The organism is Allobosea sp. AK1, from assembly GCF_006714945.1.
Lineage (GTDB): Bacteria > Pseudomonadota > Alphaproteobacteria > Rhizobiales > Beijerinckiaceae > Allobosea > Allobosea robiniae.
In genome coordinates this window covers 1,214,209-1,438,713 of record NZ_VFMG01000001.1, presented here as the reverse complement: position 1 = coordinate 1,438,713, position 224,505 = coordinate 1,214,209, and the positions used below count along the sequence as shown (strand labels likewise).

At 66.7% G+C, this 224,505-nt stretch carries 218 protein-coding genes, 3 tRNA genes and 1 pseudogene (2 of these 222 cut by a window edge); 122 read left to right on the top strand and 100 right to left on the bottom strand.

Annotated features, from left to right (window positions below; translation table 11 throughout):
- Positions 1-25 carry the 3' end of a dipeptide ABC transporter ATP-binding protein gene (locus tag FHT98_RS07325; protein ID WP_185745092.1) on the top strand. Its footprint begins 1,856 nt before the window's first position, so only the last 25 of its 1,881 coding nucleotides appear in the window; the start codon falls outside the window, past its left edge; its stop codon occupies positions 23-25.
- Between the two features lie 13 nt (positions 26-38).
- On the top strand, positions 39-635 hold the full coding sequence (locus tag FHT98_RS07320; RefSeq protein ID WP_142113381.1) for a HutD/Ves family protein: 597 nt from the start codon (positions 39-41) through the stop codon (positions 633-635).
- Positions 636-747: 112 nt separating this feature from the next.
- Here the strand turns inward: FHT98_RS07320 and FHT98_RS07315 are convergent, their stop codons facing one another.
- Positions 748-2,301 carry a winged helix-turn-helix domain-containing tetratricopeptide repeat protein gene (locus FHT98_RS07315; protein WP_142113379.1) on the bottom strand — a complete coding sequence of 518 codons (1,554 nt, stop codon included), beginning with the start codon at positions 2,299-2,301 and terminating at the stop codon, positions 748-750.
- 126 nt (positions 2,302-2,427) lie between these two features.
- Between FHT98_RS07315 and FHT98_RS07310 the strand changes: the two genes are divergently transcribed.
- On the top strand, positions 2,428-2,889 hold the full coding sequence (locus tag FHT98_RS07310; protein ID WP_142113377.1) for a cupin domain-containing protein: 462 nt from the start codon (positions 2,428-2,430) through the stop codon (positions 2,887-2,889).
- A gap of 165 nt (positions 2,890-3,054) precedes the next feature.
- Here FHT98_RS07310 and FHT98_RS07305 read toward each other — a convergent pair whose 3' ends face one another.
- The 8 genes from FHT98_RS07305 to FHT98_RS07270 all read right to left on the bottom strand — a co-directional run bounded on the left by FHT98_RS07305 (position 3,055) and on the right by FHT98_RS07270 (position 8,347).
- The gene (locus FHT98_RS07305) at positions 3,055-3,546 is read right to left on the bottom strand and encodes a DUF411 domain-containing protein (protein WP_142113374.1); all 492 of its coding nucleotides are present in this window, start codon (positions 3,544-3,546) and stop codon (positions 3,055-3,057) included.
- 162 nt (positions 3,547-3,708) lie between these two features.
- Complete coding sequence (locus tag FHT98_RS07300; RefSeq protein WP_142113372.1) at positions 3,709-3,975, bottom strand: heavy-metal-associated domain-containing protein; 267 nt, start codon at positions 3,973-3,975, stop codon at positions 3,709-3,711.
- Between the two features lie 75 nt (positions 3,976-4,050).
- Positions 4,051-4,344, bottom strand: coding sequence for a hypothetical protein (locus tag FHT98_RS07295; protein ID WP_142113370.1), 294 nt, complete (start codon positions 4,342-4,344; stop codon positions 4,051-4,053).
- Positions 4,341-4,619 (bottom strand): copper-binding protein, encoded by a 279-nt coding sequence (locus FHT98_RS07290; protein WP_142113368.1) that lies wholly within the window; start codon positions 4,617-4,619, stop codon positions 4,341-4,343. The genes FHT98_RS07295 and FHT98_RS07290 overlap by 4 nt, the downstream gene beginning before the upstream one ends.
- 26 nt (positions 4,620-4,645) lie before the next feature.
- Positions 4,646-5,128: a cupredoxin domain-containing protein gene (locus FHT98_RS07285; RefSeq protein WP_142113366.1), complete on the bottom strand. Its 483-nt coding sequence runs from the start codon at positions 5,126-5,128 to the stop codon at positions 4,646-4,648.
- Between the two features lie 26 nt (positions 5,129-5,154).
- On the bottom strand, positions 5,155-6,591 hold the full coding sequence (locus tag FHT98_RS07280) for a multicopper oxidase family protein (RefSeq protein ID WP_142113364.1): 1,437 nt from the start codon (positions 6,589-6,591) through the stop codon (positions 5,155-5,157).
- Between the two features lie 14 nt (positions 6,592-6,605).
- A complete protein-coding gene (locus FHT98_RS07275; protein WP_248309163.1) occupies positions 6,606-8,072 on the bottom strand; it encodes a TolC family protein in 1,467 nt (488 codons plus the stop codon).
- A gap of 56 nt (positions 8,073-8,128) precedes the next feature.
- Entirely contained in the window at positions 8,129-8,347 is a 219-nt protein-coding gene (locus FHT98_RS07270) for a hypothetical protein (protein ID WP_113586612.1), read from the bottom strand.
- 184 nt (positions 8,348-8,531) lie between these two features.
- Between FHT98_RS07270 and FHT98_RS07265 the strand changes: the two genes are divergently transcribed.
- Both FHT98_RS07265 and FHT98_RS07260 read left to right on the top strand, forming a co-directional pair.
- A complete protein-coding gene (locus FHT98_RS07265; protein WP_248309162.1) occupies positions 8,532-9,290 on the top strand; it encodes a response regulator in 759 nt (252 codons plus the stop codon).
- On the top strand, positions 9,287-10,714 hold the full coding sequence (locus FHT98_RS07260; protein WP_142113358.1) for an ATP-binding protein: 1,428 nt from the start codon (positions 9,287-9,289) through the stop codon (positions 10,712-10,714). Before FHT98_RS07265 ends, FHT98_RS07260 begins: the two co-directional genes overlap by 4 nt.
- 75 nt (positions 10,715-10,789) lie before the next feature.
- Here the strand turns inward: FHT98_RS07260 and FHT98_RS07255 are convergent.
- Positions 10,790-10,874 (bottom strand) — tRNA-Leu (locus tag FHT98_RS07255).
- Positions 10,875-11,071: 197 nt separating this feature from the next.
- Between FHT98_RS07255 and FHT98_RS07250 the strand changes: the two genes are divergently transcribed.
- The 3 genes from FHT98_RS07250 (at position 11,072) to purU (ending at position 13,334) form a co-directional block, all read left to right on the top strand.
- A complete protein-coding gene (locus tag FHT98_RS07250; protein ID WP_061970185.1) occupies positions 11,072-11,683 on the top strand; it encodes a YqaA family protein in 612 nt (203 codons plus the stop codon).
- Between the two features lie 9 nt (positions 11,684-11,692).
- Complete coding sequence (locus tag FHT98_RS07245; protein ID WP_142113356.1) at positions 11,693-12,241, top strand: disulfide bond formation protein B; 549 nt, start codon at positions 11,693-11,695, stop codon at positions 12,239-12,241.
- Positions 12,242-12,449: 208 nt separating this feature from the next.
- Entirely contained in the window at positions 12,450-13,334 is an 885-nt protein-coding gene (gene purU / locus FHT98_RS07240; RefSeq protein WP_091857134.1) for a formyltetrahydrofolate deformylase, read from the top strand.
- A gap of 251 nt (positions 13,335-13,585) precedes the next feature.
- Here the strand turns inward: purU and FHT98_RS07235 are convergent, their stop codons facing one another.
- Positions 13,586-14,143 (bottom strand): HNH endonuclease, encoded by a 558-nt coding sequence (locus tag FHT98_RS07235; protein WP_061970322.1) that lies wholly within the window; start codon positions 14,141-14,143, stop codon positions 13,586-13,588.
- 195 nt (positions 14,144-14,338) lie between these two features.
- Between FHT98_RS07235 and FHT98_RS07230 the strand changes: the two genes are divergently transcribed.
- Positions 14,339-14,872: a DUF3060 domain-containing protein gene (locus tag FHT98_RS07230; RefSeq protein ID WP_142113354.1), complete on the top strand. Its 534-nt coding sequence runs from the start codon at positions 14,339-14,341 to the stop codon at positions 14,870-14,872.
- A 30-nt stretch (positions 14,873-14,902) separates the two neighbouring features.
- Here the strand turns inward: FHT98_RS07230 and FHT98_RS07225 are convergent, their stop codons facing one another.
- From FHT98_RS07225 to FHT98_RS07155, 15 genes are all read right to left on the bottom strand, one after another.
- The gene (locus tag FHT98_RS07225) at positions 14,903-15,787 is read right to left on the bottom strand and encodes a 3-hydroxybutyryl-CoA dehydrogenase (protein WP_061970178.1); all 885 of its coding nucleotides are present in this window, start codon (positions 15,785-15,787) and stop codon (positions 14,903-14,905) included.
- An 83-nt stretch (positions 15,788-15,870) separates the two neighbouring features.
- On the bottom strand, positions 15,871-16,815 hold the full coding sequence (locus FHT98_RS07220) for an electron transfer flavoprotein subunit alpha/FixB family protein (protein WP_142113352.1): 945 nt from the start codon (positions 16,813-16,815) through the stop codon (positions 15,871-15,873).
- The gene (locus FHT98_RS07215; protein WP_142113350.1) at positions 16,815-17,561 is read right to left on the bottom strand and encodes an electron transfer flavoprotein subunit beta/FixA family protein; all 747 of its coding nucleotides are present in this window, start codon (positions 17,559-17,561) and stop codon (positions 16,815-16,817) included. Before FHT98_RS07215 ends, FHT98_RS07220 begins: the two co-directional genes overlap by 1 nt.
- 164 nt (positions 17,562-17,725) lie before the next feature.
- The gene (locus FHT98_RS07210) at positions 17,726-18,424 is read right to left on the bottom strand and encodes a rhomboid family intramembrane serine protease (RefSeq protein ID WP_061970172.1); all 699 of its coding nucleotides are present in this window, start codon (positions 18,422-18,424) and stop codon (positions 17,726-17,728) included.
- Between the two features lie 6 nt (positions 18,425-18,430).
- A complete protein-coding gene (locus FHT98_RS07205) occupies positions 18,431-19,012 on the bottom strand; it encodes a cob(I)yrinic acid a,c-diamide adenosyltransferase (RefSeq protein ID WP_142113348.1) in 582 nt (193 codons plus the stop codon).
- Positions 19,013-19,072: 60 nt separating this feature from the next.
- The gene (locus FHT98_RS07200; protein ID WP_185745091.1) at positions 19,073-19,669 is read right to left on the bottom strand and encodes an acyloxyacyl hydrolase; all 597 of its coding nucleotides are present in this window, start codon (positions 19,667-19,669) and stop codon (positions 19,073-19,075) included.
- A 156-nt stretch (positions 19,670-19,825) separates the two neighbouring features.
- A complete protein-coding gene (locus tag FHT98_RS07195; RefSeq protein ID WP_061970166.1) occupies positions 19,826-20,014 on the bottom strand; it encodes a twin transmembrane helix small protein in 189 nt (62 codons plus the stop codon).
- Positions 20,015-20,086: 72 nt separating this feature from the next.
- Positions 20,087-21,367: a glycosyltransferase family protein gene (locus FHT98_RS07190; RefSeq protein WP_061970165.1), complete on the bottom strand. Its 1,281-nt coding sequence runs from the start codon at positions 21,365-21,367 to the stop codon at positions 20,087-20,089.
- A 164-nt stretch (positions 21,368-21,531) separates the two neighbouring features.
- Complete coding sequence (locus tag FHT98_RS07185) at positions 21,532-22,305, bottom strand: polysaccharide deacetylase family protein (protein WP_142113344.1); 774 nt, start codon at positions 22,303-22,305, stop codon at positions 21,532-21,534.
- Positions 22,302-23,441: a glycosyltransferase family 4 protein gene (locus FHT98_RS07180; protein ID WP_142113342.1), complete on the bottom strand. Its 1,140-nt coding sequence runs from the start codon at positions 23,439-23,441 to the stop codon at positions 22,302-22,304. The genes FHT98_RS07185 and FHT98_RS07180 overlap by 4 nt, the downstream gene beginning before the upstream one ends.
- 26 nt (positions 23,442-23,467) lie before the next feature.
- Positions 23,468-24,655 (bottom strand): ABC transporter permease, encoded by a 1,188-nt coding sequence (locus FHT98_RS07175; RefSeq protein WP_248309161.1) that lies wholly within the window; start codon positions 24,653-24,655, stop codon positions 23,468-23,470.
- Positions 24,652-25,650: an ABC transporter permease gene (locus FHT98_RS07170; protein WP_061970320.1), complete on the bottom strand. Its 999-nt coding sequence runs from the start codon at positions 25,648-25,650 to the stop codon at positions 24,652-24,654. Before FHT98_RS07170 ends, FHT98_RS07175 begins: the two co-directional genes overlap by 4 nt.
- Before the next feature lie 6 nt (positions 25,651-25,656).
- Positions 25,657-27,612, bottom strand: a complete 1,956-nt coding sequence (locus FHT98_RS07165) for an ABC transporter substrate-binding protein (protein WP_142113340.1) — start codon at positions 27,610-27,612, stop codon at positions 25,657-25,659.
- On the bottom strand, positions 27,609-29,486 hold the full coding sequence (locus tag FHT98_RS07160) for an ABC transporter ATP-binding protein (RefSeq protein WP_061970156.1): 1,878 nt from the start codon (positions 29,484-29,486) through the stop codon (positions 27,609-27,611). The genes FHT98_RS07165 and FHT98_RS07160 overlap by 4 nt, the downstream gene beginning before the upstream one ends.
- Positions 29,487-29,512: 26 nt before the next feature.
- A complete protein-coding gene (locus FHT98_RS07155) occupies positions 29,513-30,538 on the bottom strand; it encodes a polysaccharide lyase family 20 protein (protein ID WP_142113338.1) in 1,026 nt (341 codons plus the stop codon).
- 184 nt (positions 30,539-30,722) lie between these two features.
- Here FHT98_RS07155 and FHT98_RS07150 point away from each other — a divergent pair, with 184 nt between their 5' ends.
- From FHT98_RS07150 to FHT98_RS07100, 11 genes are all read left to right on the top strand, one after another.
- Positions 30,723-33,479, top strand: coding sequence for an ABC transporter ATP-binding protein/permease (locus FHT98_RS07150; protein ID WP_061970154.1), 2,757 nt, complete (start codon positions 30,723-30,725; stop codon positions 33,477-33,479).
- A complete protein-coding gene (locus FHT98_RS07145; RefSeq protein WP_061970152.1) occupies positions 33,476-33,925 on the top strand; it encodes a Crp/Fnr family transcriptional regulator in 450 nt (149 codons plus the stop codon). Before FHT98_RS07150 ends, FHT98_RS07145 begins: the two co-directional genes overlap by 4 nt.
- A 16-nt stretch (positions 33,926-33,941) precedes the next feature.
- On the top strand, positions 33,942-35,750 hold the full coding sequence (locus tag FHT98_RS07140) for an adenylate/guanylate cyclase domain-containing protein (protein WP_061970150.1): 1,809 nt from the start codon (positions 33,942-33,944) through the stop codon (positions 35,748-35,750).
- Positions 35,751-35,826: 76 nt separating this feature from the next.
- Positions 35,827-36,489 (top strand): class I SAM-dependent methyltransferase, encoded by a 663-nt coding sequence (locus FHT98_RS07135; protein ID WP_142113334.1) that lies wholly within the window; start codon positions 35,827-35,829, stop codon positions 36,487-36,489.
- Positions 36,486-37,736: a glycosyltransferase family 4 protein gene (locus FHT98_RS07130; RefSeq protein WP_142113332.1), complete on the top strand. Its 1,251-nt coding sequence runs from the start codon at positions 36,486-36,488 to the stop codon at positions 37,734-37,736. Before FHT98_RS07135 ends, FHT98_RS07130 begins: the two co-directional genes overlap by 4 nt.
- Positions 37,733-38,893 (top strand): glycosyltransferase family protein, encoded by a 1,161-nt coding sequence (locus tag FHT98_RS07125; RefSeq protein WP_142113330.1) that lies wholly within the window; start codon positions 37,733-37,735, stop codon positions 38,891-38,893. The genes FHT98_RS07130 and FHT98_RS07125 overlap by 4 nt, the downstream gene beginning before the upstream one ends.
- A gap of 152 nt (positions 38,894-39,045) precedes the next feature.
- Positions 39,046-40,029, top strand: a complete 984-nt coding sequence (cobS, locus tag FHT98_RS07120; RefSeq protein ID WP_170843377.1) for a cobaltochelatase subunit CobS — start codon at positions 39,046-39,048, stop codon at positions 40,027-40,029.
- Positions 40,030-40,045: 16 nt separating this feature from the next.
- On the top strand, positions 40,046-40,396 hold the full coding sequence (locus FHT98_RS07115; RefSeq protein WP_061970142.1) for a GFA family protein: 351 nt from the start codon (positions 40,046-40,048) through the stop codon (positions 40,394-40,396).
- Positions 40,397-40,404: 8 nt separating this feature from the next.
- Complete coding sequence (locus FHT98_RS07110; RefSeq protein WP_061970140.1) at positions 40,405-40,821, top strand: GNAT family N-acetyltransferase; 417 nt, start codon at positions 40,405-40,407, stop codon at positions 40,819-40,821.
- Positions 40,818-42,710 (top strand): cobaltochelatase subunit CobT, encoded by a 1,893-nt coding sequence (gene cobT / locus FHT98_RS07105; RefSeq protein WP_061970139.1) that lies wholly within the window; start codon positions 40,818-40,820, stop codon positions 42,708-42,710. Before FHT98_RS07110 ends, cobT begins: the two co-directional genes overlap by 4 nt.
- Positions 42,710-43,708 carry an esterase-like activity of phytase family protein gene (locus FHT98_RS07100; RefSeq protein ID WP_142113327.1) on the top strand — a complete coding sequence of 333 codons (999 nt, stop codon included), beginning with the start codon at positions 42,710-42,712 and terminating at the stop codon, positions 43,706-43,708. Before cobT ends, FHT98_RS07100 begins: the two co-directional genes overlap by 1 nt.
- Positions 43,709-43,875: 167 nt before the next feature.
- On the opposite strand, the gene rpmB is transcribed toward FHT98_RS07100, so the two are convergent.
- Positions 43,876-44,163: a 50S ribosomal protein L28 gene (rpmB, locus tag FHT98_RS07095; RefSeq protein WP_061970136.1), complete on the bottom strand. Its 288-nt coding sequence runs from the start codon at positions 44,161-44,163 to the stop codon at positions 43,876-43,878.
- 287 nt (positions 44,164-44,450) lie between these two features.
- Between rpmB and FHT98_RS07090 the strand changes: the two genes are divergently transcribed.
- Positions 44,451-45,263, top strand: a complete 813-nt coding sequence (locus FHT98_RS07090) for a DUF3108 domain-containing protein (protein ID WP_142113325.1) — start codon at positions 44,451-44,453, stop codon at positions 45,261-45,263.
- Positions 45,264-45,272: 9 nt separating this feature from the next.
- Here the strand turns inward: FHT98_RS07090 and FHT98_RS07085 are convergent, their stop codons facing one another.
- Positions 45,273-45,605, bottom strand: coding sequence for an NIPSNAP family protein (locus tag FHT98_RS07085; protein ID WP_142113323.1), 333 nt, complete (start codon positions 45,603-45,605; stop codon positions 45,273-45,275).
- Positions 45,606-45,607: 2 nt separating this feature from the next.
- Positions 45,608-46,792, bottom strand: coding sequence for a pyridoxal phosphate-dependent aminotransferase (locus FHT98_RS07080; RefSeq protein ID WP_142113321.1), 1,185 nt, complete (start codon positions 46,790-46,792; stop codon positions 45,608-45,610).
- Positions 46,793-47,047: 255 nt separating this feature from the next.
- On the opposite strand from FHT98_RS07080, the gene FHT98_RS07075 reads away from it, so the two are divergent.
- The 8 genes and pseudogenes from FHT98_RS07075 (at position 47,048) to denD (FHT98_RS07045) (ending at position 54,334) form a co-directional block, all read left to right on the top strand.
- Positions 47,048-48,868, top strand: coding sequence for an IlvD/Edd family dehydratase (locus FHT98_RS07075; RefSeq protein WP_091856911.1), 1,821 nt, complete (start codon positions 47,048-47,050; stop codon positions 48,866-48,868).
- A 316-nt stretch (positions 48,869-49,184) separates the two neighbouring features.
- Positions 49,185-50,024 (top strand): isocitrate lyase/PEP mutase family protein, encoded by an 840-nt coding sequence (locus FHT98_RS07070; protein WP_142113319.1) that lies wholly within the window; start codon positions 49,185-49,187, stop codon positions 50,022-50,024.
- A complete protein-coding gene (locus FHT98_RS07065; RefSeq protein WP_091856913.1) occupies positions 50,021-50,347 on the top strand; it encodes a hypothetical protein in 327 nt (108 codons plus the stop codon). Before FHT98_RS07070 ends, FHT98_RS07065 begins: the two co-directional genes overlap by 4 nt.
- Positions 50,344-51,006, top strand: a pseudogene (locus FHT98_RS26715) (GNAT family N-acetyltransferase); the annotation flags it as partial. The gene FHT98_RS07065 and the pseudogene FHT98_RS26715, both read left to right, overlap by 4 nt.
- 105 nt (positions 51,007-51,111) lie before the next feature.
- Positions 51,112-51,477, top strand: coding sequence for a GNAT family N-acetyltransferase (locus FHT98_RS26710; protein WP_349236276.1), 366 nt, complete (start codon positions 51,112-51,114; stop codon positions 51,475-51,477).
- A gap of 14 nt (positions 51,478-51,491) precedes the next feature.
- The gene (locus tag FHT98_RS07055; protein ID WP_061970123.1) at positions 51,492-52,238 is read left to right on the top strand and encodes an SDR family oxidoreductase; all 747 of its coding nucleotides are present in this window, start codon (positions 51,492-51,494) and stop codon (positions 52,236-52,238) included.
- Between the two features lie 94 nt (positions 52,239-52,332).
- The gene (gene denD / locus FHT98_RS07050; RefSeq protein WP_142113315.1) at positions 52,333-53,319 is read left to right on the top strand and encodes a D-erythronate dehydrogenase; all 987 of its coding nucleotides are present in this window, start codon (positions 52,333-52,335) and stop codon (positions 53,317-53,319) included.
- A 34-nt stretch (positions 53,320-53,353) separates the two neighbouring features.
- Positions 53,354-54,334, top strand: coding sequence for a D-erythronate dehydrogenase (gene denD, locus FHT98_RS07045; protein ID WP_061970120.1), 981 nt, complete (start codon positions 53,354-53,356; stop codon positions 54,332-54,334).
- A 120-nt stretch (positions 54,335-54,454) separates the two neighbouring features.
- On the opposite strand, the gene FHT98_RS07040 is transcribed toward denD (FHT98_RS07045), so the two are convergent.
- The 3 genes from FHT98_RS07040 to FHT98_RS07030 all read right to left on the bottom strand — a co-directional run bounded on the left by FHT98_RS07040 (position 54,455) and on the right by FHT98_RS07030 (position 56,360).
- Complete coding sequence (locus FHT98_RS07040) at positions 54,455-55,150, bottom strand: GNAT family N-acetyltransferase (RefSeq protein ID WP_142113313.1); 696 nt, start codon at positions 55,148-55,150, stop codon at positions 54,455-54,457.
- 154 nt (positions 55,151-55,304) lie between these two features.
- Positions 55,305-55,571, bottom strand: a complete 267-nt coding sequence (rpmA, locus tag FHT98_RS07035; RefSeq protein WP_061970119.1) for a 50S ribosomal protein L27 — start codon at positions 55,569-55,571, stop codon at positions 55,305-55,307.
- Positions 55,572-55,670: 99 nt separating this feature from the next.
- Positions 55,671-56,360, bottom strand: coding sequence for a 50S ribosomal protein L21 (locus FHT98_RS07030; RefSeq protein WP_061970318.1), 690 nt, complete (start codon positions 56,358-56,360; stop codon positions 55,671-55,673).
- A 295-nt stretch (positions 56,361-56,655) separates the two neighbouring features.
- Between FHT98_RS07030 and FHT98_RS07025 the strand changes: the two genes are divergently transcribed.
- The 3 genes from FHT98_RS07025 to FHT98_RS07015 all read left to right on the top strand — a co-directional run bounded on the left by FHT98_RS07025 (position 56,656) and on the right by FHT98_RS07015 (position 57,616).
- Positions 56,656-56,745: transfer RNA gene (locus tag FHT98_RS07025), tRNA-Ser, on the top strand.
- A gap of 197 nt (positions 56,746-56,942) precedes the next feature.
- On the top strand, positions 56,943-57,152 hold the full coding sequence (locus tag FHT98_RS07020) for a hypothetical protein (RefSeq protein WP_061970118.1): 210 nt from the start codon (positions 56,943-56,945) through the stop codon (positions 57,150-57,152).
- Positions 57,153-57,334: 182 nt separating this feature from the next.
- On the top strand, positions 57,335-57,616 hold the full coding sequence (locus FHT98_RS07015; RefSeq protein ID WP_061970117.1) for a hypothetical protein: 282 nt from the start codon (positions 57,335-57,337) through the stop codon (positions 57,614-57,616).
- A gap of 78 nt (positions 57,617-57,694) precedes the next feature.
- Here FHT98_RS07015 and FHT98_RS26155 read toward each other — a convergent pair whose 3' ends face one another.
- On the bottom strand, positions 57,695-57,907 hold the full coding sequence (locus FHT98_RS26155; protein ID WP_185745090.1) for a DUF2934 domain-containing protein: 213 nt from the start codon (positions 57,905-57,907) through the stop codon (positions 57,695-57,697).
- A 148-nt stretch (positions 57,908-58,055) separates the two neighbouring features.
- Positions 58,056-59,078, bottom strand: coding sequence for a bile acid:sodium symporter family protein (locus FHT98_RS07005; protein WP_142113309.1), 1,023 nt, complete (start codon positions 59,076-59,078; stop codon positions 58,056-58,058).
- A gap of 88 nt (positions 59,079-59,166) precedes the next feature.
- Between FHT98_RS07005 and FHT98_RS07000 the strand changes: the two genes are divergently transcribed.
- On the top strand, positions 59,167-60,072 hold the full coding sequence (locus FHT98_RS07000; RefSeq protein ID WP_142113307.1) for a LysR family transcriptional regulator: 906 nt from the start codon (positions 59,167-59,169) through the stop codon (positions 60,070-60,072).
- 118 nt (positions 60,073-60,190) lie between these two features.
- On the opposite strand, the gene FHT98_RS06995 is transcribed toward FHT98_RS07000, so the two are convergent.
- Positions 60,191-61,009: an aspartate dehydrogenase gene (locus FHT98_RS06995; RefSeq protein WP_091856921.1), complete on the bottom strand. Its 819-nt coding sequence runs from the start codon at positions 61,007-61,009 to the stop codon at positions 60,191-60,193.
- Positions 61,010-61,133: 124 nt separating this feature from the next.
- Between FHT98_RS06995 and FHT98_RS06990 the strand changes: the two genes are divergently transcribed.
- The 7 genes from FHT98_RS06990 (at position 61,134) to mnhG (ending at position 67,546) form a co-directional block, all read left to right on the top strand.
- Positions 61,134-61,376: a LysR substrate-binding domain-containing protein gene (locus FHT98_RS06990; RefSeq protein WP_244511978.1), complete on the top strand. Its 243-nt coding sequence runs from the start codon at positions 61,134-61,136 to the stop codon at positions 61,374-61,376.
- Between the two features lie 133 nt (positions 61,377-61,509).
- Complete coding sequence (locus tag FHT98_RS06985) at positions 61,510-64,416, top strand: monovalent cation/H+ antiporter subunit A (protein WP_142113305.1); 2,907 nt, start codon at positions 61,510-61,512, stop codon at positions 64,414-64,416.
- Positions 64,407-64,748: a Na+/H+ antiporter subunit C gene (locus tag FHT98_RS06980; protein WP_091856924.1), complete on the top strand. Its 342-nt coding sequence runs from the start codon at positions 64,407-64,409 to the stop codon at positions 64,746-64,748. The genes FHT98_RS06985 and FHT98_RS06980 overlap by 10 nt, the downstream gene beginning before the upstream one ends.
- Positions 64,748-66,382, top strand: coding sequence for a monovalent cation/H+ antiporter subunit D (locus tag FHT98_RS06975; protein WP_142113303.1), 1,635 nt, complete (start codon positions 64,748-64,750; stop codon positions 66,380-66,382). Before FHT98_RS06980 ends, FHT98_RS06975 begins: the two co-directional genes overlap by 1 nt.
- Positions 66,379-66,864 (top strand): Na+/H+ antiporter subunit E, encoded by a 486-nt coding sequence (locus FHT98_RS06970; protein WP_142113301.1) that lies wholly within the window; start codon positions 66,379-66,381, stop codon positions 66,862-66,864. The genes FHT98_RS06975 and FHT98_RS06970 overlap by 4 nt, the downstream gene beginning before the upstream one ends.
- Positions 66,861-67,142, top strand: a complete 282-nt coding sequence (locus tag FHT98_RS06965) for a K+/H+ antiporter subunit F (protein ID WP_061970106.1) — start codon at positions 66,861-66,863, stop codon at positions 67,140-67,142. The genes FHT98_RS06970 and FHT98_RS06965 overlap by 4 nt, the downstream gene beginning before the upstream one ends.
- Positions 67,139-67,546 (top strand): monovalent cation/H(+) antiporter subunit G, encoded by a 408-nt coding sequence (mnhG, locus tag FHT98_RS06960; RefSeq protein WP_142113299.1) that lies wholly within the window; start codon positions 67,139-67,141, stop codon positions 67,544-67,546. Before FHT98_RS06965 ends, mnhG begins: the two co-directional genes overlap by 4 nt.
- A 162-nt stretch (positions 67,547-67,708) precedes the next feature.
- Here mnhG and FHT98_RS06955 read toward each other — a convergent pair.
- Both FHT98_RS06955 and cpdR read right to left on the bottom strand, forming a co-directional pair.
- Positions 67,709-67,783, bottom strand: a tRNA-Val gene (locus tag FHT98_RS06955).
- A 167-nt stretch (positions 67,784-67,950) separates the two neighbouring features.
- Entirely contained in the window at positions 67,951-68,310 is a 360-nt protein-coding gene (gene cpdR, locus FHT98_RS06950; RefSeq protein ID WP_038363805.1) for a cell cycle two-component system response regulator CpdR, read from the bottom strand.
- Between the two features lie 221 nt (positions 68,311-68,531).
- Between cpdR and FHT98_RS06945 the strand changes: the two genes are divergently transcribed.
- Positions 68,532-69,452, top strand: a complete 921-nt coding sequence (locus FHT98_RS06945) for an N-formylglutamate amidohydrolase (RefSeq protein ID WP_142113296.1) — start codon at positions 68,532-68,534, stop codon at positions 69,450-69,452.
- 309 nt (positions 69,453-69,761) lie between these two features.
- Positions 69,762-70,544 carry a histidinol-phosphatase gene (gene hisN, locus FHT98_RS06940; protein WP_142113294.1) on the top strand — a complete coding sequence of 261 codons (783 nt, stop codon included), beginning with the start codon at positions 69,762-69,764 and terminating at the stop codon, positions 70,542-70,544.
- Here hisN and FHT98_RS06935 read toward each other — a convergent pair.
- Entirely contained in the window at positions 70,449-71,504 is a 1,056-nt protein-coding gene (locus tag FHT98_RS06935) for an alpha/beta hydrolase (protein WP_142113292.1), read from the bottom strand. The genes hisN and FHT98_RS06935 overlap by 96 nt on opposite strands.
- A gap of 265 nt (positions 71,505-71,769) precedes the next feature.
- Between FHT98_RS06935 and FHT98_RS06930 the strand changes: the two genes are divergently transcribed.
- Positions 71,770-72,240 carry an Hsp20 family protein gene (locus FHT98_RS06930; protein WP_061970098.1) on the top strand — a complete coding sequence of 157 codons (471 nt, stop codon included), beginning with the start codon at positions 71,770-71,772 and terminating at the stop codon, positions 72,238-72,240.
- A gap of 64 nt (positions 72,241-72,304) precedes the next feature.
- On the opposite strand, the gene FHT98_RS06925 is transcribed toward FHT98_RS06930, so the two are convergent.
- Both FHT98_RS06925 and FHT98_RS06920 read right to left on the bottom strand, forming a co-directional pair.
- Positions 72,305-73,264, bottom strand: coding sequence for a hypothetical protein (locus FHT98_RS06925; protein ID WP_142113290.1), 960 nt, complete (start codon positions 73,262-73,264; stop codon positions 72,305-72,307).
- Positions 73,265-73,357: 93 nt separating this feature from the next.
- Positions 73,358-74,413, bottom strand: a complete 1,056-nt coding sequence (locus tag FHT98_RS06920) for a threonine aldolase family protein (RefSeq protein ID WP_142113288.1) — start codon at positions 74,411-74,413, stop codon at positions 73,358-73,360.
- Positions 74,414-75,027: 614 nt separating this feature from the next.
- Between FHT98_RS06920 and gltB the strand changes: the two genes are divergently transcribed.
- Together gltB and FHT98_RS06910 are read left to right on the top strand one after the other, a co-directional pair.
- Positions 75,028-79,716: a glutamate synthase large subunit gene (gene gltB / locus FHT98_RS06915; protein ID WP_142113286.1), complete on the top strand. Its 4,689-nt coding sequence runs from the start codon at positions 75,028-75,030 to the stop codon at positions 79,714-79,716.
- A 99-nt stretch (positions 79,717-79,815) separates the two neighbouring features.
- Positions 79,816-81,240, top strand: coding sequence for a glutamate synthase subunit beta (locus tag FHT98_RS06910; protein ID WP_142113284.1), 1,425 nt, complete (start codon positions 79,816-79,818; stop codon positions 81,238-81,240).
- 31 nt (positions 81,241-81,271) lie between these two features.
- Here the strand turns inward: FHT98_RS06910 and FHT98_RS06905 are convergent, their stop codons facing one another.
- Positions 81,272-81,580, bottom strand: coding sequence for a DUF6958 family protein (locus tag FHT98_RS06905; protein WP_091856934.1), 309 nt, complete (start codon positions 81,578-81,580; stop codon positions 81,272-81,274).
- Between the two features lie 356 nt (positions 81,581-81,936).
- Here FHT98_RS06905 and FHT98_RS06900 point away from each other — a divergent pair, with 356 nt between their 5' ends.
- Entirely contained in the window at positions 81,937-83,451 is a 1,515-nt protein-coding gene (locus FHT98_RS06900; RefSeq protein WP_142113282.1) for an ABC-F family ATP-binding cassette domain-containing protein, read from the top strand.
- 4 nt (positions 83,452-83,455) lie between these two features.
- Here the strand turns inward: FHT98_RS06900 and FHT98_RS06895 are convergent, their stop codons facing one another.
- From FHT98_RS06895 to FHT98_RS06885, 3 genes are read right to left on the bottom strand one after another with little or no spacing between them, the layout of a single operon-like run.
- Complete coding sequence (locus tag FHT98_RS06895; RefSeq protein ID WP_185745089.1) at positions 83,456-83,965, bottom strand: DUF3859 domain-containing protein; 510 nt, start codon at positions 83,963-83,965, stop codon at positions 83,456-83,458.
- A 34-nt stretch (positions 83,966-83,999) separates the two neighbouring features.
- Positions 84,000-85,202: an SGNH/GDSL hydrolase family protein gene (locus FHT98_RS06890; RefSeq protein WP_185745088.1), complete on the bottom strand. Its 1,203-nt coding sequence runs from the start codon at positions 85,200-85,202 to the stop codon at positions 84,000-84,002.
- A gap of 52 nt (positions 85,203-85,254) precedes the next feature.
- A complete protein-coding gene (locus FHT98_RS06885) occupies positions 85,255-86,487 on the bottom strand; it encodes a lytic murein transglycosylase (protein WP_142113276.1) in 1,233 nt (410 codons plus the stop codon).
- 340 nt (positions 86,488-86,827) lie between these two features.
- Between FHT98_RS06885 and rnk the strand changes: the two genes are divergently transcribed.
- Positions 86,828-87,238, top strand: coding sequence for a nucleoside diphosphate kinase regulator (gene rnk, locus FHT98_RS06880; protein ID WP_061970083.1), 411 nt, complete (start codon positions 86,828-86,830; stop codon positions 87,236-87,238).
- Positions 87,239-87,370: 132 nt separating this feature from the next.
- Here the strand turns inward: rnk and galE are convergent, their stop codons facing one another.
- The gene (galE, locus tag FHT98_RS06875) at positions 87,371-88,363 is read right to left on the bottom strand and encodes a UDP-glucose 4-epimerase GalE (RefSeq protein WP_061970081.1); all 993 of its coding nucleotides are present in this window, start codon (positions 88,361-88,363) and stop codon (positions 87,371-87,373) included.
- A 169-nt stretch (positions 88,364-88,532) separates the two neighbouring features.
- Between galE and galU the strand changes: the two genes are divergently transcribed.
- From galU to grxD, 6 genes are all read left to right on the top strand, one after another.
- Positions 88,533-89,411: a UTP--glucose-1-phosphate uridylyltransferase GalU gene (galU, locus tag FHT98_RS06870; RefSeq protein ID WP_142113273.1), complete on the top strand. Its 879-nt coding sequence runs from the start codon at positions 88,533-88,535 to the stop codon at positions 89,409-89,411.
- 101 nt (positions 89,412-89,512) lie between these two features.
- Positions 89,513-90,400 (top strand): class I SAM-dependent methyltransferase, encoded by an 888-nt coding sequence (locus tag FHT98_RS06865; RefSeq protein WP_142113271.1) that lies wholly within the window; start codon positions 89,513-89,515, stop codon positions 90,398-90,400.
- Complete coding sequence (locus FHT98_RS06860; protein WP_142113269.1) at positions 90,397-90,834, top strand: acyl-CoA thioesterase; 438 nt, start codon at positions 90,397-90,399, stop codon at positions 90,832-90,834. Before FHT98_RS06865 ends, FHT98_RS06860 begins: the two co-directional genes overlap by 4 nt.
- A 96-nt stretch (positions 90,835-90,930) precedes the next feature.
- Complete coding sequence (gene purL, locus FHT98_RS06855) at positions 90,931-93,141, top strand: phosphoribosylformylglycinamidine synthase subunit PurL (protein ID WP_142113267.1); 2,211 nt, start codon at positions 90,931-90,933, stop codon at positions 93,139-93,141.
- 12 nt (positions 93,142-93,153) lie between these two features.
- A complete protein-coding gene (locus tag FHT98_RS06850) occupies positions 93,154-93,390 on the top strand; it encodes a BolA family protein (protein WP_061970071.1) in 237 nt (78 codons plus the stop codon).
- A 47-nt stretch (positions 93,391-93,437) separates the two neighbouring features.
- Entirely contained in the window at positions 93,438-93,773 is a 336-nt protein-coding gene (gene grxD / locus FHT98_RS06845) for a Grx4 family monothiol glutaredoxin (protein WP_091856942.1), read from the top strand.
- Positions 93,774-93,851: 78 nt separating this feature from the next.
- On the opposite strand, the gene FHT98_RS06840 is transcribed toward grxD, so the two are convergent.
- The 4 genes from FHT98_RS06840 to tlpA form a co-directional block, all read right to left on the bottom strand.
- Positions 93,852-94,493 carry a glutathione S-transferase family protein gene (locus FHT98_RS06840; RefSeq protein ID WP_142113264.1) on the bottom strand — a complete coding sequence of 214 codons (642 nt, stop codon included), beginning with the start codon at positions 94,491-94,493 and terminating at the stop codon, positions 93,852-93,854.
- Between the two features lie 52 nt (positions 94,494-94,545).
- Positions 94,546-94,794, bottom strand: a complete 249-nt coding sequence (locus tag FHT98_RS06835) for a DUF1272 domain-containing protein (RefSeq protein ID WP_142113262.1) — start codon at positions 94,792-94,794, stop codon at positions 94,546-94,548.
- 105 nt (positions 94,795-94,899) lie between these two features.
- The gene (locus FHT98_RS06830) at positions 94,900-96,630 is read right to left on the bottom strand and encodes a carbamoyltransferase family protein (RefSeq protein WP_142113260.1); all 1,731 of its coding nucleotides are present in this window, start codon (positions 96,628-96,630) and stop codon (positions 94,900-94,902) included.
- Between the two features lie 43 nt (positions 96,631-96,673).
- A complete protein-coding gene (tlpA, locus tag FHT98_RS06825) occupies positions 96,674-97,303 on the bottom strand; it encodes a thiol:disulfide interchange protein TlpA (RefSeq protein WP_142113258.1) in 630 nt (209 codons plus the stop codon).
- 30 nt (positions 97,304-97,333) lie between these two features.
- Between tlpA and argH (FHT98_RS06820) the strand changes: the two genes are divergently transcribed.
- The 4 genes from argH (FHT98_RS06820) to FHT98_RS06805 all read left to right on the top strand — a co-directional run bounded on the left by argH (FHT98_RS06820) (position 97,334) and on the right by FHT98_RS06805 (position 103,347).
- Complete coding sequence (gene argH / locus FHT98_RS06820) at positions 97,334-98,719, top strand: argininosuccinate lyase (RefSeq protein ID WP_142113255.1); 1,386 nt, start codon at positions 97,334-97,336, stop codon at positions 98,717-98,719.
- A gap of 81 nt (positions 98,720-98,800) precedes the next feature.
- Complete coding sequence (gene lptM / locus FHT98_RS06815) at positions 98,801-99,064, top strand: LPS translocon maturation chaperone LptM (protein ID WP_061970061.1); 264 nt, start codon at positions 98,801-98,803, stop codon at positions 99,062-99,064.
- 140 nt (positions 99,065-99,204) lie between these two features.
- Positions 99,205-100,494 carry a diaminopimelate decarboxylase gene (gene lysA, locus FHT98_RS06810; RefSeq protein ID WP_142113253.1) on the top strand — a complete coding sequence of 430 codons (1,290 nt, stop codon included), beginning with the start codon at positions 99,205-99,207 and terminating at the stop codon, positions 100,492-100,494.
- 135 nt (positions 100,495-100,629) lie between these two features.
- The gene (locus tag FHT98_RS06805; RefSeq protein WP_142113251.1) at positions 100,630-103,347 is read left to right on the top strand and encodes a TIGR02302 family protein; all 2,718 of its coding nucleotides are present in this window, start codon (positions 100,630-100,632) and stop codon (positions 103,345-103,347) included.
- A 104-nt stretch (positions 103,348-103,451) separates the two neighbouring features.
- On the opposite strand, the gene yddG is transcribed toward FHT98_RS06805, so the two are convergent.
- Positions 103,452-104,309 carry an aromatic amino acid exporter YddG gene (gene yddG / locus FHT98_RS06800; RefSeq protein ID WP_142113249.1) on the bottom strand — a complete coding sequence of 286 codons (858 nt, stop codon included), beginning with the start codon at positions 104,307-104,309 and terminating at the stop codon, positions 103,452-103,454.
- Between the two features lie 204 nt (positions 104,310-104,513).
- Between yddG and FHT98_RS06795 the strand changes: the two genes are divergently transcribed.
- Positions 104,514-105,716, top strand: a complete 1,203-nt coding sequence (locus FHT98_RS06795) for an MFS transporter (RefSeq protein ID WP_061970055.1) — start codon at positions 104,514-104,516, stop codon at positions 105,714-105,716.
- Between the two features lie 135 nt (positions 105,717-105,851).
- A complete protein-coding gene (locus tag FHT98_RS06790; RefSeq protein WP_142113247.1) occupies positions 105,852-107,090 on the top strand; it encodes an MFS transporter in 1,239 nt (412 codons plus the stop codon).
- A gap of 70 nt (positions 107,091-107,160) precedes the next feature.
- Here FHT98_RS06790 and phbB read toward each other — a convergent pair whose 3' ends face one another.
- Genes phbB through FHT98_RS06775 form a run of 3 tightly spaced genes read right to left on the bottom strand, consistent with a single transcriptional unit; the run spans position 107,161 to position 109,341 of the window.
- A complete protein-coding gene (phbB, locus tag FHT98_RS06785; RefSeq protein WP_061970051.1) occupies positions 107,161-107,886 on the bottom strand; it encodes an acetoacetyl-CoA reductase in 726 nt (241 codons plus the stop codon).
- 43 nt (positions 107,887-107,929) lie between these two features.
- Positions 107,930-108,145 (bottom strand): DUF1737 domain-containing protein, encoded by a 216-nt coding sequence (locus FHT98_RS06780; RefSeq protein ID WP_142113245.1) that lies wholly within the window; start codon positions 108,143-108,145, stop codon positions 107,930-107,932.
- A gap of 17 nt (positions 108,146-108,162) precedes the next feature.
- Positions 108,163-109,341: an acetyl-CoA C-acetyltransferase gene (locus FHT98_RS06775; protein ID WP_061970048.1), complete on the bottom strand. Its 1,179-nt coding sequence runs from the start codon at positions 109,339-109,341 to the stop codon at positions 108,163-108,165.
- 307 nt (positions 109,342-109,648) lie between these two features.
- Between FHT98_RS06775 and phaR the strand changes: the two genes are divergently transcribed.
- Entirely contained in the window at positions 109,649-110,251 is a 603-nt protein-coding gene (gene phaR / locus FHT98_RS06770) for a polyhydroxyalkanoate synthesis repressor PhaR (protein ID WP_061970046.1), read from the top strand.
- Positions 110,252-110,441: 190 nt separating this feature from the next.
- On the opposite strand, the gene FHT98_RS06765 is transcribed toward phaR, so the two are convergent.
- Together FHT98_RS06765 and FHT98_RS26150 are read right to left on the bottom strand one after the other, a co-directional pair.
- A complete protein-coding gene (locus tag FHT98_RS06765; RefSeq protein ID WP_142113243.1) occupies positions 110,442-111,893 on the bottom strand; it encodes a DUF1254 domain-containing protein in 1,452 nt (483 codons plus the stop codon).
- Between the two features lie 324 nt (positions 111,894-112,217).
- Complete coding sequence (locus FHT98_RS26150; RefSeq protein ID WP_185745087.1) at positions 112,218-113,909, bottom strand: EAL domain-containing protein; 1,692 nt, start codon at positions 113,907-113,909, stop codon at positions 112,218-112,220.
- A 172-nt stretch (positions 113,910-114,081) separates the two neighbouring features.
- On the opposite strand from FHT98_RS26150, the gene FHT98_RS06750 reads away from it, so the two are divergent.
- Positions 114,082-114,294: a hypothetical protein gene (locus FHT98_RS06750; RefSeq protein WP_113585819.1), complete on the top strand. Its 213-nt coding sequence runs from the start codon at positions 114,082-114,084 to the stop codon at positions 114,292-114,294.
- Between the two features lie 85 nt (positions 114,295-114,379).
- On the opposite strand, the gene rpmF is transcribed toward FHT98_RS06750, so the two are convergent.
- Positions 114,380-114,565, bottom strand: a complete 186-nt coding sequence (rpmF, locus tag FHT98_RS06745) for a 50S ribosomal protein L32 (RefSeq protein ID WP_047582212.1) — start codon at positions 114,563-114,565, stop codon at positions 114,380-114,382.
- Positions 114,566-114,716: 151 nt separating this feature from the next.
- On the bottom strand, positions 114,717-115,385 hold the full coding sequence (gene mtgA, locus FHT98_RS06740) for a monofunctional biosynthetic peptidoglycan transglycosylase (protein WP_091856952.1): 669 nt from the start codon (positions 115,383-115,385) through the stop codon (positions 114,717-114,719).
- A gap of 127 nt (positions 115,386-115,512) precedes the next feature.
- Here mtgA and FHT98_RS06735 point away from each other — a divergent pair, with 127 nt between their 5' ends.
- Positions 115,513-116,460 (top strand): polyprenyl synthetase family protein, encoded by a 948-nt coding sequence (locus FHT98_RS06735; RefSeq protein ID WP_142113241.1) that lies wholly within the window; start codon positions 115,513-115,515, stop codon positions 116,458-116,460.
- A 119-nt stretch (positions 116,461-116,579) separates the two neighbouring features.
- Here the strand turns inward: FHT98_RS06735 and FHT98_RS06730 are convergent, their stop codons facing one another.
- Together FHT98_RS06730 and FHT98_RS06725 are read right to left on the bottom strand one after the other, a co-directional pair.
- Positions 116,580-117,824, bottom strand: coding sequence for a hypothetical protein (locus FHT98_RS06730; protein ID WP_061970038.1), 1,245 nt, complete (start codon positions 117,822-117,824; stop codon positions 116,580-116,582).
- Between the two features lie 31 nt (positions 117,825-117,855).
- Positions 117,856-119,148 (bottom strand): adenylosuccinate synthase, encoded by a 1,293-nt coding sequence (locus tag FHT98_RS06725; protein WP_142113239.1) that lies wholly within the window; start codon positions 119,146-119,148, stop codon positions 117,856-117,858.
- Positions 119,149-119,452: 304 nt separating this feature from the next.
- Here FHT98_RS06725 and FHT98_RS06720 point away from each other — a divergent pair, with 304 nt between their 5' ends.
- The 3 genes from FHT98_RS06720 to FHT98_RS06710 all read left to right on the top strand — a co-directional run bounded on the left by FHT98_RS06720 (position 119,453) and on the right by FHT98_RS06710 (position 122,801).
- A complete protein-coding gene (locus FHT98_RS06720) occupies positions 119,453-120,661 on the top strand; it encodes a M20 aminoacylase family protein (RefSeq protein WP_091856956.1) in 1,209 nt (402 codons plus the stop codon).
- Positions 120,662-120,896: 235 nt separating this feature from the next.
- A complete protein-coding gene (locus FHT98_RS06715) occupies positions 120,897-122,093 on the top strand; it encodes a M20 aminoacylase family protein (RefSeq protein WP_142113237.1) in 1,197 nt (398 codons plus the stop codon).
- Positions 122,094-122,216: 123 nt separating this feature from the next.
- Complete coding sequence (locus FHT98_RS06710; protein ID WP_142113235.1) at positions 122,217-122,801, top strand: tyrosine phosphatase family protein; 585 nt, start codon at positions 122,217-122,219, stop codon at positions 122,799-122,801.
- Positions 122,802-122,816: 15 nt separating this feature from the next.
- Here the strand turns inward: FHT98_RS06710 and FHT98_RS06705 are convergent, their stop codons facing one another.
- From FHT98_RS06705 to FHT98_RS06690, 4 genes are all read right to left on the bottom strand, one after another.
- On the bottom strand, positions 122,817-124,523 hold the full coding sequence (locus tag FHT98_RS06705) for a mucoidy inhibitor MuiA family protein (RefSeq protein ID WP_185745086.1): 1,707 nt from the start codon (positions 124,521-124,523) through the stop codon (positions 122,817-122,819).
- Positions 124,524-124,667: 144 nt separating this feature from the next.
- A complete protein-coding gene (locus FHT98_RS06700) occupies positions 124,668-125,459 on the bottom strand; it encodes a F0F1 ATP synthase subunit A (RefSeq protein ID WP_142113231.1) in 792 nt (263 codons plus the stop codon).
- A gap of 101 nt (positions 125,460-125,560) precedes the next feature.
- Positions 125,561-125,878 (bottom strand): DMT family transporter, encoded by a 318-nt coding sequence (locus FHT98_RS06695; RefSeq protein ID WP_061970028.1) that lies wholly within the window; start codon positions 125,876-125,878, stop codon positions 125,561-125,563.
- 114 nt (positions 125,879-125,992) lie between these two features.
- Entirely contained in the window at positions 125,993-126,874 is an 882-nt protein-coding gene (locus tag FHT98_RS06690) for a type 1 glutamine amidotransferase (RefSeq protein WP_248309160.1), read from the bottom strand.
- 83 nt (positions 126,875-126,957) lie between these two features.
- On the opposite strand from FHT98_RS06690, the gene FHT98_RS06685 reads away from it, so the two are divergent.
- On the top strand, positions 126,958-127,896 hold the full coding sequence (locus FHT98_RS06685) for a DMT family transporter (protein ID WP_142113228.1): 939 nt from the start codon (positions 126,958-126,960) through the stop codon (positions 127,894-127,896).
- 129 nt (positions 127,897-128,025) lie between these two features.
- Here the strand turns inward: FHT98_RS06685 and bla are convergent, their stop codons facing one another.
- The 5 genes from bla to FHT98_RS06660 all read right to left on the bottom strand — a co-directional run bounded on the left by bla (position 128,026) and on the right by FHT98_RS06660 (position 134,889).
- Positions 128,026-129,027, bottom strand: a complete 1,002-nt coding sequence (gene bla, locus FHT98_RS06680) for a class A beta-lactamase (RefSeq protein ID WP_185745084.1) — start codon at positions 129,025-129,027, stop codon at positions 128,026-128,028.
- Positions 129,028-129,096: 69 nt separating this feature from the next.
- A complete protein-coding gene (gene serA / locus FHT98_RS06675; protein WP_142113224.1) occupies positions 129,097-130,686 on the bottom strand; it encodes a phosphoglycerate dehydrogenase in 1,590 nt (529 codons plus the stop codon).
- A gap of 193 nt (positions 130,687-130,879) precedes the next feature.
- Positions 130,880-132,058, bottom strand: coding sequence for a phosphoserine transaminase (locus tag FHT98_RS06670; RefSeq protein WP_142113222.1), 1,179 nt, complete (start codon positions 132,056-132,058; stop codon positions 130,880-130,882).
- Positions 132,059-132,159: 101 nt separating this feature from the next.
- Entirely contained in the window at positions 132,160-133,218 is a 1,059-nt protein-coding gene (locus FHT98_RS06665; protein ID WP_185745083.1) for a DUF4062 domain-containing protein, read from the bottom strand.
- A gap of 1,419 nt (positions 133,219-134,637) precedes the next feature.
- Positions 134,638-134,889: a hypothetical protein gene (locus tag FHT98_RS06660; RefSeq protein ID WP_061970019.1), complete on the bottom strand. Its 252-nt coding sequence runs from the start codon at positions 134,887-134,889 to the stop codon at positions 134,638-134,640.
- A 164-nt stretch (positions 134,890-135,053) separates the two neighbouring features.
- Here FHT98_RS06660 and FHT98_RS06655 point away from each other — a divergent pair, with 164 nt between their 5' ends.
- A complete protein-coding gene (locus FHT98_RS06655) occupies positions 135,054-135,314 on the top strand; it encodes a hypothetical protein (protein WP_061970017.1) in 261 nt (86 codons plus the stop codon).
- Between the two features lies 1 nt (position 135,315).
- Here the strand turns inward: FHT98_RS06655 and FHT98_RS06650 are convergent, their stop codons facing one another.
- Entirely contained in the window at positions 135,316-135,771 is a 456-nt protein-coding gene (locus FHT98_RS06650) for an RbsD/FucU family protein (protein WP_142113217.1), read from the bottom strand.
- The gene (locus FHT98_RS06645) at positions 135,765-136,625 is read right to left on the bottom strand and encodes an amidohydrolase family protein (protein ID WP_142113215.1); all 861 of its coding nucleotides are present in this window, start codon (positions 136,623-136,625) and stop codon (positions 135,765-135,767) included. The genes FHT98_RS06650 and FHT98_RS06645 overlap by 7 nt, the downstream gene beginning before the upstream one ends.
- 201 nt (positions 136,626-136,826) lie before the next feature.
- Here FHT98_RS06645 and FHT98_RS06640 point away from each other — a divergent pair, with 201 nt between their 5' ends.
- From FHT98_RS06640 to FHT98_RS06600, 9 genes are all read left to right on the top strand, one after another.
- Positions 136,827-138,164 carry an ABC transporter substrate-binding protein gene (locus FHT98_RS06640; protein WP_091856971.1) on the top strand — a complete coding sequence of 446 codons (1,338 nt, stop codon included), beginning with the start codon at positions 136,827-136,829 and terminating at the stop codon, positions 138,162-138,164.
- A gap of 131 nt (positions 138,165-138,295) precedes the next feature.
- Positions 138,296-139,225 carry a carbohydrate ABC transporter permease gene (locus FHT98_RS06635; RefSeq protein ID WP_061970010.1) on the top strand — a complete coding sequence of 310 codons (930 nt, stop codon included), beginning with the start codon at positions 138,296-138,298 and terminating at the stop codon, positions 139,223-139,225.
- Positions 139,225-140,043: a carbohydrate ABC transporter permease gene (locus FHT98_RS06630; RefSeq protein ID WP_082617579.1), complete on the top strand. Its 819-nt coding sequence runs from the start codon at positions 139,225-139,227 to the stop codon at positions 140,041-140,043. The genes FHT98_RS06635 and FHT98_RS06630 overlap by 1 nt, the downstream gene beginning before the upstream one ends.
- 84 nt (positions 140,044-140,127) lie before the next feature.
- Positions 140,128-141,024: a dihydrodipicolinate synthase family protein gene (locus tag FHT98_RS06625; RefSeq protein ID WP_142113213.1), complete on the top strand. Its 897-nt coding sequence runs from the start codon at positions 140,128-140,130 to the stop codon at positions 141,022-141,024.
- Between the two features lie 5 nt (positions 141,025-141,029).
- Positions 141,030-141,725 carry a GntR family transcriptional regulator gene (locus FHT98_RS06620; RefSeq protein WP_061970005.1) on the top strand — a complete coding sequence of 232 codons (696 nt, stop codon included), beginning with the start codon at positions 141,030-141,032 and terminating at the stop codon, positions 141,723-141,725.
- Between the two features lie 72 nt (positions 141,726-141,797).
- Positions 141,798-142,790 carry a sialic acid TRAP transporter substrate-binding protein SiaP gene (locus FHT98_RS06615; RefSeq protein WP_142113210.1) on the top strand — a complete coding sequence of 331 codons (993 nt, stop codon included), beginning with the start codon at positions 141,798-141,800 and terminating at the stop codon, positions 142,788-142,790.
- 165 nt (positions 142,791-142,955) lie between these two features.
- Positions 142,956-143,468 carry a TRAP transporter small permease gene (locus FHT98_RS06610; RefSeq protein ID WP_248309159.1) on the top strand — a complete coding sequence of 171 codons (513 nt, stop codon included), beginning with the start codon at positions 142,956-142,958 and terminating at the stop codon, positions 143,466-143,468.
- Positions 143,465-144,751, top strand: a complete 1,287-nt coding sequence (locus FHT98_RS06605) for a TRAP transporter large permease (RefSeq protein ID WP_142113208.1) — start codon at positions 143,465-143,467, stop codon at positions 144,749-144,751. The genes FHT98_RS06610 and FHT98_RS06605 overlap by 4 nt, the downstream gene beginning before the upstream one ends.
- Before the next feature lie 86 nt (positions 144,752-144,837).
- Positions 144,838-146,136, top strand: a complete 1,299-nt coding sequence (locus tag FHT98_RS06600; RefSeq protein ID WP_142113206.1) for a hypothetical protein — start codon at positions 144,838-144,840, stop codon at positions 146,134-146,136.
- Here FHT98_RS06600 and FHT98_RS06595 read toward each other — a convergent pair.
- From FHT98_RS06595 to ppk2, 4 genes are all read right to left on the bottom strand, one after another.
- Positions 146,084-146,659, bottom strand: a complete 576-nt coding sequence (locus FHT98_RS06595; RefSeq protein WP_113584888.1) for a hypothetical protein — start codon at positions 146,657-146,659, stop codon at positions 146,084-146,086. The two genes, FHT98_RS06600 and FHT98_RS06595, sit on opposite strands and share 53 nt — an antisense overlap.
- On the bottom strand, positions 146,656-147,216 hold the full coding sequence (locus FHT98_RS06590; RefSeq protein WP_142113203.1) for a hypothetical protein: 561 nt from the start codon (positions 147,214-147,216) through the stop codon (positions 146,656-146,658). The genes FHT98_RS06595 and FHT98_RS06590 overlap by 4 nt, the downstream gene beginning before the upstream one ends.
- Positions 147,213-147,809: a hypothetical protein gene (locus FHT98_RS06585; RefSeq protein WP_142113201.1), complete on the bottom strand. Its 597-nt coding sequence runs from the start codon at positions 147,807-147,809 to the stop codon at positions 147,213-147,215. The genes FHT98_RS06590 and FHT98_RS06585 overlap by 4 nt, the downstream gene beginning before the upstream one ends.
- 91 nt (positions 147,810-147,900) lie before the next feature.
- Positions 147,901-148,854 (bottom strand): polyphosphate kinase 2, encoded by a 954-nt coding sequence (ppk2, locus tag FHT98_RS06580; protein WP_061969991.1) that lies wholly within the window; start codon positions 148,852-148,854, stop codon positions 147,901-147,903.
- A 121-nt stretch (positions 148,855-148,975) separates the two neighbouring features.
- On the opposite strand from ppk2, the gene FHT98_RS06575 reads away from it, so the two are divergent.
- The 7 genes from FHT98_RS06575 (at position 148,976) to phoB (ending at position 155,564) form a co-directional block, all read left to right on the top strand.
- Positions 148,976-150,034 (top strand): ATP-binding protein, encoded by a 1,059-nt coding sequence (locus FHT98_RS06575; RefSeq protein ID WP_091856978.1) that lies wholly within the window; start codon positions 148,976-148,978, stop codon positions 150,032-150,034.
- A gap of 114 nt (positions 150,035-150,148) precedes the next feature.
- Positions 150,149-151,174 carry a phosphate ABC transporter substrate-binding protein PstS gene (gene pstS / locus FHT98_RS06570; protein WP_142113199.1) on the top strand — a complete coding sequence of 342 codons (1,026 nt, stop codon included), beginning with the start codon at positions 150,149-150,151 and terminating at the stop codon, positions 151,172-151,174.
- A 156-nt stretch (positions 151,175-151,330) separates the two neighbouring features.
- Positions 151,331-152,305 carry a phosphate ABC transporter permease subunit PstC gene (gene pstC / locus FHT98_RS06565; protein ID WP_061969987.1) on the top strand — a complete coding sequence of 325 codons (975 nt, stop codon included), beginning with the start codon at positions 151,331-151,333 and terminating at the stop codon, positions 152,303-152,305.
- Between the two features lie 8 nt (positions 152,306-152,313).
- Positions 152,314-153,198 (top strand): phosphate ABC transporter permease PstA, encoded by an 885-nt coding sequence (gene pstA / locus FHT98_RS06560; protein ID WP_142113197.1) that lies wholly within the window; start codon positions 152,314-152,316, stop codon positions 153,196-153,198.
- Positions 153,199-153,239: 41 nt separating this feature from the next.
- Complete coding sequence (gene pstB / locus FHT98_RS06555; protein ID WP_113584893.1) at positions 153,240-154,046, top strand: phosphate ABC transporter ATP-binding protein PstB; 807 nt, start codon at positions 153,240-153,242, stop codon at positions 154,044-154,046.
- 77 nt (positions 154,047-154,123) lie between these two features.
- Positions 154,124-154,843, top strand: a complete 720-nt coding sequence (phoU, locus tag FHT98_RS06550; RefSeq protein ID WP_061969983.1) for a phosphate signaling complex protein PhoU — start codon at positions 154,124-154,126, stop codon at positions 154,841-154,843.
- Positions 154,844-154,856: 13 nt separating this feature from the next.
- Positions 154,857-155,564, top strand: a complete 708-nt coding sequence (gene phoB, locus FHT98_RS06545; protein WP_061969982.1) for a phosphate regulon transcriptional regulator PhoB — start codon at positions 154,857-154,859, stop codon at positions 155,562-155,564.
- Positions 155,565-155,567: 3 nt separating this feature from the next.
- Here the strand turns inward: phoB and FHT98_RS06540 are convergent, their stop codons facing one another.
- Positions 155,568-155,954: a SpoIIAA family protein gene (locus FHT98_RS06540; RefSeq protein ID WP_142113195.1), complete on the bottom strand. Its 387-nt coding sequence runs from the start codon at positions 155,952-155,954 to the stop codon at positions 155,568-155,570.
- A gap of 57 nt (positions 155,955-156,011) precedes the next feature.
- The gene (locus tag FHT98_RS06535) at positions 156,012-156,938 is read right to left on the bottom strand and encodes a LysR family transcriptional regulator (protein ID WP_113584894.1); all 927 of its coding nucleotides are present in this window, start codon (positions 156,936-156,938) and stop codon (positions 156,012-156,014) included.
- A gap of 95 nt (positions 156,939-157,033) precedes the next feature.
- Between FHT98_RS06535 and argH (FHT98_RS06530) the strand changes: the two genes are divergently transcribed.
- The 13 genes from argH (FHT98_RS06530) to lpdA all read left to right on the top strand — a co-directional run bounded on the left by argH (FHT98_RS06530) (position 157,034) and on the right by lpdA (position 173,099).
- Entirely contained in the window at positions 157,034-158,449 is a 1,416-nt protein-coding gene (gene argH / locus FHT98_RS06530) for an argininosuccinate lyase (RefSeq protein ID WP_113584895.1), read from the top strand.
- Positions 158,446-159,339 (top strand): amino acid ABC transporter permease, encoded by an 894-nt coding sequence (locus tag FHT98_RS06525; protein WP_113584896.1) that lies wholly within the window; start codon positions 158,446-158,448, stop codon positions 159,337-159,339. Before argH (FHT98_RS06530) ends, FHT98_RS06525 begins: the two co-directional genes overlap by 4 nt.
- Positions 159,336-160,130, top strand: a complete 795-nt coding sequence (locus tag FHT98_RS06520; RefSeq protein WP_091856986.1) for an amino acid ABC transporter ATP-binding protein — start codon at positions 159,336-159,338, stop codon at positions 160,128-160,130. The genes FHT98_RS06525 and FHT98_RS06520 overlap by 4 nt, the downstream gene beginning before the upstream one ends.
- Positions 160,131-160,166: 36 nt before the next feature.
- Positions 160,167-160,997: an ABC transporter substrate-binding protein gene (locus FHT98_RS06515; protein WP_091856987.1), complete on the top strand. Its 831-nt coding sequence runs from the start codon at positions 160,167-160,169 to the stop codon at positions 160,995-160,997.
- Between the two features lie 217 nt (positions 160,998-161,214).
- Positions 161,215-162,393 carry a cell division protein ZapE gene (zapE, locus tag FHT98_RS06510; RefSeq protein ID WP_142113193.1) on the top strand — a complete coding sequence of 393 codons (1,179 nt, stop codon included), beginning with the start codon at positions 161,215-161,217 and terminating at the stop codon, positions 162,391-162,393.
- 3 nt (positions 162,394-162,396) lie between these two features.
- Positions 162,397-162,996, top strand: coding sequence for a TetR/AcrR family transcriptional regulator (locus FHT98_RS06505; protein WP_061969969.1), 600 nt, complete (start codon positions 162,397-162,399; stop codon positions 162,994-162,996).
- A 321-nt stretch (positions 162,997-163,317) separates the two neighbouring features.
- Positions 163,318-164,280, top strand: coding sequence for a malate dehydrogenase (mdh, locus tag FHT98_RS06500; protein WP_061969967.1), 963 nt, complete (start codon positions 163,318-163,320; stop codon positions 164,278-164,280).
- Positions 164,281-164,358: 78 nt separating this feature from the next.
- Positions 164,359-165,555, top strand: coding sequence for an ADP-forming succinate--CoA ligase subunit beta (gene sucC / locus FHT98_RS06495; RefSeq protein WP_113584898.1), 1,197 nt, complete (start codon positions 164,359-164,361; stop codon positions 165,553-165,555).
- Positions 165,556-165,564: 9 nt separating this feature from the next.
- Positions 165,565-166,449, top strand: a complete 885-nt coding sequence (gene sucD / locus FHT98_RS06490; RefSeq protein WP_091856990.1) for a succinate--CoA ligase subunit alpha — start codon at positions 165,565-165,567, stop codon at positions 166,447-166,449.
- A 157-nt stretch (positions 166,450-166,606) separates the two neighbouring features.
- Entirely contained in the window at positions 166,607-169,564 is a 2,958-nt protein-coding gene (locus FHT98_RS06485; protein ID WP_113584899.1) for a 2-oxoglutarate dehydrogenase E1 component, read from the top strand.
- 107 nt (positions 169,565-169,671) lie between these two features.
- A complete protein-coding gene (gene odhB, locus FHT98_RS06480) occupies positions 169,672-170,898 on the top strand; it encodes a 2-oxoglutarate dehydrogenase complex dihydrolipoyllysine-residue succinyltransferase (protein WP_142113191.1) in 1,227 nt (408 codons plus the stop codon).
- Positions 170,899-170,914: 16 nt separating this feature from the next.
- Positions 170,915-171,658, top strand: a complete 744-nt coding sequence (locus tag FHT98_RS06475; RefSeq protein WP_142113189.1) for an SDR family oxidoreductase — start codon at positions 170,915-170,917, stop codon at positions 171,656-171,658.
- Between the two features lie 37 nt (positions 171,659-171,695).
- Positions 171,696-173,099 (top strand): dihydrolipoyl dehydrogenase, encoded by a 1,404-nt coding sequence (lpdA, locus tag FHT98_RS06470; RefSeq protein WP_142113187.1) that lies wholly within the window; start codon positions 171,696-171,698, stop codon positions 173,097-173,099.
- A 173-nt stretch (positions 173,100-173,272) separates the two neighbouring features.
- On the opposite strand, the gene folD is transcribed toward lpdA, so the two are convergent.
- Complete coding sequence (folD, locus tag FHT98_RS06465) at positions 173,273-174,133, bottom strand: bifunctional methylenetetrahydrofolate dehydrogenase/methenyltetrahydrofolate cyclohydrolase FolD (RefSeq protein WP_142113184.1); 861 nt, start codon at positions 174,131-174,133, stop codon at positions 173,273-173,275.
- A gap of 190 nt (positions 174,134-174,323) precedes the next feature.
- Between folD and FHT98_RS06460 the strand changes: the two genes are divergently transcribed.
- The 5 genes from FHT98_RS06460 to FHT98_RS06440 all read left to right on the top strand — a co-directional run bounded on the left by FHT98_RS06460 (position 174,324) and on the right by FHT98_RS06440 (position 179,260).
- Positions 174,324-175,649: a cytosine deaminase gene (locus tag FHT98_RS06460; RefSeq protein WP_248309158.1), complete on the top strand. Its 1,326-nt coding sequence runs from the start codon at positions 174,324-174,326 to the stop codon at positions 175,647-175,649.
- Entirely contained in the window at positions 175,646-177,070 is a 1,425-nt protein-coding gene (locus FHT98_RS06455; protein ID WP_142113180.1) for an FAD-binding oxidoreductase, read from the top strand. Before FHT98_RS06460 ends, FHT98_RS06455 begins: the two co-directional genes overlap by 4 nt.
- A 5-nt stretch (positions 177,071-177,075) precedes the next feature.
- The gene (locus FHT98_RS06450; protein ID WP_142113178.1) at positions 177,076-177,663 is read left to right on the top strand and encodes an NAD(P)H-dependent oxidoreductase; all 588 of its coding nucleotides are present in this window, start codon (positions 177,076-177,078) and stop codon (positions 177,661-177,663) included.
- A gap of 98 nt (positions 177,664-177,761) precedes the next feature.
- Positions 177,762-178,244: a MarR family winged helix-turn-helix transcriptional regulator gene (locus FHT98_RS06445; protein WP_061969949.1), complete on the top strand. Its 483-nt coding sequence runs from the start codon at positions 177,762-177,764 to the stop codon at positions 178,242-178,244.
- Between the two features lie 92 nt (positions 178,245-178,336).
- Entirely contained in the window at positions 178,337-179,260 is a 924-nt protein-coding gene (locus FHT98_RS06440) for a DMT family transporter (protein ID WP_244492926.1), read from the top strand.
- A gap of 130 nt (positions 179,261-179,390) precedes the next feature.
- Here the strand turns inward: FHT98_RS06440 and FHT98_RS06435 are convergent, their stop codons facing one another.
- The 3 genes from FHT98_RS06435 to FHT98_RS06425 all read right to left on the bottom strand — a co-directional run bounded on the left by FHT98_RS06435 (position 179,391) and on the right by FHT98_RS06425 (position 183,270).
- A complete protein-coding gene (locus FHT98_RS06435) occupies positions 179,391-181,355 on the bottom strand; it encodes a potassium transporter Kup (RefSeq protein ID WP_082617576.1) in 1,965 nt (654 codons plus the stop codon).
- Between the two features lie 78 nt (positions 181,356-181,433).
- Positions 181,434-182,708, bottom strand: coding sequence for a flavodoxin-dependent (E)-4-hydroxy-3-methylbut-2-enyl-diphosphate synthase (gene ispG, locus FHT98_RS06430; RefSeq protein ID WP_061969945.1), 1,275 nt, complete (start codon positions 182,706-182,708; stop codon positions 181,434-181,436).
- A gap of 13 nt (positions 182,709-182,721) precedes the next feature.
- Positions 182,722-183,270 carry a Fur family transcriptional regulator gene (locus FHT98_RS06425; protein WP_248309157.1) on the bottom strand — a complete coding sequence of 183 codons (549 nt, stop codon included), beginning with the start codon at positions 183,268-183,270 and terminating at the stop codon, positions 182,722-182,724.
- 112 nt (positions 183,271-183,382) lie between these two features.
- Here FHT98_RS06425 and FHT98_RS06420 point away from each other — a divergent pair, with 112 nt between their 5' ends.
- The 3 genes from FHT98_RS06420 (at position 183,383) to FHT98_RS06410 (ending at position 185,947) form a co-directional block, all read left to right on the top strand.
- Positions 183,383-184,168, top strand: a complete 786-nt coding sequence (locus FHT98_RS06420) for a 3-hydroxybutyrate dehydrogenase (protein WP_142113175.1) — start codon at positions 183,383-183,385, stop codon at positions 184,166-184,168.
- Positions 184,165-185,238: a patatin-like phospholipase family protein gene (locus FHT98_RS06415; RefSeq protein WP_142113173.1), complete on the top strand. Its 1,074-nt coding sequence runs from the start codon at positions 184,165-184,167 to the stop codon at positions 185,236-185,238. The genes FHT98_RS06420 and FHT98_RS06415 overlap by 4 nt, the downstream gene beginning before the upstream one ends.
- 292 nt (positions 185,239-185,530) lie before the next feature.
- Positions 185,531-185,947, top strand: coding sequence for a DUF3830 family protein (locus tag FHT98_RS06410; protein ID WP_061969942.1), 417 nt, complete (start codon positions 185,531-185,533; stop codon positions 185,945-185,947).
- A gap of 55 nt (positions 185,948-186,002) precedes the next feature.
- On the opposite strand, the gene FHT98_RS06405 is transcribed toward FHT98_RS06410, so the two are convergent.
- Complete coding sequence (locus FHT98_RS06405) at positions 186,003-187,874, bottom strand: cation:proton antiporter domain-containing protein (RefSeq protein WP_142113171.1); 1,872 nt, start codon at positions 187,872-187,874, stop codon at positions 186,003-186,005.
- A 173-nt stretch (positions 187,875-188,047) separates the two neighbouring features.
- Entirely contained in the window at positions 188,048-188,368 is a 321-nt protein-coding gene (locus FHT98_RS06400) for a polyhydroxyalkanoic acid system family protein (RefSeq protein ID WP_091857002.1), read from the bottom strand.
- A 134-nt stretch (positions 188,369-188,502) separates the two neighbouring features.
- On the opposite strand from FHT98_RS06400, the gene FHT98_RS06395 reads away from it, so the two are divergent.
- Positions 188,503-188,880, top strand: coding sequence for a YkvA family protein (locus FHT98_RS06395; protein WP_142113168.1), 378 nt, complete (start codon positions 188,503-188,505; stop codon positions 188,878-188,880).
- A gap of 88 nt (positions 188,881-188,968) precedes the next feature.
- Here the strand turns inward: FHT98_RS06395 and FHT98_RS06390 are convergent, their stop codons facing one another.
- The gene (locus FHT98_RS06390) at positions 188,969-189,178 is read right to left on the bottom strand and encodes a hypothetical protein (RefSeq protein WP_061969936.1); all 210 of its coding nucleotides are present in this window, start codon (positions 189,176-189,178) and stop codon (positions 188,969-188,971) included.
- 175 nt (positions 189,179-189,353) lie between these two features.
- On the opposite strand from FHT98_RS06390, the gene FHT98_RS06385 reads away from it, so the two are divergent.
- Complete coding sequence (locus FHT98_RS06385; protein WP_142113166.1) at positions 189,354-190,016, top strand: hypothetical protein; 663 nt, start codon at positions 189,354-189,356, stop codon at positions 190,014-190,016.
- A gap of 84 nt (positions 190,017-190,100) precedes the next feature.
- Here the strand turns inward: FHT98_RS06385 and FHT98_RS06380 are convergent, their stop codons facing one another.
- Positions 190,101-190,331: a hypothetical protein gene (locus FHT98_RS06380; RefSeq protein ID WP_244492923.1), complete on the bottom strand. Its 231-nt coding sequence runs from the start codon at positions 190,329-190,331 to the stop codon at positions 190,101-190,103.
- A 327-nt stretch (positions 190,332-190,658) separates the two neighbouring features.
- Here FHT98_RS06380 and FHT98_RS06375 point away from each other — a divergent pair, with 327 nt between their 5' ends.
- Positions 190,659-190,967 (top strand): hypothetical protein, encoded by a 309-nt coding sequence (locus tag FHT98_RS06375; RefSeq protein ID WP_139163522.1) that lies wholly within the window; start codon positions 190,659-190,661, stop codon positions 190,965-190,967.
- A 46-nt stretch (positions 190,968-191,013) separates the two neighbouring features.
- On the opposite strand, the gene iolB is transcribed toward FHT98_RS06375, so the two are convergent.
- From iolB to FHT98_RS06335, 8 genes are all read right to left on the bottom strand, one after another.
- The gene (iolB, locus tag FHT98_RS06370; protein WP_142113164.1) at positions 191,014-191,811 is read right to left on the bottom strand and encodes a 5-deoxy-glucuronate isomerase; all 798 of its coding nucleotides are present in this window, start codon (positions 191,809-191,811) and stop codon (positions 191,014-191,016) included.
- A gap of 71 nt (positions 191,812-191,882) precedes the next feature.
- Entirely contained in the window at positions 191,883-192,767 is an 885-nt protein-coding gene (gene iolE, locus FHT98_RS06365) for a myo-inosose-2 dehydratase (protein WP_142113162.1), read from the bottom strand.
- Positions 192,768-192,798: 31 nt separating this feature from the next.
- Positions 192,799-194,649 (bottom strand): 3D-(3,5/4)-trihydroxycyclohexane-1,2-dione acylhydrolase (decyclizing), encoded by a 1,851-nt coding sequence (gene iolD, locus FHT98_RS06360; RefSeq protein WP_142115693.1) that lies wholly within the window; start codon positions 194,647-194,649, stop codon positions 192,799-192,801.
- 73 nt (positions 194,650-194,722) lie between these two features.
- Positions 194,723-196,657 (bottom strand): bifunctional 5-dehydro-2-deoxygluconokinase/5-dehydro-2-deoxyphosphogluconate aldolase, encoded by a 1,935-nt coding sequence (locus tag FHT98_RS06355; RefSeq protein ID WP_142113160.1) that lies wholly within the window; start codon positions 196,655-196,657, stop codon positions 194,723-194,725.
- A 106-nt stretch (positions 196,658-196,763) separates the two neighbouring features.
- Positions 196,764-197,633: a MurR/RpiR family transcriptional regulator gene (locus tag FHT98_RS06350; RefSeq protein WP_113584918.1), complete on the bottom strand. Its 870-nt coding sequence runs from the start codon at positions 197,631-197,633 to the stop codon at positions 196,764-196,766.
- 97 nt (positions 197,634-197,730) lie between these two features.
- Entirely contained in the window at positions 197,731-198,534 is an 804-nt protein-coding gene (locus tag FHT98_RS06345; RefSeq protein WP_142113158.1) for an SDR family NAD(P)-dependent oxidoreductase, read from the bottom strand.
- A 96-nt stretch (positions 198,535-198,630) separates the two neighbouring features.
- Positions 198,631-199,650, bottom strand: a complete 1,020-nt coding sequence (locus FHT98_RS06340; RefSeq protein WP_061969920.1) for a TRAP transporter substrate-binding protein — start codon at positions 199,648-199,650, stop codon at positions 198,631-198,633.
- 53 nt (positions 199,651-199,703) lie between these two features.
- Positions 199,704-201,572: a TRAP transporter large permease gene (locus FHT98_RS06335; protein ID WP_113584920.1), complete on the bottom strand. Its 1,869-nt coding sequence runs from the start codon at positions 201,570-201,572 to the stop codon at positions 199,704-199,706.
- A 234-nt stretch (positions 201,573-201,806) separates the two neighbouring features.
- Between FHT98_RS06335 and FHT98_RS06330 the strand changes: the two genes are divergently transcribed.
- From FHT98_RS06330 to FHT98_RS06320, 3 genes are read left to right on the top strand one after another with little or no spacing between them, the layout of a single operon-like run.
- Entirely contained in the window at positions 201,807-202,694 is an 888-nt protein-coding gene (locus FHT98_RS06330) for an IclR family transcriptional regulator (protein WP_142113157.1), read from the top strand.
- Complete coding sequence (locus FHT98_RS06325; protein ID WP_142113155.1) at positions 202,691-204,325, top strand: acyl-CoA synthetase; 1,635 nt, start codon at positions 202,691-202,693, stop codon at positions 204,323-204,325. Before FHT98_RS06330 ends, FHT98_RS06325 begins: the two co-directional genes overlap by 4 nt.
- Positions 204,322-205,173, top strand: a complete 852-nt coding sequence (locus FHT98_RS06320) for a PCC domain-containing protein (RefSeq protein WP_142113153.1) — start codon at positions 204,322-204,324, stop codon at positions 205,171-205,173. Before FHT98_RS06325 ends, FHT98_RS06320 begins: the two co-directional genes overlap by 4 nt.
- 9 nt (positions 205,174-205,182) lie before the next feature.
- Here the strand turns inward: FHT98_RS06320 and FHT98_RS06315 are convergent, their stop codons facing one another.
- Complete coding sequence (locus FHT98_RS06315) at positions 205,183-206,808, bottom strand: acyl-CoA synthetase (RefSeq protein WP_142113151.1); 1,626 nt, start codon at positions 206,806-206,808, stop codon at positions 205,183-205,185.
- A 120-nt stretch (positions 206,809-206,928) separates the two neighbouring features.
- Here FHT98_RS06315 and FHT98_RS06310 point away from each other — a divergent pair, with 120 nt between their 5' ends.
- The 8 genes from FHT98_RS06310 (at position 206,929) to FHT98_RS06275 (ending at position 215,071) form a co-directional block, all read left to right on the top strand.
- On the top strand, positions 206,929-207,825 hold the full coding sequence (locus tag FHT98_RS06310) for a beta-keto acid cleavage family enzyme (RefSeq protein ID WP_248309156.1): 897 nt from the start codon (positions 206,929-206,931) through the stop codon (positions 207,823-207,825).
- Entirely contained in the window at positions 207,822-209,051 is a 1,230-nt protein-coding gene (gene pepT, locus FHT98_RS06305; RefSeq protein WP_142113147.1) for a peptidase T, read from the top strand. The genes FHT98_RS06310 and pepT overlap by 4 nt, the downstream gene beginning before the upstream one ends.
- 75 nt (positions 209,052-209,126) lie before the next feature.
- Complete coding sequence (locus tag FHT98_RS06300; protein ID WP_142113146.1) at positions 209,127-210,494, top strand: ABC1 kinase family protein; 1,368 nt, start codon at positions 209,127-209,129, stop codon at positions 210,492-210,494.
- 299 nt (positions 210,495-210,793) lie between these two features.
- The gene (locus FHT98_RS06295; protein WP_142113144.1) at positions 210,794-211,078 is read left to right on the top strand and encodes an aa3-type cytochrome c oxidase subunit IV; all 285 of its coding nucleotides are present in this window, start codon (positions 210,794-210,796) and stop codon (positions 211,076-211,078) included.
- 37 nt (positions 211,079-211,115) lie between these two features.
- The gene (locus FHT98_RS06290; RefSeq protein WP_142113142.1) at positions 211,116-212,255 is read left to right on the top strand and encodes a Re/Si-specific NAD(P)(+) transhydrogenase subunit alpha; all 1,140 of its coding nucleotides are present in this window, start codon (positions 211,116-211,118) and stop codon (positions 212,253-212,255) included.
- Positions 212,256-212,272: 17 nt separating this feature from the next.
- Entirely contained in the window at positions 212,273-212,707 is a 435-nt protein-coding gene (locus FHT98_RS06285) for an NAD(P) transhydrogenase subunit alpha part 2 (RefSeq protein WP_061969903.1), read from the top strand.
- Positions 212,708-212,712: 5 nt separating this feature from the next.
- Positions 212,713-214,119 (top strand): NAD(P)(+) transhydrogenase (Re/Si-specific) subunit beta, encoded by a 1,407-nt coding sequence (locus FHT98_RS06280; RefSeq protein WP_061969901.1) that lies wholly within the window; start codon positions 212,713-212,715, stop codon positions 214,117-214,119.
- Between the two features lie 79 nt (positions 214,120-214,198).
- A complete protein-coding gene (locus tag FHT98_RS06275) occupies positions 214,199-215,071 on the top strand; it encodes an alpha/beta hydrolase (protein ID WP_142115692.1) in 873 nt (290 codons plus the stop codon).
- Between the two features lie 20 nt (positions 215,072-215,091).
- On the opposite strand, the gene FHT98_RS06270 is transcribed toward FHT98_RS06275, so the two are convergent.
- The 5 genes from FHT98_RS06270 to FHT98_RS06250 all read right to left on the bottom strand — a co-directional run bounded on the left by FHT98_RS06270 (position 215,092) and on the right by FHT98_RS06250 (position 218,613).
- On the bottom strand, positions 215,092-215,943 hold the full coding sequence (locus FHT98_RS06270) for a tetratricopeptide repeat protein (RefSeq protein ID WP_185745081.1): 852 nt from the start codon (positions 215,941-215,943) through the stop codon (positions 215,092-215,094).
- Between the two features lie 343 nt (positions 215,944-216,286).
- Positions 216,287-216,520: a 30S ribosomal protein S21 gene (gene rpsU, locus FHT98_RS06265; RefSeq protein WP_061969899.1), complete on the bottom strand. Its 234-nt coding sequence runs from the start codon at positions 216,518-216,520 to the stop codon at positions 216,287-216,289.
- A gap of 171 nt (positions 216,521-216,691) precedes the next feature.
- Positions 216,692-217,798, bottom strand: coding sequence for a 5-(carboxyamino)imidazole ribonucleotide synthase (locus FHT98_RS06260; RefSeq protein ID WP_113584927.1), 1,107 nt, complete (start codon positions 217,796-217,798; stop codon positions 216,692-216,694).
- Positions 217,795-218,295: a 5-(carboxyamino)imidazole ribonucleotide mutase gene (gene purE, locus FHT98_RS06255; RefSeq protein WP_061969895.1), complete on the bottom strand. Its 501-nt coding sequence runs from the start codon at positions 218,293-218,295 to the stop codon at positions 217,795-217,797. Before purE ends, FHT98_RS06260 begins: the two co-directional genes overlap by 4 nt.
- Positions 218,296-218,394: 99 nt before the next feature.
- Positions 218,395-218,613: a YdcH family protein gene (locus FHT98_RS06250; protein WP_047580734.1), complete on the bottom strand. Its 219-nt coding sequence runs from the start codon at positions 218,611-218,613 to the stop codon at positions 218,395-218,397.
- Between the two features lie 230 nt (positions 218,614-218,843).
- On the opposite strand from FHT98_RS06250, the gene FHT98_RS06245 reads away from it, so the two are divergent.
- From FHT98_RS06245 to FHT98_RS06235, 3 genes are all read left to right on the top strand, one after another.
- The gene (locus FHT98_RS06245; protein WP_061970298.1) at positions 218,844-219,032 is read left to right on the top strand and encodes a YdcH family protein; all 189 of its coding nucleotides are present in this window, start codon (positions 218,844-218,846) and stop codon (positions 219,030-219,032) included.
- Positions 219,033-219,268: 236 nt separating this feature from the next.
- Positions 219,269-219,529 carry a GlsB/YeaQ/YmgE family stress response membrane protein gene (locus FHT98_RS06240; RefSeq protein ID WP_061969893.1) on the top strand — a complete coding sequence of 87 codons (261 nt, stop codon included), beginning with the start codon at positions 219,269-219,271 and terminating at the stop codon, positions 219,527-219,529.
- A gap of 80 nt (positions 219,530-219,609) precedes the next feature.
- On the top strand, positions 219,610-220,113 hold the full coding sequence (locus FHT98_RS06235; RefSeq protein WP_061970296.1) for a YidB family protein: 504 nt from the start codon (positions 219,610-219,612) through the stop codon (positions 220,111-220,113).
- Between the two features lie 146 nt (positions 220,114-220,259).
- Here FHT98_RS06235 and FHT98_RS06230 read toward each other — a convergent pair whose 3' ends face one another.
- Both FHT98_RS06230 and FHT98_RS06225 read right to left on the bottom strand, forming a co-directional pair.
- Positions 220,260-221,888, bottom strand: a complete 1,629-nt coding sequence (locus FHT98_RS06230; protein WP_142113140.1) for an acyl-CoA synthetase — start codon at positions 221,886-221,888, stop codon at positions 220,260-220,262.
- A gap of 98 nt (positions 221,889-221,986) precedes the next feature.
- Positions 221,987-222,751 carry a sulfite exporter TauE/SafE family protein gene (locus tag FHT98_RS06225; RefSeq protein ID WP_142113135.1) on the bottom strand — a complete coding sequence of 255 codons (765 nt, stop codon included), beginning with the start codon at positions 222,749-222,751 and terminating at the stop codon, positions 221,987-221,989.
- A gap of 171 nt (positions 222,752-222,922) precedes the next feature.
- Between FHT98_RS06225 and FHT98_RS06220 the strand changes: the two genes are divergently transcribed.
- A protein-coding gene (locus FHT98_RS06220; RefSeq protein ID WP_142113133.1) for a propionyl-CoA synthetase crosses the window boundary here: on the top strand, positions 222,923-224,505 show its 5' portion. The gene runs 352 nt beyond the window's last position; 1,583 of the gene's 1,935 nt are visible here — the first part of the coding sequence; its start codon is at positions 222,923-222,925; its stop codon lies off the right edge, out of view.

Below are 224,505 nucleotides of genomic sequence, written 5' to 3'. Positions count from 1 at the left end.
GCTGCGCGCGAACCTGGATCGTTAGGGATCGGATTGCCATGACCAACAGCGCGATCAGCTATCGCTACCTGCCGCGGGCCGCCTGCACGGTCGAACCCTGGAAGAACGGGCTGGGCTCGACGGACATCATCGCCGAGGAGCGGATCGGCAACGTAGCGGGAGAGGGCTGGGACGGGCTGGTCTGGCGTCTCGCCGCAACCGAGATACCGACTGCTCTGCCGTTCTCCGACCATAGCGGCTACGAACGCCACCAGGTCGTCATCGAAGGCGAAGGCCTTTATCTCGATACGCCTTCCGGCACCATCGACCTATCGACGCCGCTGAAACCCGTTCGATACGGTGGCGAACTCAAGATCATCAGCCGACCGGAAAAGGGGGCTGTCAAAGTCTTGAATCTGATGCTCGATCGAAGCTTGGCGACAGGAGAAATGGCAGTCCTCACGGCTGAGGCTGATAGCGAGTTTCCGGCAGGAACGCATCTCGTATCGGCCGTCGCGGGTAATGTTCGTGCGCTGGTTCAAGGCGTTGAAATCGACATTGCGGAAGGCGATACCGTCGCCCTTGAGATTGAAGCAGCTGTATCGATAGTCATCAGATCGGGCTCTGCTGTGGTCTCCTCAATTTATCGGACATGAAGATCGGCGCCTGCGTTTCACGTTCATGAGGGCGGGTGTCGCCTGCTGATGCTGCACTTCGGGATAGCTGAAATTGAACTTCTAAAGATAGACAGCCCGAAACCGGACACCGCTACTCTGGCAGTCCGGCCAGGAGCAATGCTTGACCGAGAGCCTCTGCGAGCGCGGGAGCGCAGTTCACCCCCGCGAACTGGCGGCTGAAGCGAAATGTCGGATGGAGTTCGAGCACCCGTGCCGCTGCGCATTTGGCGTCTTCCAGCCGGCCGAGCTTGGCCAGCGCCGCCGCCAGTTGCACATAGGTGATGCTGTGGCCCGGATTGGCATGTACGGATTTGTAGGCAGCGCTGCAGGCTTCCTTGTAGCGACCGCGCAGCAAATGGCTCATCGCCTGCGCATCAAAGGCGGCGAAGGCCCATGGATCGAACGGGCTGAGCCGCATGCCTCGCTCGCTCCAGACGATGGCCTGTTCCGCTTCCCCGCCCCATCCGAGCATCACGCTGCCCAGGATATAGGTGAGTGCCGATGACGAGCTGATCGCGAGCGCGGCTTCGAACGCGGTGAAGGCGGCCCCACGATCATGACCGTCCATGCCGATCGAAAACCCGGCGAGGGTCAGCGCGGTCGCATCATCCTGGCCATGGATAAGCGCGAGACGGGCATGGTGGATCGAGGCTGCGCGGCTGGCTTCCTGCCAGCCGGCGCGCAGGAAGAGGCAATGATGGCACATCGCGGCGTTGCCGTACGCCAATGCATAACCAGGATCGAGCCGGATTGCTCGTTCGAGCAGGCCAAGAGCGCGGGTCACCCGCTCGGGCATGCCTGAATCGACATCGGGCTGAGCTCGCAGCACAAGATCATAGGCGTCGAGGCTGTCGGGACGTTTGCGCTTTACCCGATCCATTTCGGCGCGCCGGATGCTGGGCGCGATCGCCCCCACGGCCGACAGCGCAATCTCATCCTGAAGCGCAAAGATATCGTCGGAGGCACGGTCGTAGCGCTCGGCCCAGACATGGGCACCGGTCGAGGCGTCAATCATCTGAACGTTGACGCGGATGTTGCTGCCGCTCTTGCGCACGCTGCCTTCGAGCACATAGCGCACGCCAAGCTCCCGGCCAATTTGCTTCACGTCGAGCACACGCTCTCTGTAGGGGGCCGTCGAGTGGCGCGCGATCACGAACAGTCCCTTGATGCGCGCCAGGCCGGTGACGATGTCGTCGACCATCCCCTCGGCAACGTAGTCCTGCGCCCGGTCGCCGTTCAAACTGGAGAAAGGCAACACCGCGATCGAGGGCCTGTCCGGCAACGCCAGCTGAGTCGATGCGGCAGCCGCGGTCGCTGCGTCTGGATCATCGATAGCGACAGCGGGTCCGATATAGCGATAGCCGCGTCGGGGAAGGGTCTCGATCCAAGAGGCGCTGCCACCCCGCTCGTCGAGCATACGCCGTATCGCGGCGATCTGAACCGTAAGGTTGCTGTCCTCGATCGCCTGCGCAGGCCAAGCCTTCTCGAACAGGGCCTCTTTGGCCACCGGCTTGCCTTCGCGTTCCACCAGCAGCGCGAGCAGTGCTATCGCGCGCCGGCCGAGCGCGACCGGCTCGGTGCCACGGAACAGGATTCCAGCACCGGCGTCGAGGCGGTATGGGCCGAATGCGAAGATTCTCGCCATGAGCGAAGATGGGACCGGTTGCGAATTTTTCGCAATGATTTCGGATCGGTTTCACGACTCGCCGATATGACGAGGAGATATTGCCCCGGTGCCTGCACATTAGAACCCCAGCCGATGGAGGATCATATGAGCGCTGCACCGGTCATTCGTAGGCCCGAGCAGAACAACGGCGTCATGCTGCGAGGCTATCCGATGACATTCCTCGTCACCGGTGAGGATACGAGGCACACGAGCATGTTCGATTGGACGATTCCGCCGGGGTTCGCTACCGGCCTGCATGTCCACCGCGTCCAGGAAGAAACATTCTACCTCCTCGACGGCGAATGCGCCTGGCATGTCGGCGATGAAGTCATCCATGCGCGGCCCGGCACCTTCCTCTTCATCCCGCCAGGCGTGCCGCACAACATCACCAATGTCAGCGAGAGCCCGGCGCGCGTGCTGATGACCGTTTCGCCGCCAGGCCATGAACGCTATTTCGAAGAACTCGCGCAACTTGCAGCACGCGGGGCTCCCGATCCAAACGTTCTCGCCGATCTGCGGGGGCGCTATGACACGGATCAGCTCTCGACTTTAACCACGCGGTCCTAGATCGCGGCTCGGTTGCACAGCGCCGAAAGCTGACGCTGGCAATCTGCCACGGAGCGGATATTCAGCTGGACGTGAAGGTGAGAGAGCCTTCGCATCGTGCCCGCTTTCAGCGGGAGATCGCCTCGTGCATTCGGCCCAGGTCGCGGAGAGCGAATGGGCGGCAGATCAGATCTGATCGAGCCCGCGGTAGCGCGCGAAGATGTTCTGCCGGCCGGCTGAGAAGATGACGACCTCGTAACCGTCGGGCGCCTGCCCGTGCACCTCCATGCCGGGCGAACCGACGGGCATGCCCGCGACGGCAAGGCCGGTCGCCTTCGGGCGTTCGGCCAGCAGGCGCTTGATCGCCTCGGCCGGGACATGACCCTCGACGACATAGCCGCCGATCTCCGCGGTATGGCAGGAGGCGAGAGCATCGGGCACGCCGAGTCGGGTCTTGAGCGGCGCAACATCCGCGACCTCGATCACCTCGACCGGAAAGCCGGCGGTCCTCACATGCGCGACCCAGTTGCCGCAGCAACCGCAATTCGGGTCGCGCGTCACGGTCATCTTCGGCAATGCCTCGGCAGCGACCGCGGGGAGCCACAGCATGAGCCCGGCGGTTGTTGGCGCGAGGCCGAGCATCAGCGCGCGGCGGGATGGCAGAAATGCGTTGGTCATGACGATCTCTCTTCTTCGACGTCCAATTCTACCACTGCCGCTTCATTGGTGACGCCTGCGCTCTCGATCGCGGCACCCGTGTCATCGAGCATCCTTTTGGCGTCGCCCCGTTCGCAGCCGCAGGCGAGGAGGGCCGGCCGCGAAGGCCGGCCCTCATTGACGTCAGCTGATCGGTTCCGGGCTCGGCGTGTAGCCGGCTGCGATGACGGCGGCCTTGATCGCGGCATAGTCGTCCGAGCCCAGCACGCTCACGCGCTTGGAGACGGGATCGGCAGTCGCGGCGGTTCCCGGCAATCTGGCCTCGATCGCAGCCTTGATCGTACCGGCGCAGTGGCCGCAGGTCATATCCTCGACCTGAAAGGCCACGGCGTTTCCGATCGGCGCGGCCGTCTCGGTTGCGGGCTTCGCGTGCTGTTGGCAGGAGCACATGTCTGCATCATCCTTTCGATGTGGCGATGGCCGGAGCGTGCTCTTTCCCATCGTGGGAAGGTCAAGCGACTTTTGCTAGCCACCGCGATCTTTGGTCGAGGGGTTTGGGCTGCACCGGCCCCTGCTGCAGACGATGACGAGGGTCTTGTGCGAAGTGCCAAGACAATTCGCCCGGTAGGCGATGAGATCGCGCTGCTGCAGAACCGTCTCGATCTGCGGCTCGATGCAGCCGTTGTCGAGCAGGGTTCGTTGCAGATCGGCATCGGAGGCGAGGGCCGCGGAGCTTGTCATGGCGACCCCCGCGGCGATCGAAACGATCCTGCGAAGGCGGGCGCGTCGAGACCGCCCGCCGCGCTTGGGTGTCGTCACTTCGCTTTCTGGAGCTTGGTCACCGTAAGCTGGCCGTTGATGCGGTCGGCGTCGAACTTGACCCTGGTGCCGGCCTTCAGCCCCTTGAGCATGGCCGGGTCGCTTGCCCGGAACACCATGGTCATGCTGTCCATGTCGAGATTCTTGATCGGGCCGTGGTTGATGGTGAGCTTGCCCTGGGCCTCGTCGATCTTGGTGACGGTGCCGCTGACCGACTGGGCGGCGGCCGGCAGTGCGGCGACGAGGAAGGCGAGGGTGGCGGCGGTCTTCAGCATGGGATGCTCCTTTCGGCAGAGGCCGTTCACTTGACGATGATCTTGCCGGTCATGCCGGCTTCGCGGTGGCCGGGGATCAGGCAGGAGAAGTCGAACTCGCCCGCCTTGGTGAAGGCCCAGACGATCTCGCCGGTCTTCTTCGGCGCGAGCCGCTTGGCGTTCGGATCGTCATGTTCCATGTCGGGGTTCTTCTGCATCTCGACGGCGTGCTTGAGGTTCTCCGCCAGCGTCGCCAGCACGAGTTCGTGGTCGAGCTCGCCGTTGTTGCGGAGCTGGAAGCGGATCTGCTCGCCTCGGCGAACCTCGACCCGGTCCGGGATGAAGGACATCTTGCCGTCCCGCTCGGCCATCACGACCTGGACGATGCGGGCCGGCTTCTTCGGATCGCCGGCCTTGCCATAGGCGGTCTCGTCGCCATGGCCGTGCCCGGCGCCGCCAGGGCCGGCCATGGCTGCTCCGGCTGAGAGGAAGACCGCGATCGCGGCGAGCTTGAATGCTGCTATGCCCATAAGGCTCTCCTGGTCGAAGTGGTGTGTCAGTGGTTGGAATGCGGCTTCTTGGTCGCCGGGCGTGGCTTACCGTCCGGCCCGAGGCTCGGCTTGCGCGGGTCCTTGGCGCGCCATTCCGCCGCCTTGACGCCGCTCTCGGGCGAGGTCGCCCGCGGGGCCTCGCCGAGCTTCGTCCCCTTGAGCTCGTAGGCGACGGTCCCTTCGGGGTGCTTGAACCAGCCGGGGTCCTTGTAGTCGCCCTTCGCCAGGCCATCGCGGACCTTCACCACCGAGAACATGCCGCCCATCTCGACCGGGCCGAACTGGGCGAAGCCGGTCATCATCGGCAAAGTATTGTCGGGCAGGGGCATCTCCATCGAGCCCATCTCGCCCATGCCGTTGGAGCCCATCGGCATGTAGCCCGGCGCGATCTTGGCGATGCGCTTGGCCAGGTCCTTCTTGCTGACGCCGATATAATTCTTCACCGAATGCCCCATGGCATTCATCGTATGATGCGACTTGTGGCAGTGGATCGCCCAGTCGCCTGGCTCGTCGGCGACGAAATCGAAGGCGCGCATCTGGCCGACGGCGACATCGATCGAGACCTCGTCCCAGGCCGCTGCCGGATCGACCCAGCCGCCATCGGTGCAGGAGACCTTGAACTCGTAGCCGTGCATGTGGACCGGGTGATTGGTCATGGTCAGGTTGCCGAAGCGGATCCGGACCTTGTCGTTCAGGCCGACGACGAAGGGATCGATGCCGGGGAACACGCGGCTGTTCCAGCACCACATGTTGAACTCGGTCATCTCTGCGACGCGCGGCACATAGGAGCCGGGCTCGATGTCGAAGGCGTTGAGCAGGAAGACGAAGTCGCGGTCGACGCGGCGGAAGGCCGGGTCCTTCGGATGGACGACGAAGAAGCCCATCATGCCCATCGCCATCTGGACCATCTCGTCCGAATGCGGATGGTACATGAAGGTACCGGAGCGCCTGAGCAGGAACTCGTAGACGAAGGTCTTGCCCGAGGGGATGTGCGGCTGCGTCAGCCCGCCGACGCCGTCCATGCCGTTGGGCAGGCGCTGGCCGTGCCAGTGCACCGCCGTGCTCTCGGGCAGCTTGTTGGTGACGTAGATGCGGACCTTGTCGCCCTCGACGGCCTCGATCGTCGGCCCCGGCGACTGGCCGTTATAGCCCCAGAGATAGGCCTTCATGCCGGGCGCGAGCTCGCGCACCACCGGCTCGGCGACGAGATGGAACTCCTTCCAGTCGCCGTTCATCCGCCAGGGCAGGGACCAGCCGTTGAGCGTCGCGACCGGCTGGTAATCCGGCCCGGTGGTCGGCACGAGCGGCGCCTGCGTCGTCGCCTCCGTCATGGTCGGCGCTTCCGGCACGGCGGCGAAGGCGGCGCGGCCCGAGACCGCGGCGGCGCCGGCCAGCACCAGCCCGGACGAGCCGATGAAGCCTCTGCGGGAAAGGGATGTCATGTCCGTCAACTCCTTCAGTGGCCTGCGCCGCCGGCATCGCCGCCGCCGGCCGCCGCCACGGTGGCCGAGCCGCCACCCCCGCTGCCGCCGCCGATCAGCGCGTGCTTGAAATCGGTATGGGCGATCCAGAAATCGCGGCGGGCATTGATCGCGGCGACATTCGAGAGGATGCGGCTGCGGGCATCCGCGATCAGGTCGGTCACATCGTTGAGCATGCCGCTGTACTGCAGCAGCGACTGCTCCTGGATGATCTTGCACAGCGGCAGGACGTTGGTCTGGTACTGGCGCGTGATGTCGTAATGGGCGCGGTAGGCGGTGTAGGCCTCGCGGGCTTCCGAGCGGATATTGACCGCCTTCTCGGCCAGCCTGTTGGCGGCCTGCATATAGGTCTGCTCGGCCAGCGCGACCTTCGACTGGCCGAAATCGTAGATCGGGATGTCGATCTCGAGCTCAAGCGTCCGGCTGCGGCTGGCTTCGCGCTCGACATGGCCATGGTCGTTGATGCTGCGGCTGCGGTCGTAGGTGCGGCGGCCGAGCAGGTCGATATCGTTGACGAAGCGCGTCGCCTGGGTGAGCCCGAGCGACTTGGCGAGCGTGTCGAGCTCGGCCCGCGCGATCCGGAGATCGACGCGCTTGCGCAAAGCCTCGGCCTCGATCGCCTTGACCGATTGCAGGCGCGGCAAGGGCGGCAGGTTGCCGATCCGGAACTTGAGGTCGTCGCCCCAGAGTCCGAGCTGGCGGACGAGGCGCTCGCGCTCCTGGCGCTGCTGCTGGCGGGCCTGGGCGAGCTGGACGGTGAGTTCCGCCTCGAAGGCGAATTCGCGGGCCTGGTCGATCTTGTTGACGCCACCGGATTCGCCGAGCCGCTTGAGCAGTTCGGAGGCCGCATCGGCGGAATTCTTCGCCTCCTGGTAGAACGCGACCTGCGCATTGGCGGCGGCCGCGCGATAGTATTGGCGGCGGGTGTCGGCCGCGAGTTTCAGCACGGCTTCTGCCGTCCGCATCTGTGCGGTCTGGAAGCGGTCGCGGGCGATCTCGGCCCGGGCCGGCAGGGTCGCCAGCGCCAGCAGGCTGCCGACGATCTGGCGCTCGATCTCGACCTCGAAGCGGCCGGAAAGCTTGGAGATGCCGAAGCGCGGATTGGGCGGCAGGCTGGCCGCGACCATCTGCGCCTCGGCCATGCCGAGCTCGTTGAAGGCGGCCTGCAGGCCGCGATTGTTGAGCAGTGCGACCTGTACGGCCGCATCCGCCGTCAACGGCTTGCGCAGCAACAGGTCGACGCGATCCTTGGCGGTGAGCGCGGCCTGATCGTCACCGATCTTGACCACATCCTTGCCGATATCGGCATAGGTCGCGCTCTGGATCGCGCTCATGCCGCCGTCAGCGGAAAACCCGGCGCAGCCGCCCAGCAGCGCCGTGGCGCCGGCAAGCAGGGTCCAGCGCAGCAGGCGGCGGGCTTTCGGAACGGGAGAAGCGGTCAAGGCCGGTCCTTGGGTATGGATGCGCGAGGGCGTGGCGGCAGGGCTGCTCGGCAGCGTCATGATTTCGGCCCGACCCGGCGGTTGAGTTCGCGCCAGTCCTTGGGCTCGGCCGGGCGGTAGCTGGCGGCGCCTGCGGTCACGCTGCCATAGGTGACGGCAGGAACGCGGGCATTCGGATCGGCCGGCCGGGCCAGATGGTCTGGAACGGCGGAGACCGAGCAGGCACCGAGCGCCAGACCGATCGCCCCTAGGAACGGCAGCTTCACCAAGTTCACGACTCACGGCTTCCCTGTTGCGGTGGAGCAGGGGTAGCAACGCCGATCCGCGGGCGTCCGTTACAAATTGTTTCAAAGCGATGCGGGCAGCCGAGCCACGGGCGCGCTATGGTCGGTTCGCATAGAGGAGAGCCGGCGCTCGCACGGCAGGGTGATGACAGGGAACGCAGAACACGAGACGGAGTTGGCACCGGCCGCGCCGACCAACGACGATCACGGCCATATCCTGGTGGTGGATGACGATCCGCAGATCAGGCTCCTGGTCGCGCGCTTCCTGCAGCGTCACGGTTATCAGGTGACCGGCGCACCGGACGGCCGCGCCATGATGGAGGCGCTGGCACACAGCGCCATCGACCTCATCGTGCTCGACCTGATGCTGCCCGGCCGCTCGGGCGTCGAGCTCTGCCGCGACGTGCGCGCGACCTCGCATGTCCCGATCGTGATGCTGACCGCGCGCAGCGAGGAGAGCGATCGCATCACCGGCCTCGAAGGCGGGGCGGACGACTATGTCACCAAGCCGTTCAGCCCGCGCGAATTGCTGGCGCGCATCCGGGCCTTGCTGCGCCGGGCGCGGGCGGGGCAGGGCGCACCCGCCTCGCAGGCGAACGCGCTCGTCACTTTCGACGGCTGGCGCATGGACCTGCGGCGCCGGGAGCTGCAATCGCCGGCCGGGACCTTGATCGACCTCTCGACCGGCGAGTTCGACCTGCTCCTCGCCTTCGTCGAGCATGCCAATCGCGTGCTCTCGCGTGAGGCGCTGATGCAGTTCGCCAAGGCGCGGATGAGCGACGATCCGTTCGATCGGACGATCGACGTCCAGATCAGCCGCCTGCGCCGCAAGCTCGAGGCCGATGCCAGCGGCAGTCAACTGATCAAGACGGTGCGGGGCGCGGGCTACCTGTTCGCCTCGACGATCGGGTATCACGAAGGACAGAGCGCTTGACGAGGCTGCTTGGACGATTCTGGCCCGACACGGTGGCAAGCCGCGCGATCCTGATCCTGTTCGCGGCGCTGCTCGCCTTCCATCTGCTCGGCTACTGGGCCTTCCGCGTCGGTGTGGAAAGCTTCGCCTCGGCCGGGCGGGATGGCAGCCTCGCCGAGCGCATCGTCTCGATCAAGCGCGCCATCGCCAGCATTTCCGACGGGGCGGAGCGCGACCGCGTCGCGCATGATCTGTCGAGCGCGAGCCTCGAAGTGCATTGGAGCAAAGTCAGCCTCGTCCTCGGGACCGTGCCGGCGACCGAGCGGACGCGCCTGATGGAAGCGCACTTGCAGCAATTCGCGCCCGATCTCGCAGCCGAGTCCTTCCGCGTCGGACTGGCCGATGACGGGGGCACGGCAACCGGCAGCACCGAAGCCGACCGGCACCTGATGCTGGTCTCGATCCGGCTCGACGACGGCAGCTGGGTCAATTTCTCGTCGTCCGCGCTCGGTGCCGCGCAGCATCTCGACTGGAACCTGACCGCGATCATGATCTGCTTCGCCGTCGGGATCGTCGTGGTCGCGCTGCTGCTGCTGCGCTGGGCGACACGGCCGCTACGCGACCTCGCGCTGGCGGCGGAGCGCTTCAGCCTCGACCAGGTGCCGCAGCCCTTGCCGGAGGGCGGCCCAGCCGAGGTCCGCCGTGCCGCGCGCGCCTTCAACACCATGCGCGAGCGCATCCAGCGTCTCGTCACTGAGCGCATGCAGGCGATGGCCGCGGTGTCGCACGATCTGCGCACGCCGATCACCCGCCTCCGTTTGCGCTCCGAATTGCTCGACGACGACGCGACGCGGCGCCTGATCGATGCCGATCTCGGCGAGATGGAGGAGATGATCGATTCGACGCTGGACTATCTGCGCGCCGGCGTGTCGAACGAGGCTCTCCGGCCGATCGATCTCGCCTCGGTCGTCGAGACCATCGTCGACGAGCATCTCGACCAGGGGCATAGCGTCAGCCTGTCGGGGCTGAACGCGGCGCCGATTCTCGGGCGTCTCCTGCCGCTGAAGCGGGCGTTCTCGAACGTCATCGGCAATGCGGTCAAATACGGGGCATCGGCCACGATCAGCATTGCCGAGGCGGGGAGCCATGTCGTGATCACGGTCGAAGACGAGGGGCCGGGGATCCCGGCGGCCGACAGGGAGCGCGTCTTCCTTCCCTTCGTGCGGCTGGAAGAATCGCGGGGGCGCGAAACCGGGGGCTCCGGGCTGGGCCTCACCATCGCCCAGGCCGTCGTCAGGTCGCATGAAGGGAGCGTGGTGCTGGAGAACCGGGTGGAAGGCGGCCTTCGCGTCACGGTCTCGTTGCCCAGGCTCGATCATCCGACCCGGGACCGTTCCAGTCGGCCCGATGCGCTCATCAAAAATGGGCAAATCGTCCGTGGCTGAGACAATTATTCTGGAATGGCCCACCGCCGACGCACGCTCGGGACAACGACGCCGGATTGCCTGAAAGCAGGCCTTTGGTGCCCCTGGCCGGGATCGAACCAGCACTCCTTGCGGAACTCGATTTTGAGTCGAGCGCGTCTACCAATTCCGCCACAGGGGCCCTTGCAGGCGGGCGGACTATAGCGATCGACCGATGCCGGTCAATCGGCGGAAGCGTCATTCCCGCAGGTTTCGTCGGATGATCTTCGGGGCGTTTCATCGTCGAGGCGGCATTGCCGAGGCGATGGCTCGACAAGCGATCGCCTCGGCTTATGGAAGCCGTTGCGTCACCGGCTGCCTCATGCTCTAGAGCGCGCCATGCTCAAGCGCCTCTATGAATGGACGATGTCGCTCGCCGCCCGGCCGCGGGCAGAGCTCTGGCTGGCGGCCGTCGCCTTCGTCGAAAGCTCCTTCTTCCTGATCCCCGCGGATGTCCTGTTCGTGCCGATGGCGCTCGCCCGGCCGCAGCGGGCCTATCGGCTGGCCTTCATCGCGACGCTGTTCTCGGTGCTCGGCGGCATCGCCGGTTATGCGATCGGCTATTACGCCTTCGAGGCGCTGGCGAAGCCGGTCCTGGCCTTCTATGGCAAGCTCGGCGCCTTCGAGACACTCAAGGCCTGTGCCGGGCCGGATACGACACTGATCCTGCTGACGACCTCCGGCCTTGCCCATCTGCCCCCGATCAAGGTGGTGACGATCCTGGCCGGTGCCGTCCATATCGGGCTGACCTTTTTCGTCATCTCCTGCGTGCTGGCGCGCGGCGCGCGCTTTTTCGCACTCGCCTTCCTGCTGCGGCGCTACGGCGACACCATCCGCCACTTCATCGAACGTCGCCTGAAAGTGATCGCCGTTGCCGGCGCTGCCGTGCTGATCCTGCTTTATTTCGGCCTCAAGCTCGTCGCAGGGTCCGGCCAGCTTCTCTCCTGCTGAGCCCCCGCCATGACCGCCTCCCCAGCCGCCGCTGCTTCGAGCCGCCTGCCGAACTCGCGACAACTGATCGCCCTCATCGGCATCGTGAGCCTGGCGCTGATCGCAGGAGCCTGGTTCTTCGAGCTCGCCCTGCATTTGAGGCCCTGCAAGCTCTGCCTCGAGCAGCGCATGCCGCATTACGCCGCCATCGGGCTGGCGCTTGCCGGGCTGGTTCTGGCGCGCTCGCCGCGCCTGCAATGGCTCGTCCTGCTCGGGCTGGCCGGGCTGATGGCGTGGAGCACGGGGCTCGGCATCTATCATGCCGGCGTCGAATGGGGCTGGTTCATGGGGCCGAACGACTGCGGCGGCGCGGCCGCGGCTGCGACCGGCATGCAGGATTTCATGAAGCAGTTGCAGACGACGCGCATCGTCGCCTGCTCGGAGGCAGCCTGGCGCTTCCTCGGGCTGTCGCTCGCCGGCTGGAATGCGTTGGCATCGGCCGGGCTCTTCCTGCTCGCGGTGCTCGGGCTGCTGCGCGGGCGGACGGCTGTCACGCATCCGGGAACCGGGCTCGTTTAGCCACTCTAGCGGTCGCCTCCTGGTTCGATCGGCGCCGGGCTCCTCATCGCCCCGGCTTCTGGGGGTTGGCGTCCCGGACAGAGCCCGTGCGGTTCAATCGCGAAGACGACGACCATGGTGAGATTGCACGCGGCTGTTGGCAGCCATAGATTTTCGCGAGAAGGCGGATCTGACCCCTTAAGAACCCGCAACCGGATTGGTCCGTTCGATGAACAAGCACATCCTGACTGTTACCTGCGTATCGAGAAGAGGGGTCGTTGCCGCAATCGCGGGCTATCTGGCCGGCATGGGTTGCAATATCTCGGACAGCGCGCAGTTCGACGATAGCGACACGGGCCGCTTCTTCATGAGGGTCGGCTTCGTCAGCGAGGAAGCGAAGCCACTATCGGCGATCGCGGAAGGCTTCGCAGATGTCGCCAGGCCCTTCGACATGACGTTCGACTTCCGCGACGAGAGCGAAAAGGCGAAGGTCGTCCTGATGGTCTCGCGCTTCGGGCACTGCCTGAACGACCTGCTCTACAGGTGGCGGATCGGTGCGCTGCCGATCGATATCGTCGCGGTGATCTCAAACCACATGGACTATCAAAAGGTCGTCGTGAACCACGACATTCCGTTCCATTGCATCAGGGTGACCAAGGAGAACAAGACGGCTGCGGAGGCGCGCCAGATGGAGATCATCAATGAGAGCGGCGCCGAGCTCGTCGTGCTCGCGCGATACATGCAGGTCCTGTCCGATGAAATGTGCAGGCAGATGTCGGGGCGGATCATCAATATCCACCACTCGTTCCTTCCAAGCTTCAAGGGAGCGAACCCCTACAAGCAGGCCTTCGAGCGTGGTGTGAAACTGATCGGCGCCACGTCCCACTATGTTACGGCCGATCTCGACGAAGGGCCGATCATCGAGCAGGACATCGTGCGCGTGACGCATGCGCAGAGTCCGGAGGATTACGTGAGTTTGGGAAGGGATGTCGAGAGCCAGGTGTTGGCCCGGGCGATCCATGCCCATATTCACCGCCGCGTCTTCCTGAATGACGGGAAGACCGTGGTGTTTCCTGCCTCGCCGGGGTCGTACGCCTCCGAGCGGATGGGGTGACCCCAACCATTCGGCCGAAGCCGCTGCGGAACGGCAGCACGCCGCTCGCAGCCGTTCTTCGTGTGGGCACGCTGGTTCTACGTAAAAACACGCTGTCATTCCGGGTGAAGCCCGAATGGCGGTGTGTTTCGTGGGAATGAAGCGAGCGCTTGAAGCAATTCCGCAACTCTTCGAATCGCGGAATTGCTCCAGGTCCTTGTCTTATCGGATTTTCTTCACGCGAGCCGGTGCCACTTCGCTCGAAAATGCTCTCAGGGCTCCAGTTCCGAATCCCAGTAGAGGTAATCGAGCCAGCTTTCGTGCAGGTAATTCGGCGGGAAGAGCTTACCGTTGCGGTGGAGGTCGTTGACCGTCGGCGCAAAGGGCTTCTGGGCCGGGAACATCTCGACTGCGGCCGGCATCTTGTCGCCCTTGCGCAGGTTGCAGGGCGAGCAGGCGGCGACGACGTTTTCCCAGGTGGTCAGGCCGCCCTTCGAGCGCGGGACGACATGGTCGAAGGTCAATTCGTCGCGCGTATTGCAATATTGGCAGGCGAAGCGGTCGCGCAGGAAGACGTTGAAGCGGGTGAAGGCCGGGGTCCGCGAGGGCTTGATATAGCTCTTGAGCGAGACCACCGAGGGCAGCCGCATGTCGAAGCTCGGGCTGCGGACGACGGTGTCGTATTCGGAGACGATGTTGACGCGGTCCATGAAGACCGCCTTGATCGCGTCCTGCCAGCTCCACAGCGACAGGGGATAGTAGCTGAGCGGCCGGAAATCGGCGTTCAGCACCAAAGCCGGACAGCCGTCCGGCGATGCCATCGGATGCATCACATGCGCCGTCAAACCCGTCGCACCTCCGCTTCATCGAGCGAGACGAATCCCGCCCAAGGATCAATGTAAGCGCGAGACGACAGGAATGTGAAGGAACTTATTGCGCCTGCGTTGCGGCGCCCGGCATGAGGTGCGGCACATAATCGCCCGACTTCGCCGGTAGTCGCCGGACAGGCTCTGTGGAGCCGATTCGTGGACGAAACACCGGAGGGTCCGCCCGTGAAGGCCAAGCTTGCCGCGTTCCTTGCCCTGATGATCCTGATTGCGCCGGCTTCCGCCGCGGAGATCCGGGTCGAAGGCGCGCAGATGTCGCGCGATTTCGCCTGCGAGGACGGGCAGGATGTCTCGATCTCCGGCGCCGGACACAAGGTCGTGCTCACCGGCCGCTGCGGTGCGGTGAACGTGCACGGCGCGGATCACATCGTGTCGTTCGAGACGGCCCGGGAGATCGCCGTCAGCGGCATCGCCAATACGGTCGAGGGCGGCACGACCGGGGGGCTCGTCGTCGAAACGGCCAAGAATAAGGTCAAGGCGACCGTGAAGGCGGCGGAGACGGCGAAGATCGACGTCTCGGGCGCCGATCAGAAGCTCGAGTTGACGCTTGCGGGCCCCACACAGATCGAGGTGCAGGGCGCCAAGAACGCTGTCGAATGGCGCGCCGAGGCCGGGATCAAGGCGCCATCGGTTTCGGCCGGGGGCGTCGAGAATCGGATCAGCCGCCGCTGAGGCGGCGGCTGCGAAGCAGAATCGATCCGCTCAGCGGGTCGGGACGGGCTTCTCGCCGCGATAGTCGTAGAAGCCGCGCTTGGTCTTGCGGCCGAGCCAGCCGGCCTCGACATATTTCACCAGCAGCGGGCAGGGGCGGTATTTCGAGTCGGCCAGCCCGTCATGGAGCACCTGCATCACCGAAAGGCAGGTATCGAGGCCGATGAAATCGGCGAGCTGGAGCGGGCCCATCGGGTGGTTGGCGCCGAGCCGCATGGCGGTGTCGATCGCGTCGACCGAGCCGACACCCTCATAGAGCGTGTAGACGGCCTCGTTGATCATCGGCAGCAGGATGCGGTTGACGATGAAGGCCGGGAAATCCTCGGAGACCGAGACGGTCTTGTGCAGGCTGCCGACGAGGTTCTTGGCGCGCTCGAAAGTGCCGTCATCGGTAGCGATGCCGCGGATCAGCTCGACGAGCTGCATCAGCGGCACCGGGTTCATGAAATGGATGCCGATGAAGTGCTCGGGGCGATCGGTCGCGGCGGCGAGGCGCGTGATCGAGATCGAGGAGGTGTTGGAGGCCAGGATCGCGTCCGGGCGCAGATGCGGGCAGACCGCCGTGAAGATCTTGCGCTTGACCTCCTCGTTCTCGGTCGCGGCCTCGATCACGAGGTCGCAATCGCCGAGATCGGCGAGGCCGACGGCGGGCTGGATGCGGGCGATCGCGGCGCGGCGCTCATCCTCCGCCAGCGCACCCTTCGAGACCTGCCGGGCCATGTTGCCGTCGATCGTGGCGAGCGCGGCGTTGATGCGCTCCTCGGCGATGTCGTGCAGCTTGATGTCGAAGCCGGCGGCCGCCGCGACATGGGCGATGCCGTTGCCCATCTGGCCCGCCCCGATAATGCCGATCGTCTTGATCGCGTGGTCCGACATGGTTTGATCCCGGATGAAACGTTCAGGCTCCCGCAGGAGCGGAACGGGCCGCCCTGAGGCGGCCCGGAAGGGTGGTGCCGGCCTTACTTGCCGGCTTTGGCGAGCTCGGCGTCGAGCTCGGGCAGGATCGTGAAGAGATCGCCGACGAGGCCGTAATCGGCGATCTGGAAGATCGGGGCTTCCTCGTCCTTGTTGATGGCGACGATGACCTTCGAGTCCTTCATGCCGGCGAGATGCTGGATCGCGCCGGAAATGCCGACCGCGATATAGAGCTCGGGCGCGACCACCTTGCCGGTCTGGCCGACCTGCCAGTCGTTCGGGGCGTAGCCGGCATCGACCGCGGCGCGCGAGGCGCCCATCGCGGCACCGAGCTTGTCGGCGACGGGCTCGATCACCTTGCCGAAATTCTCGGCCGAGGCCAGCGCGCGGCCGCCCGAGATGATGATCTTGGCCGAGGCCAGCTCCGGACGGTCGGACTTGGCGACTTCCTCGCCCTTGAACGAGGAGTTGCCGGGGTTCTCGGCCGCCGAGACGCTCTCGACCGCGGCCGAGCCGCCTTCGCCCGCCGCCGCGAAGGAAGCGGTGCGGATGGTCAAAAGCTTCTTGGCGTCGGTCGACTGCACCGTCTGGATCGCGTTGCCGGCATAGACCGGGCGCTCGAAGGTGTCGGGCGAGACGATGCCGCTGACATCAGAGACCTGCATCACGTCGAGCAGGGCGGCGACGCGCGGCAGCACGTTCTTGCCGGTGGTGGTCGAGGGCGCAACGATGGCGTCGTAACCGTCCGCGAGCTTGACGATCAGCGCCGCGAGCGGCTCGGCCAGCGCATGGCCGTAAGCCGCGTCATCGGCGAGCAGCACCTTCTCGACGCCGGCGAGCTTGGCAGCGGCATCGGCCGCGCCCTTCGAACCCTGACCCGCGACGAGGATATGGACGGGGCCGCCGAGCTTGGCAGCAGCGGTCAGCGCCTTGGCGGTGGCGTCCTTGACGGAGGCGTTGTCGTGTTCGGCGATCAGCAGCGTGGTCATCAGATCACCCCGGCGGTCTTGAGCTTGGAGACGAGTTCGGCGGCATTGGCCACCTTGACGCCGGCGGAGCGGCCAGCGGGCTCGACCGTCTTCAGAACCTTGAGGCGCGGCGCGACATCGACGCCGAGCGTCTCGGCCGAGGTCTCGTCGAGCGGCTTCTTCTTCGCCTTCATGATGTTGGGCAGCGAGGCATAGCGCGGCTCGTTGAGGCGCAGATCGGTGGTGACGATCGCCGGGAGCTTGAGCGTGACCGTCTGCAGGCCGCCATCGACCTCGCGGGTGACGTCGACGCTGTCGGTGCCAAGCTCGACCTTGGACGCAAACGTGCCCTGGCCCCAGCCGAGGAGGGCTGCGAGCATCTGGCCGGTCTGGTTGCAATCGTCGTCGATCGCCTGCTTGCCGAGGATGACGAGACCGGGGCCTTCCTGCTCGACCACCTTCTTCAGGAGCTTGGCGACGGCGAGCGGCTCGACGATGCCGTCGACCTTCACGAGGATGCCGCGGTCGGCGCCCATGGCGAGGCCGGTGCGGATCGTCTCGGCCGCCTGCGCCGGGCCGATCGAGACCACGATCACCTCGGTCGCCTTGCCGGCTTCCTTCAGGCGCAGCGCCTCCTCGACGGCGATCTCGTCGAACGGGTTCATCGACATCTTCACATTGGCGAGCTCGACGCCCGAACCGTCCGCTTTCACGCGGATCTTCACGTTGTAGTCAACCACCCGCTTGACGGGCACCAAGATCTTCATCGCCAGATCACCGTTCAGAAGAGATGAGCCTCGCACCGCACTGCACCTGACGGCAGGATAGCGGCATCGCGGCCCTCGGCTGGAATGCGCTGGGACCGTAGCGACGCCCGTTTGCGCTTGTCAACGCCCGTCCAGGCACGGCTCGGGGGCAAAACAGCGCGGCTTCAGCCACGGGCGGGCTTGCGCCCGAACAGCGCGATGCTGCGGTGCACGAAGAGCGGGGTCAGGGCGGCGCCCGTCGCCAGCCCGCCAAGGTGCGCCCACCAGCCGACATTGCCGTCGGCACCGAGCAGGGCGGCGGCGGCCTGCAGCAGGACCCAGCCGCCGAGCGCGTAGAGCGCGGGGATGTGGATCGGAATCCAGTTGAAGGCGAGCCCCCAGATCCGGACCTGCGGATAGATCATCAGATAGGAGGCGATGACGCCGGAGATGGCGCCGGAGGCGCCGATCAGGGGCTGCTCCGATCCGGGATACATCCCGGCATGGAAGAGGGAGCCGCCGAGCCCGCAGAGGAAGAAGAAGGCGAGGAAGCGCAGATGCCCCATCGCATCCTCGACATTGTCGCCGAAGACCCAGAGGAACAGCATGTTGCCGACGAGATGGGCGACATTGGCGTGCAGCAGCACATTGGTGAACAGGGTCGCCCAGGCCGGGACATGGGCAAGGCCTTCGGGCAATTGCGCCGTGCCGAACAGCACCGAGGGAATCATGCCGAAACCGGCCATGATCGCGAGCTCCGCTTCCTGGCTCGGCCAGAGCTGCAAGGCGATCTGCAGGGCGATGCAGGCGCCGATCAGCCCGTAGGTGATATAGGGCGTGCGCATGAAGCGCAGCGGTACACCGTCATGCAGAGGGACGAACATGGTGGCTCAGCGGTTCTGGCCGGGCACCCAGAGCACGTCGCCGGCTGCCTTGGCATTGAGGTAGCGGGAGGCGACGAACAGGAAGTCCGAGAGGCGGTTGATGTATTTCAGCGCGGGCGCGGCAACCGTCTCGCCTTCGGTCGCGGCAAGCTCGGTCATCAGGCGCTCGGCCCTTCGGCTGACGGTACGGGCGAGATGGAGATGGGTTGCGGCCGGGGTTCCGCCGGGCAGGACGAAGGAGCGCAAGGGAGCGAGATCGGCGTTCAGTTCGTCGATCTCGGCCTCGATCCGGTCGACCTGGGCCTGGACGATGCGCAGCGGCTCGAAGGCCAGGGGCTTGTCGGTCTCGGGTGTCGAGAGGTCGGCGCCGAGATCGAAGAGGTCGTTGCTGATGCGGCCGAGCATGGCGTCGACCAGGGCGTCTTCCGTCGCCGCATGGAGGCGGGCGAGGCCCACACAGGCATTGGTCTCGTCGACGGTGCCATAGGCGGCGACGCGCAGGTCGGATTTCGGCCGGCGCGGGCCGCTCGTCAGTCCGGTCGTGCCGTTGTCGCCGGTGCGCGTGTAGATGCGGTTGAGCTTGACCATGCCATGCTTATAGCGTGGCTGCGGCGGGACGGAAGCGCGTTTGCGGCGTAGCCGGGGGCCTCAGAAGGTGTAGCCGAGCCGCGCGCCGATATTGGCCGGGCCGCGGCTGCCGGTGCCGGGCTTGTCGGAGCAGCCGGCGGTGCTGAAATGCTCGAGCGTGGTCACGAGGCTCCAGCGATCCGTCAGCCGGAAGCCGAGGGCAGCAGCCTCGCGCGTGCCGGTATTGCAGCCGAGCGCGAGGCGATTCTCGGGGACGACCAGCCCGGTCTTGCCGTCGTTCAAGGCGGCACCGAGGCTCGCCTCGACGAAGATGTCGCGGGTCACGTCGAAGGTCCAGGTCGCCCCGGCATAGGCATAGCGCGTACCGTTGAGGTTGACGCTCGCGCCGATGTTGAAGCGGGGGATGAAGGTCGCCGCGATGCGATCGCTCAGGGGGAGGAGACGTGGCGACAGGAGGTCGGTGCTGAGGTTCGGCAGGCCGCTCTCCCGGCCACCGGGATTGGCAAGGCCGGCGCCGATGCGGGCTTCCCAGGCAGGGATGGGCGCTTCGGTGGCGGGGGCGTAGCTGGAGACAGAGCCGGAGAGGGACCGGGTCTGCGCGGAAGCAGCAGAGGCGGCCAGGCAAACGGCAAGTGACAGCAACGCGACGCGGACCATGGGCCTTCGGCAATTGAACGTGTGAGCAGGCGTTAGTGAAGCACACATACTCGTGTTCGGAATGTGGCGAGGCCCGGATATTCAGGCTCTCGTCCACAGCGGGTTAAGAGATTCAATTCAATTATTTCAAAGGCTTGCGCGCAGTGACGCAGGCGTTCAGCCGTTGCGCCACCACAAGACGATGACGATCAGCACGATGGCGACGAACTGCAGGACGACCCGCAGCCGCATCAACCGCTGCGAGGTATTGGCGCTGCCGCCGCGCAGCATGTTGATGAGCCCGAGCAGGAGCACGATGGCGACGGCGCCGACCGCGACGGACACGAGAGTGTTCGAAAACGTCATGGGGATTGGCTTAGGACCATGCGAGGAACTTGACCAGCGCCATCATGCGGCTGACGTGGCCTGAGCCGTGGGTCAGCTCGTCGCAGCCGTCTGCGCCAGGGCGCGGCTGCGGACGGGTAGGGAAAGATCGCCGGCAAGCGCGCGGCTGATCGCGGGCAGGCCGTCGAGAAGATCGGGCATGAAGGCCTGTGACGGGGGCGGGCGCTGCGGCAGCGCATGGAGCGCGGCGGCCATCACGCGCGGATCGCGCTCGCCCTCGCCGGTCTGGGAGGGGTCGTAGAGGACGTCGACCAGCTTGAGCTCGTCGGCGCGGCCGGCCCGGATCGCCTGTTCGAGGCGCGGACGGACGCGGGGCACGATCAGGGCCGGCTTGTCGAAGGAGAGGATCTCGCAGAAGGTGTTGTAGCCGCCCATGGCGACGACGCAGTGGGCCCGGTTCATCAGCAGTTCCAGCCGCGGCTCGAAGCCGAGGCCTTCGAGCTTGGGATTGCGGGCGATGCGCTCCGCGAATTCCTTGCGCTTCTCCCGCGACATGAACGGTCCGAAGACGATGAGGGCGGGCAGCGCGATCGTCGGATCGGCCTCATAGGCCGAGATCACCCAGTCGATGACGCCGGCGCCGTCGCCGCCGCCGCCCGGCGTGACCAGGATGAAGGGTTGCTTGGTGATGCGCGGGTAGCGGTTCGGCGGCATCGGGCTCGGCACCGCGCGCTTGAGATAGCCCAAGTAACGGAGCTTGTCGGCGAAGCGGTGCTGGCCCGGCAGGCCGGTCAGGGGCTGGTAGACGTTCTCCAGCCCGTAGACGAAGATGTCGTCATAGACGGTGTCGAGCGCTTCCAGCGCGCCGTTGCGGCTCCATTCCTCCAGGACGGCGGCGGGCTCGTCGAGCACGTCGCGCAGGCCGAGCACGATGCGTGCGCCGCGCCGGCGCAGGATGTCGAGCGAGGGCTTCAGTTCGCCGCGCAGGCCGACCGGCTCCTTGTCGACGATGACGACGTCGGGATCGAAGGACAGGACCGTCTGCTTGATGATGTCGGCCCGCAAACGGATCGTATCGCCGAGGTCGAGATTGAGATGGTGCGGCTCGTAGCTGCCGTCGCTCTGCTTCTCGACACCGGGAATGCGGACATAATCGACGCCGTCGCCGAACTGGAAGCTCGAGATGACGGACGAGCCGGAGACGATGATCACCGAGATATGCGGAAAGCTCGCGATCAACGCATTGGCGATGGCGCGGCAGCGGCGGATATGGCCAAGCCCGAAGGTGTCGTGGCTGTAGATCAGGACGCGTGGCGCATGGGGGCTGCGCGGCGCACGTTCGGCACCGGCGAGATCGACGACGTTTGAAGGCATCGGAACGTCGCCCCCCGGAAAGGCCAGACGACCTCTTGGCGAGGACGAACGCAGTTGGAACTATGGAGTGATTATAACCGGTCGTTGGGGACGATCCAAGCCCATCGGAACTAGACGTGGGTTATGGGTTTGGGAGGCCAAAGGCCCGCCCCGATACCGCTTCGCTAGCCGATCCCGGGCCGCGCGATAAGCCGGGTGGGATCGATCATGCTGACTGCCGGATGGGCGGTGGCTGCGCTCAGGATATCGGTGAGGGCGGACCAGGCCGTTTCATCATGGTCGCGATGGTGCAGCAACACCCCCAGATCGATGTCACCGACCTCGCCTTGCCGTCTCGCGGTCAGCATGGCGACGAGCTCTTCGAGGATACCGGTGGCCGGGCGTCCGACGCGGCCGCCATGCCAGTCCATGACGTCGACATGGGTGTTGAGCAGGCGCGGCCCACCGTCCGACCCCAGGCGATAGCCGCGGAAGCAGGAGAGCCCGGCGAAGCCGAGCGCTTCCAGACGCGCAGCATGGTTTTGAGCGATGCGATTCCAGGGTGGCACGAAGACCGGCAGGACGGCGTCGTCGAGGAGGTCGCGCAGGCGCTGGCGGCCCTGTGCGATGTCGGCATCGACATCAGTTGCGGAGCGCTCCGCACCGAATTCCGATTTTTTGCCGCCGGAAGGGGCGTGATTATGGTGGATGGCGCCATGCTGGCAGGGCCGCAGCAGCGGCATGCCGCGCAGCGCCGATGCCAGTGCAGGCTCGGCCAGCAACGGAATGACCGCGAGCAGGATCGGTGCCGCGAAGCGCTCGGCCAGATCCGAAAGGCGGTCAAGCGCCGGGCTCGGTGCCACGGCATCATCATCGCGCAGCCAGAGACCGATCTTTCGGCCCGCATTGCTCCATTGGTCGAGCTCCAGGGCGAGCGCCTGCCAATCCAAGGCATTCATGGCGTGACTTTCCCAGGAGGCGATTTCAGCTTGGCGCGGCGGTTCCGGATCGCGAGCGCCAGACCTTCCGCCAGCCTTTCGGCAGCGCGTGCCGGCGTGCGTTCGGCAAGGATGAAGCGGCGCGCGGCAGCCCCCATGGCTTCGCGCTGCGCTCCGTCGCGCAGTAGGCTGATCAGGGCAACGGCCAGGGCTTCCTCGTTAAATTCGGGGGCGAGCAGGGCAGTCTCGCCGGCCAAGACCGTCTCGCCGACGCCGCCGCTGTCGAAGGCGACGACTGGCAATCCTGCCGCCTGGGCCTCGAGATAGACCAGCCCATAAGCCTCGCCGATGCCGGGCCAGACGAAGATGTCGTGCCGGGCGAGCTCGGCCTGCGCGGTCTCGCGGTCGAGCTGGCCGTGCCAGGTGATGCGGCGAGCGGGGAGGCCGGCAAAGGCGGCTTCGACCTCGGCACGGCGGGGCCCGTCGCCGATGATGCTCAGCGTCCAGTCTTCGCCCCGGCAGCGGTCGAGAATGCGGGCGAGGGTGAGGTAGCTCTGCAGCTTGGCGCCCTCTCGCATCATCGCAATGGTGACGAGGCGTGGCGGGCCCGACGAAATGGCGGGCCCGGGCTGCTCGAGAGGGGTCGCGACGAAGGGGGGCAGTGCGAGCAGGGACGTACCCGCGTTCCGCCAGGGTTCGAGCCCCTGCCGGTCGCGGTCGGTGAAGTAGAAATGGACGTCGCCGGCGGCCAGCCCCTGCCGGACAGCCGCCGTATGCGCGGCCCATTCGCCGGTGGTGCGCCGGGCGGAATCGCTCGATTCGGCGGTGACATAAGGGATGTCGAGCGCTGTCGCGATATCCGGCCCGAGGAGGTCCGGCGAGCGATAGTAGTTGTGATAGGTGAACCAGAGATCGGGGCGTGGCCGGCCGGCTTGGTATCCGGCGAGCAGGGCATCGCGCAGGCGGGCCGCGTCGGTGACGACGCTGATAAAGCGCGCCGGGTCCGGTTCGCGAAAATAGGTCTTCGGCGCTGCGACAGGCTCGACGAGATGGCCGAGGCTTTCGAGCGCGGCGACGAGCTGGCGGGCCATGCGGCGGTCGCCGGAGACGCCGCCGTCACCGACCGGATTGAGCGGGGTGTGGAACGCGATGCGCAAGATCGTCTTCGAGGTCGGTGATGCTGTCAGCGATAGGGGTCGGCCGCGTCGCGCAGGCCGTCGCCGAGGAAGTTGAAGGCGAGGATGATCACGATCACGGGCACGACCGGATAGAGCAGCCAGGGATAGAGCGCCACCACATTGATGTTCTGGGCCTCGTTGAGCATCACGCCCCAGCTCGTGATCGGCGGCCTGAGGCCGAGGCCGAGGAAGGAGAGGGCGGTTTCGCCGAGGATGGTCTTCGGGATCGTGATCGTCGCCGAGGCGATGAGATGGCTCATGAAGCCGGGCACCAGATGGAGCGCGATGATGCGGCGCGGCTTCGCGCCCATGAGCTGGGCGGCGACGACATAATCCTCCTCGCGCAGCGAGAGCAGCTTCGAGCGCACCGAGCGGGCAAGCCCGGTCCAGTCCATCAGGCCGAGGATCACCGTGATGCCGAAATAGACCAGCAGCGGGCTCCAGGTCGGCGGCAGGATCGAGGCCAGCGCCAGCCAGAGCGGGATATGCGGCAGCGACTGCACGATCTCGATGATGCGCTGGACGACCAGATCGATCCGGCCGCCATAATAGCCGGCGATGCCGCCGATGATGACGCCGAGCACGAAGGAGACGGAGACGCCGAGCAGGCCGATCGAGAGCGAGATGCGCCCGCCATAGAGGATGCGCGAGAGCATGTCGCGGCCGAGCCGGTCGGAGCCGAGCAGGAAGAAGGTGCCGCCCTCAGGCGCGCAGACGAGGTGCCGGTTGCCGGGGATCAGCCCCCAGAAATCGTAGTCGTCGCCTTTGCAGAAGAAGCGCAGCTTCTGCGGGCGCGTCCTGTCGACCTCGTATTCGCGCTTCAAATTCTCCATGTTGAGGCGCATCGCATAGGGGTAGACGAAGGGGCCGATGAAGCTGCCTTCGTGGAAGAGATGGATGCTCTGGCTGGGCGCCCGGATGAAGTCGGTGTTGCGCGTCGTGTAGTGATAGGGCGCGAGGAACTCGGCGAAGGCCGCCATGGCGTAGATCACGAAGATCACCACGGCGGAGATGACCGCGAGCTTGTGCTTGCGGAACTTCCACCACATCAATTGCCATTGCGAGGCGAGGTAGACCCGCTCCTGCTCCGGCGTCATCGCCTCGGTGGCATAGGGTTCGAACGGCGCCGTCGAGACCTCGTGCGGCAGGGCCGCGCCGTCCGGCGGAAGATGGTTGAGCGTCGTCGCCTTCACTTGGTCGCGGCTCCCTGGAGGCGGATGCGCGGATCCAGGATGGCGAGCGCGATATCCGAGATCAGCACGCCGATCACGGTCAGGAAGGAGAGGAACATCAGGAAGGAGCCGGCGAGATACATGTCCTGGCTCTGCAGGGCGCGGATCAGGAGGGGGCCGGTGGTCTGCAGCGAGAGCACGATCGCGACGACCTCGGCGCCCGAGACGATCGAGGGCAGGATGTCGCCGATATCCGAGATGAAGAAGTTGAGCGACATCCGTAAGGGGTATTTCCGCAGCGCCTTGCCGGGCGGCAGTCCCTTGGCGCGGGCGGTGACGTAATACTGCTTCTGCAACTCGTCGAGCAGGTTGGCGCGCAGCGCCCGGATCATGCCGGCAGTGCCGCCGGCGCCGATGATGATGACGGGAATCCAGAGGTGCTCGAGCACCGATTTGAGCTTGGCCCAGCTCATCGGCTGGTTGAGATAGGCGGGATCGACGAGGCCGCCGATCGAGGTGCCGAACCAGATATTGGCGAAATACATGAAGACCAGCGCCAGCAGGAAATGCGGCACGGCAAGCCCGACGAGGCCGAGGAAGGTGAGGCCGTAATCGCCCCAGCTGTACTGGTGCGTCGCCGAGTAGATGCCGATCGGGAAGGCGACGATCCAGGTGAAGATGATGGTGGCGAAGGACACGATCATGGTCAGCAGCAGGCGGTCGCCGACGATCTCGCGCACCGGGCGCTGGTACTCGAAGGAATAGCCCATGTCGCCCTGGATCAGACCGGCGACCCAGCGGACGTAACGTTCCAGCGGGGGCTTGTCGAAACCATACTCCTTCTTGAGGAACTCGATGCGGCTCATGTCCGCCTTCTCGCCCTGGGCCTGCATCTCGGCGGCGAGCGTCTCGAAATAATCGCCTTCAGGCAGGTTGATGACGGTGAAGATCAGCGCGCTGGTGACGATCAGCGTCGGGATCATGAGCAGGATGCGCTTGAGGATGTAGCGGATCAGCACGCGTCAGGCCTTGGTCTCGGCTCGGTCGAACCAGAAGGTGTCGGGCATGTAGCGGCCGATGAAGGCACCGGGCTCGAAGCTGTAGAGGCCTTCCTCGGGCACGTTGCGCAGGTCCCTGGAGACGACGATCGGCTGCAGCGTGCTGTTGACCACGCCGATGCTGAAGAGCTGCTCGGCATTGATCGCCAGCATCTTGTGCCAGATGGCGCGGCGCTGGTCGCGGGTCGCGCTGACGCGCCATTCCTCGTAGAGCCGCACGAGCTCGTTGACCTCCGCCAGGGCCGGCCGTTCGCCTTCGCGGCCGCTGTTCTCGACGAACTGGCCCCAGCGCGGCCACTGGAACTGAGCGGAGGAGGTCGGCGCCAAGGCATCCGGCTCCATGTCCGAGGTAACCAGTGCATTGTCCATGCCGGCCCAGGCCGACATCACCGTCTGGCCGGCGAGGATGCGGCGGCGGAAGACGTCGCGCTGGGTCGAGCGGGGATAGATCTTCATGCCGACATCGAAGAAATCCTGCTTGAGCAGGTCGAGGATGTCGGTCTCCTCGGTGTTCTCCCCGGCGGTCTCGATGGTGAACTCCAGCCGGCGCCCGTCCGGCAGCAGGCGGATGCCGTCGTCGTCGCGTTTGGTCAGGCCGATCTCGTCGAGCAGGCGGTTGGCGAGCGCGGGGTCGTGCTGCGTCCAGAGCGCGGCGAGCTTGGCGTCGTAGAGCGGGCTTTCGGGCAGGGCGGTGTTGCCGCTCTCGCGGGCCAGCCCGAAGAAGATGACCTTGTTGACGTCCTTGCGGTTGATCGCGACCGAGATCGCCCGGCGATAGCGGACATCGCGGTTGAGGTCGCGCCAGACCGGATCGATGGCGTTCAGGTTGGGGAGCAGGGCGAAATAGGCGCCTTCCGCCCGCTTCCACAGCCTGACGTCGAAATTCATCCGCTTCGAGGCTTCCTTCAGGAAGGTGTAGTTGTCGAAGCGGATATAGCGGGCCTGGAGGTCGGACTCGCCGGCCGCGGCCTTGGCCGGGATGAGCGAGCTTGTGCCGATCGTCAGCGTCACCTGGTCGGTATAGGGGAGCTGGCGACCGTTCCTGTCGATGCGGTGGAAATAGGGATTGCGCTCGAAGACGAACTGCTCGGCCGGCAGGGGCGTGGTATTGCGCCAGGGCTCCAGCGTCGGCAGCTTCGGGTTCTCCGGCCGGTACATGCGCGAGAGCCGCTCGTGCAGCGCGCCCCAGTCGCGGACATGGTGCTCCTTCACCCGCTTGGCCAGTTCGTGCTTCGGGGCGTGGCGCTCGTGGAACTGCTTGAGATAGCCGGAGGCCATGAAGATGTAGGTCGGCTGCGCGCCCGCCAGCGCCGGCAGGAAGATCGGGTTCGGCGTCTTCCAGCTGTAGCGGACTTCCGTCTCGCTCAGGATCTCGAAGCGCGGCGGTTCATTGGCCGAGAACAGGGCCTGGGGCGGGCCGCCCGGCGAAAGCCGCTTGTTGTTGGCGATATCCTCCCACCAGTAGCGGAAATCCTCGGTGGTGAAGGGCGAGCCATCCGACCAGCGATGGCCCTGGCGCAGCTTGAGCGTGAAGATGCGGCCATCCTCGACCTCGCAGCTCTCGAGCAGGTCCGGCACAAGCTCCAGATCGTCGTCATAGACCATCAGGCGGGTGTAGCCGTAGAGCGTCATCATGCGGATGTCGCGCTGGTCGCCCATCAGCATGCGGATATTGCCGCCATGGCGGCCGGGCTGCCGGCCGAGTGTCGCCAGATCGATGATGCGTGGATTGGCCGGCAGGCGCGCAGCGACCGGTGGCAGGGTGCCGGCGGCGACCTGGTCCGCGAAGAACGGGCTGTCGATCGCAGTGCCCGAGAACGGCGCGGCCTGCGCGCGGCGCGGCAGGGCGGCTCCCGCGAGAGCGGCGGAGCCGAGTAGCAATGCAGTGCGGCGGGTCGGGTGCGGGGCACGGCGCGTCATGGCACCAGCTCCCGCATATCGGCATTGGGCCGCGCGAGTACGAAATGGCCGTCGCCGAGCGGCAGATGCGTCAGGGTGCCCTCGTCGGGCCCTGCCTTGAAGGCCTTGTCCCAATGGCTGTCGTCGGAGGCGCCGCCGGGCGCGGCCAGCTTGAAGTCGAGCCTGCGGTCGAGATCGGCGAAGGGCACGGAGCGCAGCAGCGCCCTCGTGTAAGGATGGGCGGGGCGGTCGAAGAGCGCGTGGCGCGGCGCCAGCTCGACGATCCGGCCATTGGCCATCACCGCGATCCGGTCCGCCATGTAGTTCACCACGGCGAGATTATGCGAGATGAACAGGAAGGTCAGGCCGCGCTCGGCCTGCAGGTCCTTGAGTAGGTTGAGGATTTGCGCCTGCACGGAGACGTCGAGCGCTGAGACCGGTTCGTCGCAGATGATCAGGTCCGGGTCGAGCGCGAGGGCGCGGGCAATGCCGATGCGCTGGCGCTGACCGCCGGAGAAGGAATGCGGATAGCGGTTGAGGAACCGCATATCGAGCCCGACATCCTGCATCAGGGTCCGCACCCGTTCGTCCTGCCCGGCCTGATCGCCGCGGCCATGGATGACCAGCGGCTCGCGCAGGATGTTCATCACGGTCATGCGCGGTGACAGCGACGAGACCGGGTCCTGGAAGATCATCTGGACGCGCGGGCGGAACTTGCGGAGGTCCTCGCCCTCTAGGCCGAGCACGTCGACCCGCTCGCGCCCATCGTCGAAGATCACTTCGCCGGAATCGGGCGTGACGGCGCGCATGATGATCTTGCTGACCGTGGTCTTGCCGCAGCCGCTCTCGCCGACGAGGCCGAGGCATTCGCCACGCCTGATGTCGAAGCCGACATCGTTGACGGCCTTGACGCTGGTCTGGTTGCCCTTGCCGAAGAAGCTGCGCGAGCCCGTGACATAGGTCTTGTGCAGGCCGCGGACGCTGAGGAGGGGGGCGGCGTCTGCCGCGGGTTTCGGTGGCGGCGCGGCGACGGCCGGGCGCGGGCGGGCTTCCCTGAGGGCGACCAGCCGCTCGCCGTCCTGCATGTCGAAATGCGGGGAGGCGTCGAGCAGGGCCCTGAGATAGGGGTGGCGGGGGCGGCGGAAGATATCCTCGACCGTGCCGCGCTCCATGATCTCGCCGTGGAAGATCACCACCACCTCGTCGGCCATGTTGGCGACGACGCCGAGATCATGGGTGATGAGCAGGATCGCCATGCCCATCTCGGCCTGGAGATCGCGCATCAGGTCGAGCACCTGGGCCTGGATGGTGACGTCGAGCGCGGTCGTCGGCTCGTCGGCGATCAGCAGGGCCGGCTGGCAGATCAGCGCCATGGCGAGCATGGCGCGCTGGCGCAGCCCGCCCGAGAGCTCGAAGGAATAGAGGCCGAAGGCGCGCTTCGGGTTCTTGAAGCCGACACGCTTCAGCATCGCTTCGATCAGTTCGCGCGCCTCAGGCTTCGGCATCGGTCGGTGCAGGAGCAGCGCCTCCTCGATCTGGTTGCCGATGGTATGGACCGGCGAGAGCGAGGACATCGGCTCCTGGAATATCATGCCGATCCGCCCGCCGCGCAGCGCCCGGATGCCCTTGCCTTCGGCGGGCAGCGTCGCGATGTCGACGACGGTCTCGGGGGCCTGCGGGTCGCGGAACAGGATCTCGCCGCCGGTGATCCCGCCGGCGCGTGGCAGGAGACCCATGATGGCCTGGGAGATCACCGATTTGCCGGAGCCGGATTCGCCGACGAGCGCGACGGTCTTGCCCGCGGGGACGCGCAGGCTGACGCCCTTCACGACGTCACGGGCCAGGCCGTGGATCGTGAAGCCGATACGCAGGTCGCTGATGCGCAGGATGTCCATAGTCCGAAACGATGTGCCCCTGGGGCCTAGGGCCCTTCACCTTTCCTGACGTCACTAGACGTCGAAAGCGGCAGCTTGCCAATCGCTTTCGACGCTTGCGGTTCCGGCGGGCATTGCCCGATGCGGATGACATCGCTGCAACGGGGCCCGCGCCGGAAATCGTCGTAGCTGATGCTCCAGGGCAGGGGCGCCGGGGCGCGGTAGGGACCCATCTTGAAATACTGGTTGTCGTCGAGCCCCGGACCGCTGTGCCCGATATGCCCGGTGACGGTCGCGATATGGACGCCGTCGGCGAGGATTTCGATATGGCCGTCGCCATCGGGGCCGGGCTGGGAGCGGACGACGAAATCGATCCAGCCCTGCTGCGCCGAGGGCAGGTCGGCATGGTGCTTGACCCGGATTCCGGGTGCGCAGGCATTGAAATAGCTCGGGTAGTTCTCCGTGGTCGTGCCGCTTTCCATGGCGACGAGCGCACGGGTCTGCTGCGCTTCGGTGCGGCTGATCACGAGGGCCTCGCCCGGCAGGCAACCCTCGGGGCGCTCGCTGCCGCCGATCGGATAGGACGGAATCAGGTCGGTCTCGACGGTGATGCCGAGGCGGCCACGATAGAGCCGCAGCGCCAGGAAGGGCGAGTAGTCGCCGACGGCCTCGGGCAGGATCTCGCGCTTCCACTGGGCGATCACATATCTGCGATCGTCCTGGGCGAGGGGATCGTTGAGGCGCAGCGCGAAGCCGTACCAGACCGTGCTGTGGAAGGGGACGAGCACCTCGGGACGCTCCCAGATCTCGGCCCGCTCGCTGCATCCCACCGCATGCGGCAGGCAGGACGGCGTCGCGATCACGGTCACGGCGCCGGCGCCGCTATAGGGCGCGGCACCATCGAAAATCACGCGGCCGGAGCGCTGCTCGGGATTGTCCTTGTAGAATAGCCCGCCTTCAGGGGCGAAACCGCCCTGTTCGAAGCCGTCGTGCAGGATGCGCTGGGCGGGGCCGGCTCGGGCCGAGACGGCGAATAGGCCGACGAGACCGATCGCGGCCGCGCAGCACAGCATTCCCGACGCAACTGTCCTTTTCACGCTACCCCCGATGATGGATGCCGCCTTCGCTCTGCAATGCCGGCATGGCCACAGCGTGGCGCGCATTGCACTCGGCCGCAACCTCACCACATATGGTCGCTTCGGGCCCGCCGGACCCGGTCGGGACCGCGCTGCGAGCGCTTCGGTACAGGGTTGCCCTTTGGAGTCCAATCTCTTCCGTTACATCTGGCAGAAGAGCCGGGCCGAGCAGATCGTCGTCCTGCTGATCATCCTTGTCTCGATCCCGTTCAACTGGGCCTCCTTCGACGTGCCCAAACGCATCGTCAACGATGCGATCCAGGGCGGCGCCTTCAAGGACGGCAAGACCACCGCGACGCTGATGGACTTCACCCTGCACCTGCCGTCCTGGCTGGGTGGGGCGAGCTACAGGCTGTCGGAGGGCATCCAGGTCGGCCAGTATGGCCTGCTCGTCGGCCTCAGCACCTATTTCCTGCTGCTGGTCCTGATCAACGGCGCCTTCAAATACGTCATCAATGTGCGCAAGGGCATCCTCGGCGAGCGCATGCTCAGGCGCATGCGCTACGACCTGTTCAGCCAGCTGATGCGCTTCCGACCGGAGGAGATCCGCGCGGTCAAGCCGGCCGAGATCGCCAGCATGATCAAGGACGAGGTCGAACCCGTCGGCGGCTTCGTCGGCGATGCCTTCATCCAGCCGGTCTTCCTGCTCAGCCAGGCGCTGACGGCGCTGATCTTCATCATGGCGCAGAGCTTCTGGCTGGGCTCGATCGCGCTGCTGATCGTGCTGGTACAGGCGATCATCATCCCGATCCTGCGGCGCGAGCAGCTCAGGCTCGGCCGCGAGCGCCAGATCGCCTCGCGCCAGCTCGCAGGCCGCATCGGCGAGATCGTCGATGCCGGGCCGATGATCCAGGGCCATGGCGCGACGGCCTATGTCCAGTCCGACATCGCCGGGCGGCTCGGGCGGCTCTTCGACATCCGCTATGCGCTCTACAAGCGGAAATTCGCGGTCAAGTTCCTCAACAACCTGCTGGCCCAGATCACGCCCTTCTTCTTCTACTCGATCGGCGGCTTCTTCGCCCTGCAGGGGCGGCTCGATATCGGCCAGCTGGTCGCGGTGATCGCCGCCTATCGCGACCTGCCGCCGCCGATCAAGGAGCTGATCGACTGGGACCAGCAGCGCAACGACGTGACGATCAAGTACGATCAGGTGATCTCGCAGTTCAACAGCGACGAGACGCTCGTCCTCGACGAGGAGGACGGCGTCGCGGCCCTGCCGGAAAAGGGCGAGATCCGGCTCGAATCCGTGCAGATGCTGGACAATCGCGGCCAGCCGCTGCTGACGCCGCTCTCGTTCAGCCTGGCGCGGCCGGGCCTGGTGGCGGTTATCGGCCCGCCGGGCGGCGGCAAGGACGTGCTCGGCCGAATCCTCGGCCGGCAGGCGACGAGCTATACCGGCCGCGTGCTGATCGACGGCGAACCGCTGGCGGGGATGTCGGTCGAGCGGGCGAGCCACATCATCGGCTATTCCGGCGACGAACCCGAGCTCATCGCCGGCTCGATGCGCGACAACATCCTGCTGCCGCTGCGGCGCCGGCGCCCGGACCTCAAGGCCGGCGGCGCGGTCTCCGCACCGGAGCATCACCGCTTCGTCGAGGCGATCCGCTCGGGCAATTCGCCCTTCCCGTTCGAGGCGGACTGGACCGACTATGCCGGGGTCGGCGTCACCGACACCGCCGAACTCGCGGCGCGCATCCACGAATTGCTCGACGTCTTCGGCTGCACGCAGGAGGTCTACGAGCTCGGGCTCGGTGGCAAGGTGATGCGCCCGGTCAGCGAGCAGGCGATCGAGCGCATCATCGCGGCCCGACGCGTGGTCGCGGCCGAGCTGACACGGATCAAGCAGGGCGACCTGATCGAGCCCTTCGTGCTCGACCGCTACAACCGCAACGCCCCGATCGTCGAAAACCTGATCTTCGGCACGCGGACCAGCACGCGCTTCGACAGCACGACCCTGCTGTTCGAGCCCTATGCCCAGTCGATCCTGAAGGCGGAGGCGCTGGTCGAGCCGCTGGCCGAGATGGGCGCGCGCATCGTCGCGACGGTGGTCGAAATCTTCGCCGGCCTGCCGCAGGGCCATGCGCTGTTCGAGCGTTACTCCTTCGGCGCGAATTTCGAGTTCGAGCGCCTGAACGAGCTCGCAGCGCTGCTGGCCAAGCACGACATGCGCAACCCGCTCGACCAGGAGACCGAGCGCGATCTCGTCGCGCTGGCGCTCGGCTATATCGAGCCCAAGCACAGGCTGAACCTGATCGATGCGCGCCTCGAGCGCCGCATCCTGCGGGCGCGGGAAAGCTTCCGCAAGCATCTGCCGGCGGATGCGGTCGAGGATGTCGATTTCTACGATCCCGACAAGGTGATGGTCGGCGCCAGCGTGCGCGACAACCTGATGTTCGGGCGCATCGGCTACGGCGTGCCCGATGCCGCCCGCAAGGTCGGCGAGATCGTGCTGCAGGCGCTCGCCCGCTCGGGGCTGGGCGAGGCGCTCTACCGGCTCGGCCTCGATACCGAGAGCGGCATCCGCGGGCGTTTCCTGCCGGTCCGGCTGCGACAGGCCGTGCCGCTGGTCCAGGCGCTGGTCAAGGCGCCGCAGATCGCGGTGCTCGACATATCCTCTCTGCTCGCGATTTCGGACGAGCCGCGGGAGATCGTCGCCCGGCTGCACAGCTATTGCGCGGGCATGACGCTGTTTCTTCTGGTCGGAGATGCTAACCTTGCGGGAGAGGTCCCGCTGCGGGTGCTGTTCCACGGAGCGACGGGCACGGTCGAGGCGCCGGGCAGGCCCGATGCGGCCAATGATCGGGCGTCGCGCCTCGAAAGTACCGGGCGCGAGGACACTGGGCGCGAGAACACTGGGCGAATGGAGGCGCGATCATGAGTCTGGAAACCGATATCGGCTGCCTGCGTTGCCTGCCGCTGTTCCAGGACATGCCGGCATCGCGGCTCAAGCTCGTCGCGCTGATGGGCGAGCGGCTGCAATTCGAGCCCGGTGCTGTCCTGATCAGCCCGCAGGAGAAGCTCGAGGGCGTCTACGTGATCCTGGAAGGCGAGGTCGAAATCCTGCAACCAAGCGAGAGCGGCGAGGAGCGGCGCTTCGTCAAGGACACCGGCAGCATCACCGGCGACGTGTCCCTGCTCAGCGGCCAGCCCTTCATCGCCACCATCAGCGCGAAGTCGCGGGTCCTGGCGCTGCGGATTCCGAAGGACCTGTTCTTCGAACTGCTCCAGACGGTGCCGGAATTCAGCCTCGCTGTCTGCCGGGATCTGGCCGGCCGGGTCCACAGGCTTGCCTCCGTCCTGCTGCGCGAGCACGAAACCGTTTGACGAGGTCCATCATCGCATGAACCGGCCGCAAGCCGCAGGCACGAACCGCACGGGCGCAACCCGCGGCGGCATGGGTGCGAGCATGGACCAGGTCTCGTCCTGGAGTCGGGACATCCGGTTCGTCTCCGGGCTGATCCTGCTTGTTTTCGCCACGACCCATTTCCTGAACCATGCCGTCGGCATCCTCGGTGTCGGCGCCATGGAGAAGGTCCAGGACTGGCGCTATGGCTTCTGGCATTCCTGGGCCGGGACGGCCGCGCTCTATGGCGCGCTGATCGTCCACCCGGTCTTCGCGCTGCTCAGGGTGGTGCAGCGGCGCACCTTCAAGATGCCTCTGCGCGAAATGCTGCAGATCGCGCTCGGCCTCGCCATTCCGCTGCTGCTGGTCGACCACATCATCAGCACGCGGGTGATGGGCATCTATTTCGGCGTCGACGAGAGCTACCGCTCGGTCCTGCGCCGGCTCTGGCCGGGGCTGGCGCTGACGCAGTCGCTGCTGCTGCTGCTGGTCTGGACGCATGGCATCATCGGCATCCATTTCATGCTGCGCGCCCGCGACAGCTATCGCCACTGGCGCGACCCGTTCCTGCTGGCGGCGATCCTGGTCCCGCTCCTGGCCATCATCGGCTTCTCCGTCGGAGCGCGGGAGGCCGAGCAGATGGCGATGCCGGCCGAGCTGGTCAGCGACGCGCAGGCCGCGATGTTCGCCCGCGACGTGATGTGGGGCAAAGGCGCCTTCTACGGCCTCGTCGCTTCCTTCCTGCTGTTCATCGGCATTCGCGAGATCAGGGTCCGGACGACGCGCCAGATCACGGTGCGCTTCGTCGGCCACGGCACACGCAGGCTGGCGCCGGGGCCGACCGTGCTCGAGATGTTCCGGCGCTTCGGCATTCCCCATGCCGCGCTCTGCGGCGGGCGGGCGCGCTGCGCCACCTGCCGCGTGCTGGTGATGGACGGCAACGACAAGCTGCCGAAGCCGGGCCCGAACGAGGCCAAGCTGCTGCGGCGGATCTCGGCGCCGGACGGTGTCCGGCTCGCCTGCCAGATCAGGCCGCGCGACGATCTTCAGGTGCAGATCCTGCTGGCGTCGCGATTGAATGCCGGCGCGGCGCGACCGTTCGAGATCGACGATGCCGCGGGCAAGCGCGGCCTGACCGTGGTGGTGGCCGATCTCAGGGCGTTCTCCGCTCTCTCCGAACGGCAATTGCCGCGCGAGCTGATCGGCCTGCTCAACCGTTTCTTCGACGAGATGGGGCAGGCGATCACGGCGCATGAGGGGCGCATCGACGCCTTCTATGGCGACGGCTTCATGGCGGTGTTCGGTCTCGAAGGCCCGCCGGCACGCGGGGCACAGGCCGCGATCGCGGCTGCCGGCGACATCGTGCGCGCGGTCGATGCGCTCAACCGCGAATACGGTGCCGCGCTGCCTTTGCCGCTCCGGATCGGCATCGGCATCCATACCGGCGACGCCATCACCGGCGCGGTCGAGAACGACAATCTCGGCCGGCGCGAGATTACAGTCGGCGAGACCGTGATGGTCGCGAGCCAGCTCGAATCGGCGACTCGGCGTGTGCTCGCCGATGTCGTGGTCTCCGAGGATACGATCCGGGCGAGCGGGCGCAGCTATGCCGGCACGACGACGCTGAAGATCGCGATCAAGGGGCGCGAGAAGCCTTTGACCGCCTATGGCTTCGCCAGCGCGCCGGAAATCGCCCGCCGCAAGCGCGAGGACGTGGCGGTGCCGGTTCCCGTGGTGGCCGGCGGCGAGGCGACCACATCGGCAGAAGTGGTGCAGGAGCAGGGCGAGACCGGCGAAAAGGGCTGATCCCTGTGCGGATGGCTGGTTTTTTGCGGGCGCGCATGTCTATGGTCCGCCGGCTTTTCCGGATGACGACCGACCCATGATGCCCGAACCGCCCCAAGAGGCCTTTCACGACCTGCTGCGCGGCATGGCAGCGCTCTCGGGCAACCGTGTCGTCGCCGATATCGCGCGGCTTTACGGCAAGGGCGCGCCGCCTGACCTGTCGATCGCCTGCAACCACAAGCAGATCGCCTCGAAGCAATGGCTGGTCGAGGCGCTGGCCGAGACTTACCCCAAGCCTGCGGGACCGGTCTGGGTGCTCGGCGCCTGGTACGGCGTGCTCGGCGCGCTGTTGCTCGACGACGAGAGGCTCGCGATCCCCGGAATCGTCAGCCTCGACATCGATCCGACCTGTGCGTCGATCGCGGAGATCCTGAACCATCGCCATGTTCAGGCCGGGCGGTTCCGGGCGATGACGGCCGACATGATGGCAATGGATTTCGCGGCGCAGTCGCCCGCGCCGGGGCTCGTCATCAATACCAGCTGCGAGCATCTCGATGATGTGCCGGGCTGGATCGCGACCTTGCCGGCAGGCTTGCCGCTTGTGCTCCAGTCCAACGACTATTTTCGCGAGCCGGACCACCGCAGCTGCGTGCCTTCGCTTGACGCCTTCCGCGAGCAGGCGGGGCTGTCCGAGGTCTGGTTTGCCGGCGCCCGGCCGACGAAGAACTATACGCGCTTCATGCTGATCGGGCGGCGATGACAGCGGGCAAGGCGCCGCGCATCGCGGTGGCGATGAAGGGCTATCCGCGCCTGTCGGAAACCTTCATCGCGCAGGAATTGCTCGGCTTGCAGCAGCGCAGCCTCCCCTTCGAGATCTGGTCGCTGCGCCACCCGACCGACGCGGCGAAGCATCTGATGCACCATCAGATCACGGCGCCGGTGCGCTATCTGCCGGAATATCTACACGATGAGCCGGCTCGCGTGGCCCGCGGCCTGCTCGCTGCGTTGCTGAAGCCGGGTTTGCTGCGACTGCTGCCAATCTTCCTGCGGGATCTCGCGCGCGACCGGACGCGCAATCGCTGGCGCCGCTTCGGGCAGGCCTGCGTGATGGCGCGCGAACTGCCCGATGATATCCGGCACTTGCATGTGCATTACCTGCACACGCCGGCTTCCGTGATCCGCTATGCCGCCTTGCTCGGGGGCCTGACATGGTCGTTCTCGGCCCATGCCAAGGATATCTGGACGACGGAAGACTGGGAAAAGCGTGAGAAGATCGCCTCCGCCGTCTGGGGTGTCACTTGCACCCGCGATGGGCATCGCGAGCTGGAGCGCCTCTCCGACCGGCCGGACAAGGTTGCGCTGGTCTATCACGGGCTCGATCTCGCGCGGTTTCCGGCGCCGGGATCGCGCTCGGCACGGGACGGCTCGGACGCGAACGATCCCGTGCGCTTCGTCACCATCGGGCGCGCAGTGGCGAAGAAGGGCTTTGACGACCTTCTGGACGCGCTGGCCAAGCTGCCCCGCACACTGCACTGGCGCCTGACGCATATCGGCGGGGGGGAGAAGCTGAAGGCCTTGCAAATGCAGGCCCAGACGCTCGGGCTCGATGACCGGATCGTCTGGGCCGGGCCGAAGGCGCAGGATGAGGTCATCGCCGCTTTGCGGGCGGCCGACCTTTTCGTGCTGCCTTCCAAGGAGGCAGGCGATGGCGACCGCGACGGCCTGCCCAATGTGGTGATGGAGGCCGCGAGCCAGGGCCTGCCGATCGTCGCGACCGATTTCGCGGGAATCCCGGAATTCGTGCGTGATGGCGTCGAGGGCCTGCTGGTGCCGCCGGGCGATGTCGCGGCGCTCGCTGCTGCGTTGAATGATCTGGCGAGGGCGCCGGAGAAGCGCGCCACGCTGGGCGAGGCGGCCTATGCGCGGCTGACGGGAGCCTTTTCTGCTCAGGCGGGGCTCGACCGGGTCGCGACGATGCTGAAGCGCTCGGCGGGCGAAGGGGCATGAGCGCTTCCGTCCTGATCGCGGTGACGCATCTGCTCGGCAGCGGCCATCTGGTCCGGGCGGCGAATCTGGCGCGGGCGCTGGTGCAAGGCGGGTTTTCGGTGACGCTCGCCAGCGGCGGGATGCCGCTGCGCGCCATGGAGGATGAACCCTTCGCCTTCGTGCAATTGCCGCCGATCAGGACCGAAGGCACGGATTTCCGCACGCTGCTCGATGAGAACGGGCAGCCGATCGACCCGGAGCGAAGGACCACCCGCATCGCCATGCTTGAAGAGCTGGCGGCGCGGTTGCGGCCGGATGTCGTGATCGTCGAGCATTTCCCCTTCGGACGGCGTCAACTGGCCGCCGAGTTCCTCGCGCTGATCGCCGCAGCGAAGTCGGCACGGCCCGAGGCGCTCGTGCTCTCCTCGGTGCGCGACGTTCTGGTGACGCCGAGGCCGGACCGAATCGCCGAGGCGGAGGATCGGATCGCTGGGATGTTCGATGCGGTCCTGGTCCATGGCGATGCCGATTTCCTGCCGCTCGACCGGTCGTGGCCGGTGGGCGAGGGGCTGGCGGCCAAGCTGCGCTATACCGGCTATCTCGCCGATGATCGGCCTGCCGGCATCGCGCTGGAGAACGGCGAGGTCATCGTCTCGGGCGGCGGTTCGGCCGCTGCCCTGCCGCTCTTCGCTTGCGCCGTAGCGGCAGCGCGGCTCGATCGGTCCGGACGCCGCTGGCGGATTCTCGCCGGGCGCGGCATGGCGGAGGCCGATCTGGGACTGCTTGCGGCCGATGCCCCCGAAAAGGTCGTGATCGAGCGGGCTCGGCCGGACTTTCCCGCTCTCCTTGCCGGCTGCGCGGTCTCGATCAGCCAGGCCGGCTACAACACCGTGCTCGATCTCGTCGCGGCCGGGCGGCCGGCGATCGTCGTGCCCTTCGATGCCGGCAACGAGACCGAGCAGACGGTCAGGGCCGAGGCGATGGAGCGGGCGGGGCTGGCGCGATGCTTCCGTCTGTCCGGGGATTTCGTCGGGGATGCGGTGGCTCTGGCGGATGCCGTCGGTGAGGCCATGGGAGCCCAGCCCCCGGCCCTGCCGATCGACCGGGACGGCGCAGCCCGCTCGGCCGCGATCGTGAAGGAGCTTCTCGCCGGGATTGCCGGCCGCGCCCGACACTGAGCCGGCATGCCCTTTGCGAGGGCCGGGGTGCAGCTTTGCGAATTGCCGCCTCCGGTCTTTCGCTCTAATGAGGGACGATCCGCCTCCCTTCTCGGTCGGCTCTGGGTTAACCGGCGAATTCCGGTCATGACCCTTTGCCTGGAGACAAGATGATGACGACGACGACTGCGCCCGGCCTGCCCGACATCAAGCTGTCGGTGCGCGAGACCTTCGGGATCGATTCCGATCTCGAGGTGCCGGCCTTCTCCGCAGCCGATCCGCACGTGCCGGACTTCGACCCGGATTACCGATTCGACCGCGACACCACGATCGCGATCCTCGCCGGCTTCGCGCATAACCGCCGCGTCATGATCTCGGGCTATCACGGCACCGGCAAGTCGACCCATATCGAGCAGGTCGCTGCCCGCCTCAACTGGCCCTGCGTCCGCGTCAACCTCGACAGCCACGTCTCGCGCCTCGATCTCGTCGGCAAGGACGCGATCGTGCTGAAGGAAGGCAAGCAGATCACCGAGTTCCAGGACGGCATCCTGCCCTGGGCGCTGCAGAACAACATCGCGCTCGTCTTCGACGAATACGATGCCGGCCGCCCGGACGTGATGTTCGTGATCCAGCGCGTGCTGGAGCAGTCCGGCAAGCTGACGCTGCTCGACCAGAAGCGCGTCATCCGCCCGCACGGCGCCTTCCGCCTGTTCGCCACCGCCAACACGGTCGGCCTCGGCGACACGTCCGGCCTCTATCACGGCACGCAGCAGATCAACCAGGGCCAGATGGACCGCTGGTCGATCGTCACCACGCTGAACTACCTGCCGCATGACAACGAGGTCGCGATCGTCCTGGCGAAGTCGAAGCATTACCAGGGCACGCCGGACGGCAAGGATGTCATCAACAAGATGGTCCGCGTCGCCGATCTCACCCGCAACGCCTTCATGAACGGCGATCTCTCGACCGTGATGAGCCCGCGTACGGTCATCACCTGGGCCGAGAACGCGGCGATCTTCGGCGATATCGGTTTCGCTTTCCGCGTCACCTTCCTGAACAAGTGCGACGAGATGGAGCGGACGCTGGTGGCCGAGTTCTTCCAGCGCTCCTTCGGCAAGGAACTGCCGGAAAGCGCCGCGAACGTGGTGCTCAGCTAACGGGAGGACACGAGCCATGGCGCAGTATCAGGGAAGCTGCCACTGCGGGCGGGTCGCCTATGAGGTCGAAGCCGATCTCGGACAGACCCTTACCTGCAATTGTTCCTACTGCCAGCGCCGCGGCTCGATCCTCGCGTTCTCGCCCGCCAGCGCCTTCACGCTCACCAAGGGCGAGGATGCGCTGACCGAGTACCGCTTCAACACGCAGAAGATCCAGCATCTGTTCTGCGAGACCTGCGGCATCGAATCCTTCGCCAAGGCGAATGGGCCCGACGGCACGCCGATGGTCGCGGTCAATGTGCGCTGCCTCGCCGGCGTCGAGCCGACCGAACTGTCGCCGACCGCCTATGACGGGCGTTCGCGCTAGGAGGGGTTGTGGTCGCGATCACGGTCGAGCCCGAGCAGGACGAGACGCGTGCCGCGGTGCTGCGCGGCCTCAGCGCCCATAATCAGGTCAGGGTCGGCCCGCGCAACGGCACGCCATTGACGATCAGCCTGCGCGACGCGGACGGCACGATCCTCGGCGGGCTCGTCGGCGAGCTGAAATGGGAATGGCTGCATGTCGATCTGTTCTGGATCGACGAGAGCCAGCGCGGCACCGGCCGGGGCGCGGCCATCATGGCCGAGGCCGAGCAGCGGGCGAGGGATTACGGCGCGCGCGGCGTCTATCTCTCGACGATGAGCATCCAGGCGCCGGGGTTCTATCCCCGGCTCGGTTATCGCGAATGCGGCCGGATGGAGGACTATCCGGTGGCCGGTCAAACGCTGCATCATTTCACGAAGGCGCTATGAGTATCTCGAACCGCAAGCCAGGAACGCCGAAGGAAGCCCCGGCCGAGCCGCTGAAGCGGGCGATCTCGGGCGCGATGAAGGCGATCGCACGCAAGCCGGAGATGGAAATTGTCTTCGCGGCCGATAAGCCCTCGCTCGTCGGCGAGCGGGCGCGCCTGCCCGAGCCGCCGCGCAAGCTCAGCCCCGGCGATGTCGCGATCCTGCGCGGCCATGCCGATTCGATGGCGCTGCGCCTCGCCTGCCATGATGCCGCGATCCACCGCCGCACGGCGCCGGAGGGCGATGCGGCCCGGGCCGTGTTCGACGCCGTCGAGCAGGCGCGCGTCGAATCGATCGGTGCGCGGCGGATGTCCGGCATGGCCGGCAACATCACCGCGATGCTGGAGGACCGCTATCACCGCGGCGGACGTTACGAGGAGGTCACCGACCGGGCCGACGCGCCGCTGGAGGATGCGCTGGCGCTGATGGTGCGCGAGCGCCTGACGGGTCTCAAGCCGCCCAAGGCGGCGGAGAAGGTCGTCGAGCTCTGGCGCGAGCAGATCGAGGCCAAGGCCGGCGCCGATCTCGACCGGCTCACCAAGACGATCGAGGACCAGCGCGGCTTCGCCCGCACGGTGCGCGACATGCTGGCGGCGCTCGACATGGCCGAGCAGACCGCGCAGGGCGACGAATCCGACGAGGACGAGGACAACCAGGACCAGTCCTCCGAGGACCAGCAGCAGCAGGAAGGCGAATCCGAGCAGGAGAGCGGCGCCGACCGCTCCGAGGTCGAAGTCAGCGAGGACGCGACCGAGGAACTACAGGAGGGGGCCTCCGAGGCGACCGACGCGCCGGCCGGTGACTGGGACGAGGAGGACGAAGCTTCCGAATCGGAGGAGGCCGGCGAGGCCCCGCGTCCGCGCGAGAGCCGCGGCAACGAGCGCCCGCAGACCGATTACAAGGCCTATACCCAGAAGTTCGACGAGGTCGTCACCGCCGAGGAACTCTGCGACGCCGAGGAACTGACGCGCCTGCGCGCCTATCTCGACAAGCAGCTCGCCCATCTCCAGGGCGTGGTCGCGCGCCTCGCCAACCGCCTGCAGCGGCGCCTGATGGCACAGCAGAACCGCACCTGGCAGTTCGACCTGGAGGAGGGCGCGCTCGACCCGGCGCGTCTGCCGCGGATCATCCTCGATCCGTTCCAGCCGCTCTCCTTCCGGCAGGAATCGGACACGAATTTCCGCGACACGGTCGTGACCCTGCTGATCGACAATTCCGGCTCGATGCGCGGGCGACCGATCACGGTCGCGGCGACCTGCGCCGACATCCTGGCGCGGACGCTGGAGCGCTGCGGCGTCAAGGTCGAGCTGCTCGGCTTCACCACGCGCGCCTGGAAGGGCGGGCTGTCGCGCGAGGCCTGGCTGCAATCGGGCAAGCCGGCCAATCCCGGCCGCCTCAACGACCTCCGGCACATCATCTACAAGGCGGCGGACGCGCCCTGGCGGCGGGCACGGAAGAATCTCGGGCTGATGATGCGCGAGGGGCTGCTCAAGGAGAATATCGACGGCGAGGCGCTGGACTGGGCGCATAAGCGCCTGCTCGGCCGCTCCGAACAGCGCAAGATCCTGATGGTGATCTCGGACGGCGCGCCGGTCGACGATTCCACCCTCTCGGTCAATGCCGGCAATTATCTCGAGCGGCATCTGCGCCATGTCATCGCCGAGATCGAGACGCGCTCGCCGGTCGAGCTCATCGCCATCGGCATCGGCCATGACGTGACGCGCTATTATCGCCGCGCCGTCACCATCGTCGATGCCGAGGAGCTGGGCGGGGTGATGACCGAGAAGCTCGCCGAGCTGTTCGAAGAGGACGGGCCTGCCGGGTCCGGCTCCAAGCGCCGCGGGCATTGATGCGTCTCACGCGCCGCGCCGCGCTGGCAGGGCTCGGCGCGTTCGCGCTGCCCGGCGCCGCGCAGGCGATCGAGCAGACCCGCTTTCCCGTCGGGGTCTCGGCCCGGCCGATCGCAGCCTTCGAGCCGCGCCGGCCGGAGCAGCGTCGCTTCGGCGCGCTGCAATTCCGCAGCGGGCTCGTGCTCTCGTCCGGCCACCCGCGCTTCGGCGGTTTTTCGGGGCTGGCGCGACTGAATGGCGGGCGCGATCTCGTCGGGGTCACGGATCGTGGCTACTGGCTGACGGCGAAGGTCGCCTCCAGCGGCGGCAAGCTTGCCGGGCTCGAAGAGGCCGAGATGGCCGCGATTCTCGGCGGCTCCGGCCGGCCGCTGACCCGCTCGGGTCTCTACGATACCGAGAGCCTCTGCATCCACGAGGGCACGGCTTACGTCGGGATCGAGCGCAAGCACGAGATCGCCCGCTTCGACTGGGCGCGTGATGGCGTCGAGGCGCGTGCACGGCCCGTGCCGGTGCCGCGTGAGTTCAAGCGCCTGCCGCGCAATCGCGGGCTGGAGGCGCTCGGCGTCATGCCTGTGGGGCCGCTGAAGGGCGCTCTCATCGCCATCGCCGAGCGTTCGGGCAAGGAGGACGAGCCGACGCTCGGTGCCATCCTTGGTGGCCCTCAGCCGGGCCTGTTCAAGCTCGCCCGGCATGACGGCTACGACATCACCGATCTCGCCTTCCTGCCTTCCGGCGACATGCTGGTGCTAGAGCGCTGGTACCAGCCGCTGCGCGGCGTCGGCATGCGGATCAGGCGAATCGCCGGGCGCGATATCCGGCCGGGGGCGCTGATCGATGGTCAGCGCCTGATCGAGGCCGATCTCGGCTTCGAGATCGATAATATGGAAGGACTGTCGGTCCATCTGGAGGCGGGGCGGACGGTGCTGACCCTGATCTCGGACGACAATTTCTCGTTCCTCCAGCGCACGGTTCTGCTGGAGTTCGAGCTGCTTCCGTAACGGGCGTCATGGTCGGGCTCGTCCCGACCATCCACGTCTGCCTTCATCGGAAGCGGTGTTCAAATCGTGGATGCTCGCCACAAGGGCGAGCACGACGACAGAGCTAAGCACAAACGAAAAAAGCGGCCTCGCGGCCGCTTCCTTCAAACCCGAGGGTTAAAACCCGCTCAGTTGGCGGCGAGCTTCTTCTCGAGGTCGCGCTTCAGCGTGGCAGCGCCCGTCGAGAGGTCGCCGGCCGAAGCCTTGATCAGGAAGGCGTCGAGGCCGCCGCGGTGCTCGACCGAACGCAGGGCGTTGGCCGAAATCCGCAGGCGCACCGAACGGCCGAGCGCGTCCGACTGCAGCGTGACGTTCACGAGGTTCGGACGGAAGACCGTCTTCGTCTTGCGGTTCGAGTGGCTCACGAGATGGCCGCTCTGGGTGGCTTTCCCGGTCAGTTCGCAACGGCGGGCCATGATATCGTTCCTTACGTTCCCGGGGGCGCTCAAACAAAAAAACCGACACGTGACGTGCCGGCGAGCACCGGAAGTCAAATTGAAGTCGCGGTTCCATAGCCAAGGGCGCGGCCTGCGTCAAGGAAAACTCCGTTCGCCGTTCACATGGCCTTCAGCGTTAACGGGGTGTAAAGATCGGGGTCCGATGCTTTAATCGGTCGTTGCTTCGCCACAAGGGGAAGCCGGCCACGATTCGGGCCGATTCAGAGTGCATTCCGCACAGGATCGCGCCGTTCCGGAGACAGTGGATGAAGTCCGCCGCCGCATCGTCCCTTGCAGGCCTCGTCCTCGCCGCCTGTCTGGGCGCGAGCGCTGATGCAGCCTCGCTCGACGCGCGCTACGACGTCTCGCTCCTGGGAATCACCCTGGGCACGGCGAGCCTCAGCGGCGGCATCGACAATTCCGGCTACAAGCTCGACATCACTGCCAAGCTGACGGGAATCGCTGGCGGCGTCACCGGCGGGCGCGGCTCGGGCGCGGCGACAGGTGCGCTCGTCGGCGGCAGGCTTGCACCGAAGACCTTCGCTGTGAGCTCCGCCAATTCCAGCGAGAGCCGCACCGTCCGCATGGCGCTTGCCGAGGGCGCCGTCGCCGGTATCGATATCGAGCCGCCGATCGACGAGAAGCCCGATCGCGTGCCCCTCAACGAGAGCCACAAGCGCAATATCGTCGACCCGCTCAGCGCCTTCCTGATGCCGGTCACCGGCAAGGGCAAGGACGCCGCCTGCAATCGCACGCTGCCGATCTTCGACGGCGCGGCGCGCTACGACATCAAGCTCTCGAGCGCCGGCACCCGCAACGTCAAGCTCGAAGGCTATAGCGGCCCGGTCTCGATCTGCCAGGCGCGCTTCGTGCCGATCGCCGGCCACCGCGCGCTCAGGCCCAGCACCAAGTTCATGGCCGAGAACCGGGACATCTCGGCCTGGCTCGCGCCGATCGCCGGCACCGATGTGATGGTGCCGGTGCGCATCTCCGTGAAGACGATGATCGGCACGGCCGTGATCGAGGCTTCCAGATTCAAGGTCGATCCCGGCGTGACGGCCAGCGCTGCGCGGAATTGAGGCCGGGCCTCAGGGCGCGCGCTTGACGCCCTGATCGTCCTCGAAGACCGGCCGGAAGAACGAGCGCTCATAGCTGATGATGAAACGCTCCTTCTCGTTCATCGCGAAGGCCGCCTGGCATTCAGGGTCATCGAACGAGCGCTTGCGGTAATCCTCATAAGCCGCGAGCGAGGGAAAGCTGAACAGGGCGAGTGCCACGTTCGACACGCCTTCCGACGGCATGAAATAGCCGTGGTGCTTGCCGCCGAACTTTTCGACCAGCCGGATCCAGAGCTTGCCATAGGCCTCGAAGGCTTCGAGCTTATGCGGATCGATGACGTAGCGCAGGTAGCAGGTGACCATGGTCAGGCCGCCTTCGCCGTGCTGAGGAAGGTCTTCATCCGCTCCAGCGCCTTCTCGATGTTCTCCAGCGAGTTGGCATAGGACAGGCGGATATAACCCTCGCCGTGGACGCCGAAATCGGGGCCGCCGATGGTGGCGACGCCGGTTTCCTCCAGCAGGGCCGAGGCCAGCTTCTTCGCCTTCCAGCCGGTCTGCGAGACGTTCGGGAAGGCGTAGAACGCGCCCCGGGGCTCGATGCAGGAGACGCCGGGCAGGCCGTTCAATCCCTTGACCACCGCCTTCCGGCGCCGGTCGAACTCCGCCAGCATCATGTGCACCGCGTCCTGCGGGCCGGTCAGCGCGGCGAGGCCGGCCCATTGCGCGGGGGCGTTGACGCAGGAATGCGAGTTCACCGCGAGCTTGCGGGCATTGTCGAGCAGCGGCTTCGGCCAGATCGAATAGCCCAGCCGCCAGCCGGTCATCGCATAGGTCTTGGACCAGCCGTTGAGCAGGATCAGCCGGTCGCGGATTTCCGGATAGCTGAGAAGGCAGACATGCTTCTCGCCGTCATAGACCATCTGGTCGTAGATCTCGTCCGACATCACGGCGACATCCGGGAACTTCGCGAGCCCGGCGACGAGCTTGTCGATCTCGGCCTTGGGCGTGACGCCGCCGGTCGGGTTGGCCGGCGAGTTGATGATCAGCAGCCGGGTCTTCGGCGTGATCAGCGCCAGCGTCTCCTCGGCGGAGAAGGCGAAGCCGTTCTCCTCGCGGATCGGCACCGGGATCGGCGTCGCGCCGGTATACTCGATCATCGAGCGATAGATCGGGAACCCGGGGTCCGGATAGAGGATCTCGGCGCCGGGCTCGCCGAACATCAGGATCGCCATGAACATGGTGACCTTGCCGCCGGGCACGATCATCACGCTCTCGGGCGAGACCTCGACCGCGAAGCGCTTGTGCAGGTCGGCGGCGACCGCTTCGCGCAGGGGCAGGATGCCGTTGGCGGGGGTGTAGCCGTGATGGCCGTCGCGCAGCGCCTTCACCGCGGCTTCGACGATGTGGTCGGGCGTCGAAAAATCCGGCTGGCCGATGCCGAGATTGATGATGTCCTTGCCCTGGCGCTGCAATTCGGTGGCGCGGGCCAGCACGGCGAAGGCGTTTTCCTCGCCGATGCGGGAGAAGGAGGGGACGACGTGAAGGGTCATGGCGCGTTTCCTCGGGCAGCGTTGGCATGAAGCCGGCTGCGCCTGTCTTGGCGCCAAACCGGCGCGGCTGGCAAGCGCGGGCGGCGCATTCCGGGATTGTTGCATGCTGCATACAGCATGATTAAATAGTATGACTATCAGCCAGATTGGGCCTTGCCGAGCCGCAGGCGATGGGCATGATGGCTAGTCTCAAATCGTTTGAATGTGAGATCGGCAAGCGGCCGCCAGCGCCGCGCCGAACGAGAGGAAACGAGGATGGCCAAGGCACCCGGCAAGAAATCCGTTCGGCGCATCAAGCCCGAGCAGTTGCGCTCGAAGGCATGGTTCGACAATCCCGACAACGCCGACATGACCGCGCTCTATATCGAGCGCACGATGAATTTCGGCTTGTCGCGGGAAGAACTGCAATCGGGTCGGCCGATCATCGGCATCGCCCAGACCGGCTCGGACATCGCGCCCTGCAACCGGCATCATATCGAACTCGCCTCGCGCGTCCGCGACGGCATCCGCGAGATGGGCGGCGTGCCCTTCGAGTTCCCGATCCATCCGATCCAGGAAACCTGCAAGCGGCCGACCGCGGCGCTCGACCGCAACCTGCAATATCTCTCGCTGGTGGAGATCCTCTACGGCTATCCGCTCGACGGCGTCGTGCTGACGACCGGCTGCGACAAGACCACGCCGGCCCAGATCATGGCGGCCGCGACGGTCGACATCCCGGCGATCGCGCTGCCGGGTGGGCCGATGCTGAACGGCTCCTTCCGCGGCGAGCGCACCGGCTCGGGCACGATCGTCTGGAAGGCGCGCCAGATGATGGCGGCCGGCGAGATCGACTATAAGGGCTTCGTCGACCTCGTTGCCTCGTCGGCACCTTCCGCCGGCCATTGCAACACGATGGGCACGGCCTCGACGATGAACTCGCTGGCCGAGGCGATGGGCATGACGCTGCCCGGCGCCGCCGCGATCCCCGCGCCTTATCGCGACCGCTACGAAATGGCCTATCTCACCGGCAAGCGCATCGTCGAGATGGTCTGGGAGAACCTGATCCCCTCGAAGATCCTGACGCGCGAGGCGTTCGAGAACACCATCGTCATCAATTCGGCGATCGGCGGCTCGACCAACGCGCCGGTCCATGTCAACGCCATCGCCAAGCATATCGGCGTCAAGCTCGACAACGAGGACTGGACCAAGGTCGGCTACGACATCCCGCTGCTGGTGAACCTGCAGCCGGCCGGCGAGTATCTCGGCGAGGATTACTATCGCGCCGGCGGCCTGCCTGCCGTGATCGCGGAGCTGATCGAGAAGGGCAAGCTCAAGCCCGCCATCACCGCCAACGGGCGGACGCTGGAAGAGAACTGCAAGGGCGCCTTCTCGATCGCCCGCGAGGTGATCAAGAGCTACGATCAGCCGATGAAGGCGCAGTCGGGCTTCCTCAACCTCTCCGGCAACCTGTTCGATTCCGCGATCATGAAGACCAGCGTGATCACGCCGGAATTCCGCAAGCGCTATCTGGAGAACCCGAAGGATCCGATGGCCTTCGAAGGCCGCGCCATCGTCTTCGACGGGCCGGAGGACTATCACCACCGGATCGACGATCCGGCGCTCGCCATCGACGAGCACTGCATCCTGTTCATCCGCGGTGTCGGGCCGATCGGGTATCCGGGCGCGGCCGAGGTCGTGAACATGCGGCCGCCGGATTATCTCATCAAGAAGGGCATCACCGCGCTCGCCTGCGTCGGCGACGGGCGCCAGTCCGGCACGTCCGGCTCGCCCTCGATCCTCAATGCCTCGCCGGAAGCGGCGACCGGCGGCGGGCTCGCGCTGCTCAAGATGGGCGACAAGGTCCGTATCGACCTGAAGAAGCGCACCGCCAACATCCTGATCTCGGATGAGGAGCTGGCCGAGCGCAAGGCGGCCTTCAAGGCTTCGGGCGGCTACAAGTATCCGAAGAGCCAGACGCCCTGGCAGGAGATCCAGCGCAAGATCGTCGACGAGCTCTCCGAGGGCATGGTCCTCAAGCCGGCGGTCAAGTACCAGAAGATCCACAAGAAGTTCGGCATTCCGCGCGACAACCACTGAGGGGATGTCGCGTTTGAAAGAGTGTCTTCCCGTGCGCGCTGCGGCATGTAATGCCGCGGCGCAGACACGGGATCGTCGCCCGATAAAGGCGCCTTTGCTTCGTACGATCCCGCATCTGCGCAGCGGCACTTCGCGCCGCGGCGCGTGCGGGATGACACGCGGCACTGGCGCTTTCCCGTTGCCGTCGCCACCCACGCCATTCCGCCCGCGCATCGGCGTTCGCTGCGCGACGCGCGCCCAACGGGGCTGACAAACGATACGACCCTCGACACTATGGCAGTCGTTCGTTCCGCCTCCATTTGAAACGATTTAAACCATGGCACAGAGCCCGCAGGTCGAAGCCTTCCGCAAGCTCCACGAGGCCGGCTGCTTCGTGATGCCCAATCCCTGGGATCTCGGCTCGGCCCGCTGGCTGCGCGGGCAGGGCTTCAAGGCGCTGGCGACGACGAGCGCCGGCTATGCCTTCACGCAGGGACGCGCCGACCAGGACGTGCCGCGCGACATGATGCTCGCTCACATCGCCGAGATCGTGAAGGCGGTGCCCGACCTGCCGGTCAATGCCGATTTCGAGAACGGCTATGCCGATACGCCGGACGGCGTCGCCGCCAACGTCAAGCTCTGCGTCGCGACCGGCGTCGCGGGCTTGTCGATCGAGGATGCGACGGGGCGCCAGGACGAGCCGCTCTATCCGTTCGAGCTCGCGGTCGAGCGGATCAAGGCGGCGCGCAAGGCGATCGACGAGACCGGCTCCGGCGTCGTGCTGACGGCGCGCGCCGAATGCTTCCTGACCGGCCATGCCGAGCCGCTGAAGGAATCGGTACGGCGGATCGAAGCCTATGCGGCTGCCGGTGCCGACGTGCTCTATGCGCCCGGCCCGAAGACCCCGGCCGATATCGGAGCCATCGTCGCTGCGGCCGGCGGCAAGCCCGTGAACACGCTGATCTACGGCGATTTCGGGCTTTCCGTGCCTGAAATCGCGGCGACCGGCACGCGGCGCATCTCGATCGGCGGGGCGCTGGCGCGGGCGGCCTGGGCCGCCTTCATCGAGGCGACGCGGCTGATCGCGGAGGAGGGCAGCTTCAAGGGCTTCGCCGGCAACGGCGCCTCGGCGCCCCTGAATCCGTTCTTCACCAAAGACCTCGCGGAGCGCTCATGAGCGGCACGCTGCTGATCGCGCCGGAATGGCTCGGGCTCAGCGGCCTCTGGCAGATCGACGCCAAGGGCAAGCGTCGGGCGGTCGACGCCGAGGATGTCGGGCTCTCCGAGGCGGTTGCGGACCGGCTCGAAGCCTGGATGGATGCCTTCGACGCGATCTATGACGAGGATGAACCGGCGGCTTCCGATTTCAGCGACGCGGTCGAGCGGCTGGCTTGGGAAGCGGAAGGCGCAGCGCTCGCCCATGCCATTGCGGGAGAACTCGGAGCGGGCTGGGAGATCCGGCTCGACCTCGCCGGCTGGAAGGGGAAGGAAGCATCATGACGACGCTTCATTGGACGGCCCCCCCGTTCCCGCCGGCCAAGGTTCTGGAAGGCCAGTATTGCCGGCTCGAACCGCTCGATGTCGCCAAGCATATCGACGATATCTGGGCCGCCGATGTCGGGCGCGACAGCGTCTGGGACTGGCTCTCGGTCCCGCCGCCGAAGGACAAGGACGCATACCGCGCGCTGCTCGACTCGATGGTGGCGAAGGCCGGCATCGTGCCGCTCGCCGTGATCGACAAGTCCGACGGCAAGGCCAGGGGCCATCTCTGGATCATGGAGATCCGGCCCGAGCACGGCGTGTTCGAGGTCGGCTCGATCACCTATTCCCCGGCCTTGCAGCGGACGCGGGCGGCGACCGAGGCGATCTATCTCGTCGGCGATTACGGCTTCTCGCTCGGCTATCGCCGCTACGAGTGGAAGTGCAACAACCTGAACGAACCCTCCAAGCGGGCCGCTTTGCGCTTCGGCTTCCAGTATGAGGGGCTGTTCCGCCAGCACATGGTGGTGAAGGGCGCCAATCGCGACACCGCCTGGTTCTCGATGCTCGACGGCGAATGGCCGGTGCGCGCCCAGGCCTTCCGCCGCTGGCTGGCGCCGTCGAATTTCGACGCGCAGGGCCAGCAGAAGCTCGCGCTCGGTGCCTTCAACCAGATCGGAGGCCATGCGGGAACTGTCGCGCTGCGCCGGGCCGGGCTCGCGGACATCCCGGCGATCCTTGCGCTCAAGAACGCTGCCTATACGCCGAACGAGAGCATCATCGGCGTGCCCTCGCTGCCCCGCATCGCCGATTATGCGCAGGTCGTCGCCGAGCACGAGGTCTGGCTCGCGGAGGATGCCGGCAAGCTCGAAGCCGCGCTGGTGCTCGACATCGAGCCGGAGGATTTCACGATCTGGAGCGTGGCCGTCGCGCCGGAAGCGGCGGGTCGCAGGCTGGGCGCCGCGCTGATGGGCTTTGCCGACGAGCGGGCGCAGGCGCTCGGCTATGCTTCGGTCCATCTCTACACCCATGCCAAGCTGACCCAGCGCATCGGCTGGTACGAGCGGCTGGGCTTTTCCATCACGCATCATGAGGACATGGCCGACCGGCGGCTGACCCATATGCGCAAGACCTTTGCAAAAGCCGGTTGAAAGAGGACACGGGTATGGCAGGACGTTTGAAGGGCAAGGTCGCGGTCGTCACCGCCGCGGGGCAGGGGATCGGCCGGGCCATCGCCGAGGCTTTCGTCGCGGAAGGCGCCACCGTCTGGGCGACCGATAAGGACGTCGCCCTGCTGGAGGGCATTCCGAAGGCGAAGAAGCGCAAGCTCGACGTGCTCTCCAGCAAGGCGGTCAATGCCTTCGCCGAGAAGGTTGGCCCCGTCGACATCCTCGTCAACGCCGCCGGCTTCGTCCATCACGGCACGGTGCTCGATACCGACGACAAGGCCTGGGACTTCTCCTTCGACCTCAACGTCAAGTCGATGCACCGCACGATCCAGGCCTTCCTGCCGGGCATGCTGGCCAAGGGCTCCGGCTCCATCGTCAATATCGCCTCGGGTGCCGGCTCGGTGCGCGGCATCCCGAACCGCTACGCCTATGGCGCGACCAAGGCGGCGGTGATCGGCCTGACCAAGGCGGTCGCGGCCGACTACATCAAGAAGGGCGTGCGCGCGAACGCGATCTGCCCCGGCACGATCCAGTCGCCCTCGCTCGACCAGCGCATCAAGGATCTCGCCCAGGCGACGAAGACGACCGAGGCCGCCGCCCGGCAGGCCTTCATCGATCGCCAGCCGATGGGCCGGCTCGGCACGGCCGAGGAGATCGCTGCGCTCGCCGTCTACCTCGCGGCGGACGAGTCGAGCTACACCACCGGCCAGATCCATCTGGCGGATGGCGGCTTCGCCCTCTGAAGCGCTTTCGGACGGAGGGCGGCCGTCGCCCTCCGTTCCCCTGACGGGTTGCCGCGAAGAGCAGCCCGAGATGCGAACCGGATAGGGAGACGTCATGCATGTCCTGATCACGGGTGCGGCCGGCATGGTCGGCCGCAGGCTGGCGGAGCGTCTGGCGCGCGAGGGCCAGTGCGCCGGCCAGGCGATCGACAGGCTGACGCTGACCGATGTGGTGGCGCCCGCGCTGCCGGCCGAGCTTGCGGATCGCGCGACGATCCGCGTCGAGGATGCCGGCGATGCCGCTGTCGCCAGGGAATTGGCGGCGCTGCGGCCGGACCTGATCTTCCACCTGGCCGCGATCATCTCCGGCGAGGCCGAGCGCGATTTCGACAAGGGCTACCGCGTCAATCTCGACGGCATGCACAACCTGCTGGAGGCGATCCGGCATGAGGGCGGCGCTGCCTATGCGCCCAAGCTCGTCTTCACCAGCTCGAGCGGCATTTTCGGCGCGCCGTTCCCGGCGTCGATCTCCGACGAGTTCCACGTCACGCCGCTGACCAGCTACGGCACGCAGAAGGCGATCGGCGAATTGCTGCTGGCCGACTATTCGCGACGCGGCTTCGTCGAGGGCGTCGGCATCCGCTTCCCCTCGATCGTGGTCAGGCCGGGCAAGCCCAATGCCTCGGCTGGCGGCTTCTTCTCCGGCATCATCCGCGAGCCGCTGCAGGGGCAGGAGGCGTTGCTGCCGGTCAGCGACGAGGTGCTGTTCACCCATGCGAGTCCGCGTTCCGCCGTCGGTTTCCTGATCCATGCCGCCGGCCTCTCGCGCGATGAGCTCGGGCCGCGGGTCAACCTGACCATGCCCGGCGTCTGTGTCACGGTCGGCGAGCAGATCGAGGCGCTCCGCCGCATTGCCGGCGACAAGGCGGTGAAGCTGATCAAGCGCGCGCCCGATCCGGCCTCGGCGGCGATTGTCGCGGGCTGGCCGACGCGCTTCGACGCGAAGCGCGCGCTGGCTTTGGGCTTCACCGCCGAGCACGATTTCGACGAGATCATCCGCGTCCATATCGCCGACGATCTCGGCGGCCATCTCCCGAACTGACGAAACCTCAGAGCAAACCTTCAGGACAGATCCGATGCATATTCTCGTTCTCGGCGGCGCCGGCATGGTCGGGCGCAAGTTCATCGAGCGGCTGGCGCGCGACGGCCAGCTCGGCGGCAAGCCGGTGACCCGCGTGACGGCGCAGGACGTCGTCGTCGCCTCGCCGCCGCCGGCCGCGCCCTTCGATTTCGAGGCGGTGGTCTCCGATCTCTCGATCCACGGCGAATCCGAGAAGCTGATCGCGACGCGGCCGGAGGTGATCATCCATCTCGCCGCGGTCGTCTCGGGTGAGGCCGAGGCCGATTTCGACAAGGGCTACCGGATCAATCTCGATGGCACGCGCTATCTCTTCGAGGCGATCCGTCATGCGGAGGGCTATACCCCGCGCTTGGTCTTCACCTCCTCGGTCGCCGTGTTCGGTGCCCCCTTCCACGACAAGATCGAGGACGAGTTCTTCACCACGCCATTGACCAGCTACGGCACGCAGAAGGCGATCGGCGAGCTCCTGCTCTGTGACTATTCGCGGCGCGGTTTCTTCGACGGCGTGGGCATCCGCCTGCCGACGATCTGCGTGCGGCCGGGCAAGCCGAACAAGGCGGCCTCGGGCTTCTTCTCCAACATCATCCGCGAGCCGCTGAACGGCGAAGAGGCGGTGCTGCCGGTCTCCGATCAGGTCCGCCACTGGCATGCCTCGCCGCGCTCGGCGGTGGGCTTCCTGATCCATGCCGCGACGATGGATACGGCTGCGATCGGCCCGCGCCGCGCCCTGACGATGCCGGGTTATTCCTGCACGGTCGCCGAGCAGATCGAGACGCTGCGCAAGGTCGCCGGCGAGAACGTGGTCAAGCGCATCAAGCGCGTGACGGACCCGGTGATCGACGGGATTGTCGCCGGCTGGCCGCGCAATTTCGATCCGCAGCGCGCTCTGGCGCTCGGCTTCAGGTCGGAGGCGAATTTCGAGGAGATCATCCGCGTGCATATCGACGACGAGCTGCACGGGACCTTCGTGAAGTAAGACGAAACTGCACTTCCGTCATGGTCGGGCTTGTCCCGACCATCTACGCCTTCTTTGGTCAAGGTCCGTGTTCAAGACGTGGATGCTCGCCACAAGGGCGAGCATGACGGTTGCAGATCTTCAGGCCGGGCAGGGCTCGGCCTGTTCCTGCTGGCGCCGCGGCGGTATGCCGAGCGCGGGCGCACCGCGCGCCGGCTCCTGCTCCGGTTCCAGTTCAGGCGCATGAGCCCAGCCGCTGGCGCTCCAGCTCTTGAGCGCCGCCCAGGTCGAGCGGTCGAGCCGGAACTGCTCGCAGGGGAACAGCCCGCCGCGCGCCGGCAGCGACTTCAGGAACGAGCCCTCGGAGCGGAAGCCGGACTTCTCCAGCACCCGCCGCGAGGCCGGGTTGATGACGCGGGTATCGGCCTCGATCGCGGGCAGGTCGATCAGCGAGAACAGGCTGTCGATCAGGCCCTGCACGGCCTCGGTCGCGCAGCCCTTGCCCCAGTGCGGGGTGCCGAGCCAGTAGCCGATGAAGGGCACGCCCGTAGCCTGCCTGTGCGCGCTGATCATGCCGATCAACTCGTTGGGCTTCGACCGCGGGGTGATGGCCAGCGCGAGATGCTCGCCCAGCGCGTTGCCCTTGCGCATCGCGAAGATGAAGGGCTCCACCGCCTGGGGCGGGTAGGGATGGGGGATCGATGCCGTCATCTCGGCCACCGCCTTTTCACCGGCAAGGCGCAGGATGGCATTGGCATCGGCCATGCGGGGCCAACGCAGCCAGAGACGCCGGGTCTCGAGCCGGAAGACATCGTCGCGGGTCAGTTCGGGGAACATATCGTCTCTCCGTCGGCGCAAACGAAAAAGGGAGCTGGGACTTTGGTCCCATCTCCCCTTCGCTGACCTTCGGGAGACCCGTATTGGGTCTTTTAACCCTTGATCCGTTCGGTTCGATGGAACCGGCGGATCGAGAGAATTCCCTATCCGCCTTTTACTCTGCGGCCTCTTGGGCCGGAACTACGTTCACGAAAGCTCGGCCGAGTTTCGTCGTGAATCGGACTCGGCCATTCGCCGTCGCAAAGAGGGTATGGTCTTTGCCCATGCCGACATTGGCGCCGGCATGCCACTTGGTGCCGCGCTGACGGATAATGATGTTGCCCGGAATCACGGCCTGGTCGCCGAACTTCTTGACGCCGAGGCGCCTGCCTTCGGAATCGCGACCGTTGCGGGACGAACCGCCTGCCTTTTTATGAGCCATAACGCCCTACCTCAAAACTTGTGCTGTCTCTGTAACCCGAATCGGCGGCGAAAGCCAGCCGGTTCAGGTCCGACGATCAATCTGCGCTGACGGATGCCGTCAGTAGTCCTCGCCCGAAGCCAGTTCGGCCTGGTCGGCCTTGGCGCGCGGCGGCTTGCCGGCGAGCAGCTCCTTGGCCTGCTCGACCCACTCCTCGCGGGTGGCGCGGCCACGCAGCTTGAGCTCCTCGTCCCACTTGGCGATGTCGGCCTCGGTCCAGGCGGCGATGTCGTTCCAGGAGGTGATGCCGGCGGCGCGCAGCTTCTTCTCGATGGTCGGGCCGACGCCCGAGATCAGCGAGAGGTTCGAGGCGTCGAGGCCCTCGGCCGCCGCCGCAGCCTTGGCGGCCTTCGGAGCGGCCTTGCCCTTGGTCGCGGTCGAAGCGGCCTTCAGCGCCACAGCGGAGGCATCGCCCTTCTTCATCTCCGGCTTCTTGCCGCCGGTGAGGATGTCGGTGATGCGGATGACGGTCAGCTCGGCGCGGAAGCCGCGCTTGCGCTTCGAATTCTGGCGGCGGCGCTTCTTGAAGGCGATGACCTTCTCGCCACGAGCCTGCTCGACGATTTCACCGACGACGGTGATGTCGGAGAGGGCCTTGGCGTCGAGCGTGGTCTTCTCACCCTCGGTGAGCATCAGCACGGAGCCGAAAGCGACGGTGTCGCCCGGGTTGCCTTCGATCTTGGCGGCGGTGATCTTGTCGTTGGCGGCGACGCGGAACTGCTTCCCGCCGGTCTTGATGACTGCGAACATTTTGTCCTCCATGTTCGGCCCCGTCCTGTCACGGCGCTTCCGGTGGGAGCGCCTGCGGGACGGCTTTTTGGCAGTCGATTGCGTGGTCTGGCTTGCTCTTGCGACATGCGACGCAGCGCACATGCCAAAAGAGATCGGGCGCGAGTTTCCCCGCGCCGGACGGTGCTCGATAGTCGCAAGGCCGGAGCAGGTCAAGCGAAAGCGGCGGGGAAGAGTGGATTTCTCCTGCGCAGGAGGCTTGCTCCCCGGACGCGGCTTGTGTAGTAACCGCCTCGCTTCGACCGAAGGCGACCGCGGACAGGTGGCAGAGTGGTTGAATGCACCGCACTCGAAATGCGGCATACCTGCAAGGGTATCGGGGGTTCAAATCCCTCCCTGTCCGCCATCCTCTCAATTCACTGCGCCGATCTGGAACGAGACGCGGCGGCGTAAGGCTCCCGTTCTCCATCCCCACGCGATCCTTGGTGTCGGTGTGCGAGGCGGGCTTGCGGCTCGCTGGAAACGGCTACCGGCACGGAACGGGGTTGAACTGACCGGCCAGGTTGCGCCTTAATCGCGGCTCCCACAGCAAGGAGGCCCCCGATGCGATTGGCGCTTGCCATTATCACCCTGGCTCTCACCGGCTGCAACAGCACGCCTCAATCCCAGCATCCGACGCGGGATTACACCGTGGGCACGGCGGAGTGCTCGAAATTCGGCTGGGGTACCGCCCAGATGGCGGAATGCCTCGATCGTACCGCCGAACGCCAGTCGGCAACGGTTTCGCAAGAGCGCACAGGCGAAGCCGGCTAGATCGCCGGGCGGCCTTTCGGATGTGAAGTGTCGATCCGCTGCTGTAGCCGGCAACGAATCGGCAGACGTCTTCGGACTCCCTTTGAACCGCTGCCGATCCCCCGTGCAGCCTGAACTGTTGGTTCGTCGCAAATTCGCAAGCAGGGTTGCACGCTGCCCTCAGGCGCGGCAAAGATGGGTACATGATCAGGATCTCGATTGCCGCCAGCCTGGTTGCCGTTCTGGCCGCCGGCTGTGTCTCCTCCCGGCCCCAGCCTGTCCAGCAGACTGCGGCTCCTTCCGCCAAGCGCATCGTCCGCGACGGCGGGCAGCTGGTTCTGCCGGACGGCACACGCGTCTCGCCGGATCATACCGGCGGTTTCACTCTGCCGAACGGCGATTACGTGAAGCGCGAGCGAGGGGCGCTGGTGTTGCCGACGGGCGCACGCTGCCAGCCCGACGCAAGCGGGTATATCTGCCCCTGAGGCCGAGGCGCCGGATGACGGCGCCTGCCTCGCCGCTCATTCTCTTTTCAGCCCGTTCATGACGAGCGGGCCTGCTACTCAGGCTGCGTCGGATGCCTGCCGACGCTTCTTCGCCGTGCCCGCGCCGGAATCGTCGGTGTCGTCGAGGACGTGGTTATGGCTGCGGAAGGCCCAGATCTCCTTGGCGGCTTCCCAATGCTCGCGGTCGCGGCCCTCGGGCTGTCCGTCCTTGATCCAGAGCCCGTAGGCGATCTTCCGGATCTCGTGCTGGGTCTTGTCGTCCTGCTTCATGTCTCGCCTCCATGATCGTTCCCCGATGCGCATCGGGGAACTCTGGTTTCGGAGAGGATGACGGCCTTGCCGTGCAGGGGAACAACCGCGGATCGGCCGGGTTGTTCCCGCGCGCGATGAAAGATCCAGCCCGGCGAGGGCGGGATGTTCAGGTCTTTGCGGTCGCCAGATCTGCTTCGCCGGGCGTTTCGGTTTTTGCTTGAACGGGACGGCGGGCATAACGCTGGGCCAGGACCGCGCAGGCGAAGAGCTGGGCCTGGTGGAACAGCATCAGCGGCAGCACGATCAGGCCGAGCGCCTGGCCGGGGAACAGGATGTTCGCCATCGGGATGCCGCTCGCCATGCTCTTCTTCGAGCCGCAGAAGACGATGGCGATCTCGTCCTCCTTGGAGAAGCCGAGGCGGCGGCTGGCGAAGGTCGTGATCGCCAGCACTACGGCGAGCAGCACGACGTCGATGATGATGACGAGTCCGAGATCGGCGAGCGTGACCTGCGACCAGATGCCGGCGACCATGCCCTCGCTGAAGGCGGCGTAGACGACGAGCAGGATCGAGCCGCGATCGACCAGCGAGATCGGCGCCTTGTGGCGCTGCAGGAAAGGGCCGATCCAGCGGCGGAGCAACTGCCCGACGAGGAAGGGCAGCAGCAATTGCAGGGCGATGCTCTCGACGGCACGCGTGCTGAAGCCGCCGCCTTTCGAATCGAGCAGCAGGACGACGAGCAGCGGCGTCAGCACCATCCCGAAGAGGTTGGAGACCGAGGCGCTGCACAGCGCCGCCGCGACGTTGCCGCGCGCGATCGAGGTGAAGGCGATCGAGGACTGCACGGTCGAGGGCAGGATGCAGACGAAGATCAGGCCGGCGATCAGTTCGGACGGCAGGAAGCCGCCGAAGATGCGCGTGAGCAGCAGGCCGAGCAGCGGGAACAGCAGATAGGTGCTGGCGAAGACCAGCGATTGCAGGCGCCAGTGCAGCAGGCCTTCCCAGACCGCCAGCGGCGACAGCCTTGCGCCATAGAGGAAGAAGAGGAGGGCGACCGCGACGGACACGGCGTCATTGGCGATCTCGGCCCCAGTGCCATGGGCGGGGAACACGGCCGCGACCGCGACGGTGGCCATCAAGGCGATCAGATAAGGATCAATGCCGAAGCGGGCGAGGGTGCGGCGGAGCATCTGCGGTCCTTGTGATGAGATGGCGCCTTCTAAACTCTTTCACGTTCATTTTGATCTGGACTGGCGGCGATATCGGCTATCATGAATCATGATGAATATCCGTCCCGATCCGAAGCCGCTCGATCCCGTCCTGCTGCAGAGCTTCCTGAAGGTCTGCGAGACGTTGAGCTTCACCGAAGCGGCACGCCAGCTCGGCCTGCGCCAGTCCTCCGTCAGCCAGCATGTCGCGCGGCTGGAAAAGCGGCTCGGGCGGCGCCTGCTCGCGCGCGACACCCACGAGGTGCGACCGACGCCGGACGGGGATGCGATCCTGCCCTTCGCGCGGCAGGCGCTCGAGGCGGGACAGCGGATCGAGCGCCATCTCGCCGGCTCGACCCTGCGCGGGCGTCTCAGGCTCGGGGTCTCCGAGGATTTCGCCTATACGGCATTGCCGGAGATCCTCGCCGCCTTCGCCATGCAGCATCACGCGGTCGATCTGGAGCTGACGGTGGGCTTGAGCGGATTGCTCTACGAGCAATATGACGCGGGCGATCTCGACCTGATCTTCGCCAAGCGCCGCAAGGGCGATGCGCGCGGCGAGGTCGCCTGGCAGGAACGGCTGGTCTGGGCCGGCCGGCCGGGCACGGGATTGGCCGAGCAGCCGGTGGTGCCGCTCGTGCTCTATCCGCCGCCGAGCATCACGCGCGTCCATGCCATCGAGACGCTGGAACGAGCGGGCCGCGCCTGGCGCGTCGCCTGTACCAGCGGCAGCCTCGCGGGCCTGCGCGCGGCGACGGTGGCGGGGCTCGGCATCACCGCCCATTCGGCTCGCCTGATTCCGCAGGGGCTCGCCGAGGTCGAGCCGCGTGACGCGCTGCCGCCGCTGGGGACGATCGAATTCGTCGTGATCGGCGGGCAGTCGCATCAGGCGGCGGCACGGGCGCTCGCCGACAGCATCCTGGCGAGCGCGGAGCGCCTCCTGCCGGAAGCGTCGCGGCGCGTCAGGCGCGGTTAGGCTTCAGATCGCCATCCTGTGGGAGAGCGTCTTCACGGTCATGTAGTGGGGGAGACCCTCGGCGCCGCCCTCGCGCGCCTATCCGCTGTCCTTGACGCCGCGGAATGACGGTGGAGGTTCAGCGCACCAAGGTGCGCACGCGGTTCTCGACCAGCCGGACCAGCCCCAGCGCCGTCATCTCCGAGGATTTCGGGTTCGTGGCGAGCGGGCGGTTCTCGATGGCGATGTCGAGCTTGCCGAAGGCGCCGCGCGCGCTGAGCTGGTGGCCGTTGCCGCCTGCTGCAGGGTCGGCGACAAGCTCGACACGGGTGCGATCGAGCCCGATGCCGGCGAGCGCCGAGATCACCGCGACATTGGCGTTCTGCGGAAAGCGCGAGGCAGCCTCGCGGGCCGTACCGGAGAAGAACGCGGTCGCCTCGGTGATCCCGTCGAGTCCGAGCAGGCTTTCGGCCGAGGTCCCGCGCCAGGCGGCCGGCGGCTTGACGATGCGGTGGACGACCTCGTCGAGCGGCAGCAGGGAGGCAGCGGCGATGCCGTCGATGCCGGCGAGGGCGCCCGGCGGGATCAGGAGCTGGCTGCCGCGGCTTTCGGCGGCGGCGATCAGGCGAGCGAGCAGGGCGTCGTCGCAGAAGGCGCTGGTCGAGGCGACGGCGAAAGCCGGAGCGTGCACGAGCGCCGCCTTACCCCAGATGCCGACAGCCTCACGCCCGGCGGCTTCGACGACGAGATCGAGATCCAGGCCGGCGAGTTCATCCGGCTCCGTGATAAGCTTCGCTCCGGCTGGGATGTCGCCGGCTGCGGCGGGGTTGCGGACGGCGACAGCGGCGATGGTGATGTCGCCGCTGCTTCGCTCCGCCAGCAAGTCCGCGACACGGCGGTTGATGGCGCCCCAGCCGATCAGGGCGAGACGGAGCGGTTTGCGAGGTTGCATCGTCATGAGCCTTCCGCCGTTTGCAAGGCGAGATCGAGCAGGGGGCCGCCGTTCAGGCCTTCCAGCATGCTGAAATGGCGGCCCGCACAGATCAAGGGCGCTGGCGCCTGCGGGCGCGGCGGAGCCGCCGGTGACACTGACCCGCGACAGCGGCATCCGCCTTTTGACCGGGCTCGGCATCGCCGTGCTGCCGACCTATGCGCGGGCGGTGGCGCCGGCTTCGGTACTGGTGCGACCGCTGACGGAGCCGTCGATCTCACGGGACATCGTGATGATCCGGCTGGGCGGGCGCGCGGCCTCGCCGGCGCTCTCGGCTTTCGAGGGGCTGCTGCGCCGCTTCGTGCGTCAGCTCGCGCCGAGCGAGGCCGGGTGAGGGGCGCATGCCGGCCTCGTCCGCCGTCGTCAGGGCGAGAGAAAGCGCGCGACGGTATGACCGGCCGCTCGCCGTTGGCGGATCACGATCGATGGCCTAAGAACGGACGACGCCTCGCAGCCAAAGGAGAACGATGCCTTCCCCGCTACTGCTGATCCTCGTTCTACCCTTTGTCGGCAGCCTGGCCGTGGTCCTATTCCCGGGCGTTTCCCGCGAGCCGGCGACCTGGATTACCGGGGTTACGATGCTGGCCTGCCTCGTCGTGACCGGGGCGCTTTATCCTGATGTCAGCGGCGGAGATGCCGTCCGGGTTCAGATCGACTGGATACCGTCCCTCGGGCTTGACTTCACCCTGAGGATGGACGGTTTCGCCTGGATTTTCGCGATGCTCGTCAGCGGCATCGGGCTTCTGGTCGTTATCTATGCCCGGTATTACATGTCGGCCGAGGATCCGGTCCGTCGCTTCTATATGTTCTTCCTGGCCTTCACGGGATCGATGCTGGGGGTCATCCTCTCGGGAAACCTGATCCTTCTGGTCGTGTTCTGGGAACTGACCAGCATCTTCTCATTCCTGCTGATCGGCTACTGGCACCATACCCAGCCAGCGCGCGACGGCGCCCGCATGGCCATGACCATAACGGGCATGGGCGGCCTCGCTTTGCTGGGCGGCGTGCTGATCGTCGGCCATATCGTCGGCAGCTACGACCTCGACGACGTCCTGCGATCGGGCGACCTGATCCGTTCGCATCAGCTCTACGTCCCGGCGCTTGTGCTGATCCTCCTCGGCGCGCTCACGAAAAGCGCGCAGTTTCCCTTCCATTTCTGGCTGCCCAACGCCATGGCCGCGCCGACGCCCGTCTCGGCGTTCCTGCATTCGGCCACCATGGTGAAGGCTGGCGTGTTCTTGATGGCGCGGCTGTGGCCGGTGCTCTCCGGCACGCCCGAATGGTTCATGATCCTGGGCATCGCGGGAATGGCGTCGTTCGTGCTCGGCGCCTACCTCGCCATGTTCCAGCATGACCTGAAGGGACTCCTGGCCTATTCGACGATCAGCCATCTGGGCCTGATCACGCTGCTGCTCAGCCTCGGGAGCCCGCTCGCGGCCGTGGCGGCGATTTTCCACATGCTCAACCATGCGACCTTCAAGGCATCGCTGTTCATGGCGGCCGGGATCATCGACCACGAGACGGGCACGCGCGACCTGCGGCGGCTCTCCGGCCTGTTCCGCTACATGCCGATCACGGGCACGCTCGCCATGGTGGCAAGTGCCGCGATGGCGGGCGTTCCGCTGCTGAACGGCTTCATCTCGAAGGAGATGTTCTTCGCGGAAGCCGTAGAGACCCACGCCGATTCCTGGCTGGACACCGCCGCTCCCTACGCGGCCGTGCTCGGCAGCGCGCTCGCCGTCGCCTATTCCCTGCGGCTGATCCATTCGATCTTCCTGGGAGAGCCCCCCGAAAGCCTTCCCCGCGAGCCCCACGAGCCGCCGTTCTGGATGCGGTTCCCGGTGATGTTCCTGGTCATCGCCTGCCTCGTCGTCGGCATGATTCCGGCCCTGACCATCGGCTCGTTCCTCCATGTCGCCGTTTCGTCCGTGCTGGGTGCCGCCACGCCACAATACAGCCTGGCGGTCTGGCACGGCTTCAACCTTCCGATGGCGATGAGCGTGCTCGCGCTGGCGGCCGGCGCGCTTCTGTATCTCGGCATCGGCAATTACCTCGAGCGTTCCGAACGTCCGCCGCTTCTTGGCCGGATCCAGGGGCAACGCATCTTCGAGCGGGTGATGGTCGCGATTTCGTGGCGCGCAGCGCCGCTGGTCGAGGACATCTTCGGCACCAGGCGCCTTCAACCGCAGATGCGTCTGCTGGTGGCGGCCGCAGTGGCCGCCGGCACCGTCCCGCTGCTCGCTTCGGGCCTCTCCTTCGGGGCCTTCGGCAACGGCACGACGGATCTCGCCTTCACGGGCCTTTGGTGCGTCGGGATGATCTGCGCCGTCGCCGCCGCCTATCAGGCCAAGTTCCACCGCCTCGCGGCACTCGCCCTGCTTGGCGGCACGGGGCTCGTGACCTGCGTGACCTTCGTCTGGCTCTCCGCGCCGGACCTTGCCGCGACCCAGCTCGTCGTCGAGATCGTGACGACCGTGCTCATCCTGCTCGGCCTGCGGTGGCTGCCCAAGCGGCTGCAGGACGTGCCGGAACCGAGCGGCTGGCTGCCGCGGCTGCGCCGCTTCCGGGACCTCACGATCGCCGTCGTTGCGGGCCTGGGAATGACGGCGGTCTCCTATGCGGTGATGACTCGCACGCCGCCCGACACGATCTCGAAATTCTTCGTCGAGAAGGCCTATAGCGAAGGCGGCGGCCGCAACGTCGTCAACGTCATTCTCGTCGATTTCCGCGGTTTCGACACGCTGGGCGAGATCACGGTCCTCGGCATCGTCGCGCTGACCGTCTTCGCGCTGCTGCGACGTTTCCGCCCCGCGCCGGACAATATCGAGCGGCCCGAACAGCAGCGCATCCAGTGGTCCTTTGACGAGGCCGAGCCGGAGGTGGAGGCCGGAGCGACCAAGACAGAATACCTCTACCTGCCATCCGTGATCATGCAGTGGATGTTCCCGGTCGTCATCGTCCTGGCCGCCTATCTCTTCCTGCGGGGGCATGACGCCCCGGGAGGGGGCTTCGTGGCCGGCGTCGCCATGGCGGCAGGCTTCATCCTGCAATACATGGCTGCGGGCACGGTCTGGGTCGAGGACAGGCTGCGCATCCTTCCGGTTGTCTGGATCGGCGGCGGCCTGCTTCTGGCCGCGTTCACCGGGGCGGCCTCGATGCTGCTGGGAGATGCCTTCCTCACCTCGTATTTCCGGTATGTCGAGCTGCCGCTCGTCGGGAAGGTCCCCATGGCGAGCGCGACCCTGTTCGATCTCGGCGTCTTCAGCCTCGTGGTCGGGGCTACGGTGCTCATGCTGATCGCCATCGCCCACCAATCCGTCCGCCGCCTGCGCGCGGCCGCCCGTCTCGAAGAGGAGCGCCGGCGATGGAACTGACGCTTGCAATCGCCATCGGCGTTCTCACCGGATCGGGTGTCTGGCTGGTCCTGCGTCCGCGCACCTATCAGCTCGTCATCGGCCTGTCGCTGCTCTCCTATGCGGTGAACCTCTTCATCTTCAGCATGGGCCGGCTGCGCGTCGGAGCCGCTCCCGTGCTGGAATCCGGCGGCGCGGGGAATCCGGCGGATTATGCCGACCCGATTCCGCAGGCGCTCGTGCTCACGGCGATCGTGATCGGCTTTGCCACGACCGCCCTCCTTCTGGTCGTGCTGCTCGTCGCCCGCGGGCTAACGCGCAACGACCATGTCGACGGGAGGGAGCCGAACTGATGGAGTGGACGAGGCACCTTCTCATCGTCCCGATCCTGCTTCCGCTGATCACGGGGGCTGCCCTGCTGTTGATCGACGAGCTGCGCCACACGCTGAAGGCACTGCTCAGCCTGGCATCGACCTTGCTGCTCCTGGTGACGGCAATCGCCCTGATGCGCCTGGCAGACGGAGTTCCCGGCGGGAGCGCAGCCCTGTCCTCGTCCTATGCCGTCGCCAACTGGCCCGCGCCTTTCGCCATCGTGCTGGTGCTCGACCGGCTGTCGGCGCTGATGCTCACCCTCACGGCCGTGCTGGCGGTCGCCTCGCTCGTGTTCTCGACGGCGCGCTGGGACCGGGCGGGGCCGCATTTCCACACGCTCCTGCAGTTCCTGCTCATGGGGCTCGGCGGCGCGTTCCTGACCGGGGACCTGTTCAACCTCTTCGTCTTCTTCGAGGTCACGCTGGCCGCGTCCTACGGGCTGTTGCTACATGGTTCCGGCGCCTTCCGGGTTCGCGCCGGGCTCCACTACATCGCGATCAACCTGGCCGCATCGCTGCTCTTCCTGATCGGCGTCAGCCTGATCTACGGGACCGCCGGAACGCTGAACATGGCCGATCTCGCCGTCCGCCTGCCGAACGTGCCGGCCGAGGACCAGGCCCTGCTCCGCGCCGGCGTCGCGATCCTCGGCACCGCCTTCCTGGTCAAGGCCGGGCTGTGGCCGCTCTGCTTCTGGCTTCCTTCCGCCTATATGGCGGCAGCGGCTCCCGTTGCCGCGATCTTCGTCGTGCTGACCAAGGTCGGCACCTATGTGCTGCTGCGCCTCACGCTCCTGCTCTTCGGCCCCGAGACCGGCGATATTGCGGGCTTCGGCAGCATGGTCCTGCTGTGGGGCGGCATGGGCACGATCGCCTTTGCGACATTCGGGCTGCTCGCGTCCCAGGCGATGGGCAGGCTTGCCGGCTACAGCGTGCTGATCTCCTCGGGGACCTTGCTCGCGGCTGTCGGCATCGGCGATGCCAGGGTCGTGTCTGGAGCGCTGTTCTACCTGGTCAGCTCGACCCTCAGCGTGGCTGCCCTCTTCATGCTGATCGAACTGGTGGAGCGGGCACGCGAGCCGGCGGCGGACCTGCTGGCCGTCACCATGGAGGCGTATGGCGACGAGACCGACAAGGGCGAGGAACACGAGGACGAGGAGGTCGGCGTGGCCATGCCGGGAGCGCTCGCCATCCTGGGCATCTCGTTCGGATGCGCCGCGCTCCTGCTCGCGGGCCTGCCGCCGCTATCGGGGTTCATCGCCAAGTTCGCGATGCTGACGGGGATGCTGAACCCGGACGGGCTGGGGGCTCCGCCCGCGATTCCAGGGCGCATCTGGCTCTTGGTCGCGCTGGTCATCCTGTCCGGCCTGGCGGCGCTGGTTGCGATGATGCGCAGCGGTATCCGGATATTCTGGGCGCCGCTCGAGGTCATCATTCCGCGCGTGCTGGTGGTGGAGGTCGCGCCGATCGTCGCGCTGCTGGCACTCTGCATGGTTCTTGCGGTCCAGGGTGGCGCGGTGCTCAGCTATACCGACGCCGCGGCGCAGGCGCTGCATGCCCCGTCGAGCTATATTCAGAGCGTATTGGGGGCGGGGCACCCGCCGGGCGTGTCCCGATGAGCCGCGCGCTGCCCTATCCACTCCTGACCGCGGCGCTGCTGCTGATGTGGCTGCTGCTCACCTCCTTCTCGACCGGGCAGCTCCTCGTCGGTGCCGCGGTCGCGATCGGAGCCTCCCACGCGATGGCGGCGCTGCAGCCATCCAAGCCCAGACTGAGGCGCTGGCAGCTCCTTCCCAGGCTTCTGGGCATCGTGGTGCTGGACATCCTCCAGTCGAACATCGACGTTGCCAGGATCATCATCGGTGGGGACCGTCGCGGCCGGGTCGCGGGCTTCGTCGCCATACCGCTCGACCTGCGCGACAAGACCGGCCTGGCTCTGCTGTCATGCATCGTCACCAGCACGCCCGGGACGGCCTGGGTCGAGTACGCCCCGGATACCGGCGTGCTTCTGATCCATGTGCTCGATCTCGTCGAGGGGGCCGACTGGGTCTCCCTGATCAAGAATCGCTATGAGGCGCTGCTCATGGAGATATTCGAATGACCGCCGCAATCCTCCTGTGGTCGGTCATGGCCGCGCAGGCGATGCTCGTCGCCGCCATGGCGTGCTACGCCTACAGGGTCATCCGGGGGCCGCGCGCGCAGGACCGGGTGCTTTGCCTCGACGCCATGTATGTCTGCGCCATGCTGCTGATCCTGACGATCGGCATCCGCACCGGCAGCGCGATCTATTTCGAGGCGGCCCTGATCATCAGCGTGCTCGGCTTCGTCTCGAGCATCGCGCTCGCCAAGTTCCTGATGCGCGGCGAGGTGATCGAATGACCCCGGCCGAGAACCTGCCCGCCTGGGCGGCCCTGTCGACGGCCGTCCTGGTCCTCCTGGGCGCCGCACTGACCCTGGTCGGCGCGATCGGAACCTTGCGCTTCGGCAGCTTCTTCGAGCGGGTTCATGCGCCGACGCTCGGCACAAGCTGGGGGACCGGAGCGATCCTGCTTGCGTCGGTCGTCTGCTTCTCGGCACTGGGATCGCGGCCGATCGTGCACGAGATCATGATCGGCGTCTTCGTCACCATCACGACGCCGGTCACGCTCATGCTGCTCGCTCGCGCGGCGCTTTACCGGGATCGGGTCGAGGACGATGCAAATGTCCCCCCGCGAACCATGTTGCGTCGCCGCAGCGTGAACGCCGCAGCGCCGGAATCGGGAGACGAGCAGCCGCGCGGATGAACGCGCTCTACGCGGGCAACAGGCGACAAGCTCTCATATGACTTACCTGCCCGGGAGACCGCGTGCCGGGGCCTTGTGCGCTGTCATGGCCCCATTCGCGGCCCAAACGAAAACGGCCTCCCGGGAGGGAGGCCGTAATCCCCAGCAGACACTGAGGGAAAATGGTGGGCGCGACAGGGATCGAACCTGTGACCCCTACGATGTCAACGTAGTGCTCTCCCGCTGAGCTACGCGCCCGTCGCCGCTGAAAGCAGCTTCCGGAAGCGTGTCCGGGCCGTGTTGGCCGCGATCACGCTGCGAGTGAGGGGGGCTATAGCGGCTCGCTTCGCGGGTGGCAAGGCGTTTGCCGCATAAATTCTACAGGGGCTGTTGGCATCCACATTCGTGCGATGCCGAACGGCCTTTCAGGCGGCCAGCAGCTTCTCGACCTCGTTGACGAGCTCGCGCAGGTGGAAGGGCTTGGAGAGCACCTTCGCATCTTTCGGCGTCTGCGAATCGGGGTTGAGCGCCACGGCGGCGAAGCCGGTGATGAACATCACCTTGATGTCGGGATCGAGCTCGGTGGCGCGGCGCGCCAGCTCGATTCCATCCATCTCCGGCATGACGATATCCGTCAGCAGGAGCTCGAACGGCTCCTCGCGCAGGCGGTTATAAGCCGACAGGCCGTTATCGAAGGAGGCGACGTCGTAGCCTGCGTTCTGCAGGGCCTTGACCAGGAAGCGACGCATATCGTTGTCGTCTTCCGCGAGCAGTATCTTCGTCATGGGCCTGATCTGTTCGTCCCTGAGGCCTGAGTTCGTCTAGCGTCTGGCGCCCGGCCGAGGCCGGGCCTGGAACGGTTGGGTAATCACCCGGCCGCACAGTTGGAACCATGTCCTTTCATAAGGCAACATCATGGTAAACAACGCGTGAATCCAGCACGGATTTTCCAGGGTTTCGCGACATCGCTTCAACCGTTCAGGTTTGTGTGCTTCAGTCATTTGCGATGAGCCTGTCCTCAGCCCCATTTCCGCCCGCGCCGGACGATGTCGTCGCCGAGATCGAGCGGCCGTTCAGCCTGTACCAGCCGGCTCTCCAGGTCGTGCCGGTGGTGGTCGACGTGCCGCATGCCGGGCGCTGCTATCCCCGCTGCTTCGTCGAGGCGGCGCGTCTGCCCTTGCGCAGCCTGCGTCGCTCCGAGGATGCCTATGTCGACCGGCTCTTCGCGCAGAGCGTCTCGCTCGGCGCGCCACTGCTGGTGGCCGAGTTCCCGCGCGCCTATCTCGACGTGAACCGCGAGCCCTACGAGCTCGATCCGCGCATGTTCGAGGGCCGGGTGCCGCCCTTCGCCAATACGCGTTCGATGCGCGTGGCGGGAGGCCTCGGCACCGTCCCCCGCATCGTCGGTGACGGGCAGGAGATCTATTTCGGGCGGATTCCGGTCCAGGAGGGGCTCGCCCGGATCGAAGAGCTCTACCGGCCCTATCATGCGGGCCTGCGCAGCCTCGTCCAGCGTACCCAAGGCGTGTTCGGCACCTGCATCCTGGTCGATGCGCATTCGATGCCCTCGGCCGGGCTCGACCGTGACGGGCTGGCGAAGTCGGACATCATCCTCGGCGACCGCTTCGGCACCAGCGCGGCCGGCTACATCATCGACATCGCCGAGCAGGCCTTCACGCAGCTGGGCTTCAGCGTCACCCGCAACCGGCCCTATGCCGGCGGCTTCATCACCGAGCATTACGGCGCGCCGGCCGCTGGGGTGCATGCCTTGCAGATCGAGGTGAACCGCGCGCTCTACATGAACGAGGCGACGCTGGAGCCGCATGCCGGTTTCGGCGAAGTCGAGCAGGCGATGGCGGCGGTGATGGCCGATTGCTTCGCGCGCTGGAGCGGCTGGCTCGACGAATGGCGCGAGGCGGCCGAATAGCGGCAGCTGGCGAAGCGGGGGCTATTTACGAAAAAAAAGGGCCGCACACTTGCGTGGCGGCCCAAGTCTAGGGAGGAAACGCCCAAGGAGGGCAATGAAGGTTTGAGGTCATCTCCCCTTCGCAGTGCACAATATGAGGGTGCGCTGCAAAACGCAAGTAAAATCAGCGGAATCACAGGCGTCATGCGATGAGCGCATGATACCGAGACGAAAAGGCGAGGTTTCCTGGATATTTCCGCATCCGGCCTCGTCTGAGATGGTCAATTTGCGGAGTCGATGCTGCAAAGCAGCAAACTGGAGTGCCTGTTCATGAGCGCAGTCGATTTCGGCGCTTTCGTCGCGGATCTGGCGACGCAGTCCGGCCGGGCGATCCTGCCCTTCTTCCGGGCGCTGCATGCGACGGAGGACAAGTCGCGGGGCGGGGTGTTCGATCCCGTGACCGAGGGCGACCGCGCCGGCGAATCGGTGATGCGCCACATGATCAAGCGGCAGTTCCCGGCGCATGGCGTGCTCGGCGAGGAATTCGGCAGCGAGAACACCGATGCCGAATATGTCTGGGTGCTCGATCCGATCGATGGCACGCGCGCCTTCATCTCCGGCATTCCGGTCTGGGGCACGCTGATCGGGCTGACGCGCAACGGCGTGCCGGTCTACGGCATGATGCACCAGCCCTTCTCGGGCGAGCGCTATTCCGGCGACGGGCGCGAGGCGCGCTATGAGGGGCCGGGCGGGCCGAAGAAGCTCAGGACCCGCCAGACCACCGATTTCGCCACGGCGACGCTGATGACGACCTCGCCCACCCTGTTCAAGGGCGCGGAGGCGAAGGCCTTCGCCCGCGTGGAGAAGGAGGTCAGACTCTCGCGCTATGGCTGCGATTGCTACGCCTATTGCATGCTCGCTGCCGGCCATGTCGATCTCGTGATCGAGAGCGGCCTCAAGCCCTATGACATCGTCGCGCTGATCCCGATCATCGAGGGCGCCGGCGGCGTCGTCACCTCATGGGACGGCGGCAGCGCTGCCGGGGGCGGGCGCATTCTCGCGGCCGGCAGCAAGGCGCTGCATGAGGCCGCCATGGCCCTGCTCGCCGGCTGAGCCCGGCAGGGCCTGGTCCTCGCCGGGGATGAAGGCGTCGAAGGCGGCCCAGAACTGGGCGCGGATCGCGTCGCTTTCCATCAGGATCTCGTGGCGCGCGGTCGGCAGGACCAGCGCCGAGCCGGTCTTGAGCCGCGCCGCGAAACGTTCGATCGCCGGCGTCGAGACCACCGGGTCGCGGCCGGCGGCGATGATCAGCGTCGGCACCTTCACCTCCAGCGCGGCCGAAGGCGCGGCGAGGCGCGCCATCAGGCGGAAGGCGGTCCTGATCCAGGCAATGGTCGGGTCGCCGATGCTGAGATCGCGCGCCGCGGCCGAGAGCGCGGCGTTGCGGGCATAGCGCACGGGATCGCTGGTCAGGCGATTGCCCTCGAAGGGCTTGGTCGCGATCGCGGTGTCGCCGCCGCCCGGCACGAAAGCCCGGCCGAAGCCGAGCCAGTAGAGCAGGCTCGCCAGGATCTTCGCGCGGCCGGGATGCGTGATCATCGCGATGCCGAGCATCGGCGCGAGCGCGACCATCCGCGAGACCGGCAAGGCATTCGAGCGTGCGGCGTCGAGGCAGAGCGCAGCACCCATCGAATGAGAGAGGACGAAATAGGGCGGGGGCAGCTTCGCCTGCATCTCGGCCATCGCCAGCGCCAGATCGGCCTCGTAATGCCTGAGGCGCCCGACATGGCCCTTGCGCGTGCGCCGGACGAAGCGCTGCGAGCCGCCCTGGCCGCGCCAGTCGAAAGAGAGGACGTGGAAGCCGCGGCGACGCAGCTCCGCGACAGTCTCGCTGTAGCGCTCGATGAACTCGGCCCGGCCCTGCACGACGACGATGGTGCCGCGCACCGGCTTCACTGTCGGGCGCCAGCTGGCGAAACGCAAGGAGGCGCCGTCGCGAGTCGTGGCGAGCCAGGTCTTGCCATGCCCGGGAACGGGATAATCCGGATCGGCGAAAAAGGCGGCCTCGGCCATCAAGTGCTCCGCATCGCGGCTGCAGTATCGAACGCGGCCGCCGCATGCCCGATATCCTGCACCGGATATCCTGCGAAAACATGTCGGTGCGCTTAAAAAGAAATGCGAGGGCTGATTTCGCGGCCCGAAAGAACGGCTCTTGAAAAGCTCGGGCGCCTCCCCAGATCAGGTCTGCGCAGGCCGGAACCGGCTGCGCGAAAGCAACCTAGGTCCGCGCTCAGGCGAGGCGGACCGACCCCATTGTCGCTTCTTCGGAGGACATATCATGCGTCATTTCGACCTTTCCCCGCTCTATCGCTCGACCGTCGGCTTCGACCGTCTGTTCAATCTCCTCGACCAGGCGACGAGCAACGAAGCCGCCCCGAGCTACCCGCCCTATAATATCGAGCGGACCGCCGAGAACGCCTACCGCATCACCATCGCGGTCGCGGGTTTCGGCGAGGGCGACCTCTCCATCGAATCCAAGGAAAACGCGCTGACCGTCAAGGGCGAGAAGCAGCTCGTCGAGGGCGCCGAGAAGCGCGAGGTCCTGCATCAGGGCATCGCCGCGCGCGCCTTCGAGCGTCGCTTCCAGCTTGCCGATTATGTGCAGGTGACCGGCGCCAGCCTGGAGAACGGCCTGCTGCATATCGACCTCGTGCGCGAGATCCCCGAGGCCAAGAAGCCGCGCCAGATCGCGATCGGCACCGGCGGTTCGGCGAAGGTCCTCGAGGCCAAGGTCGCCAAGGCGGCGTAACCGGCGTCCAGCTTTCGATGAAAGCGAAAGGCTCCCGGAAACGGGAGCCTTTTTTGTTGGCTGGTCAGTTCATCGGCGCGACGGGGGCGATCGGCGTCTCAGGCTTGGGCGTCGATGGCGTCGGGTCGTTCTGCTGCACCGGCGGGATAGCCTGAGCCTCGGGCGCGGGCGCAGCTGTCGAGAGCGGCGGCTTGCGGTCGGTGCCTTCGGTATTCCGCACATCGCTGGGATTGACGAGCTTCGGCTTGTCGGCGCCGGTCTCCGGATCGGTCGTGCCGGGGGATGGCTCCGCCGGCTTGGCGGGCTGCGGTGGCACGGCAGTTGCCGGAGCGCTGGCCTCGGCCGGTGCGGTTTCCGCAGGCTTCGCCGGTTCGGGTGCCGGCGGTGCGGCGGGGGAGGGCGGTGAGGTGATCGCGGGCGCGCTCGCTTCTGCCGGCGGCGTTTCCGCTGGCTGGACAGGTTCGGGCGCCGGCGGGGCGGCCGGCGAGGGCATCACGGTTGTAGCCGGGGCGCTGGCTTCCGCCGGGCCCTTCAGTTCGGCCGGGCGTTCGGGCGGCTGGGGCACGAGGCGCTGGCGCGGCGGAGCGTGCTCCTCGCGCGGATCGGCGCGGGCGACGCTGGGAGCAGCCGGCTGCCCGCGCAGGGGAATGCGGCGGATCAAGTCGCCGGCATAGGCGTCGAGGATCAGGCGTTGGCGCTGGCCACCGGCGGTGACGCCGTCGACGATATAAGTGTCGTTGCGCCGGATCGAACGCTCGATCCGGACGAGCCCGTAACGGCGGGCGGCGATGCCATTGACCGAATAGGCGGAGACGGCAGCCGGAGCACGCGGCACTGCAACCGGTGGGCGCGGGGCGTAGCCGTAATCATAACGATAGCCGTAGCCATAGGCCGGGTAGGGATCGTACCCGTCGTCATAATAGTAGTACTGCGCGCTGGCGGCGCCCGCCATGCCGGCCATTGCGCCGGCCACGACCAGGCCCATCAGCGCGATGCGCCCCGGTGCGGTCGAACGATCTGCCATGCCAAATTCCCTTAACGAATGACTATTCGACACTTAGTCTTGTTAGGGATTGCGGCGGGCGTGGGGCTGGAAACGCGGCGCAAATACGCCCGCTCAGCCAGCGATCACGGCGATCAGAGCCTCGACATGCTCTGCTTCCGTCGCAAAGGACATGACGAAGCGGCCGACGACCTCGCCCTCCTTGAGCGGCGCTTCCGGCGGCAGCGAGCGCGCGGACCAGTCGTAATAGCCGATGCCGGCGGCCTTCAGGCGCTCCTGCACGGCGGGCGGCAGAACCAGGAAGACCTCGTTCGCCTGACAGGGCCAGGCGAGGCGCGCCTCGCCCCCTTGCGCGACCGAATCCGCCAGGCGTTTGGCCCGGGCATTGGCGTGGCGGGCGAGGTCGAGCCAGTGATCGTCGGCAAGCAGGCCTTCGAACTGGGCGCCGAGCACGCGGCCCTTCGAGAGCGTCTGGCCGGCGCGCTTGCGCCGCCATTTCATTTCCTCGGCCTCTGCCGGGTCGAAGAAGATCACGGCTTCGGCCGCGAGCGCGCCGTTCTTGGTGCCGCCGAAGGAGAGGACGTCGACGCCGGCCTTCCAGGTGATCTCCGCCGGGGTGCAGCCGAGCGTGACCAGCGCGTTGGCGAAGCGGGCGCCGTCCATGTGGAGCTTCAGGCCGCGCGGCGTCACGGCCTCCTTCAGGGCGCGCACCTCGGCCGGCGTGTAGATGGTGCCGCATTCGGTCGCCTGCGTGATCGTCAGCGCCTGGGCCTGGACCTGGTGAAAATCGCCGGCGCGCAGATGCGAGAGCGCCTTCGTCACCGCTTCCGGCGTCAGCTTGGCGCCGGTGCCGGGCAGGTCGACCAGCTTGGCGCCGTTGGTGAAGAACTCCGGCGCGCCGCATTCGTCCTCGACGACATGCGCCTCCTCATGGGTGAGGACCGCGCCCCAAGGCTTGACGATGCTGGCGAGCGCCAGCGCATTCGCCGCCGTGCCGGTCAGGACGAGGAAGACCGCGACCTCGCGCTCGAAGATCGCGGCGAAGCGCTCCTCGACGCGCTGCGTCCAGTCATCCTTGCCATAGGGGGAGGCGGCGCCGGCATTGGCAGCGGCGAGAGCGGCCATGACGCGGGGGCTGGCGGCGGCGGTGTTGTCGCTGAAGAAATCCATGATTTGAGGGTTAGGCGGATGGCGCTTTCCTGCCAAGCGGCACCGGTGGAGAGGGGGCTTGCGCGCTGCGCCGGACGGATTCGCGCGAACGCTTCAAAAACAAGAACCGGGCTGCCTGAGTCAGGCTTTCGTTCCGGAAATGTCTGGTACGGATTCGATTTTGCAATAAAATTTCGCTGCAGCGCGAAATCGGCGCTTGTGCGTAGATTGGAATTCTGGCAAGTTCATCGCAATAGGACAGTGTTGCTGTCCCATTTTTCACCGCGCCGACCAAAAGCTGATCTAGCTGGAGGTCGCGCCGTCGCAGCGGAGCGGAGCATGACGAAGGGCCGGGCTACCAACGCCAAAGCCAATCGCACGCGCGCCGTCCGTAAAACGACGGCCTGAAGACAGGCGCGAACGGGCGAGGCACGCCCGAGGCGCCTGCGGAGGACGCGGGCGCGGTGGAAACAAAGCGCAAGCAGAGCCTCCAAAAAGACGACGGCCGGACCGCCTTGGCCCCACCTTGCTGTCGACTTGCTGTCGGCACTGAGGGCCGCAGCGGTCGGGATCATGGACTGACGGGTCTCCCTGCCGGCGCAAGCTCGCGGGGTTCTGGGGAGCGGGGTTTGACGATGAGCGTGACCAGCAAGTCGAGCGGCGCAGCGGCTTTCGAGCGTTTTCCGGCCGTGCGCGATCCGGCGATGCCGGTGCGTCAGGGCCTGTACGATCCCAATAACGAGAAAGACTCGTGCGGCGTGGGCTTCATCGCCGACATGAAGAACCGCAAGAGCCACGCGATCGTGCAGCAGGGCCTGCAGATCCTGCACAATATCGACCATCGCGGCGCCGTCGGTGCCGATCCGAAGCTCGGCGACGGCTGCGGCATCCTCGTCCAGATCCCCGACCAGTTCTTCCGCGAGGAAACCGCGCGGCTCGGCATCGCCCTGCCGGAGCAAGGCTATTACGCGATCGGTCAGTTCTTCATGCCGCGCGATCCGACCGCCCGGGCGATGTGCGAGGATGTCATCTCGCAGACCGTGGCGGAGGAGGGACTCGTCTTCTTGGGCTGGCGCGACGTGCCGGTCGACAACAGCGATCTCGGCCATGCGGTGCTGGCGACCGAGCCGGTGCATCGCCAGCTCTTCGTCGGCCGCCCCGACGACATCACCGACGAGGACGAGTTCGAGCGGCAGGTCTATGTCCTCCGCAAGTCGGTCTCGAACAAGGTCTACAAGCACCAGGAGCGCAAGACGGCGGAGTATTACCCCGTCTCGATGTCCTGCCGTACCATCGTCTACAAGGGCATGGTGCTGGTGAACCAGCTCGGCTCCTACTTCAAGGACCTGCAGGACGAGCGCTTCGTCAGCGCCTTGGCGCTGGTCCACCAGCGTTTCGCCACCAACACCTTCCCGTCCTGGCGCCTCGCCCATCCCTACCGGATGGTCGCCCATAACGGCGAGATCAACACGCTGCGCGGCAACGTCAACTGGATGGCGGCGCGGCAGGCGAGCGTCGATTCCGACCTGTTCGGCTCGGACATCTCCAAGCTCTGGCCGATCTCCTATGAGGGCCAGTCGGACACCGCCTGCTTCGACAACGCGCTCGAATTCCTGGTGCAGGGCGGCTACTCGCTCGCCCATGCCATGATGATGCTCGTGCCGGAGGCGTGGAACGGCAACCCGCTGATGAACGAGGAGCGGCGCGCTTTCTACGAGTACCACGCCGCGCTGATGGAGCCCTGGGACGGGCCGGCCGCGATCGCCTTCACCGACGGGCGTCAGATCGGCGCGACGCTGGACCGCAACGGCCTGCGCCCCGCGCGCTATCTCGTCACCGACGATGGCCTCGTCGTGCTCGCTTCGGAATTCGGCGTGCTGCCGATCCCGGAGGAGAAGATCGTCGAGAAGTGGCGCCTCCAGCCCGGCAAGATGCTGCTGATCGATCTCGAACAGGGCCGCATCATCGGCGACGACGAGATCAAGACCTCGCTCTGCCTCGCCAACCCCTACAAGGACTGGCTGAAGCGCACCCAGATCGTGCTGGAGGACCTGCCGCCGGTCGAGGCGCGGGCCTCGCGCACCGACGTGCCGCTGCTCGATCGCCAGCAGGCCTTCGGCTACACCACCGAGGACGTTCGCCTGCTGATGGCGCCGATGGCGGTGACCGGGCAGGAAGCCGTCGGTTCGATGGGTACGGACACCCCGATTTCGGCGCTCTCGCTCAAGTCGAAGCTGCTCTACACCTATTTCAAGCAAAACTTCGCGCAGGTGACGAACCCGCCGATCGATCCGATCCGCGAGGAGCTGGTGATGAGCCTGCTCTCCTTCATCGGGCCGCGTCCTAACATCCTCGATCTGGAGGGCACCTCGCGGCGCAAGCGCCTGGAGGTCCGCACCCCGATCCTGACCAATGACGATCTCGAGAAGATCCGCTGCATCGGCCATTACGAGGATCGCTTCGACACCAAGACGATCGACTTCACCTATCCGGCGCGCGAGGGGGCGGCCGGCATGGACGGCGCGGTGGCGCGGCTCTGCGAGCGCGCCGAGGCTGCGGTCCATGGCGGCTACAACATCATCATCCTGTCCGACCGGCAGGTGGGCTCCGACCGCATCCCGATCCCGGCGCTGCTGGCGACGGCGGCGGTGCACCATCACCTGATCCGCAAGGGCCTGCGCACCTCGGTTGGCCTCGTCGTCGAATCCGGCGAGCCGCGCGAGATCCATCACTTCTGCTGCCTCGCCGGCTACGGCGCCGAGGCGATCAACCCCTATCTCGCCTTCGACACCCTGCTCGACCAGCATGAGCAGGGCGCCTTCCCCGAGGAGGTCGATGCCGACGAGGTGGTGAAGCGCTATATCAAGTCGGTTGGCAAGGGCGTGCTGAAGGTGATGTCCAAGATGGGCATCTCGACCTACCAGTCCTATTGCGGCGCGCAGATCTTCGACGCCGTCGGCCTGAAGAGCGCCTTCGTCGACAAGTTCTTCTTCGGCACCGGTACGGCGATCGAGGGCGTCGGCCTCGACGAGATCGCCGAGGAGAGCCTGCGCCGTCACCGCGACGCCTTCGGCGACTCCCCGCTCTACCGCAACAGCCTCGATATCGGCGGCGAGTACATGTATCGCGTCCGCGGTGAGGACCATGTCTGGAAGCCGGATGTCGTCGCTTCGCTGCAGCACGCTGTGCGCCTCAACGCGCAGGATCGCTACGAGGAGTTCGCGCAGCAGGTCAACGATGACGCGCAGCGGCTCAGCACGATCCGCGGCCTGTTCAAGGTCAAGATGGCCACCGATAACGGCCGCGCGCCGGTGCCGCTGGAGAGCGTCGAGCCGGCGGCCGAGATCGTGAAGCGCTTCGCCACCGGCGCGATGTCCTTCGGCTCGATCTCGCGTGAGGCCCACGAGACGATCGCGCTCGCGATGAACCAGATCGGCGGCAAGTCGAACACCGGCGAGGGCGGCGAGGAGCCGATCCGCTTCCGGCCGATGCCGGATGGCCGTTCCAAGCGCTCGGCGATCAAGCAGATCGCGTCGGGCCGCTTCGGCGTCACCACCGAGTATCTCGTCAATGCCGACGTGATGCAGATCAAGGTCGCTCAAGGAGCGAAGCCCGGCGAGGGCGGCCAGCTGCCCGGCCACAAGGTCGACGCCAAGATCGCCCGGACCCGGCATTCGACGCCGGGCGTCGGCCTGATCTCGCCGCCGCCGCATCACGACATCTATTCGATCGAGGATCTGGCCCAGCTCATCTTCGACCTGAAGAACGTCAACCCGTCAGCCGATGTCTCGGTGAAGCTGGTCTCGGAGATCGGCGTCGGCACGGTTGCGGCTGGCGTCGCCAAGTCGCGCGCCGACCATATCACCATCTCCGGCTTCGAGGGCGGCACGGGCGCGAGCCCCCTGACCTCGCTGAAGCATGCGGGCTCGCCCTGGGAGATCGGGCTTGCCGAGACGCAGCAGACGCTGGTGCTGAACCAGCTCCGCGGCCGGGTCGCCCTGCAGGTCGACGGTGGATTGCGGACCGGGCGCGACGTCGTCATCGGCGCGCTGCTCGGGGCCGACGAGTTCGGCTTCTCGACCGCGCCGCTGATCGCGGCGGGCTGCATCATGATGCGCAAGTGTCATCTCAACACCTGCCCGGTCGGCGTCGCGACGCAGGATCCGGTGCTGCGCAAGCGCTTCAAGGGCCTGCCCGAGCATGTCGTGAACTACTTCTTCTTCGTGGCCGAGGATGTCCGCCGGATCATGGCGGAGATGGGCTTCACCAAGATCGAGGAGATCGTCGGCCGTTCGGACCTGCTCGACAAGCGCGACGCGATCGAACACTGGAAGGCGAACGGGCTCGACTTCACCAAGCTCTTCCACAAGGTCGACCTGCCGGGCGTGGCGATCCGCCATGTCGAGTTGCAGAAGCACCCGATCGACACCGTGCTCGACCGCCAGCTCCTGGCTGAGGCGGCGAACGCGATCGAGACCGGCACGCCGGTCGTGATCGAGAAGCCGGTCGGCAATGTCGACCGCAGCACGGGCGCGATGCTCTCGGGCGCCGTCGCCAAGAAATACGGCCATGCCGGTCTGCCGGAAGACACGATCACGGTGAAGCTCAAGGGCACGTCGGGCCAGAGCTTCGCAGCCTTCCTTGCGGCCGGCGTCACGGTCGAGCTCACCGGCCAGGCCAATGACTATGTCGCCAAGGGCCTGTCCGGCGGCAAGGTCATCGTGAAGCCCGACCCGGCGACCAGGGCCGTGGCCGAGCGCTCGATCATCGTCGGCAACACCGTGCTCTACGGGGCGATCGCGGGCGAGGCTTACTTCCGCGGCGTCGCGGGCGAGCGCTTCGCGGTGCGCAATTCCGGCGCCATCGCGGTGGTGGAAGGCACGGGCGACCATGGCTGCGAGTACATGACAGGCGGTGTCGTCGCGGTCATCGGCCAGACCGGGCGCAATTTCGCGGCCGGTATGTCGGGCGGCATCGCCTATGTCCTGGACGAGGACGGCACCTTCAAGTCGCGCTGCAACCTCTCGATGGTCGATCTCGAACCGGTCGAGGAGGAAGAGGACCTGATGGAGCGGCTGCACCATCATGGTGGCGATCTCGAGCATAAGGGCCGGATCGACATGACCAACATGTCGGGCCACGATGAAGAGCGCCTGATGCAGATGCTGACGAACCATGTCGACTACACCGGCTCGGAGCGCGCCCGCACCATCCTCGACAACTGGGCGGATTACCGCACCAAGTTCGTCAAGGTGATGCCGGTCGAGTACCGCCGCGCGCTGCGCGAGATGGAACAGGCCCGCACCTTGCAGGCTGCGGAATAAGCGAACGCCACCCCGCCGGGGCCGTCACGGTCCCGGCATCTCGATCAGGTTAAGGCACGCGCACGGGGACGTACCCGCGCACACGGCGAGAGAAACGGCATGGGCAAGGTCACGGGCTTTCTCGAATTCGACCGGCAGGAGCAGAAGTATCAGCTCGCCGGCGACCGCATTCGCCACTTCCGCGAGTTCACGCTCCCGCTGGAGGAGCGCGATATCAAGAAGCAGGCGGCGCGCTGCATGGATTGCGGCATCCCGTTCTGCCACGGGCCGACCGGTTGCCCGGTCCATAACCAGATCCCGGATTGGAACGAGCTGGTCTATTCCGGCGGCTGGGAGGATGCGCTGCGCAACCTCCACTCCACCAACAACTTCCCGGAATTCACCGGCCGCATCTGCCCGGCGCCCTGCGAGGAAGCCTGCACGCTCAACCTAGAAAACATGCCGGTGACGATCAAGACGATCGAGCAGGCGATCGCCGACAAGGGCTGGGAAGAGGGCTGGATCGCGCCGGAAATCCCGGCCAAGCGCACCGGCAAGCGCATCGCCATCGTCGGCTCGGGGCCGGCGGGCATGGCGGCGGCGCAGCAGCTCGCCCGCGTCGGGCACGATGTCCATCTCTATGAGCGCGAAGCCAAGGCCGGCGGCCTGCTGCGCTACGGCATCCCCGACTTCAAGATGGAGAAGAAGCATATCGACCGCCGGGTGAAGCAGATGGAGGCGGAAGGCGTGATCTTCCACTACAACGCCAATATCGGCGTCAATCTGCCCTTCGCCACGCTGATGGCCGAGCATGACGCGGTGCTGATGACCGGCGGCGCGGAAGCGCCGCGCGACCCCGGCCTGCCGGACACCAATCTCGCCGGCGTGCATTACGCGATGCCGTACCTGACCCAGCAGAACAAGCGCGTCGGCGGTGAGGACGTATCCAGCCTTGAGCCGATCAGCGCGGCCGGCAAGCATGTCGTCGTGGTCGGCGGCGGCGACACGGCCTCGGACTGCGTCGGCACTGCCTTCCGGCAGGGCGCGCTCTCGGTAACGCAGCTCGACATCCGGCCAATGGCGCCGGAGCTGGAGGACAAGCTCACGGTCTGGCCGTACTGGCCGACCAAGTTCCGCACCTCGTCTTCGCAGGCGGAAGGCGCCGAGCGCGAGTTCCAGGCTGCGACGCTCGGGCTGGAAGGCCGCAACGGCCGGCTCACCGGCGTGAAATGCGCCCGCGTCGACGAGAAGCGCAAGCCTATTCCTGGCACGGAATTCGTGCTCCAGGCCGACCTGTGCTTCCTCGCCATCGGCTTCGCCGGTTCGGTGATCGAAGGGATGATCGCGCAGTCGGGCGTAGGCGTAGACAAGCGCGCCAACGTCGTCGCCAATGACCGCGACTACAAGACCAGCGTCGGCAAGGTCTTCGTCGCCGGCGACATGCGACGCGGCCAGTCGCTGGTGGTCTGGGCGATCCGCGAGGGCCGCCAGGCGGCCCATGCCATCGACAAGGAGCTGATGGGCGCCACGATCCTGCCGGTGTGAGGCAGGCGCCAGCCCTTATACCGCTGAGCGTTCACTCCTTCGCCGGATCGGCCTTGTAAAGCCGGACCGGCGAGCCGGGTGCGCGCCGGATCGTGCCCTTGGCTTCGAGGTCGAGCTGTACGGCTTTCAGCCACCATCCGGCCGTCTTGCCCTGCGGAAACAGCGCCTCGGGCAGGTGCGGCAGCAAGGCTTCCTTCGCATCGGGGACCTTCAGGCCCGGTGCGGCTCGCGGCAGGACCAGCAGCAGCGCCTCGCGCATCGCGAGATATTTGGCCCGGTCGACCCGCTCGGTCTTGCCGGGCGTGTTGACGTTCTCGATCTCGATCTTGTCGTCAGCCATCGGTCGTCCTTGCCGTTCTGTTTCCGGGTTTCCCGGTTCCGCCAGCCGAAGCCGGTTCGTCGATCTCCCTCTAACGCAGGCGGAGCCGCTTGGTGTCATGAGTGCGTTCCGCGCCGCGCTCTTGCCCCTTATGCCAGGGAGGCGCTGGTCCTCGGCTGCTGCATCGCTATGATCGCCGTCATGGAATCGAACCAGAAGGGGAAGCAGGCGCCGCGTCGCCGCTTCCATTGCCGCACTCGCGGACCTGTCTGCGCCCCGCGCTTCACCTCGCGGGGCTGACCGGGAACGCACCGTCGTCTCATCGTCAGCCTTTGTTGGCGCGCTCATGCGCGCATGCCTGACCTCATGAGATTCCGATGTCCCTGATCACCCTGAAAGACCTGTCGCTCGCACGCAGCGCGCCGCTGTTCGCCGGCCTGGACCTCGCCATCGCCAAGGGCGACCGCCTCGGACTCGTCGCTGCCAACGGGCGCGGCAAATCCTCGCTCCTGCGCATTCTGGCCGGCACGGAGGAGGCGAGCGGCGGGACGCTGACCCGCTCGCGCGGCCTCGTCACCGCCTTCGCACCGCAGGACCCGCCCGAGCGCCTGCTGGGATTGAGCCTTTACGATGCCGTGCTGGATGCTCTCGATGCCGAAGCGGCAGAGACCGAAAGCTGGCGCGTCGATGTGCTGCTCGACGATCTCATGGTCGAGGAGAGCCTGCGCGGCCGTGCTGTGGGCAGCCTCTCCGGCGGCTGGCAGCGCACGATGCTTCTGGCGCGGGCGGCGGTGATCGAGCCGGACCTGCTCTTGCTGGACGAGCCGACCAACCATCTCGATCTCGAACGGATCGGCCTGCTGGAGCGCTTCCTCGCAGCTCTGCCGCGCGATTGCGCCGTGGTTGCGGCGAGCCATGACCGCGCCTTCCTCGACGATGTCAGCACGCGCACCCTGTTCCTGCGCCCGGCGGAGAGCGCCGATTTCACCTTGCCCTATTCGCGCGCCTTGCAGGCGCTGGAAGAGCGCGACGCGGCGCGCGGCCGGCAGTTCGAAAACGAAATGCGCAAGGTTCGGGCGCTCCGCCAGCAGGCGGCGAAGCTGAAGAATATCGGCATCAATTCCGGATCGGACCTGCTGGTGGTCAAGACCAAGCAACTCTCCGAGCGTGCCGACAAGCTGGAGGAGCAGGCCAAGCCCGGGCACAAGGAGCGTTCAGCCGGCACGATCCGGCTCGCCAGCAGCGGCACCCATGCCAAGGCGCTGGTCTCGATCAAGGAAACCGCGATCGCCACACCGGACGGGCGCCTGCTGTTCCGCACCGGGCCGCTCTGGATCGAGAAGGGCGACCGGATCGCGCTGCTCGGCGCCAATGGCAGCGGCAAGACCCGCTTCGTTGCGCGGCTGCAAGCGGCGCTCGACGGTTCCGACCCGGAGATCCGCGGTGCGGCGACCCTGAAGGCCGGCTATTCCGACCAGGGCCTGTCGCAGCTCGATGCCTGGCGCACGCCCTGGGATGCGGTGAAGCATTCCAGCGATCTCGGCGACCAGACGGCCCGCACGGTGCTCGCCGGAGCGGGCATTTCGAGCGAAGCGCAGACCGCGCCGACGGCCCGGTTGTCAGGCGGGCAGCGGGCACGGCTCGCGATGCTGCTGCTCCGTCTGATCGAGCCGAATTTCTACCTGCTGGACGAGCCGACCAACCATCTCGATATCGAGGGGCAGGACATGCTGGAGAGCGAATTGATCAAGCAGGAAACGGCCTGCCTGCTGGTCAGCCATGACCGCGCGTTCGTGCGGGCCGTGGCGACGCGGATCTGGGTGATCACCGGGAGGAAGCTGGTCGAGGTCGATGATCCCGATCCGGTCTTCGACAGGCTGATGGCGGGGTGAGGCGCTACCCTACACCGCAATCGGAATTGGACGCGCCGGGGGGCGGCAGAGTGATCGCGAAAGCCTTCCGTGCGATCTCCCGGCCGCGGATCGAGACGATGATGGTCCAGGCGCCGGCCGCCATTTCCCATTCGTGCTCGAAGGTGAAGCCGACATGGCTCACGCCGTCGATCACGGCGCTGGGAAAACGGTCCTCCGTGCTGGTCTTGCCATCGGGCCGGGCGAGGGGCGGATGCTCGACCCTGACCGAGACCTGGCGCGGCAGGACCCTGGGGATGTCGTCGCTCAGGCGCAGCGACAGCCCGAAATTGCGGCAGAGCCGTGCCTCGATCCGGTCCGTGCGATCGAGATAGCGGATGTTCTTCATCTCGCTGGCCGGTGCGAGCCCGGCCTCGCCCGGCCCCGGCGTGCCCGGGATGCGGCGCCCGGCCGTGATGCCATAATCGATGATCTCACTGCGCGGTTCGGCTGCGGCATGGGTGGCGGCAAGTGCCAGGAGGATTGCGGCCGTCATGGCCATCGGGCGCCGGTTCGTCATCGGGTCGCTTTCAGCGCGGCCAGCGGTAGTCGTCGAGCCGGCCCGGGAGCGGATCCGGCGCGATGCCCTGGCCGAAGACGCGTTCGAGCTGCAGGGCGGCGTCGCCGCGCCCGCGTGCCTCGGTGATCGAAGCGAGCAGCGGCTGCTCAGTAATCGGGCCTTGCCCGGTGAGGGGCTGGATCGGCCCGGCGAGCGGTTTGGCCTGTAGTGCGGCGGGCAGGCCGATCATGGGCACGCCCGCGACCATCTGATCGATCAGGCGCTCGACGCCGCCGGGCTGGAGTTCCAGTGCCGTCGGTGCGCCGGTCTCGGGCGAGACGGGCAGGGCGATGACGCTGCCCTGCGGGGCCGCCTCGATCATGCGGCGGATCACGAGGTCGACGAAATGCGCGGCCTTGCGCGCGCCGGCAGCGGTGAAATGGATGCCATCGCCGAGGCGCAGGCGCACCAGCTGTCCGGAGACGTCGGGGCCGGTTGCGGCATAGCGGTTCTCGGCATCGACGAAGCCGCCCCAGAGATCGACATATTGCCCGCCCGCCTTCTCGACGCGCTGGCGGTAGAGGTCGTTGAGGGTGATGAGATCGGCCGAGAGCCGCCCGTTCTGCATCGGCGGTGCGCCGACCCAGATCAGCGGCACGCGCTTGCCGGCGAAGGCGTTGGCAATGGCGTCGATCCGGTCGCGATAAAGTTCGAGCCAGCGCGGGCTCAGGGGCTCGTGGACGGTCTCGCCTTCGCGGATCGGCTGGCGGTCGTTGAGGCCGAGCAGGATGACGCCGATGCTGATCTTCTGTTCGCTGGCGAGGAGATCGGAGACGGCTTTCGGCCAGTCGTAGAAATCGCTGCGAACCAGCCCGGAATCGGGCTTGGCCTTGTGGATCACCTCGACATCCGGGCGGTTGTTGAGGGCGTCGTCCAGACCGTTCGCCAGGAGATTGGCGAGGGAATCGCCCATCACCACGATATGACTGCTGACATCGACCTTGGGGATGACCGGATCGTCGCGGACGATGACGGGGGCCTCGCGGCGGCGGACCACGGGCGCGACGCGCTGACGCGGCTGCGGCGCCACGGTCCGTGGCTGGGCGGGCAATTGCCAGAACATCTGGAACAGGCTGCGCTGTTGCGTCTGCTGCTGGGCGAGGGAGACCGGCCCGCCCGTCAGCAGGAGCAGGCAGGCAGCAGCCAGAACCATGGCGAACGAGCGCAGGCGCATAGGCCGATCCGGTGGTTCCCCCGCGCGACTATAGGCCGGGAGCGGCCGAAAGTCAGCGCTTGCCGCGCAGCTTCGACAGCAGGGCGGGCGTCGGATAGCCGTCGGCGATCTCGCCGGCGCTGATCTGATAGCGCCTGACAGCCTCGCGTGTGCCGGTGCCGATGCGGCCGTCGGCATCGTGGTTGTAGAGGCCGAGCGCCTTCAGGCGGTGCTGGAGATCGCGGGTCGCGGCCATGTCGAGGCGCGGCGCCTTGGTCGGCCAGCTCGCCCGGATGGCGGAGCGCCCGGCGATCCGGTCGCCGAGATGGCCGACGGCCATCGCATAGGCGTCGGAGGAGTTGTATTTCTTGATGACGTCGAAATTGGCGGTGAGCAGCATCACCGGGCCGGTATGGCCGGCCGGGTAGAACAGGCGGCCTTCGCCGGAGGAGGGCAGGCGATTGCCATCGGCGCGACGCACGCCGGCGGAGGCGAAGGCGGAGAAGCTCGCCTTGTCCAGGCGGTGGTCGAAGCCATCAGGCAGCGTCACCTCCATGCCCCAGGGCAGGCCCGGCATCCAGCCATAGCCCTTGAGGTAGTTGGCGGTGGAGGCGATGGCGTCGCTCGACGAGGTCCAGATGTCGGCGTGGCCGTCGCCGGTCCAGTCGACCGCGTATTTCATGTAGCTCGACGGCATGAACTGGGTGTGGCCCATGGCGCCGGCCCAGGAGCCCTTCAATTCGCTGCGCTCGACATGGCCCTTCTGGATCAGCTCCAGTGCGGTCAGCAATTCATCGCGGAAGAAGTCGCCGCGATAGCGGATCGAGGCGAGCGTCGCGAGCGAGCGGATGACGTCCTTGCCGCCCTTGAACGAGCCGTAGTTGGTCTCCATGCCCCAGACGCCGAGGACGATTTCCTTGGGCACGCCATAGCGCGCCTCGACCTGGGAGAGGACGCTCGCGTTCTCGGCCGCGGCCTCGCGCCCGCGCCCGATGCGGGAGCCGCCGACGGCATTCTCCAGATAGCTCCAGATCGGGGCGCTGAATTCCGACTGCTTCCTGGTCAGCGCGACGATGGAAGCATCCGGCGTCACGCCGCGGAAGGCGAGGTCGAAGGTCGCACGCGAGATACCGCGCGCCTGAGCATGCGGCCAGAGTCGCTGCACGAAGACGTCGAAGGGGGCGCTGGCCGGGGTCGCCTGCGCATTGCGGGCATGGGCGCCGGAGACGTTGATCGAGCCGGTGGTCTGGGCCAGCGCCGGTGCCAGGCTGATCAGGACTGAGGCTGCGATGACGGACAGGCGCATGGACACTCCCGGCGAATGCTGGATGGAAACATCTTCACAGCGCCCGAACAAGATTAACCAAGGGTTAATTCATGCGGCGATCGCTGCGGCATTCGTGATTTGACAAGCTCCGGCGATTGTCAGATTCTGCGGGGATGAATAGCGCGTCCCCCTTCCGCCGCGGTCTCCACCGCTCGGGCAACCTTATCGCGGGCTTCTAGCCCCGGGCCTGTCGCGCTTGGCGCCTCCGGTTCGGGGTGCGCCTGCTCTGCCGCTTTTTCCTGCGAGTTCGACCTTTTTGATGCCGCGCGGATTTCAACCGCCGGCGGGCGCTCGCCTTTTCGATGAAAGACCTGTCCTGATGTCTACCAAGCGTCCCGCCATCACCGTTACGACCGCGGACCATGCCATGCTGAGCCGCATCGCGGCCGGCGCGGCCAACACCATGCCCGATCTCGCCGCCGAGCTCACCCATGAGCTCGACCGCGCCCGAATCCTGCCGGAGGGGCGGGTCTCGCACGACCATGCCCGGATCGGCAGCCAGATCGTCTATCGCGACGAAACCACCAAGCGGGAAAGCACCATCACGCTGGTCTGGCCTGAGCATGCCGATATCGAGAAGAACCGCGTCTCGGTGATGACGCCGATCGGCGTCGCGCTGATCGGCATGGCGGCCGAGCGCTCGATCGACTGGACGACGCGCTCCGGCGACGTCAAGCGCCTGACCGTGCTCGAAGTGCGCGAGCCGGTGGAGGAAGAGGCTGCGTCCTGAAATCAGGCGTGGGTAAAGCACATCGTCATTGCGAGGAGCAAAGCGACGAAGCAATCCAGGTAGACGTAGAGCTCTGCCGCCTCTGGATTGCTTCGCTGCGCTCGCAATGACGGGTGTGGATGTTCCGGCTTCTCACGCCGTGGCGTTCTTCGTCCTGAGCTTCTCCTCCCAGGCGAGCGCCTGGCCGACGATCTCCTCGAGGTCGTCATGCGCGGGCTGCCAGCCGAGCTCGGCGCGGATGCGGTCGGCGCGGGCGATCAGCGAAGCCGGATCGCCCGGCCGGCGCTCCGCCAGCGTCACGGGAAAATCGACCCCGGAGACCTTCTTCACGACCTCGACGACCTCCTTGACCGAATAGCCGCGGCCATAGCCGCAGTTCAATGTCAGGCTCGCCCCGCCGCCGCGCAGATGGTCGAGCGCGGCGAGATGGGCGCGGGCGAGGTCGGTGACGTGGATATAGTCGCGCACGCAGGTGCCGTCCGGTGTCGCATAGTCGGTGCCGAAGACGGTCAGGCCGTCGCGCTGGCCGAGCGCCGCCTGGCTCGCGACCTTGATGAGATGGGTGGCGTTCGGCGAGGACTGGCCGGAGCGGCCCTTCGGGTCGGCGCCAGCGACATTGAAATAGCGCAGCGCGACATAGCTGAAACCATGCGCCTTGGCGGCGTCCTGCAGCATCCACTCGCTCATCAGCTTGGAGCGGCCATAGGGGTTGATCGGGTTGAGCGCGATCTCTTCCGGCACCGGCGAGACCGGCGGCTCGCCATAGACGGCGGCGGTGGAGGAGAAGATGACGTGTTTCACGCCCTTGCGCGCGGCGCTTTCGATCAGTCCGCGGGTCTTCACCGTATTGTTGAAATAATAGCCCAGTGGATCGGTGACGGATTCGGGGACGACGATCCTGGCGGCGAAATGCGCAATCTCCGTGATCTCATATTCGCCGATCAGGCCCTCGACGAGCTCCTGGTTGCCGATATCGCCCTGGACGAAGATCGCCTCGGGCGGCACCGCCCACCAGAAGCCGGTGGAGAGATTGTCGAGCACCACGACCTTCTCGCCGCGATCCAGCAATTCCAGGACCATATGGCTGCCGATGTAGCCGGCGCCGCCGGAAACCAATACCGCCATCGTGTTTCTCGCCTCATCTTCGTCAGGAACCGCCTTTATCGAAAAACCGTTGACGGCTTCTCAAGGCCTGTTGGCTAATACCGCCTGATGGCCCGCAACCATGACAGTTGTACGGCCGTTCCCATCATTGCCTGGCTTCGGCAAGGCTATCGCGCCCAATGGATTTTGCATGACGAAACGCATCCGCAAGGCCGTTCTTCCTGTCGCTGGTCTCGGCACCCGCTTCCTGCCCGCCACCAAGGCGATCCCGAAGGAGATGCTGACCATCGTCGACCGCCCGGTCGTGCAACATGTGGTGGACGAGGCGCGCGCCGCCGGCATCGAGCATTTCATCTTCGTCACCGGCCGCAACAAGGCAGTGATCGAGGATCATTTCGACCTGGCCTACGAGCTCGACGACACGCTGGCCAAGCGCAACAAGACGAAGGAGCTGGAGGCGCTGAAGCACGATCTGCCGGCTGCGGGTGCGACCAGCTTCACCCGCCAGCAGGCTCCGCTTGGCCTCGGCCACGCCGTCTGGTGCGCGCGCGAGATCGTCGGCGACGAGCCTTTCGCGCTACTGCTGCCGGACATGCTGCATTACAGCCAGGGCAAGGGCTGCCTCGCCGAGATGATCGAGGCCTATGACCAGCATGGCGGCAACCACATCGCCGTTGCGCCCGTGCCTGAGGATCAGACCCATCAATACGGCATCGTCGCCGTCCAGGACGCCAAGGCCAAGGTCTCGAAGATCACCGGCATGGTCGAGAAGCCGCCGAAGGGAACGGCGCCGTCCAATCTGCATGTCTCCGGGCGCTACATCCTGCAGCCGACGATCTTCAACCTGCTCGCCAACCAGGAGAAGGGCGCTGGCGGCGAGATCCAGCTGACCGATTCGATGGTCGCGCTGTCGCGCCAGGAGCGGTTCTACGCGGTGCGCTTCGACGGCGAGATCTACGATGCCGGCTCGAAGATCGGCTTCCTCTCGGCGAATGTCGCCTATGCGCTCGACCGCGGCGATCTCGGTCCGCAACTGCGCGAAGAGATCGCCAAGCTGCTCGACCGCTGAGCTACAAGACTCGTTCAACTCAGCCCTCGTCCTGAGGCGTCAATCCGAATAGGAATGGCGTCTCCAAGGACGAGGGCTTGTGTCTTGCTGACGGTGCAAAGTTGAGTGACCAGAGTCTCGTCTTCGATCGGGCACTTGGCCGCAAGCGGCTGAGGCGCGCGCTTGCCGGCGACTATCCGGATTTCCTGCTGCAACGTGCGGCAGATGATCTGGGGGATCGGCTCGGCGCGGTGCTGCGGGAATTCGCGGTCGCGGCCGATCTCGGTACGGCCCTGCCTGTGGTTGCGCCGGTGCTTGCCGGCCGGGCCGGGCGGCTGCTGCGCATGGCGGAGGCGGAAGGCGCGCCGGCCGAACTCGTCGGCGATCTCGAACGCCTGCCCTTCGCCGCCGGTTCGCTCGACCTCGCCGTCTCGCTGCTCGCGCTGCATGGGGTCAACGACCTGCCGGGCGCGCTCATCCAGATCAAGCGGGCGCTGCGGCCCGATGGCTTGTTCATGGGCTGCCTGCTCGGCGGGCGGAGCTTGCAGGAACTCAGGCAGGCGCTGCTCGAAGCCGAGAGCGAGACGATGGGCGGGGTCAGCCCGCGCGTTGCCCCCTTCGCCGATCTGCGTGACCTCGGAAGCCTGTTGCAGCGGGCCGGTTTCGCGCTGCCCGTCGTCGACAGCGAGATCGTGACGGTGCGTTATCGCGACGCCTTCGGGCTGTTTCGCGATCTGCGCGCCATGGGCTGGGCCAATGCGCTTGTCGCCCGGCGCAAGACGCCGTTCAGGCGCGAGACCTTGCTGCGCGCGGCTGCGCTCTATGCCGAGCGCTTCGCCGATCCGGACGGGCGTTTGCCCGCGACCTTCGAATTCGTCTGGGTTTCCGGCTGGGCTCCGCATGAGAGCCAGCAGAAGCCATTGAAGCCCGGCTCGGCCAAGGCGCGGCTGGCCGATGCGCTTGGCGTGCGCGAGATCAAGGCGGGCGAGAAGCCGGGAGGCGAGGGATGAGCGAGCGACAGCCCCGCCTGACCCGCGCCGATTTCCGCGTCTTCCGCGCCATTCCGACGCGCTGGCACGACAATGACGCCTTCGGCCATGTCAACAACGTCGTCTATTATGGCTGGTTCGATACGGCGGTGAATGCCTGGCTGATCGAGAACGGCTTCCTCGACCTTGCGAGCAGCGAGATCGTCGGGCTCGTGGTCGAGACCGGCTGCACCTATTTCGAGAGCGTCGCCTTCCCGGAGACCGTGGAGGCCGGGATCGCGGTCGAGCGCCTTGGCAACAGCTCTGTCACCTATCGGATCGGCATCTTCCGGCAAGGCGGCGAGCAAGCTTTGGCGCAGGGGCGCTTCACCCATGTCTATGTTGAGCGCGCCGACCAGAAGCCGGTGCCGATCCCGGCCCCGCTCAGAGCAGCCCTTACCGCCATCCAGAGCTGAAAAGGGCCGGCTGCGCCGGGGAATGTTGTCTCGCGCGCCGAGGCAGGCTATGCCCCTGCCAACCCCTATCGCCGGACCGCCAGGAACCCTGAGCCCGTGATTCCGAACGACATCAAGATCACCCCGCAGCTCGTCGCCGAGCACGGCCTGAAGCCGGACGAGTACCAGCGCTTCCTGCATCTGATCGGCCGCGAGCCGACGATCACGGAACTCGGCATCGTCTCGGCGATGTGGAACGAGCACTGCTCCTACAAATCCTCGAAAATCCATCTGAAGACGCTGCCGACCAAGGCGCCCTGGGTGATCCAGGGCCCGGGCGAGAATGCCGGCGTCATCGATATCGGCGAGGGCACCGCCATCGTCTTCAAGATGGAGAGCCACAACCACCCGTCCTTCATCGAGCCCTATCAGGGCGCGACGACCGGCGTCGGCGGCATCCTGCGCGACGTCTTCACGATGGGCGCGCGCCCGATCGCGGTGCTCGACGCTTTGCGCTTCGGCTCGCCTGATCATCCGAAGACCCGGCATCTCGTCTCCGGCGTCGTCGCCGGCATCGGCGGCTACGGCAATTCCTTCGGCGTGCCGAATGTCGGCGGCGCGACCGGCTTCCACTCGCGCTATGACGGCAACATCCTCGTCAACGCCATGGCGGTCGGCATCGCCCAGGCCGACGAGATCTTCTACGCCAAGGCTTCCGGCGTCGGTAAGGCGATCGTCTATCTCGGTTCGAAGACCGGTCGCGACGGCATCCACGGCGCGACCATGGCCTCGGCCGAATTCGACGACAAGTCGGAGGAGAAGCGCCCGACCGTGCAGGTCGGCGATCCCTTCGCCGAGAAGCTCCTGCTCGAAGCCTGCCTCGAGATCATGGCCGCCGGCCATGTCGACGCGATTCAGGACATGGGCGCCGCCGGCCTGACCTGCTCGGCCGTCGAGATGGGTGCCAAGGGCGATCTCGGCGTCGAGCTCGATCTCGACAAGGTGCCCTGCCGCGAGGAGGGCATGAGCGCCTATGAGATGATGCTGTCGGAGAGCCAGGAGCGTATGCTCATGGTGATCAAGCCCGGCCATGAGGACGCCGCCGAGGCGATCTTCAGGAAATGGGGCCTCGACTTCGCCGTCATCGGCCACACCACCGACACGCTCCGCTTCGTCGTGAAGCACCAGGGCGAGGTCATGGCCGACCTGCCGATCAAGGAACTCGGCGACGAGGCTCCGGAATACGACCGGCCCTGGATCGAGACCGTGCCGCAGCAGCGCATCGCGGCTGAGAGCGTCGCCGCGCCTTGCGGCAATGCCGAGGCGTTGAAGACGCTGATCGGCTCGCCGGACCTCTCGTCCAAGCGCTGGATCTGGGAGCAGTACGACACGCTGATCCTCGGCAATTCGGCGGTGACGCCGGGCGGCGATGCCGGCGTGATCCGCATCGAGGACGGGCCGCGGGGCCTTGCCATGACCGCTGACGTCACCCCGCGCTATTGCGAGGCCGATCCGTTCGAGGGCGGCAAGCAGGCGGTGGCCGAAGCCTGGCGCAACCTGACCGCGACGGGTGCTACGCCGCTCGCCGTCACCGACAACCTGAACTTCGGCAACCCCGAGAAGCCGGAAGTCATGGGCCAGCTCGTCGGCTGCGTCCGTGGCATCGGCGAAGCCTGCAAGGCGCTCGACTTCCCGGTCGTCTCCGGCAACGTCTCGCTCTACAACGAGACCAACGGCGTCTCGATCCTGCCGACCCCGACCATCGGCGCCGTCGGCGTCATGGCCGATGTGACCAAGCATGCGACGGTCGCCTTCAAGGCCGAGGGCGAGGCGATCATCCTGATCGGCGAGACGGCCGGCTGGCTCGGCCAGAGCGCCTATTTGGCGACCGTCTGCGGCCGCGAGGAGGGCGCTCCGCCGCCGGTCGATCTCGCAGTCGAGCGCCGCAACGGCGATTTCGTGCGCGGGCTGATCGCGGGCGGCAAGGTTTCGACCTGCCACGACCTGTCGGATGGCGGGCTTGCGGTTGCGCTCGCCGAGATGGCGATGGCCAAGGGCATCGGCGCGGTGATCGAGACGCTGCCGGCCGGCCCCGCCCATGCCGCGCTCTTCGGCGAGGATCAGGCGCGCTATGTCCTGGCCGTCCCGGCGGCCGAGGCCGATGCGGTGATCGCGGCGGCGAAGGCTGCCGGCGTGCCGGCGCTCGCCATCGGCAAGACGGGCGGCGCGGCGCTTGCCCTGCCGGGCGAGCCCGCTCTGGCGATCGCCGATCTCCGCAAGACCCATGAAGACTGGCTGCCGTCCTACATGGCCGGCAAGGCGGCCTGAGGAGTTCGACCCATGGCGATGGACGCGCACGAGATCGAGCGCATGATCAAGGCGGCGCTGCCTGATGCGGCGATCGAGATCAAGGACCTGGCCGGCGACGGCGACCACTATGCCGCGACCGTCGTCTCGGCCGCCTTTAAGGGCAAGACCCGGGTGCAGCAGCACCAGATGGTCTATGCCGCGCTCCAGGGGAATATGGGCGGCGTGCTGCACGCCCTTGCGCTGACGACCAGCGTTCCCCAAGATTAGAACAAGACCATCCGGCGGGCCTTGAACCCGCTTCAGGAGACGAGACGATGTCCGACGTCAATGCCCGCATCGAAGCGGAAGTTAAGAACAACGACGTGGTGCTCTTCATGAAGGGCACGCCGCAATTCCCGATGTGCGGCTTCTCCGGCCAGGTCGCGCAGATCCTCGGCTATATCGGCGTGCCCTATAAGGGCGTGAACGTGCTTGAGGACCAGGAAATCCGCGAGGGCATCAAGGCCTTCTCGAACTGGCCGACGATTCCGCAGCTCTACGTCAAGGGCGAGTTCGTCGGCGGCTGCGACATCACCCGCGAGATGTTCCAGGCCGGCGAATTGCAGGCGCTCTTCGAAGAGAAGGGCATCGCGGTGAAGCAGGCGAGCTAAAGGCTCGCCGCCACGACCCGTCTGCCCGCGTCGCAAGCAGGCAACAGGTGGCTTTGGTGATCTCTGTGATGAAACCGCCTAGGCGGGAAAGGCGGTGGCCTGCATAGCGGGCCGCTGCACCATGGTCGCCCACCAGGCATTGATGGCGGGCTGCTCGGCAAGCAGCGCCTCGGCCTCAGACGCCAGCGTGAAATAGGCGAAGATCGGCGCAGCATGAAGATCGGCCAGCGTCAGCGCCTCGCCGGCGAGATAAGGGCTGCCATCCATCAGGTCGCTGATCGCGCGCAGGCATAGCTGCGCCTTGGGCAGGGCGGCCTGAATTCGCGCCTCGTCCGGCGCGCGTCCCTGCTTGGGGGCGGAGACGCGCTCCACATAGATGTCCCAGACCAGCGTGCGATAGGCGTAGGAATCGAGGATGCTCGTCAGCTGATTGACGCGGGCGCGCTCGCGCGGCGCGGAAGGCTGCAAGGCAGGCCCGGGGAACGCCTCATCGACATAGCGTTCGATGGCGCCGGCCTCGTAGAGCCGGAAGCCATCGTGCTCGAAGGCGGGGATGCGGCCGAATGGTTGCCGCTCCAGCAGGGAAGCCGGCGGCCCGCTCTCGGCGAAGACGTCGATCGGATCGAGCCGGTAGGCTACGCCCTTTTCCTCCAGTGCCAACCGGACCGCGCGGACATAGACGCTGTAGGGCGCACCATAGACGACAGGCATGAGCGTCATCGCGTGATCCCTGGCTGCTCGATTGATCCCGCTGGATGCGTTCGGGGCAGATTCAAGCCGCCGCGCATTGCGGGTGCGGCTTGCGGACGCGTTCGGTCGAGGCCGGGTATTTCTCCAGCATCCGCTCCGGCCTGATCGGCCGGCGCACGAGGTCGCCGCCGCAATTCGGGCAGGTGCCCGCAAAGCGGATCTCTACGCAATCGGCGCAGAAGGTGCATTCGAAGGTGCAGATCAGGGCGTCGCGCGATTGCGGCGGCAGGTCGCGGTCGCAGCATTCGCAGTTCGGGCGCAATTGCAGCATGGCGTCGTCTCCTTCCGATGGGCGGAAGAATGACTGCAAACCAGACCGAGGCCAGCGATTTCGCGTGATCCGACCGATCAACGGGGCGGATCGATCGGCCGCCCGTTACTTCACCAGCAGCCAGTCGTCGATCACCAGCGCGTCGAGCCCGCTCGTATAGAACATCAGGATCGCGTCCTCCCCCGTGTGCAGGATCGGCTTGCCCATGATGTTGAAGGAGGTGTTGAGGATGACCGGCACGCCCGTCAGCTCATGGAAGGCCGAGATCAGCGCGTGATAGCGCGGATTGCGTTTAGCCGTGACGCTCTGGAGTCGGCCGGTCGCGTCCTCATGGACCACGGCCGGGACGCGGTCGCGCACCGCTTCCTTCCAGACCAGGGTGCGCTCCATATAGGGCGCGTCCTGATAGTTCTCGAACCAGTCGGCGGCGTGCTCGGCCAGGATCGAGGGCGCGAAGGGGCGGAAGGCCTCGCGATACTTCACCTTGGCGTTGAGGATGTCCTTGGCGTCGGCCGGGCGCGGATCGGCGATGATCGAGCGATTGCCGAGCGCGCGCGGCCCGAACTCGGCGCGGCCCTGCACCCAGCCGATCAGCTTGCCTTCTGTCAGGAGCTTGGCGGTGACCGGAGCGATCTCGTCGGGGCCAAGCTTGCGCAGGCGCTTCTCCCAAAGCTGCATGCGCTCGAAGGGCTCGGTCGAGACGGTCGAACCGAGATAGGGGGAAAGGGGTCCCTTCGGCGCGCGCCAGTCCGGATTGGCCTCCGCGTGCGCCAGCCATGCCGCGCCGATCGCGTTGCCGTCATCGGCCGGCGCCGAGGGTACGAAGACGGTCTTGAAGCCGTGGCGCCCGACGATCTTGCCGTTGAAGGAGGAGTTCAGCGCGCAGCCGCCGGCCATGACGAGGTTTTCGCTCGGGACGAGCGCCGCGGCTTCGCCGAGCAGCGCCTCCATCATCTCGGCGAAGACATCCTGCCCGCAGCGGGCGAGATCGGCCCAGCCCTGGTCGAGCGCGTCCGCCGGACGCTTGGCCAGAATCTCGGCGGCGACAGCCTGCACCACGTCGGCCTTGGCGAAGGAGAGCTTATGGCCCTCGATGCTGTAGAGCTTGCGTAATAGCGCCATCAGCTCCGGGTCGGTCTTGCCATAGGGGGCAAGCCCCATGATCTTCCATTCCTCGCCCTTGGCCTGGTCGAAGCCGGCGAGATCGGTGACGAGCCCGAAATAGAACCCGATCGATTCCCGGCCGCGATGGCGCTTCACCTCGCGGAGCCTGCCGTTCTCCAGCGCGAAGATGGCGGAGGCGCCGGTCTCGCCCATGCCGTCGACGACGAGGCAGGCGGCATTGTCGAAGGGCGAGGACCAGCAGGCATAGGCCGCGTGGCTGAGATGATGGCCGTAGCGCGTGAGGCCGGTGACATTGGCCTTGCCATAGGCGCGGTCGAGCCCGAGCAGGACGCCCATGCCGGCGCGCTGCTGCGCCACATGAAGCGAGGCGATCAGCGCGCGCTCGGTCCGTTCCGGTACGAGCGAGCGGTTGAGCTCGGGCGAGAGCTTGAGCAGCGCTTCCAGCGTGAAGGAGCCGGCGCGCGCCATCTGGTCGAGGAAGCCGGTGAAATCCTCGCCCCAGCTCGTAGCGATGCGGACCTCGGCATCTCCAGGGATGTAGCGCTTCAGCACGCCTTCCATGCGCGGCGCCGAATCAGGCTCGCAGTTCGGCGCGCGCTTGTATTGCAGGTAGCGCTCGGTCGCCTCGGCGAAGAGCACCTCGCCATCGGGGCCGATGATCGCGATGGCGGGATCGTGGAAGGTGGTGGCCAGGCCGATCGTATAGCTCATGGCCGAAAGCCAATAAACTCCCGGACCCGGGAAGCCAAATCGCTCAGGGCTTGCCGATGGCGGCTTTCATCAGCGCCTTCGAATCGGCGCTCGCCCAATCGGCCGGGCCCTGGATGATGCCGAGCTCGCAGCCCGCCTTGTCGACGATGATGCTGACAGGCATGCCCTCGACCTTGTGCGCGGCGCGCAGCGCCTGGAAGGTCGCGGCCTGCGGATCGCCGTAGAAGGGCAGGGCCGTGACCTTGTTGTCGGCGAGCCAGGCCTTCGGTTTGTCGAGATTGCGCGTGTCGATATTGATCGCGACCACCGCGAAATCCGGCCCGCCCATCTCCTTCTGGAGCGCGTCGAGCGCCGGCATTTCCTTGAGGCAGGGCGCGCACCAGGTCGCCCAGAGATTGACCAGCAGGGTCTTGCCCTTGAGGGCGGCCAGCGTCATCGGCTGGCCGTCCGGCCCGGTGAAGGCGAGTGCAGGCGCCGGCTGCGGGCGCGCACGCAGCTCGACCGCCGCGACCTCGCCCTTGACCAGCGGCTTCATGCGCTCGGCCGCCGCGCTTGCGGCGCTGCATGATCCGTTGCCGGCATCGCCCCGGACGGAGTAGAAGGCGGCTACGCCAGCGAGGCCGAGCGCCGCGACGACCCCGAGGGCCAGTCCGATCTTTTTTCCAGACGTCATTATGCGTCCTCAAAAGCAGGAAAGACCGTCGTGAGCAATCGCATGTGGGGTGGGCGTTTCGCCACAGGTCCCGACGCCATCATGGAGGAAATCAACGCCTCCATCGATTTCGACCAGAAGCTCTGGCGCCAGGACATCCGCGGTTCGCTCGCGCATGCGGCCATGCTGGCCGAGACCGGCATCCTGACCAAGGAGGATGTCGCGACGATCATTGCCGGCCTGAAAAAGGTCGAAGGCGAGATCGAGAGCGGCGCCTTCACGTTCTCGCGGGCGCTCGAAGACGTCCACATGAACATCGAGTCGAACCTCAAGGACAAGATCGGCCTTGCTGCCGGCCGCCTGCATACGGCTCGCTCGCGCAACGACCAGGTCGCGACCGACATGCGGCTCTGGGTGCGCGACACGCTCGACGAGATCGATGGCCAGATGGCCGATCTCCAGCTTGCGCTGGCCGAGAAGGCCGACACCTATGCCGGCGCGGTGATGCCGGGCTTCACCCATCTGCAGTCGGCGCAGCCGGTCACCTTCGGCCATCATCTGCTCGCCTATGTCGAGATGCTCGGCCGCGACCGCAGCCGCATCCGCGACGCCCGCGCCCGCCTCAACGAATGCCCGCTCGGTGCGGCCGCGCTCGCCGGCACCTCCTTCCCGATCGACCGGCACATGACGGCGAAGGCGCTCGGCTTCGACCGGCCGACGGCGAACTCGCTCGATTCGGTCTCGGATCGCGATTTCGTGCTGGAGACGCTTTCGGCCGCCTCGATCTGCGCGATGCATCTCTCGCGCTTCGCCGAGGAGATCGTGCTGTGGTCGACGCCGCAATTCGGTTTCGTCCGGCTCTCCGACGCTTTCTCGACCGGTTCGTCGATCATGCCGCAGAAGCGCAATCCCGACGCGGCCGAGCTGGTGCGCGGCAAGGCGGGCCGCGTCTTCGGCGCGCTCCAGGGCTTGCTGACCATGATGAAGGGCCTGCCGCTGACCTATTCGAAGGACATGCAGGAGGACAAGGAAGGCACGTTCGATGCGCTGCAGACGCTGTCGCTGTGCCTTGCCGCCACCGCCGGCATGGTCCGCGACATGCAGCCCGACCTCAAGGTGATGAAGAAGGCGGCCGGCCTCGGCTACGCCACGGCGACCGATCTCGCCGACTGGCTGGTGCGGGTCCTCAAGATGCCGTTCCGCGACGCGCATCACGTCACCGGTCGCCTCGTCGGCATCGCCTCGGAGAAGAAGGTCGGGCTGGAGAAGCTCTCGCTCGCGGAGATGCAAGGCGTCGAGCCTGCCATCACCGAGGCCGTCTTCGCCGTGCTCGGCGTCGACCAGTCGGTGAAGAGCCGCGTCAGCTACGGCGGCACGGCCCCGGCCAATGTCCGCAAGCAGGCCAGGCGCTGGCTGAAGCAGCTCGCGAAAGGCTGAGGTCGAAGCGGCGGAGAGTCTCGCGCTCCGCCGCATCCTCCGCTAAGGTCCCGCCACGTTTCGCCCCGAGGGTTCGTTTTCGTGCTTGATTCCCGCCTGAAACTCGGCCGCACCTTGCTGGTCGTCGGTCTCCTGGCCGTTGCGCTCGGCGCCTGCGGGCGCAAGGGGCCGCTGGAGGCGCCGCCCAATGCGACCGGCGCCATCGACCTGCCGGACGACCAGATCGGCGCCAAGGAGAACGATCCCGCCTCCCTGGGCTCGGCCTCCGTGCTGGCGAAGCCGGCCAAGACCAACAAGGCGATCGTCATCCCGAACAAGCCTTTCGTTCTCGATCCGCTGATGTGACGGCCGACGCCGTCGGGATATCCCACATCACGCGTCATGCTCGGGCTTGACCCGGGCATCTCCTGAAAAAGGTTCTTTGGGCTCTGCGCATCGCTTCGCCCGGGAACGCCGACCGCCTAGCCTGACTGCGAGCTCATCCCATGCATCATTTCGCCTATCGCGACGGCTCGCTCCATGCCGAGGGCGTCGATCTTCAGCGGATCGCGGCCGAGGTCGGCACGCCGGTTTATGTCTATTCGAGCGCGACGATCGAGCGGCATTACAAGCTGTTCGAGGCGGCGATGAAGACGACCGCGCCGGCCGGCAAGACCCATGTCTTCTACGCCATGAAGGCGAACGGCAATCTCGGCGTGCTGAAGACGCTGGGCGCGCTCGGCGCCGGCATCGACACCGTCTCCGAAGGCGAGGTGCGCAAGGCGCTGGCCGCCGGCATTCCGCCGGAGAAGATCGTCTTCTCCGGCGTCGGCAAGAGCGAGCAGGAACTGCGCTTCGCGGTCGAGGCCGGGCTCTATCAGGTCAATATCGAGAGCGAGAGCGAGCTCGACCTGCTCTCCAAGGTCGCGGCGTCGCTCGGCAAGCGGCAGGAGGCGGTGTTCCGGGTCAATCCCGATATCGGCGCCGGCGGCCATGCCAAGATCACGACCGGCTCCTCCGAGAACAAGTTCGGCGTTTCCTTCGAGGAGGTCGGCCGGCTCTATGCGCGCGCGGCCAACATGGAAGGCGTCCGGATCATGGGCCTTGCCGTCCATATCGGCAGCCAGATCGGCGAGATCGACGCTTTCGAGGCGGCCTATTCCAAGATGGTTGCGCTGGTCGGCGACCTGAAGGGCGAGGGCCACCGGGTCGATCGGCTCGATCTCGGCGGCGGGCTCGGCATTCCCTACGACATCCCGAGGACGTTCGATTACGGACCGGGACTGATCGAGGCCTATGCCGCGATGGTCGCCAAGGTGACCAAGGGGCTCGATGTCGAGCTCGGCTTCGAGCCCGGCCGCCTGATCGTCGGCAATGCCGGCATCCTGCTGACGCGGGTGCTGCATCTCAATCCGCGCCCGACCAAGCAGTTCCTGGTCGTCGATGCGGCGATGAACGATCTCGTCCGGCCGGCGATGTACGAGGCCTATCACGAGATCTGGCCGGTGACGGAGCCGGCGATCGGCGGGCCGGAAGCGGCGTATGACGTGGTCGGGCCGATCTGCGAATCGGGCGACACCTTCACGACCGGGCGCAACCTGCCGCAACTTCGGCAGAACGACCTCATCGCCTTCATGACGGCCGGCGCTTACGGCGCTTCGATGTCCTCGACCTATAACCAGCGCCTGCTGGTCGCCGAGGTCATGGTCAAGGGCGACCAGTACGCCGTGACGCGGCCGCGCCAGAGCTATGAGGAGCTCATCGGCACGGACAAGCTGCCCGGCTGGTTTGCCTGATCGGTTCCGCTCCGTTCACGAAAGGCGGAGCGCTGTGCGTTGGCGGGTCTTCGCACTGGCAATGCCACATTCCCATGCTAGCCTGATTTGGTCAGGCGAGTTCAGACAGGAATGGGGGCTGCCCGGAGCGATGGCATGAGCGAGGCAGAGCGCCGCAAGGCGCCCGACACGATCGACGGCATCCGCCAGCGGCTCTCCCGTCTCGCGCTGGCCTCGCGCGTCTCGCTCGGCTGGGAGCGGCTATGGCCGCGACTTTGGCTGCCGCTCGGCGTCGTGCTCGCTTTCCTCGCGGCCTCCTGGTTCGGCCTGTGGACGCATCTGCCCTGGTATGGCCGGATCGTCGGCGTTCTCGCCTTCGCAGGGACTTTCGCCGCCAGCCTCTGGCATGTTGCCCGCCTTGTCCTGCCGACGCATCGCGATGCATTGACCCGGCTCGACCGGTCCTTCGTCGATGGCCATCGCCCGGCCTCGTCGCTGGAGGACAGCCTGGCGATCGGCTCGGCCGATCCGGTCTCGCAGGCCCTGTGGAAGCTGCATGTCGAGCGCCAGAGCCGGCAGGTCGCCGCCTTGCGTGTCCAGCCGCCGCAGCCGCGCATGGCAGGCCACGACAGGCGGGCGCTGCGCGCCGTGCCGCTGCTCGCCGCCATCACCGGCTTCTTCGTCGCCGGGCCCGAACTCACGCAGCGCCTTTCCGCCGCTTTCGACTGGAAGGGCCCCTCCGCGATCGCTGCCTCGACCCGGATCGACGCCTGGATCGATCCGCCCGCCTATACCCGCCTGCCGCCGATCCTGATCGACTTCGCCAAGCTGGCGAGTCCGAATCTGAGCGCGCCGGAGAAATCGGTCATCGTCGTGCGCATCGCCGGCAAGACCAATATGGATGTGGCCACGACCGGGCGGCTCGACCTGATTAAGCCGGAGGCGAAGGACGGCGAGGCCAAGGATGGCCAAGCGAAGCCCGCTCAACCGGTTGGACCGCAGCAGGCGGTCCTGGAGAAGCGCTTCACGCTCGCCGGCAACGGCACGCTGAAGCTCACCGGCAGCGGTGCGCCCGGCACCACGCTCAATATCACCTCGGTCCCTGACCAACCGCCGACCATCGCCTTCGCCGATCCGCCGAAGCCGGTCACCGGCGCGCAATCGGGCGGTTTGGGCATCACCTACAAGGCCAGGGACGATTACGGCATCGCCTCGATCGAGGTGAATGTCTCGCGTCCGGACGTGGCCAAGGGCGGGCGCTCGCTGGTCGAGCCGCCGAAGCAGAATCTTGCCGTGCCGTCCTCCGCCTCGGGCGAGGAGGAGAACAAGAGCACGGTCGATTTCTCGGCCCATCCCTGGGCCGGCGCCAAGGTCAGGATGGTGCTGATCGCCAAGGATGAGGCCGGGCAGGAAGGCCGCAGCGAACCGCTCGAGGTCGTGCTGCCGCAGCGCACCTTCACCAAGCCGCTGGCCAAGGCGCTGGTCGAGCAGCGCCGCAAGCTCGTCATGGATGTCGAGGACCGCTCCAAGGTGCAGCTCGCGATGGACGCGCTGATGATCGAACCCGGCCTCTTCATGAAGGAGCCCGGAATCTATCTCGGCATGCGCATGCTGACCGAGCGCCTGCGCAGGTCCGGCAGCGACGATGAGTTGCGCGAGGTTTCCGAGCTGATGTGGGCGATGGCGCTCCAGCTCGAGGATGGCGACATGTCCGATGCCGAGCGGGCGCTGCGGCAGGCACAGGAGAACCTGCAGCAGGCGCTGGAGCGTGGCGCTTCCGAGGAGGAAATCAAGAAGCTCACCGACGAGATGCGCCGGGCCATGGACAATTTCATGCGCCAGCTCGCCGAGCAGATGATGCGCCAGCAACAGCAGAACGGCGATCGCGACCAGGCGCGCCTGCCCGAGAATTTCCGCACGGTGACGCCGCGCGACCTGCAGAACATGCTCGACCGCATCGAGGAACTCTCGAAGCGCGGCGACATGGCCGAGGCGCAGCGCCTGATGGAAGAGCTCAACCGGATGCTCAACAATCTCCAGATGGCGCGCCCGGGCCAGCAGGACCCGCGCCAGCGCGAGATGAACCAGGCACTCGGCGATCTCGACCGGATGACGCGCGATCAGCAGAACCTGCGCGACGAGACCTATCAGAACGAACAGCGCCGCCAGCAGGGACAGGGCCAGACCCAGCGCGGCCAGCGCCCCGGCCAGCAGCAGGCGCGTCCGGGCCAGCGCCAGCAGGGCCAGCAGGGGCAGCGCGGTCAACAGGGCCAGCGCGGCCAGCAGCCGGGGCAGCAGCCCGGCGAGCAGGGCGAGGACGGCGAAGGCGGCGAGGGCATGCAGGGCCAGAACGGCCAGGGGCAGGGCCTGTCGCAGCGCCAGCAAGCCCTGCGCGAGCGCCTGCAGGACCTCCAGCGCCGGATGCGCGGCATGGGCGCGCCGCAGAATGGCGAGCTCGACGAGGCCGAGGACGCGATGCGCGAGGCGGAAGGGCAGCTCGGCCAGGGCCAGGGCGAAGGTGCCCTCGATGCGCAGGGCCGCGCGCTCGAAGCCCTGCGCAAGGGTGGCCAGAATCTCGCCCAGCAGATGCAGGGCCAGCCCGGCGAGGGCGAAGGCGAGGGGCAGGCCTATGGCGAGCCGGACGGACGGCAGCAGGGCCGGCCTTCGGCGCAGCAGCGCGGCAGCGAGGATCCGCTCGGCCGGCCGCAGCGCCAGCGCGACTGGGCCGATGGCCGGGTCAAGGTGCCCGGCGCCGACGAGAGCGCGACCCAGCGGGCGCGGCGCATCCTGGAAGAGCTGCGCAAGCGGCTCGGTGATCCCTTGAGGCCGACGGAAGAGCTGGATTATCTGGAGCGGTTGCTCAGGCGGAACTGAGCGAGCGCAAGGCCGTCATGCTCGCCCTCGTGGCGGGCATCTCGGAAACGCGAGCCTTCTCGTTGCGAGATTCTCGGGGCAAGCCCGAGAATGACGTTCTGGTCCTAGGTCTTCCGCCCACCGCCGCTCGCCACCAGTGCTCCCACGACGATCAGCGCGCAGGATGCCGCGAGCAGCCAGCTCGCCGGGGCATAGCCGAACAGCACGAGGATCAGCGTCGAGAGTACCGGCGCGGCATAGGAGGCGACGCCGAGCAGGGCGACGTCTCCCTGCTTCATGCCGATATCCCAGACGACGAAGGCGAGCCCGATCGAGCCGAGGCCGAGGCCGAGCACGCCGCCCCATTCCACCGATGTCAGCGACCAGAGCGTGCTCTCGAACGCGAGATGGCAAGCCAGCGCCGGCACGGCGCAGCCGAGCACGGTGATGCACAAGCTCTCCGAGGGGACATTGGCGAAGCGGCGCGAGGCGACCGAATAGCTCGCCCAGACGAAGGCGCCGAGCGCTGCCAGCACATGGCCGAGTGCCAGTCCGCCGCCGGCTCCGAGGCCGCCCGAGACGAGGAGGCCGGTGGCCACCAGTCCGATCAGCGCGCCGACGAGGTGGCGGGGTTTGAGCACGCCGCCCGGCAGCAAGGCAGCGAAAAGCACGATCAGAAGCGGCCAGAGATAGTGGATCAGGTTCGCCTCGGCCGGCGGGGCGGTTTTCACCGCGGCATAATAGAGCGCGGTGTCGCCGAACGGGCCGTAGAGCCCGAGCGCGAAGGAGGCCGGCGTCGGACGGATGCGCGAGAGTTGCCCGCGCAAAGCCGTGATCGCGAGGATCAGCAGGCCGCCGATGATGAAAGTCATGGCGACGAGCTGGAACGGCGGGACGCGCCCCGACATCGCCGTGAACAGCGCCAGCGTCGACCAGAGCAGGATGGCGCAGAAGCCGATGAGGGTCGCGGTGCGGGCGGTCATGACGGGCCGGATTTGAAGATCGCGCGGCGATAGCAGGTTTCACAGGGCTTGCCGATGGGGGCGCTTCGTTCCTGCCAGGCGTTATGCTCGGGTCAAGCCCGAGCATGACGGGTGCATGTTGCACCGCAACTCAGCCTCGCGGCCATGGGCGTCATGCTTTCTGCCCCGTTGACCGCACGCAAAAGGCGGCTCATTGCCTGTTTTATGACCACGATCCCGCTGCAATCCGTCGCTCGCCGTCCGCTGATGCCGGTTCTGGCGGCGCTCAGCGTCGCGCATCTGCTGAACGATCTCGTCCAGTCGATGATCCCGGCGCTCTATCCGCTGTTCAAGGAGAACTATCAGCTCGATTTCGTGCAGATCGGCCTGATCACGCTCGCCTTCCAGGTCACGTCTTCGCTGCTGCAGCCGATCCTCGGCTTCGTCACCGACCGCAAGCCCTGGCCCTATGCGATGGTCGCCGGCATGTGCTCGACGCTGGCGGGCCTCCTGATGCTCTCCTTCGCCCATAGCTACGCGATGGTCCTGCTCGCGGCGGGCCTGATCGGCCTGGGCTCGGCCGTGTTCCATCCGGAGGCGACGCGGATGGCGCGCCATGCCGCGGCTGGCCGTCAGGGCCTGGCGCAGGGCGTGTTCCAGGTCGGCGGCCATATCGGTTATTCCGTCGGCCCGCTGCTGGCGGCGGCGGTGGTGATGCCGCGCGGGCAGGAGAGCCTGTCCTGGTTCTCCGGCGTGGTACTGGTGGCGATGCTCGTGATGGGCTGGCTCGGCGCGCGCTATTCCGCGATGCGGCGCGAGCAGAAATCGTCCTCGGCCCATGTCGAGGAAAGCGCCAGCCACGGCCTGCCGCATGGGCGCGTGCTGCTGGCGATGGCCGTGCTGGTCATGCTGCTGATCTCGAAGAACGGCTACACGGCGGCCTTCACCTCCTATTACACCTTCTACCTGATCGAGCGCTTCGGCATCGAGATCCAGCTCTCGCAGATCATGCTGTTCCTCTATCTCGTCGTCGGCGCCATCGGCGTGATCGTCGGCGGCATGATCGGCGACCGGATCGGCCGCGACCGGGTGATCTGGCTGTCGATCCTGGGTTCGCTGCCCTTCGCGCTGATGCTGCCCCATGCCGACCTGTTCTGGACCGGCGTGCTCAGCATCGTCGTGTCCTTCATCATGTCGAGCGCCTTCTCCGCGATCCTGATCTACGCGATCGATCTCGTGCCGCACCGGGTCGGCCTCGTCGGCGGGCTGTTCTACGGCCTGTCCTTCGGCCTCGGCGGTGTCGCGGCGGCCGGCATCGGCCTGCTCGCCGACAAGATCGGCATCATCGAGGTGTTCAAGATCTGTGCCTGGCTGCCGGCCTTCGGCCTGCTGACCTTCCTGCTGCCGAAGGGCGGCCGGCAGAGCTGAGCGGGACGGCTTTTCGTCGCTTATATCAGGGCCGCCGACGACAGCCGGCGGCCCTGACGCATTGAACCCACATTCACGCGCTAGCGCTGGCCACTCCCCGGCCGGGTGCTGACCGGCCGCTGCAGAGGTTGGCTGATGCTGGTTCAGATCGGAACGCTGATCGCCGCGACGAGTCTGGTGCAGCTCGCGAACGGCTTCTTCAATACGTTCCTGTCGTTGCGCCTGACGCTCGAGGATTTCGGCCCGGCTGCGACCGGCATCGTGCTCAGCGCTTATTTCGTCGGCTTCACCATCGGCGCGGTGTCGAGCGGCGGGGTGATCCAGCGCGTCGGCCATATTCGCGCCTATACGGCCTTCGCCGGGCTGGTCGTGGTCGCGACCGCGTTGATGCCGCTCTGGACCTCGGCGCTGGTCTGGGCCACCTGCCGGATGGTGATCGGCATCGGCTGCGTCGGGCTCTTCGTGACGACGGAGAGCTGGCTCAACGCCAAGGCGATGCCGGACCAACGCGGTCGCATCTTCTCGACCTATATGGTCGGGACCTTTGTGGCGCTGGCGATCGGCCAGCTTGCGGTGGCCGGGCTCACGATTCAGGCGGCGGGGGCGTTCCAGGTCGTCATCGCGCTCTTCGCGCTGGCTCTGGTCATGGTCAGCACGACGCGGGCGGAAGCGCCTGGCCTCAAGCCTGAGGCGAAGCTGCGCTACGGCGAGCTCTCCCGGCAGGCCCCGATCTCGGTCGTCGGCTGCGTGGTCAGCGGCATCGTGACCAGCGCCTTCTACGCGCTGGTGCCGGCCTGGATGCTCAGCAACGGCGCGCCGCAGCAGACGATTGCACTGTTCATGCTGGTCGCGGTGCTGGGCGGGCTCGCCTTCCAGGTGCCGGTCGGGCGCCTATCTGATCGTAATGACCGCCGCCTCGTGCTGGCAGGGTTGGCGGTCGGCTATGCGGTGGCCGTGATCCTGCTGGTGGCGATGCCGCGCTCGCTCCTCGCGGTGCTGCCGGTGGCGGCGCTGCTCGGCGGCTTCATGTCGACGCTCTATCCGGTCTGCGTCGCCCATGCGCTCGACCGGATGCCGGCCGACCGAGTGGTTGCGGTCAGCGGACGATTGATCCTGGTCAGCGGCTTCGGCTCGGCGCTCGGGCCTCTGGTCGGTGCGGGCATCATGGCGCGCTTCGACATCGACGGGCTGCTCTATTTCATGGCGGCGATCGCGCTCGTGCTCGCGGGTTTCGCCGGTCTGCGGATGCGGATGCGCGAGGCTCCGGACAAGGTCGAGCGGCCCTTCGAAGTCATCGACCCGCTCAATCCGGGGATCACGCAGACGCCCGAGGCGACGGAGCTCGACGGCACACCCCGTCCCGCCATGGCCTGACCGAAAAGCAGGACCGCCGCCCGTTGCCGGGCGGCGGTCCCAAATGCTCGATAGGGTGTGACTGGCGCGCTCAGGCCATGTACTGGCCGCCATTGGCGGAGAGGGTCGAGCCGGTGATGAAGCCGGCATCGTCACCCGCCAGGAACACGACCGCGCGCGCGATCTCCTCGGGCTCGCCGAGGCGGCCGACCGGGATATGCGGCAGGATCGACTTCTCGATCACGGCCGGGTCGATCGCCTTGACCATCTCGGTCGCGATATAGCCGGGGCAGATCGCGTTGACGGTAATGCCGGCGCGGGCGCCTTCCTGGGCCAGCGCCTTGACGAAGCCGATATCGCCGGCCTTGGCGGCGGAATAGTTCACCTGGCCCATCTGGCCCTTCTGGCCGTTGATCGAGGAGATGCAGATGACGCGGCCGAACTTGCGGGCGCGCATGCCTTCCCAGACCGGGCGGGTCATGTTGAACAGCGAGTTCAGGTTGGTGTTGATCACCGCGTCCCACTGCTCCTTGGTCATCTTATGGAACATGCCGTCGCGGGTGATGCCGGCATTGTTGACCAGGATATCGACCGGGCCGAGATCGGCCTCGACCTTGGCGATGCCGGCGACGCAGGAATCATAGTCCGAGACGTCCCATTTATAGGTCTTGATGCCGGTCTCGGCGGTGAACTTGGCCGCAGCCTCGTCATTGCCGGCATAGCTCGCGGCGACGCTGTAGCCGGCCGCCTTCAGACCCTTCGAGATCGCCGCGCCGATACCGCGCGAACCGCCCGTAACCAATGCCACCTTCGCCATAGGCCAGTCTCCCTTTCAGTGAGCGTCTTCCGGCTTGCCGCCGTTATTGTTCAGACAGTTTCAGGGTGGGCGCGTAGGCCGCGTCCACGTCCTTGATGATGGCCTGGCCACAGATGACCCGGCCCTGGACCGTGTCGAAGGTCAGGGTGGGCTGGCCGTAGAGCGACCAGCCGAGGCTCAGCGCTTCGGAAACCCGATGACAGAAGGAGGCGTCATCGGGGCCGGTGAGGTAGCGGTAGAGCGTCGTGCGCTTCGCCATGGGCGGGGCGCTTCTTCTCAGCGCTCCACGGCCATGGCGACGCCCATGCCGCCGCCGATGCAGAGCGTGGCGAGGCCCTTCTTGGCGTCGCGCTTGGCCATCTCGTGCAGCAGCGTCACCAGCACGCGCGCGCCCGACGCACCGATCGGATGGCCGATCGCGATCGCACCGCCATTGACGTTGACGATGTCCGGGTTCCAGCCGAGGTCCTTGTTGACTGCCAGCGCCTGCGCGGCGAAGGCCTCGTTGGCCTCGACGAGATCGAGATCGCCGACCTTCCAGCCGGCCTTCTCGAGCGCCTTGCGGGTCGAGGGGATCGGGCCGGTGCCCATGATCTGCGGGTCGACGCCGGCCGTCGCCCAGGAGGCGATGCGGGCGAGCGGGGTGAGGCCGCGGCGGGCCGCTTCCTTGGCCGTCATGATGACCAGCGCGGCGGCGCCGTCATTGAGGCCCGACGCATTGCCGGCGGTTACCGTGCCGTCCTTCGAGAAGGCGGGCCGGAGCTTGGCCATGGCCTCGACCGTGGCGCCGTGGCGCGGATACTCGTCGCTGTCGACGACGATGTCGCCCTTGCGGGTCGAGATGGTGACCGGCGCGATCTCGTCCTTGAACCGGCCGGCCTTCTGGGCGGCCTCGGCCTTGTTCTGCGAGGCGACGGCGAAGCGGTCCTGCTCCTCGCGGCTGATCTGGTACTTGGTCGCGACGTTCTCGGCGGTCGTGCCCATGTGATAGCCGTGGAAGGCGTCCCAGAGGCCGTCCTTGATCATCGTGTCGGTGAATTTGACGTCGCCCATCTTGGTGCCGGCGCGCATATAGGCGGCGTGCGGGGCGAGCGACATCGACTCCATGCCGCCGGCGACGATGATGTCGGCATCGCCGTTGGCGATCTGCTGCAGGCCGATGGCGACGGTGCGCAGGCCCGAGCCGCAGAGCTGGTTGAGGCCCCAGGCGGTTTTCTCCTGCGGGATGCCCGCGGCCATCGCGGCCTGGCGAGCCGGGTTCTGGCCCTGGCCGGCGGCGAGCACCTGGCCGAGCACGACCTCGTCGACCTCGGCCGCTTCGACCTTGGCGCGGCGCAGGGCTTCCTTGATCGCGACGGCGCCGAGATCATGGGCGGGAGTGTTGGCAAAAGCGCCGCTGAAGGCGCCGACCGCAGTGCGGGCCGCACCGACGATCACGATATCCGAATCTGCCATGAGAGGTATCCTCGCTTTGTTGTTGCGGCTGCACCGCTCCCGCCGGCCCAACCGTTCCCCGCCACCTTCGAAGCCTGCCGCGACGCCGTCAAGACAGGCGAGAGGCTAAATCGACCGAGGCATCTTCACCGAGGTGACGCAAGGGAGGGGCTATCGCTGTGGTTGCAGGGCCTTCGGTGGTTTTTTGCAGCGCCCGCTCAAAGAGCTTGCGGTGCAGCACCGACAGGCTATCGTCGCGTCATGGGAGACCGTTTCGCCGAGCACGCCGGAACCACTGGCGGCCGCGGATCAACGTCAAGCAGGACCGATGGCCAGCGACAAAGAACCGACCGTCATCAAGAAATACGCCAACCGGCGTCTCTATCATACGGGCACCAGCTCCTATGTGACCCTGGAGGATCTCGCCGGGCTCGTGCGCTCGGGCGAGGATTTCGTCGTCTATGACGCCAAGTCAGGCGAGGACATCACCCGCTCGGTGCTGGCGCAGATCATCTTCGACGAGGAAGCCAAGGACGGGCAGAACCTGCTGCCGATCGCGTTCCTGCGTCAGCTCATTCGCCTGTACGGCGACAGCATGCAGGCGCTGGTGCCGCGCTACCTGGAATTCTCGATGGAGAACTTCACGCAGGAGCAGAGCAAGTTCCGCGAGCAGATGACCAAGGCCTTCGGCGGAACGGCCTTCAGCGGCAACGCGCTCGACGCCATCCAGGCGCAGACGCGGGCGAACATGCAGATCTTCCAGGAAGCCTTCCGGCTGTTCAATCCGTTCACCGCGGTGGCGCAGGCCAAGCAGGAAGCAGCCGCCGGCGCGAAGCCCGCGGCGGAAGCCGGCAGCGGCGATCTCGGCGATCTCAAGCGCGAGCTCAACGAGATGCGCGAGCGCCTGGACAAGCTGTCGCGCTCGCGCTGAGGCTGGCCTGACGATTTTGAGCCACGCTCTCGGGAGACGAGGGCGCGGTTTTTTTGGGCGGATAGTCGATGTCTTGAATGTCTGAGCTGGGTCGGAAGCGGACCTCTGAGGGATCAGCCAGCCCGTTCCCGCCCGCTTCCTTTTCATGGTTAGTTCCGATCGCCAGTCTTAGGCGGAACGGAACTGCCGTTCAGTTTCCTTGCTTGACGGCAGGCGGCGACCATTTGCCCTCAAGGAACTCCTCACGTGGCGAATAGAGCCGCATGAGCAACGTGAACGGTGCCTTCGCGACCGGGAGCCAGTTGGCCTCCTTGTCCTTCCCGGGCGACTGCGCCTGGATGTAGATATCGAGCGAGCCGTCAGGGTTGGTCACGAGCTTGTCGCGATCGCCGATGGCAGAGCGCTTCAGCTCGTTGGGGATGAAATAACCCTCGATGTCATAAGCGGTCACCGACCAAAAAGCGTCGACCGGCGGCGCCTTGCCCTTATCGAAATGCAGCACGTAGTTGCTGTTGCCATTGAGCGGCTGGCCTTCGGCATCGCTCGACAACGACGGATAGACCGCATCCTGCGGTAGGTTCTCCCCGACGCAACACTGCGCGATCGCCGCGCGGTAGAGATAGTCCGTGCCGTAGGTGCCGCTGCGGGTGGTGTAGACCCAGCCCTTGCGCCCAATACCGGCCTCCTTCTTGCCCTCGGCGACCACCAGCGCCTTGCCATCGGCATAGCCGCGCTCCAGGGCCTGGCGTGTGGCCGCTGGCAGCTTCGCGAGATCGAAACTCTGGCCGACCTTGAAGCCGATCCGCTCCAGGCGGTGGATCATCGGATAGTCGACCGGGTTCGGCGGGTTGTCCTTGAGCAGTTCGGCGAAGCGGCTGTAGAACGTCGCAGCGTCCATCTTGTCGACTACGGACGGCGGATCGGCCCGCATGTCGATGCTGGGATCGACCTTGCCCTTCGGCGGCACGTACTTGCTCTTGCCCCAGGCCGAGAGCGGCCTCAGGCCCATCGCATCCTGAACCTTATGGACGTTCTCGTAGTCCGACGGACCATTGGTCTGCGTCCGGCCGATGATCCAGACATAGCGTGTCGGGCTCCGGATGATCTCCAGCCCCGCCGGGGCCTTGCCGCGCCAGCCGGGTCCGACGACGAGGAAGTTGCGGGCCGTGTTCTTGCCAGTAGTACGGGTGCCGGGCACGGCGAACACATCGGTCCACAGGCTCAGCATCGGCAGTTGAAAATAGCGGTCGGTCGCCGGGACCGACAGCACCATCGGTTCGGCCTTCAGGTCGAGCGTGGCGGCCGAATAGAGCGTGTCGACATTCGTGCGGATGACGATCTTGTCGTCGGCCTTCGGAAAGGCCCGGGCGTGATGGAATTGGTTCGGTGGACCGAAGGCGTCGCCAGGAGGCGCCACGGCGAAGTTGCCGAGCTTTTGCAAGGTAGCGTGCGTCAGCATCAGCGGATAGGCGAAGACATAGGCGTCCTTCGCGATCCCGGAGGCTTCCTGTTCGGAGATGGTCGAGGGTTGCGCCGAGGCGCGCGTGTTGCCGGAGACGGGCTGCGTTTGGGCAAGCGCGAGGCCGGGGCTACCGGCGAGAATTGCGGCGATGCATGCCGTCTTGAGCCAAGTCATCTGCATGTCTGCCTCCAGATGATCGCCGCTTGGATTAGTCGGCGCGAACGCGAGCCTGTATCGCTCAAAACCGGGTTGACGCAGTTCATGATCGCGAGTTGTCGGAGCAGCACGTTGCGGACGACGTCGGCTGCCTTGAACCGAACAGTGAAGATTCCGACATCAAGGCCGGGAAGCTAGCGCAGCTTTCCAACAACCGTAAATCGGATTGACGCGTGCCGAGTGGTGCATGAATGGGCCCGCCCGGAAGCGGCCCTCTCGAAGGTCTGCTTCGGGTCGTTAGCTGTCCTCGGTCAAACGCTGGAAACGCACTCCAAAACCGCGCCTGCCTCAGCCGGCCGCGAGCCGTCGGGGCGCAGCCTGCGGCGGCTCGGCCACTTCGGCCCGGCCGACGAGATGGCCCTGCAGATAGGTGACGCCCCAGTCGCGCAGCATGCTCGCCTGCATCTCGTCATCGACCCATTCGGCCACCGTCTCGACGCCGAGATGGCCGGCGAGCTCGACCAGCGTGCGGACATAGAAGCGGTCGTCGGTCGAGCGGCGCAGGTTCTGGGTGAAGGCGCCGTCGATCTTGAGGATGTCGATCGGGAAGGCGCGCAGATGCCGCAGCGAGGTGTGGCCGGCACCGAAATCGTCGATAGCGATGCGCGCGCCCTGCTCCTTGATCCGTCGCAGCAATTTGGCGATGCGGGCGGGATTGTCGATCGTCGAGGTTTCCGTGACCTCGACGATCAGGCGCGAAGCTTTGTCCCGGGCGGCGCCGGTGCAGGCGATGAAGGCGTCGAACCATTCGGGGTCGTTGAGGGAACGCGGCGAGACGTTCACCGAGAGGGTGAGCTTCGGATCGGCGCCGAGCATCTCGATCGCGAGTTCCAGCACGCGCTGGTCGAACAGTCGCACGAGCCCGCGCCGCTCCAGCATCGGGATGAGCTCGGCCGAGGCGAAGTAGAGGCCGGTATCGCCCTGGCCGACGCGCAGCAGCGCTTCGTGGAAGGCGATTTCGCGCGAGGCCGTTCTGACGATCGGCTGCAGCGCTAGGCGCACGCGGCGTTCGTTCAGGGCGGCGATGGCCTGCACGTCGAAGCCGGTCTGCTCGGTGCCGGGGCTGCGCCGCTGCTGGGGCCTGGCCATCACGGCGGTGTCGACGGCCCCGGCGCGGGCGCTGGCCAGCGCCCCTTCCGCTGCGGCCAGCAGCGCGCCGCCATGGCTGCCGAGCTCGGGCGCGCTGGCGGCGCCGACGCGCAGCCGCACCAGGGCGATGCCGCGGCTCGTCTCGATTGCCGATTGCGCGACGACCTTGATGAAGCGGCGGGCGGCGGGCTCGACCTGCTCGGGCGGGCAGCCGACCAGCAGAATCGCGAAGCTGTTGCCGGCATAGCGGACGAGATGGTCGCGCCGGCGCGTCACCGAGCGCAGGCGCTCATGCACGGTGACGATGATCTCGTCGGTGGCCTCATGGCCGAAATCGTCGTTGAGGCGGGCGAGCTCGTCGATGGCGGCGACGAGGACGACGACCGGCCGCTCCGCCGGCAGATGCTCCTGCAGGGCCATGCCGATGCGCTCGACCAGGGCGGGCCGGTCGCAGAGTTCGCTGCCGAACTGCTCGAGTTCGTCGGTCCGGGCGGCGCGCTCGAGTCGGAGCACGCCGCGCGCGCTCGCCGGATAGCCGTCGCTGCCGGCGAACCAGCGGCCGGTATCCTCGGCCCACATCTTGCGGCCGGCGAGATCGATCGCATAGCGGGTGCGATAGATGACGCCGTCGCCGCCGTCGTGCTCGCTGGAGCAGAAGATCGCGTCGTAGCGGCTGGGCCCGCTGCCGGGCTCGACGAGGCCGGCGAAGGCGAGGCCGCGCTGCATCGCCTGTTCGGGAAGCGCGCCGAGGACTTCGGCTGCATTCGGCCCCCAGCTCAGGGCGTCGCTCTGGATATCCCAGCCATAGACCACTTCGCCGATCGAGGAGAGGATGCTGCGGGGATCAACCGGGCCGCCGTTCTGGAAGCTGAAGATCGGCGGGGAGGGCATCGTTCGGCCTCGATCGGACGGCTGCGCGGCTCCGTTCCGGTGCTTCGGCGCGCTGTCCATGTGATGGGAAGTGCTTCGAAACGATGCGGTATTTTTGCTTAACGCAGCGTTAAGATTGGCCGCCCCCTTGCAACGAGGCTTCCGTCACAACTCGTCTGTGCCGGAGTGATACATGACTGAGGCCGGAAGCCGGACCGATCGGAATGCCACCGATGCCAACGCATCCGCGCTGGTGCTCCTGCAGGCGGCTGCGGCGCGGGCCGAGATCGGCCCCTTCGCCCGGCGCGGGCGGGCGAGCCCGCAATCGGCGGCGGTCTGCTACCGGGCGGCGGCGCGGCTTGTCGCACCCATCGGAAGCGCCCGTCTGCAGGCTGCCCGAGGCTAAGGCAAAGAAAAACCGGCCTCGCGGCCGGTTCTGAAACGTTCAGCAGCAAGCCGGCATCGCTGCCGGTGCCGAAAAACCGGACGCCTCAGGCGTCGGTCTTGACCTTCAGCACCTGACGGCCGCGATACATGCCGCTCTTCAGGTCGACATGGTGCGGACGGCGCAGTTCACCCGAGTTCTTGTCCTCGATATAGGTGGGCTGCTTCAGGGCGTCGGCCGAGCGGCGCATGCCACGCTTCGACGGCGACGTCTTTCTCTTCGGAACGGCCATTGTACTTCTCCATCATGCCACCGCCCGGACGCTGGCCCAAGGCCACGCATCCGCCACAGCGACGGATCAATCTCGTGAGGCGTTGGCCTTACACCGTCGGGGCCATGATGGCTAGTGCCGAATCCGGATTTATTCGCCGGCCCGGCCCGGATCAACCGGGGAGGGCGCAATCGCCCAGCGATCCGAGCTGGCGGAGCTGGCGCAGGCTGCGGCCGGCGGCCGATTGCAGCGCCCGATTCGGCTTGGCGGGATTGCGCAGGAGCGGATTGGGCAGGGCGCCGGCGAGCCGGGCGGCTTCGGCCGGCGTCAGGCGCGCGGCGGATTTGCGGAAATAGCGCTGCGCGGCGGCCTCGGCCCCGAACAGGCCGTCGCCCCACTCGGCGATGTTGAGATAGACCTCGATGACACGCGGCTTCGACCAGGCGAGGTCGATGGCGATCGCGAGCGGGATCTCCATGCCCTTGCGGATATAGGAGCGGCCCGGCCAGAGGAAGACGTTCTTGGCGGTCTGCATGGTCAGGGTCGAGGCGCCGCGGCTCGGCCCGTCCTCGTTCTCCAGCACCTTGTTGAGCTCGACCCAGTCGACGCCGCCATGGCTGCAGAAGCGCTGGTCCTCCGAGGCGATGACGGCGCGTACGAGATGCGGCGAGATCTGGTCGAGCGGTACCCAGTCGCGCTCGACCGGCTTCAGCACCAGCCAGCGGCCGAGCATCAGGGTCGAGGGCACCGGCACGAACCGGTAGAGCAGGATCAACGCCGCAAGGGCGAGGAGCAGCCAGAGGGCGAGCCGGAAGCACAGGCCGAGAATCCTACCCAGCACCTTGCTTCACCCTCCCACGCCACGCGATCGCCCCGGGCATGACGGCCCGAGCCGAGGCGGCGCAGCTTGACGATGTGGCGAACGTCCGGCAAGGCCCCCCTTCCGGCAGCGAACGCGAGATCCGCGCATGAGTTCCGTCCCCCCTTCGGTCCATCCCGGCGATCTCGATGCCCGGCTGGCGCAGAATGCAGCCGCCATCGAGGCGCTGCTGGAGGCGCTTCTGTCCGATGCTCCGGCTGTGGGTGAGATCGCGCGCCCGCCGCGCCTCCTCGCCGCGATGCGGCATGGCGTGCTTGGCGGCGGCAAGCGGCTTCGGCCTTTCCTGACAGCCGAGACGGCAAGGTTCCTGGGCGTTCCGGTGGAGCAGGCCAGGCGAGCGGGGGCCGCGGTCGAATTGCTGCATTGCTATTCGCTGGTCCATGACGACCTGCCGGCGATGGATGACGACGACCTGCGCCGCGGCCGGCCTACCGTGCACAAGGCCTTCGACGAGGCGACGGCGATCCTTGCCGGCGACGCGCTGCTGACGCTCGCCTTCGAGGTGCTGGCCGATGAGGCCACGCATGAATCCGGCGCGGTGCGGGCGGCGCTGGTGACAAGCCTCGCGCGGGCTTCCGGCTGTGGGGGCATGGTCGGTGGCCAGATGTTCGATCTGGCTGCCGAAGGACGCTTCGAGGCCGTGCGCGGCGCGCTTCCGGAGGCCGAGATCCGCCGGCTCCAGGCGATGAAGACCGGGGCGCTGCTGGCGGCGAGCGTCGAGATCGGCGCGCGGCTCGGCGGCGCCGATACGGCGGCGCTGGTGGCGCTCGGGCGCTATGGCCGGGCGCTGGGCGCGACCTTCCAGATCGCCGACGACATCCTCGACGTCGAATCGGATGCTGCGCAGATGGGCAAGGCGACGGCCAAGGACGCGGACAAGGGCAAGGGAACGCTGGTCGGCGCGCTCGGCCTCACCGGGGCCAAGCGCGAGCGCGACCGGTTGAGCGGCGAGGCCGTGGAAGCGCTTGCCGGCTTCGGCCCGGATGCGGATGTGCTCCGGGCTGCGGCGCGGTTTGCGGCCGAGCGGAAGAGCTAGAAAATCGAGCGCCGTCATGCTCGGGCTTGACCCGAGTATCTCGGAGACCAGCGTCTTCTGGTCATGAGATTCCCGGGTCTGCGCTTCGCTTCGCCGAGAATGACGGCCGGATATCAGCCCTACCGCCAGCGGCCGAAGGCGTCGGCGAGCGTCTGGCTGCCGGAAACGCCCTTCTCGAAGGTGATGATGCCGCGGCGGCCCGAGGCGAAGCGCACGGGCACGTCGATCCAGCTGCGGCTCAGGATCAGGTCGGTATTGCGCTCGACCTCGACCGGCACGTTCGACAAAGCCGCCACGAAGAGATTGTCACCCAGCGCCGAGTTGATCGCCGAGAGCGGCGCGCCGCGCTCGCCTTCCTCGCTCTTGAACTGGGGAACGCCGACTTCCTTGACGGTCTGGGTCGCCGGGTCGCCGGTGCTGGTGAAGCGCAGGCCGATGATATGCGAGGCCGGGAAAGCCGAATCGGTGTTGCGGCGGATGGTGAAGTCGAGGCTCAGCCCGACATCGGGAATCTCGACGGTCGCACGGACGATGGTCTCGATCGGCCGGCCCTGGCCGGCGCTCTCGCTGTCGAGGCGCCAGAACACGCGGCCGCTCGTGGTCTGCGGCTGCTGCGGGGTCTCGGGCACCTCGACGAAGAGGACGGCGCGCTGTGCGACCGCGACCTCGCCGCCGGGCTGCGGCACGGGGATGCCGGGCGCGTTGTTCGGCTGGCTGCCGGCCGGGCGGTTCTGCGGCGGGGCGCCGGGCTCGCCGACGCGCTCGGCGATCTTGCCGCCATTGTCGGACTGGGGGGCTTGCGCCGGCTGCGATGCCGTTTCGCTGTTCGGGCGCGGCGTGTCCTGGGGCCGGAGCTTGTGGACATAGATGGCCGTGGCGGCGATGGCGGCGACCGCAACCGCCACGACGCCGCCGACGACGGCAGAACGGATATGGCCGGGTTTCACCCGTCGTTCGCGCGGCGGCAGCACCCGCGGCCGGGCGGCCTGCGGCTCGGCCGGCTCGGGCAGGGGCTCGCCGTCGTCCTCACCCGCGGCGGCGGGGAGCGGCGCGAATTCCGGCGCCTTCTTCGGCGTCGGTGGGCGGATCGGCAGCGTCGGATTCTCGACGGTGCGGATCACCGGGCCGCCCGCTGCCGGCGGCGGCGCGGGAGCCTCGTCGTAATCCGCCTCGATCCGGGCGACGGCCTCGTCGAGCGACAGGCGCTCGCGCATGATCTCGGCTTCGCTCAAGGGCGGGTCGAGGCCACGCAGCTGCGAGACCAGGGCGGCCCGCGCCCGGTCGTAGATGGCGCGCCGGGCCTCCGGGGAGGTTTCGGACAGCCCGGCTACCGCACGTGCCAGGATCGGATAGAAGTCGGCCATTGGCCTCACTTGTCGCTGTTGTTGCGCCGCGTCAACCCTCGAAGGGGTTATGGACGAGGATCGTATCGTCGCGCTCGGGGCTGGTGGAGAGCACGGCGACGGTGGCGCCGATCAGCTCCTCGATGCGGCGAACGTACTTGATCGCCTGTGCCGGCAGGTCGGCCCAGGAGCGGGCATTGGCGGTGGAGCCTTCCCAGCCCTCGATGGTCTCGTAGATCGGTTCGACGCGGGCCTGGTCGTTCTGGCCGGCCGGCAGATGCTCGAGAACCTGGCCGTCGAGCCTGTAGCCGACGCAGACCTTGATTTCCTTGAAGCCGTCGAGGATGTCGAGCTTGGTCAGCGCGATGCCGTCGATGCCGGAGGTCTTGACCGTCTGGCGCACGAGGCAGGCGTCGAACCAGCCGCAGCGGCGCTTGCGCCCGGTGACGACGCCGAATTCCTTGCCCTTGGTGCCGATCAATTCGCCGATCTCGTCGAAGAGCTCGGTCGGGAACGGACCTTCGCCGACGCGGGTGGTGTAGGCCTTGGCGATGCCCAGCACATAGCCGACCGCGGAGGGGCCCATGCCGGAGCCGGTCGCGGCCTGGCCGGCGACGATGTTCGAGGAGGTGACGAAGGGATAGGTGCCGTGGTCGACATCGAGGAGAGCGCCCTGCGCACCCTCGAACAGGATGCGCTTGCCGGCGCGGCGCTCGGCATCGAGCAGTGCCCAGACCGAGGTCGCATAGGGCAGCACGTCCGGGGCGATCGCCTTGAGCTGGCCGAGCAGTTCCGTCGCATCGACCTCGCCGATGCCGAGGCCGCGGCGCAGCGCGTTGTGATGGGCGAGCAGGCGCTCGATCTTGGCTTCGAGCAGCGCCTCGTCCTTGAGGTCGATGACGCGGATGGCGCGGCGGCCGACCTTGTCCTCATAGGCGGGGCCGATGCCGCGCTTGGTCGTGCCGATCTTCATGCCGGCATTCGAGGTCTCGCGGAAATGGTCGAGCTCGCGGTGCAGCGGCAGGATCAGCGTCGCATTGTCGGCGATGCGCAGGTTGTCGGGGGTGATCGCGACGCCTTGCGCGCGCAGCTTGGCGATCTCCTCGACGAGATGCCAGGGATCGACGACGACGCCGTTGCCGATGACCGAGAGCTTGCCGGGGCGGACGATGCCGGAGGGCAGCAGCGAGAGCTTGTAGACGACGCCATCGATGACCAGCGTGTGGCCGGCATTATGGCCGCCCTGGAACCTGACGACGACATCGGCCTGGCTGGAAAGCCAGTCGACGATCTTGCCCTTGCCCTCGTCGCCCCACTGGGCGCCGACCACCACAACATTCGCCATGAGCGAGGTGTCCCTGCTGTTACCGCGTTGCCTTCTGCAAGCGGCCCGCGCAAATGCAAAACCCCGGCGCAAGGCCGGGGTTTCGGGGCAGGTCCTTGCAAGCCCTCATGGGCCAACACGGTCCGCAGGTCAAGTTTTTCGGCAGGCCGGGCCGTGATCCGAGGGGATAAACTGCCTGAGCATGGCGGGTCTGCAGCATCTGCGCAGTGATGCTGCCACAATCGGGCGTAAGGGCTATGGGCCAGCGGGCGGCGATGGAGGGGCCATGCCGCCGCGGGCCACTGGAGAGGGGATTTCACCGACCATGACGAAGCTCGATGCCTGGCTCGGCCAGCACCATGCCGCCTTCACCGCGATCCGCCGCGACATCCACGCTCATCCCGAACTCGGCCTCGAAGAGGTCCGCACGGCCAAGCTCGTCGCCGACAAGCTGCGTGAATGGGGCGTCGAGGTTACCGAGAATGTCGGCAAGACCGGCGTCGTCGGCGTGATCCGCGGCAACAAGCCGGGCCGTGCGGTCGGCCTGCGCGCCGACATGGATTGCCTGGCGCTCGATGAGACGACGAACCTGCCCTATTCCTCGAAGAACCCGGGCCGGATGCATGCCTGCGGCCATGACGGGCACACCACGATGCTGCTCGCGGCCGGGCGCTACCTCGCCGAGAACCGGGATTTCGAGGGCACCGTCAACCTGATCTTCCAGCCGGCCGAGGAAGGCCGCGGCGGCGCCAACGCGATGCTCGCCGACAAGCTGTTCGAGCGCTTCCCCTGCGACGCGATCTACGGCCTGCACAACACGCCTGGCATGGCGCCCGGGACCTTCGGCACCACCGTCGGCCCGTTCCTGGCGGCGGCTGACTCGTGGAAGGTCACCTTCCACGGCGTCGGCGGCCATGGCGGCTCGCAGCCGCATCGCTCGACCGACATCACCTATGCCCAGGCGCATTTCGTGCTGGGCCTGCAAGGCATCATCGGCCGCAACGTCGCCCCGCTCGACACGGCGGTGATCAGCGTCGGCTATATCCATGGCGGCGACGTCAACGCCTCGAACGTCATCCCCTCCGAGCTCGTCATCGGCGGCACGGCGCGGACCTATTCCATGGAAGTGCGCGATCTCGTCGAGCGTCGCATCGGCGAGCTCGCAGCGGCGACGGCTCAGGCCTGGGGCTGCAAGGCGGAAGCCTATTACCATCGCGGCACCAGCCCGCTGGTGAACGAGGCCGAGCAGGTTCGCGTCGGCGTTGCCGCGGCGTCGGCGGCTGTCGGCGCCGAGAAGGTGAACGGCCAGTTGCGCCCCGGCACGGGCGGCGAGGATTTCGCCGAGATGATGCTGGTGCGCCCTGGCGCGTTCATGCGCATCGGCAACGGCGTCAACCCGGACGGCTCCTTCGTCGGCCTCCATACGCCGCTCTACGACTTCAACGACGCGATCATCCCGGACGGCGTGCGCTACTGGGTCGGCGTCGTCGACCAGGAACTCGGACAGGGCCTGCGCGCCGTCGCGGCGGAGTAGCGCCCGGTCTTTCCACGCCTCCGGTCGCTCCGAGCGACCGGAGGCGTGGACGATCCCCGGCCGTTCGACACGGGGGCCGATCCAGGCTTCGCTCTATTCGGATGGCCCGCACTGTTTCGGCCGGGGCGGCTGGCCGAGCGTTCGACGTATTTCGAAAAATTCTGCGCTATGCAGCGGGTCGGGACATCCTCTGAGCTCACGTTCCCGATGCCGCAGGAGAGGGAAAGCACCGATCATGACCAAGCTCGACGCCTGGCTCGGCCAGCATCACGCTGCGTTCACCGCGATCCGCCGCGACATCCATGCCCATCCCGAACTCGGCCTCGAAGAAGTCCGCACGGCCAAGCTCGTCGCCGACAAGCTGCGTGAATGGGGCGTCGAGGTCACCGAGAATGTCGGCAAGACCGGCGTCGTCGGCGTGATCCGCGGCAACAAGCCGGGCCGTGCGGTCGGCCTGCGCGCCGACATGGATTGCCTGGCGCTCGATGAGACGACGAACCTGCCCTATTCCTCGAAGAACCCGGGCCGGATGCATGCCTGCGGCCATGACGGGCACACCACGATGTTGCTCGCGGCGGCGCGCTACCTCGCCGAGAACCGCGACTTCGCCGGCACCGTCAACCTGATCTTCCAGCCGGCCGAGGAAGGTCGTGGTGGCGCCAACGCGATGCTCGCCGACAAGCTGTTCGAGCGCTTCCCCTGCGACGCGATCTATGGGCTGCACAACGTGCCCGGCATGGCGCCCGGCAACTTCGGCACCGCGGTCGGCCCGTTCTTGGCGGCGGCTGATAGCTGGAAGGTCACCTTCCACGGCGTCGGCGGCCATGGCGGCTCGCAACCGCATCTTTCCACCGACATCACCTATGCCCAGGCGCATTTCGTGCTCGGCCTGCAAGGCATTGTCGGCCGTAACGTCCCCCCGCTCGACACGGCGGTGATCAGCGTCGGCTACATCCATGGCGGCGACGTCAACGCCTCGAACGTGATTCCGTCCGAGCTTGTCATCGGCGGCACGGCCCGCACCTACTCGCTTGAGGTGCGCGACATCGTCGAGCGCCGCATCGCCGAGCTCGCGGCGGGCACCGCCCAGGCCTGGGGCTGCAAGGCGGAAGCCTTCTACCGTCGTGGCACCAGCCCGCTGATCAACGCGGCCGAGCAGGTCGCGGTCGGCGTCGCTGCGGCGAGCGCGGCGGCTGGCGCCGAGCGTGTCGAGGACAAGCTTCCGCCGAGCACGGGCGGCGAGGACTTCGCCGAGATGATGCTGGAGCGACCCGGCGCCTTCATGTTCATCGGCAACGGCGTCGATCCGGATGGCAGCTCTGCCGGCCTGCATACGCCGCTCTACGACTTCAACGACGAGATCATCCCGGACGGCGTTCGCTACTGGGTCGGCGTCGTCGATCAGGAGCTCGGGCAGGCCAAGGCCGCCTGATCACGATCATCGTGGCCGGCCCCCAGGGGCCGGCTGCAATCATGCAGGGCAGCCCGTCATCCCCGGTGGTTGTATAGCCGGCGCAAGAGCGCTACGCGGCGGGCTCCGCAGCGGAGGCGCGCCATGAAGACCCTGTCCATCTCGACCCTGACGATCTGCGGCATCGAGGAACTGCCCGGCAACAGCGCCCGCGAGGTGACGCATGTGCTCTCGGTGATCGATCCCGACCGGGCCGAGATCGATGCCTTCGGGACCTATGGCGAGCATCATCGCGTCACGCTGCGCTTCCACGACATCATCGATCCGCTCCCCGGCCAGATCATGCCGACGCCGGAACATGTCGGCGAGATCCTGAATTTCGGCGAGGGCCTGCGCGGGACCGCGTCCGGCCGCGTCAAAGGCCATCTGCTGGTGCATTGCCATATGGGCATCTCGCGCTCGACCGCGGCGATGATGACGCTGATGGCGCAGGCCGACGCGGCCGAGGACGAGGACGCGCTGTTCGCGCGCCTGCGCGAGATCCGGCCGCAGGCCTGGCCGAATTCGGTGATGATAGGCTTCGCCGACGAGCAGCTCGGCCGCGGCGGCCGGCTGACGCAGGCGCTGCGGCGGCATTACGCTCATCAGCTCGAGATACAGCCGAAATACCGGACCTGGATGAACGATCTCGGCCGCAAGCGCGAGATCGAGATGGGTCTCATGCTCTGAGCGAAGGCTGCCGGCTCACTTCCCCGGCAGCGGCTGCTCCTCGTAGGAGAGTTCGCGGTCGCCGGGCCATTTGATGCGGTAGGCGAGCTTGATCTCCTTCTCGGCGCCGGGGGCGAGATCGAAGGTCCAGGCGGCGACGCCGCGGCGGTCGCCGACCTGCTTCTCGGTCGGCGGGGTGGTCTGGGCGGCGATGGTCTCGACCGTGATCCCGCTGCTCTCCGAGAAGGGGATGCGCTCCAGCACGGTGACCTTGACCGGCTTCGCATGCAGGCTCTTCACCACCGTGCGGAACTCGCGCAGGTCGGTGCGGGTCTGGCCGAGCCAGCTCGGATCGTTCTCGCGGCGCTTCACCGGCGCGAACGAGACCTTGATGCGATCGTCGGCGCCGAAGCCGAGCTCGACCTTGTCGCCGGGCGCGACCAGATTGAACTGGCCCATGCCGACATAGGTGCCGTCGCGATGCAGCGCGACGCGGCCGGCGAGGAGCGGCGCCTCCTCGTCATGGACGAAGCCGGCTTCGAGATAGGCCTTCTGCTCAAGCTCGGGGACTGTGCGGGCGGCGAGCGTCGCCTCGGTCTTGCGCTGGGTCAGCGTCACCGTCTTGGAGCTGCCGTCCTGCGGGATCGAGGCGCGGCCGGGCACCTGGAAATTCGCCTGATAGGCGCCGGCCTCGATGGTGGCGACCTGGATTTCGGCAGGCTTGGCCGTGACGGCGCGCTGTGATTGCTTGGCCAACGCGTCCGCCATGGCCTCGGCTTCCGCCTTGGCACGGCCGGCCATCGGAGCAGGCGCGGCGCTGACGCGCGGGCGGCTCTCATAGACCACCGGCGGCTCGAAGAAGGCCACCTGCATCGGCGTCAGCTCCGGCGCGCGCGTGCCCCCAGCCGAGCGCGTCGTCGAGAGGGTCAGCGCGACATCGTCCCAGGCCTCGCCGCTGCGCTGGCGAATCTCGGCGCGGCGCGTCAGGGCGATTTCCGGCTTCTCGCCGGTCGTCGTCAGTCGCGCCTCGTAGGTCGGAGTCCAGTTCGCGCCGGTAACGCGATAAGTGACGGTGAACTCGGCCGCGACCGGCTGCGGCGCCTCGACGGCGATGGCGATGTCGCGCTTCGGCGCACCGGGGCGGCCGGCCGGCGGGCGGGCGCGCTCCAGTGCGGCAATCTCGGCCTCGACATCGGAGAGGCGGTTGCGGGTGCCGCGCAATTCGTCCTGGACCTTGACCAGTGCGGTGCCGATCGCCTCGAACACCGCCGGCCAGTTGCCGACGGGCAGGGCCTTGCCGTCGGGGCCGAGCTTGTCGGGGCCGACCTGCGCGAAGCGCTCGATCGTGGCGCGCTTCGCTTCGATCGCGCCGATCTGGCCGGAGAGCTTCTCCTTCTCGTCGCGCAGCGTCTTGAGCTTCTCTTCCATCACCGTGTCGAGCACGGGCTTGGCATCGCCCGGCGTAATGCGGACATCGACCGCGCCGACCGAGAAGGCCCCGTCACCCAGTCCTTGCGCCAAGCCCTTGCCCTCCACGCGAATGGAGGCGGGGTCGATCGTCGCCGGCAGGCCGCGCAGCACGATCTGCGAGACGCCCTGCAGCAAGTCGGCCTTGCCGAGCCGCGTCACCACCGCCCCGTCCGGAAAGACCGTGACGCGGTCGATCCGGCTCGACAATTCGGTCTCGGCTGCGACGGCGAGGCCGGGTGCGAGAAACAGGGCTGCGGCAATATGGCTTCGCATCGAAATCATCCCCTCCAGGTCGCAATCACGTCGCCGTGATTGGCGCTGCCGAATTCGGCGTGCCCAAGGCGGAATTGGGCCGGAATGCGGATAGGCGGGGGATGCGCCGGAAGCGTCCTGCATTTGCAGGAGCGATCCGGCAACTCAATGGCCCGGATGCAGCGCGTCGTTCAGATAGATGCAGGCGAGCACGGTGAAGACATAGGCCTGCAGCACCGCGACCATGAATCTGAACGCCGTGAGCGCGACCGTCATCAGCAGCGGCAGCGGCGCGAGCAACGAGGTGCTGACGCCAGCCGCGAGCAAGGCCGCGACGAAGCTGCCGAAGACCTTGAGTGCAATATGGCCACCGAGCAGGTTGGCGAAGAGGCGCAGGCTCAGCGAGATCGGCCGCGACAGGAAGGAGACGATCTCGATCAGCGTGATGAAGGGCAGGAGCCATTTCGGCACGTCGGAGGGCACGAAGAGCCTGAGGAAGCCGAAGCCATGGCGCAGCACGCCGTAACCGACGACCGTCGCCATCACCAGCATGGCGAGCGCGAAGGTCACGACGATATGGCTGGTGACGGTGAAGGCGCCTGGGATCATGCCGAACAGGTTGAGCACCAGCACGAATAGGAAGAGCGAGAAGATCAGCGGCAGGAAGCGCATGCCCTCGCGCCCGGTCGCGTCGGTCAGCGTCTTCGCCACGAATTCGTAGAGCATCTCCGCCAGCGCCTGGGCGCGGCCGGGGACGATGGCGCGCGAGCGCGTCGCCAGAATCAGCCCGCCGGCGATCGCGGCGGTGGCGAGCACCATCATCAGGGACGCGTTGGTGAAGCCGAGATCGAGCCCGCCGACTCGCAACGGCACGAGGGTCTTGACGATGAACTGGTCACTGGGATTGGCCACGGCGAGGGGCCTCCGCTCACGGGGTTGCGCGACGCCGCGGAGCATTCCGCGTCGTGGGGCCGTCCCCTGTGAGTTCACGAAGGCCGCGGGTCGTCCCGAGGCGCGGCCTGCCTAGAAGGCGCCGGCCGCTTTGGCAAGAGCGGCTGTCAGCTCGCCGAGAGCTTCATCATGACGAGGCCCGAGACGATCAGCAGGGCGGCGGCGATGCGCATCGGCGTCAGCGCCTCGCCGAGCACGGTGACGCCGACGACGAAGGCGCCGACCGCGCCGATGCCGGTCCAGATCGTATAGGCCGTGCCGAGCGGCAGCGAGCGCATCGCCAGCGAGAGCAGGGCGAAGCTGCCGATCATCGTGACGATGGTGATCACGGTGGGCATCGGGCGCGTGAAGCCGTCCGACTGCTTCATGGTGAAAGCCCAGACGATCTCGAGTACGCCTGCAGAAAGAAGATAGAGCCACGCCATAGCGGGTCCCCCATGGTTTGTCGGGTCGTCCCGGCACATGTCCCAGGTTGGGGGAGGTCGTGGCCTCGCGGGTGCTGATCTAGCGATCGCCCAGCGTCATGGCAAGGTCACGGCTCAGGCGCGTCCGCGCGCGCTGGCGTGCGGCTTGACCCGATGCTCCATGAAGTTGCGGAGCTCGGTGACGCGGCGCCCGGCATCGAGCACCTCGCGGTCGAGGCCATGCGCCCAGGCGACATCCTGCCGGTCCGGATCGGCGTCGAGCGTGCGCAGATCGTCGAGCCAGGCCTTTGCCGAAGCTTCGTCCTTGCGGAAGCCTTCCTCGATCAGCAGCGGCACCATGCGGCCGAGGATCGCGGCCATCTGCTTGAGCGAGAATTCGGGATGGTACTGCACGCCCCAGAAGGTGCCGCCATTGTGTTTGATCTCGGCGGCCTGGACCTGGCTGTAGGCGTTGGAGGCGAGGATCGTCGTGCCATGCGCGGGCAGCGCGACGGTGTCGAGATGGATCGCCGGGGCATCGAAGGCGGCCGGGCGGCTGGCGAGCAGCCTGTGGCCGCGGCCTGCTTCGGTCGGCGTGATCCGGCGGGCGAAGCCGGTCTCGCGGCCCTTGGGATTGGCGGTGACGGTGCCGCCGGCCGCGACGGAACCGACCTGCACGCCCCAGCAGGAGCCGAAGCAGGGTGTGCCGCTGGCATAGATCGCCCGCATCAGTTCGACCTGCCGGGTCACGGGCGGGGTGATGTCGTAGATGTGCAGGGCGGAACCGGTCAGGAAGATGCCGTCATAGGATTCGAGCCCGGCACTGTCCGGCAGGTTGGCGCCCTCGTCGGCCGGCAGGCAGATATCGGAAACGATGCCCGGCGCGATCGCCGCGATCTCCGCCGCATAGGCCTCGCCATAGGCCATGCCGTAAGCCTTGCGCAGCCCTTCGCGTGTCTCGTGCATGTTGCCGTCGACGAAGAGCAGGCGGAGCGGGCGGGCGCTGGTTTCGATCATCGGGATGTTCCGCAGGGATGCGCAGGGCGACGGGCAGGTGTGCGCCCGATCTCATATGAGCGGGGTACACGCAAGGGTATTGCATGAGCCCTTTCTCGCAACAGGGCCGAAACGTGCACCCCACCCAGACCTGGCTGCAACGCGCCTGGGGCAATGCCTACCTGCTGATGGTGCTGACCACATTGATGTGGGCCGGCAATGCCGTGGCGAGCCGGCTCGCCGTCGGCAACATCTCGCCGATGATGCTGACCTCGCTGCGCTGGGTGGCGGTCTGCGCGATCATGCCCTGGCTGCTGCGCGACCAGTTGCGGACGCATTGGCCGGTGCTGCGGGCGCATTGGCGGCTGATCGCCTTGCTCGGTGCGCTCGGTTTCACCACCTTCAACACGCTGATGTATCTCGCAGCCTATTCGACCAGCGCGATCAATATCGGCATCCTGCAAGGCTCGATCCCGGTCTTCGTGCTGATGGGCGCCTTCCTGGTGTTCCGCACGCGGATCACCCTGATGCAGGGGATCGGCGTCGCGGTTACGCTGCTCGGCGTCGTGGTCACCGCGAGCCGCGGCGACATCCATACCCTGACGGCCTTTCGCTTCGTGCCGGGCGACGTGCTGATGATCATCGCCTGCGTGCTCTATGCCGGCTTCACCGTCGGCGTCCGCAAGCGGCCGCCGGTGCCGGGCCTCGTCTTCTTCATAGCGATGGCGAGCTTCGCCTGCATCGCGTCGCTGCCGCTGCTCGCGACCGAGATCGCGCTGGGACGTTCCTATATCCCGACGACGCAGGGCTGGCTGATCCTGGCCTTCACGGTGATCTTCCCCTCGATGGTCTCGCAGCTTTCCTTCATGCGGGCGATCGAACTGATCGGGCCCGGCCGGGCCGGCGTCTTCGTCAATCTCGTGCCGGTCTTCGCGCCGATCCTGGCCGTGCTCATCATCGGCGAGCCCTTCGGGCTCTATCATGCGCTGGCGCTGGTGCTGGTGCTCGGCGGCATCTTCATCGCCGAGCGATTGGGGCGGTAGTAAAGTCTCGCCGTCATTCTCGGGCGAAGCGAAGCGCAGACCCGAGAATCTCTTGCAAGGAAGAGGCGCTTTCGTGCCCAGAGATGCTCGGGTCAAGCCCGAGCATGACGCCGGCTCATGCGACCGCTCTCAGCGCAGCGCCGAAACCGCGAGCCGCGCGACATCCGCCAGAGCCGCCTCCCGCTCCTTGGCATCGGCGCGGGAACCCGCGAGATAGGTCACGATGACGAAGCGCCGGCCGTCCGGCAGCGTCGCGATGCCGATATCGTTGGTGGCGTGGTTGATTCCATCCGTCGTCAGCCCGGCGCCGGTGCGGTGGGCGAGCCGGGAGCCCGCTGGCAGTCCCGCCTTGATGCGATCGGCGCCGACCTTGGTTTCGGTGATGATCTGCGTCAACAAGGCGGCATGCGCGGGGTCGCGCAGCCAATTGCCCTTGGCGAAGGCCTCCAGGAACTGCGCGCTGGCCTCCGGGGTCGAGGCGTCGCGCTTGTCCTTGAGCGCGTTCGACAGGGCGGCGATGCGCAGGCGCGGCCGCATCGCCTTGAGCTCGGCCCGGAACGCCTTCTCGTCGACGACCTGATCCCAGCCGAAGCCCTTGAGCCCGTAGATCTCCGGCTGGAACTGGCGCTCGTAGCGATCGACCGACATGCCCTGGACGCCGCCGTCGCGCAGCATCTTCGTCACCACCTGCGGGCCGCCGATCTCGCGCATCAAGAGGTCGGCGGCGGTGTTGTCGCTCTCGCCGGCCGCGAGCCGGATCAGTTCGCGCAGCGGATAGTCGTTGCGCTCGCCCTTGAAGGCCTTGGCCAGCGGGCTGTGGAACAGCGAGAAATCCTTGCGGGTGACCGTGATCGGCTGGTCGAGCCTGAACTTCCCCGCCTCCACCTGCTGCAGCACCGCGACCGCCAGCGGCAGCTTGAACACGCTCTGCATCGGGAAGGTCTCGGAGCCGCGATGCGACCAGAGCTTGCGATCGCGCAAGTCCATCAACGCGACGCCGAGACGGCCCTCGGCCTGCTGCTCGATGCCCTCGATCGCCTTGTCGAGCTTGTCGCGATCCCAGTCGGCGAGGGCCGGGACGGCCGCGAGGCAGGCGAGGGCGGCAGCGGCGAGGCGAAGGCGGGCAGACATGGACATCCCCTGTGGCAGGCACCACAGGGGACGAGAATTGCGGCGGCGCTGGGGCGCCGGACCGGCGGATCAGAACTTCAGGCGCCGGGCGCGCTTGACCATCGGGATCGCGTGGATCTTGTCGAGCAGTTCATCCGAGATCGGCTCGTCGACGGCGACATAGCAGATCGCGTCGCCGCCCGGCTTGTCGCGGCCGAGCGCGAAGGTCGCGACATTGACGCCGGCGCCGCCGAGCAGCGAGCCGAACTGGCCGATGAAGCCCGGCTTGTCGGCGTTGCGGACGTAGAGCATGTGCGGCGCGAACTCGGCATCGATGGCGATGTCGCGGACCTCGACGATGCGCGGCTTGCCGTCATGGAACACCGTGCCCGAGGCATGGCGCGGCATGTCCTCGGCCTCGACCACGATGCGGATGACGCTTTCGAGATTGCCGGCGACCTCGCGGGTCAATTCCTCGACGACGATGCCCTTCTCCTTCGCGATCATGGCCGAGTTGACCATGTTGATCTCGGGCAGGAAGGGACGCAGCACGCCGGTGATCGCGGCGGCCGAGATCGCCTTGAGGTTCAGGCTCGCGACCGCGCCCTCGTACTCGATGCGGATGCCCTTCACGGCTGCCTCGGTCAGCTGACCGAGGAAGGAGCCGAGCTTCTCCGCGAGATCGACGAAAGGCTTCACGCGTGGCGCTTCTTCCGCCGTGATCGAGGGGAAGTTGACCGCATTGGTGATCGCGCCCTTGAGCAGGTAATCGCTCATCTGCTCGGCGACCTGCAGCGCGACATTCTCCTGCGCCTCGTTCGTGGAGGCGCCGAGATGCGGCGTGCAGACGACGTTCTCCAGCCCGAAGAGCGGGTTCGCCTCCGCCGGCTCGACCGAGAACACGTCGAAGGCCGCGCCGGCGACATGGCCGGACTTGATCAGATCGGCCAGCGCCTGCTCGTCGACGAGGCCGCCGCGGGCGCAGTTGATGATGCGCACGCCCTTCTTGGTCTTGGCGAGGTTCTCGGCCGAGAGGATGTTCTTCGTCTTCTCGGTCATGGGCACATGCAGCGTGATGAAGTCGGCGCGCTTCAGAAGCTCGTCCAACTCGACCTTCTCGACGCCCAGCGCGACCGCGCGCTCCGGCGAGAGATAGGGATCATAGGCGATGACGCGCATCTTGAGGCCGATGGCGCGCTCGGCGACGATCGAGCCGATATTGCCGGCGCCGATCAGGCCGAGCGTCTTGGCCGTGATCTCGACGCCCATGAAGCGGTTCTTCTCCCACTTCCCGGCTTGGGTCGAGATATCGGCCGAGGGGATCTGGCGGGCGAGCGCGAACATCATGGCGATGGCGTGCTCGGCGGTGGTGATCGAGTTGCCGAAGGGCGTGTTCATCACGATCACGCCGCGCGCGGTCGCGGCAGGGATCTCGACATTGTCGACGCCGATGCCGGCGCGGCCGATGACCTTGAGGTTCGTCGCCTGCTCCAGCAGCTTGGCGGTCGCCTTGGTGGCCGAGCGGATGGCGAGGCCGTCATAATCGCCGATGACGCTGGCCAGCTTGTCCTTGTCCTTGCCGAGGTTGGGATCGAAGGTCACGTCGATGCCGCGATCCCTAAAGATCTGGACGGCGGCGGGGGAGAGGGCGTCGGAAATCAGGACCTTGGGTGCGGGCATGGGAGGCTCCGGCTGGCGCCGCGCTACACAGGGAGCGGTCTGGCGCGTGACATCAATGAATTGGAAATGCGCGGGTCATCCCGGGCGACCGGAGGGAGACCCGGGATCCATGCCGGAACGGTTCAGGCATGGATCCCGGATCTGCGCCACTTGCGTGGCTTGTCCGGGATGACGGCGCGTGGGTGTAAAGCGCTTACGCCGCCTTCTTGCCGAGCCCCGCCTTCGCCTCGGCGAAGGCATAGGCGATCCAGGGCAGCAGCGCCTTGACATCGCGCGACTGGACGGTCGCGCCGCACCAGATGCGCAGGCCGGGAGGAGCGTCGCGGTAATGGCCGAGGTCGTAGCCGGCGCCGGCCTTCTCGATGATCGACACGACCTGCTTGGCGAAGGCCGCCTGCGCGTCCGCCGCCAGCGCCGTCACGGCCGGATCGGTGAACTTCAGGCACACTGATGTGTTGGAGCGGGTCTTCGGCTTCACGGCCAGGAAGTCGATCCAGTCGTTCTCGCGCACGAACTTGGCGATGACGCGGGCATTGCCGTCGGCGCGCTTCACCAGGCCGTCGAGCCCGCCGACCTTCGAGGCCCATTCCAGCGCGTCGATATAGTCCTCGACCGCGAGCATGGAGGGGGTGTTGATGGTCTCGCCGGTGAAGATGCCCTCGATCAGCTTGCCGCCCGAGGTCATGCGGAAGATCTTCGGCAGCGGCCAGGCCGGCTTGTAGCTTTCGAGCCGGGCGACGGCGCGGGGCGAGAGCACGATCATGCCATGCGCGGCCTCGCCGCCGAGCACCTTCTGCCAGGAGAAGGTGACGACATCGAGCTTTGGCCAGTCGAGGCGCTGGGCGAAGGCGGCGGAGGTGGCGTCGCAGATGGTCAGCCCCTCGCGATCGTCAGCGATCCAGCTGGCGTCGACGACGCGCACGCCCGAGGTGGTGCCGTTCCAGGTGAAGACGACGTCGCGGTTCTTCGTGTCGACCTTCTTGAGGTTCGGCAATTCGCCATAGGGGGCGTCGAAGGTGCGGACGTCGGCGAGCTTGAGCTGCTTGACGACATCGGTGACCCAGCCGGCGCCAAAACTTTCCCAGCTGACCATGTCGACTCCGCGGGCGCCGAGCAGCGACCAGAGCGCCATCTCGACGGCGCCGGTATCGGAGGCCGGCACGATGCCGATGCGGTAATCGGCGGGGACCTGCAGCACCTCGCGCGTCAGGTCGATCGCGCGCTTGAGCTTGTCCTTGCCGATCTTGGCGCGGTGCGAGCGGCCAAGCGGGGCGTCGGAGAGGTTCTTGAGGGCCCAGCCGGGGCGCTTGGCGCAGGGGCCGGACGAGAAATTAGGCACGCGCGGGCGCGTGGTCGGAACGGTATTCGCCATCGATGTCTCCATCCTTACAGATGGGCGCGCCCCGTTGGGGGGGCGTGTCCCGTCGATGGGGGTAGGATGGGAGGCGGGGGGAGTCAAGGCGGTGCGTCTGTTCAAGAAAAAAGATCGCTTGTGTCGGATTGCGATTCCTTTTTTCGTTTTGCTAATAGTGTTACCAGGTAATTTTCTCCCATATCTGTCAAGGCCCAGTAATTCTCTTTGTCGGTCACCGGGCGTTTTCTGGTTCCTTTGGTAATTAATCCTAGCGCTCTAAATTGAATTAAAGTTTCTGCGAAAGTTTCTTGAGAAATATACTTCGAAAAAATATTATTATCGCTTATTTTAAAATCCTTTGTCCATCCTATAAATCGAGATAGCATTTCTTTAAAATTTGTTTCTGTTGCTTCATTTAATAGTATCGGTCCGACATTCTTGAAGATATCGTCCCAAGACGCGACTGCTGACCACTCGATAAACTTTCTATTTGATTGGTGTTCGTTCTTTTTATAAATATAAGCAGATCCTATAAGGTTTATTTCGTTTTCACCGCTTTCGAAAATATCTGTCTTTGGATTTGATTCGCTAGCTGTAGCTAGCTTTGATTTAAGTTCTGAGTTTTCGGTTGTTAAAAGGTTTATCTTTTCCAATAATTCTATATTTGATACTCCGGTGTTCCTTGTCCACCCTGGACGTGGGTTCACTTTTATTGCACGAGACAGGCTTCTCGAAACTAATCCTCCTAACTCATAGGCATTTGTCCATTTTCGAATTGGATGTTCGTTCATTACTCTTTCGCGGAATTTTTCCAGTCTATGCCGATTTGTTTGGTCTCCCTCTGTTTTTGAAGCTACAATATTATCCGGATCGCCATGAACAAAACACAAAACAGGGACGGATATAGATTTCGCATAATTATACTCTTGTTCAGTATAGCTTAATCCTTCCTTAGTTACGGATCCATATCTCCCGCCTAATATAAGCACATAGTAATCACACTCATCTATAACCTTTTTAATAACGTCCCATTGCGATTCGGTGGTTGCAAGAAAAGCTTCCATTCCGGTCGGGATGCAATCTAGTTCCCATATTGCCTGAATTACTTCTGATCTCTCTTCTTTTAAATCTGTAAATGTGGAGCTTACAAAAATCTGGTATCTTACGGCGTGAGACAAGGCGGTGCCCTCAGTAATCCGGGGTCGATCTGTTTCTAGTCCCGGGCATTTGGTGACGGGGTGGCAAAAGTGTCAATTTGCTTTTTCCTGGAACCTTCCCCATGCCAAAAAACTTCTGGAACAGTTCGCCCGTGAACTCGAGGGCCGCAAGGCTAGGGCGCTAGTCAGGTGGGCGGCGTTTCGGCCGTATCCTCCCCCCATGCCATGCCGGAGCCAGAGATGCGCGGGGAACCCCTCTCCTGGGTGGGAGAGGGGCAGGGGTGAGGGCAGGCCGCTGGCGATCGAAGTGCGACGGCGCCGCTGCGGATGGGGCCCGCGCCTTTTTGGGATCAGTTGCGGCAAGCTCGCCACGGACGGCGATTCACGGCCAAGGTGGATGGGCCAAACCAAGAGGGTGATCGGGATCTGTCATGGCCCTAGCAATCGTGGGTCGTTTGCCCACGGGCTTGCACGAAATGTCCGGGTTCTTGGCTGATGTTGCCAGCCGCAGGCGAAAATAATGCGATATATGAACAGCCGCGAATTTCGAACGGAGGTCGCGGTGACGGTTCTTCAGATGGCTTATCTTCTCATTGCATTCTCGTACGTACTGGCAGCCCTCGCGCTTTATGCCGGTCATTAGCTCATTAATTTCACACGGCCAGCGCGCGCGGCGGTACAGCTGCGGCCGTCATCAGCAACGGCAGGCCCTCATCCCTGCCCTTCTCCCATCCGGGAGAAGGGTTCCCCGCGCCTTACGATAAAAGTGGCGTGAAACTTATCCCCGCCCTCCCACGCCGCGCCTATCCTCGCCCCACCTCGTCCCCGAGGGGCAGCCATCCGGAGGTATGCCGTTGGCGGGGCGGGGGCGGCGCCTGCGGGTGGGGTTACGACCCACTCCCGGGAGGCTTCGGGGCACCGCCCTGGGGGTACTACGGCCCCTGTGCGAGGAGCTCGCTGGAAGGCATGGCGGCACCGCATCTGCGGGGCCAGGACGCGACAAGGCCGGCATCGGACCGAAAACGGCTTGGCCCTTTTCGGGATCATCCGCTGCACGAGACAAAGGAGATCGCGCAAGCGTCTCTGCCGGATAGCGTCGAGGCCCTCAGGTCAGCGAAACGCCCTGCCGTATAAGCGCGGCCCGGAGACTTAAGAACGCCGTCGAGCGGAGCGCCACGGGGCGTGCGGATGGTGGCTCAATCCATCCGCGCCGCATCCTGGCTCAATGGAAGCGGCTTAGATAACCTGCGCCTCGCGGCGCTCCGCTGCCCCTCATCGATCAACGAACGCGGCAACGCGGGCGGCGAAGATGCATGCACGGAAACCGGCCGTCATGCTCGGGCTTGTCCCGAGCATCCACGTCTTGAACACGACCTGCATCGGCGAAGACGTGGATGGTCGCCACAAGGGCGACCATGACCGGGAGCGTAACGTTTCCGCTCAATCCCCCGTCATCGTCATTTCGGCGTCGATCGCCTTCATCTTCGGATTGGCGGCGCAGAAGGCCCTGATCTTGTTCGCGACGGGGGCTGAGTATTCGCTCTTGCGGTGGGCGCCGGATTTCAGCCAGTCGGCACAGCTCTGCTCCCGGTCGGTGATCCGAGCGGCGGCGGGCGTGGCGAGGAAAAGGCCGGCGAGAGCGGCGAGTAAGGCGAGGCGGGGCATGGTCTGGTCCTGAACGGGCGGCCGCATCACAGGCTTCGCCTCGGGCGCCGCTCCTGCCTTGCGTCGCGCCTGCTTGCAAATGCGATTGTCGCAGGCCCGATGCGCGGGCAGGGCAGTGCGGTCGAAGAGGGCAGGCAGGGCTGCGCATTTCGTGATAGGCAGCGGCTCGATCCGAAACAGGTGAAGAGACCATGGCCAAGAAGACCCCCGAACAGCTCGCCCAGGAATTCGAGGGCCGCAAGGCCAAGGGGCTGGCCAAGGGCGGGGCGGCGTACTGGCCCAATATCATCGCCAATGCCGTGCTGAAGCTGACCCAGCAGCGGGCCGAGATCACGCCGGAGACGCTGATCGAGATGATCGAGCGCGAGGCGCCGACGCTGGAGGTCACGGTCCGGTCTGGCGCGGCAGAGGCTGTCGCGCGGCTGAAGCAGGCCGTCGCCAAGGGTTCGTGAGCTAGCCCGGCTCGCCGGCGATGACGCCCTTGCGCAGCAGGAAGCAGCCATAGGGACGGGGATCGCCGACCTGCACCACCGCGAAAGCCCGCCGCGCCGCTTCATAGAAGGCAAAGCGCTCGATGCCCGCGAGCGGCGCGGGGCGGCCGAGCGCCTTGTCGATTTCGGACTGGACCGCGCGCTGGACATCGGGGATCGCGGCGGCATCGCCGACCACTTCCATGCGCCGGAGCGGTGCCGGCTCGAAATCGTCGATCGGCAGCACCGAGAGGATGGCGCGGGCGGCGCGCTGCATCGTCAGGCCGGGCAGGCGGATCAGGCGCCCGCTGGTGGTGGCGCTGGCGATGGTCTGCGCCGGGTGGTTGGCATCGACCAGCGCGAGGTCGTCGCCATGGCCCATCGCGGCGAGCACCCAGAGCAGGTCGGCGGAGAGGACGGGGTCGAGATTTTTCAGCATGACGGGCGACGGCCCCTCTTCGTCAGGTAGATGCGGGCTGCGTTGCCGCCGAAGATCGCGGCGCGTTCGGGCTCAGTGAGCGTCGCGGTGAGGCGCTCAGTGGCGGCAAGCCACTGGTCGTAGCTGGCGGCAAGTGTTGCGACTGGCCAGTCGCTGCCCCAGAGCAGGCGCTCCGGCCCGAAACAGGCCAGCAGCTGGGCGACGGCCGGCGCCAGTGTCGCCTCGCGCCAGCCGGGTGCAGTCTCGGTGACGAGGCCGGAGAGTTTGCAGGTGGTGTTCGGCCTCGCCGCCAGCGCCGCGATGCCGCCGCGCCAGGCGGAGAGGTCGGCGCCGGTGAGGTCCGGCTTGGCGCCGTGGTCGATGACGACGGGCAATTCCGTCTCGCGCTCCAGCAGCGCGAGGAGTGCGGGGATCTGCGGCGGCTTCACCAGCGCGTCGAAGACGAGGCCGTGCTCCTTGAGCGCCGCGAAGGCGGGGGCGAGGGACGGCTCCGCGAGCCAGCCGGGATCAGGGATGTCCTGCGCCATGGGGCGCAATCCCACGAGCAGCGGATCGGCGGCGAGGGCTGCGATGCGGGCAGAGGCGTCGGGCGCGTCGAAATCGGTCCAGCCGACGACGCCTGCGACAAAGGGCGTGGCGGCGGCGATGGCGAGCAGGTGATGCGTCTCGGCCTCGGTCGGTGCGGCCTGGACGAGGATGGTCGATGCGATGTCGTGCTGCGCCAGCAGCGGGGCGAGGTCGGCGGGTTCGAAATCGCGATGGATGGGGCCGAGCGCCGGCGTCAGCCAGCCATAGTCGCCGCGGGCGAGGCGCCAGAAATGCTGGTGGGAATCGATGCGGGGCGGGCTCGTCACAGGCGGCTCTCGCGGCGGTTCGGCGGCGGCAGGGGAGATGTGACACTACTATGTGCACGCCAACATGTTAGCTTGCAACCGGCCCGAAAGGAGATTAGCGTCCAGCCCGATCGCGGAAGCGGGAGGTGGCGTTCCGCCTCGTGATCCGCGCGCCATCAAAGGCCCGAAACGGGCCGTGTTCAAGTCCTGGGGAGGACGCCGATGACCGACCATCTTCTCAAGCCGACCCGTCGTGTCCTGCTGGCCGGCGGCGCCGCCGCGATCGCCTCGCCCTTCGTGCTGCGCAAGGCGCAGGCGCAAGGGGCGTTCGACTGGAAGAAGTTCTCCGGCCAGACGATCGACGTGCTGCTGGTCAAGAACCCGCGCTCCGACCTGATGCAGGCGGCGGAGAAGGAGTTCACCGAGCTCACCGGCATCAAGGTCTCGGCCGAGCAGGTGCCGGAGCAGCAGCAGCGCCAGAAGGCGGTGATCGAGTTCGCCTCGGGCAAGCCGAGCTTCGACGTCAGCGGCATCTCGCTGCATGTGCAGAAGCGCATGGCGGCCAAGGGCAAGTGGTTCGAGAACCTCGATCCCTACATCAAGAACGCGTCGCTGACCGCGCCGGATTTCGATTTCGCCGATTTCGGGGCCGGCCCGGTCGCCTATGCGCGCCAGGCCGACGGGGCGCTCGATACGATCCCGTTCTTCGTCGACTACTGGATGATCTACTACAACAAGGAGCTCTTCGACGCGAAGAAGGTCGCTTATCCCAAGACGATGGACGAGATGTTCACCGCCGCGCAGAAGCTGCATGACCCCGCGAAGGGCGTCGCCGGCTTCGTCTCGCGCGGCCTCAAGAACGCCAACGTCCCCGTCTGGACCTCGCTGATGCTCGGCCAGGGCATGGAGACGGTTTCGCCCGAGGGCAAGCTGCTCACCGATACGCCGGAAGCGATCTGGGCGGCGGAACTCTATCGCAAGCTCAACAAGGAGACCGGCCCGGTCGGGCAGGTCGGCTTCAACTGGAACGAGTGCCAGACCAGCTTCATGCAGGGCCGCGCCGCGATGTGGCTCGACGGCATCGGCTTCGCCACGCCGCTGGAGGACCCGTCCAAGTCGCGCATTGTCGGCAAGGTCGGCTACGGCGTGACGCCGCCGGGGCCTAAGGCGCATCACGCCGGCATGTTCGCCGACGGCATGGGCATTTCGCGCGGCTCCTCGAAGAAGGAGGCGGCCTGGCTCTATCTCCAGTTCATGACCAACAAGAAGAACCAGATCGCCATGCTCAAGGCCGGCGCCGGCGCGCCGGGCCGCTCCTCGGCCTATCTGGACACCGAGACGATCGCGAGTTCCAAGTTCGGCAAGCAGTATTTCGAGTGCCTGCTGGCCTCGGCCAAGATCGCGCGGGCCGGCCTGCCGCAGATCGTGCCGGTGACCGAGTTCCGCGACGTGTTCGGCGTGGGGCTCACCAACATGATCGGCGGAGCGGATGTCGCGGCCGAGCTCAAGAAAGCGACCGAAACCTTCGCGCCGGTGCTCGCCAAGAGCGAGCAGGGCTGAGGGCGCGAAGCGGGAGCGTCATGGTCGGGCTTGTCCCGACCATGACGCTCCCGCTTCGCAGGCTGTGTTCAAGACGTGGATGCTCGCCACAAGGGCGAGCATGACGATTGGTTTCCAGTGAAGCAGACCGTATGACCAGCACGTCCCTGCCAGCCAGCATGCCGAGTACGACACAAGCGAGCGTGGCCGCGGCCTCGGCGGATTTCACGCCGCGCTACTGGCTGTTCTCGCTGCCGGCGGTGCTGGTGATCGCGGCGGTGATCGTCTTCCCCTGGCTGTTCACGCTCTACATGTCCGGGCAGGACTGGAAGATCGGCGGCGGGGTGGAGTTCGTCGGCCTCGGCAACTTCGCCGAGCTGATGAAGGACCAGCGCTTCATCGAGTCGATGGGGCATACGCTCTACTTCACGGTGCTGGCGGTGGTCCTGCCGATCGTCTTCGGCACGGCGGCGGCGCTGGTCTTCCATCGCGAATTTCCGATGCGGGGCGTGCTGCGCACGATCTTCGTCATGCCGATGATGGCGACGCCGGTCGCGGTCGCGCTGGTCTGGACGATGATGTTCCACCCGCAGCTCGGCGTGCTCAACTACCTGCTCTCGCTCGTCGGCATCGGGCCTTCCGGCTGGGTCTACGAGTCGTCGACGGTGATTCCGACGCTGGTCCTGGTCGAGGTCTGGCACTGGACGCCGCTGGTCATGCTGATCGTGCTCGGCGGATTGGCCGGGCTGCCGCGCGAGCCGTATGAATCGGCGCTGATCGACGGTGCCAATGACTGGCACATGTTCCGGCACATCACGCTGCCGCTGGTCTGGCCCTTCATCATGGTGGCGATCGTGATCCGCACCATCGATGCGCTGAAGGCCTTCGACACGATCTTCGTGATCACGCAGGGCGGGCCGGGCACGGCGTCGGAGACGCTGAACATCTTCCTCTATCTGCAGGCCTTCCAGTTCTACAAGATCGGCTACGCCTCGGCCGTCGTGGTGATCTTCTTCGTCATCATCATCATGCTCTCGCTGCTGCTGCTCTATGCCCGGCAGAAGTCGAAGTGGAACGCGTGATGAACCGCGCGCTCAAGAAATTCGGCTTCTGGGCCTCGGTCTTCGTGCTGGTCTCGCCGGCGGTGCTGGTCTTCCTCTGGATGATCTCGCTGTCGCTGAAGAACGAGCTCGACAACACCGCCTTCCCGCCGGTCTTCATTCCCGATCCGCCGACGTTGAAGAACTATGTCGACGTCTTCGCGCAGAACAATTTCGGGCTCTATCTCTGGAATTCGATCCTGGTCACCGGCGGGGCGGTGCTGCTCGGCTTGCTGGTCGGCGTGCCCGCCGGCTACGGCATCGCGCGCGGCAAGGCGCATAAATTCGCGGTGCTGATCCTGGTCGCACGGATGACGCCGGCCCTTTCCTACCTGATCCCGCTCTTCCTGCTCTTTCAGATCACGGGATTGGTGGGCTCCATTACGGCGCTGGTCATCACCCATCTCGTCATCACCATCCCGATCATCGTCTGGATCATGATCGGGTATTTCGAAAACGTTCCCATGGAACTCGAAGACGCCTCGCGCATCGACGGCGCCACGACCTGGCAGGCCTTCCGCCATGTCGCATTGCCGCTGGCGAAACCGGGCATCGTCGTCGGCGGCATCCTCGCCTTCATCTTCTCCTGGAACAACTTCATCTTCTCGGTGGTGCTCGGCGGCAAGGCGAGCCGGACGCTGCCCTCGGCCGTCTACAATTCGCTGACCTTCGAACAGATCTCCTGGGGGCCGCTTGCTGCCGCGGCGCTGCTGGTGACGCTGCCCGTGCTGCTCGTCACCGTCATCGCTCAGCGCCAGATCGTTGCCGGGCTCTCTGCCGGAGGCCTCAAGGACGGCTAGAGACAAATCCGCCGAACCGCTTGCGGGCGGCTCTGTCTTCATTCTAACATGTCAGTCAACATTCAGCCCTGAAAGCCCTCCCAAATGGCCACCCAAAAGACCCGCTTCGGCCTCTCCTGTGCGATCACCACTCCGATGCGGGATGGCGGCAGCGTCGACCTCCCGCGTCTCGTCCATCACGCCCGCCATGTGCTGGCCGAGGGCTGCGATTCCGTCACGCTGTTCGGCACGACGGGCGAGGGCGCGGCGCTGGGCCTGCCGGCGCGCACCGCGATGATGGGCGCGCTGATCGGGGCGGGGATCGACCCGGCCAGGCAGATCTATGCGGGCATAGCGGCGGCCTCAATGAACGAGGCGGTGGAGCAGGCCCGCATCGCGCTCGATGCCGGGGCGAAGGGGTTGCTGGTCGCGCCGCCCTTCTACTTCAAGGGCGTCAGCGACGAGGGGCTCTATGTCTGGTTCTCGCAGTTCTTCGAGAAGCTCGGCGCCTCCGCCCGCAATGTCGTGGTCTATCACATCCCCTCGGTGACGGCGGTTGATATCAGCGTCGGACTGGTGCAGCGGCTCAAGACCGCGTTCCCCGGCCTCGTCATCGGCGTCAAGGATTCCTCGGGCAGCTACGCCAATACCGAGGCGCTACTGAAGGCGCATGGCGAACTCGCGATCCTCGTCGGCGACGAACGCCAGCTCGCCAAGGCGGTGCGCAACGGGGCCGAGGGCTCGATCTGCGGCCTCGCCAATCTGGTTCCCGGCCTGCTGCGCCCGATGGTCTATGAGGGCAAGGACAGCCCGGTGGTGAATGCGCTGGTCGACGAGATCTGCTCGCATCCGGTGCTGGCGGCGGTGAAGGCGCTGGTCGGCCATATCCATGGCGATGAGGGCTATGGCGCGATGCGCCCGCCGCTGGAAGCGCTGGACGCAGGCACCCGCAAGCGGCTCTTCGCCGCCTTCGATTCGATCAAGCAGGCCAAGGCTGCCTGACAGTAATGCCGGAAGGAGGGATCGTGAGCGAGCCGGAGCAGGAACCGCGCGAGGGCGAGCCGCTGAAGCTGAGGGAGCGCGCCTATGCCTCCTTCACCGAGCGATTGCTGGCGCGCGAGATCAAGCCCGGCCAGTTCGTGACCCAGCGCGAGCTCGTGGCGATGACGGGGTTTCCGCTCGGCGCCATCCGCGAGCTGGTGCCGCGACTGGAGGCGGAAGGGCTGATCAAGACCGTGCCGCAGCGCGGCATGCAGGTCGCCCATGTCGATCTCAACCTGATCCGCAACGCCTTCCAGTTCCGGCTCTTCCTGGAGAGGGAGGCGACGGCGCTCTACACGCAGAACGCGACCGACGAGGAGATCGCCGAGCAGCGCGCCCGTCACGAGGCGATCATCGCGCGGGCGGAAGCCGGCGGCGACGAGCGGCTGATCGAGGATGCCGAGGATGTCGACCGCCTGATGCACGAGGCGATCATCGATCATCTCGACAACGACATCGTCAGCCAGGCCTTCCGCGTGACCTGGCTCAAGATCAGGCTGATCCGCCAATACGAGACGCGCATCCAGAACCACATCCTGGTGCCGGTGATGCAGGACCATCTCAAGATCATCGCCGCGATCGAGAGTCGCGACCCGGAACGGGCATCGGACGAAATGAGCATCCATATCGGCAACGCTCGCGCCAGGGCGATGCAGTACTGACGACTTAAGGACGACCACGCAGCACAGCATGACGACGAGCCGGAAAACCGGCCGCATGGGAGGGAAGCGACGATGACCAGACTGACGAAACGCAGCTTGCTCCAGGGTTCCGCCGCTGTCGGCGCGACGGTGTTCATGCCGGCGGTCGCAAGGGCGCAGGCGACGGTGCTGCGCTGGGGCGAGATGCTGCCGGCGACGCATCCGCAGGTGCAGATGGTCGAGCGCATCGCCAAGCAGGTGAAGGAGAAGACCTCGGGCCGCGTCGATATCCAGTCCTTCCCGGCCGGCCAGCTCGGCTCCGGCAAGGACATGATGGAATCGGTTTCCTCGGGCGCGCTGACCATGACGACCGATGGCGCGGCGGCGCTGGGCTCCTTCCTGCCGCAGCTCTCGGTGGTGGAAGCGCCCTATCTCTGGCGCGACGCGGCCCATATGTCGAAGGTCGCCAAGGCGCCGGTGTTCACGCAGATGAATGCCGAGCTCGAGAAGAAGCGCGGCATGCGCATGATGGCGGTGACCTATTACGGCAAGCGCCACCTGACGACCGGATCGAAGGCGGTGAAGAGCGCGGCTGATGTCGCGGGACTGAAGCTGCGCGTGCCGCCGGTCGACACCTTCCGCGCCATGGTCGAAGCCTGGGGCGCCAAGGCGACGCCGGTCAATTTCAACGAGCTCTATCTCGCGCTCAGCCAGGGCGCCGTCGACGGGCAGGAGAACCCGCTGCCGACGATCCACAGCGCCAAGCTGCAGGAGGTTCAGAAGCACCTGATCCTGACCGGACACATCATCACGCCACGGCTCGTCATCGTGAACAGCGATTTCTGGAAGGGGCTGAAGGACGCCGACCGGTCCGTGGTGGAAGCCGCGATCGCCGACGGCGTCGCCTGGCAGGACGCGGAGCTGACCAGCCAGGAAAACAGCCTCGTCGCGACGCTGAAGGCGGGCGGCATGACCGTGACCGAGCCCGATCTGGAAAGCTTCTCCAAGCCTGTGCTGGCGAGCCTGCCCAAGCAGTTCGAGAGCAAATGGGGCAAGGGCACCTGGGACGCGCTGGCGGCGCTGTAAGGCGCTGCCCGTGGCGGAACCGCTTCGTCATGGTCGGGCTCGTCCCGACCATCCACGTCTTCATTCCCGACGGGTTGCGCTCGAGACGTGGATACTCGCCACAAGGGCGAACATGACGGCGCGAGCCGCACATAAGTACCCTCCCGTTCATCCGAGCATCAGGACATGGCTGGTCATCCGATGAAATCCCTCGCCGCATTGGCGGACCGGCTGGTCTACTGGGCCGCGGTCGTGCTCCTGCTGACGCTGCTCGCCGTCGTGGTGCTCGGCGTGTTCTTCCGCCAGATCAACCAGCCGCTGGCCTGGTCGGACGAGCTGGCGCAGTACCTGCTGGTCTGGACCGGCTTCGTCGGCTGGATCATCGCGGCGCGGCGGCGTTCGCATATCCGCATCATGGTCTTCGCCACGCGGTTGCCGCGCCCGGTGCAGGCGGCACTGGAGATCGCGACGCAAGCCTCGGTGATCGTCTTCGCGGCGGTGCTGCTGCGTTACTCCTGGGGCCTGATCGAGCGGACCTGGGACGTGGAATCGATCGCGCTGCCGGTCAGCTCGGCGGCGCTCTACATCGCCATGCCCTTCGCCGCGCTGGCGCTGATCCTGCAGGCGCTGGCCGAGATCGGCGACGTGCTGGCCGGGCGCAAGGTCGAGGTCGCGGAACCCGGAGCGCAGGCGCTATGACCACGCTGATGCTGCAGATCCTGCCGGTCTGGTTCCTGGCCTTGATGATCGGCGTGCCGCTCTTCGTCTCGATGGGGCTCGCGGCCGTCGCCTTCGTCTTCCTCGGCGGCTTCCCGCTCGGCATCGTGCCGCAGAAGATCGCGCAATCCGCCAATTCCTTCCCGCTCCTGGCGGCGCCGCTGTTCATCCTGATGGGCAACATCATGAACTCGGCGGGGATCACCGACCGGATCTTCGGCTTCGCCACGGCCTGCGTCGGCTTCATGCGCGGCGGGCTCTGCCATGCCAACATCCTCGCCAGCGTGATCTTCGCGGGCATGTCGGGCTCGGCCGTGGCGGATGCCGGCGGCGTCGGCACGCTCGAGATCAAGGCGATGCGAGACGAGGGCTACGATGCCGAGACGGCGGCCGCGATCACGGCGGCTTCCGCGACGATCGGGCCGATCATCCCGCCCTCGCTGCCGATGGTGATCTATGGCGTCACAGCCGATGTCTCGATCGGCGGGCTGTTCATCGCCGGCATCATTCCCGGCCTGCTGATGGCCGGCGCGCTGATGGCGATGGTCGTCTACATCGCCAGGAAGCGTGACCTGCCGCGCCATCCGTTCCCCGGGTTCCGCCAGCTCTGGGTCGCCTACAGGGAGGCGCATTGGGCGCTGATGACGCCGGTCATCCTGTTCGGCGGCATGATGGGCGGCATCTTCACGCCGACCGAGGCGGCGGCGGTGGCGACCGCCTATGCGCTGGCGCTCGGCCTGTTCGTCTATCGCAGCTTCTCGCTGAAGACCCTGCCGGAGCTCGTCGTCCAGACGGTGGAAACCACCGGTGTCGTGCTGGCGCTGGTGATGGCGGCGGCGGCGCTCGGCTGGTGCCTGTCGATCTCGCGGATTCCGCAGGTGGTCGGGCCGGCGCTGGTCGAGCTTGCCGGCAGCCCGATCGTCTACCTCTTGATCGTCAACCTGCTGCTGCTCTTCGTCGGCTGCTTCATGGAAGCGCTGGCGGCGATGCTGATCCTGATCCCGATCCTGACGCCGGCGGCGGCACAGTTCGGCATCGATCCGATCCAGTTCGGGCTGATCTTCGTGCTCAACCTGATGATCGGCACGATCACGCCGCCCGTTGGCGTGGTGCTGTTCGTGACCTCGAAGGTGGCGAACATCTCCTTCGAGGCGATGTCGCGGGCGATCGTGCCCTGGCTGGCGCCGCTGATCGCGGTCCTGATCGCGATCACGCTCTGGCCGCCGCTGACGACCTGGCTGCCGCAACTGATCATGGGGCGCTGACGGGGAGGCTTGTTCCTGGCAGGGCGTGTCAGCAATGCGCCCGGGCCGGGTTCGCCATGCGGGAGCGATCGCCTAGACTGGCGCCGATGCGCGAGATCGGCGACCTCACCCGGCAATTCATCCATCTGTGGCGCTTCGGCTGGCCGATGCTCCTTTGCGTCGCTGCCGGTGGGGCGCTCGTCACGGACCTCCTGATGCCGCTGGCGGTGAAGGCGGGCTTCGCTAACGCGCTCGCCGGCTTCGTCGTGCTCTCGGCGATCGTGCTGGTGAGGCTCATCACGGTCGTCGCCATGTTCCTGTCGCTGCGCCCGGCGATGCCAGCGGTGGCTGCGCTGTTTCCGGTGAAGCCGCGCGCAGGAGCTGCCGACATCGCGGCGAAGGACCCGGACTGGCTCGGCGTGGTCGCGATCGCGATCATTCCCTTCTTCGCCTATTACGCGGCCTGGGGTTTTCTCGGCGACACGGTGCGGGATTACTCGCTGCTGGCGCTGGAGATGGCCGATCTCGGCCAGAAAGTGTCGCTGTTCGACGTTCCGGCGACGCTCTGGCTCGGCATCGCGGTCGCGCTCGCCTTCGGGGTGCGCAGGCTGGCGAAATTGATGCAGACGCGCAGCTCGCGCCCGGCCTGGCAATTCGTCATCGTGCTTTGCGATGCCAACTGGATCTTCGTCGGCCTCTATGCGCTCGCGGGGTGGAAGAATGCGGCTTGGGCCTGGATCGGCACAGGTGGGCCGCTGCCCTATCTGACCCGGGCGCGCGACCTTCTTCTCGGGCTGATCGGCAAGGCGCAGGCGGCGACGCCCGTCGCGGTCGATCTCGCGCCGCCTTCCTTGCAGAGCAGCGCGCAGGGGCTTTTCCCCTATGCCCTGCTGCCGCTGGTCTGGCTCCTGATGGCGGCGGTGATCTACGGCTTCGACATGAAGGATGCGGCGGCGCTGAGTGGTCATCAACGGGCTGCCGCTGCTTTGTCGCGCTATGGGCGGTTGCCGAAATTCCTGCGCGAGTTCCTCGACCATTTCGTCGCCGGCTATCGCTCGCGCTACCTGCCGATCGCCAACAGCGTGCGCCTCGCCTTCGGGGCGGGGCTCGCGGTGCTGATCGGCTTCGTCCTGCTCTATCGCGTCATCGGCTGGGCGGCGGCCTGGGGCTGGATCGGCCTCGCGCATCTGATCGGGCCGCAGGAGCTGCCGGCCTGGCAGGCGCTGGCCAGCATCATCGCCTTCTTCCTGGGCGGGCCCAGCGATATCCGCGGTGGCATACTGGTCGAGGCGCTGCGCATCTGCCTCATCGCGGCCGTGGTGGAGCAGGCATCGGCAAAGCGGGTCGAGGCGCTCAGTTCGTCCGCGCAAAGCGAAGGTAGCGCGGCCGCGACGCCGGCAGGCTGATCGTGACATCGGCCGTCGCGAAGGCCGATGTCGGCAGGATGAAGCTCTCGGTGATCGCGACGGTCGAGCCGGCAACCGGCTTGCCGAGGAAGGCGGGACCGCAGGTCTTGCCTTGGTCCTTGTCGCGGCTGAGAACGCGCCTCGCCTCGCTCGGCGCCAGGAAGGCGGGCTGCCAGCGCCGGCCGTCCGGGGCGAGCAAGGCGATGCGACAGGGCGGCTGCGCAACGCTCTCCGCATCCAGCACCTTCGCCTCGAGGCGCAGCAGCGCGACGGCAGAGCCATTCGGCCGTTCGGCGATGCGCTGGAGGCTGACGATGCGCCATTCGGCGCCGGCGAGGGGAGCGGGCCGGTCGAACGGCGAGGTCTGCGCGACGAGATCGCTGGCTCCGGCCCAGGCCGAGACGGTCTTGCGCGCCTGCACGAACAAGGCCAGCGGCAGGACGATCGGCAGTGCCCAGAGACAGCGCCTGCGCCAGTTCGGCGGCGGCTTCGCCGCGGGTTCGGCTACGGTCGCGTCCGTCATGTCAGCGTTTCCAGGTCGAGGGTTTCGGCCTGCTCGATACGCTCGTCGGGGATCGTGATGCGCAATTGCGTGTCGAGGCGCGGCCAGCGCGACATCGAGACGAGCAGGGCGCCATTGCGCGCCGCGTCGCGGCCGATCTCGAAGATCAGCAGGCCCCGCTGTGGGAGGCCGGGTTCGAGGCGCCTGCCGCGCAGGAAGCCACGGACCGACTCGGCCCGCTCGCTTGCCTCGAAGCGCAGGCCGGACGCCGCCAGCCAGGTTGCGCCGCTGAGTGCCGTGGTGGCGGGGGTGCCCTCGACCTCCACGACGGCCACGGCCCAGAGCCCACCGGTGTCACGGTCGTAGCTGCGGCCGAAGGCTTGCCAGCGCAGGCGCTCCGCCAGGACGACCTTTTCGACGCGCAGGGTGAAGCCGCGGGCACTTGTGGTCGTGCCGGCGACGCCGTGCTGCGTGATCGGGCCGGTGATCTCGCTATAGCCCGGCGTGGTCTGCTGCAGCGCGAAGAGGAGCAGCGCCGCGACGGCGAGCGCGGTGACGTGGGCGAGGGCGCGGATCATGAGCCGCCGCCTTCCGTTCGCAGCGGCAAGGTGATCGCGGCGACGGGTTTCCGATTGAACCAGCCTGGCGCGGCGAGGAGATTGTCGCGCGGCTTGAAGGTCTCGCCGGTGACGACGACGCGGATGGCCTCAGGCGCCGGCGCAGCTTCCGGCAAGTCCCAGACCATGCGGATGCGCTCCGGCAGGCCAGGCTGCAGGGCGCCGAGGATGGCGCCGTCGCGCAGCAGATAAGCAGTCGGCAAAGGCGAAAGGCCAGCGATCGGCGGATCGAAGCTCAGGATGCGGGCAATTGCGCTGCTGCTCTCCGAACTTCGGTTCATCAGGTCGAGATCAACGCTGAGCGCCTTCGTGCCGGGCCGTCCGCGATAGCCATCGGGGCGCGGCGCGGTACTTAATCCGGCCTCGCGAATGACGAGTTGCCAGCGCCCGGCCTCGATGGGCTGCCCGGCCTGCGCAGCCGGAAGATTGGCGGGTGGCATCGCCTCGCGCAGGGTCTGGGCGGTGGTCAGCCCAAGCGCCAGCAAGCCGCCGATGCCGATCGTCAGCTTCGATGCAAGGGATCGCCGCAGGCTTGCGAAAGCCGTGGTCGCCATGGGCCGGTTGCTCGTCTCCGCTCCGGTCAGAGCCGGAAGATCACCCGATTCTGTGACCGGAATCCGGCAGGAGCGGTTCGGTGGGCCGGAATCAGTGGCTTTCGGGTTCGCCACCGTTGTCGAGATAGCGGCTCACGGGGATGACGATCTCCTCGTCGAGCGTGCCGATCGCGGCCTCGTCCTTGTCCTTGTAGGGGATTGCGCGCAGGACGTGGCGGATGGCGTTCAGTCGGGCGCGGAGCTTGTCGTTGCTGCGCACGACATGCCAGGGCGCGGCTTTGGTCGAGGTCCGGGAGAGCATCTCGTCGAAGGCACGGGAATAGTCGTCGAAGCGCGGGACCGACTCGAAATCGATCGGCGAGAGCTTCCAGCGCTTGAGCGGATCATGCCAACGGGCGTGCAGGCGGGTCATCTGCATCTCGCGGCCGATCGTCAGGAACAGCTTGATCAGGCGGATGCCGTCACGGGCGAGCATGCCCTCGAAGGCGGGGGCCTCATCGAGGAAATGCTCGGTCTCCTCCGGCTTGCAGAAACCCATGACGCGCTCGACGCCGGCGCGGTTGTACCAGGAGCGGTCGAAGAACACGATCTCGCCGGCTGTCGGCATCTGCGCGGCATAGCGCTGGAAATACCACTGGCCCTTCTCCGTATCGGAGGGCTTGGACAGGGCGACGATGCGGGCCTGGCGCGGATTGAGATGCTGGGTGAAGCGGGCGATGGTGCCACCCTTGCCGGCGCCGTCGCGGCCCTCGAAGACGATGACGATGCGCTCGCCATGCTTGCTCGCCCAGCGCGTCAGCTTCTGCAATTCGATCTGCAGCGGCTCCATCTCGCGGTTGTAGCGCTTGCGCTTCATCCGCTTGCCATAGGGGTAATTGCCGCTGTGATAGGCGGCGTCGATGATGGCTTCCGGCAGGCTGTCGGCCTCGATGTCGAAGCCCTTCGGCTTTTTGGATCTGGTGCGGGTTTTGGCTGGCTTGCCGTGCTCCTCCGACGGAGCGACGACAGATTCCTTCGCGCCCGGATCCGAGAATTTCTTGGCCATCGTCCTGTTCTCCGCTTTGGATCAGCCTAGCCGGCTAGCTCGCGGAAGGGAATTGACGCCCGCCGCTGTTCCGCTCAGGAAGAGGCCCGGTCGGCATCCGCCGTCTGTCTCCGGGCTTTGCATGGTCAATCTTTCCGCTTCCAATGCCGCGCTGGTGCGGGACGTGGTCGAGGCGCTCGGCGCGCCGGCCGTGCTGCTCGACGGGCAGGGTGTGGCGCAGGCGCTGAGCCCGGCCATGCAGGCGCTGATCCCGGGGTTGGCGGCCGGCAAGCTCCTGGCGCTGGTGCTGCGCGATCCCGACCTCAACGACGCGATCGAGCAGGTCGCGATCGAGGGTGGCGCCAAGACCATCGAGCTCATCGAGCGCGTGCCGGTGGAGCGGACCTTCCGCATCCATATCGCCGCGCTGCGCGACAGCGGTCTGCGCCATGCGACGCTGCTCACCTTCCAGGACCTGAGCGAACAGCGCGTGATCGAGCGCATGCGCGTCGATTTCGTCGCCAATGCCAGCCATGAACTGCGCACACCGCTGGCTTCGCTGCTCGGCTTCGTCGAGACCTTGCAAGGCCCGGCGCGCAACGATGAGCGGGCGCGCGAGCGCTTTCTCGGGATCATGCGCGAGCAGGGTCTGCGCATGGCCAGGCTGGTCGACGACCTGCTCTCGCTATCGCGGATCGAGCAGCGCGCCCATGTCGCGCCGGATACCCCGGTCGATCTGGCGGGTATCGCCCGCGAGATCGTGGATTCGCTGACGCTGATGGCCCGCGAGCGACAGGTCGCATTGGTGCTGAAGACGCCGCGCGAGGCGTTGCAGGTGCCGGGCGATCGCGACGAATTGCTGCGCCTGATGGAAAACCTCGTCGAGAACGCCATCAAATACGGCAAGCCGGGCGGGGAGGTCGCGGTCACCGTCGACGCCGGCGAGAGCGAGGCGAGCTTCAGCGTGCGCGACGACGGGCCGGGTATCGCGCCGGAGCACCTGCCGCGCCTGACCGAGCGCTTCTATCGGGTCGACACCGCGGCCAGCCGCGAAGCGGGCGGCACCGGGCTGGGGCTTGCGATCGTCAAGCACATCGTGCTGCGCCATCGCGGCCGGCTGACGATCGAGAGCAAGTCGGGTGAGGGGGCGACTTTCCGGGCGATCCTGCCGCGCTTCGAGGCGGGGCGCACCAACGGCTGATCCGTGCATGACAGCCATTCATGACAGCTTTCATGACGAACTGTCATTTGGCTGTCATACAGAGGGTGTTCTGACAGGGTCGCTGCAAACAGCGATCAGATGAGGACTTCTCACATGCGCAAGATTCTTGTTCTCGCGGCCGTTGCCGTCGGGATCGCCGGTTCCGCCCAGGCCGCCGACATCACCGGTGCCGGCGCGACCTTCCCCTTCCCGATCTATGCGAAGTGGGCCGAGGCCTACAAGAAAGAGACGGGTATCGGCCTGAACTACCAGTCGATCGGCTCGGGTGGCGGTATCCGCCAGATCAAGGCCAAGACCGTCGCCTTCGGCGCCACCGACGCCCCGCTGAAGGGCGCAGACCTGACCAAGGACGGCCTGATCCAGTTCCCGACCGTGATGGGCGGCGTCGTGCCGGCCGTGAACATCGCCGGCGTCGAGCCCGGCAAGCTCAAGCTCTCGGGCGAGATCATCGCGCAGATCTATCTGGGCGACATCAAGAAGTGGAACGACCCGAAGATCGTCGCGCTCAATGCCGGCGTCACCCTGCCGGACGCGAACATCAACCCGGTCTACCGCTCGGACGGCTCGGGCACGACCTTCGTGTTCACCGACTACCTCTCCAAGGCCTCGGCCGAGTGGAAGTCGAAGATCGGCGCCAACCAGTCGGTCCAGTGGCCGGTCGGCATCGGCGGCAAGGGCAACGAGGGCGTCTCGGCCTCGGTCAAGCAGGTCGCCAACTCGATCGGCTATGTCGAGTATGCCTATGCCAAGCAGAACAAGCTCTCCCATGCCCTGGTGAAGAATGCCGACGGCAACTTCCCGGCGCCGGAAGAGAAGGCCTTCCAGGCCGCCGCCGCCAATGCCAACTGGAACGAGCAGCCGGGCTTCGGCATCTCGCTCAACAACCAGAAGGGCGCGGATGCCTGGCCGATCACCTCGGCGACCTTCATCCTGGTCTATGCCAAGCCGGAGAAGCCGGAAGAGACGCAGGCCGCTCTGAAATTCTTCGACTGGGTCTACAAGAACGGCGACAAGCTCGCGAGCGAGCTCGACTACGTCGCCCTGCCGACGAACGTGAAGGACCAGGTCCGCAGCGCTTGGAAGGGCGTGACCGACACGGCCGGCAAGCCGATCTTCTGATCGCTGCCATCGACAAGGCGAGGCGGGGTTCGACCCGCCTCGCCGCACTCTTCAAGCCCTCATCCTGAGGAGCCCTGTTCGGGCGCTCCTCAGGATGAGGGCTGGGATCGGGCGGACCCTCCGACGATCCCGGCCATGCCACCGGAGCCTTCGCGGATGACCGCAGCAACCGACATGACGAGCATTCCCGGCGCGACGCCGATCGTGCGGAAGACGCCGAAGGCGACCTTCGATGCCATCTTCCGCAATGCCAGCTTCGGTGCGGCGCTGCTGGTGCTGGTGCTGCTCGCCGGCATCATGGTCTCGATGGTCATCGGCGGTTGGCCGGCCTTCCGCGAATTCGGTCTCGGTTTCATCACCTCCAGCGTCTGGGATACCCAGAACGAACAATACGGCGCCTGGCCGGCGATCGTCGGCACGCTCTCGACGGCGCTGATCGCGCTGGTGATCGGCGTGCCGCTCTCGCTGGGCATCGCGGTCTACCTGACCCAGCTCGCCCCGGCCTGGTTCAAGAAGCCGGTCGCGACCGCGATCGAGCTGCTCGCGGCCGTGCCCTCGATCATCTACGGCATGTGGGGCCTGTTCGTCTTCGTGCCGCTCTTCGCGGCTTATGTGCAGATCCCGCTCTCGAACATCGTCGAGGGCCTTCCGATCGTCGGCACCGTGCTCTACTCGCGCTCGCCTTCGGGACTGGGCATCTTCACGGCGGGCATCATCCTCGCCTTCATGATCATCCCCTTCATCGCCTCGATCACCCGCGACATGCTGGAGCAGATCCCCTCTGTGCTGCGCGAGAGCGCCTATGGCATCGGGGCGACCACCTGGGAGGTCGTGCGCCATGTGCTGGTGCCGCAGGCCGGCGTCTCGATCATCGGCGCGGTCATGCTCGGCCTCGGCCGCGCGCTCGGCGAGACCATGGCGGTGACCTTCGTCGTCGGTAACGCCAACCGGCTTTCGGCCTCGATGTTCGACCCGGGTTCCACCATCGCCTCGCGCATCGCCAACGAGTTCAACGAGGCGCTGGGGCTGCAGCTCAACGCGCTGATCGCGCTGGGCTGCATCCTGTTCTTCGTCACCTTCGTCGTCCTCGTCATCGCGCGGCTGCTGGTCGCCCGCGTCAAGCGCTACTGAGGCCCCCCATGACCATGACGACCACGCCTCGCGAACTGCCGCATCAGCCCTGGGGCCGCGTGCGCCAGTCCCGTCGCACCGCCGACCGGCTGATGAAGATCATCGCCACCGGCTTCACCTTCATCGCCATCTTCGTGCTGTTCTGGATCCTCGGCATGCTCGTGGTGAAGGGCATCGGCGGGCTTTCGCTCGCCACGTTCACCGCGGTCACGCCCGGCCCCGGCACGGAAGGCGGCGGCCTCGCCAATGCCATCGTCGGCTCCTTCGTGCTGACCTTCCTCGGCATCGCCATCGCCACGCCGATCGGCGTGCTCGCCGGGACCTGGCTCGCGGAATACGGCCGCGGCTCGCAGCTCGCCAACCTGATCCGCTTCATCAATGACATCCTGCTCTCGGCGCCGTCGATCCTGATCGGCCTGTTCGTCTACGTCATCCTGGTCGAGCCGTTCCGCGGCTATTCCGGCTGGGCCGGCGGCGTCGCGCTCGGCATCATCGCGATCCCAGTGATCGTGCGCACCACCGAGGACATGCTGAACCTCGTGCCCGGCCCCTTGCGCGAGGCTGGCGCCGCGCTCGGCGCGCCGCCTTCCGTCGTGATCACCTCGGTGACCTGGCGCGCGGCCAAGGCCGGCATGGTCACCGGCATCCTGCTGGCGCTCGCCCGCATCGCCGGCGAGACGGCGCCGCTGCTCTTCACCGCGCTCAACAACAATTTCTGGTTCTCGCCCTCGCTCGTGGGCGGCGTCTCCAACCTGCCTGTGACGATCTACCAGTTCGCCTCCGCCCCTTACGAGAACTGGCAGCAGCTCGCCTGGGCCGGTTCGCTCATCATCACCGTCTCGATCCTCGTGCTCTCGCTCGTTGCCCGGCGCATCGTCGCCAGCAGCAAGTAGAGCTTGAAACCAACCCGATCGCGACCGACCTTGAGGACTTAATGTCGATGCTTTCGACCCTTGAACTCTCCCCCCAGTCGCTCGATGCCGAGGCGCCCGTCCGGATCGCGGTGAAGAACCTCGATTTCTACTACGGCGAGCACAAGGCGCTGAAGAACATCAATCTCGACTTCCGTGATCGTCACGTCACGGCGCTGATCGGCCCGTCCGGCTGCGGCAAGTCGACCCTGCTGCGCATCTTCAACCGGATCTACTCGCTCTATCCGGAGCAGCGCGCGGAAGGGCAGATCATGCTCGACGGCCGCAACATCATCTCGAACGACGTCGATGTGAACGAATTGCGCTCGCGCGTCGGCATGGTCTTCCAGAAGCCGACGCCGTTCCCGATGTCGATCTACGACAACGTCGCCTTCGGCATCCGCCTCTACGAGAAGCCGCCGAAATCCGAGCTCGACGACCGTGTCGAGGGCGCGCTGCGCCGCGCCGCGCTTTGGGACGAGGTCAAGGACAAGCTGAAGAGCTCCGGCATGGGCCTCTCCGGCGGCCAGCAGCAGCGCCTCTGCATCGCGCGCACCATCGCGCAGAAGCCGGAAGTGATCCTGTTCGACGAGCCGACCTCGGCGCTCGACCCGATCTCGACCGGCAAGATCGAGGACCTGCTGGAGCAGCTCAAGAGCGATTTCACCATCGCCATCGTCACGCACAACATGCAGCAGGCGGCGCGCATCTCGCAGTACACGGCGTTCATGTATCTCGGCGAGGTCATCGAGTTCGCGCCGACCAACACGATCTTCATGAACCCGGCCAAGAAGCAGACCCAGGACTACGTCACCGGCCGTTTCGGCTAAGCGGCATTTTTGTTTCGCATCGGCTTGCCCGAAAACCGGTTTCCACTTTTCGGGCCGATGCGCCTGAGGAACACGCAATGACCGACCACATCGTCCGCTCCTACGACACCGATCTCGAAGGCATCCGCCGCAGCCTCGCCGAAATGGGCGGCATGGCCGAGCGCATGCTGGGCGACTCGACCGTCGCGCTCGTTCGCCGCGACACCGCGCTCGCCCAGAAGATCATCTCGGCCGACCAGCGCCTCGACAATCTCCAGCGCGAGGTCGAGGAAAAGGCCGTGCTCACCATCGCCCGGCGCCAGCCCCTGGCGCAGGACCTGCGCGAGCTGATCTCGGCGATCCGCCTTGCCTCCGACATCGAGCGCGTCGGCGACCTCGCCAAGAACATCGCCAAGCGCGCCGTCGCCATTGCCGGCCAGTTCCAGCCGCCGCATCGCGCGGTCGTCGGCCTCGAGCATATCAGCCGCCTCGTGCAGGCCCAGCTCAAGGACGTGCTCGACGCCTATGCCGCGACCAACGAGCAGAAGGCGCTCGAGGTCTGGAAGCGTGACGACGAGATCGACGCGCTTTACACCTCGCTGTTCCGCGAACTCCTGACCTATATGATGGAGGATCCGCGCAACATCACCTTCTGCACGCATCTGCTGTTCTGCGCCAAGAATATCGAGCGCATCGGCGACCACACCACCAATATCGCCGAGACGATCCATTACCTCGTCACTGGCGATTCCCTCGACGTGAACCGGCCGAAGCTCGACACGACCAATATCGAGGTCGAAGCGGTGACGGGAAGCTGAGGTCAAAGCCATCATGGCCGCACGTATCCTGATCGTCGAGGACGAGGAGCCGCTCACCCTGCTGCTGCGCTACAACCTCGAAGCCGAGGGCTTCGAGGTCGACAGCGTCGCGCGCGGGGATGACGCCGAGCTGCATCTGCGCGATTCCACGCCCGATCTGGTCCTGCTCGACTGGATGCTGCCGGGCCTCTCCGGCATCGAGCTCTGCCGGCGCCTGCGCTCGCGCCGCGACACCGAGCGCGTGCCGATCATCATGCTGACGGCGCGCGGCGAGGAGACCGAGCGCGTGCGCGGGCTTGCGACCGGCGCCGACGACTATGTCGTGAAGCCGTTCTCGCTGCCGGAGCTGATCGCCCGCATCCAGGCGCTTCTTCGCAGAGCGAAGCCTGGCCATGTCGCAGGGTTGCTCGCGGCCGGCGATCTCGAACTCGACCGCACGACGCGCCGCGTCCGGCGCGCCGGGAGCGAACTGCATCTCGGCCCGACCGAGTTCCGCCTGCTCGAGTTCCTGATGCAGGCGCCGGGCCGGGTCTATTCACGCGCCCAGCTCCTCGACGCCGTCTGGGGCCGCGACGTCTATATCGACGAGCGCACGGTCGACGTCCATGTTGGGCGGCTGCGCAAGGCGATCACGCCGGGCGACGCCAAGGACCCGCTGCGCACCGTGCGCGGAGCCGGCTACGCCTTCGACGAGACCTTCGCGCGCAGCGGAGCCGCGTAAGCCTCAGGCGTTCGGGCCGCCCTCGATATCGCCGGCCCAGGTCAGGGCCTTGTCATAGTCCTCGGGCTTGAAGGCGCGGACCTTGACGAAGGGGATCGCCGGGTCGAGCAGATCGACGAAGCCGGCGAGCCAGCCCTTGTCGGTGATCAGGGCTTCCTTGGGGAAGCGCCTGAGCTCCCAGAGCTTGCCGAGGCTGTAGCGCGCGTCCTTCCAGGCCGCGGCCAGCGTCATGTCGGTGAAATCGGTCATGTCGGCGAGGATGCCGAGCTTCTCGTGACGTTCGAGCCGGGCGTCGATATCGGCCATGATGGCGTCGAGATCGTCAGCCGTGAGCGTCTGCGACAGCCGATAGGCTGCGACATGGTCCGGGGCGGGCAGAATGGTGAGCATGGCTCCTCCTCCTCGGGGGACAACGCGCAGGCGAGGGGGAGGTTTCGCCGGGGCCGGTCAGACGTAAGGGGGCGGCGCGCGCGTCGCTGCGTCGAAGCTCTCGGCCTCGGCCCGCAGCCAGGCGATGAAGGCATCCAGCCCCGGCCGCGGCGGCTGGTCGAGCGGTCGCGTCAGCCAGCAGCCGATGGCGCTGGTGAAGCCGAGCCCCAGCGGATTGACGAGCGCGCCGGAGGCAAGCTCGTCGGCGACGTAGCAGCGTGGCGCCAGCGCGAGGCCGAGACCGGCGACGGCGGCGCTGGTGATCACGGAATAATAGCCGTAGCGCACGGTGTGCTCCGGCACTGCGCCGCGCAGGTCATGCGCTTCGGTGAACTCGGCCCAGAAGGTCGGCATCTGATAGTGCTGCAGCAGGGTCATCTTCTGGATATCGGCAGCGCGGCGGAAACCGCCCATCCGCTCGATCAGGCTGGGTGCCGCGACGAGCGCGACATCGCGGCCGAAGAGGAAATGCGCCTCCTTGCCGGGCCAGGGCGGGACGCCATGGGCGATCTCGATATCCGGTTCCTCCGTCTCGCTCTCGCTGACGTAATTGGTGAACTGCACGTCGACGCCGGGATGGGCCTCGGCGAAGGCCGGAAAGCGCGCCATCAGCCAGCGCTCGCCGGCGATCGCGACCATGTGCAGGCGGATCGGCCGGGCGATGGCGTTGCGCTCGGCGAGACGCCGTGCGCCGCGCTCCATCTGCTCCAGCGCGGCTTCCGCATAGGGCAGGTAGATCGCGCCGGCTTCGGTGAGCTTGAGGCCGAGCGGGCTGCGGTCGAACAGCACCGTGCCGAGATGATGCTCCAGCGAGAGGATCTGCTTGGACACCGCGCTCTGGGTCAGGTTGACCGCGAGAGCGGCGCGGGCCGTCGAGCCCAGCCTTGCGACGGTCGCGAACGCCCTCAGCGCCGCGGCTGACGGGGGTGGCCGGCTGGCCGCCATGGGGTATTCCTTTTTGGACTATCTCGGCGGAGATCGTTTCGTTTGCCGGCCTCTCGGTCAAGAGGCCATTCTTCCCTGACGGGAGGAACGAGATCATGAACCAGACGACCCGACTCTGGGGCGGGCGCTTCCGCAAGCCGCCGGACCCGCGGCTGATGAAGCTGTCGAGCGCCGCCGGCGAGCACGCAAGGCTGGTGCCGCAGGATGTCGCGGGCGGCAAGGCGCATGCGGCCGAACTCGGTCGCGCCGGCCTGCTGAGCGCGCAGGAGCTCGAGACCATCCTGACCGCGCTCGACGGGATCGCCCGCGACACGGTCGAGGGGCGGATCGCGCCCGGTCCCGATGACGAGGACGTCCACACCTTCATCGAACGTATCCTGACCGAGCGCGTCGGCTCGACCGGCGCCAAGCTCCGCGCCGGACGCTCGCGCAACGACCAGGCGGCGAACAACCTCAAGCTCTACCTGCGGAGCAAGTCACGCTCGCTCGCCGGCATGCTGGCGGAGTTGCTGGCTGCGATCGCCGATCAGGCGGAGGAGCATGCGGCGTCGGTCTGCCCCGGCTTCACCCATCTCCAGAGCGCCCAGCCGGTCACCTTCGGCCATTGGCTGATGGCGCATGGCCAGGTGCTGATGCGCGATGCCTCGCGCCTGACCGACTGGGAAAAGCGCTCCGGCCAGTCCCCGCTTGGGGCGGCAGCGCTCGCCGGTTCGGCGATTACGCTCAATCCGGAGCTCAGTGCCAAGGCACTCGGCTATGACGGGCCATTCGAGAATTCGGTCGATGCGGTCGGCGCGCGCGACCATGTCGCGGAGTTCCTGTTCGTCGCGGCGATGCTGGCGACGAACCTGTCGCGCCTCGCCGAAGAGGTGACGCTGTGGACCTCCCGGCAATTCGCCTGGGTGACGCTGGACGATGCCTTCGCGACCGGCTCGTCGATCATGCCGCAGAAGAAGAACCCGGATATCGCCGAGATCTCGCGCGGTCGGGCGTCACGGCTGACCGGCGACCTCGTCACCATGCTCGGCGCGCTGAAGGGTTTGCCGCTGTCCTATAATCGCGACCTCGCGGAGGACAAGCGCACGGGCTTCGACGCCGTCGACGTGCTTGAAGAGGTTCTGCCGGCCTTCGCCGGGCTGATCGCCAGCATGAGCGCCGATGTCGCGACGATGCGGGCTCAGGCCGGCTCCGGCTTCGCGCTGGCGACAGAAGTGGCCGATCATCTCGCCCGCAACGGCGTGCCCTTCGCCGAGGCGCATGAGATCACCGGCGCGCTGGTGCGCTATTGCGAGGAGATGGGCCGCGAACTTGAATCGCTCGACGCCGTCGATCTTCGCGCCGTCGATCCGCGGCTCGATGCCGGCGTTCTCGACCATTTGACGCTCGACGCCGCGGTCGCGGCGCGCAGCGGCCATGGCGGCACGGCGCCCGAGCGGGTGCGCGAGCAGATCGCGCGCTTCCGTGGCAAGCTCGCCAGCCTGGAAGCCTGGAGCCGGGAGAGCAGGCGATGAGCGACGCAACCTCGCCGATCAGCAGCCGCGACCTCGCTGCGATTGCCCGTCTCAGGATCGTGCCGCGGCGCTTCTACGGCCGCTGGGTCGCGTCAGTGATCATCCTCGCGATCCTCGCCTGGGTGGTGATGGCCTTCGTCGAGGGCGACATCGCCTGGCCTGTGGTGCGGCAGTTCTTCACCGCACCGGCGATCATCGCCGGTCTCGGCAACACGCTGATCATGACCGTCTGCGCGATGACGCTGGGCATCGTGCTCGGCGTGATCTTCGCGATCATGTACATGTCGCCGAATCCGGTGCTGCGCAGCGCGGCGCTGTTCTATATCTGGTTCTTCCGCGGCACGCCGCTGCTGCTGCAGCTCCTGATCTGGTTCAACCTGGCGCTGGTCTTCCCGACCATCGGCATCCCCGGCCTGTTCTCCTGGCGCACGATCGACATCATCGGGCCATTCATGGCGACGCTGCTCGGGCTTGGCATGAACCAGGGCGCCTATACCGCCGAAGTCGTGCGCGGCGGCATCCTCTCTGTCGATACCGGGCAGACCGAGGCCGCCAAGGCGATCGGCATGACCCGGCTGACGACCTTGCGCCGGATCGTGCTGCCGCAGGCGATGCGCGTCATCATCCCGCCGGTCGGCAACGAGGTGATCAGCATGGTCAAGCTGACCTCGGTCGCGAGCGTGATCCAGTATGCCGAGATCCTGCGCAACGCGCAGACGATCTACTACGCCAATGCGCGGGTCATCGAGTTGCTGATCGTCGCGGCCGGCTGGTACCTGCTCGTGGTGACGATCCTGCAGATCGGACAGTATTTCCTCGAACGCCACTTTTCGAAGGGGCGGGGAGGGCGGCGCACCAAGCGCGCCGCGGTGCAGGAGGAAACGGCATGAGCACGGCGGAGAACCCGGCGAAGGCCGATAGCGCGATCGTCACGATCGCCAATGTCAGCAAGATCTTCGGCGAGCTGAAGGCGCTGAACAACGTCTCGCTCTCGATCGAGCCCGGCACGGTGCAATGCATCATCGGGCCGTCCGGCTCGGGCAAGTCGACGCTGCTGCGCTGCATCAACCAGCTCGAGAAGATCGACAAGGGCGCCATCCGCGTCGATGGCGAGCTGATCGGCTATCGCCGCGTCGGCGACGAACTGCACGAGCTGACCGATGTCGAGATCGCGCGTCAGCGCCTCGTCACCGGCATGGTGTTCCAGCGCTTCAACCTGTTCAACCACATGACGGCGCTGCAGAACATCATCGAGGGGCCGCTCACCGTGCTGAAGCAGCCGCGCAAGCAGATCGTCGCGGAGGCGACGGCGCTGCTGGAGCGCGTCGGCCTCGCCGACAAGCGCGACGCCTATCCGAGCGAGCTCTCGGGCGGGCAGCAGCAGCGCGTCGCCATCGCCCGGGCGCTGGCGATGAAGCCGAAGCTGATGCTGTTCGACGAGCCGACCTCGGCGCTCGATCCCGAGCTTGTCGGCGAGGTGCTGAACGTGATGCGCGATCTCGCGGCATCCGGCATGACCATGATCGTCGTCACGCATGAACTCGGCTTCGCCCGCGAAGTGGCTGGCGACGTCGTCTTCATGGACAAGGGCGAGATCGTCGAGCAGGGGCCGCCGCAGACCGTGCTCGTCGCGCCCAGCCAGGCGCGCACGCGCGACTTCATCGCCGCCGTCCTGAAGTGACGGCGGCTGAACCAGTTCACTAGAGGGAGAGACCACATGCTTCGTTTGACCATCGCTGCCGCGCTGCTCGCCGGCACCGCGCTTGCCGCGCAGGCCCAGGCCCTGCCGGACCGCATCAAGACCGCCGGCAAAATCGTGATCGCGACCCAGCCGAACTATCCGCCGATCGCCTTCAAGGATGTCGCGACCAACCAGCTCTCGGGCTTCGACATCGAGCTGGGCGAAGCCATCGCCAAGGAACTCGGCGTCAAGGTCGAGTGGCAGGAGACCGCCTTCGCCCAGATGCTGCCTTCGCTGCAGACCGGCCGCGTCGACGCCGTCATGGCGGGGATGAGCGACCTGCCGGCGCGGCGCGAGACCGCCGACTTCATCGACTACATGGATTCCGGCGCGCAGTTCTACACGGTCACCGCCTTCAAGGACACGATCAAGACCCCCGAGGACCTGTGCGGCAAGAGCGTCGGCGCCAGCCGCGCGACCAACTGGCCGCGCCAGATCGGCGAGTGGAGCGAGGCGAACTGCGTTGCCAAGGGCAAGCCGGCGATCAACGTCGTCGGCACCGAGGGTTCGGTCGACGCGCGCACCCAGCTCAAGACGCAGCGCCTGCAGGGCGGCGTCCAGGGCAGCGAGACGATGAGCCATTTCCAGAAGCTCGAGCCGAACACCTATATCGCGCTCGGCAAGCCCTTCACCCATTCGCTGGCCGGCATCCCCTTCGCCAAGACGGCGGAAGGCACGCAGCTGCGCGACGCGGTCAAGGGCGCCCTCGACCGGCTGCAGGCGAACGGCACCTATGACAAGCTGATCGAGAAATACGGTCTCGCCAACAATGCGGTGAAGCCGGTCTCGATCAACCAGGGCAAGTAAGCCCTGCTTCCCGCTCCTCGTCATTGCGAGGAGCGTAGCGACGAAGCAATCGAGGGGCCGCCGGCCTGAACGGGTCGAGCCGGTCCCCTGGATTGCTTCGCTTCGCTCGCAATGACGATGTGTTCCCGGCGCGCGAGGTTCGCTCCGTGGGCTTGCGATGACGGCAGGGCTGCCGTAACCCGGTCAGGTCTTTTCCGGATCGCCAGCGCCCGCCGTCATGTCAGCCTCGATCACCGACCGTTATGCCGCCCTGGTCGAGGCGGGCGCCATCGAGCGCGATCCCGCGCAGGTCGCGGTGGTCAAGAAGCTCGAGGCCTTGTCCGCGACGCTCGCCGCCCGCCGCCTTGCCCGCAAGGGCAGCGCGCTCGGCTGGCTCTTCGGCAAGAAGCCGGACACGGCGTCCGCACCGAAGGGGCTCTATGTCTGGGGCTCGGTCGGCCGCGGCAAGACCATGCTGATGGACATGTTCTTCGAGGCCGCGCCGGTGAAGCGCAAGCGCCGCGTGCATTTCCACGAGTTCCTGGCCGACGTCCACTGCCGCATCAACGCCTATCGCCAGAAGATCAAGAGCGGCGAGGTCAAGGAAGGCGATCCGATCGCGCCGGTCGCGGCGGATCTCGCTGACGAGGCCTATCTCCTCTGCTTCGACGAGTTCACTGTCACCGACATCGCCGATGCGATGATCCTCGGGCGGCTGTTCACCGCGCTGTTCGCGGCTGGCGTGGTGGTGGTCGCGACCTCCAATGTCGAGCCGTCGCGGCTTTACGAGGGCGGGCTCAACCGGGCGCTGTTCCTGCCCTTCATCGAATTGCTGCAGACCAGGGTCGAGGTGCTCAAGCTTGATGCGCGCACCGATTTCCGGCTGGAGAAGCTCGGCGGGGCGCCGGTCTATCATGTGCCCGCCGACGAGAAGGCGAAGGCTGCGCTCGATGCCGCCTTCAAGGCCTTGTCCGGTACGGCGCAGGGGCAGCGCACTGTTTTGAACGTGCAGGGGCATGACCTCGTCCTGCCGCAGGCCGCCGCCAGCGTGGCGCGGGCCGCCTTCGCCGATCTCTGCGCCCAGGCCTACGGCGCCTCGGATTACATCGCCCTGGCGCAGCGCTTCCACACGCTGGTGCTCGACGACGTGCCCGTCCTCGATTTCGACCGGCGCAACGAGGCCAAGCGCTTCATCATCCTGATCGACACGCTCTACGAGCATCATGTGAAGCTTGTCGCTTCGGCGGCGGCCGAGCCCCACGAGCTTTATCGCGCAAGCAAGGGGCGCGAGGCCTTCGAGTTCGACCGCACGGTCTCCCGCCTGATCGAGATGCGCTCCGAGGAATATCTCGCGATGCCGCATGGCCGGCCGGATTCGGCCGCGAGCGGCGATACGACAGGGCTGGTGGAGACCTGAGCCATGCCGCAGCGCGAACCGAGCGAGACCCGCATCCTCACGGTCGCCGGCGAGCATCTGCGCAAGTTCGGGCTGAAGCGCTTCACGGTCGTCGCCGTGGCGGAAGAGGCCGGCATGACCCATGCCAATGTCTACCGCTACTTCCCCTCCAAGGGCGCGCTGATCGACGCCGTCGTCGATGTCTGGCTGAAGGCGACCGAGCGCCGGCTCGCCGATGTCGCCGATGGTCCCGACCCGGCCGACGACAAGCTCGAACGCCTGATCCTGGCGCTGGCCAAGGCCAATCGCGATCTCCTGACCGAGGAGCCGCATCTCTTCGCGGCGCTGTCGCTGGCGGTCGCCAAACGGCATGCGATCAGCCGGCGCAACCGGACTCGCGTGCGTGCTCTGTTCGAGCGGGTGGTCGACGAGGGCATGGCGACCGGCGTGTTCGAGCCGCGCGATCGGGACAGGGCGATCGCCTTCGTCATCGACGCCACCAACCGCTTCATCCATCCGGCCTCGCTGGCGCTGGAAGCGGACGTGCCGCAGGCTTCCGTCGATACCCGGCTCTCGACCCTGATCCGTGTGATCCTGCGGGTGCTCGGCAGCGGGATCGTGTAAATAATCTGGTTACCAATTACAATATATGTAAATTGTAATTATCGATTTTCGTTCCTGATGGAACCGAGTGAATGCGAAGGGCTCTGCTAAGTCATTGAAAAATCGGGGGCGGCCTCGGGCGGCTTCGCGCGAGGTGCGTCATGCCCGAGAAAAGCCGCTTTTGCGGCGAGGGTTGCGGCAAAAGCCCGGTTTGGGCCAAAGGAACGCACGGTTTGGCCGGCTCCCACCGGGAGCTGACCTGTCGCAGCGCCAAGGCATTTTGAATGTCGAAGCCGGCAGCAGCCGGATCGATGGTCGCGCCAGAAACAAAAGGACTAGGCAATGGCCCGTAAGAAGATCGCCCTCATCGGCTCCGGCCAGATCGGTGGCACGCTCGCTCACCTCGCCGGCCTCAAGGAGCTGGGCGACGTCGTCCTGTTCGACATCGCCGAGGGCATTCCGCAGGGCAAGGGCCTGGACATCGCCGAGTCCGCTCCGGTCGACGGCTTCGACGCCGGCTACAAGGGCACGAACTCCTACGAGGACATCAAGGGCGCCGACGTGATCATCGTCACCGCCGGCGTGCCGCGCAAGCCCGGCATGAGCCGCGACGACCTGATCGGCATCAACCTCAAGGTGATGAAGTCGGTCGGCGAGGGCATCAAGCAGTACGCCCCGAAGGCCTTCGTGATCTGCATCACCAACCCGCTCGACGCGATGGTCTGGGCGCTGCAGAAGTTCTCGGGGCTCAAGCCCAACATGATCTGCGGCATGGCCGGCGTGCTCGATAGCGCCCGCTTCCGCCACTTCCTCGCCGAGGAGTTCCAGGTTTCGGTCAAGGACGTCTCGGCCTTCGTTCTCGGCGGCCATGGCGACGACATGGTGCCGCTGGTCCGCTACTCGGGCGTCGCCGGCATCCCGCTGCCGGACCTCGTCAAGATGAAGTGGACCACGCAGGAGAAGCTGGACGCCATCGTCGAGCGCACCCGCAAGGGCGGCGGCGAGATCGTCAACCTGCTCAAGACCGGCTCGGCCTTCTATGCCCCGGCGGCCTCGGCGATCGCGATGGCCGAGAGCTATCTCAAGGACCAGAAGCGCGTCCTGCCGGCGGCGGCTGCGCTGCGCGGCCAGTACGGCGTCAAGGACATGTTCGTCGGCGTTCCCGTCGTGATCGGCGCCAAGGGTGTCGAGCGCGTCGTCAAGATCCGCCTCAACGGCGCCGAGAAGGAGATGCTGGCGAAGTCGGTGGCTTCGGTCCAGAACCTGATCGACGCCTGCAAGACCGTCGATCCGTCACTCGCGTAAGTTAAGCGAGGGCGGCGGCGCGACAACGCGCGGCCGCCCTCTCGTCAATTTTCGGTCGCTGTCAGGGAAACCGAGCACATGAACATCCACGAATACCAGGGCAAAGCCATCCTCAAGGAATTCGGCGCGCCCGTTTCGGCCGGTTTCCCGGCTCTCACGGTGGCGGAGGCGGTCGAGGCCGCCAAGAAGCTGCCGGGGCCGCTTTACGTCGTGAAGTCGCAGATCCACGCCGGCGGGCGCGGCAAGGGCAAGTTCAAGGAACTCGACCCCGACGCGAAGGGCGGCGTTCGCCTTGCCAAGTCGGTCGCGGAAGTCGAGGCCCACGCCAAGGAGATGCTCGGCAACACGCTGGTCACGATCCAGACCGGCGAGACCGGCAAGCAGGTCAACCGCCTCTATATCGAGGACGGCTCGGACATCGAGAAGGAGTTCTACCTCTCGGCGCTGGTCGACCGCGAGACCTCGCGCATCGCCTTCGTCATCTCGACCGAGGGCGGCATGGACATCGAGGCCGTCGCCCATGACACGCCCGAGAAGATCGAGACCTTCTCGGTCGATCCTGCCACCGGCATCATGCCGCATCACGGCCGCTCCATGGCGCGCATTCTCGGCTTGCAGGGCGACCTCGCCAAGCAGGCCGGCACCGTGCTCGGCCAGATCTACGCAGCGTTCGTGGCCAAGGACATGGACATGCTGGAGATCAACCCGCTGATCGTGACCACCCAGGGCCAGCTCAAGTGCCTGGACGCCAAGGTCTCGTTCGACTCGAACGCGCTGTACCGTCACCCCGAGGTCGTCGCGCTGCGCGACACCACGGAGGAAGACGCCAAGGAGATCGAGGCGTCCAAGTACGACCTTGCCTATATCGCGCTCGACGGCACGATCGGCTGCATGGTCAACGGCGCCGGCCTTGCCATGGCGACGCTCGACATCATCCAGCTCTACGGCGAAAGCCCGGCGAACTTCCTCGACGTCGGCGGCGGCGCCAGCGAAGAGAAGGTGACGGCGGCGTTCAAGATCATCACCGCCGACCCGAAGGTGAAGGGCATTCTCGTCAACATCTTCGGCGGCATCATGAAGTGCGACGTCATCGCCCGCGGCGTGATCGCGGCGGTGAAGGCCGTCGGCCTCAAGGTTCCGCTGGTCGTTCGCCTCGAAGGCACGAATGTCGAGGAAGGCAAGCAGATCATCCGCGATTCCGGCCTCAACGTCATTCCCGCCGACGACCTCGACGACGCCGCGCAGAAGATCGTCGCCGCGGTCAAGAAGGCCTGAGGAGCAGACATGTCCATCCTGATCGACAAGAACACCAAGGTCATCACCCAGGGCTTCACCGGCAAGAACGGGACCTTCCACTCCGAGCAGGCGATCGCCTATGGCACGCAGATGGTCGGCGGCACCTCGCCGGGTAAGGGCGGCTCGCTCCATCTCGGCCTGCCCGTCTTCGACAGCGTGCACGAGGCCAAGGCCAAGACCGGCGCCACCGCGTCCGTCGTCTATGTGCCGCCCCCGGGCGCTGCGGACGCGATCTGCGAGGCGATCGACGCCGAGATCCCGCTGGTGATCTGCATCACCGAGGGCATCCCGGTGCTCGACATGGTCCGCGTCAAGCGTTCGCTGGTCGGCTCCAAGACCCGCCTGATCGGCCCGAACTGCCCTGGCGTCGTCACGGCGGGTGAGTCGAAGATCGGCATCATGCCGGCCAACATCTTCAAGCCGGGCTCGGTCGGCATCGTCTCGCGCTCGGGCACGCTGACCTATGAGGCGGTGTTCCAGACCACCCGCGAGGGCCTCGGCCAGACCACGGCCGTCGGCATCGGCGGCGACCCGGTCAAGGGCACCGAGTTCATCGACATGCTCGAGATGTTCCTGGCCGACGACAAGACCACCTCGATCGTCATGATCGGCGAGATCGGCGGCTCGGCCGAAGAGGACGCGGCGCAGTTCATCAAGGACGAGGCCAAGCGCGGCCGCAAGAAGCCGATGGTCGGCTTCATCGCCGGCCGCACGGCGCCTCCCGGCCGCCGCATGGGCCATGCCGGCGCGATCATCTCGGGCGGCAAGGGCGGCGCCGAGGACAAGATCGCGGCGATGGAAGCGGCCGGCATCCGGGTCTCGCCCTCGCCGGCGCGCCTTGGAAAGACCTTGGTGGAAGTGTTGAAGGGCTGAGGCGTTTTAGCGCGTCATGGCCGGCCTTGAGCTGGCCATGACGCGCCGCCAAATCCCGAGGGGTTGCACGGGTCAGGCCCGGGCATGACGACAGATTGAATGATGTCCGGGCAAGGGTTCGGACATGACTTAAGCGGCGAAGGAAGGCAGGAGCATCATGGCTCGCCAGGACATCAACGAGGCTCTCGCGCAGACCGGCTTCCTCTATGGCGGCAACGCTGCCTATATCGAGGACCTCTATGCCCGCTATGAGGCCGACCCCAAGTCGGTCGACGAGCAGTGGCAGGGCTTCTTCGGCGCGCTGAAGGACGACAAGGAAGCCGTCCTGCAGAACGCCAAGGGCGCCTCCTGGAAGAAGCCGAACTGGCCGGTCGTCGCCTCTGGCGAGCTGGTCTCGGCGCTGGACGGCAACTGGGCCGTCGTCGAGAAGGTGATCTCCGACAAGCTCGGCGCCAAGGCGAAAGCCGCCGGCACCGTGCTCTCCGCCGCCGATGTGCAGCAGGCGACGCGCGACTCGGTGCGTGCGATCATGCTGATCCGCGCCTACCGGATGCGCGGCCATTTCCATGCCAAGCTCGATCCGCTGGGCATCGAGAGCCGCACCGATCATGAGGAATTGTCGCCGGCCGCCTTCGGCTTCGGCGAGGCCGATCTCGACCGCAAGGTCTTCATCGACAACGTGCTCGGCATGGAGTTCGCCACCGTCCGCGAGATGGTCGCGGTGCTGCAGCGGACCTATTGCGGCACGGTCGGCATCGAGTTCATGCATATCTCCGACCCCGAGCAGAAGGCCTGGCTGCAGGAGCGCATCGAGGGGCCGGACAAGGAGATCGCCTTCACCCGCGAGGGCAAGCGCGCGATCGTCAACAAGCTCGTCGAGGCCGAGGGCTTCGAGAAGTTCCTCGATCTCAAGTTCACCGGCACCAAGCGCTTCGGCCTGGATGGCGGCGAGGCGCTGGTTCCGGCGCTGGAGCAGATCATCAAGCGCGGCGGCGCGCTCGGCGTGCGCGACATCGTCTTCGGCATGGCCCATCGCGGCCGCCTCAACGTGCTGACCCAGGTTCTGGGCAAGCCGCATCGCGCGCTGTTCCACGAGTTCAAGGGCGGTTCCTTCGCGCCTGACGACGTCGAGGGCTCGGGCGACGTGAAGTACCATCTCGGTGCGTCCGCCGATCGCGAGTTCGACGGCAACAACGTCCACGTCTCGCTGACCGCCAACCCGTCGCATCTGGAAATCGTCGACCCCGTCGTTCTCGGTAAGGTCCGCGCTAAGCAGGACCAGTTCGGCGATATCGTCGAGCGCTCGAAGGTGCTGCCGCTGCTGATTCATGGCGATGCGGCCTTCGCCGGCCAGGGCGTCGTGGCGGAATGCCTCGGCCTGTCCGGGCTGAAGGGCCACCGCACCGGCGGCTCGCTGCATTTCATCATCAACAACCAGATCGGCTTCACCACCTATCCGCGCTATTCGCGCTCCTCGCCCTATCCGTCCGACGTGGCGAAGATGGTCGAGGCCCCGGTCTTCCATGTGAACGGCGACGATCCGGAGGCGGTGGTCTTCGCCGCCAAGGTCGCGATCGAGTTCCGGCAGAAGTTCCACAAGCCGGTCGTGATCGACATGTTCTGCTATCGCCGCTTCGGCCATAACGAGGGCGACGAGCCGGGCTTCACCCAGCCGCTGATGTACCGCAAGATCCGCGGCCACAAGTCGACGCTGGAGCTCTATGGCGAGAAGCTCGCGGCCGAGGGCGTGATCGAGGCCGGCGAGCTCGACGCGATGCGTGCCGCCTGGAAGGCGAAGCTGGAGGTCGAGTTCGACGCCGGCCAGGCCTTCAAGCCGAACAAGGCCGACTGGCTCGACGGCCGCTGGGCTGGCATGAAGGCGATCCGCGCCGACGAGGACGATCCGCGCCGCGGCGCCACCGGCGTGCCGGCGGCGGTGCTGAAGGAGATCACCGAGAAGATCACGGCTGTCCCGGCTGGCTTCAACGTCCACAAGACGATCCAGCGCTTCCTCGACAACCGCAAGAAGGCTGTCGAGGCCGGCGAGGGCATCGACTGGGCGACGGCCGAATCGCTGGCCTTCGGCTCGCTGCTGCTCGACGGCAATCCGGTCCGCCTCTCCGGCCAGGATTGCGAGCGCGGCACCTTCTCGCAGCGCCATTCCGTGCTGATCGACCAGGAGACCGAGGCCCGCCACACCTCGCTGAACGACATCCGCGAGGGGCAGGCGCGCTACGAGGTCATCAACTCGATGCTCTCGGAAGAGGCCGTGCTCGGCTTCGAATACGGCTACACCCTGTCGGAGCCGAACGCCCTGACCTGCTGGGAAGCGCAGTTCGGCGATTTCGCCAACGGCGCGCAGGTCGTGTTCGACCAGTTCATCTCGTCGGGTGAGCGCAAGTGGCTGCGCATGTCGGGCCTCGTCTGCCTGCTGCCGCACGGCTATGAGGGCCAGGGGCCGGAGCACTCCTCCGCCCGCCTGGAGCGCTTCCTGCAGATGTGCGCGGAAGACAACATGCAGGTGGCGAACTGCTCGACGCCTGCGAGCTATTTCCACATCCTGCGCCGGCAGCTGAAGCGCGACTTCCGCAAGCCGCTGATCCTGATGACGCCGAAGTCGCTGCTGCGCCACAAGCGCTGCGTCTCCGACCTCAGCGAGCTGGCCGAGGGCTCGACCTTCCACCGCGTGCTGGCTGACGATGCCGAGCGCGGCAAGTCGACCACCAAGCTGGTCAAGGATTCGAAGATCCGCCGCGTCGTGCTCTGCTCGGGCAAGGTCTATTTCGACCTGCTGGAGGAACGCGAGAAGCGCGGCGTCGACGATGTCTACCTGATGCGCGTCGAGCAGCTCTATCCGTTCCCGCTGAAGACGCTGGCGCAGGAGCTGGCGCGCTTCAAGGGCGCCGATGTCGTCTGGTGCCAGGAGGAGCCGAAGAACATGGGCTCCTGGACCTTCGTCGAGCCCTATCTCGAATGGGTGCTGGGCCATGCCGGCTCGAAGTCGAAGCGTCCGCGCTATGTCGGCCGCCCGGCCTCTGCCGCGACCGCGACCGGCCTGATGTCCAAGCATCTCGCCCAGCTCAACGCCTTCCTCGACGAGGCCTTCGCGGCCTGACATCCTTCCCGGCGGCGCCTTGAGCGCGCTGCCGGATTCCATTGCTGCATTGGCGCCCTAGCCGGTGCCGAACCTGCCGCCAGAGAACGAGACAACAGAGGCCTGACATGGCGACCGAAATCCGCGTACCCACCCTCGGCGAATCCGTTTCCGAGGCCACCATCGGCAAGTGGTTCAAGAAGCCGGGCGAGGCGGTGAAGGCCGACGAGCCCCTGGTCGAGCTCGAGACCGACAAGGTGACGCTGGAAGTCAACGCGCCGGCCGCCGGCGTGCTCGGCGAGATCGTCGCCAAGGAAGGCGATACGGTCGGTGTCAGCGCGCTGCTCGGCACGATCGCCGAAGGCGGTGCGGCTGCCGCTGCCCCTAAGGCTGAGGCCAAGCCCGCTGCTGCCGCTCCGGCTCCTGCTGCCGAGGCTCCGAAGGCTGCCGCGACCAAGGCCGCCGATTCCGGCCCGGCCGTGTCGCGCCTCGCCGCCGAGAGCGGCGTCGACCCGTCCAAGGTCGCTGCCTCGGGCAAGGACGGTCGCGTGACCAAGGGCGACATGCTCGCCGCGATCGCGACCGGCGGCGCTGCTGCCCCGGCCGCGGCGCCCGCGCCGGTTGCCGTCCGCGCCCCGTCGGCGCCGGATGACGGCGCCCGCGAAGAGCGCGTCAAGATGACCAAGCTGCGCCAGACCATCGCGCGCCGCCTCAAGGAAGCCCAGTCCAACGCGGCGATGCTGACGACCTTCAACGAGGTCGACATGTCCGGCGTGATGGCGCTGCGCAACCAGTACAAGGATGTCTTCGAGAAGAAGCACGGCGTGAAGCTCGGCTTCATGGGCTTCTTCGTGAAGGCCTGCGTGCAGGCGCTGAAGGAGATCCCGGCGGTCAATGCCGAGATCGACGGCACCGACATCATCTACAAGAACTACTACCATATCGGCGTCGCGGTCGGCACCGAGAAGGGCCTGGTGGTTCCGGTCGTGCGCGATGCCGACGAGCTTTCCATCGCCGGCGTCGAGAAGAAGATCGGCGAGTTCGGCAAGAAGGCCCGCGACGGCAAGCTCTCGATCGAGGAGATGCAGGGCGGCACCTTCACGATCTCGAACGGTGGCGTCTACGGCTCGCTGATGTCGACCCCGATCCTGAACGCGCCGCAATCGGCAATCCTGGGCATGCACAAGATCCAGGAGCGCCCGGTCGTCGTCGGCGGCAAGATCGAGATCCGCCCGATGATGTATCTGGCGGTCAGCTACGACCATCGCATCATCGACGGCAAGGAAGCCGTGACCTTCCTCGTCCGCATCAAGGAAGGCCTGGAGGACCCGGCGCGCCTCGTCCTCGATCTCTGATCGCGCGGCGCGGGATATGTCGGGCGTTGCGATCGTCACCGGCGGCAGCCGGGGAATCGGCCGGGCGACCGCGACCCTGCTCGCGGAGCGCGGCTACGATCTCGTCGTCAACTATCAGGCGAATGCTGACGCCGCGGCTGAGACGGTCGCGGCCGTCAACGGCCAGGGCCGGCAAGCGGTCGCGGTCAAGGGCGATGTCGGCGACGAAGCCGATGTCGCCGCGATCTTCGCGGCGGCTGACCAGCTCGGTCGGTTGACCGCGCTGGTCAACAATGCCGGCGTCATCGATGCCCCGCAGCGTCTCGACGAGATGGATTTCGCCCGGCTGGAGCGGATGTTCCGGATCAACCTGACCGGCAGCTTCCTCTGCGCCCGCGAGGCGGTGAAGCGGATGTCGACCCGCCATGGCGGGCAGGGCGGTGGCATCGTCAACCTGTCCTCCGCCGCGGCGGTGCTGGCCGGTGCCGGGCAATATCTCGACTACGCCGCAGCAAAAGCCGGCATCGACATCTTCACGCTCGGCCTCGCTCGCGAGGTCGCGGCCGAGGGCATCCGGGTCAATGCCGTCCGGCCCGGGATCATCGATACGGATATCCATGCCAGCGGCGGCATGCCCGATCGCGTCGCGCTGCTGCGCGACCAGCTTCCGATGAAGCGCGAGGGCACGGCGCGCGAGGTGGCGCAGGCGATCGCCTGGCTGCTCTCGGATGAGGCCTCCTACACCAACGGAACCGTCTTGAACGTGACCGGCGGGCGCTGAAGCGCCGCCGCATTCGAACACAGGAAAGGAAGTCACCATGGCTGCGGCCTACGATCTCGTCGTCATCGGAACCGGCCCCGGCGGCTATGTCTGCGCCATCCGCGCCGCCCAGCTCGGCCTCAAGGTCGCGGTGGTCGAGAAGCGCAAGACCCATGGCGGCACCTGCCTGAATGTCGGCTGCATCCCCTCCAAGGCGCTGCTGCACGCTTCCGAGATGTTCGAGGAGGCCGGCCACACCTTCGAGAAGCTCGGTATCGTCGTCGGCAAGCCGAAGCTCGATCTCAAGGCGATGATGGCCCACAAGCAGGAGACGATCGATGCCAACGTCACCGGCGTCGGTTTCCTGCTGAAGAAGAACAAGATCGACGCCTTCCACGGCACGGCCTCGATCCCCGCCGCCGGCAAGGTCGTCGTGACCGCCGAGGATGGCAAGGCGCAGGAGATCGAGACCAAGAACATCGTCATCGCGACGGGTTCGGAATCGGCGCCGCTGCCGGGCGTGACCGTCGACGAGAAGACCGTCGTGACCTCAACCGGCGCGCTCGAGATCGGCTCCGTGCCGAAGGAGCTCGTCGTGGTCGGTGCCGGCGTGATCGGCCTCGAGATCGGTTCGGTCTGGAGCCGTCTCGGCGCCAAGGTCACCGTCATCGAATATCTCGACCGCATCCTGCCCGGCATGGATGGCGAGGTCGCCAAGCAGTTCCAGCGCATCCTGCAGAAGCAGGGCTTCACCTTCCAGCTCGGTTCCAAGGTCACCAAGGTCGAGACGGGCAAGAAGGGCGCGACCGTCACTGTCGAGCCTGCGGCTGGCGGCACGGCGACCACGCTCAATGCCGATATCGTGCTGGTCGCGATCGGCCGCCGTCCGAACACGGATGGCCTCGGCCTCGACAAGGCCGGCGTCGCCACCGAGAAGGGCCGCGTCGTCATCGACGATCATTTCAAGACCAATGTCGCGGGCATCTACGCGATCGGCGACGTGGTACGCGGGCCGATGCTGGCGCACAAGGCCGAGGACGAGGGCGTCGCCGTCGCCGAGATCATCGCCGGCAAGCACGGCCATGTGAACTACGACGCCATTCCCGGCATCGTCTATACCGCGCCGGAAGTCGCCGCGATCGGCAAGACCGAGGAAGAGCTGCAGGCGGCCGGTGTCGCCTACAAGGTCGGCAAGTTCCCGTTCACGGCCAATGGCCGCGCCCGCGCCATGCGCCACACCGACGGCTTCGTGAAGGTGCTGGCCGATGCGGCGACCGACCGCGTGCTCGGCTGCCACATCATCGGCCCGCATGCCGGTGACCTGATCGCGGAAGTGACCGTGCTGATGGAGTTCGGCGGTTCCTCGGAAGACCTCGCCCGCACCTGCCACGCCCATCCGACGCTGGCCGAGGCGGTGAAGGAAGCCGCGATGGCCGTGGAGAAGCGCCAGATCCATATGTGATCGGCCTTAGAAGAGCGCGCACTTGCGCGCTCTTCGCATGTGAGCCCTCATCCTGAGGAGCAAGTCGAAGGCTTGCGTCTCGAAGGATGCTCCAGAGCGTGCTGGACCATCCTTCGAGACGCCGCTTCGCGGCTCCTCAGGATGAGGGCTTGTTTCTTTTGGAAGCCCTTGGCTCAGCCGCGCCGCGCGTGAAACGCCGTCAGCGTGTTCTTGAGCAGGCAGGCGATGGTCATCGGGCCGACGCCGCCGGGCACCGGGGTGATCGCGCCCGCGACCTTCACGGCTTCCGCGAAATCGACGTCGCCGGTCAGCTTGCCGTCGGGCAGGCGGTTGATGCCGACATCGATCACGGTCGCACCGGGCTTGATCCAGTCGCCCTTGACCATGCGCGGACGGCCGACCGCGGCGATGACGATATCGGCGCGCTTGACCACGGAGGCCAGGTCGCGGGTGCGCGAATGACCGATGGTGACGGTGCAATCGGCCTGGAGCAGAAGCTGGGCGACCGGGCGACCGACCAGCTCGGAGCGGCCGATCACCACGGCGTCGAGTCCGGACAGCGATGGCAGGGCCTGCTTCAGCAAGAGCATGGAGCCGAGCGGCGTGCAGGGCACGAGCCCGTTCTTGCCGCCGGCGAGCAGGCCAGCATTGATCGGGTGCAGGCCGTCGACATCCTTGGCCGGGTCGATGGCGTCGATGATGCGGCCCGTATTGATGTGCTTCGGCAGCGGGAGCTGGACCAAGATGCCGTCGACGCTGTCGTCGGCGTTGAGCTCGGCGAGCTTGGCGAGAAGCTGCGCTTCGGTCGTCTCGGCCGGCAATCGATGGGCAACCGAGTTCATGCCGATCTCGACCGCGAGCCTTTCCTTCGAGGCGACATAGACCTTGCTTGCCGGGTCCTCACCGACCAGGACAACATGCAGCCCTGGCGTCAGTCCACGCGTAGCCTTGATGGCCGCGACCTCGCGGCCGATCTCGGCCCTGAGCGCGGCCGCCGTGGCCTTGCCGTCGATGATGCGGGCTTCGCCGGTCATGGTCCGACCTCGTGTTGGCTGATGACGCCGCCCTCATGCGCGATCCGGCCCGCATGAACAAGCCCGAATGCGCGGCTTTCCCGGCTGCGACGTCATCGGCGGGGGAGGAGAGGGCGGCGCGGCTTGCGGGTGCTCCATCGGCCCGGTATCGACGAACCGGAGCTTGAGAGGCAGGAGAGGCGAGGACAACGTGACGACCGGTTTCGCCCGCCTGCCCGATGCGCCCACCTTCCTGCTGACCGATCTGCGTGTGCCTGCTTGCCTGATTGAGGGCACCGACCTTCCGGCCGACCGCAACGGGCTGACGCGTGTCGATCTTGCGATTGCGGATGGTCGCATCGCCGCGATCGAGCCCGCCGGAACGGCAGCGGCCGGGACCGGAGCCGTTGTGAACCTCGACGGCGGGCTCGCCTTGCCACGCCTTGTCGATGCGCATGTCCATCTCGACAAGGGGCATATCTGGCCGCGCAGCCCCAACCCGGATGGCACCTTCCCCGGTGCGCTGAACACCGTCGGGGCCGATCGCGAGGCCAACTGGTCGGCGCAGGACGTGCGGACGCGGATGGATTTCTCGCTTCGCACCGCCTTCGCGCATGGCACGGCGGCGATGCGGACGCATCTTGATTCGCTGGGCAAGCAGATCGGCATTTCCTGGCCTGTTTATGCGGAATTGCGGGCGGAGTGGGCCGGGCGCATCGCGCTCCAGGCCTCGCCCCTCTTCGGCGCCGATGCCGCGCTGGACCCGGCGCATATGGCGGCGGTGGTCGCAGCCGTGAGGGCGCATGGCGATCGCTTGCTCGGCTGCGTCACCTATATGATCCCGGAGCTCGACCGGGCGCTCGACATCCTGTTCCGGGCGGCGATCGAGAACGGCTTCGATCTCGACTTCCATGTCGACGAGACCAATGATCCGGCGGCGCGCTCGCTGGAGCACATTGCCGACGCGGCCCTGCGCCATCGCTTCACGGGCCGCATCCTCTGTGGGCATTGCTGCTCGCTCGCCCTTCAGGCGCCGGAAGATGAGGCGCGCATCATCGCCAAGCTGCGCGAGGCCGGCATCGCCGTTGTCTCGCTGCCGCTGTGCAACATGTATCTGCAGGACCGCCAGCCCGGCCGCACGCCGCGCTGGCGTGGCGTCACGGCGCTGCATGAATTGAAGGCTGCCGGCGTGCCGGTGATGATCGCCTCCGACAACACCCGCGACCCGTTCTACGCCTATGGCGATCTCGACCTCGTCGAGGTGCTGCGCGAGGGCACGCGCATCCTCCAGCTCGATCATTCCGGGCCGGATTGGGCCAATGCCGTGGCACGCTTGCCGGCGCAGGCGATGGGCATCGAGGCCGGCGTCATCGCGGTCGGCGCGCCAGCCGATCTCATCCTGACGCGGGCGCGCGACTGGACCGAACTCTTCTCCCGGCCGCAGGCCGATCGCAGCGTGCTGGTTTCCGGCCGGGCGATCGACCGGACGCTGCCGGATTACCGCGAACTCGACCATCTGATGGGCAGAGCATCATGACTGCACGCTATGACATCGCCACGCTGAAGACGCGCCTCGGCGGCATCCGCACCGAGGAGAACCCGGCGCTGGTGAAGCAGAAGAGCCGCGACTTCTTCTGGTACTCGCCGATCCTGAAGCGTCAGCTCGACCATGTCGTGGCCGATATCGTGGTCTCGCCGACGAGCGAGACCGAGGTGGTACAGGTACTCGCCGCCTGCCACGAACTCGGCATTCCCGTGACGCCGCGCGGCACGGGCACCGGCAATTACGGGCAGGCCATGCCGCTCTCAGGCGGCGTGCTGCTCGATCTCTCCGGCTTCAACAAGGTCAAGGAGATCGCCGCTGGCCGCTATGTCGCCGAGCCTGGCGCGATCATGGCCCGGATCGACGACGAGACGCGGGCGCATTCGCGGCAGGAGCTGCGGCTGCATCCGTCGACCTACCAGACGGCCTCGATCGGCGGCTTCATCGCCGGTGGCTCGGGCGGCGTCGGCTCGATCAAATGGGGGGGCTTGCGCGACTGGGGCAATATCATCCGGCTCAAGGTCGCGACGATGGAGGCAAGCCCGCGCATCCTCGAATTTTCCGGCGAGGACCTGCACAAGGTCGCCCATGCCTATGGCACCAACGGCATCATCACCGAGGTCGAGATGCCGCTCGGGCCGGCCTATAACTGGGTCGATGTCATCGTCGGCTTCGCGGACCTGCGGGCCGCGACCGAGTTCGCCAATGCAGTCGGCGAGCAGGACGGGCTCGCGCTGAAGAACCTCTGCGTCGTCGCGGCCCCCGCGCCGCACGACTATTTCCTGCGCCATCGCAAGTTCCTGCCGCGCGACAGCCATCTCGTCATCGTCATGGCCGCCGATTTCGCGGTCGACGCGCTCTGCGCCTATGCGCGCCGCTTCAAGGGCGCGGAGCTTCTGCTGCGCACCGACAAGCTCTCGCCCGAGGATGCCAAGGGCCTGCCGCCGGCCTATGAACTCGGCTGGAACCACACGACGTTGCGCGCGCTGCGCGTCGATCCGGCGATCACCTATCTCCAGGTGCTTTATCCCTATCCCAATCAGGTCGATCTGGTGGACAGGATCCATGCCCGTTTCGGCGACGAGGTGACCTGCCATCTCGAATTCGTGCGCTTCGACGGCAAGATCACCTGCTTCGGCCTGCCGCTGGTGCGTTTCACCTCCGAGGAGCGGCTGGAGGAGATCATGGCCATCCATGAGGAGATGGGCGCGCCGATCTTCAATCCGCATCGCTACACGCTGGAAGAGGGCGGCATGAAGCAGACGGACGAGACGCAGCTCGCCTTCAAGCGCGAGGCCGATCCGCAGGGGCTGCTCAATCCCGGCAAGATGATCGCCTGGGAGGACCCGGCCTACGATTATCGCTCGGGCAAGACCTTTCTGTTCCGCAGCCTGTCTGAGGCCGGAGTCGGCTAAGCACCATGCGCGTCCTCGTCCTCTACGCCCATCCCGTTCCGGAAAGCTTCGGCGCCGCCATCCACGAGACGGTCGTCGCCAGCCTGAAGGCGGCGGGGCACGAGGTCGACGATTGCGATCTCTATGCGGAGGGCTTCGACCCGGTGCTGAGCCGGGAGGAGCGGCGCGGCTATCACGACACCGCCAGCAACACGCTGCCGGTCGCGGCCTATGTCGAGCGGGTGAAGCAGGCCGAGGCTCTGGTTCTGTGCTTCCCGGTCTGGAATTTCGGCTATCCCGCGATCCTCAAGGGCTTCCTCGATCGCGTGTTCCTGCCCGGCGTCTCCTTCGAGATGGTCGAGGGCAAGGCGCAGCCGGCTTTGCACAATATTCGCCGGCTCGTCGCGGTCACCAGCTATGGCGGCTCACGCTGGCGTGCCTTCCTGATGGGCGATCCGCCGCGCAAGGCGGTGTGCCGGGCCCTGCGGGTTGTCTGTCATCCGCTGGCGCGCACGACTTATCTCGCTCATTATGAGATGAACCTCTCGACACCGGCCAGCCGGGCGGCCTTCCTGAAAAAAGTCGCCGCGAAACTCGCGTCCTCTTCGCTCTGACATCCGGTTGTCATCCGTCTGTCATGTTCGCGCGCGAATACGCAGCCGGCGAAGCGTCTCGCTTATCCGTCCAAGGATCGGCCCGAAGGATCGACCCCATGACCAAGGCAATCGAGAAGAGCGTCGGCCGTGCCCTGCTCGTCACCGCGCGGCTGCATCGCTCGCGGATGGGCGAGAGGCTGAATGGCCTGGGGTTGTTCCCGGGGCAGGAGCAGGCGCTGAAGGCACTGCAGCCGGCCCCGATGACGATGGGCGAGCTTGCCGCATTGCTGCGCGTCAAGCCGCCGACCGTGTCGAAGACGATCGGGCGGCTCTCGCTGCAGGGTCTCGTGACGCGCGAGGGGGGCAACCGCGATGGCCGCCTCGTGCAGGTCGCGCTGACCGAGGCCGGCCAGAAGACTGCAGCCGAGCTCGACGCGGTCTGGAACGACGTCGAGGACGAGCTTCTCGACAAACTCGACGGCAGGGAGCGCAAGCAGCTGCGCAAGCTCCTGCGCAAGGCGGCCAAGGGCCTCTCCAAGGCCGGCGCCGAGCAGGACGATGTCGAGGCTGATCTCGACGAAGCCGATAGCGACGCCTGATTTCTGCATGGAGCGCATGCTCCAGCGTACTGGCGACGTCGCCTAAATCGGTTCAATCTATTTCGTCATTCCTCCAGAGCATGGCGAGACCCGTGTCCTCTCCTTCAGCGGCGCCTTCCGAGACGGGTCGCGCGCGCATGGCCGCGATCGGCCTGATGTGTGCGGCCGTCGTGCTGTTCTCGCTGCTCGATACCAGCGCGAAATGGCTGGGCCAGTCGATGAACCCGCTGCAGGTGGTGTTCGCGCGCTATGCCGGCAGCATGATCCTGGTCCTGGCGATCATCAATCCATGGACGCGCCCCGGCGTGCTGCGGACCAGCCGCCCCTGGCTGCAATGGGGCCGCTCGCTGCTGCTGCTCGGCTCGACGGCGCTCAACTTCATCGCGCTGCGCTATCTCCAGCTCGCCGAGACGATCTCGATCATGTTCGCGACGCCGCTCCTGGTGGCGCTGGCGTCCGGGCCGCTGCTCGGGGAGTGGCCGGGACCGCGCCGGCTTGCGGCGATCGGCGTCGGCTTCCTCGGCGTGCTGGTGGTGACGCGGCCGGGCGTCGGCGGCATGCATCCGGCGGCATTGCTGAGCGTGCTGGGCTGCCTGTGCTACGCCTTCTATTCGCTGGCGACGCGAGTGCTGTCCGGCCACGATTCATCGGAAACGACGATGATCTATTCGGGCGCGGCGGGGACGCTGGCGACTATTCCGCTCCTGCCCTGGATCTGGGAGACGCCGCAGACGCTGTTGCCCTGGCTGCTGATGTTCGCTGTCGGTGCGCTCGGCGGCTTCGGCCACTGGCTGCTGATCCTGGCGCATCGGCTGGCGCCGGCCACGGTGCTGGCGCCCTTCATCTACTCGCAGATCGTCTGGATGCTGCTGCTCGGCTGGCTGGTCTTCGACCAGTTGCCGGATCGCTGGACCTTCGTCGGCGCCGGCATCGTGATCTCGTCGGGGCTCTACCTGCTCTATCGCGAGCGGGTGCGGCATGTGCCGGAGGAAGCGGCTTCGGCCAGACTGGATTAAGGCCGAAGAACGCGCGTCATGCTCGGGCTTGGCCCGGGCATCTCATGACACGGAGGCTCCTGGCCTCATCCTGCCAGAGATTCTCGGGTCTGCGCTTCGCTCCGCCCGAGAATGACGATGCGAGGCGTTCTTAGACCGTGACCTGCGTGCCGACCTCGACGACGCGGCCGGTCGGGATCTGGAAGAAGTCCGTCGCGTCGGTGGCGCTCTTGGTCAGGCCGATGAAGAGGTTGTCCTGCCACATCGGCATGCCCGATTGCGGGGAAGCCTTGATCGAGCGGCGCGACAGGAAGAACGAGGTCGACATGATGTCGAACTTGAAGCCCTGCTTGCGCAGCATGGCCAGGCCCTTCGGCACGTTCGGGCTCTCCATGTAGCCGTAGACCATGTCGACGCGCCAGAAATCGTCGGTGATGCGGGCAAGGCGCACCCGCTCCTCCTCGACGACGCGAGGCGTATCGGCCGAGCGCACGGTCAGCACGACGTTGCGCTCGTGCAGCACCTTGTTGTGCTTGAGGTTGTGCAGCAGCGAGGCCGGCGCCGTCTCGGGATCGCTGGTCAGGAAGACGGCCATGCCCTTGACGCGAGCGGGCGGGCTCTTGGAGAGCATGGTGACGAGCTCGAGCAGCGGCACGTCGGTCTTGCGGGTCTTGTCGAACAGGATCTTGGTGCCGCGCATCCAGGTCCACATCACCAGAGTCAGGCCCATGGCGAGCAGCACCGGCACATAGCCGCCGTGGAACAGCTTCAGCATGTTGGCCGAGAAGAAGGAGACGTCGACCAGAAAGAAGGGGAGGATGAGGGCTGCGGTCGCCAGCGGGCTCCAGCCCCAGTGGCGGCGGATGACGATCGAGGCCAGCATCGACGAGACCACCATCGTGCCGAAGACCGAGATGCCATAGGCATGCGACAGGCTCGACGACGTCCGGAACGACCAGACAAGGATCAGCACCACGACCAGCAGCAGCAGGTTGACGCGCGGCACGTAGATCTGGCCCGAAGTCTGCTCGGAGGTGTGACGGATCTCCATGCGCGGCAGGAGGCCGAGCTGGATCGCCTGCCGGGTCAGGGAGAAGGCGCCGGTGATCACCGATTGGCTGGCGATGATGGTCGCGACCGTCGCCATGATCACGAAGGGCAGCAGCAGGCCCTGCGGCGCGAGCCGGTAGAACGGATTGTCGATGGCGCTGGGATCAGAGAGGATCAGCGCGCCTTGGCCGAGATAGTTGAGCCAGAGAGCGGGGAAGACGACATAGAGCCAGGCGCTCCGGATCGGGCCGCGGCCGAAATGGCCCATATCGGCATAGAGCGCCTCGGCACCCGTCACCGCCAGACAGACCGAGCCGAGCACGGCCAGCGCCACGCCGGCATGGTCGTGGAAGAACAGCAGCGCGTAATACGGATTGATCGAGCGGAAGACGCTGAGATCATCGGCAATGTGATAGATGCCGAGCCCGGCCAGCGTCAGGAACCAGACCAGCATGATCGGACCGAAGAAGGTCGCGACACGATGGGTCCCGTGGCTCTGCATGACGAACAGGCCGATCAGGATCGCCGAGGCGATCCAGAGGATATAATCGTTGAGTGCGGGCGTGATCAGCTTGACGCCCTCGATCGCGGAGAGAACCGAGATCGCCGGAGTGATGACGGTATCGCCGTAGAACAGGCCGGCGCCGATCATGCCGAGCAGCAGCGCGACATGGCTGCGCGCCCGCCCGAGGCTGCGCTGGGCCAGCGCGACGAGGGTGAGGATGCCGCCTTCGCCGTTATTGTCGGCGCGCATCAGCAGCACGACATATTTCAACGTCACCACGATGACGAGCGACCAGAGAATCAGCGAGAGCACGCCGATGACGACGGTCGGAGGAATGACCGCGCCCTCTTCGCCGCCGGTTGCGGCCAGCAGCGTCTCGCGCAGCGCGTAGAGCGGGCTGGTGCCGATATCGCCGTAGACGACGCCGAGCGCGCCCAGAGCCAGCGCCCCGACGCCCATCTTGCCGTGACCGTGGCCACCATTCTGGCCGTGGGCGGCGTCGAGCCCGAAGCGTGAATCCTCCGGCCGAACGGTCGCAGGATTCGGGTTCTCATGCCCCATCAGGGATCTCCGCTCATGCTGCGGTGCAGCGAAAGGCCGGGGCCTCTAGCACGTTGCGGGCGGCGCGCAAAGGCGGGATCAGCCAGTGGCGCCGAGGCCGACGCCGAAGCGCCGTTCGATATAGCTGGCGACCATGGCCTTGAATTCGGCGGCGATGCCGGCGCCGCGGAGCGTGGCGACCTTCTTGCCATCGACGAAAACGGGCGCCGTCGGCGCCTCGCCGGTGCCGGGCAGCGAGATGCCGATATCGGCATGCTTGGATTCGCCGGGGCCGTTGACGATGCAGCCCATCACCGCGACGTTGAGGTTCTCGACGCCGGGATACTGCGTCTTCCATTCCGGCATGGAATTCGAAATCCAGCTCTGGATATCCTGCGCCAGCTCCTGGAACACGGTCGAGGTGGTGCGGCCGCAGCCGGGGCAGGCGGCAACCAGCGGCACGAAGGCGCGGAAGCCCATGGTCTGGAGCAGTTCCTGCGCCGTCCTGACCTCGAGCGTGCGGTCGCCGCCAGGCTCGGGGGTCAGCGAATAGCGGATGGTGTCGCCGATGCCTTCCTGCAGCAGGATGCCGAGCGCGGCCGAGGAGGCGACGATGCCCTTCGAGCCCATGCCGGCCTCTGTCAGGCCGAGATGGATGGCGTAGTTCGCCCGGCTCGCCAGCATGCGGTAGACCGTGATCAGGTCCTGTACGCCGGAGACCTTGGCGGAAAGGATGATGTATTCGCGTGCGAGCCCGATCTCCTCGGCGCGCTCGGCCGAAAGCAGGGCCGATTGCACCATCGCCTCGCGCATGATGGCGCGGGCATCGAGCGGGCGCACGGCACGCGCGTTCTCGTCCATCAATGCGGTCAGCAGTTCCTGATCGAGCGAGCCCCAGTTGGCGCCGATCCGCACCGGCTTGCGATGCTTGATCGCGAGCTCGATGATCTGGCTGAACTGCTTGTCCTTCTTGTCCTTGAAGCCGACATTGCCGGGGTTGATCCGGTATTTCGCCAGCGCCTCGGCGCAGGCCGGATGATCGGCGAGCAGCTTGTGGCCGATATAATGGAAGTCGCCGACGAGGGGCACATCGACGCCGATACGGTCGAGCCGCTCGCGGATCTTCGGCACGGCAGCCGCCGCCTCGTCGCGATCGACGGTGATGCGGACGAGTTCCGAGCCCTGGCGGGCGAGTGCGGCGACCTGCGCGACCGTGCCGGCGATATCGGCGGTGTCGGTATTGGTCATCGACTGGACGACGATGGGTGCGCCGCCGCCGACCGTGACATGGCCGACCTTGACCGGGACGGTGAGCTGCCGGCCCAGCGGGCCTGCGCGTTCCGGCGTCAGATAGGAAAAGGCGCGCTCGTTCATGCGGGCTGCTCTATCACGATCCGGAATTGCGGCAATGCTCGCATCGCCCGACGATCTCGACCATCTGGTGCGAGGGTGAGAATTGCCGGTTTTCGGCGATCGCCGCCACCGCTTTCTTCATGGCGGGCGAGGAATCCTCGTCGACCCCGCCGCAGGATTCGCAGATCAGGAAGGCGACGACCTCGTTCGCGCCATGGCCGTGCAGGCAGGCGACATAGGCATTCTTCGACGAGAGCCGGTGGACGAAGCCCTGCTCGACCAGGAAATCGAGCGCCCGGTAGATCGAGATCGGCGCGAGGCGGCGCCCGCCGGCCGGCGAGATGCGGTCGGCGAGATCATAGGCCCCGACCGGGCGGTGGTCGGCATGAAGCGCCTCCAGCGCCTGCCGCCGGATCGGAGTCAGGCGCAGGCCCCGCTCGCGGCAGATGCGTTCGGCCCGGGCGAGGGCCTCCGCGGCGTGGCGGCGATGGTCCTCGGCATGGCGGCAAGGCCCCTCGGCATGGGCATGCGATGCATGGTCATGATCGCCGTGATGATGCGCGTCAGGCTGCATTTTCGTCATGTTGCGTTGCGAAGACTCATCGGGCACCCTGCGACGATATCCTGTCGGCGCATCGTCCGTTCGACCCCGAACCTAAGCATTTTCTCCCCGATTGTCAGGAGCCTTGACGCTCATGTTCCTCAAAGACCGTACCGCCGCCATTACCGGCTCGACCTCCGGCATCGGGTTGGCCTATGCCCGCGCGCTCGCAGCCGAGGGTGCCAACCTCGTCATCAACGGCATCATGGCACCGGCCGATGCCGAGAAGCTGCGCACCGATCTGGAACAGGAATTCGGCATCAAGGTGGTGTTCTCGGGCGCCGACATGACCAAGCCCGCCGAAATCGCCGGCTTCATCGCCGAGGGCGAGAAGGTCTTCGGCGCGATCGACATCCTGATCAACAATGCCGGCATCCAGTATGTCGCGCCGATCGACGAGTTCCCGATCGAGAAATGGGACCAGATCATCGCGATCAACCTGTCCTCGGCCTTCCACACCACCCGCGCCGCGCTGCCGAAGATGAAGGAGAAAGGCTGGGGCCGCATCATCAACACCGCCTCGGCGCATGCCTTCGTCGCCTCGCCCTTCAAATCGGCCTATGTCGCGGCCAAGCATGGCATCGCCGGCCTGACCAAGACGGTGGCGCTCGAAGTCGCGACCAAGGGCATCACCGTCAATGCGATCGCGCCGGGCTATGTCTGGACGCCGCTGGTCGAGAAGCAGATCCCGGACACGATGAAGGCGCGCGGCTTGACCAAGGAGCAGGTCATCAACGACGTGTTGCTCGACGCCCAGCCGACAAAGGAGTTCGTCACGGTCGAGCAGGTCGCGGCGCTCGCGGTGTTCCTGTGCACGGATTCCGCGAAGTCGATCACCGGGACGACGCTGCCGATGGATGGCGGCTGGACCGCCGCGTGAGCGGGCGCCCCTCCCGCAAAGCCGAACCGGTCAAGGGACTGGTCGGGCCGAAGGCGGAGAAGACGGTTTCGCTCGCACTGCAGGGCGGAGGCGCGCATGGCGCCTTCACCTGGGGCGTGCTCGACGCCATCCTGGAAGACGGGCGCCTCGGCATCGAGGCGCTGACCGGCACCAGCGCGGGTGCGATGAACGCGGTCGTGCTGGCCGAGGGCTGGATCGATGGCGGGGCCGATGGCGCGCGCACCAAGCTCGAGGCCTTCTGGCGGGCGATCAGCGTCGACGGCAAATATGGCGGCTCGGAACGCTCGCTGCTCGACACGATGCTCGGCGCCTGGGGCAACAATAACGGCACGCCGCCGGGCATGCTGTTCTTCGAGATGTTCGCGAAGGTGGCGAGCCCCTATGACGTCAACCCGCTGAACATCAATCCGCTGCGCGGCGTCGTCGCCGACCTCATCGATTTCGACAAGGTCAGGGCCTGCGATGCGGTGAAGCTGTTCATCGCGGCGACCAATGTCCGCACCGGCAAGATCGCCGTGTTCGAGGGCAAGGACCTGACGCCGGACCATGTGATGGCCTCGGCCTGCCTGCCGATGGTGTTCCAGGCGGTGGAGATCGACGGCGAGGCCTATTGGGACGGCGGCTATATGGGCAATCCCGCCCTGTTCCCGCTGTTCTACAAGGCGCATTGCGACGACATTCTGCTCGTGCAGATCAACCCGATCCAGCGGCGCGAACTGCCGACCAAGGCGCGCGAGATCCAGGACCGGCTGAACGAGATCACCTTCAATGCCTCGCTGCTGCGCGAATTGCGGGCGATCGACTTCGTCAACCGCCTGATCGACGACGGCAAGCTGCCGCGCGAGGAATACAAGCGCGTGCTGATGCACCGCATCGACGGCGGCCCGCCGCTGGCGGAATTGACCTCGTCCTCGCGGATGAATGCGGAATGGTCCTTCCTCCTCAAATTGCGCGACATGGGTCGCACCGCCGGCCGGCGCTGGCTGAAGCGCAATTACGAGGCGATCGGCAAGAGCGGGACGCTCGACCTCAGGGAAGCGATTTTCTGAGCGGTGTGTTGACCTTGCGCTGAACCAAGCGGGTCATCCCGGACGGAGCGTAGCGGAGATCCGGGATCCATTCCGGAGCCTCACCGAGGCATGTTCTGGAATGGATCCCGGGTCTCCCTTTGGTCGCCCGGGATGACCCGCGTTCTTGATAACGCGCGGTGCGAACCAATCACGCGCCACCGGCATCCTTCACGTTCCGGCGCCGCAGTTGTTCCGGCAGCGCTCTTGCGCCGGCCCTGGACGCAGTGTCATTCAGCTGGGCTGAAGCTTTTTCCAGGACAACGGGGATTTCATGAGCAAGCTGATCGTCACCGCCGGGCCGTTCAAGTTCGACGCCAGGTTCGAGCTGGAAGCCGCCCCCAAGACCTGCGCCGCCTTCAGGAAGCAGATGCCGTTCATCAGCAAGATGGTGCATGTACGCTGGAGCGGCGAGGGCGTCTGGATGCCGCTCGGCGATCTCGATTTCGGCGTCGGCTACGAGAACAACACCGCCTATCCCGCGCCCGGCCACATCATCCTGTATCCGGGCGGCGTCAGCGAGACCGAGATCCTGCTCGCCTATGGCGGCGTGCAGTTCGCCAGCAAGGCCGGCGTGCTCTCCGGCAACCACTTTATCACCCTGACCTCGGGGCTAGAGAACCTCTACACGCTCGGCCGCAAGACGCTCTACGAGGGCGTGCAGGACGTACGCTTCGATCTCGTCGACTGAGCGCTATCGGCGACCGAATGCGAAAAGGGCGGGGCGCGGCGCGTCCCGCCCTTTTTCACGCCGCCGCCGGGGGATCGGCCGGCGGGTCTTCCGCCGACCCGGTGGCGGATGGTCTTGGAGTCGGCAACAAGGCGATCACCCCGGGCGCCGCCGCGTCGGGGGGAGCATCCGGCTCGGCCGGCGCGGGCTTGGCGCCGTCGGCAAGATTCTGGCAGAGCGAGAGCATGGCGCGGGCGATCTCGGCCTCGCCCATGATCGTCAGCGTGGCCCCGCATTTGGTGAGATGCGCGACCTCGGCATCGGAATGGGCGCGGGCGACGATCGGCAAGGCCGGGTTCTCGGCACGGGCCTGCTCGCAGACCTGCCCGGCCTCGAAGCTGCCGGGGATGGCGACGAAGAGGCGCACGGCCCGGCCGACCGCGGCGGCGGCCAGCACCTCGGGGTCGGCGGCGTTGCCGATGAGGAGCTCCGCACCGTCGCGCTTGGCGGTCGCGACCGCATCGGGATTGTCCTCGATGACCAGGAGCTTCGCGCCTTGCGAGAGCAGGCCGGCGCCGAGCAGGCTGCCGACGCGGCCATAGCCGACGACGACAATGTGGCTGTCCAGGCTGGTCGGGGCGATGTCGCGTTCCGGCGGGGGCTCGACTTCAGGCTCTGGCGCGGCGGCCTTCTCGGGCTCGCCCGCCTCGGCGGGAGCTGCCGGCTTCGGCTTCGCGGCGGGGGTCTCCGGCGCCAGGCGCTCCGCCAGGGCGAACATCACCGGGTTGAGCAGGATCGACAGGATCGCGCCGGCGAGGATCAGGTCGCGTCCCTGCGCCGGCAGGATGCCGAGCGCCGTGCCGAGGCCGGCGAGGATGAAGGAGAACTCGCCGATCTGGGCGAGCGAGGCCGAGATGGTCAGGGCGGAGGTCTGGGGGCGGCCGAAGGCGCGCATGATCATCCAGGCCGCGACGGACTTGCCGATCAGGATGATGGCGAGGGTGCCGATCAGGGGGCCTGGTGCGCGCAGGAGGATGCCGGGGTCGAAGAGCATGCCGACCGAGACGAAGAACAGCACCGCGAAGGCGTCGCGCAGCGGCAGCGTCTCTTCGGCCGCGCGCTGGGAAAGCGGTGATTCCGACAGGATCATGCCGGCGAAGAAGGCGCCGAGCGCGAAGGAGACCCCGAACAGGGTCGCAGCCGCATAGGCGACGCCGAGCGCGACCGCGAGAACCGCAAGCCGGAACAGCTCGCGCGAGCCGGTATGCGCGACCCAGTGCAGCACCCAGGGAATGACGCGCCGGCCGATGACGAGCATGAAGGCGAGGAAGCCGACCAGCTTGGCGAAGGTCAGGCCAAGCACGCCCCAGACGCCGAGATCGAAGCGGGTCGCGAGCGGGGCGCTGCCGCCGGACGACGAGCCGTTGATGATCTCCGCCACCACCGGCAGCAGCACCAGCGCCAGAACCATGGCGATGTCCTCGACGATCAGCCAGCCGACGGCGATGCGGCCACGCTCGGTCTGGACCAGTCGCCGCTCCTGCAGCGAGCGCAGCAGGACGACCGTCGAGGCGGTGGACAGTGCGAGGCCGAAGACAATGCCCGAAAACCAGTTCCAGCCGAGCAGCGTGCCGAGCCCGAGTCCGAGCAGCGTCGCGATGCCGATCTGGACGACGGCGCCGGGCACGGCGATCGCCTTCACCGAGAGCAGGTCCTTCAGGGAGAAATGCAGGCCGACGCCGAACATCAGCAGGATGACGCCGATCTCGGCCAGTTCGTTGGCGAGGTTCTGATCACCGACGAAGCCCGGCGTGAACGGGCCGGCGGCGACACCGGCCAGTAGATAGCCGACGAGAGGGGAAATCCGCAGTCTGTGGGCGATTGATCCGAAGACGAAAGCAAGGCCGAGGCCGGCGACAACGATGGCGATCAGCGGGCCGTGATGCATGGCTCTCCCGAATCCGAAAGGTCAAGAAATCAAGATTGTTTGAACATTCGGAGCATGGGGTTTCGGGGCAGGGATTTCAACCGAAAGGCGTACGACTTTTCGGGCTTCGCTGCCGAAATTCCGGGCTGTTCGGATGGGGTGCGGCAGCGGGAGGGCTCGAAGGCGCAGATGCCTCAGGCCTTCGGCTTCTCCAGCAGGATCTGGCCCTGCTTCTCGACGCCGATCTTGAGCTTCTCGGCGAACATCGCGAGCATCCAGGGCAGGCTCACCTCGACGCGGATCAGGCGGTCCTCGACCTCGACGCGGCCATGGACGGTCTGGCCGAGCGCGCCGACACCGAAATGCAGGGCATCTCCCTCCCAGCGTTCCTCGACCAGCTGCATCCTGACCATGCCGAGCCGGTCGCGGATCTTGTCGACGCCGCCGCGCAGGCGCGCCAGCGCGGCGTCCCGGCCGAGATCATGCGAGATGGTGATGGAAACGGGTTTGCCCATGACTGCTCATCGGAAAGGAAGGAGGGCTCTACATGGCAATGATATGGGCGCATTTCCAGCGCAGCGAACAATGAGACCCGGCAGCGGACATCTGCTAACGGGACGGCGCAAGATCGAAACCGGTAAGGCCTGTCATGCTCGAACGAGCGAAGCAATGGGCGCGCGTGCTCAAGCGGGATGTGCTCGCCCTGTGGATCGCGGCCCGTGACAGCCGGACGCCGTGGTATGCGAAGCTCGCGGCGGGCGCAGTCGCCGCCTATGCCCTCAGCCCCATCGATCTCATCCCGGATTTCATCCCGATCCTGGGCTATCTCGACGACCTGATCATCGTGCCGCTCGGCATCCTGCTGGTCGTGAAGCTCATTCCCCCCGGTTTGATGGCCGAATACCGGGCGATGGCGGCTGGGCAGGCGAAGCAGGCGAGCTATGGCGGCATGGCCGCGATCCTGGCGATCTGGATTGGAGCCGGGGCTGCGCTGCTCTGGTGGCTCTGGCCGGCTGGATCATTCTGAGTATCGGCGGCCATGCATGGAAAAGCCCGCCGAAGGGGCGGGCCTGGTTGTCCATCGCTTGTGCCGGATCATCCGGCCGTCATCCGCCTCAATCGCGTTCGCTCAGGCGCTTCTGGCCGGTCTGAGTGACCCGCCAGATGGCGCCGTCGGCTTCGACGAGGCCACGATCCTGCAGGGAATGCAGCATCGTCTCGTCGAAGATGAAGTGGCGGGTCTCCTCCTCGATGCTCTCCAGTGCGATCCATTCGGGATCGGAGAGAACGAACGGGTGAGCGATCTGGAGGTGCTGAACATGCATGCGCGTCTCCTTCTCGTTGAATGCCCCTGTTCTCGGGTGAATCGCATTCAATCATGACGCGGTCGTGGCCGAAGCGGCGGCGAATCGTGGCCCGGTTGTTTTGTCGCGGCCTGGAACCCGGCCGCGCCCGCTTCGTTCTCTGGCCATGACCCCTTCCAAGAACGGAGAGACCGCCATGGCGATCAGCAACAGTTTCCCGCCCGATGTTCCGAAGGCCGCCGACGAGGCCGGCGAGACCGTGGGCGCCAGCGTGAGCAGCCTGCGCAGCAAGGCGGCCGATCTCGCGGGCAAGGCCGGGGAGACCGTCAAGGATCATTACGAGCGAGCCAAGGATGCGTGGGACGAGGCCGAGCCGCTCGAGGCGGTCCGCGGTGGCGGTCAGGCCGTGGTGCAGAGCGTCGAGCGTCACCCGCTCGCGGCGCTTGGTCTGGGTGTGGCCGGCATCGGCCTCGTCGCCTGGGCGATGTTGCGCAGTCAGCCTTCGTCGGGTTGGGAGCGCTATCAGCCTGACTATGGGCGCTGGCGCGGCTGGCTCCAGGATTATGGCTCCGATGCGGCCGATGCCGGCAATCGGGCCTTGAAATCGGGCGGCAGCTGGCTGCGCTCGCATCGCGATGTCGCGGATGATTATGCCGGCCGGGCCGGCGACTATGCGGCGATGGCCCGCGACTATGCAGACAGGGGCGGGCGCATGCTGGCGAAGCGGGCCGAACGCGAGCCGATGGCGGTCGTCGTCGGGCTCGGGCTCGCGGCCTATGTGATCGGTTCGCTCCTGAGCTCGGGTTCGTCCAGCGAGCCGGCAGCCGCACCTGCCCGCAAGCGGGCCGCCCGGCGCTGACGGGCAATAAAAAAGCCCTGCGGCGCGAACGCCGCAGGGCTCGAAGAGCTGACGGGGTGCCTTCCGAAGAGGGCGCCCGCTATCTTACCACCAGTAGCCGCGGCGGCCGTAGTAGCCACGGCCGTAATAGGAGCGGTTATCGGCGGCGATCAGCGCACCACCAACGACGCCGGCGGCGACGCCAGCCGCGACAGCCGAGCCGGCTTCGTTCGAGGCGCGGCGGTTCTCGACATAATTCGCCGAGCGGCACTTCTGGTAGGCGCGGGTGCCGGGGCGGAAGCCCTGGGCCTCACAGGTCACTTCGGCGTCGGCCATGGACTCCTGCGCGGTCTGACAACCAGCGAGAAGAGCGGCCATGGCGCCAACGATCAGAATGCTACGCATATTTTATCCCTTTTCAGCCTCCCATTGGCCTGAGGTGGACTTAAGAGCAGCTCGGTCTGCAGGTCAAGAATGACGCGGGCTTTGCGTTAAAGTTCGCGGCGTCAAATCGCGACAATTCCGCTGGAATTGCGACAGTTCGGCGGAGTCGCCGGCGATGCAGGGCCCGGCCAGAGCGGTTTCACGCGGGCTCAGGCTTGCATTTGTGCCGAAGCGGGCGAACATGGGCGCAGACCCGATCAGCCCAGTCCGGACGTGACGATGCCCCGCTTTTTCATCCTTCTGCCGGCCCTGCTGCTTGGCGCCTGCGCCTATCACACCTCGCGCAGCAGCATCGTGGTCGTGACCGATGCGAAGAGTGTTGTGGAGAATTGCGCGAGGCTTGGTGAAGTCGACGGGCAGGACAGCTCCCAGGTCATCATGCCGCTCGACAAGACGCGCGATTCGGTGATCACGCGCCTGAAGATCGCCGCGGCGGAGCTGGGGGGGACTCATGTCCTCGCCAACGCTGCCGATATCAAATGGAAAGGCCCGGACACCAAGGGCGCCGTCTACAAGTGCAACCCCTGAGACGCGAGCGAACCGCGCCGCCGTCAGCTGATCCAGCCGGCGCCGGTCAGCCCTTCAGCAGCCATTCGTGCTCGGCGGCGTTGTGGAATTTCCAGGTCCGCTTCGGGCCGGCCATGACGTTGAGATAATAGAGATCGTAGCCGTGGCAGGTGGCGCAGGGATGATAGCCCTTCGGCACCAGCACGACGTCGCCATCCTCGATGGCCATCGCCTCGTCCAGGCTGCGGTCGTCTGTATAGACGCGCTGGAAGCCGAAGCCCTGCGGCGGGTTGAGGCGGTGGTAGTAGGTCTCCTCCAGATGGGATTCGCGCGGCAGGTCGTCCCGGTCGTGCTTGTGCGGGGGATAGCTGGAGGTGTTGCCGGCCGGGGTGATGACCTCGACCACCAGCAGCGAATCCGCCGGCTCGTTCTCGGGCAGGATATTGGTGACGTGGCGGGTGTTGGAGCCCTTGCCGCGGATCTCCTGGCCGAGATCGTCCGGCCTGATGACGCGGACGGGCAGGCCGCCCTTGAGGCCAGGCGCCGTGCAGACAGCGAGCTCGAGATCGGTCGTCGCGGTGACGGACCAATCGGAACCTTCCGGCAGATAGACCGACCAGGGCTTGCCCTCGAACGGGCTCATGCGGCTGCCGAGCTCGCCCAGGTTTTCGCCGCCGGCCGCGACCTTGCCCTTGCCGGTGACGAAGACGAGGCAGGTCTCGCGATCGCCGGTCGCGGCCGAGACGGTCTCGCCCGGCTTCAGGCGGTGCAGATCGAAGCCGACATAGGTCCAGCCGGCGCTTTCCGGCGTGACATGGGTAACGCGGCCGTTCGTGCCGGCGGGGCGGACCTTGAGGTGGGACATGGGTGTTCCTATCCGTTGGACTCGTCATGCTCGCGCAGTCGCTGCGCGCCGCCCGAGAATGACGGCTGTTGTCAGGCCAGCCCGGCTTCCCTGATGAAGCGGGTGAGATTGGCGTGGCCGAGCTTCGCATAGGTCGCGGGCTCCGCCTTCTTCGGGTCCTGCTCGGCCTCGACCACGATCCAGCCGGAATAGCCCTGAAGCTCCCGGAGCACGCGGACATAGTCGATCAGGCCGTCGCCCGGCACGGTGTAGACGCCGGCGAGCACGGATTCGAGGAAGGACCAGTCCTCGCGATTGGAGCGCCACATCACAGCCTCGCGGATGTCCTTGCAGTGGACATGGTGGATGCGGGCCTTCCAGTGACGGGCAATGCGGGCGGGGTCGCCGCCGCCCCAGGTGGCGTGGCCGGTGTCGAGCAGCAGGCCCACGGTCGGGCTGGTGACGCCCATGAACCGGTCGATCTCGGCCTCGGTCTGCACCACCGTGCCCATATGGTGGTGATAGACGAGCTGCAAACCGTATTCGGCCTTCAGGGCCTCGGCGAAATTGGTATAGCGCGCGCCGAAATCGTCCCAGCGGTTCTTCGGCAGGACGGGCCGGGCCGAGAGCGGCTTGGTGATGTCGGAATGGATCGCGTTCGAGGTCTCGGCCGCGATCAGGACCGAGCAGCCCATGTCGCGCAGCAGCGTCGCATGAGCCTTCACCGCCACCATCTCGGCGGCGACGTCGCGGTCGAGCAGCTCGGTCGAGTACCAGCCGGAAACCAGAGCGTGGCCATGGGCGTCGAGGATCGGCTTCAACTTCGCCGCCTCGCGCGGGAACTTGTTGCCGAGCTCCATGCCGGTGAAGCCGGCTTCGCGGGCTTCCGTCAGGCAGGTTTCGAGCGGGATGTCGCCGCCGATCTCCAGCATGTCGTCATTCGACCAGCCGATGGGGTTCGCGCCGATGCGGATCATGTGTCGGGTCTTTCTCGCCTATGGGAACGGCTTAGTTGCCGATGGTCTGACGCTTGCGTCGTTCGTCGTAATTCGCCCGTGCCGTGCGGACCTCGGCGCGCTCGCTGACCTCGGGCACCGCGACGTCCCACCAGGCGCCGCCGGAGCCGGTCGAGATCAGCGGGTCGGTGTCGATCACGACGACGGTCGTGCGGGTGTTTTCCTTGGCCTGCGTCAGAGCGGCTTCCAGCTCGGCGATCGAGGCGGCCTTCACCGCGATCGCGCCCATGCTGGCGGCGTGCTGGACGAAATCGATCTCCGGCAGCGTCTCGTGCCTGCTGTCCTTGAGCAGGTTGTTGAAGCTCTCGCCACCGGTGGCCATCTGCAGGCGGTTGATGCAGCCGAAGCCGCGATTGTCGAGCAGGACGATGGTGAGCTTGAGGCCCAGCATCACCGAGGTCGCGATCTCGGAATTGAGCATCAGGTAGGAGCCGTCGCCGACCATGACGACGACCTCTTTGTCGGGCCTCGCCATCTTGGCGCCGAGCCCACCGGCGATCTCGTAGCCCATGCAGGAGAAGCCGTATTCGGCATGGTAGGAGCCGGGCGCTCCCGCCTGCCAGAGCTTGTGCAACTCGCCCGGCAACCCGCCCGCGGCATGAAGCAGGATGACGTCCGAACCCAGCGTGCGCTGGGCCGCGCCGATGACCTGCGCGTCCGAGGGCAGGGCGGCATTGCTGGCGGCGGTGGCCTGGCCGGCTTCCTTCTGCCAGTCGGTCTTGCCGGCCTTGGCATTGTTGGTCCAGCTCTCCGGCGCCTTCCAGCCACCGATGGCCTCCGCCAGCTCGGCGAGACCCTCGCGGGCGTCGGCGACGAGGGGCAAGGCGCGATGCTTGCCGGCGTCGAAAGATTGGACGTTGAGGCCGATGATCGTCTTCCCGGCAGCGCCGAACAATGCCCAGGAGCCGGTGGTGAAATCCTGCAGGCGGGTGCCGACCGCGAGCATGAGATCGGCCTCGGCGGCGAGCCGGTTCGCGGCTTCCGTACCGGTGACGCCGACGGCGGCCATGTTGAGCGCGTCGTCATCGGGCAGGGCGGATTTGCCGCCTTGCGTCTCACAGACGGGAATGCCGGTCGCGGCCGAGAAGCGGGCGAGCTCGTCGCTGGCGCCGGAATAGAGCACGCCGCCGCCGGCGACGATCAGCGGTTTCTTCGCGGCCTTCAATGCCTCCGCTGCGGCTTTCAGTTCGGCCCGGTCGGCGCGCGGGCGGCGCGGCGTCCAGAGGCGCTCGGTGAAGAAGCTCTCGGGGTAGTCATAGGCCTCGGCCTGCACATCCTGGCAGAGCGCGAGCGTGACGGGGCCGCATTCGGCCGGATCGGTCAGCACCTGCATGGCGCGGGCGAGCGCCGGGATGATCTGCTCGGGCCGGGTGATGCGGTCGAAATAGCGCGAGACCGGACGGAAGCAGTCATTGGCGGAGACGGTGCCGTCGCCAAAGGTCTCGACCTGCTGAAGCACCGGGTCGGGGATGCGGTTGGCGAAGACGTCGCCCGGCAGCAGCAGAACCGGCAGGCGGTTGACATGGGCGAGCGCGGCGGCGGTGACGAGATTGGTCGCGCCGGGGCCGATAGAGGTCGTTGCGGCCATGAAGCGGCGGCGCATGTTCGCCTTGGCATAGGCGATGGCGGCATGGGCCATGGCCTGCTCGTTATGGGCGCGGAAGGTCGGCAGGCGTTCGCGTTCGTGCCAGAGCGCCTCGCCCAGGCCCGCGACATTGCCATGGCCGAAAATCGCCCAGACGCCACCGAAGATCGGCAGGCGCTGCCCATCGATCTCGGTCATCTGGCGGCTAAGGAAGCGCGTCAGCGCCTGCGCCATGGTGAGGCGGACGGTGCTCATGATCCTGTCTCCGGTCGGGAGTCTTCTTAGCATCGGCTTGGTCCGAAAACCGGTTCCCACTTTTCGGGCCGATGCGCTAGGCCGCCTTCCGACCGCGCGTGGCAAGCCAGAGGCCGGTCAGCGCCTCGAAGCGGCCGGCCATGTCGGCGATGGCTGCCTCGTCGTCGAGCTTGCCGGAAAGCCAGCCCTCGGCCGCGCTCATGAAGATGGTGCGGCCGACGGCAAAGCCCTTGACGATGGAGGCGGATGCGGTGGCCGCGAAGCCGGCTTCCAGCTCCTCGGCCGGCGCGTCGAGCCCGAGCAGCAGGACGCCGCGGCACCAGGGATCGTGCTTCGCGATCGTCTTCTCGATCGCGGCCCAGGCGGCAGGGGAGGATTGTGGCTCCAGCTTCCACCAGTCGGGCTTGATGCCGAGCGCATAGAGCTCGCCGAGCGCGCGGGCGATCGTGTCGGGGCCGAGCGGGCCGTTCTTGCTGGCAATGATCTCGATCAGCAATTCGCGGCCGACCTTGCGCGCCGCCTCGAACAGGCCGCGCAGCTTCTCCTGCTGCTCGCGCTTCAAATCTTCCGGGTCGTCAGGGTGATAGAAGCAGAGCGCCTTGATGCAATGATCGACCGGCCATTCCGGCAGCAACGAGCCGATATCCTGACTGGTCTCGAAGCGCAGCGGGCGCGAGCCCGGCAGTTCGACCGGGCGGCCGAGCCAGGCGAAGGGATGGCGGGCGAATTCGAACATCGCCTCGCGGCCATGCTTCTCGTCGAGCAGCATGCCGTAGCCGGGGCGGCCATCGGCGACGCGGGCGGCGGCCTTGACCGCGAGCACCTTGAAATCGCGGATGCGGGCGGGATCGGCACCGGCCTTTGCCGCGAGCTCTTCGAGCTGCGAGCGATGGTCGCAGGCGAGCGCCATCAGCGAGGGCACGTCGCGGCGGCGCGTCGTCGCCCAGTGGATGTGGTTGATGTCTTCGTCCTTGCGCAGCGCCCGGTGCGGGCTGCCGTTTTTGAGGAAATATTGCAGCTCCTCGAAGGTCGGGCTTTCCGGCGAGCAGAGCAGGCGCGAGACGGCGAAAGCACCGCAGGCATTGGCCCAGGTCGCGGCGATCTGGAGGCTCTCGCCACCGAGCCAGCCGCGTAGGAAGCCGGACATGAAGGCGTCGCCGGCGCCCAAGACGTTGTAGACCTCGATCGGGAAGCCCTTGCCGACGATGCCGTCCTCGAGATCGTCGGGGATCGCGCCTTCATAGACGATGCAGCCCATCGGGCCGCGCTTGAGCACGATGGTCGCAGGGGTCAACGAGCGGATCGTCTTCAGCGCCGGCAGGAGCTCGCTCTCGCCCGAGGCGATCAGCACCTCTTCCTCGGTGCCGATGACGAGGTCGCAGCAGGGCAGGACGGTCTTCATCCGCTCGGAGACGGCCTGCGAGGCGATGTAGCGGTTGTCGCCGGCATCATGGCCGGCGAGGCCCCAGAGGTTCGGGCGGTAGTCGATATCGAGCACGACCTTGCCGCCGTTCGCGCGCATCAGCTTCATCGCCTTGCGCTGGGCGGCCTCCGGGCCGGGCCGGGCGAAATGCGTGCCGGTGACGACGACGGCGCGGGCCCTGGCGATGAAGGCGGGGTCGATATCGCCTTCCTCCAGCGCCATGTCGGCGCAGTTCTCGCGGTAGAACAGCAGCGGGAACGACTTGTCGCTCTCGACCGAGAGGATGGCGAGCGCGGTCAGGCGCTCGGGATCGGTCTTGAGGCCGTCGAGATTCACGCCCTCGCGTGCGAGCTGCTCGCGCAGGAAGCGGCCGAACTGCTCGTTGCCGACGCGGGTCAGCAGGGCCGAGCGCAGGCCGAGCCGGGCGGTGCCGATCGCGATATTGGCCGGGCAGCCGCCGACCGACTTGGCGAAGGAGGTGACATCCTCCAGCCGCGAGCCGATCTGCTGGCCGTAGAGATCGACCGAGGCCCGGCCGATGGTGATGACGTCGAGCGCCTGCGCCGATCCGCCGAGCGGTCCCGCCATGTCTTCCTCCCGGCAGCGATGATCATCGAAGCCGAGCGGCTCCGGTTGCGGGAATGAAATAATAATTCCATCAATTCGTCAATGCGGAATGTATGTTCCTAAAGCTTTAGGCGTGCCCGCCACGGCGGCCCCTGCCGCGTCCGGCCCGGCGCGCCTCGCCGACGCCGACGGCGAGCGCCATGGAGAGTGCCATGGTCGAGGCCAGCGTGCGGAACCCGCCGAAATCCGCCTCGGCGACCTCGAACCAGAGCTTGGCGATGCTGGCGAGCGGGGAGAAGGCGCTGTCGGTGATGGCGACGAGCGGCACTCCACGTTCCGCGAGGCCGCGTGCGTCCTCGATCGTCGCGGGCGCATAGGGCGAGAAGCTGATGACGAGGACGGCATCCTTCGGCGTCGCGAAGGCGATCATCTCGGGATCGAGGCCGGCAGCCGACTCGACGAGCTGGTTGCGGACCTGGAGCTTGCCGAGCGCATAGGCGAGATAGCTCGCCACCGGATAGGAGCGGCGCCGGGCGAGGATATAGATGGTCTCGGCGCGGGCGAGCACATCGATCGCGCGATCAAGCGTGGCTTCGTCGATGGTGCGGCTCATCACGTCCAGCGACTTGCGCGAGGCGGTCAGGAAGCCGTCGAGGATGCGGTGGTTGCCGGCCGCGGTGCCATCGCCGACCCGCAGCGTGTTGAGGCGTTCCTCATAGCTGGAATTGCGCTCGCGCAGGCGGGCGCGAAAGACGCCCTGCAGGCTGGTGAAGCCGTCGAAGCCGAGATGCTGGGCGAAGCGGATCAGCGTGGAGGGCTGGACGCCGGCCGAGACCGCGATGCTGGCGGCGGTGCCGAAGGCGATCTCGTCGGGATTGTCGAGAGCATAGGCTGCGATCTGGGCGATGCGCTTGGGCAGGCTTTCGCGCTGACTGAGGATCGATGCGCGCAATTCGTCGAAGTCGCGCGGCAGCTCCGCAACGGCGGTTTCGCTCATCCTGGATTCCCGTTGCCGTCCCTGTTGTCGACAGTTCTGGCAGCGAAGCGGAAATGGAGCAAGCGTTCCAATGGAGGAATGAACGCTCGATGATAGGTTAGCCCAGCGGTGCGGTTGTGCAGCTCTGGCCGCCATCGACCGGCAGGCAGACGCCCGTGATGAATTTCGCCTCGTCGGAGGCGAGGAAGACGGCGGCGTTGGCGATGTCCCAGGCGGTGCCCATCTTGCCCATCGGCACCTGTGCGTCGCGGGCGGCGACCATCTCCTCGACCGAGGCGTATTGCGCGGAGATCTGCTTGTAGATCAGTGGCGTGTCGATCAGGCCGGGCATGATGCAGTTCGCCCGGATGCCCTGCTTCGCATACTGCATCGCGAGCGCGACCGTCGCCTGGTTCACCGCTGCCTTCGTCGCGTAATAGGCGAAGTACGGGTAGCCGGTCCAACGGATGGCGGCGAGCGAGGAGATGTTGACGATGGCGCCGCCACCGCCCTTCAGCATCTCCGGAATGACGGCCTTGGCGCAGCGATAGACCGAGCCGAGATTGAGCTGGAGCGAGGCGTTGAACTGCTCTTCCGAGAGCTCGACAGGGCCGCCCATATGGGTGACGCCGACATTGTTGTGGAGGATGTCGAGCCGGCCGAAATGCTTCACGGTCGCGGCGACGCAGGCCTCGACCGAGGCGAGATCGGTGACATTGGCGGCAAGCGCGAGTGCCCTGCCGCCTTCGCCGGCGATGATCTCTGCGGTTTCCTTGGCGGCATCGTGGTTCAGGTCGATGCAGGCGACACCGGCGCCTTCGCGGGCATAGGCGACTGCGGCGGCCTTGCCGTTGCCCCAGCCGGGTCCGGAGGAGCCGGCGCCGAAGACGATGGCGATCTTGCCCTTCAGCCGGTCGGCCATGGTGTTTGGTCTCTCGATATCAAAAACAAGTGCAGGTCATTTCGGGCGCCGCGATGCGCAGACCCGAAATGACCTGCATGAGGGTGCTAGCGTCGATCAGCTCAGCGAGCTGCCGACGGCCTTTTCCAGGATGCCCCAGGCCTCGTCGCCGTACTTCTTCTTCCACTCCGCGTAGAAGCCGGCCTTGCGCAGGGCTTCGCGGAAGGCATCGGCCTTGGTCTCGTTGGCGACCATGCCCTTGGCGACGAGCTCGCCCTGCACGTTGGCATTGAGCTTGGCGACGTCGTCACGCTCGAGCAGCGCGGCGGCGTTGATGTTCTTGGCGACGATGGCGCGCAGGTCCTCCGGCAGCTTCTCCCAGGCGCGGCGGTTGGCCAGGAACCAGAAGCCGTCCCACATGTGGTTGGTCAGGGAGAGGTATTTCTGGACTTCGAAGAGCTTGGCGGTCGAGATGATTGCGAGCGGGTTCTCCTGGCCGTCGACGATCTTGGTCTGCAGCGCGGTGTAGACCTCGGCGAAGTTGATCGAGGCCGGGGCCGACTGGAAGGCGGTGAACATCGAGGTCCAGAGCGGCGAGACCGGCACGCGGATCTTGAAGCCCTTGAGGTCGTCGGGCGTGTTGATCGGGCCCTTGGACGAGGTGATCTGACGGAAGCCGTTGTCCCAGATCTTGTCCATGACGACGAGATTGGCCTTGTTGATCTGGCCGCGGACATAGGCGCCGAGTTCGCCGTCCATCGCCTTCCAGACGGCGTCGTAGTTCGGGAAGGCGAAGCCGATGCCCGAGAGTGAGGCGTTGGCGACCAGCGTCGACAGGATCAGCGGCGAGAGCGTGAAGAACTCGACGCCGCCCGAGCGGACCTGGCTCAGCATGTCGGTGTCGGAGCCGAGCTGGTTGTTCGGGAAGATCTGGATGTCGACGCGACCCTTGGTCTCTTCCTTGATCTTGGCCACGGCCTCGTTGGCGCGCGTGTTCATCGGATGCGCGACGGGCAGGTTGTTGGCGTATTTATAGGTGAACTCGGCAGCCTGCGCGTTGGCGCGGCCGATATGGAACGTGCCGATGGCAGAGGCGGCGGCTGTCGCCTGAAGCAGGGTGCGGCGCGAGATGGTCATGGGCGTTTCTCCTTGAGAGTGTCTGGTTTCTTGCTGGTTTCTTGTTGTGAGCTTCACAGCACCCAGGTCGAGAGGCCGGGCACGAGGGCGATGACGACGAGGCCGATGATCAGGGCGAAGATATAGGGCCAGACCGCGCCCATCGCCTCGTCGGGCGAGACGTTGCCGATCTTGCAGGCGATGTAGAAGCCGATGCCGATCGGCGGTGCCATCAGGCCGATATTCATCGCGGTGACCACGACCATCGAATAATGCACGTCGTTGATGCCGAGATTCTTGGCGATCGGGAACATCAGTGGCGCCATCAGCACGATCGCCGGCAGGCCCTCCAGCACGCAGCCGAGGATCATGAAGACGACGATGGTGACCGCCATGAAGGTGAGCCAGCCGCCGGGCAGGTTCGCCATGAAGACGGCGAGGTCGCGGGCGAAGCCGGTCTGGGTCAGCGCCCAGGCCATGGCGAGCGCCGTGCCGAGAATGACGAGGATCGCGCCGGAGAGCGCCGCCGTCTCGACCAGCATCTGGTAGAACTTGCGCAGGCTGATGCCGCCATAGAGCACGATGCCGATGACGAGCGCATAGAGCACTGCGATGGTCGAGACCTCGGTCGCGGTCGCAACGCCGCCGCCGACGGCGGCGCGGATGATGAAGGGCAGGACGAGGGCCGGCGCGGCGACGAGCGCGACCTTGCCGATCACCGCCAGCGGCGCGCGGCGCACGCCCTTCATGTCCTCCGCCGCCGCCTTCCAGCGGGCGAGACCGGCGAGCGCGACCAGCAGAACGCCGGCGATGACGAAGCCCGCGTTGAACAGCCCGGCAATCGAGACGCCGGCGACCGAGCCCAGCACGATCAGCACGATCGAGGGCGGCACCGTGTCGGCCATGGCGGCGCCGGTCGAAAGCAGCGCGATCAGGTCCTTGGGCTTGTAGCCGCGTCGCTTCATCTCCGGGAACAGCGCGGGCGCGACCGTCGCCATGTCCGAGACCTTCGAGCCCGAAATACCCGAGACGAGATAGAGCGAGCCGAGCAGGACATAGGACATGCCGGCGCGGACATGGCCGAGCAGGGACGCCAGGAAATCGACGATCGCCTTGCCCATGCCGGTGGCGTCGAGGATGCAGCCGAGCAGCACGAAGATCGGCACGGAGAGCAGGATCAGGCTCGACATGCCCTCGTCCATGCGCCCGATCATGACGATGGTCGGGACGCTGGTCGAGAAGGCGAGGAAGGCGAGCGTGCCCAGCCCGAAGCAGAAGGCGATCGGGACGCCCGCAACGAGGCAGGCGGCGACGACGCCGAGCAGGAAGATCAAGATGTTGTAGTAGCCGAGCCCCTTCAGCGTCGGCCCGAGCAGCCAGAAGGCCAGGCCGAACCCGCCGACGACCAGCACGGCTGCGGCGATGTCGACGAGGCGCGCGGTCTTGAAGATATAGCGCAGGGTGAGCAGCAGCATCAGCACGATGCCGACGGCCAGCGCCGAGACACGCCAACTGACGGGGATGTTGAGCGCGGCCGAGGTGACGTAGCTCTCTTCCACAGCGTATTCGATGGCCGGGTCGACCATCGCGGCCAGGAAGGCGGCAACCGCGACGAGCGCCAGCGTCTCGACGAATTCGCGCAGCCGCGGCGGCATCATGCCGACGAACAGCGACAGCCGCAGGTGCTCGTTGCGGTCGACGGCGATGGCGGCGCCGAGCATGGCGAGCCAGATGAAGGCGATCGAGGCGACCTCGTCGACCCAGACGAAGGGCAGCGAGAAGACGTAGCGCGAGACGACGCCGAGCAGCAGCACGCCGATGATGAAGGCGACCAGCACGGCAGCGACGGCCTCGACCGGGCGCATGATGGCCGAGCCGGGACGTGCGTCCTCGTTCTCGCTGAGGTTCTCAGGGATTTTCAGGGTATCGATGACATCGACCATGCGGCGGCCTCAGGTGCCGGTCGCCGGACGCGAAGCGCCCGCTATGCAGGATGCCCTGGGGGCCATCGTTCCGTTCCTCCCTCCGCGCCGATCTTGTTGGGTCGTCGGCGTCGCTTGTGGTCCACACTGTGAATAGCCGGACAGCGGGACGGCAGGCAGATTACACAAGGGAAGCGGCATTGCAATCCGCAAAGCGCCCATCTACGGTTGGAGAACAAGAACAAGGTCCATATCATGGACTGTGTGGAGGAGCGCTTGCCGCCAAATTCCGCGCCCGAAGCCGGGCTGTCCGGTTCGCAGAGCGTTGACCGCGCGCTCGGGCTGCTCTCGCTGATCGGGCGGGAGCCGGCCGAGGGGCTGCCGCTTGGCGAGATCGTCTCCGGCAGCGGCCTCAACAAGCCGACGACGCGGCGCCTTCTGCTGGCGCTGATGCGGGCGGGATTGGTCGAGCAGGAGCCGCAGACGCGGCGTTATTGCCTGGGCGAGGAGGCCTTCGTGCTCGGCGTGCTGGCGGCGCGGCGCCATAGCCTGCTCGAGATCGCGATGGAGGGCCTGCGCCGGCTTTCGGCCGAGACGCAGGATACGAGCTTCCTCACCGTCCGGCGCGAGAACTATGCGATCTGCCTGCATCGGGAGGAGGGGACCTATCCGGTCCGCACGCACGCACTGCAGGCCGGCGACCAGCATCCGCTCGGCGTCGGTGCCGGCTCGCTTGCCATGCTGGCGGCCCTGCCGGACGACGATGTGGACCGGGTCATCGCGGCTAACGAGGCCGTCTTGCTGGCCCGCTATCCCGGCTTTGCGCCGGAGGCTTTGCGGGCCGATGTCGCCGGGACGCGTGTGCGCGGCTTCTCGCTCAATCCCGGCCGGCTCGTCGCCAGCTCATGGGGCATCGGCCGGGCCTTCCGCTACCCGGACGGGCGGGTCGCAGGCGCGCTGTCGATCGCCGCGATCGACAGCCGGATGGTGCCGGCCCGGCAGGCGGAGCTTTCGCTATTGCTGGCGCGCGAAGCCGAGCGGCTGGAAGCGCTGCTCAAGCAGATGTTCGTATCCAAGCGGGCTGTGCGGCCAATCGTGGCCGCCGCACCGCGTTCCATCGAGACAGGGAGAGCCGCAAGATGAGCTCTGCAAAACCAGCCCCGACCGGGGGCGTCGTGCCGATGACGCGGCGTGTGATGAACCTCGCCCATATCGCGACGCAGAATGCCCGGCGCCTGCCGGCACACCCCGCCTTCATCTGGGGCGGGAAGATGCTCGACTGGGCCGAGATCGATGCGCAGGTCTCGGCGCTAGCCGCTGGCCTGCGGGCGCGTGGCATCGGCAAGGGCGACCGCCTGCTGGTCCATTCCAAGAACTGCGACGCGATGTTCGTCTCGATGTTCGCGACCTTCCGGCTCGGCGCCGTCTGGGTGCCGACGAATTTCCGCCTGCTGCCGGACGAGGTCGCCTATCTCGCGACGGCTTCCGGTGCGAAGGGCTTCCTCTGCCATGGCGATTTCCCGGAGCATGCGGGGGCCGTTGCGGCTGCGAAGCCTGCGCCGGAGTTCACCTGGCGGATCGGCGAGGGCGCTTTCGGCGAGGACGAGGCCGGCGCGGTGATCGCGCGCCATCGCGGCGAAAAGGTCGAAAACGTCGCGGTCGAGCATGACGATCCCTGCTGGTTCTTCTTCACCTCCGGCACGACCGGGCGCTCCAAGGCGGCAGTGCTGACCCATGGCCAGATGGGCTTCGTCATCACCAACCATCTCTGCGATCTCGTGCCGGGCTCGACCGAGACGGACGCTTCGCTGGTGGTGGCGCCGCTCTCGCATGGCGCAGGCGTGCATCAATTGATGATCTCGGCGCGCGGCGCGACCTCGATCCTGCTGCCGACCGAGCGCTTCGACATCGACGAGGCTTACCGCCTGATCGCGAAGCATCGCATCAGCAACATCTTCACGGTGCCGACGATCCTGAAAATGCTGGTCGAGCATCCCGCCGCCGACAGCCATGATCGCTCGAGCCTGCGCTACATCATCTATGCGGGCGCGCCGATGTATCGCGAGGACCAGAAGGCGGCGCTCAAGAAGCTCGGCAAGGTGATCGTGCAGTATTTCGGACTGGGCGAGGTCACCGGCAACATCACCGTGCTGCCGCCGGCCCTGCACGAGGCCGAGGACGGCCCGAATGCCCGCATCGGCACCTGCGGCTTCGAGCGCACGGGCATGCAGGTGCAGATCCAGGACGAGGACGGCAAGGAGGTCGAGGCGGGCGTTCAGGGCGAGATCTGCGTGATCGGGCCGGCCGTCTTCGCGGGCTATTACGACAACCCGGAAGCCAATGCGAAATCCTTCCGCGATGGCTGGTTCCGCACCGGCGATCTCGGCCATATGGACGCGCAGGGCTTCGTCTACATCACCGGCCGCGCCTCGGACATGTACATCTCCGGCGGCTCGAACATCTATCCGCGCGAGATCGAGGAGAAGATCCTGACCCATCCCGCGATCGCGGAGGTCGCGGTGCTCGGCGTGCCCGATCCGGTCTGGGGCGAGATCGGCATCGCGGTCTGCGTCAACCGGCCGGGCCAGAACGCGACCGAAGGCGAGATCGCGGATTTCCTCGGACCCAAGATCGCCCGCTACAAGATGCCGAAGCGCTTCCTGTTCTGGGAGGCCCTGCCGAAATCGGGCTATGGCAAGGTGCCGAAGCGCCTCGTCAAGGACGAGCTGGAGAAGCGCGGCGAGCTCGATTTCCTGAAGGGAAAGGCATCGTGAGGCGCATCCAGCAGCCCGGCACGGGAACGCCCGAGCGCATCCAGTGGGTCGAATGCGGCGGGCGCTCCTTTTCGCTGAGACTGCCGGCCGGCGTGCCGTTGCTGGAGGCGGTCAGGAGCGGCTTCGCAGCCGAGGGGTTCGCCTCGGGCGTGGTGAAGCTCGACGGGCTGAAGCTCTCGCCCTTCGCTTATGTGATGCCGGCGCTGTCGAAGACGCCCGAGCATGCGGCTTTCTATAGCGACACCTTCCGGCCGGAAGGGGGAGCTGGTGTCGAAGTCGGCGCGATGACCTTCGGCCAGCGCGATGGCGCGCCCTTCTTCCACGCCCATGCGCTGTGGGTTGAGGGTGATGGCAAGCGCAGCGGCGGCCATATCCTGCCGGATGAGACGACGGTTGCCGAGACGATCACGCTGCAGGCGGTCGGGCTCGATGGTGCGGCTTTCACGGCCGAGCCGGACAGCGAGACGCATTTCAAGCTGTTCGGGCCGGTGTCCGCCGCATCAGGTGGTGCCGGGGTAGGACGGTTCTTCGCGCTGCGCGTGAAGCCGAATGTCGATTTCTGCGGGGCATTGGAATCGTTTTGCGCAGAGCGCGGCATCCGCGAGGCTGTCATCCATGGCGGTGTCGGCTCGACCATCGGGGCGCGGTTTGTCGATGGTGGTGTGGTCGAGAATTTCGCGACGGAGGTTGCGATCACGGAGGGGCGGATCGCCCGCGGTGCCGGCGGCTTCGAAGCGACGATCGATGTCGCCTTGGTCGACTATAGCGGCGCGCTGGCGAGCGGCCGGCTGGTCCGCGGTGACAACCCGGTGCTGATGACCTTTGAGTTGGTGCTGGAGGCCCGCTGACACAAAGCGTCAGCCGCCCCGCTGTTTCGCGATCTCCCGGTTGCGCAGATCCTTGCGCATGATCTTGCCGGTCGCGGTCAATGGCAGCTCCGTCACGAACTCAACCTCGCGCGGATACTGATAGGCAGCCAGCCGGTCGCGCACGAAGGCCTGGATTTCCTTCGCCAGCTCCGCCGTCGGCATCACGCCCGGCTTCGGCAGCACGAAGGCCTTGACGATCTCGGTGCGAACCGGATCGGGCACACCGACGACCGCGACCATCAGCACGGCGGGGTGGCGGATGATGCAATCCTCGATATCGCCGGGCCCCATGCGGTAGGAGCCGGAGGAGATGATGTCGTCGTCGCGGCCCTGGAACCAGAAATAGCCTTCCTCGTCGCGCGCGCCGCTGTCGCCGGTGACGAGCCAGTCGCCGATGAACTTCGCCGCGGTGGCTTCGGGCTGGTTCCAGTATTCCAGCATCATCACCGGATCGGGCCGTGCTACCGCAATCAGCCCCTGCTCGCCATCAGGCAATTCGCGGCCCTCGGGCGAGATAACCGCGACACGGTGGCCGGGTACGGCGCGGCCCATGGAGCCCGGTTTAACCGGATAAAGACTCGCGCAATTGGCGACGAGCAGGTTGGCTTCGGTCTGGCCGTAGAACTCATTGACCGGGAAGCCGAAGGTCTCGCGGCTCCAGTCGAGCATGTCGGCGCCGAGCGTCTCGCCGCCGGTACCGATCGAGCGCATCGCGTAGCCGAAGCGTTGGGGATTGCCGACCTGCCGCATCAGCTTGAGCGCGGTCGGCGGCAGGAAGGCATTCCGCACTTTGTGCCGTGCCATCAGCGCGAAGGCGGCTTCGGGATCGAATTTGCGGGCGCGGGAGGCGAGCACCGGCACGCCGCAATAAAGGCTGGGCAGGAGCACATCGAGCAGGCCGCCGATCCAGGCCCAGTCGGCCGGGGTCCAGAACAGATCCTGCGCCTGCGGGAAGAATTCCTGCGGCATCTGAACGCCTGGCAGGTGGCCGAGCAGGACGCGATGGGCATGCAGCGCGCCCTTCGGTTTTCCGGTCGTGCCGGAGGTGTAGATGATCACGGCGGGGTCGTCGGCGCGGGTGTCTGCCGCGGTGAAGCGGTCGGAGGCCTTCGCCATCTCCGCCTCGAAATCGAGATGACCGGCGCCGCCGACGACGAAGATCTTGCGCAGGTTCGGCAGCGCGTCGCGGATCGCCTCGACCTTGCCGATATTCTCGGCGTCGGTGACGAGCACGCTGGCGCCGCTATGGCCAAGCCGATGCTCCAGAGCCTCGGGTCCGAACAGGATGAAGAGCGGCAGGGCGATGGCGCCGAGCTTGTAGGCGCCGAGATGGGCGATCGCGGTCTGCGGCGATTGCGGCAGCAGGATGCCGACGCGCTCGCCCGGGCCGATGCCGTGTGCGCCGAGCAGATTCGCGAAGCGGTTCGAGGCGCGCGATAGCTCATCGAAGGAGAGCGTCGCGACCTTGCCCCCGTCCTCCTCGAAGATCAGCGCCGGCTTGCCGCTGCCGTCGGCATGGGCGTCCGAGCAGGCGGTGCCGATATTGAAGCGCTCCGGGATGCGCCAGGCGAAGGCGTCCAGCGTGTCGCGATAGGTCGCGCGGCGTTCGAGCATGGTGGGCTCCGATCTTCGCATGCGTTTGCGCCGATCCTGCCCAGCCGACCTGTGGGCTGACAAGCCCGAGCGGAGCAGCTTACGGTTTGCGCAAAATTGCGGAGAAGCGAGGACATGCCCGTGACCAAACCGATCTGGGTCGAGGCCGCGATCAACGGCCCCTGGGGCAAGGAGCGCCAGCCCGGCATTCCAATCAGCATCCCCGATATCGTCGCGGACGGCATCGCCGCCGTCGAGGCTGGCGCTGCGATCGTGCATCTGCATGTCTACGACATGGTGACCGGCCGGCAGCGCGACGACTGGCAGCTTTATGCGCAGGCGATCGAGGGTATCCGCGCCAGGGTCGACGCGATCGTCTATCCGACCATCCCGATCCTCGGCTCGGGCTATGCCGGCGACATGATCGGCTCCGGCCGCTACACCCATCTCGAGGAGCTGGCGAAGCGCGGCCTCGCCGAATGGGGCGTGCTCGATCCCGGCTCGTGCAACTGGACGACCTTTGCCGGCATCCCGGAGGGCGAGGCCGGTTTCATCTACCAGAATCCCGGCGAGCACATCCGCGAGGGGATGGAGGTAGCACAGCGCCATAAGGTCCATCCGAGCTATGCGATCTATGAGCCCGGCTTCACGCGGCTCGGCTCGGCGCTCGCCAAGGCCTATCCGGGCATGCCCATGCCGATCTACCGGCTGATGTTCTCGGATGCCTTCGCCTGGGGCTTTCCGCCGCGCGAATGGGCGTTGGAGGCGCATCTCAGGCTGCTCGCCGAGGATGCGCCCGAGGCGCCGGTGATGATCGCCGGGCTCGGCGTCGATCTCAGAGACCTCATCGGCCCGGCCGTGGCGCGGGGCGTCCATGTCCGTGGCGGACTGGAGGATGCGCCCTTCGGCTGCGAGAAGACGAATCGCGAATTGATCGCGGACACCGTCCGCCTGGTCGAGGCCGCTGGTGGCAAGCCGGCAAGCGCGGCCGAGGTGCGGGGCTGGTTGGCGCGACAGGCGAAGGGAGAAGCACGGTGAGCTTGCGCGACAAACTGCTCGAACGGTTCCTGCGCTATGTCGCGATCGAGAGCCAGAGCGACATGAAGGCGACCAGCCTGCCGAGCACGCCGGGCCAGCAGGTTCTGGCGGAACTGCTGGCCGAGGAGCTGCGCGGGCTCGGGCTGGAGAATGTCGTCATCGACGACCATGCTACCGTGACGGCGCTGAAGCGCGGCACGAAGCCCGGCGCGCCGCGCATCGGCTTCATCGCGCATGTCGATACCGTCGATGTCGGCCTGTCGCCGGTGATCAAGGCGCAGGTGCTGCGCTTCGCGGGCGAGGACCTCTGCCTCAATGCGGAGAAGGACATCTGGCTGCGCGTCGCAGAGCACCCTGAGATCAAACCCTATAAGGGCAACGAGATCGTCTTCAGCGACGGCACCAGCGTGCTCGGCGCGGACAACAAGGCGGCGGTCGCGATCGTGATGACGCTGCTGGCGGAACTGCGCCCCGAGGACGAGCATGGCGACATCCTCGTCGCCTTCGTGCCGGACGAGGAGATCGGCCTGCGCGGCGCCAAGGCGCTCGATCTCGCCCGGTTCGCCTGCGATTTCGCCTACACGATCGACAGTTGCGAGGTCGGCGAGGTCGTCTGGGAGAACTTCAACGCCGCCATGGCCGAGATCGTCTTCACCGGCGTCACCGCCCATCCGATGTCGGCGAAGGGCGTGCTGGTGAACCCGATCCTGATGGCGCAGGATTACATGGCCGCTTTCGACCGTGCGCAAACGCCGGAGAACACGGCCGGCCGCGAAGGCTATACCTGGTTCGTCGAACTCGTCGCCAATGCGGCCGAGGCGGTGCTTCGCGCCAATATCCGCGACTTCGACAAGGCGTCCTTCGAAGCTCGCAAGCGGCGGATCGGCGAGGTCGCGGCGGAGATTGCAAAGCGCTATCCGACCGGACGGGTCACCTCGGAGGTGAGCGATGTCTACGGCAATATCGCCGACAGCCTGGGCGAAGACCGGCGCTCGGTCGATCTCTTGATGGCGGCGCTGACCGAATTGCAGATCGCGCCGAAGCGGATCCCGATGCGGGGCGGCACGGACGGGGCGGCGCTCTCGGCGCGCGGGCTGCCGACGCCGAATTTCTTCACCGGGGCGCATAATTTCCACTCGCGCTTCGAATTCCTGCCGCTGCCGGCCTTCGAGACCTCCTATGAAGTGGCGCGGCGCATCTGCCTGCTGGCAGGGCAGGGGGCCTAGCACGGCTTGTCGCATTGGCGTGCGGCTCGCCGGTGCCTACATGAGGTGGGCAGGAACAGCGAAAGCACGATCCGCATGTCCGAACGCGACGCCGAAGCCAACCGATTCTCCGCTCGCGCGGCGCGCTATGCCCGCGTCGGCGCCAATGTCGGCGGGGTGGCCGCCCGGATGGCCGGCGCCCGGCTCTTCGGCGTCGAAGGGCGCGATGCCTCCAATGCCGAGGCGCTGGCCAAGGCACTGGGCGGGCTGAAGGGCCCGATCATGAAGGTGGCGCAGCTCGTCGCCACCATTCCCGATGTCGTGCCGCCAGAATACGCCGCCGAATTGCAGAAGCTGCAATCGCAGGCGCCGCCGATGGGCGCGGCCTTCGTCAAGCGCCGGATGATGGCCGAGCTCGGTGCCAGCTGGTGCGAGCGCTTCGGCGAATTCGACCTGAAGCCGGCGGCTGCGGCCTCATTGGGGCAGGTGCATCGCGCGACGACGCTGGAGGGCGCGGCGCTCGCCTGCAAGCTGCAGTATCCCGACATGGAATCGGCGGTGGAGGCCGATATCGCGCAACTCGAGGTGCTGTTCTCGCTGCACCGGCGCATGGGCGCGGTGATCGATACCACCGAGATCGCCAAAGAGATCGGCGCCCGTGTCCGCGAGGAGCTCGACTACCGGCGCGAGGCCAAGCATGCCGCGCTCTATCAGGCGATCCTGTCGGATACGCCGGAAATTCGCGTGCCGGCTGTCGAGGCCGGGCTCTCGACCGGGCGGCTTCTCACCATGCACTGGCTCGAGGGCAGCCCGATTCTCTCGCACAAGCAAGACGGGCAGGCGGTGCGGGACCGGATCTCGACGGCGATGTTCAAGGCGTGGTGGCGTCCGTTCAGCCATCACGGCGTCATCCATGGCGATCCGCATCTCGGGAACTACACGGTGTTCTCGGAGAGCGGGGAGCCACAGGGCATCAACCTGCTCGACTATGGCTGCATCCGCATCTTCCCGCCGAGCTTCGTCGGCGGCGTCGTCGATCTCTACAAGGGCCTGCGCGATGGCGAAGAGGCCCGCGTCGTCCACGCCTATGAGACCTGGGGCTTCAAGGGACTGACGAAAGATCTCGTCGACACCCTGAACATCTGGGCGCGCTTCATCTATGGGCCGCTGCTGGAGGACCGGGTCAGGCGCATCGCCGAGGATGTCAGCCCGGCCGAATACGGGCGCAAGCAGGCTTTCCAGATGCATCAGGCCCTGAAGGCGCGCGGACCCGTGACGGTCCCGCGCGAGTTCGTGTTCATGGACCGCGCCGCGATCGGGCTCGGCGGTGTCTTCCTGCATCTCGACGCCGAGCTGAATTTCCACCGCTTGTTCGAAGCGGAGATCGAGGGATTTTCCGTCGAGCGCGTCGCGGCGCAGCAGGGTGCGGCATTGACGGCTGCGGGGTTGAAGCCGGCGGCATAAGGCGCTCAGTCGCCCTCCGCCTCCGTGAAACAGGGCTGCCGATACCGTCGGTCCGACCCGACGGGCGGCGATACCATGCTCCCGGCCGCTGCCGAGTGACGTAATCGTTCTCAAAATCGGCCGATAACGAGAATAACTCTCTATTTAAATCGATTGAATTGGCCCACACCGTCCGCTAGAGAATGGTTGTGCGAGGTTGCGACGGCATGCTCCACCGTTGCAGCAAGCTGCCGCGTTGCCCGTGCGTCGCGGGTGCGCTACAGGCTTAGAGAGACTGTGTCTTTTTCAGGATCGAGACCATGGCCGACCACGCCCATCACGCCGACGCCCCCGCGATGGACTATCCCGAGCATGAGCGGACTTATACCGGCTTCGTGCATTTCGCCGAGGTTGCGACCGTCGCCTCGCTCGCCATCGTCGCGGCGCTCGCCGTCGGCGGCACCAAGCATGCCTGGGGCACGGCGCTGATCGGCACGCTTCTTGCCGTCATCGGCACGGGTGTCGGCATCGCCGCCCCGTCGATCTCCTGGCGCGCGCCTCTCGTCTCGCTCGTGCTGATGCTGCTCGCGCTGCTCCTGCTCTGACCGTCTCCCCATAACGCCGGAAAGGCCTTTTCCCGCCATGCGCATTGCTGTCCCAGCCGAAACGCAAGGGGCGGAAACCCGCGTCGCAGCGACGCCGGAGACCGTCCGCAAGTTCAAGGGCCTCGGTGCCGAGGTCGTGGTCGAGACCGGGGCGGGCAAAGCCTCCGGCATCCTCGATGCGGATTATGAGGCAGCAGGGGCGACGATCGCGAAAACGTCGGCGGAAGCGCTGGCCGGCGCGGCTATCGTGCTGAAGGTGCGGCGCCCGTCGGAGAGCGAGATCGCCGGCCTGCCGGCTGGTGCGCTCGTCGTCGCGACGATGGACCCCTATGGCAACGAGGCGCAGGTCGCGGCGCTGGCCAAGGCCAATGTCGCCGCCTTCGCCATGGAGTTCATGCCGCGCATCACCCGGGCCCAGGTGATGGACGTGCTGTCCTCGCAGGCCAATCTCGCGGGCTATCGCGCCGTGATCGACGGCGCTGCCGAATACGGCCGGGCGCTGCCGATGATGATGACGGCGGCGGGCACCGTGCCGGCAGCGAAGATCTTCGTGATGGGCGTCGGCGTCGCCGGCCTGCAGGCGATCGCGACCGCGCGGCGCCTCGGCGCCATCGTCACCGCGACCGACGTGCGCCCCGCCACCAAGGAACAGGTCGAATCGCTCGGCGCCAAGTTCCTCGCCGTCGAGGACGAGGAATTCAAGCAGGCGCAGACCGCCGGCGGCTACGCCAAGGAAATGTCCAAGGAATACCAGGCGAAGCAGGCGGAGCTGACCGCGAGCCACATCGCCAAGCAGGACATCGTCATCACCACCGCGCTGATCCCGGGGCGGCCTGCGCCGAAGCTGATCTCGGCGGCGATGGTCGAGAGCATGAAGCCCGGCTCCGTGATCGTCGATCTCGCGGTCGAGCGCGGCGGCAATTGCGAGCTGGCCAACCCCGGCGAGGTCGTGACCACCGGGAACGGCGTCAAGATCGTGGGCCATCTCAACGTGCCCGGCCGCCTGCCCGCAACCTCCTCCTCGCTCTACGCCAAGAACCTCTTCGCCTTCGTCGAGACGCTGATCGACAAGGCCGAGAAGAAGCTCGCGGTGAACTGGGACGACGAGCTGGTCAAGGCGACCGCCCTGACGAAGGACGGTGCCGTCATCCACCCGAATTTCTCAGCCAAGGCCTGAGCGAAGGAATTCCGACCATGGCAACTCCCTCCACCGAACAGGCTCTCGAACAGGCCCGCAACGCGGCCGCTCTCGCCAAACAGGCGGCCGAGCTTGCCGAGCGCTACGCCGATCAGGCCGCGGCCGCGGCCAGCATCGCGACCGGCGGCGTCGACCCGACGGTCTACCGCCTCGCGATCTTCGTGCTCGCCGTCTTCGTCGGCTACTACGTCGTCTGGTCGGTGACGCCGGCGCTGCACACGCCGCTGATGTCGGTCACCAACGCGATCTCCTCCGTCATCGTCGTGGGCGCCTTGCTGGCGGTCGGCGTCGAGACCCTGCCGACGCTCGGTGACGGGCCGATCTGGGCCAAGGTCTTCGGCTTCCTCGCGCTGGTCCTCGCCTCGGTGAATATCTTCGGCGGCTTCCTCGTCACCGAGCGAATGCTCGCGATGTACAAGAAGAAGGGCTGATCGCCATGGCCGCGAACCTCTCAGCCCTGCTCTACGTCGTCTCCGGCGTCCTCTTCATCATGGCCCTGCGCGGCCTGTCGCATCCGACGACCTCGCGACAGGGCAACCGCTACGGCATGATCGGCATGGCGATCGCCATCGTCACGACCGTGGTGTTCTTCCCGCCGTCGGGCTTCTCGGGCTGGCTGCTCGTCATCATCGGCATCGCCATCGGCGGCGGTATCGGCGCGGTCATGGCCAAGCGCGTGCAGATGACGCAGATGCCGCAGCTCGTCGCCTTCTTCCACTCGCTGGTCGGCCTTGCCGCGGTGCTGGTGGCGGCGGCGGCGCTCTATGCACCGGAGGCCTTCGGCATCGGCCATGCCGGCTCGATCAAGGGCGCGAGCCTGTTCGAGATGGCGCTCGGCGTCGCGATCGGCGCGGTGACCTTCACCGGCTCGATCATCGCCTTCCTCAAGCTCGACGGGCGGATGAGCGGCAAGCCGATCATGCTGCCGCAACGCCATGGCATCAATATCGGGCTCGGCATCGCGCTCGTGGTGCTGCTGGCGATCTTCATCAAGAGCGAGAGCCACACCGTCTTCTGGCTGATCGTCGCGGTCTCGCTGGTGCTCGGCGTACTGCTGATCATCCCGATCGGCGGCGCCGACATGCCGGTCGTCGTCTCGATGCTGAACTCCTATTCCGGCTGGGCCGCGGCGGGCATCGGCTTCACGCTCGGCAACATGGCGCTGATCATCACCGGCGCGCTGGTCGGCTCGTCCGGTGCGATCCTGTCCTACATCATGTGCAAGGCGATGAACCGGAGCTTCATCTCGGTCATCCTCGGCGGCTTCGGCGGCGATGACGCCGCGGCCGGCGCGGGTGGCGCGGTCGAGGCGCGGCCGGTCAAGCAGGGCTCGCCCGACGATGCCGCCTACATCATGAAGAATGCCGGGAAGGTCATCATCGTGCCCGGCTACGGCATGGCGGTGGCACAGGCGCAGCACACGCTGCGCGAGATGGCCGACCTGCTCAAGAAGGAGGGCGTCGAGGTCAAATACGCCATCCATCCGGTCGCAGGCCGCATGCCCGGCCATATGAACGTACTGCTGGCCGAGGCCAACGTGCCCTATGACGAGGTCTTCGAGCTCGAGGACATCAACTCGGAATTCGGCCAGGCCGACGTCGCCTTCGTCATCGGCGCCAACGACGTCACCAACCCGGCCGCCAAGACCGACAAGTCCTCGCCGATCTATGGCATGCCGATCCTCGACGTCGAGAAGGCCAAGACCGTGCTCTTCATCAAGCGCGGCATGGCGGCGGGCTATGCCGGCGTCGAGAACGAACTGTTCTTCCGCCCCAACACCATGATGCTGTTCGGCGACGCCAAGAAGGTCACCGACGCGATCGTTAAGGCGATGGCGCACTGACGCGCCGAGCCGTCATCGGATTGCTGCAAAGGGCCGGCTTGATCGCCGGCCCTTTCGTTTCCGGAACCTGCATCGCGTGATGATCCGGCGTCTGCTGAAACTGCTGCTGTTGCTGGGGCTGGCGGGCTACTTCGCCGGGCTGGGCATGCTCTATCTGCGCCAGCGCGAGATGATGTATCCGCGCGATCCGGCGAGGGCGGACATCACTGCGGCCGGGCTCGCCGCCGCCGAGGAGGTCAGCGTGGCCACGGCCGATGGCGAGCGGCTGGTCGCCTGGGTCGTGCCGCCGCGTGCGGGCAAGCCGGTCCTGCTCTATTTCCACGGCAATGCCGGCAATCTCGGCAGGCCCGGGCGCGTGGAGCGCTTCCGGGGGCTCACGGAGGACGGCACGGGCCTGTTCGCCATCAGCTATCGCGGCTATGGCGGCTCCTCCGGCACTCCGAGCGAAGAGGGGCTGCTGCAGGACGCGCGGGCGGCCTATGGCGCTGCCGCGGCGCGGTTCGGCGCCGGCAGGCTAGCCGGGTACGGCGAGTCGCTGGGCACCGGCGTGGTGCTGAAGCTCGCGGCAGAGGTGCCGCTCCAGGCGGTGGTGCTGGAGGCGCCCTATCGCTCGACGCTGGCTGTGGCGCAGGGTCTCTATCCCTATCTGCCGCTCAGCCTGGTGATGAAGGACCAGTTCCGCTCGGATGAGATCATCGCCCGGGTCCGGGCGCCGCTGCTCGTGCTGCATGGCGAGCGCGATCAGGTGATTCCCTTCGCGCAGGGACAGCAGCTCTACGCGCTCGCGAACGCACCCAAGCGCTTCCTGGGCTTTACCACGGGGCGGCACGCGGATCTGCCGCGCTACGGATCGATCGGCGAGATCAGGCGTTTCCTGGCCGATGCCGTATCAGGCAGCATCGGCGGGGCGGAAAGCCGCATGATCGGGGAGGGAGCCGGCCCGCGCCCCTGAGGCGCGCGCCCGATGCTCCGTCAGCTCCGGAAGAAACCGCCGCCGCCGCCGAGGCGCGAGGAGCCGGCGCGGGCCTGGGCATTGTTGCCGTCGATGGACAGCGCGCGCTGATAGGCTTCGGAGGCTTCGGCCTTCTTGCCGAGCTTCTCGAAGGCGAAACCGCGGCCGGCCCAGGCATTGGCATTGCGGTTGTCGACGTTGAGGGCGGCCGTGAAGTCCTCCTGCGCGGAATCGTACTTGCCAAGCGCGTTCAGGCTCTCGCCGCGCGCGATATAGGGCGGGGCGGTGTAGGGATTGCGGTCGATCACCGAGTCGAAATCGGTGACGGCATTCTGATGCTGGCCTTCCTTCTGGTAGACGAGGCCGCGGGCATGGAAAGCTTCCGCCGATTCGGGATTGAGCCGGATCGCGGTGTTGAGATCGGCGAGCGCCTGCTGGCTGTTGCCCTGCGCGCGCAGCAGATTGGCGCGGGCGATATAGGCCGGCGCATAATTCGCATTGGCGGTGGTGGCGCGGTTGAAATCGGCGAGCGCCGAATCGGCGCGGCCGCTCTGGCGCAGCGCGAGGCCGCGATTCGTATAGGCGGAAGCGAGGGTCGGATCGATCTGCACCGCCTTGGTGAAGTCCGAGATCGCATCCGAGAAGCGGCCGACGCGGGCATAGGCCGCGCCGCGGGTGTTATAGGCGCCGGGGTCGTTCGGATTGCGCGAGATGACCTCGCTCAGCGAGCCGATATTGACGCTGGCGTCGGCCGTGTCGCGGGTGTCGAGTTCGGCGACGGCGGGCTGTGAGCCGAGATTGGAGACGGTGTCGCAACCCGCCAGGGCCAGCGCCATGCCGGCTGCGGCCAACCAGTAATTGCCTCGGATCATGCTCTGCCTCATCGGTTTTCGTGCTTCGCTTGCCGCGATGCCCTCGTTCCGGAGGATGCCCGGCTTCCGGATCGCCATGCGTCCTGCTGGGCGCAAAGTGACGAACCGGCTTATTGTTCCAGCACCGGATTTCTTCGAAAAGCGGATTTCACTTTTCGGTCCGATGCAGGCCGTCGCGGCGTGGTCGCGCTCCCAGACCGGCAGCGCTCTCTCGGAGAAGACGCCCGAAATCCGCCAAAACTTGGTTAACGTCGCTCAAATGACAACGCGCCCGGAGCGAGCTCCAGGCGCAAATCACTATCGGCCCTGTCATGGCAGCCCCAAATAGGGCAGCCAGAGGGTCTCAGGGGCGCTTGGGCTTCACCGGCGCAGGCAGGAGGCCTTCGCGCTGGAGCTTCTTGCGCTGGAGCTTGCGGGCGCGGCGCACGGCCTCGGCCTCTTCGCGAGCGCGCTTCTCGGAAGGCTTCTCGTAGTGGCCACGAAGCTTCATCTCACGGAAGATGCCCTCGCGCTGCATCTTCTTCTTGAGGGCGCGGAGCGCCTGATCGACATTGTTGTCGCGAACGAGAACCTGCACGTGAAACGTCCGTCCTTAACGGGTTGATCCAAGAATGGAGGCCGGCGATAAGCCAGAGCCCACCGCGCGAAGATGGGTGCCGATAGCAGAATTCATTTCGGCTGTCCACGCCGCAATCCCTTGAAAATGCGGGGTCGGATGCAGTTCGGGGATCGGCCTGGAACCGGGCGCTCAGGCGCGCTCGTCCGTGACCCGGGTGACATGGCCCATCTTGCGGCCCGGACGGGCGTCGCGCTTGCCGTAGAGATGCAGATGCGCGCCGGGTTCGGCCAGCAGTTCGCGCCAGCGCAGCGCGCTCGCACCGATCAGATTTTCCATCTCGACGCGGCCGCGCCGGGCGGTCGAGCCGAGCGGGAAACCGCAGACGGCGCGGACATGCTGGTGGAACTGCGAGGTCTCGGCGCCCTCGCTGGTCCAATGTCCGGAATTATGGACGCGCGGGGCGATCTCGTTGACGACGACGCGCTCGGCGAGGTCGCCCTCGGCCTCGAGTACGAACAGTTCCACGGCAAAGACGCCGACATAGCCGAGCGCCTCGCCGATGCGGCGGGCGGCGTCTATCGCCTGGAGCGATGCGCCTTCCGAGAGATTCGCGGGGATGCGGGTATAGGCGAGGATATGGTCGCGATGCTCGTTCTCGCAGACGTCGAAGGCGGCGAAGGAGCCGTCGAGCCCGCGCGCGGCGACGACCGAGACCTCGCGCACGAAGGAGACGAAGCCTTCGAGGATCGCGGGAAAGCGCCCGATCGCCTCATGAGCCTGGGCGAGGTCGCTGCCCGGCGCGATCTTGACCTGGCCCTTGCCGTCATAACCGAAGCGGCGGGTCTTCAGCACCGAGGGGCGGCCGAGCTCGGCGGCGGCCGTTTCGAGATCGGCGAGCGAATCGACGGCCCGGAACGGCGCGACGGCCAGGCCGAGTTCGGAGACGAAGCGCTTCTCGCTGAGCCGGTCCTGGGTCACCGCAAGCGCCCGCGCGCCGGGATGGAGCGGCACGCGCGCGGCGAGGAAGGCAGCGGTCGCGGCCGGGACGTTCTCGAACTCGTAGGTGACGACATCGACGGCGTCAGCGAAGCGGGCGAGCGCCTCCTGGTCCTCATAATCCGCGACGGTATGGCGCGCCGCCACGTCAAAGGCCGGGCTGTCGGCCTCGGGCGCGAAGACATGGCAGCGGATTCCGAGATCGGCGGCGGCGAGCGCCATCATCCGGGCGAGTTGGCCGCCGCCGAGGATGCCGAGCATGGCGCCGGGAGCGAGGCCGGTGGGAACGGGAGGATTCATGCGTCGTCCCGGTTGGGGCGCTCGGCGATGCCGGCGCTCTGGCGGGCGCGATAGGCATCGAGGCGTTCGGCGAGCGCCTGATCGGACAGGGCGAGCACGGCTGCGGCAAGGAGGGCGGCGTTGACGGCGCCGGCGCGGCCGATGGCAAGCGTGCCGACCGGGATGCCGGCCGGCATCTGGACGATCGAGAGCAGGCTGTCCTGGCCCGACAGGGCCTTGGATTCGACGGGCACGCCGAAAACCGGCAGCGGCGTCAGCGATGCCGTCATGCCCGGCAGATGCGCGGCGCCGCCGGCACCGGCGATGACCACCTTGAAGCCCTCGGCCTTCGCGCCCTTGGCGAAGTCGAAGAGCCGCTCCGGCGTGCGATGAGCCGAGACGATGCGGGCGTCATAAGGGATGGCGAGCGTGTCGAGAGCCTCGGCTGCGTGACGCATCGTCGCCCAGTCGGACTGGCTGCCCATGATGATGGCGACGGGTGGGCTGCTGGCTGCCATGGAATGCGCTCGGGCTCGGCTCCGGAAGCGCGCGATCTAGACCGGTCGACGCGGGGTAAGCAAGGGCGAATCGGCGTAAGGCAGCCGGAAAGGGCGGCTTCAGGCAATGATGTCGGGCGTCAGTGCGTCCTCGATCTGGGAAATGCGGTCCTTGAGGTAGAGCTTGCGCTTCTTCAGGCGCTGGACCTGGACCTGATTGATCGAGCCGACGCGCTCCAGCGCATCGATGGCGCTGTCGAGATCGCGGTGCTCCTCGCGCAGCCGCGCGAGTTCGGAGGTGAAGGTCTCGACCTCTTCCGGGCTGAGCTCGAATCCCATGGGCATCTCATCATCGCCTTGATCGGGGGCGACTATGCGCGTGCCGCCCGGAGTCCTGCAAGTGCGGGCAAGGCGGCTGAAGGCATAGGGAAGCCATCTATTCACGGCTTTCCGGAAACGGACCGGTCACGATCACAGAATCTCATGAATGCCGTGTGACGGCGCGGGGAAGACGTGAAGCCGGCTCTATGCCAGATTGGTTAAGTCAACCGCTCATCAGGAGGATCCAGATGTCGTTGCAGACCCGTCTTGCGGAACTCGAGCGCAAGCACCGTCAACTCGAGGACGCCATCTCCCAGGCTGTGGCGAGCCCGTCTTCGAGTGACCTCAGCCTCGCAGAGCTGAAGCGGAAGAAATTGCAACTGAAGGATGAGATCGAACGCGTACGGATGACCATGCCGGAGCGAACCTTGCACTGAGCCTGCGGGCCGCCAGGCCCTTTGAGTGCTACACAGATGCGGATGGACCGGCCCGAAAGGGCCGGTTTTTCGTAGGCGGCTGCAAGAGCCGTCAACGGAATGACACAATGGACTTTGAAGCTGCTTCGGCATGTTCCGAAAACCGCATCGCCCGTTTCGGGGTGATGCAAGCTGGCGGGAACATCTTGCGCGATGGCCAGTTGAGGCCGGGCGCGCCTCGCGCGGGGGAGACTGTCATGGGCATCATCTGGACCATCATCATCGGTTTCATTGCCGGCGTCGTCGCCAAGTTCGTCATGCCGGGCTCGAACGAGCCTGCCGGCTTCATCCTGACGACGATCCTCGGCATCGTCGGGGCCTTCGTCGCGACCTGGCTCGGCCAGTCGCTCGGCTGGTACGCGCCGGGCGAAGGGGCCGGGCTGATCGGCGCCGTCGTCGGTGCCGTCATCGTCCTGGCCGTCTGGGGGATGATCAGCAGCCGCAATCGCGCTGTCTGAACCCGACCGTTCCCGCATCGGCTTCCCGCTGTCGCCATGCGACTTCAAGCCGATATTTTCTCCCACATGGAGTGATTGCCGTGAGTGACGACAACAGCAGCAGCGGATTTCCGTCCCTGACCGCCCTTCTGGGCCTCCTCGCCGTCGCCGGCTACCAGAACCGCGACAAGATCTCGGAATGGCTGGGCGGGCGCGGCCAGCCTGAACCGGGCGAGGCGCCGGTGCCGCAGCCGGGCCAGGCAGGGGCCGCGCCGCAAGGCGATGGCGGGCTTCTCGGTGGCCTCGGCGGATTGCTCGGGGCCGGCGGTGTCGGCGGCATGCTGAATGGCGGGCTCGGCGAGCTCGCCGACCGCTTCAAGCAGGCGGGACAGAGCGAGAAGGTCGATTCCTGGGTGCAGCACGGACCCAACCAGCAGGTCGCGCCCAATGATCTCGAACAGGCGCTTGGCCCGCAGGTGATCGATGCGATCGCGACCCGGACGGGCCTGTCGCGCGACGAATTGCTCGACCGGCTGTCCCAGGTCCTGCCGGAAGCCGTCGACCGCTTCACGCCGAATGGAAGGCTCGATCGCGCCGGGGCCTGAGAGCGCGGCTCGCTACGCTCCACGTCATGGTCGGGCTTGTCCCGACCATCCACGTCTTCGCTCGCCGAGGGACGTGTTCAAGACGTGGATGCTCGTCACAAGGGCGAGCATGACGGCTGCCGGACGCCGTGGCCGGGCCGGCTGGCCTACAGCGCCCGTGCCATCTCGCGCAGGCGGAATTTCTGGATCTTGCCGGTCGAGGTCTTCGGCACTTCGGCGAAGACGATGGTCCGCGGGCATTTGAACGCCGCGAGCTGCTCCCGGCACCAGGCGATGATCTCGGCTTCCGTCGCGGTCTTGCCCGGCTTCAGCTCGATGAAGGCGCAAGGCGTTTCGCCCCATTTCTCGTCGGGACGTGCGACCACGGCGGCCGCCTGCACGGCCGGGTGCTTGTAGAGCGCGTCCTCGACCTCGATCGAGGAGATGTTCTCGCCGCCGGAGATGATGATGTCCTTCGAGCGGTCCTTGAGCTGGATATAGCCGTCGGGATAGCGCACGCCGAGATCGCCGGTATGGAACCAGCCCCCAGTGAAGGCGGCCTCGGTCGATTTCCGGTTGCCGAGATAGCCCTTCATCACGACATTGCCGCGCATCATCACCTCGCCGAGCGTCTGGCCGTCGCGCGGGACGGGCCGCATCGTCTCGGGATCGAGCACGTCGAGCCCTTCGAGCGCCGGGTAACGCACGCCCTGGCGGGCCTTCCTGGCGGCCTGCTCGGCCGGAGAGAGCGCATCCCAGTCGTCGTTCCAGTCGTTGACGACGGCAGGCCCGTAGCACTCGGTCAGCCCGTAGAGATGGGTCACCTCGAAGCCGGCCTGCTTCATGCCGGCGAGCACGGCCTCGGGCGGCGGGGCGGCGGCGGTGAAGAAGGAAACCGTCTGCGGGAAGTCGCGGCGCTCCTCAGGCGTGGCGTTGAGTAGCGCCGACATCACGATCGGCGCACCGCAGAGATGGGTCACGCCATGGTCGGCCAGCGCATCGTACATCGCCCTGGCCCGGACCTGGCGCAGGCAGACATGGGTGCCGGCGACGATCGAGATCGTCCAGGGGAAGCACCAGCCGTTGCAGTGGAACATCGGCAGCGTCCAGAGATAGACCGGATGGCGGCCGAGATTGCCGGTGATGACGTTCGAGGTCGCCAGCAGGTTGGCGCCGCGATGGTGATAGACCACGCCCTTGGGGTCGCCGGTGGTGCCGGAGGTGTAGTTGAGCGCGATGGCGTCCCACTCGTCCGACGGCATCAGCCAGTCGAAATCGGGATCGCCGGAGGCGAGGAAATCCTCGTATTCGATCTGGCCCAGCCGTTCGCCGGGGCCGTCATAGACCGGGTCGTCATAATCGATGACGAGGGGCTTCGCCTTGCAGAGGGCAAGGGCTTCCTTGATCGTCTTCGAGAATTCCCGATCGGTGATCAGCACCTTCGCGCCGCCATGGTCGAGCGAGAAGGCGATGATCGCCGCGTCGAGCCGGGTGTTCAGCGTGTTGAGGACGGCGCCGGCCATCGGCACCCCGTAATGACATTCGAGCATGGCCGGGGTGTTCGGCAGCATCGCTGCGACCGTGTCGTTCTTGCCGACGCCGTGCCTGGCCAGCGCCGAGGCGAGGCGGCGCGAGCGGGCATAGAATTCGGCATAGGAACGGCGCAGCGGGCCGTGGATGATCGCGGTGCGCTCGGGGAAGACCGAGGCGGCGCGCTCGAGGAAGGCGAGCGGTGTCAGCGGCTGGTAGTTCGCCGGATTGCGGTCGAGATCGGTGTCATAGGCCGAACGGGTCATCGGGAGCCTTCCTTGCAAGCGCTGGCAGCCTTAGCGGCTGGCGCGCTCCCGGGTAATCCATCCCTTTTTCCGATGCGGCGCAATCGCGCGGAGGCCGATCAGCCGAGAAGATGCAGGTCGCGCAGGCCGTCGAAGATCAGCTTCCCGCCCACCAGCAGCAGAAGCCAGTAGACGATGCCGTAGAAGCGCTCCGCGGGCACGCGCCGGACCAGCCAGACCCCGGCGAAGGTCGCCGCGACGGCGAAGGGCAGCAGCGCGGCCGAAGCCATGAGGTTCTGGCCGTTGAGCTGGCCGAGCGCGAGATAGGGGATGAGCTTCACCAGGTTCATTGCGGCGAAGAACACCGCGCCGGTGCCGACGAAGACGGCCGGCTTCAGCTTCTGCGGCATGACATAGATCTGGAAGGGCGGGCCGCCGGCATGGGCAACCATGCTGGTGAAGCCGCAGAGGAAGCCCCAGAGGCTGCCGGCGCTCCAGTTCGCCTGCGTGGCGACAGCGGGCTTCCGGCCATCGCTCAGCATGCGGCGCAGTGCGAAGCCGACCGAGATCAGCCCGACCGCGAGCACCACCGCCGCGTCTGAGACCTTCGCCGCCAGGAGATAACCGACGAGGATGCCGAACAGGGCGCCGGGCGCCAGCGTCGCGAGGTTGCGGCGATCGAAATCGCGCCGGTAGGACCAGACCGAGACGACATCCTGCGCGATCAGCAAGGGCAGCATGATCGCGGCCGCCGTCACCGGCGAGACCACCAGCGCCATCAAGGGCAGGGAGAGCAGGCCGATGCCCGAGAAGCCGCCCTTGGCCAGGCCGGTCAGGATGACGGCCGGCACCATGGCGGCGAAGAAGAGAAGATCGAAGGGCATGGAGGGCTGCGCCGCTGAGCCGGGACGTGCAGAATGGGATGGGCGAAAGTCTTAAAACAGCGAGCTTGCGTTGACCGGGGGCAGTGCGCAGGATTCGCGCAAAATCAGCCCCGCCATCGCCGGCTTGCCACGGGGCTTTAGGATGAAACCCGGCGCAGAGGAACGCTTGCGATGAATGGCCCCCATGCGGCGCCCGCCCGCCCGGCGCAAGGCTATGCCGAAACCTATGCAAGCTGGCAGGCCGATCCGGATGCCTATTGGCTCGACATGGCCAAGGCGATCGACTGGATCAAGCCGCCCGAGAAGGCTTTCGACGCCTCCGCCGGCATCTATGGCCGCTGGTTCCCGGATGCGGCCTGCAACACCTGCTTCAACGCGCTGGACCGGCATGTGCGCGACGGGCGCGGCGATCAGGCCGCGCTGATCCATGACAGCCCGGTCACCGGCACGAAGGCGAGCTATACCTACGCTGAGATGCTGGACGAGGTCGCGACGCTCGGCGCCGTGCTCGAAGACCTCGGCGTCGGCAAGGGCGACCGCGTCATCATCTACATGCCGATGGTGCCGGAAGCGGCCTTCGCGATGCTGGCCTGCGCCCGGATCGGCGCGGTGCATTCGGTGGTGTTCGGCGGTTTCGCGGCGAAGGAGCTGGCGACGCGCATCGACGATGCCGAGCCCAAGGTGATCCTGACCGCGACCTGCGGTATCGAGCCGACGCGCGTCGTCGAATACAAGCCGCTGCTCGACGGCGCGATCGAGATGGCCAGGCACAAGCCGCAGGCCTGCGTCGTGCTGCAGCGACCCCAAGTCGATGCCTCGATGCATGCGACCCGCGACAAGAACTGGCGCACGCTGGTGGCTGCTGCGAAGGCGGCTGGGCGCAAGGCCGAGTGCGTCGAGGTCGCGGCGACCGACCCGCTCTACATCCTCTACACCTCCGGCACGACCGGCAGGCCCAAGGGCGTGGTTCGCGACAATGGCGGGCACATGGTCGTGCTCAAGGCGACGATGGAGCAGCTCTTCGATGTCGGGCCGGGCGAGGTGATGTTCTGCGCCTCCGATGTCGGCTGGGTCGTCGGCCACGGCTATATCGTCTATGCGCCGCTGATCCAGGGCGCCACCAGCGTGCTCTATGAGGGCAAGCCGGTCGGCACGCCCGATCCCGGAGCCTTCTGGCGGGTCATCGCCGAGCATGGCGCCAAGGTGCTGTTCACGGCGCCGACCGCCTTCCGCGCCATCCGCAAGGAGGACCCGGAGGGCAAGCACCTCGCCGGCCACGACCTGTCGCGCTTCAAGGCGCTGTTCCTCGCCGGCGAGCGGGCCGATCCCGAAACGCTGAAATGGGCGGAAGCGCTGCTGCAAGTGCCGGTGATCGACCATTGGTGGCAGACCGAGAGCGGCTCGCCGATCGTCGGCGATCCGCTGGGCCTCGGCCTCCTGCCGGTGAAGCACGGCTCGTCGACCGTGCCGCTGCCCGGCTGGGACGTGCAATGCCTCGACGAGGGCGGCCGACAGGTCGAACCCGGCACGATGGGCGCGATCGTGCTGAAGCTGCCGCTGCCGCCCGGCGCGCTGACGACATTGTGGAACGACGATACGCGCTTCAGGGAGGCCTATCTCACGACCTATCCGGGCTACTACAACACCTCGGATGCCGGCTTCATCGATGCGGACGGCTATGTCTTCATCATGGGCCGCACCGACGACATCATCAATGTCGCCGGTCACCGACTTTCGACCGGCGGCATGGAGGA

Coding starts and splice junctions, on each gene's coding strand:
- rpmF (WP_047582212.1), bottom strand. CDS start 114,565: ATGGCCGTTCCGAAGAGAAAGACGTCGCCGTCGAAGCGTGGCATGCGC.
- FHT98_RS07155 (WP_142113338.1), bottom strand. CDS start 30,538: ATGCTGTGCTGCGCGGCCGCGATCGGTCTCGTCGGCCTATTCGCCGTC.
- FHT98_RS06390 (WP_061969936.1), bottom strand. CDS start 189,178: ATGCATGTTCAGCACCTCCAGATCGCTCACCCGTTCGTTCTCTCCGAT.
- FHT98_RS06850 (WP_061970071.1), top strand. CDS start 93,154: ATGGCGATGGACGCGCACGAGATCGAGCGCATGATCAAGGCGGCGCTG.
- FHT98_RS06930 (WP_061970098.1), top strand. CDS start 71,770: ATGCGTCATTTCGACCTTTCCCCGCTCTATCGCTCGACCGTCGGCTTC.
- FHT98_RS06590 (WP_142113203.1), bottom strand. CDS start 147,216: ATGATCCGCGCCCTCGCCCACGTCACCGCGCTCGCCGTCGCGGCGCTG.
- FHT98_RS06995 (WP_091856921.1), bottom strand. CDS start 61,009: ATGACGATGCAACCTCGCAAACCGCTCCGTCTCGCCCTGATCGGCTGG.
- FHT98_RS06840 (WP_142113264.1), bottom strand. CDS start 94,493: ATGACGCTCATGCCTGTCGTCTATGGTGCGCCCTACAGCGTCTATGTC.
- FHT98_RS07015 (WP_061970117.1), top strand. CDS start 57,335: ATGATCAGGATCTCGATTGCCGCCAGCCTGGTTGCCGTTCTGGCCGCC.
- grxD (WP_091856942.1), top strand. CDS start 93,438: ATGTCCGACGTCAATGCCCGCATCGAAGCGGAAGTTAAGAACAACGAC.
- FHT98_RS06860 (WP_142113269.1), top strand. CDS start 90,397: ATGAGCGAGCGACAGCCCCGCCTGACCCGCGCCGATTTCCGCGTCTTC.
- FHT98_RS06670 (WP_142113222.1), bottom strand. CDS start 132,058: ATGGCGAATACCGTTCCGACCACGCGCCCGCGCGTGCCTAATTTCTCG.
- odhB (WP_142113191.1), top strand. CDS start 169,672: ATGGCGACCGAAATCCGCGTACCCACCCTCGGCGAATCCGTTTCCGAG.
- FHT98_RS07040 (WP_142113313.1), bottom strand. CDS start 55,150: ATGTTCCCCGAACTGACCCGCGACGATGTCTTCCGGCTCGAGACCCGG.
- rnk (WP_061970083.1), top strand. CDS start 86,828: ATGTCTACCAAGCGTCCCGCCATCACCGTTACGACCGCGGACCATGCC.
- tlpA (WP_142113258.1), bottom strand. CDS start 97,303: ATGACGTCTGGAAAAAAGATCGGACTGGCCCTCGGGGTCGTCGCGGCG.
- FHT98_RS07070 (WP_142113319.1), top strand. CDS start 49,185: ATGGCACAGAGCCCGCAGGTCGAAGCCTTCCGCAAGCTCCACGAGGCC.
- FHT98_RS07245 (WP_142113356.1), top strand. CDS start 11,693: ATGACCGCCTCCCCAGCCGCCGCTGCTTCGAGCCGCCTGCCGAACTCG.
- FHT98_RS06780 (WP_142113245.1), bottom strand. CDS start 108,145: ATGGCGAAGCGCACGACGCTCTACCGCTACCTCACCGGCCCCGATGAC.
- rpmB (WP_061970136.1), bottom strand. CDS start 44,163: ATGGCCCGCCGTTGCGAACTGACCGGGAAAGCCACCCAGAGCGGCCAT.
- FHT98_RS07210 (WP_061970172.1), bottom strand. CDS start 18,424: ATGTTCGTCCCTCTGCATGACGGTGTACCGCTGCGCTTCATGCGCACG.
- FHT98_RS06725 (WP_142113239.1), bottom strand. CDS start 119,148: ATGGCGAATGTTGTGGTGGTCGGCGCCCAGTGGGGCGACGAGGGCAAG.
- FHT98_RS06935 (WP_142113292.1), bottom strand. CDS start 71,504: ATGGCCGAGGCCGCCTTTTTCGCCGATCCGGATTATCCCGTTCCCGGG.
- galE (WP_061970081.1), bottom strand. CDS start 88,363: ATGGCGGTATTGGTTTCCGGCGGCGCCGGCTACATCGGCAGCCATATG.
- FHT98_RS06690 (WP_248309160.1), bottom strand. CDS start 126,874: ATGATCGAAACCAGCGCCCGCCCGCTCCGCCTGCTCTTCGTCGACGGC.
- purE (WP_061969895.1), bottom strand. CDS start 218,295: ATGGCAGCCAGCAGCCCACCCGTCGCCATCATCATGGGCAGCCAGTCC.
- FHT98_RS07235 (WP_061970322.1), bottom strand. CDS start 14,143: ATGCATCCGATGGCATCGCCGGACGGCTGTCCGGCTTTGGTGCTGAAC.
- FHT98_RS06625 (WP_142113213.1), top strand. CDS start 140,128: ATGGCCACCCAAAAGACCCGCTTCGGCCTCTCCTGTGCGATCACCACT.
- FHT98_RS07030 (WP_061970318.1), bottom strand. CDS start 56,360: ATGTTCGCAGTCATCAAGACCGGCGGGAAGCAGTTCCGCGTCGCCGCC.
- FHT98_RS06260 (WP_113584927.1), bottom strand. CDS start 217,798: ATGAATCCTCCCGTTCCCACCGGCCTCGCTCCCGGCGCCATGCTCGGC.
- FHT98_RS06610 (WP_248309159.1), top strand. CDS start 142,956: ATGGCTGGTCATCCGATGAAATCCCTCGCCGCATTGGCGGACCGGCTG.
- FHT98_RS06620 (WP_061970005.1), top strand. CDS start 141,030: ATGCCGGAAGGAGGGATCGTGAGCGAGCCGGAGCAGGAACCGCGCGAG.
- FHT98_RS06325 (WP_142113155.1), top strand. CDS start 202,691: ATGAGCTCTGCAAAACCAGCCCCGACCGGGGGCGTCGTGCCGATGACG.
- FHT98_RS07000 (WP_142113307.1), top strand. CDS start 59,167: ATGATGAATATCCGTCCCGATCCGAAGCCGCTCGATCCCGTCCTGCTG.
- FHT98_RS06405 (WP_142113171.1), bottom strand. CDS start 187,874: ATGCATCACGGCCCGCTGATCGCCATCGTTGTCGCCGGCCTCGGCCTT.
- FHT98_RS06685 (WP_142113228.1), top strand. CDS start 126,958: ATGAGCCCTTTCTCGCAACAGGGCCGAAACGTGCACCCCACCCAGACC.
- lpdA (WP_142113187.1), top strand. CDS start 171,696: ATGGCTGCGGCCTACGATCTCGTCGTCATCGGAACCGGCCCCGGCGGC.
- FHT98_RS06300 (WP_142113146.1), top strand. CDS start 209,127: ATGTCCGAACGCGACGCCGAAGCCAACCGATTCTCCGCTCGCGCGGCG.
- FHT98_RS07310 (WP_142113377.1), top strand. CDS start 2,428: ATGAGCGCTGCACCGGTCATTCGTAGGCCCGAGCAGAACAACGGCGTC.
- FHT98_RS06515 (WP_091856987.1), top strand. CDS start 160,167: ATGCTTCGTTTGACCATCGCTGCCGCGCTGCTCGCCGGCACCGCGCTT.
- FHT98_RS06240 (WP_061969893.1), top strand. CDS start 219,269: ATGGGCATCATCTGGACCATCATCATCGGTTTCATTGCCGGCGTCGTC.
- FHT98_RS06385 (WP_142113166.1), top strand. CDS start 189,354: ATGGCGATCAGCAACAGTTTCCCGCCCGATGTTCCGAAGGCCGCCGAC.
- FHT98_RS06340 (WP_061969920.1), bottom strand. CDS start 199,650: ATGACCATCTCGCGCCGCACCCTGCTTCAGGCGACAGCCGCCGCCTCT.
- galU (WP_142113273.1), top strand. CDS start 88,533: ATGACGAAACGCATCCGCAAGGCCGTTCTTCCTGTCGCTGGTCTCGGC.
- FHT98_RS06350 (WP_113584918.1), bottom strand. CDS start 197,633: ATGAGCGAAACCGCCGTTGCGGAGCTGCCGCGCGACTTCGACGAATTG.
- cpdR (WP_038363805.1), bottom strand. CDS start 68,310: ATGACGAAGATACTGCTCGCGGAAGACGACAACGATATGCGTCGCTTC.
- FHT98_RS07195 (WP_061970166.1), bottom strand. CDS start 20,014: ATGACGTTTTCGAACACTCTCGTGTCCGTCGCGGTCGGCGCCGTCGCC.
- FHT98_RS07140 (WP_061970150.1), top strand. CDS start 33,942: ATGAACCGGCCGCAAGCCGCAGGCACGAACCGCACGGGCGCAACCCGC.
- argH (WP_113584895.1), top strand. CDS start 157,034: ATGAACCAGACGACCCGACTCTGGGGCGGGCGCTTCCGCAAGCCGCCG.
- FHT98_RS06705 (WP_185745086.1), bottom strand. CDS start 124,523: ATGCGAAGCCATATTGCCGCAGCCCTGTTTCTCGCACCCGGCCTCGCC.
- iolE (WP_142113162.1), bottom strand. CDS start 192,767: ATGATCCGCATCGGCGCGAACCCCATCGGCTGGTCGAATGACGACATG.
- denD (WP_061970120.1), top strand. CDS start 53,354: ATGCATATTCTCGTTCTCGGCGGCGCCGGCATGGTCGGGCGCAAGTTC.
- FHT98_RS07315 (WP_142113379.1), bottom strand. CDS start 2,301: ATGGCGAGAATCTTCGCATTCGGCCCATACCGCCTCGACGCCGGTGCT.
- FHT98_RS06655 (WP_061970017.1), top strand. CDS start 135,054: ATGGCCAAGAAGACCCCCGAACAGCTCGCCCAGGAATTCGAGGGCCGC.
- FHT98_RS06425 (WP_248309157.1), bottom strand. CDS start 183,270: ATGACGAAAATGCAGCCTGACGCGCATCATCACGGCGATCATGACCAT.
- FHT98_RS06505 (WP_061969969.1), top strand. CDS start 162,397: ATGCCGCAGCGCGAACCGAGCGAGACCCGCATCCTCACGGTCGCCGGC.
- FHT98_RS07185 (WP_142113344.1), bottom strand. CDS start 22,305: ATGAATGCCTTGGATTGGCAGGCGCTCGCCCTGGAGCTCGACCAATGG.
- FHT98_RS06730 (WP_061970038.1), bottom strand. CDS start 117,824: ATGGCCGACTTCTATCCGATCCTGGCACGTGCGGTAGCCGGGCTGTCC.
- FHT98_RS06835 (WP_142113262.1), bottom strand. CDS start 94,794: ATGCTGCAATTGCGCCCGAACTGCGAATGCTGCGACCGCGACCTGCCG.
- FHT98_RS06330 (WP_142113157.1), top strand. CDS start 201,807: ATGGACTGTGTGGAGGAGCGCTTGCCGCCAAATTCCGCGCCCGAAGCC.
- FHT98_RS07090 (WP_142113325.1), top strand. CDS start 44,451: ATGAAGTCCGCCGCCGCATCGTCCCTTGCAGGCCTCGTCCTCGCCGCC.
- FHT98_RS07165 (WP_142113340.1), bottom strand. CDS start 27,612: ATGACGCGCCGTGCCCCGCACCCGACCCGCCGCACTGCATTGCTACTC.
- FHT98_RS06700 (WP_142113231.1), bottom strand. CDS start 125,459: ATGCTCCGCGGCGTCGCGCAACCCCGTGAGCGGAGGCCCCTCGCCGTG.
- FHT98_RS07280 (WP_142113364.1), bottom strand. CDS start 6,591: ATGACATCCCTTTCCCGCAGAGGCTTCATCGGCTCGTCCGGGCTGGTG.
- FHT98_RS06805 (WP_142113251.1), top strand. CDS start 100,630: ATGAGCGAGGCAGAGCGCCGCAAGGCGCCCGACACGATCGACGGCATC.
- cobS (WP_170843377.1), top strand. CDS start 39,046: ATGACGACGACGACTGCGCCCGGCCTGCCCGACATCAAGCTGTCGGTG.
- FHT98_RS06395 (WP_142113168.1), top strand. CDS start 188,503: ATGCTCGAACGAGCGAAGCAATGGGCGCGCGTGCTCAAGCGGGATGTG.
- FHT98_RS06290 (WP_142113142.1), top strand. CDS start 211,116: ATGCGCATTGCTGTCCCAGCCGAAACGCAAGGGGCGGAAACCCGCGTC.
- FHT98_RS26155 (WP_185745090.1), bottom strand. CDS start 57,907: ATGAAGCAGGACGACAAGACCCAGCACGAGATCCGGAAGATCGCCTAC.
- FHT98_RS06790 (WP_142113247.1), top strand. CDS start 105,852: ATGCTGGTTCAGATCGGAACGCTGATCGCCGCGACGAGTCTGGTGCAG.
- FHT98_RS06715 (WP_142113237.1), top strand. CDS start 120,897: ATGACCAAGCTCGACGCCTGGCTCGGCCAGCATCACGCTGCGTTCACC.
- FHT98_RS26150 (WP_185745087.1), bottom strand. CDS start 113,909: ATGCCCTCCCCGCCGATCTTCAGCTTCCAGAACGGCGGCCCGGTTGAT.
- FHT98_RS07300 (WP_142113372.1), bottom strand. CDS start 3,975: ATGTGCTCCTGCCAACAGCACGCGAAGCCCGCAACCGAGACGGCCGCG.
- FHT98_RS06295 (WP_142113144.1), top strand. CDS start 210,794: ATGGCCGACCACGCCCATCACGCCGACGCCCCCGCGATGGACTATCCC.
- sucC (WP_113584898.1), top strand. CDS start 164,359: ATGAACATCCACGAATACCAGGGCAAAGCCATCCTCAAGGAATTCGGC.
- mnhG (WP_142113299.1), top strand. CDS start 67,139: ATGACCCCGGCCGAGAACCTGCCCGCCTGGGCGGCCCTGTCGACGGCC.
- FHT98_RS06630 (WP_082617579.1), top strand. CDS start 139,225: ATGAACCGCGCGCTCAAGAAATTCGGCTTCTGGGCCTCGGTCTTCGTG.
- FHT98_RS06615 (WP_142113210.1), top strand. CDS start 141,798: ATGACCAGACTGACGAAACGCAGCTTGCTCCAGGGTTCCGCCGCTGTC.
- FHT98_RS06225 (WP_142113135.1), bottom strand. CDS start 222,751: ATGCCCTTCGATCTTCTCTTCTTCGCCGCCATGGTGCCGGCCGTCATC.
- denD (WP_142113315.1), top strand. CDS start 52,333: ATGCATGTCCTGATCACGGGTGCGGCCGGCATGGTCGGCCGCAGGCTG.
- FHT98_RS06710 (WP_142113235.1), top strand. CDS start 122,217: ATGAAGACCCTGTCCATCTCGACCCTGACGATCTGCGGCATCGAGGAA.
- FHT98_RS06660 (WP_061970019.1), bottom strand. CDS start 134,889: ATGCGGCCGCCCGTTCAGGACCAGACCATGCCCCGCCTCGCCTTACTC.
- FHT98_RS06410 (WP_061969942.1), top strand. CDS start 185,531: ATGAGCAAGCTGATCGTCACCGCCGGGCCGTTCAAGTTCGACGCCAGG.
- hisN (WP_142113294.1), top strand. CDS start 69,762: ATGAGCGCAGTCGATTTCGGCGCTTTCGTCGCGGATCTGGCGACGCAG.
- FHT98_RS06280 (WP_061969901.1), top strand. CDS start 212,713: ATGGCCGCGAACCTCTCAGCCCTGCTCTACGTCGTCTCCGGCGTCCTC.
- FHT98_RS06400 (WP_091857002.1), bottom strand. CDS start 188,368: ATGGGCAAACCCGTTTCCATCACCATCTCGCATGATCTCGGCCGGGAC.
- FHT98_RS06380 (WP_244492923.1), bottom strand. CDS start 190,331: ATGGCCGACGCCGAAGTGACCTGTGAGGCCCAGGGCTTCCGCCCCGGC.
- FHT98_RS06650 (WP_142113217.1), bottom strand. CDS start 135,771: ATGCTGAAAAATCTCGACCCCGTCCTCTCCGCCGACCTGCTCTGGGTG.
- FHT98_RS06830 (WP_142113260.1), bottom strand. CDS start 96,630: ATGAGCTATACGATCGGCCTGGCCACCACCTTCCACGATCCCGCCATC.
- FHT98_RS07080 (WP_142113321.1), bottom strand. CDS start 46,792: ATGACCCTTCACGTCGTCCCCTCCTTCTCCCGCATCGGCGAGGAAAAC.
- FHT98_RS07225 (WP_061970178.1), bottom strand. CDS start 15,787: ATGTCGGACCACGCGATCAAGACGATCGGCATTATCGGGGCGGGCCAG.
- FHT98_RS06985 (WP_142113305.1), top strand. CDS start 61,510: ATGCCTTCCCCGCTACTGCTGATCCTCGTTCTACCCTTTGTCGGCAGC.
- FHT98_RS06445 (WP_061969949.1), top strand. CDS start 177,762: ATGACCAAGGCAATCGAGAAGAGCGTCGGCCGTGCCCTGCTCGTCACC.
- FHT98_RS07250 (WP_061970185.1), top strand. CDS start 11,072: ATGCTCAAGCGCCTCTATGAATGGACGATGTCGCTCGCCGCCCGGCCG.
- FHT98_RS06485 (WP_113584899.1), top strand. CDS start 166,607: ATGGCTCGCCAGGACATCAACGAGGCTCTCGCGCAGACCGGCTTCCTC.
- FHT98_RS07320 (WP_142113381.1), top strand. CDS start 39: ATGACCAACAGCGCGATCAGCTATCGCTACCTGCCGCGGGCCGCCTGC.
- FHT98_RS06945 (WP_142113296.1), top strand. CDS start 68,532: ATGAGCCTGTCCTCAGCCCCATTTCCGCCCGCGCCGGACGATGTCGTC.
- FHT98_RS06525 (WP_113584896.1), top strand. CDS start 158,446: ATGAGCGACGCAACCTCGCCGATCAGCAGCCGCGACCTCGCTGCGATT.
- FHT98_RS06435 (WP_082617576.1), bottom strand. CDS start 181,355: ATGGGGCATGAGAACCCGAATCCTGCGACCGTTCGGCCGGAGGATTCA.
- FHT98_RS06335 (WP_113584920.1), bottom strand. CDS start 201,572: ATGGTCGATGTCATCGATACCCTGAAAATCCCTGAGAACCTCAGCGAG.
- FHT98_RS06910 (WP_142113284.1), top strand. CDS start 79,816: ATGGGCAAGGTCACGGGCTTTCTCGAATTCGACCGGCAGGAGCAGAAG.
- FHT98_RS06925 (WP_142113290.1), bottom strand. CDS start 73,264: ATGGCAGATCGTTCGACCGCACCGGGGCGCATCGCGCTGATGGGCCTG.
- serA (WP_142113224.1), bottom strand. CDS start 130,686: ATGCCCGCACCCAAGGTCCTGATTTCCGACGCCCTCTCCCCCGCCGCC.
- FHT98_RS06975 (WP_142113303.1), top strand. CDS start 64,748: ATGGAGTGGACGAGGCACCTTCTCATCGTCCCGATCCTGCTTCCGCTG.
- FHT98_RS06720 (WP_091856956.1), top strand. CDS start 119,453: ATGACGAAGCTCGATGCCTGGCTCGGCCAGCACCATGCCGCCTTCACC.
- FHT98_RS06750 (WP_113585819.1), top strand. CDS start 114,082: ATGACTGAGGCCGGAAGCCGGACCGATCGGAATGCCACCGATGCCAAC.
- FHT98_RS06980 (WP_091856924.1), top strand. CDS start 64,407: ATGGAACTGACGCTTGCAATCGCCATCGGCGTTCTCACCGGATCGGGT.
- FHT98_RS06535 (WP_113584894.1), bottom strand. CDS start 156,938: ATGGCGGCCAGCCGGCCACCCCCGTCAGCCGCGGCGCTGAGGGCGTTC.
- FHT98_RS07125 (WP_142113330.1), top strand. CDS start 37,733: ATGAGCGCTTCCGTCCTGATCGCGGTGACGCATCTGCTCGGCAGCGGC.
- FHT98_RS07055 (WP_061970123.1), top strand. CDS start 51,492: ATGGCAGGACGTTTGAAGGGCAAGGTCGCGGTCGTCACCGCCGCGGGG.
- cobT (WP_061970139.1), top strand. CDS start 40,818: ATGAGTATCTCGAACCGCAAGCCAGGAACGCCGAAGGAAGCCCCGGCC.
- FHT98_RS06920 (WP_142113288.1), bottom strand. CDS start 74,413: ATGGATTTCTTCAGCGACAACACCGCCGCCGCCAGCCCCCGCGTCATG.
- FHT98_RS07005 (WP_142113309.1), bottom strand. CDS start 59,078: ATGCTCCGCCGCACCCTCGCCCGCTTCGGCATTGATCCTTATCTGATC.
- pstS (WP_142113199.1), top strand. CDS start 150,149: ATGCGCAAGATTCTTGTTCTCGCGGCCGTTGCCGTCGGGATCGCCGGT.
- mdh (WP_061969967.1), top strand. CDS start 163,318: ATGGCCCGTAAGAAGATCGCCCTCATCGGCTCCGGCCAGATCGGTGGC.
- FHT98_RS06420 (WP_142113175.1), top strand. CDS start 183,383: ATGTTCCTCAAAGACCGTACCGCCGCCATTACCGGCTCGACCTCCGGC.
- FHT98_RS07135 (WP_142113334.1), top strand. CDS start 35,827: ATGATGCCCGAACCGCCCCAAGAGGCCTTTCACGACCTGCTGCGCGGC.
- FHT98_RS07215 (WP_142113350.1), bottom strand. CDS start 17,561: ATGAAGATCTTGGTGCCCGTCAAGCGGGTGGTTGACTACAACGTGAAG.
- ppk2 (WP_061969991.1), bottom strand. CDS start 148,854: ATGGCCAAGAAATTCTCGGATCCGGGCGCGAAGGAATCTGTCGTCGCT.
- phoB (WP_061969982.1), top strand. CDS start 154,857: ATGGCCGCACGTATCCTGATCGTCGAGGACGAGGAGCCGCTCACCCTG.
- FHT98_RS06600 (WP_142113206.1), top strand. CDS start 144,838: ATGCGCGAGATCGGCGACCTCACCCGGCAATTCATCCATCTGTGGCGC.
- FHT98_RS06345 (WP_142113158.1), bottom strand. CDS start 198,534: ATGGCCGACCGGCTGAAGGGCAAGATCGCCATCGTCTTCGGCGCCGGC.
- FHT98_RS06230 (WP_142113140.1), bottom strand. CDS start 221,888: ATGACCCGTTCGGCCTATGACACCGATCTCGACCGCAATCCGGCGAAC.
- pstA (WP_142113197.1), top strand. CDS start 152,314: ATGACCATGACGACCACGCCTCGCGAACTGCCGCATCAGCCCTGGGGC.
- phaR (WP_061970046.1), top strand. CDS start 109,649: ATGGCCAGCGACAAAGAACCGACCGTCATCAAGAAATACGCCAACCGG.
- FHT98_RS06315 (WP_142113151.1), bottom strand. CDS start 206,808: ATGCTCGAACGCCGCGCGACCTATCGCGACACGCTGGACGCCTTCGCC.
- FHT98_RS06575 (WP_091856978.1), top strand. CDS start 148,976: ATGGTCAATCTTTCCGCTTCCAATGCCGCGCTGGTGCGGGACGTGGTC.
- FHT98_RS06270 (WP_185745081.1), bottom strand. CDS start 215,943: ATGATCCGAGGCAATTACTGGTTGGCCGCAGCCGGCATGGCGCTGGCC.
- FHT98_RS06890 (WP_185745088.1), bottom strand. CDS start 85,202: ATGCGCCTGCGCTCGTTCGCCATGGTTCTGGCTGCTGCCTGCCTGCTC.
- bla (WP_185745084.1), bottom strand. CDS start 129,027: ATGTCTGCCCGCCTTCGCCTCGCCGCTGCCGCCCTCGCCTGCCTCGCG.
- FHT98_RS06765 (WP_142113243.1), bottom strand. CDS start 111,893: ATGCAGATGACTTGGCTCAAGACGGCATGCATCGCCGCAATTCTCGCC.
- rpmA (WP_061970119.1), bottom strand. CDS start 55,571: ATGGCTCATAAAAAGGCAGGCGGTTCGTCCCGCAACGGTCGCGATTCC.
- FHT98_RS06905 (WP_091856934.1), bottom strand. CDS start 81,580: ATGGCTGACGACAAGATCGAGATCGAGAACGTCAACACGCCCGGCAAG.
- FHT98_RS06375 (WP_139163522.1), top strand. CDS start 190,659: ATGCCCCGCTTTTTCATCCTTCTGCCGGCCCTGCTGCTTGGCGCCTGC.
- FHT98_RS06540 (WP_142113195.1), bottom strand. CDS start 155,954: ATGCTCACCATTCTGCCCGCCCCGGACCATGTCGCAGCCTATCGGCTG.
- FHT98_RS07290 (WP_142113368.1), bottom strand. CDS start 4,619: ATGCTGAAGACCGCCGCCACCCTCGCCTTCCTCGTCGCCGCACTGCCG.
- FHT98_RS06735 (WP_142113241.1), top strand. CDS start 115,513: ATGAGTTCCGTCCCCCCTTCGGTCCATCCCGGCGATCTCGATGCCCGG.
- FHT98_RS06795 (WP_061970055.1), top strand. CDS start 104,514: ATGACCACGATCCCGCTGCAATCCGTCGCTCGCCGTCCGCTGATGCCG.
- FHT98_RS06520 (WP_091856986.1), top strand. CDS start 159,336: ATGAGCACGGCGGAGAACCCGGCGAAGGCCGATAGCGCGATCGTCACG.
- zapE (WP_142113193.1), top strand. CDS start 161,215: ATGTCAGCCTCGATCACCGACCGTTATGCCGCCCTGGTCGAGGCGGGC.
- FHT98_RS07285 (WP_142113366.1), bottom strand. CDS start 5,128: ATGGGCATAGCAGCATTCAAGCTCGCCGCGATCGCGGTCTTCCTCTCA.
- gltB (WP_142113286.1), top strand. CDS start 75,028: ATGAGCGTGACCAGCAAGTCGAGCGGCGCAGCGGCTTTCGAGCGTTTT.
- FHT98_RS07220 (WP_142113352.1), bottom strand. CDS start 16,815: ATGACCACGCTGCTGATCGCCGAACACGACAACGCCTCCGTCAAGGAC.
- FHT98_RS06455 (WP_142113180.1), top strand. CDS start 175,646: ATGACTGCACGCTATGACATCGCCACGCTGAAGACGCGCCTCGGCGGC.
- FHT98_RS07200 (WP_185745091.1), bottom strand. CDS start 19,669: ATGGTCCGCGTCGCGTTGCTGTCACTTGCCGTTTGCCTGGCCGCCTCT.
- FHT98_RS06900 (WP_142113282.1), top strand. CDS start 81,937: ATGTCCCTGATCACCCTGAAAGACCTGTCGCTCGCACGCAGCGCGCCG.
- FHT98_RS06640 (WP_091856971.1), top strand. CDS start 136,827: ATGACCGACCATCTTCTCAAGCCGACCCGTCGTGTCCTGCTGGCCGGC.
- FHT98_RS06285 (WP_061969903.1), top strand. CDS start 212,273: ATGGCAACTCCCTCCACCGAACAGGCTCTCGAACAGGCCCGCAACGCG.
- FHT98_RS06605 (WP_142113208.1), top strand. CDS start 143,465: ATGACCACGCTGATGCTGCAGATCCTGCCGGTCTGGTTCCTGGCCTTG.
- FHT98_RS06635 (WP_061970010.1), top strand. CDS start 138,296: ATGACCAGCACGTCCCTGCCAGCCAGCATGCCGAGTACGACACAAGCG.
- sucD (WP_091856990.1), top strand. CDS start 165,565: ATGTCCATCCTGATCGACAAGAACACCAAGGTCATCACCCAGGGCTTC.
- iolB (WP_142113164.1), bottom strand. CDS start 191,811: ATGTCCCACCTCAAGGTCCGCCCCGCCGGCACGAACGGCCGCGTTACC.
- FHT98_RS06585 (WP_142113201.1), bottom strand. CDS start 147,809: ATGGCGACCACGGCTTTCGCAAGCCTGCGGCGATCCCTTGCATCGAAG.
- phbB (WP_061970051.1), bottom strand. CDS start 107,886: ATGGCGAAGGTGGCATTGGTTACGGGCGGTTCGCGCGGTATCGGCGCG.
- FHT98_RS06895 (WP_185745089.1), bottom strand. CDS start 83,965: ATGACGGCCGCAATCCTCCTGGCACTTGCCGCCACCCATGCCGCAGCC.
- phoU (WP_061969983.1), top strand. CDS start 154,124: ATGACCGACCACATCGTCCGCTCCTACGACACCGATCTCGAAGGCATC.
- lysA (WP_142113253.1), top strand. CDS start 99,205: ATGCATCATTTCGCCTATCGCGACGGCTCGCTCCATGCCGAGGGCGTC.
- FHT98_RS07065 (WP_091856913.1), top strand. CDS start 50,021: ATGAGCGGCACGCTGCTGATCGCGCCGGAATGGCTCGGGCTCAGCGGC.
- FHT98_RS07100 (WP_142113327.1), top strand. CDS start 42,710: ATGCGTCTCACGCGCCGCGCCGCGCTGGCAGGGCTCGGCGCGTTCGCG.
- FHT98_RS07160 (WP_061970156.1), bottom strand. CDS start 29,486: ATGGACATCCTGCGCATCAGCGACCTGCGTATCGGCTTCACGATCCAC.
- FHT98_RS07075 (WP_091856911.1), top strand. CDS start 47,048: ATGGCCAAGGCACCCGGCAAGAAATCCGTTCGGCGCATCAAGCCCGAG.
- FHT98_RS07085 (WP_142113323.1), bottom strand. CDS start 45,605: ATGGTCACCTGCTACCTGCGCTACGTCATCGATCCGCATAAGCTCGAA.
- FHT98_RS07130 (WP_142113332.1), top strand. CDS start 36,486: ATGACAGCGGGCAAGGCGCCGCGCATCGCGGTGGCGATGAAGGGCTAT.
- FHT98_RS06275 (WP_142115692.1), top strand. CDS start 214,199: ATGATCCGGCGTCTGCTGAAACTGCTGCTGTTGCTGGGGCTGGCGGGC.
- FHT98_RS07190 (WP_061970165.1), bottom strand. CDS start 21,367: ATGCCTTCAAACGTCGTCGATCTCGCCGGTGCCGAACGTGCGCCGCGC.
- FHT98_RS06965 (WP_061970106.1), top strand. CDS start 66,861: ATGACCGCCGCAATCCTCCTGTGGTCGGTCATGGCCGCGCAGGCGATG.
- ispG (WP_061969945.1), bottom strand. CDS start 182,708: ATGAACGAGCGCGCCTTTTCCTATCTGACGCCGGAACGCGCAGGCCCG.
- FHT98_RS07145 (WP_061970152.1), top strand. CDS start 33,476: ATGAGTCTGGAAACCGATATCGGCTGCCTGCGTTGCCTGCCGCTGTTC.
- FHT98_RS06970 (WP_142113301.1), top strand. CDS start 66,379: ATGAGCCGCGCGCTGCCCTATCCACTCCTGACCGCGGCGCTGCTGCTG.
- FHT98_RS06695 (WP_061970028.1), bottom strand. CDS start 125,878: ATGGCGTGGCTCTATCTTCTTTCTGCAGGCGTACTCGAGATCGTCTGG.
- purU (WP_091857134.1), top strand. CDS start 12,450: ATGAACAAGCACATCCTGACTGTTACCTGCGTATCGAGAAGAGGGGTC.
- FHT98_RS07115 (WP_061970142.1), top strand. CDS start 40,046: ATGGCGCAGTATCAGGGAAGCTGCCACTGCGGGCGGGTCGCCTATGAG.
- FHT98_RS06475 (WP_142113189.1), top strand. CDS start 170,915: ATGTCGGGCGTTGCGATCGTCACCGGCGGCAGCCGGGGAATCGGCCGG.
- FHT98_RS06450 (WP_142113178.1), top strand. CDS start 177,076: ATGCGCGTCCTCGTCCTCTACGCCCATCCCGTTCCGGAAAGCTTCGGC.
- pstC (WP_061969987.1), top strand. CDS start 151,331: ATGACCGCAGCAACCGACATGACGAGCATTCCCGGCGCGACGCCGATC.
- FHT98_RS07305 (WP_142113374.1), bottom strand. CDS start 3,546: ATGACCAACGCATTTCTGCCATCCCGCCGCGCGCTGATGCTCGGCCTC.
- FHT98_RS07020 (WP_061970118.1), top strand. CDS start 56,943: ATGCGATTGGCGCTTGCCATTATCACCCTGGCTCTCACCGGCTGCAAC.
- FHT98_RS06775 (WP_061970048.1), bottom strand. CDS start 109,341: ATGGCAGATTCGGATATCGTGATCGTCGGTGCGGCCCGCACTGCGGTC.
- pstB (WP_113584893.1), top strand. CDS start 153,240: ATGTCGATGCTTTCGACCCTTGAACTCTCCCCCCAGTCGCTCGATGCC.
- FHT98_RS06245 (WP_061970298.1), top strand. CDS start 218,844: ATGTCGTTGCAGACCCGTCTTGCGGAACTCGAGCGCAAGCACCGTCAA.
- FHT98_RS06250 (WP_047580734.1), bottom strand. CDS start 218,613: ATGGGATTCGAGCTCAGCCCGGAAGAGGTCGAGACCTTCACCTCCGAA.
- folD (WP_142113184.1), bottom strand. CDS start 174,133: ATGACCGGCGAAGCCCGCATCATCGACGGCAAGGCCACGGCGGCCGCG.
- FHT98_RS06885 (WP_142113276.1), bottom strand. CDS start 86,487: ATGCGCCTGTCCGTCATCGCAGCCTCAGTCCTGATCAGCCTGGCACCG.
- yddG (WP_142113249.1), bottom strand. CDS start 104,309: ATGACCGCCCGCACCGCGACCCTCATCGGCTTCTGCGCCATCCTGCTC.
- FHT98_RS06595 (WP_113584888.1), bottom strand. CDS start 146,659: ATGACGGACGCGACCGTAGCCGAACCCGCGGCGAAGCCGCCGCCGAAC.
- FHT98_RS07205 (WP_142113348.1), bottom strand. CDS start 19,012: ATGGTCAAGCTCAACCGCATCTACACGCGCACCGGCGACAACGGCACG.
- FHT98_RS06355 (WP_142113160.1), bottom strand. CDS start 196,657: ATGGCGGGACCGCTCGGCGGATCGGCGCAGGCGCTCGACGTCATCACC.